General features: G+C 74.5%; 185 protein-coding genes (2 of these 185 running past the window's edge). 99 read left to right on the forward strand and 86 right to left on the reverse strand.

Annotated features, from left to right (window positions below; all coding sequences use genetic code 11):
- Positions 1-107, forward strand: the final stretch of a protein-coding gene (locus ACZ50K_RS06120) for a sensor histidine kinase (protein WP_468898023.1). The gene continues 1,612 nt to the left of window position 1, outside the view; only the last 107 of its 1,719 coding nucleotides appear in the window; its start codon lies beyond the left edge, outside the window; its stop codon occupies positions 105-107.
- An 87-nt stretch (positions 108-194) separates the two neighbouring features.
- On the opposite strand, the gene ACZ50K_RS06125 is transcribed toward ACZ50K_RS06120, so the two are convergent.
- The gene (locus ACZ50K_RS06125; protein WP_468898491.1) at positions 195-515 is read right to left on the reverse strand and encodes an STAS domain-containing protein; all 321 of its coding nucleotides are present in this window, start codon (positions 513-515) and stop codon (positions 195-197) included.
- Between ACZ50K_RS06125 and ACZ50K_RS06130 the strand changes: the two genes are divergently transcribed.
- The gene (locus ACZ50K_RS06130) at positions 514-1,221 is read left to right on the forward strand and encodes a response regulator (RefSeq protein ID WP_468898025.1); all 708 of its coding nucleotides are present in this window, start codon (positions 514-516) and stop codon (positions 1,219-1,221) included. The genes ACZ50K_RS06125 and ACZ50K_RS06130 overlap by 2 nt on opposite strands.
- A gap of 59 nt (positions 1,222-1,280) precedes the next feature.
- Here ACZ50K_RS06130 and ACZ50K_RS06135 read toward each other — a convergent pair whose 3' ends face one another.
- The gene (locus tag ACZ50K_RS06135) at positions 1,281-2,156 is read right to left on the reverse strand and encodes a universal stress protein (protein WP_468898027.1); all 876 of its coding nucleotides are present in this window, start codon (positions 2,154-2,156) and stop codon (positions 1,281-1,283) included.
- A gap of 235 nt (positions 2,157-2,391) precedes the next feature.
- Here ACZ50K_RS06135 and ACZ50K_RS06140 point away from each other — a divergent pair, with 235 nt between their 5' ends.
- Entirely contained in the window at positions 2,392-4,749 is a 2,358-nt protein-coding gene (locus tag ACZ50K_RS06140; RefSeq protein ID WP_468898029.1) for a phosphoketolase family protein, read from the forward strand.
- 146 nt (positions 4,750-4,895) lie between these two features.
- On the opposite strand, the gene ACZ50K_RS06145 is transcribed toward ACZ50K_RS06140, so the two are convergent.
- From ACZ50K_RS06145 to ACZ50K_RS06190, 10 genes are all read right to left on the reverse strand, one after another.
- Positions 4,896-5,180 carry a dsRBD fold-containing protein gene (locus ACZ50K_RS06145; RefSeq protein ID WP_468898031.1) on the reverse strand — a complete coding sequence of 95 codons (285 nt, stop codon included), beginning with the start codon at positions 5,178-5,180 and terminating at the stop codon, positions 4,896-4,898.
- An 18-nt stretch (positions 5,181-5,198) separates the two neighbouring features.
- Positions 5,199-7,874, reverse strand: a complete 2,676-nt coding sequence (locus ACZ50K_RS06150) for a cation-translocating P-type ATPase (RefSeq protein WP_468898033.1) — start codon at positions 7,872-7,874, stop codon at positions 5,199-5,201.
- Positions 7,867-8,274 carry a hypothetical protein gene (locus tag ACZ50K_RS06155; protein ID WP_468898035.1) on the reverse strand — a complete coding sequence of 136 codons (408 nt, stop codon included), beginning with the start codon at positions 8,272-8,274 and terminating at the stop codon, positions 7,867-7,869. The genes ACZ50K_RS06150 and ACZ50K_RS06155 overlap by 8 nt, the downstream gene beginning before the upstream one ends.
- 174 nt (positions 8,275-8,448) lie before the next feature.
- Positions 8,449-8,946, reverse strand: coding sequence for a flavodoxin domain-containing protein (locus tag ACZ50K_RS06160; protein WP_099894140.1), 498 nt, complete (start codon positions 8,944-8,946; stop codon positions 8,449-8,451).
- A gap of 43 nt (positions 8,947-8,989) precedes the next feature.
- Positions 8,990-11,431: a phosphoenolpyruvate synthase gene (gene ppsA / locus ACZ50K_RS06165; protein WP_468898037.1), complete on the reverse strand. Its 2,442-nt coding sequence runs from the start codon at positions 11,429-11,431 to the stop codon at positions 8,990-8,992.
- A 462-nt stretch (positions 11,432-11,893) separates the two neighbouring features.
- On the reverse strand, positions 11,894-12,343 hold the full coding sequence (locus ACZ50K_RS06170; RefSeq protein WP_468898039.1) for a universal stress protein: 450 nt from the start codon (positions 12,341-12,343) through the stop codon (positions 11,894-11,896).
- Between the two features lie 82 nt (positions 12,344-12,425).
- Positions 12,426-14,825 carry a glycoside hydrolase family 65 protein gene (locus tag ACZ50K_RS06175; protein ID WP_468898041.1) on the reverse strand — a complete coding sequence of 800 codons (2,400 nt, stop codon included), beginning with the start codon at positions 14,823-14,825 and terminating at the stop codon, positions 12,426-12,428.
- Positions 14,822-15,580 carry an HAD family hydrolase gene (locus ACZ50K_RS06180; protein WP_468898043.1) on the reverse strand — a complete coding sequence of 253 codons (759 nt, stop codon included), beginning with the start codon at positions 15,578-15,580 and terminating at the stop codon, positions 14,822-14,824. Before ACZ50K_RS06180 ends, ACZ50K_RS06175 begins: the two co-directional genes overlap by 4 nt.
- Entirely contained in the window at positions 15,577-16,263 is a 687-nt protein-coding gene (locus ACZ50K_RS06185) for a helix-turn-helix domain-containing protein (protein ID WP_468898045.1), read from the reverse strand. Before ACZ50K_RS06185 ends, ACZ50K_RS06180 begins: the two co-directional genes overlap by 4 nt.
- A gap of 5 nt (positions 16,264-16,268) precedes the next feature.
- Positions 16,269-17,345, reverse strand: a complete 1,077-nt coding sequence (locus tag ACZ50K_RS06190) for a zinc-dependent alcohol dehydrogenase family protein (protein ID WP_468898047.1) — start codon at positions 17,343-17,345, stop codon at positions 16,269-16,271.
- A gap of 176 nt (positions 17,346-17,521) precedes the next feature.
- Here ACZ50K_RS06190 and ACZ50K_RS06195 point away from each other — a divergent pair, with 176 nt between their 5' ends.
- The 6 genes from ACZ50K_RS06195 (at position 17,522) to ACZ50K_RS06220 (ending at position 22,404) form a co-directional block, all read left to right on the forward strand.
- A complete protein-coding gene (locus ACZ50K_RS06195) occupies positions 17,522-18,943 on the forward strand; it encodes an MBL fold metallo-hydrolase RNA specificity domain-containing protein (protein WP_468898049.1) in 1,422 nt (473 codons plus the stop codon).
- A gap of 94 nt (positions 18,944-19,037) precedes the next feature.
- A complete protein-coding gene (locus tag ACZ50K_RS06200) occupies positions 19,038-19,508 on the forward strand; it encodes a cyclic nucleotide-binding domain-containing protein (protein ID WP_468898051.1) in 471 nt (156 codons plus the stop codon).
- A gap of 10 nt (positions 19,509-19,518) precedes the next feature.
- Positions 19,519-20,181, forward strand: coding sequence for a CBS domain-containing protein (locus ACZ50K_RS06205; RefSeq protein ID WP_468898053.1), 663 nt, complete (start codon positions 19,519-19,521; stop codon positions 20,179-20,181).
- A 669-nt stretch (positions 20,182-20,850) separates the two neighbouring features.
- A complete protein-coding gene (locus tag ACZ50K_RS06210) occupies positions 20,851-21,264 on the forward strand; it encodes a hypothetical protein (RefSeq protein ID WP_468898055.1) in 414 nt (137 codons plus the stop codon).
- Positions 21,265-21,349: 85 nt separating this feature from the next.
- Positions 21,350-21,835, forward strand: a complete 486-nt coding sequence (locus ACZ50K_RS06215; RefSeq protein WP_468898057.1) for a DUF3105 domain-containing protein — start codon at positions 21,350-21,352, stop codon at positions 21,833-21,835.
- On the forward strand, positions 21,832-22,404 hold the full coding sequence (locus tag ACZ50K_RS06220; RefSeq protein WP_468898059.1) for a DUF305 domain-containing protein: 573 nt from the start codon (positions 21,832-21,834) through the stop codon (positions 22,402-22,404). Before ACZ50K_RS06215 ends, ACZ50K_RS06220 begins: the two co-directional genes overlap by 4 nt.
- A gap of 246 nt (positions 22,405-22,650) precedes the next feature.
- Here ACZ50K_RS06220 and ACZ50K_RS06225 read toward each other — a convergent pair whose 3' ends face one another.
- The gene (locus tag ACZ50K_RS06225; protein WP_468898061.1) at positions 22,651-23,598 is read right to left on the reverse strand and encodes a cation diffusion facilitator family transporter; all 948 of its coding nucleotides are present in this window, start codon (positions 23,596-23,598) and stop codon (positions 22,651-22,653) included.
- A 167-nt stretch (positions 23,599-23,765) separates the two neighbouring features.
- Between ACZ50K_RS06225 and ACZ50K_RS06230 the strand changes: the two genes are divergently transcribed.
- Positions 23,766-24,596 (forward strand): alpha/beta fold hydrolase, encoded by an 831-nt coding sequence (locus ACZ50K_RS06230; RefSeq protein ID WP_468898063.1) that lies wholly within the window; start codon positions 23,766-23,768, stop codon positions 24,594-24,596.
- A gap of 12 nt (positions 24,597-24,608) precedes the next feature.
- Here ACZ50K_RS06230 and ACZ50K_RS06235 read toward each other — a convergent pair whose 3' ends face one another.
- From ACZ50K_RS06235 to ACZ50K_RS06245, 3 genes are read right to left on the reverse strand one after another with little or no spacing between them, the layout of a single operon-like run.
- Positions 24,609-25,238 carry a methyltransferase family protein gene (locus ACZ50K_RS06235; protein WP_468898065.1) on the reverse strand — a complete coding sequence of 210 codons (630 nt, stop codon included), beginning with the start codon at positions 25,236-25,238 and terminating at the stop codon, positions 24,609-24,611.
- Positions 25,235-25,996: a cation efflux transmembrane domain-containing protein gene (locus ACZ50K_RS06240; protein ID WP_468898067.1), complete on the reverse strand. Its 762-nt coding sequence runs from the start codon at positions 25,994-25,996 to the stop codon at positions 25,235-25,237. Before ACZ50K_RS06240 ends, ACZ50K_RS06235 begins: the two co-directional genes overlap by 4 nt.
- Entirely contained in the window at positions 25,996-26,331 is a 336-nt protein-coding gene (locus tag ACZ50K_RS06245; protein ID WP_468898069.1) for an ArsR/SmtB family transcription factor, read from the reverse strand. The genes ACZ50K_RS06240 and ACZ50K_RS06245 overlap by 1 nt, the downstream gene beginning before the upstream one ends.
- Before the next feature lie 663 nt (positions 26,332-26,994).
- Here ACZ50K_RS06245 and ACZ50K_RS06250 point away from each other — a divergent pair.
- Complete coding sequence (locus tag ACZ50K_RS06250; protein WP_468898071.1) at positions 26,995-28,083, forward strand: ABC transporter substrate-binding protein; 1,089 nt, start codon at positions 26,995-26,997, stop codon at positions 28,081-28,083.
- Between the two features lie 46 nt (positions 28,084-28,129).
- Here the strand turns inward: ACZ50K_RS06250 and ACZ50K_RS06255 are convergent, their stop codons facing one another.
- Together ACZ50K_RS06255 and ACZ50K_RS06260 are read right to left on the reverse strand one after the other, a co-directional pair.
- On the reverse strand, positions 28,130-29,401 hold the full coding sequence (locus ACZ50K_RS06255; RefSeq protein WP_468898073.1) for a cation:proton antiporter: 1,272 nt from the start codon (positions 29,399-29,401) through the stop codon (positions 28,130-28,132).
- A gap of 5 nt (positions 29,402-29,406) precedes the next feature.
- Positions 29,407-29,892, reverse strand: a complete 486-nt coding sequence (locus ACZ50K_RS06260; protein ID WP_468898075.1) for a cation:proton antiporter regulatory subunit — start codon at positions 29,890-29,892, stop codon at positions 29,407-29,409.
- A gap of 276 nt (positions 29,893-30,168) precedes the next feature.
- On the opposite strand from ACZ50K_RS06260, the gene ACZ50K_RS06265 reads away from it, so the two are divergent.
- Genes ACZ50K_RS06265 through ACZ50K_RS06280 form a run of 4 tightly spaced genes read left to right on the forward strand, consistent with a single transcriptional unit; the run spans position 30,169 to position 37,138 of the window.
- Positions 30,169-32,088, forward strand: coding sequence for an NAD-binding protein (locus ACZ50K_RS06265; protein ID WP_468898494.1), 1,920 nt, complete (start codon positions 30,169-30,171; stop codon positions 32,086-32,088).
- A 9-nt stretch (positions 32,089-32,097) separates the two neighbouring features.
- Entirely contained in the window at positions 32,098-33,030 is a 933-nt protein-coding gene (locus ACZ50K_RS06270) for an oxygenase MpaB family protein (RefSeq protein ID WP_468898077.1), read from the forward strand.
- A gap of 34 nt (positions 33,031-33,064) precedes the next feature.
- Positions 33,065-35,476 carry a serine/threonine-protein kinase gene (locus ACZ50K_RS06275; protein ID WP_468898079.1) on the forward strand — a complete coding sequence of 804 codons (2,412 nt, stop codon included), beginning with the start codon at positions 33,065-33,067 and terminating at the stop codon, positions 35,474-35,476.
- Between the two features lie 54 nt (positions 35,477-35,530).
- Complete coding sequence (locus ACZ50K_RS06280; RefSeq protein ID WP_468898081.1) at positions 35,531-37,138, forward strand: phytoene desaturase family protein; 1,608 nt, start codon at positions 35,531-35,533, stop codon at positions 37,136-37,138.
- 38 nt (positions 37,139-37,176) lie between these two features.
- Here ACZ50K_RS06280 and ACZ50K_RS06285 read toward each other — a convergent pair whose 3' ends face one another.
- Entirely contained in the window at positions 37,177-39,114 is a 1,938-nt protein-coding gene (locus ACZ50K_RS06285; RefSeq protein ID WP_468898083.1) for a serine hydrolase domain-containing protein, read from the reverse strand.
- Positions 39,115-39,261: 147 nt separating this feature from the next.
- On the opposite strand from ACZ50K_RS06285, the gene ACZ50K_RS06290 reads away from it, so the two are divergent.
- From ACZ50K_RS06290 to ACZ50K_RS06300, 3 genes are read left to right on the forward strand one after another with little or no spacing between them, the layout of a single operon-like run.
- Positions 39,262-40,377 carry an NAD(P)H-dependent flavin oxidoreductase gene (locus ACZ50K_RS06290; protein WP_468898085.1) on the forward strand — a complete coding sequence of 372 codons (1,116 nt, stop codon included), beginning with the start codon at positions 39,262-39,264 and terminating at the stop codon, positions 40,375-40,377.
- Between the two features lie 14 nt (positions 40,378-40,391).
- Positions 40,392-41,954, forward strand: coding sequence for an acyl-CoA synthetase (locus tag ACZ50K_RS06295; RefSeq protein ID WP_468898087.1), 1,563 nt, complete (start codon positions 40,392-40,394; stop codon positions 41,952-41,954).
- A gap of 60 nt (positions 41,955-42,014) precedes the next feature.
- Complete coding sequence (locus ACZ50K_RS06300; protein ID WP_468898089.1) at positions 42,015-43,136, forward strand: calcium:cation antiporter; 1,122 nt, start codon at positions 42,015-42,017, stop codon at positions 43,134-43,136.
- A gap of 27 nt (positions 43,137-43,163) precedes the next feature.
- Here the strand turns inward: ACZ50K_RS06300 and ACZ50K_RS06305 are convergent, their stop codons facing one another.
- The 4 genes from ACZ50K_RS06305 to paaK all read right to left on the reverse strand — a co-directional run bounded on the left by ACZ50K_RS06305 (position 43,164) and on the right by paaK (position 48,959).
- On the reverse strand, positions 43,164-45,659 hold the full coding sequence (locus ACZ50K_RS06305; RefSeq protein WP_468898091.1) for a penicillin acylase family protein: 2,496 nt from the start codon (positions 45,657-45,659) through the stop codon (positions 43,164-43,166).
- Between the two features lie 156 nt (positions 45,660-45,815).
- On the reverse strand, positions 45,816-46,721 hold the full coding sequence (locus tag ACZ50K_RS06310; protein ID WP_468898093.1) for a squalene/phytoene synthase family protein: 906 nt from the start codon (positions 46,719-46,721) through the stop codon (positions 45,816-45,818).
- A 42-nt stretch (positions 46,722-46,763) separates the two neighbouring features.
- Positions 46,764-47,588, reverse strand: coding sequence for a YhjD/YihY/BrkB family envelope integrity protein (locus ACZ50K_RS06315; protein WP_468898095.1), 825 nt, complete (start codon positions 47,586-47,588; stop codon positions 46,764-46,766).
- A gap of 69 nt (positions 47,589-47,657) precedes the next feature.
- Positions 47,658-48,959 carry a phenylacetate--CoA ligase PaaK gene (gene paaK, locus ACZ50K_RS06320; protein ID WP_468898097.1) on the reverse strand — a complete coding sequence of 434 codons (1,302 nt, stop codon included), beginning with the start codon at positions 48,957-48,959 and terminating at the stop codon, positions 47,658-47,660.
- A gap of 168 nt (positions 48,960-49,127) precedes the next feature.
- Between paaK and ACZ50K_RS06325 the strand changes: the two genes are divergently transcribed.
- On the forward strand, positions 49,128-49,343 hold the full coding sequence (locus ACZ50K_RS06325; protein ID WP_468898099.1) for a hypothetical protein: 216 nt from the start codon (positions 49,128-49,130) through the stop codon (positions 49,341-49,343).
- Positions 49,340-50,794, forward strand: a complete 1,455-nt coding sequence (locus ACZ50K_RS06330) for an MFS transporter (protein ID WP_468898101.1) — start codon at positions 49,340-49,342, stop codon at positions 50,792-50,794. The genes ACZ50K_RS06325 and ACZ50K_RS06330 overlap by 4 nt, the downstream gene beginning before the upstream one ends.
- A gap of 15 nt (positions 50,795-50,809) precedes the next feature.
- On the opposite strand, the gene ACZ50K_RS06335 is transcribed toward ACZ50K_RS06330, so the two are convergent.
- Positions 50,810-52,462 (reverse strand): acyl-CoA synthetase, encoded by a 1,653-nt coding sequence (locus tag ACZ50K_RS06335; protein ID WP_468898103.1) that lies wholly within the window; start codon positions 52,460-52,462, stop codon positions 50,810-50,812.
- Positions 52,463-52,622: 160 nt separating this feature from the next.
- Between ACZ50K_RS06335 and ACZ50K_RS06340 the strand changes: the two genes are divergently transcribed.
- The 8 genes from ACZ50K_RS06340 (at position 52,623) to ACZ50K_RS06375 (ending at position 62,059) form a co-directional block, all read left to right on the forward strand.
- A complete protein-coding gene (locus ACZ50K_RS06340) occupies positions 52,623-53,423 on the forward strand; it encodes a crotonase/enoyl-CoA hydratase family protein (protein ID WP_468898105.1) in 801 nt (266 codons plus the stop codon).
- A 369-nt stretch (positions 53,424-53,792) separates the two neighbouring features.
- Positions 53,793-54,779, forward strand: a complete 987-nt coding sequence (locus ACZ50K_RS06345) for a Zn-ribbon domain-containing OB-fold protein (protein ID WP_468898107.1) — start codon at positions 53,793-53,795, stop codon at positions 54,777-54,779.
- On the forward strand, positions 54,779-55,837 hold the full coding sequence (locus ACZ50K_RS06350; protein ID WP_468898109.1) for a thiolase domain-containing protein: 1,059 nt from the start codon (positions 54,779-54,781) through the stop codon (positions 55,835-55,837). The genes ACZ50K_RS06345 and ACZ50K_RS06350 overlap by 1 nt, the downstream gene beginning before the upstream one ends.
- A complete protein-coding gene (locus tag ACZ50K_RS06355) occupies positions 55,834-57,045 on the forward strand; it encodes a thiolase domain-containing protein (protein WP_468898111.1) in 1,212 nt (403 codons plus the stop codon). The genes ACZ50K_RS06350 and ACZ50K_RS06355 overlap by 4 nt, the downstream gene beginning before the upstream one ends.
- 136 nt (positions 57,046-57,181) lie before the next feature.
- Positions 57,182-57,457 (forward strand): DUF397 domain-containing protein, encoded by a 276-nt coding sequence (locus tag ACZ50K_RS06360; RefSeq protein WP_468898496.1) that lies wholly within the window; start codon positions 57,182-57,184, stop codon positions 57,455-57,457.
- Between the two features lie 281 nt (positions 57,458-57,738).
- Positions 57,739-60,750 carry an ATP-binding protein gene (locus ACZ50K_RS06365; RefSeq protein ID WP_468898113.1) on the forward strand — a complete coding sequence of 1,004 codons (3,012 nt, stop codon included), beginning with the start codon at positions 57,739-57,741 and terminating at the stop codon, positions 60,748-60,750.
- Between the two features lie 136 nt (positions 60,751-60,886).
- Complete coding sequence (locus tag ACZ50K_RS06370) at positions 60,887-61,318, forward strand: PIN domain-containing protein (RefSeq protein ID WP_468898115.1); 432 nt, start codon at positions 60,887-60,889, stop codon at positions 61,316-61,318.
- A 240-nt stretch (positions 61,319-61,558) separates the two neighbouring features.
- Positions 61,559-62,059 (forward strand): hypothetical protein, encoded by a 501-nt coding sequence (locus ACZ50K_RS06375; RefSeq protein ID WP_468898116.1) that lies wholly within the window; start codon positions 61,559-61,561, stop codon positions 62,057-62,059.
- 36 nt (positions 62,060-62,095) lie between these two features.
- On the opposite strand, the gene kstD is transcribed toward ACZ50K_RS06375, so the two are convergent.
- Positions 62,096-63,859 (reverse strand): 3-oxosteroid 1-dehydrogenase, encoded by a 1,764-nt coding sequence (kstD, locus tag ACZ50K_RS06380; RefSeq protein WP_468898118.1) that lies wholly within the window; start codon positions 63,857-63,859, stop codon positions 62,096-62,098.
- Positions 63,860-64,088: 229 nt separating this feature from the next.
- Positions 64,089-65,213: an aminoglycoside phosphotransferase family protein gene (locus ACZ50K_RS06385; protein ID WP_468898120.1), complete on the reverse strand. Its 1,125-nt coding sequence runs from the start codon at positions 65,211-65,213 to the stop codon at positions 64,089-64,091.
- A 253-nt stretch (positions 65,214-65,466) separates the two neighbouring features.
- Between ACZ50K_RS06385 and ACZ50K_RS06390 the strand changes: the two genes are divergently transcribed.
- Positions 65,467-66,951 (forward strand): DNA-binding protein NsdB, encoded by a 1,485-nt coding sequence (locus tag ACZ50K_RS06390; protein WP_468898122.1) that lies wholly within the window; start codon positions 65,467-65,469, stop codon positions 66,949-66,951.
- Positions 66,952-67,045: 94 nt separating this feature from the next.
- Here ACZ50K_RS06390 and ACZ50K_RS06395 read toward each other — a convergent pair whose 3' ends face one another.
- Positions 67,046-68,473: a PP2C family protein-serine/threonine phosphatase gene (locus ACZ50K_RS06395; protein ID WP_468898124.1), complete on the reverse strand. Its 1,428-nt coding sequence runs from the start codon at positions 68,471-68,473 to the stop codon at positions 67,046-67,048.
- Between the two features lie 213 nt (positions 68,474-68,686).
- Positions 68,687-68,935, reverse strand: a complete 249-nt coding sequence (locus ACZ50K_RS06400) for an SCO4226 family nickel-binding protein (protein WP_468898126.1) — start codon at positions 68,933-68,935, stop codon at positions 68,687-68,689.
- A gap of 246 nt (positions 68,936-69,181) precedes the next feature.
- Between ACZ50K_RS06400 and ACZ50K_RS06405 the strand changes: the two genes are divergently transcribed.
- The 4 genes from ACZ50K_RS06405 to ACZ50K_RS06420 all read left to right on the forward strand — a co-directional run bounded on the left by ACZ50K_RS06405 (position 69,182) and on the right by ACZ50K_RS06420 (position 75,549).
- Complete coding sequence (locus ACZ50K_RS06405) at positions 69,182-71,419, forward strand: xanthine dehydrogenase family protein molybdopterin-binding subunit (RefSeq protein WP_468898128.1); 2,238 nt, start codon at positions 69,182-69,184, stop codon at positions 71,417-71,419.
- Between the two features lie 23 nt (positions 71,420-71,442).
- Positions 71,443-71,898 carry a (2Fe-2S)-binding protein gene (locus ACZ50K_RS06410; RefSeq protein WP_468898130.1) on the forward strand — a complete coding sequence of 152 codons (456 nt, stop codon included), beginning with the start codon at positions 71,443-71,445 and terminating at the stop codon, positions 71,896-71,898.
- Positions 71,899-72,076: 178 nt separating this feature from the next.
- Positions 72,077-73,594, forward strand: a complete 1,518-nt coding sequence (locus ACZ50K_RS06415) for a helix-turn-helix domain-containing protein (protein WP_468898132.1) — start codon at positions 72,077-72,079, stop codon at positions 73,592-73,594.
- Between the two features lie 29 nt (positions 73,595-73,623).
- The gene (locus tag ACZ50K_RS06420; protein WP_468898134.1) at positions 73,624-75,549 is read left to right on the forward strand and encodes an APC family permease; all 1,926 of its coding nucleotides are present in this window, start codon (positions 73,624-73,626) and stop codon (positions 75,547-75,549) included.
- A gap of 42 nt (positions 75,550-75,591) precedes the next feature.
- On the opposite strand, the gene ACZ50K_RS06425 is transcribed toward ACZ50K_RS06420, so the two are convergent.
- Entirely contained in the window at positions 75,592-76,758 is a 1,167-nt protein-coding gene (locus ACZ50K_RS06425) for a PucR family transcriptional regulator (RefSeq protein WP_468898136.1), read from the reverse strand.
- A gap of 114 nt (positions 76,759-76,872) precedes the next feature.
- On the opposite strand from ACZ50K_RS06425, the gene ACZ50K_RS06430 reads away from it, so the two are divergent.
- The 6 genes from ACZ50K_RS06430 to ACZ50K_RS06455 all read left to right on the forward strand — a co-directional run bounded on the left by ACZ50K_RS06430 (position 76,873) and on the right by ACZ50K_RS06455 (position 80,400).
- Entirely contained in the window at positions 76,873-77,442 is a 570-nt protein-coding gene (locus ACZ50K_RS06430; RefSeq protein WP_468898138.1) for a TetR/AcrR family transcriptional regulator, read from the forward strand.
- 220 nt (positions 77,443-77,662) lie between these two features.
- Positions 77,663-78,073 (forward strand): roadblock/LC7 domain-containing protein, encoded by a 411-nt coding sequence (locus ACZ50K_RS06435; RefSeq protein WP_468898140.1) that lies wholly within the window; start codon positions 77,663-77,665, stop codon positions 78,071-78,073.
- Positions 78,070-78,876, forward strand: coding sequence for a transcriptional regulator (locus ACZ50K_RS06440; protein WP_468898141.1), 807 nt, complete (start codon positions 78,070-78,072; stop codon positions 78,874-78,876). The genes ACZ50K_RS06435 and ACZ50K_RS06440 overlap by 4 nt, the downstream gene beginning before the upstream one ends.
- A 53-nt stretch (positions 78,877-78,929) precedes the next feature.
- Positions 78,930-79,340 (forward strand): roadblock/LC7 domain-containing protein, encoded by a 411-nt coding sequence (locus tag ACZ50K_RS06445; RefSeq protein WP_468898143.1) that lies wholly within the window; start codon positions 78,930-78,932, stop codon positions 79,338-79,340.
- A gap of 63 nt (positions 79,341-79,403) precedes the next feature.
- On the forward strand, positions 79,404-79,778 hold the full coding sequence (locus tag ACZ50K_RS06450) for a hypothetical protein (protein ID WP_468898145.1): 375 nt from the start codon (positions 79,404-79,406) through the stop codon (positions 79,776-79,778).
- A gap of 136 nt (positions 79,779-79,914) precedes the next feature.
- The gene (locus ACZ50K_RS06455; protein WP_468898147.1) at positions 79,915-80,400 is read left to right on the forward strand and encodes a VOC family protein; all 486 of its coding nucleotides are present in this window, start codon (positions 79,915-79,917) and stop codon (positions 80,398-80,400) included.
- 47 nt (positions 80,401-80,447) lie between these two features.
- Here the strand turns inward: ACZ50K_RS06455 and ACZ50K_RS06460 are convergent, their stop codons facing one another.
- The 3 genes from ACZ50K_RS06460 to ACZ50K_RS06470 form a co-directional block, all read right to left on the reverse strand.
- Positions 80,448-81,179 (reverse strand): SIR2 family NAD-dependent protein deacylase, encoded by a 732-nt coding sequence (locus tag ACZ50K_RS06460; RefSeq protein ID WP_468898149.1) that lies wholly within the window; start codon positions 81,177-81,179, stop codon positions 80,448-80,450.
- A gap of 40 nt (positions 81,180-81,219) precedes the next feature.
- Positions 81,220-81,498 carry a hypothetical protein gene (locus ACZ50K_RS06465; RefSeq protein ID WP_468898151.1) on the reverse strand — a complete coding sequence of 93 codons (279 nt, stop codon included), beginning with the start codon at positions 81,496-81,498 and terminating at the stop codon, positions 81,220-81,222.
- 82 nt (positions 81,499-81,580) lie between these two features.
- The gene (locus tag ACZ50K_RS06470; protein WP_468898153.1) at positions 81,581-82,042 is read right to left on the reverse strand and encodes a VOC family protein; all 462 of its coding nucleotides are present in this window, start codon (positions 82,040-82,042) and stop codon (positions 81,581-81,583) included.
- A gap of 178 nt (positions 82,043-82,220) precedes the next feature.
- On the opposite strand from ACZ50K_RS06470, the gene ACZ50K_RS06475 reads away from it, so the two are divergent.
- Positions 82,221-82,829 carry a hypothetical protein gene (locus ACZ50K_RS06475; protein ID WP_468898155.1) on the forward strand — a complete coding sequence of 203 codons (609 nt, stop codon included), beginning with the start codon at positions 82,221-82,223 and terminating at the stop codon, positions 82,827-82,829.
- Positions 82,830-82,883: 54 nt separating this feature from the next.
- Entirely contained in the window at positions 82,884-83,819 is a 936-nt protein-coding gene (locus tag ACZ50K_RS06480; protein WP_468898157.1) for a GNAT family N-acetyltransferase, read from the forward strand.
- A gap of 3 nt (positions 83,820-83,822) precedes the next feature.
- Here the strand turns inward: ACZ50K_RS06480 and ACZ50K_RS06485 are convergent, their stop codons facing one another.
- Both ACZ50K_RS06485 and ACZ50K_RS06490 read right to left on the reverse strand, forming a co-directional pair.
- On the reverse strand, positions 83,823-84,266 hold the full coding sequence (locus ACZ50K_RS06485) for a subtilase-type protease inhibitor (protein WP_468898159.1): 444 nt from the start codon (positions 84,264-84,266) through the stop codon (positions 83,823-83,825).
- Between the two features lie 200 nt (positions 84,267-84,466).
- Positions 84,467-86,509, reverse strand: a complete 2,043-nt coding sequence (locus ACZ50K_RS06490) for an FHA domain-containing protein (protein ID WP_468898161.1) — start codon at positions 86,507-86,509, stop codon at positions 84,467-84,469.
- Positions 86,510-86,680: 171 nt separating this feature from the next.
- Between ACZ50K_RS06490 and ACZ50K_RS06495 the strand changes: the two genes are divergently transcribed.
- Positions 86,681-88,264 carry a serine/threonine-protein kinase gene (locus tag ACZ50K_RS06495; protein WP_468898163.1) on the forward strand — a complete coding sequence of 528 codons (1,584 nt, stop codon included), beginning with the start codon at positions 86,681-86,683 and terminating at the stop codon, positions 88,262-88,264.
- A 69-nt stretch (positions 88,265-88,333) separates the two neighbouring features.
- On the opposite strand, the gene ACZ50K_RS06500 is transcribed toward ACZ50K_RS06495, so the two are convergent.
- Positions 88,334-88,795: a Crp/Fnr family transcriptional regulator gene (locus ACZ50K_RS06500; RefSeq protein ID WP_468898165.1), complete on the reverse strand. Its 462-nt coding sequence runs from the start codon at positions 88,793-88,795 to the stop codon at positions 88,334-88,336.
- A 74-nt stretch (positions 88,796-88,869) separates the two neighbouring features.
- On the reverse strand, positions 88,870-89,172 hold the full coding sequence (locus ACZ50K_RS06505; RefSeq protein ID WP_468898167.1) for a hypothetical protein: 303 nt from the start codon (positions 89,170-89,172) through the stop codon (positions 88,870-88,872).
- Positions 89,173-89,358: 186 nt separating this feature from the next.
- Between ACZ50K_RS06505 and ACZ50K_RS06510 the strand changes: the two genes are divergently transcribed.
- Together ACZ50K_RS06510 and ACZ50K_RS06515 are read left to right on the forward strand one after the other, a co-directional pair.
- The gene (locus ACZ50K_RS06510; protein ID WP_468898169.1) at positions 89,359-91,269 is read left to right on the forward strand and encodes a cellulase family glycosylhydrolase; all 1,911 of its coding nucleotides are present in this window, start codon (positions 89,359-89,361) and stop codon (positions 91,267-91,269) included.
- Positions 91,270-91,461: 192 nt separating this feature from the next.
- The gene (locus ACZ50K_RS06515) at positions 91,462-94,209 is read left to right on the forward strand and encodes a DNRLRE domain-containing protein (protein ID WP_468898171.1); all 2,748 of its coding nucleotides are present in this window, start codon (positions 91,462-91,464) and stop codon (positions 94,207-94,209) included.
- Between the two features lie 174 nt (positions 94,210-94,383).
- Here ACZ50K_RS06515 and ACZ50K_RS06520 read toward each other — a convergent pair whose 3' ends face one another.
- Positions 94,384-95,145, reverse strand: a complete 762-nt coding sequence (locus ACZ50K_RS06520; protein ID WP_468898173.1) for a hypothetical protein — start codon at positions 95,143-95,145, stop codon at positions 94,384-94,386.
- Entirely contained in the window at positions 95,117-95,422 is a 306-nt protein-coding gene (locus ACZ50K_RS06525; protein WP_468898175.1) for an ArsR/SmtB family transcription factor, read from the reverse strand. The genes ACZ50K_RS06520 and ACZ50K_RS06525 overlap by 29 nt, the downstream gene beginning before the upstream one ends.
- Positions 95,423-95,485: 63 nt before the next feature.
- Between ACZ50K_RS06525 and ACZ50K_RS06530 the strand changes: the two genes are divergently transcribed.
- A complete protein-coding gene (locus ACZ50K_RS06530; protein WP_468898177.1) occupies positions 95,486-97,534 on the forward strand; it encodes a heavy metal translocating P-type ATPase in 2,049 nt (682 codons plus the stop codon).
- Here ACZ50K_RS06530 and ACZ50K_RS06535 read toward each other — a convergent pair.
- Complete coding sequence (locus tag ACZ50K_RS06535; RefSeq protein WP_468898178.1) at positions 97,522-98,019, reverse strand: hypothetical protein; 498 nt, start codon at positions 98,017-98,019, stop codon at positions 97,522-97,524. The genes ACZ50K_RS06530 and ACZ50K_RS06535 overlap by 13 nt on opposite strands.
- Positions 98,020-98,113: 94 nt before the next feature.
- Here ACZ50K_RS06535 and ACZ50K_RS06540 point away from each other — a divergent pair, with 94 nt between their 5' ends.
- The 3 genes from ACZ50K_RS06540 to ACZ50K_RS06550 all read left to right on the forward strand — a co-directional run bounded on the left by ACZ50K_RS06540 (position 98,114) and on the right by ACZ50K_RS06550 (position 101,074).
- Entirely contained in the window at positions 98,114-98,581 is a 468-nt protein-coding gene (locus ACZ50K_RS06540; RefSeq protein ID WP_468898180.1) for a hypothetical protein, read from the forward strand.
- Between the two features lie 450 nt (positions 98,582-99,031).
- Entirely contained in the window at positions 99,032-100,333 is a 1,302-nt protein-coding gene (locus ACZ50K_RS06545; protein WP_468898182.1) for an MFS transporter, read from the forward strand.
- A gap of 81 nt (positions 100,334-100,414) precedes the next feature.
- Complete coding sequence (locus tag ACZ50K_RS06550; RefSeq protein WP_468898184.1) at positions 100,415-101,074, forward strand: peptidoglycan-binding domain-containing protein; 660 nt, start codon at positions 100,415-100,417, stop codon at positions 101,072-101,074.
- A 23-nt stretch (positions 101,075-101,097) separates the two neighbouring features.
- On the opposite strand, the gene ACZ50K_RS06555 is transcribed toward ACZ50K_RS06550, so the two are convergent.
- A complete protein-coding gene (locus ACZ50K_RS06555) occupies positions 101,098-101,874 on the reverse strand; it encodes an SDR family oxidoreductase (RefSeq protein WP_468898186.1) in 777 nt (258 codons plus the stop codon).
- A gap of 79 nt (positions 101,875-101,953) precedes the next feature.
- On the opposite strand from ACZ50K_RS06555, the gene ACZ50K_RS06560 reads away from it, so the two are divergent.
- Positions 101,954-103,021: an RNA ligase (ATP) gene (locus tag ACZ50K_RS06560; RefSeq protein ID WP_468898188.1), complete on the forward strand. Its 1,068-nt coding sequence runs from the start codon at positions 101,954-101,956 to the stop codon at positions 103,019-103,021.
- A 40-nt stretch (positions 103,022-103,061) separates the two neighbouring features.
- On the opposite strand, the gene ACZ50K_RS06565 is transcribed toward ACZ50K_RS06560, so the two are convergent.
- The 4 genes from ACZ50K_RS06565 to ACZ50K_RS06580 all read right to left on the reverse strand — a co-directional run bounded on the left by ACZ50K_RS06565 (position 103,062) and on the right by ACZ50K_RS06580 (position 110,286).
- On the reverse strand, positions 103,062-104,354 hold the full coding sequence (locus ACZ50K_RS06565) for a radical SAM protein (protein ID WP_468898499.1): 1,293 nt from the start codon (positions 104,352-104,354) through the stop codon (positions 103,062-103,064).
- Positions 104,355-104,551: 197 nt separating this feature from the next.
- A complete protein-coding gene (locus ACZ50K_RS06570) occupies positions 104,552-105,397 on the reverse strand; it encodes a hypothetical protein (RefSeq protein WP_468898190.1) in 846 nt (281 codons plus the stop codon).
- A 108-nt stretch (positions 105,398-105,505) separates the two neighbouring features.
- Entirely contained in the window at positions 105,506-108,439 is a 2,934-nt protein-coding gene (locus ACZ50K_RS06575) for an RNA repair domain-containing protein (RefSeq protein ID WP_468898192.1), read from the reverse strand.
- The gene (locus ACZ50K_RS06580; protein WP_468898194.1) at positions 108,439-110,286 is read right to left on the reverse strand and encodes an RNA ligase family protein; all 1,848 of its coding nucleotides are present in this window, start codon (positions 110,284-110,286) and stop codon (positions 108,439-108,441) included. Before ACZ50K_RS06580 ends, ACZ50K_RS06575 begins: the two co-directional genes overlap by 1 nt.
- A gap of 92 nt (positions 110,287-110,378) precedes the next feature.
- Here ACZ50K_RS06580 and ACZ50K_RS06585 point away from each other — a divergent pair, with 92 nt between their 5' ends.
- The gene (locus ACZ50K_RS06585; protein ID WP_468898196.1) at positions 110,379-110,588 is read left to right on the forward strand and encodes a DUF2191 domain-containing protein; all 210 of its coding nucleotides are present in this window, start codon (positions 110,379-110,381) and stop codon (positions 110,586-110,588) included.
- Positions 110,589-110,639: 51 nt separating this feature from the next.
- Positions 110,640-111,491, forward strand: a complete 852-nt coding sequence (locus ACZ50K_RS06590; protein ID WP_468898198.1) for a class I SAM-dependent methyltransferase — start codon at positions 110,640-110,642, stop codon at positions 111,489-111,491.
- A gap of 58 nt (positions 111,492-111,549) precedes the next feature.
- Here the strand turns inward: ACZ50K_RS06590 and ACZ50K_RS06595 are convergent, their stop codons facing one another.
- A complete protein-coding gene (locus ACZ50K_RS06595; RefSeq protein ID WP_468898200.1) occupies positions 111,550-113,367 on the reverse strand; it encodes an ABC transporter ATP-binding protein in 1,818 nt (605 codons plus the stop codon).
- A 270-nt stretch (positions 113,368-113,637) separates the two neighbouring features.
- On the opposite strand from ACZ50K_RS06595, the gene ACZ50K_RS06600 reads away from it, so the two are divergent.
- Positions 113,638-113,865, forward strand: a complete 228-nt coding sequence (locus ACZ50K_RS06600) for an acyl-CoA carboxylase subunit epsilon (RefSeq protein WP_468898202.1) — start codon at positions 113,638-113,640, stop codon at positions 113,863-113,865.
- Between the two features lie 19 nt (positions 113,866-113,884).
- On the opposite strand, the gene ACZ50K_RS06605 is transcribed toward ACZ50K_RS06600, so the two are convergent.
- Complete coding sequence (locus ACZ50K_RS06605; protein WP_468898204.1) at positions 113,885-115,555, reverse strand: FAD-dependent oxidoreductase; 1,671 nt, start codon at positions 115,553-115,555, stop codon at positions 113,885-113,887.
- Between the two features lie 184 nt (positions 115,556-115,739).
- Here ACZ50K_RS06605 and ACZ50K_RS06610 point away from each other — a divergent pair, with 184 nt between their 5' ends.
- From ACZ50K_RS06610 to ACZ50K_RS06640, 7 genes are all read left to right on the forward strand, one after another.
- Positions 115,740-116,858, forward strand: a complete 1,119-nt coding sequence (locus ACZ50K_RS06610; RefSeq protein WP_468898206.1) for a SchA/CurD-like domain-containing protein — start codon at positions 115,740-115,742, stop codon at positions 116,856-116,858.
- A gap of 115 nt (positions 116,859-116,973) precedes the next feature.
- Complete coding sequence (locus ACZ50K_RS06615; RefSeq protein WP_468898208.1) at positions 116,974-117,426, forward strand: cupin domain-containing protein; 453 nt, start codon at positions 116,974-116,976, stop codon at positions 117,424-117,426.
- On the forward strand, positions 117,423-118,724 hold the full coding sequence (locus ACZ50K_RS06620) for a beta-ketoacyl-[acyl-carrier-protein] synthase family protein (protein ID WP_468898210.1): 1,302 nt from the start codon (positions 117,423-117,425) through the stop codon (positions 118,722-118,724). The genes ACZ50K_RS06615 and ACZ50K_RS06620 overlap by 4 nt, the downstream gene beginning before the upstream one ends.
- Positions 118,721-119,977 (forward strand): ketosynthase chain-length factor, encoded by a 1,257-nt coding sequence (locus tag ACZ50K_RS06625; protein ID WP_468898212.1) that lies wholly within the window; start codon positions 118,721-118,723, stop codon positions 119,975-119,977. The genes ACZ50K_RS06620 and ACZ50K_RS06625 overlap by 4 nt, the downstream gene beginning before the upstream one ends.
- Before the next feature lie 11 nt (positions 119,978-119,988).
- The gene (locus ACZ50K_RS06630; RefSeq protein ID WP_468898214.1) at positions 119,989-120,246 is read left to right on the forward strand and encodes an acyl carrier protein; all 258 of its coding nucleotides are present in this window, start codon (positions 119,989-119,991) and stop codon (positions 120,244-120,246) included.
- Positions 120,247-120,249: 3 nt separating this feature from the next.
- Positions 120,250-120,696, forward strand: a complete 447-nt coding sequence (locus ACZ50K_RS06635; RefSeq protein ID WP_468898216.1) for an SRPBCC family protein — start codon at positions 120,250-120,252, stop codon at positions 120,694-120,696.
- Positions 120,697-120,708: 12 nt separating this feature from the next.
- On the forward strand, positions 120,709-121,035 hold the full coding sequence (locus ACZ50K_RS06640; protein ID WP_468898218.1) for a TcmI family type II polyketide cyclase: 327 nt from the start codon (positions 120,709-120,711) through the stop codon (positions 121,033-121,035).
- Here ACZ50K_RS06640 and ACZ50K_RS06645 read toward each other — a convergent pair.
- Positions 121,024-121,923, reverse strand: a complete 900-nt coding sequence (locus ACZ50K_RS06645; protein ID WP_468898220.1) for a LysR family transcriptional regulator ArgP — start codon at positions 121,921-121,923, stop codon at positions 121,024-121,026. The two genes, ACZ50K_RS06640 and ACZ50K_RS06645, sit on opposite strands and share 12 nt — an antisense overlap.
- Before the next feature lie 74 nt (positions 121,924-121,997).
- Between ACZ50K_RS06645 and ACZ50K_RS06650 the strand changes: the two genes are divergently transcribed.
- Entirely contained in the window at positions 121,998-122,621 is a 624-nt protein-coding gene (locus ACZ50K_RS06650; protein ID WP_468898222.1) for a LysE/ArgO family amino acid transporter, read from the forward strand.
- An 88-nt stretch (positions 122,622-122,709) separates the two neighbouring features.
- Positions 122,710-123,633: an NADP-dependent oxidoreductase gene (locus tag ACZ50K_RS06655; protein ID WP_468898502.1), complete on the forward strand. Its 924-nt coding sequence runs from the start codon at positions 122,710-122,712 to the stop codon at positions 123,631-123,633.
- Between the two features lie 36 nt (positions 123,634-123,669).
- On the opposite strand, the gene ACZ50K_RS06660 is transcribed toward ACZ50K_RS06655, so the two are convergent.
- Positions 123,670-126,426: a SpoIIE family protein phosphatase gene (locus ACZ50K_RS06660; RefSeq protein WP_468898224.1), complete on the reverse strand. Its 2,757-nt coding sequence runs from the start codon at positions 126,424-126,426 to the stop codon at positions 123,670-123,672.
- Positions 126,423-128,483: a SpoIIE family protein phosphatase gene (locus ACZ50K_RS06665; RefSeq protein ID WP_468898226.1), complete on the reverse strand. Its 2,061-nt coding sequence runs from the start codon at positions 128,481-128,483 to the stop codon at positions 126,423-126,425. Before ACZ50K_RS06665 ends, ACZ50K_RS06660 begins: the two co-directional genes overlap by 4 nt.
- A 142-nt stretch (positions 128,484-128,625) precedes the next feature.
- Between ACZ50K_RS06665 and ACZ50K_RS06670 the strand changes: the two genes are divergently transcribed.
- Complete coding sequence (locus ACZ50K_RS06670; RefSeq protein WP_468898228.1) at positions 128,626-130,686, forward strand: SpoIIE family protein phosphatase; 2,061 nt, start codon at positions 128,626-128,628, stop codon at positions 130,684-130,686.
- Between the two features lie 38 nt (positions 130,687-130,724).
- On the opposite strand, the gene ACZ50K_RS06675 is transcribed toward ACZ50K_RS06670, so the two are convergent.
- The 5 genes from ACZ50K_RS06675 to ACZ50K_RS06695 all read right to left on the reverse strand — a co-directional run bounded on the left by ACZ50K_RS06675 (position 130,725) and on the right by ACZ50K_RS06695 (position 138,970).
- A complete protein-coding gene (locus ACZ50K_RS06675; protein WP_468898230.1) occupies positions 130,725-132,461 on the reverse strand; it encodes a hypothetical protein in 1,737 nt (578 codons plus the stop codon).
- A gap of 110 nt (positions 132,462-132,571) precedes the next feature.
- A complete protein-coding gene (locus ACZ50K_RS06680) occupies positions 132,572-135,343 on the reverse strand; it encodes a helix-turn-helix transcriptional regulator (protein ID WP_468898233.1) in 2,772 nt (923 codons plus the stop codon).
- A gap of 264 nt (positions 135,344-135,607) precedes the next feature.
- Positions 135,608-137,395, reverse strand: coding sequence for a S8 family serine peptidase (locus ACZ50K_RS06685; RefSeq protein WP_468898504.1), 1,788 nt, complete (start codon positions 137,393-137,395; stop codon positions 135,608-135,610).
- A 371-nt stretch (positions 137,396-137,766) separates the two neighbouring features.
- Entirely contained in the window at positions 137,767-138,576 is an 810-nt protein-coding gene (locus tag ACZ50K_RS06690; protein WP_468898235.1) for a VOC family protein, read from the reverse strand.
- 142 nt (positions 138,577-138,718) lie between these two features.
- Positions 138,719-138,970, reverse strand: coding sequence for an EF-hand domain-containing protein (locus ACZ50K_RS06695; RefSeq protein WP_468898237.1), 252 nt, complete (start codon positions 138,968-138,970; stop codon positions 138,719-138,721).
- 198 nt (positions 138,971-139,168) lie between these two features.
- On the opposite strand from ACZ50K_RS06695, the gene ACZ50K_RS06700 reads away from it, so the two are divergent.
- The 5 genes from ACZ50K_RS06700 (at position 139,169) to ACZ50K_RS06720 (ending at position 146,392) form a co-directional block, all read left to right on the forward strand.
- A complete protein-coding gene (locus ACZ50K_RS06700) occupies positions 139,169-142,405 on the forward strand; it encodes a TIM-barrel domain-containing protein (RefSeq protein ID WP_468898239.1) in 3,237 nt (1,078 codons plus the stop codon).
- Positions 142,406-142,438: 33 nt separating this feature from the next.
- On the forward strand, positions 142,439-143,425 hold the full coding sequence (locus ACZ50K_RS06705; protein ID WP_468898242.1) for a DUF1996 domain-containing protein: 987 nt from the start codon (positions 142,439-142,441) through the stop codon (positions 143,423-143,425).
- A gap of 125 nt (positions 143,426-143,550) precedes the next feature.
- On the forward strand, positions 143,551-144,129 hold the full coding sequence (locus ACZ50K_RS06710) for a sigma-70 family RNA polymerase sigma factor (protein WP_468898245.1): 579 nt from the start codon (positions 143,551-143,553) through the stop codon (positions 144,127-144,129).
- Positions 144,126-144,851, forward strand: coding sequence for an anti-sigma factor (locus ACZ50K_RS06715; RefSeq protein ID WP_468898248.1), 726 nt, complete (start codon positions 144,126-144,128; stop codon positions 144,849-144,851). The genes ACZ50K_RS06710 and ACZ50K_RS06715 overlap by 4 nt, the downstream gene beginning before the upstream one ends.
- A 212-nt stretch (positions 144,852-145,063) precedes the next feature.
- Complete coding sequence (locus ACZ50K_RS06720) at positions 145,064-146,392, forward strand: S8 family peptidase (RefSeq protein WP_468898251.1); 1,329 nt, start codon at positions 145,064-145,066, stop codon at positions 146,390-146,392.
- Here ACZ50K_RS06720 and ACZ50K_RS06725 read toward each other — a convergent pair.
- Both ACZ50K_RS06725 and ACZ50K_RS06730 read right to left on the reverse strand, forming a co-directional pair.
- Positions 146,380-147,567, reverse strand: coding sequence for an alpha/beta hydrolase family protein (locus tag ACZ50K_RS06725; RefSeq protein ID WP_468898254.1), 1,188 nt, complete (start codon positions 147,565-147,567; stop codon positions 146,380-146,382). The genes ACZ50K_RS06720 and ACZ50K_RS06725 overlap by 13 nt on opposite strands.
- 140 nt (positions 147,568-147,707) lie before the next feature.
- A complete protein-coding gene (locus ACZ50K_RS06730; RefSeq protein ID WP_468898257.1) occupies positions 147,708-149,114 on the reverse strand; it encodes an ROK family transcriptional regulator in 1,407 nt (468 codons plus the stop codon).
- Positions 149,115-149,265: 151 nt separating this feature from the next.
- Between ACZ50K_RS06730 and ACZ50K_RS06735 the strand changes: the two genes are divergently transcribed.
- Positions 149,266-150,540: a family 1 glycosylhydrolase gene (locus ACZ50K_RS06735; protein WP_468898259.1), complete on the forward strand. Its 1,275-nt coding sequence runs from the start codon at positions 149,266-149,268 to the stop codon at positions 150,538-150,540.
- A gap of 65 nt (positions 150,541-150,605) precedes the next feature.
- Here the strand turns inward: ACZ50K_RS06735 and ACZ50K_RS06740 are convergent, their stop codons facing one another.
- The 3 genes from ACZ50K_RS06740 to ACZ50K_RS06750 all read right to left on the reverse strand — a co-directional run bounded on the left by ACZ50K_RS06740 (position 150,606) and on the right by ACZ50K_RS06750 (position 156,629).
- Positions 150,606-152,762, reverse strand: coding sequence for a discoidin domain-containing protein (locus ACZ50K_RS06740; RefSeq protein WP_468898262.1), 2,157 nt, complete (start codon positions 152,760-152,762; stop codon positions 150,606-150,608).
- A 308-nt stretch (positions 152,763-153,070) separates the two neighbouring features.
- A complete protein-coding gene (locus ACZ50K_RS06745) occupies positions 153,071-155,278 on the reverse strand; it encodes a protein kinase domain-containing protein (RefSeq protein ID WP_468898264.1) in 2,208 nt (735 codons plus the stop codon).
- 199 nt (positions 155,279-155,477) lie between these two features.
- Positions 155,478-156,629 carry a YncE family protein gene (locus tag ACZ50K_RS06750; protein WP_468898267.1) on the reverse strand — a complete coding sequence of 384 codons (1,152 nt, stop codon included), beginning with the start codon at positions 156,627-156,629 and terminating at the stop codon, positions 155,478-155,480.
- A gap of 244 nt (positions 156,630-156,873) precedes the next feature.
- Here ACZ50K_RS06750 and ACZ50K_RS06755 point away from each other — a divergent pair, with 244 nt between their 5' ends.
- The 5 genes from ACZ50K_RS06755 (at position 156,874) to ACZ50K_RS06775 (ending at position 162,231) form a co-directional block, all read left to right on the forward strand.
- Positions 156,874-158,532: an AMP-binding protein gene (locus ACZ50K_RS06755; protein ID WP_468898270.1), complete on the forward strand. Its 1,659-nt coding sequence runs from the start codon at positions 156,874-156,876 to the stop codon at positions 158,530-158,532.
- A 104-nt stretch (positions 158,533-158,636) separates the two neighbouring features.
- Positions 158,637-159,590: a TauD/TfdA dioxygenase family protein gene (locus ACZ50K_RS06760; RefSeq protein WP_468898272.1), complete on the forward strand. Its 954-nt coding sequence runs from the start codon at positions 158,637-158,639 to the stop codon at positions 159,588-159,590.
- A gap of 292 nt (positions 159,591-159,882) precedes the next feature.
- Positions 159,883-160,842: a hypothetical protein gene (locus ACZ50K_RS06765; protein WP_468898275.1), complete on the forward strand. Its 960-nt coding sequence runs from the start codon at positions 159,883-159,885 to the stop codon at positions 160,840-160,842.
- Positions 160,839-161,237, forward strand: a complete 399-nt coding sequence (locus tag ACZ50K_RS06770) for a hypothetical protein (RefSeq protein WP_468898277.1) — start codon at positions 160,839-160,841, stop codon at positions 161,235-161,237. Before ACZ50K_RS06765 ends, ACZ50K_RS06770 begins: the two co-directional genes overlap by 4 nt.
- Before the next feature lie 157 nt (positions 161,238-161,394).
- On the forward strand, positions 161,395-162,231 hold the full coding sequence (locus ACZ50K_RS06775; protein WP_468898279.1) for a class II glutamine amidotransferase: 837 nt from the start codon (positions 161,395-161,397) through the stop codon (positions 162,229-162,231).
- Here the strand turns inward: ACZ50K_RS06775 and ACZ50K_RS06780 are convergent.
- Together ACZ50K_RS06780 and ACZ50K_RS06785 are read right to left on the reverse strand one after the other, a co-directional pair.
- A complete protein-coding gene (locus ACZ50K_RS06780) occupies positions 162,212-162,853 on the reverse strand; it encodes a hypothetical protein (RefSeq protein WP_468898282.1) in 642 nt (213 codons plus the stop codon). The two genes, ACZ50K_RS06775 and ACZ50K_RS06780, sit on opposite strands and share 20 nt — an antisense overlap.
- A 151-nt stretch (positions 162,854-163,004) precedes the next feature.
- Entirely contained in the window at positions 163,005-165,119 is a 2,115-nt protein-coding gene (locus tag ACZ50K_RS06785) for an RICIN domain-containing protein (RefSeq protein WP_468898285.1), read from the reverse strand.
- 366 nt (positions 165,120-165,485) lie between these two features.
- Here ACZ50K_RS06785 and ACZ50K_RS06790 point away from each other — a divergent pair, with 366 nt between their 5' ends.
- From ACZ50K_RS06790 to ACZ50K_RS06800, 3 genes are all read left to right on the forward strand, one after another.
- A complete protein-coding gene (locus tag ACZ50K_RS06790) occupies positions 165,486-166,157 on the forward strand; it encodes a M15 family metallopeptidase (protein WP_468898288.1) in 672 nt (223 codons plus the stop codon).
- A 226-nt stretch (positions 166,158-166,383) separates the two neighbouring features.
- Entirely contained in the window at positions 166,384-167,016 is a 633-nt protein-coding gene (locus tag ACZ50K_RS06795) for an NADPH-dependent FMN reductase (protein ID WP_468898507.1), read from the forward strand.
- A 105-nt stretch (positions 167,017-167,121) separates the two neighbouring features.
- Positions 167,122-168,402, forward strand: a complete 1,281-nt coding sequence (locus tag ACZ50K_RS06800; RefSeq protein ID WP_468898291.1) for a DUF6545 domain-containing protein — start codon at positions 167,122-167,124, stop codon at positions 168,400-168,402.
- 51 nt (positions 168,403-168,453) lie between these two features.
- Here the strand turns inward: ACZ50K_RS06800 and ACZ50K_RS06805 are convergent, their stop codons facing one another.
- Complete coding sequence (locus ACZ50K_RS06805) at positions 168,454-169,314, reverse strand: arylamine N-acetyltransferase family protein (RefSeq protein WP_468898293.1); 861 nt, start codon at positions 169,312-169,314, stop codon at positions 168,454-168,456.
- A 130-nt stretch (positions 169,315-169,444) separates the two neighbouring features.
- Here ACZ50K_RS06805 and ACZ50K_RS06810 point away from each other — a divergent pair, with 130 nt between their 5' ends.
- Positions 169,445-170,110, forward strand: a complete 666-nt coding sequence (locus ACZ50K_RS06810; protein WP_468898509.1) for a glycoside hydrolase family 16 protein — start codon at positions 169,445-169,447, stop codon at positions 170,108-170,110.
- A gap of 107 nt (positions 170,111-170,217) precedes the next feature.
- On the opposite strand, the gene ACZ50K_RS06815 is transcribed toward ACZ50K_RS06810, so the two are convergent.
- The 3 genes from ACZ50K_RS06815 to ACZ50K_RS06825 all read right to left on the reverse strand — a co-directional run bounded on the left by ACZ50K_RS06815 (position 170,218) and on the right by ACZ50K_RS06825 (position 174,460).
- Entirely contained in the window at positions 170,218-171,087 is an 870-nt protein-coding gene (locus tag ACZ50K_RS06815; protein ID WP_468898295.1) for a D-hexose-6-phosphate mutarotase, read from the reverse strand.
- Positions 171,088-171,096: 9 nt separating this feature from the next.
- Positions 171,097-173,109: a Dyp-type peroxidase gene (locus ACZ50K_RS06820; protein ID WP_468898297.1), complete on the reverse strand. Its 2,013-nt coding sequence runs from the start codon at positions 173,107-173,109 to the stop codon at positions 171,097-171,099.
- 175 nt (positions 173,110-173,284) lie between these two features.
- Positions 173,285-174,460 carry a serine hydrolase domain-containing protein gene (locus tag ACZ50K_RS06825; protein ID WP_468898299.1) on the reverse strand — a complete coding sequence of 392 codons (1,176 nt, stop codon included), beginning with the start codon at positions 174,458-174,460 and terminating at the stop codon, positions 173,285-173,287.
- 269 nt (positions 174,461-174,729) lie between these two features.
- Here ACZ50K_RS06825 and ACZ50K_RS06830 point away from each other — a divergent pair, with 269 nt between their 5' ends.
- Together ACZ50K_RS06830 and ACZ50K_RS06835 are read left to right on the forward strand one after the other, a co-directional pair.
- Positions 174,730-174,951, forward strand: coding sequence for a hypothetical protein (locus ACZ50K_RS06830; RefSeq protein ID WP_468898302.1), 222 nt, complete (start codon positions 174,730-174,732; stop codon positions 174,949-174,951).
- Between the two features lie 183 nt (positions 174,952-175,134).
- The gene (locus tag ACZ50K_RS06835) at positions 175,135-175,329 is read left to right on the forward strand and encodes a hypothetical protein (protein ID WP_468898305.1); all 195 of its coding nucleotides are present in this window, start codon (positions 175,135-175,137) and stop codon (positions 175,327-175,329) included.
- 119 nt (positions 175,330-175,448) lie between these two features.
- On the opposite strand, the gene ACZ50K_RS06840 is transcribed toward ACZ50K_RS06835, so the two are convergent.
- On the reverse strand, positions 175,449-175,859 hold the full coding sequence (locus ACZ50K_RS06840; RefSeq protein ID WP_468898308.1) for a rodlin: 411 nt from the start codon (positions 175,857-175,859) through the stop codon (positions 175,449-175,451).
- A 189-nt stretch (positions 175,860-176,048) separates the two neighbouring features.
- Here ACZ50K_RS06840 and ACZ50K_RS06845 point away from each other — a divergent pair, with 189 nt between their 5' ends.
- The 4 genes from ACZ50K_RS06845 (at position 176,049) to ACZ50K_RS06860 (ending at position 183,732) form a co-directional block, all read left to right on the forward strand.
- Complete coding sequence (locus ACZ50K_RS06845; protein WP_468898310.1) at positions 176,049-177,317, forward strand: VWA domain-containing protein; 1,269 nt, start codon at positions 176,049-176,051, stop codon at positions 177,315-177,317.
- Positions 177,317-178,144 carry a hypothetical protein gene (locus ACZ50K_RS06850; RefSeq protein ID WP_468898313.1) on the forward strand — a complete coding sequence of 276 codons (828 nt, stop codon included), beginning with the start codon at positions 177,317-177,319 and terminating at the stop codon, positions 178,142-178,144. The genes ACZ50K_RS06845 and ACZ50K_RS06850 overlap by 1 nt, the downstream gene beginning before the upstream one ends.
- A 64-nt stretch (positions 178,145-178,208) precedes the next feature.
- On the forward strand, positions 178,209-179,006 hold the full coding sequence (locus ACZ50K_RS06855; RefSeq protein ID WP_468898316.1) for a class I SAM-dependent methyltransferase: 798 nt from the start codon (positions 178,209-178,211) through the stop codon (positions 179,004-179,006).
- Positions 179,007-179,064: 58 nt separating this feature from the next.
- The gene (locus ACZ50K_RS06860; protein ID WP_468898319.1) at positions 179,065-183,732 is read left to right on the forward strand and encodes a hypothetical protein; all 4,668 of its coding nucleotides are present in this window, start codon (positions 179,065-179,067) and stop codon (positions 183,730-183,732) included.
- Positions 183,733-183,742: 10 nt separating this feature from the next.
- On the opposite strand, the gene helR is transcribed toward ACZ50K_RS06860, so the two are convergent.
- The 5 genes from helR to ACZ50K_RS06885 all read right to left on the reverse strand — a co-directional run bounded on the left by helR (position 183,743) and on the right by ACZ50K_RS06885 (position 190,533).
- Positions 183,743-185,926, reverse strand: a complete 2,184-nt coding sequence (gene helR / locus ACZ50K_RS06865; protein WP_468898322.1) for an RNA polymerase recycling motor ATPase HelR — start codon at positions 185,924-185,926, stop codon at positions 183,743-183,745.
- A 367-nt stretch (positions 185,927-186,293) separates the two neighbouring features.
- Positions 186,294-187,568 (reverse strand): NAD(P)/FAD-dependent oxidoreductase, encoded by a 1,275-nt coding sequence (locus ACZ50K_RS06870; protein ID WP_468898324.1) that lies wholly within the window; start codon positions 187,566-187,568, stop codon positions 186,294-186,296.
- Positions 187,565-187,894 (reverse strand): 2Fe-2S iron-sulfur cluster-binding protein, encoded by a 330-nt coding sequence (locus ACZ50K_RS06875; RefSeq protein ID WP_468898327.1) that lies wholly within the window; start codon positions 187,892-187,894, stop codon positions 187,565-187,567. The genes ACZ50K_RS06870 and ACZ50K_RS06875 overlap by 4 nt, the downstream gene beginning before the upstream one ends.
- Positions 187,895-188,069: 175 nt before the next feature.
- On the reverse strand, positions 188,070-189,137 hold the full coding sequence (locus ACZ50K_RS06880; protein ID WP_468898329.1) for an amidohydrolase family protein: 1,068 nt from the start codon (positions 189,135-189,137) through the stop codon (positions 188,070-188,072).
- Between the two features lie 4 nt (positions 189,138-189,141).
- The gene (locus ACZ50K_RS06885; protein WP_468898331.1) at positions 189,142-190,533 is read right to left on the reverse strand and encodes a cytochrome P450 family protein; all 1,392 of its coding nucleotides are present in this window, start codon (positions 190,531-190,533) and stop codon (positions 189,142-189,144) included.
- A 282-nt stretch (positions 190,534-190,815) separates the two neighbouring features.
- On the opposite strand from ACZ50K_RS06885, the gene ACZ50K_RS06890 reads away from it, so the two are divergent.
- A complete protein-coding gene (locus ACZ50K_RS06890; protein WP_468898334.1) occupies positions 190,816-191,406 on the forward strand; it encodes a hypothetical protein in 591 nt (196 codons plus the stop codon).
- An 8-nt stretch (positions 191,407-191,414) separates the two neighbouring features.
- Here the strand turns inward: ACZ50K_RS06890 and ACZ50K_RS06895 are convergent, their stop codons facing one another.
- Entirely contained in the window at positions 191,415-191,870 is a 456-nt protein-coding gene (locus tag ACZ50K_RS06895) for a hypothetical protein (RefSeq protein WP_468898512.1), read from the reverse strand.
- Between the two features lie 241 nt (positions 191,871-192,111).
- On the opposite strand from ACZ50K_RS06895, the gene ACZ50K_RS06900 reads away from it, so the two are divergent.
- Both ACZ50K_RS06900 and ACZ50K_RS06905 read left to right on the forward strand, forming a co-directional pair.
- A complete protein-coding gene (locus ACZ50K_RS06900) occupies positions 192,112-195,000 on the forward strand; it encodes a SpoIIE family protein phosphatase (protein WP_468898336.1) in 2,889 nt (962 codons plus the stop codon).
- A complete protein-coding gene (locus ACZ50K_RS06905) occupies positions 194,997-197,468 on the forward strand; it encodes an ATP-binding SpoIIE family protein phosphatase (protein ID WP_468898339.1) in 2,472 nt (823 codons plus the stop codon). The genes ACZ50K_RS06900 and ACZ50K_RS06905 overlap by 4 nt, the downstream gene beginning before the upstream one ends.
- Here ACZ50K_RS06905 and ACZ50K_RS06910 read toward each other — a convergent pair.
- Positions 197,465-200,371 (reverse strand): helix-turn-helix transcriptional regulator, encoded by a 2,907-nt coding sequence (locus ACZ50K_RS06910; protein ID WP_468898342.1) that lies wholly within the window; start codon positions 200,369-200,371, stop codon positions 197,465-197,467. The genes ACZ50K_RS06905 and ACZ50K_RS06910 overlap by 4 nt on opposite strands.
- 271 nt (positions 200,372-200,642) lie before the next feature.
- On the opposite strand from ACZ50K_RS06910, the gene ACZ50K_RS06915 reads away from it, so the two are divergent.
- A complete protein-coding gene (locus tag ACZ50K_RS06915) occupies positions 200,643-202,436 on the forward strand; it encodes a putative Ig domain-containing protein (RefSeq protein ID WP_468898344.1) in 1,794 nt (597 codons plus the stop codon).
- Positions 202,437-202,523: 87 nt separating this feature from the next.
- On the opposite strand, the gene ACZ50K_RS06920 is transcribed toward ACZ50K_RS06915, so the two are convergent.
- A complete protein-coding gene (locus ACZ50K_RS06920; RefSeq protein ID WP_468898514.1) occupies positions 202,524-204,443 on the reverse strand; it encodes a hypothetical protein in 1,920 nt (639 codons plus the stop codon).
- 101 nt (positions 204,444-204,544) lie between these two features.
- On the opposite strand from ACZ50K_RS06920, the gene ACZ50K_RS06925 reads away from it, so the two are divergent.
- Positions 204,545-205,378, forward strand: coding sequence for a class I SAM-dependent methyltransferase (locus ACZ50K_RS06925; protein WP_468898346.1), 834 nt, complete (start codon positions 204,545-204,547; stop codon positions 205,376-205,378).
- A gap of 7 nt (positions 205,379-205,385) precedes the next feature.
- On the opposite strand, the gene ACZ50K_RS06930 is transcribed toward ACZ50K_RS06925, so the two are convergent.
- Positions 205,386-205,784 (reverse strand): Cif family virulence factor, encoded by a 399-nt coding sequence (locus ACZ50K_RS06930; RefSeq protein WP_468898349.1) that lies wholly within the window; start codon positions 205,782-205,784, stop codon positions 205,386-205,388.
- Between the two features lie 66 nt (positions 205,785-205,850).
- Between ACZ50K_RS06930 and ACZ50K_RS06935 the strand changes: the two genes are divergently transcribed.
- Positions 205,851-206,663: an AAC(3) family N-acetyltransferase gene (locus ACZ50K_RS06935; RefSeq protein ID WP_468898352.1), complete on the forward strand. Its 813-nt coding sequence runs from the start codon at positions 205,851-205,853 to the stop codon at positions 206,661-206,663.
- Between the two features lie 29 nt (positions 206,664-206,692).
- Here ACZ50K_RS06935 and ACZ50K_RS06940 read toward each other — a convergent pair whose 3' ends face one another.
- Positions 206,693-207,205 (reverse strand): hypothetical protein, encoded by a 513-nt coding sequence (locus tag ACZ50K_RS06940; protein WP_468898355.1) that lies wholly within the window; start codon positions 207,203-207,205, stop codon positions 206,693-206,695.
- A 63-nt stretch (positions 207,206-207,268) separates the two neighbouring features.
- Here ACZ50K_RS06940 and ACZ50K_RS06945 point away from each other — a divergent pair, with 63 nt between their 5' ends.
- Positions 207,269-207,802, forward strand: a complete 534-nt coding sequence (locus ACZ50K_RS06945; protein WP_468898357.1) for a GNAT family N-acetyltransferase — start codon at positions 207,269-207,271, stop codon at positions 207,800-207,802.
- Positions 207,803-207,850: 48 nt separating this feature from the next.
- Here ACZ50K_RS06945 and ACZ50K_RS06950 read toward each other — a convergent pair whose 3' ends face one another.
- Both ACZ50K_RS06950 and ACZ50K_RS06955 read right to left on the reverse strand, forming a co-directional pair.
- Positions 207,851-208,936 carry an SGNH/GDSL hydrolase family protein gene (locus ACZ50K_RS06950; protein WP_468898360.1) on the reverse strand — a complete coding sequence of 362 codons (1,086 nt, stop codon included), beginning with the start codon at positions 208,934-208,936 and terminating at the stop codon, positions 207,851-207,853.
- A 151-nt stretch (positions 208,937-209,087) separates the two neighbouring features.
- Positions 209,088-210,140, reverse strand: a complete 1,053-nt coding sequence (locus ACZ50K_RS06955) for an aldo/keto reductase (protein WP_468898516.1) — start codon at positions 210,138-210,140, stop codon at positions 209,088-209,090.
- A gap of 128 nt (positions 210,141-210,268) precedes the next feature.
- Here ACZ50K_RS06955 and ACZ50K_RS06960 point away from each other — a divergent pair, with 128 nt between their 5' ends.
- Entirely contained in the window at positions 210,269-210,928 is a 660-nt protein-coding gene (locus ACZ50K_RS06960) for a TetR/AcrR family transcriptional regulator (RefSeq protein WP_468898363.1), read from the forward strand.
- A 189-nt stretch (positions 210,929-211,117) separates the two neighbouring features.
- On the forward strand, positions 211,118-211,324 hold the full coding sequence (locus tag ACZ50K_RS06965; protein WP_468898366.1) for a hypothetical protein: 207 nt from the start codon (positions 211,118-211,120) through the stop codon (positions 211,322-211,324).
- Positions 211,325-211,417: 93 nt separating this feature from the next.
- Here ACZ50K_RS06965 and ACZ50K_RS06970 read toward each other — a convergent pair whose 3' ends face one another.
- The 3 genes from ACZ50K_RS06970 to ACZ50K_RS06980 all read right to left on the reverse strand — a co-directional run bounded on the left by ACZ50K_RS06970 (position 211,418) and on the right by ACZ50K_RS06980 (position 214,608).
- Positions 211,418-213,118, reverse strand: a complete 1,701-nt coding sequence (locus tag ACZ50K_RS06970) for an FG-GAP-like repeat-containing protein (protein ID WP_468898368.1) — start codon at positions 213,116-213,118, stop codon at positions 211,418-211,420.
- Positions 213,119-213,189: 71 nt separating this feature from the next.
- On the reverse strand, positions 213,190-213,816 hold the full coding sequence (locus ACZ50K_RS06975; RefSeq protein ID WP_468898370.1) for an HPP family protein: 627 nt from the start codon (positions 213,814-213,816) through the stop codon (positions 213,190-213,192).
- Between the two features lie 126 nt (positions 213,817-213,942).
- Positions 213,943-214,608, reverse strand: coding sequence for an MSMEG_1061 family FMN-dependent PPOX-type flavoprotein (locus ACZ50K_RS06980; RefSeq protein WP_468898373.1), 666 nt, complete (start codon positions 214,606-214,608; stop codon positions 213,943-213,945).
- Between the two features lie 40 nt (positions 214,609-214,648).
- Between ACZ50K_RS06980 and ACZ50K_RS06985 the strand changes: the two genes are divergently transcribed.
- Entirely contained in the window at positions 214,649-215,047 is a 399-nt protein-coding gene (locus ACZ50K_RS06985; protein WP_468898376.1) for a DnaJ family domain-containing protein, read from the forward strand.
- Positions 215,048-215,084: 37 nt separating this feature from the next.
- On the opposite strand, the gene ACZ50K_RS06990 is transcribed toward ACZ50K_RS06985, so the two are convergent.
- The gene (locus tag ACZ50K_RS06990) at positions 215,085-215,711 is read right to left on the reverse strand and encodes a TetR/AcrR family transcriptional regulator (protein ID WP_468898378.1); all 627 of its coding nucleotides are present in this window, start codon (positions 215,709-215,711) and stop codon (positions 215,085-215,087) included.
- Between the two features lie 78 nt (positions 215,712-215,789).
- On the opposite strand from ACZ50K_RS06990, the gene ACZ50K_RS06995 reads away from it, so the two are divergent.
- Complete coding sequence (locus ACZ50K_RS06995; RefSeq protein ID WP_468898381.1) at positions 215,790-217,082, forward strand: FAD-dependent monooxygenase; 1,293 nt, start codon at positions 215,790-215,792, stop codon at positions 217,080-217,082.
- Here ACZ50K_RS06995 and ACZ50K_RS07000 read toward each other — a convergent pair.
- The 3 genes from ACZ50K_RS07000 to ACZ50K_RS07010 all read right to left on the reverse strand — a co-directional run bounded on the left by ACZ50K_RS07000 (position 217,043) and on the right by ACZ50K_RS07010 (position 220,658).
- Positions 217,043-217,837 (reverse strand): carbonic anhydrase, encoded by a 795-nt coding sequence (locus ACZ50K_RS07000; protein ID WP_468898384.1) that lies wholly within the window; start codon positions 217,835-217,837, stop codon positions 217,043-217,045. The genes ACZ50K_RS06995 and ACZ50K_RS07000 overlap by 40 nt on opposite strands.
- Before the next feature lie 263 nt (positions 217,838-218,100).
- Complete coding sequence (locus ACZ50K_RS07005; protein ID WP_468898387.1) at positions 218,101-219,222, reverse strand: DUF1152 domain-containing protein; 1,122 nt, start codon at positions 219,220-219,222, stop codon at positions 218,101-218,103.
- On the reverse strand, positions 219,219-220,658 hold the full coding sequence (locus ACZ50K_RS07010; protein WP_468898389.1) for a coproporphyrinogen-III oxidase family protein: 1,440 nt from the start codon (positions 220,656-220,658) through the stop codon (positions 219,219-219,221). Before ACZ50K_RS07010 ends, ACZ50K_RS07005 begins: the two co-directional genes overlap by 4 nt.
- 217 nt (positions 220,659-220,875) lie before the next feature.
- Here ACZ50K_RS07010 and ACZ50K_RS07015 point away from each other — a divergent pair, with 217 nt between their 5' ends.
- Genes ACZ50K_RS07015 through ACZ50K_RS07030 form a run of 4 tightly spaced genes read left to right on the forward strand, consistent with a single transcriptional unit; the run spans position 220,876 to position 225,828 of the window.
- Positions 220,876-222,144 carry an ATP-grasp domain-containing protein gene (locus ACZ50K_RS07015; protein WP_468898392.1) on the forward strand — a complete coding sequence of 423 codons (1,269 nt, stop codon included), beginning with the start codon at positions 220,876-220,878 and terminating at the stop codon, positions 222,142-222,144.
- A 44-nt stretch (positions 222,145-222,188) separates the two neighbouring features.
- The gene (locus tag ACZ50K_RS07020) at positions 222,189-223,493 is read left to right on the forward strand and encodes an ATP-grasp domain-containing protein (RefSeq protein WP_468898395.1); all 1,305 of its coding nucleotides are present in this window, start codon (positions 222,189-222,191) and stop codon (positions 223,491-223,493) included.
- Between the two features lie 2 nt (positions 223,494-223,495).
- Positions 223,496-224,830 (forward strand): MFS transporter, encoded by a 1,335-nt coding sequence (locus tag ACZ50K_RS07025; RefSeq protein WP_468898398.1) that lies wholly within the window; start codon positions 223,496-223,498, stop codon positions 224,828-224,830.
- On the forward strand, positions 224,827-225,828 hold the full coding sequence (locus ACZ50K_RS07030) for a peptidogalycan biosysnthesis protein (protein ID WP_468898401.1): 1,002 nt from the start codon (positions 224,827-224,829) through the stop codon (positions 225,826-225,828). The genes ACZ50K_RS07025 and ACZ50K_RS07030 overlap by 4 nt, the downstream gene beginning before the upstream one ends.
- Before the next feature lie 26 nt (positions 225,829-225,854).
- Here ACZ50K_RS07030 and ACZ50K_RS07035 read toward each other — a convergent pair whose 3' ends face one another.
- On the reverse strand, positions 225,855-228,275 hold the full coding sequence (locus tag ACZ50K_RS07035; RefSeq protein ID WP_468898404.1) for an ATP-binding cassette domain-containing protein: 2,421 nt from the start codon (positions 228,273-228,275) through the stop codon (positions 225,855-225,857).
- A gap of 257 nt (positions 228,276-228,532) precedes the next feature.
- On the opposite strand from ACZ50K_RS07035, the gene ACZ50K_RS07040 reads away from it, so the two are divergent.
- Positions 228,533-228,564: the 5' end (the start) of a CARDB domain-containing protein gene (locus ACZ50K_RS07040; protein WP_468898407.1), read on the forward strand. The gene runs 3,364 nt beyond the window's last position; only the first 32 of its 3,396 coding nucleotides appear in the window; the start codon lies at positions 228,533-228,535; the stop codon falls past the right edge of the window.

Raw genomic sequence — 228,564 nt, forward strand, 5'->3', positions numbered from 1 at the left:
ACCTCGACGACCGGGCGCGGGGCCTGGGCGGGTCCTTCACCGTGGACACCCCCGACGAGGGGGGCAGCCGACTCGTCTGGCGGGCGCCGCTCCCCACCGGGAGCTGACGGTTGCCGGCCTCTCTCTCGCTCACCACGAGAACCAGGGCCCAACGGTCCCGAACCGGGCCCCGGTTTCGGACACCGCCCCGGTGGTCAAGCCACCACGAGCCGCAGCTCGCCGTCGGCGCCGAACACCCGCATCGACTTGGCCATCAGAGGCGGCACGCCGCGCAACCGGAACCGGGTTCCGGCCGAGTGGCAGCGGTGGTGCACGCGCAGGAAGAGGGCGGTGAGTCGGGGTTCCACCTGCCGCGCCGTGTGGAAGTCGAGCACTCGTCCCCGTTCCCCGGGGGCCCCGTCGCTCGCGAGAGGGCCGGATGAGGGCCGATCGGCCCTGTCCGTTCGGCCCCTTCGGCAGGCAGGATGCGGGAGTTGGTCCTCCCAGGACGAACCCAGGCGAAGGAGTTGCGTCATGACCGACAGCGGTGGCCCTTCCCCCACCAGGACGCCGATCACGGTCTTCCTCCTCGACGACCACGAGGTCGTACGCCGAGGGGTGCACGACCTGCTGGACGCGGAGCCCGACCTGAACGTGGTCGGCGAGGCGGGCACGGCGGAACAGGCCCTGATCCGCATCCCCGCGCTGCGTCCCCAGGTGGCGGTCCTCGATGTTCGGCTCCAGGACGGTGACGGCGTGAGCGTGTGCCGTGAGCTGCGCTCGCGGATGCCCGAGCTGGCCTGCCTGATGCTGACCTCGTTCGACGACGAGGAGGCCCTGCTGGACGCCGTGATGGCGGGCGCCTCCGGTTACGTGCTGAAGCAGATCACCGGAACCGACCTGGTCACCGCCGTCCGCACGGTCGCGGCCGGCCAGTCCATGCTCGATCCCGGAGCCACGACCCGGCTGATGGCCCGCATGCGCGGCGATGTCCCCAAGGAGGAGCGGGTCCCCGGCCTGCCCGGCTTCACCAGCCGGGAGAAGGAGGTCCTCGTCATGGTCAGCGAGGGGCTCACCAACCGGGAAATCGGCAAACGGATGTACCTCGCGGAGAAGACCGTCAAGAACATCATCTCGCGCCTGTTCACCAAACTGGGCGTGGAGCGCCGCGTCCAAGCCGCCGTGATCGCCAGTCATACGCTGATCCCGCCGAGCCAGCGCCCCGCCCCGGCCACGGAATAGCCGGCGGCCGGGCACGCGGTACCTCCGCGTGCCCGGCCGCCATCCTGGTCCTGTCCGGATCAGGCGTGCGGGACCACCGCGACAGGACAGACCGCGTGGTGCAGGACCGCATGGGCCACGGACCCGATGTGCGCCCCCACCGCCGACTCGCGGACGCGGCGGCCCACGACGAGCAGCTGCGCGTCCGACGCGGCGCTGAGCAGCACCTGGCCACCGCTGCCCAGCTCCACGTGCGCGATGACTTCGACCTCCGGGTACTTCAGCCGCCACGGCTCCAGCGCCTGCTCCAGCGCGGCCTTCTCGTACGGCTCCAGGCCACCGAACTGGTCGGCGATCCACATCGACCCGGGACTGTAGCCGTAGACCGGCGGCAGGCTCCAGGCACGGACCGCCCGGAGCGGCGCCCTGCGTGCCGCGGCCGCCTCGAAGGCGACGCGCAGCACCTCGGCGGACTCCTCCACGCTGCCCTGCTGTCCGACGACGACCTCGCCCTCTTCCGGCACGGCCACCGGCCTGCCGTGCGAGGAGCGCACGGAGACGACGGGGCACTCGGCGGCGGCGATCACCTGCCGACCATATGAGCCAAGCAGGAAACCGACCAGGGCTCCGTATCCGCGCGAGCCGACGACCAGGATCTCGGCGCCCTTGGCGGCGTGCAGCAGGGCCGGCACGGGGGCGTCGGAGAGCACTTCCGCGGTGAGGGCCAGCCCCGGGTACCGGCGGGTGAGCTCGCCCTCCGCCTCCTTCAGGACGTCGTCGGCGCGCCGGGCTTCGGTGTTCCGGTCCTGGACGATCGGGGCCGCGAGCGGCTGCCACAGCCAGGCGTGGACCACGTGCAGGGGCAGGTCGCGCCGTACGGCTTCCCGGGCGGCCCAGTCCGCCGCGGCCCGGCTCTGCGGGGATCCGTCGACTCCGACAACCAGGGTGCGCTTCACGAGTCTGTCCTCCGTACCGATGCCGGGGCATCGAGGTCGGTCGTCAGGGGAGCGGCGCCGGCCGGGGGACCGGCGCCGCTGACCTCACCCTCCCGGCTGAACGCCGTGGCACACAGGGGCCAACAGTCCCTCCCCCGGGGCCGGTCCTCCCCTCGCGGCGCCGACTCGGGGAAGGCAGTGTGGAGGCATCGGCTCAGTCGACGAACGTCCCGGACCGTCGCACTCAGGAGCGGGCATGACCTCGTACCCCATTTCGGAGCTCGACGCGCACTGGCGCGCCGCCAACTACTTGGCAGTCGGCCAGATCTACCTCATGGACAACCCCCTGCTCACCGAGCCGCTGAGGCCCGAGCACATCAAGCCGCGACTGCTCGGCCACTGGGGCACCTCTCCCGGCCTGAACCTCGTCCACACCCACCTCAACCGCGTGATCAAGGGCCGGTCGCTGGACGCACTGTGCGTCTGGGGTCCGGGCCACGGCGGCCCTGCCGTCCTCGCCAACTCATGGCTGGAAGGCACGTACACCGAGATCTACCCGGACATCACGCGGGACGCGGCCGGCATGGCCAAACTGTTCCGGCAGTTCTCCTTCCCCGGTGGCGTGCCGAGCCACGTGGCCCCCGAGACGCCCGGCTCCATCCACGAGGGCGGCGAGCTCGGCTACGCCCTCGCCCACGCCTACGGAGCCGCCTTCGACCACCCCGGCCTGCTGGTCGCCTGCGTCATCGGGGACGGCGAGGCCGAGACGGGGCCGCTGGCCGCGTCCTGGCACTCGAACAAGTTCCTCGACCCGGTCCACGACGGCGCGGTCCTGCCGATCCTGCACCTGAACGGCTACAAGATCGCCAATCCGACGGTGCTGGCCCGGATCCCCGAGGACGAGCTCGACGCGCTGCTGCGCGGTTACGGGCACGATCCGCTGTACGTGACCGGCAGCGACCCCGCCCAGGTCCATCACGCCATGGCCCGCGCCGTGGACCACGCCGTGGACCGCATCGCGCTCATTCAGCAGGAAGCCCGAGCGGGTACCGGCACGCAGCGCGAGCGCGCACGCTGGCCGATGATCGTGCTGCGCACCCCCAAGGGCTGGACCGGCCCCGCGACCGTCGACGGCGACCCGGTAGAGGGCACGTGGCGGGCTCACCAGGTCCCGCTGGCCGGGGTACGCGAGAACCCGGCGCACCTGAAGCAGCTGGAGGACTGGCTGCGCTCGTACCGGCCGCAGGAGCTCTTCGACGCCGACGGGCGGCCCACCGAGCAGGTCCTCGCCTGTCTCCCGCAGGGCGATCACCGCCTGGGCGCCGTCCCGTATGCGAACGGCGGCCGGCTGCTGCGGCCCCTCCCGCTGCCCGCCCGCGACACCTACGCCGTCCCCGTCGACAAGCGAGGCCGCCGCCTCCACGAACCGACCCGCGTCCTCGGGCACTTCCTGACCCAGATCATGCGCGACACCGCCGCGCGGCGGGACTTCAGGGTCTTCGGACCGGACGAGACCGCCTCCAACCGGCTCGACGACCTGTACGACGCCACCGGAAAAGCCTGGCAAGGCATGACGGAGACGACGGACCGCAACCTGTCCCGCGACGGCCGCGTCATGGAGATCCTGTCCGAACACGTCTGCCAGGGCTGGCTGGAGGGATACCTCCTCACCGGCCGCCACGGGCTCTTCTCCACCTACGAGGCCTTCGCCCACATCGTCGACTCCATGGTCGGCCAGCACATCAAGTGGCTGAAGACCTCGCGCGAACTGTCCTGGCGGGCGCCGACCGCCTCCCTCAACTATCTCCTCACCTCGCACGTCTGGCGCCAGGACAACAACGGCTTCTCCCACCAGGACCCCGGCTTCGTCGACCATGTCCTCAACAAGAGCCCCGAGGTCGTACGGGTCTACCTGCCGCCGGACGCCAACACCCTCCTCGCCGTGGCCGATCACGCCCTGCGCAGCCGCGACCAGGTCAATGTGATCGTCGCCGGCAAACAGCCCTGCTTCGACTGGCTGCCGATCGACGAGGCCCGCACCCACGTGACGCGCGGTGCCGGCGTCTGGGAGTGGGCGGGAACCGACCACGGCTCCCGCGAACCGGACGTCGTACTCGCCTGCGCCGGTGACGTGCCCACCATGGAAGTGCTGGCCGCGGCGGCTCTGCTCCGCGAGCACCACCCCTCGCTGGCCGTCCGGGTCGTCAACGTCGTCGACATCGCCCGGCTCATGCCCCACGAGGAACACCCCCACGGCATGACGGACGCCGAGTACGACGCGCTCCTCACCACCGGCAAGCCGGTGATCTTCGCCTACCACGGCTACCCGTGGCTTATCCACCGGCTGGCCTACCGCCGCACCGGCCACCCGAATCTGCACGTGCGCGGGTACAAGGAGTCCGGAACGACGACCACCCCCTTCGACATGGTCGTGCGCAACGACATGGACCGGTACCGGCTCGTGATGGACGTCATCGACCGCGTCCCGGGCCTGGCCGACCGGGCCGAGGGGCTGCGTCAGGCCATGGCCGACCAGCGCCTCCGCCACCACGACTGGATCCGCGAACACGGCACCGACCTCCCGGAGGTCGCGGACTGGTCCTGGCCGTATTGAGGCCACCGCGGACTCGGGCACGGGGTCGGCCGCTGCGCCGGCCTCTCGGCCGGAGCAGTCCGGTCAGGGACCGTAGCCCGGTCAGCTCGATCGCCGGCCCGTCACCCATGGGTCCAGTCTGAGCCCGCTGCCGCAGAGCCGCCCGCTCACCCGAGGTCGTAGGCCGTGAGGGGGGCGTGCTGCGGTGCGGCCCCCGCCGCTGCCATGTCTCCGTAGGCGGTGCGCTTGAGCTGTTCCGCCAGGTTCTCCAGTGCCCGGGCGGCCGCGAGTTCGCCACCGATCTCGGGCACGTCCTTGTCCGTCGGGTTGCAGCGCGCCGTGCCGTGGCCCGTGAGGCGGGTGGTTCCGGTGTCGAGTTCGACGCGGACCTTGGTGGTGTGCTCTTCCTCGAAGAGGTAGAGGTGGGTCTTCCATTCGCTCGTGTGCGACATGGTGTGCCTCCGGTCGGATCAGGAGTAGCGGTGGTGTCGGCGTCGGGCCCAGCGCCGGATCTCGTCTGTTCCCCAGACGAGCGGCGGGAAGGCGGCGAGGAGGAGGACCACGTCCAGCGGGAGGGCGGCGGTGCCGAAGAGGTTCTGGAGCGGCGGCGCGTACACGAGCGCCGCGGTGAAGACGAGTTCGAAGGCGATGCCCGCCAGGAGCAGCGGGTTGCTGAAGAAGCCGATGTCGCGCAGCGCGGCGTGGTCGGTTCGGGCGGCGATGGCCGTGCCGACCTGGCAGGTGACGATGCCCGCGAAGGTGGCGGTGGTCGCGGTGAGATAGGCGTGGTGGAGCGGGGTTCCGGGTCCGGTGGGGTCGCCGGGGTGCCAGCCGGCGCGCCACAGGACGTAGAAGAAGGCGGTCATGACGAGGGCGGCGGAGACGGTGCCGAGCCAGCCCCAGCTGCGAATGAGCATGTCCTTGTTGATGACGCTCTGGGAACTGGGTCGGGGCGGCCGGGACATGATCCCCGGCTCGGCGGGCTCGCGGCCGAGGGCGAGGGCGGGAAGGGTCTCGGTCCCCAGGTCGATGGCGAGGATCTGCAGGACGGTCAGCGGCAGCGGTACGGCCCCGGCGGAGAGGGCGAACACGAGGAAGGGCACGACCTCGGGAGTGAGGTGGGCGAAGATGTAGACGATGAACTTGCGAACGCTGTCGTAGACGCGGCGGCCGGACTCGATGGCCGTGACGATGGTGGCGAAGTTGTCGTCGGTGAGGACCATGGTCGACGCCTCGCGGGCGACGTCGGTGCCCGAGAGCCCCATGGCCACGCCGATGTGGGCACGGTGCAGGGCCGGAGCGTCGTTCACGCCGTCGCCGGTCATGGCCACGATCTGCCCATGAGCACGCAGGGCATCGGCCACTTTCAGCTTGGTCTCGGGCGAGGAGCGGGCGAAGACGATCTCCGTGCCGTCCTGGCGGAGGAGGCGGTCGAGCTCGTGGTCATCGATCGCCTCGGACTGGGCGACCACCTGGAGGTTCGGTGTGCCGATGCCGACGGCGCGGGCCACGGCCGCGGCGGTGGCTCCGTTGTCGCCGGTGACGATGTGGACGGTGAGGCCCGCATCGTGGCAACGCTGGACTGCGGCGGCGACCTCCGGGCGCGGCGGGTCGTACAGGCCGACCAGTCCGAGCAGGTGCAGGTCCCTCTCGGCGTCCTGCCGCTGCGGCGGTGTTGCTGTGCCGGGCGGCAGTTCGCGCACCGCGACGGCCAGCACGCGCATTCCGTCCGCGGCCAGGGTGTCGGCGGCGTCCTGGGCCCCGCCGGTCGGCTCTCCTTCGGCCAAGAGCGCCAGGACGGCTTCCGGTGCTCCCTTGACGATCACGCGCCGGCTGCCGTTCTCCCCAGCCTGGATCACCGACATGCGGCGCAGGCGCGGGTCGAAGCGGAAGCAGGCTCGTCGGCGGACATCGCGGTCGGCCGGGTCGACCGGCGCGGCGTGTTGCGCGGCTCCCTCGACCAGCGCGATCTCGGTCGGGTCACCGTGCAGCCGGCCATCGCCTTCGCGGGTGACGGTGGTGCACTGGGCCGCGGCACGGACCAGTTCGGCGGTCTCCGAACCGCTTGCAGCCTCGTGCGGCGGGGTCCATGCGGAATGGAGGCGCATCTGGTTGCGGGTGAGGGTGCCGGTCTTGTCCGTACAGATGACGTTGGTGGATCCGAGGGTCTCCACGGCGCTCAGCCGCTTGATCACGGCGCCTTGACGGGCGAGGACCCGTACGCCGACGGCGAGCGCCAGGGTGATGGTGGGCAGCAGCCCTTCCGGCACGTTGGCAACGAGCAGGCCGATCGCGAACATCAGCGAATCGGTGAGCGGCAGCCCCACCGCGACGCCCAGCACCAGGAAGACGCCTCCCATGGCGACCGCGACCGCTGCGATCAGCCAGGCGACCTTCTTGACCTGCGTTTCCAGCGGGCTGGGTTCGCGGCGGGTGCGCTGGCTGAGGGCGGCGATCCGGCCGAGCTCGGTGTGGTCTCCGGTGGCGAAGACGATCGCCCGCGCCTGCCCCTCGGTGGCGGTGGTACCGCTGAAGACGAGGTTGGGCTCCTGCAGCGGCGAAAGACCTTCCAGACCCGGGCCGGCCACACGCTCGACGGGCGTGGATTCGCCCGTCAGCATCGAGAGATCGGCCTCGATTCCCCCCTCGGTCAGGCGCGCGTCGGCGGGTACCCGAGCGCCCTCGTCAAGGGCGATGAGATCCCCGGGGACCAGGTCCCGAGCGGGGACGTGCTGCGGCTGCCCGTCGCGGATCACCTGGGCCTGCGCGGGGAGGTATTGGGCCAGGGTTTCGACGGCCTTCTCAGCCTGGCGTTCCTGGACGAGGGCGAATCCGGCGTTGACAAGGATGACCGCGACGATCGCCCAGCCGAGCACCGCGATGGCGGCGATGAAGGCGAGGGCCGCCGCCGCCCACAGCAGGAGGGCCAGCGGGTGGACCAGCTGCCGCAGCAGTTCCCTCAAAACGCTCGTCCGGGCGGTGCGGCGGACCTCGTTCGGGCCGTAGACGGCCAGGCGGCGTGCCGCTTCCCGGCTCGACAGGCCCAGAGGGCCGGTGTGGAGCTCGCGACGGAGCAGGGGAAGCGGTTCCAGGGGATCCGGCGCGGTGTCCGGCGTGAGGTCCCGGCCGGCGGCGGTCTCAGTCATCGCCGGCTCCCTGTCCGGGGCGCAGGCGTCCGGACCAGAGGGGCTCGATGCCTGACCACTCGGATTCCCAGGCCCTTGCACTGCGCGCGTCCACGCTACGGAGGCGCGCGGCGACGAGGGCGCCGCCGACGAGCACGATCCCGGCCAGAGCTCCGGTGCCGATGGCCACTGCGTTCAGAGCGACGTCGGCTCGGCGGGGCGGCGCGGTGATCGCCCTGCCGTTTTCGTCAACCCACAGGCGGACCGTGCTGCCGTTCCGGGTTCCCGCCGGAACGGGGATGGTGTCCGTGTGCAGGCGCTGCGTGGGGTAGTGCCATGTGGCGGTCGCTACGGCCATCGGCCGACTGCTCGGCTCGCCTCCGGCTCGGTAGGTGGTCTCGCCGACCGTGGTGGCCGTCACGTGGTGCCGGTGGCGCGCTACGTTCTCGGCGGTACGGTTCCCGTCGGTCCAGGCGGCGTGCGTACGGGTCCGGGTGCGGTCGGCATCACGCCTGAGCGGGTTGGCCCCCGTCCCCTGCGTCCGGTGGTGCATGGCACGCCTCCGTGCTGCTGCGTGTCGAGCCGGGCCGTCCCTTCAGGCGGCGAGCTCGGCGCTGATGTGGTGGGCCCAGTTCTGGATCCGCTCGGGGTTGCGGAAGTCTCCGCCTTTGCCCTGGCGGGTCAGTGCCTTGGCGAGGAAGCCCGGGGTGTGGGCCGTGATGCTGCCGCCGAAGGTCATGTGCTCGCGTGCTCCGACCAACTGCATTTCCCGGGCGACCGCGGAGACCGGCGGGATGTCGTGTTCCTCGGCGGAGCGGTCGAGGGGGCCGCTGCTGAACATCCACACGGGGCGGTGCCGCAGGGAGTCGGCGTTGCGTTCGGCGCAGTGCTTGGCCTTGGTGCTCCAGTGGCCGGCGTAGAGGGAGCCCCCGAGGACGACGGCGTCGTAGGCGCGGACGTCGTGGACGTCGTCGGCGGGCAGGACGACGGCGTCGAGACCGTCCTCTCGGAGGGTCACCGCGATCTGTTCGGCGATCCCTGCGGTGGCTCCGTGCTTGGTCCCGTAGGCGACCAGGACTCGCTTGGTGCTCATGGCGGGTGCTCCTTGGTTCCATGGCGCGTTGTTGATGCCACTGTCACGCGGCCGATGGCTGGTCCGCTTGGGCCGGACGGATCCCTGTGGGGACCATCCGGTCCTCCCCGTAGCAGCTCTCCTCGGCGGCGGCGACGTGCTGCTTGACGGCTGCGAAGCTGTCAGGGGCGACGGAGATCGAGTCGATTCCCACGCGGACGAGGAAGGCGGCGTAGGCGGGGTCGTCGCTGGGACGCTGGCCGCACAGGCCCACCGGGCGTCCCAGGGTCTGGACCCGTGGGAGGAGGATCCGGATGAGGTCGGTGACGGCCGGGTCGTTCTCGTCGAAGACGTGGGCGAGGGCTTCGGAGTCGCGGTCGACACCGAGGGTGAGCTGGGTGAGGTCGTTGCTGCCGATGGAGAAGCCGTCGAAGCGCTCGGCGAAGTCCTGGGCGAGGAGGATGTTGGCCGGGATCTCGGCCATCACGTAGACCTTGAGGCCGTTCCCGCCTCGCCGGAGGCCTTCAGCCGCCATGACCTCCAGGACCTTGTCGGCCTCTTCCAACGTGCGGCAGAACGGGATCATCACGATGACGTTGGTCAGGCCCATCTCCTCGCGCACCCGGCGCAGGGCCTGGCATTCGAGGGCGAAGCCCTCCCGGTAGCCGTCGCTGTAGTAGCGGCTCGCGCCACGCCAACCGATCATCGGGTTGGCCTCCACCGGTTCGAAGGAACGGCCGCCGAGGAGCTTGGCGTACTCGTTGGTCTTGAAGTCGCTGGTGCGGACGACGACGGGGTCGGGCCAGCGGGAGGCGGCGATCCGGGCGATGCCGTACGCGAGGCGGTCGGTGAAGTACCGGCCACGGTCGAGATAGCCCTCGGTGAGCTGGTCGATGGCGCAGCGGTCGGCGGGATCCAGGCGCTCCGGGTGCAGGAGGGCCATGGGGTGGACCTTGACCTGGTGCGCGACGATGAATTCCAGACGGGCCAGGCCCACCCCGTCCGCGGGCAGCCGCCACCAGCGGAAGGCAGCGGACGGGTCGGCGAGGTTGAGCATCACACGGGTTCGGGTGGCGGGGAGAGCGGCGAGGTCCGTCTGGGTCTCCTCGTACAGGAGGCGGCCCTCGTAGACCTTGCCCCGGCTGCCCTCGGTGCACGCGACGGTGACGTCGGCGCCGTCTCGCAGCACCTCGGTGGCGTTCCCGGTGCCGACGACCGCCGGGACGCCGAGTTCCCGGCTCACGATCGCGGCGTGTGAGGTGCGGCCGCCGTGGTCGGTGACGATGGCCGCGGCACGCTTCATGACCGGTTCCCAGTCCGGGTCGGTGATCGAGGTGACGAGCACGGCTCCGGCCGGGAAGCGGTCCAGGTCCACCGGCGTGTCCATGCGGCATACGGCACCCGCTCCGATGGCTTCGCCCACCGCGATTCCTTCGACCAGGGCATCGCCCGGGGCGACGGTCAGACGGCAGCGGCGCAGGGTCGCGGTGCGGCGGCGCGACTGCACGGTCTCGGGCCGCGCCTGCACGATCGCCAGGTCGCCGGTGCTGCCGTCCTTCGCCCACTCCAGGTCCATCGGGCAGCCGTAGTGGTCCTCGACGGCGACGGCCCATTCGGCGAGCTGCCGCACCTCGGCGTCGGTCAGAACCCGCCGGGCCTGTTCCTCGGGGGTGGTGTCGACGGTGTCGGTCAGCCCGCGCTCCGCGTACACGGCCTTGCGACGCTTGGCGCCGATCCGCACGTCGATCACGGGGTTCAGGGCCGGATCCTTCAGGCCGGGCTTGAAGACGGTGTACTCGTCGGGATCGGTCTGCCCGCTGACCACGGTCTCGCCCAGCCCCCAGGCCGCGCTCACCACGACGACGTTCGGGAAGCCGCTCTCAGGGTCGAGGGTGAAGATCACCCCGGCCCCGGCGAGGTCGGAGCGGACCATTGCCTGGACACCGACGGACAGGGCGACCTGGAGGTGGTCGAAGCCCATCCGCTCCCGGTAGTCGATCGCGCGGTCGGTGTAGAGAGAGGCGAAGCAGCGGTGCACGGCGTCCAGCAGCTGCACGGTGCCGCTCACGTTCAGGTAGGTCTCCTGCTGGCCGGCGAAGCTGGCCTCCGGCAGGTCTTCGGCGGTGGCGCTGCTGCGTACGGCGACCACCGGGTCGGAGCGGCCCAGCTCCCGGCCGAGCTTCTGGTACGCCGTGATGATCTCGGCCGTCAGGGCGTCGGGCAGGGTCTCGCCCATGATCATTGAGCGGATGCCCGCTCCGACGTCTTCGAGCGCGACACCGTCGTGGAGCCGGTCGAGCTGCTCCTGGATGCGGGTGCGCAGGCTGTGGCCGTCGAGCAGTTCCTCGTAGCCGTCGGCGGTCGTGGCGAAGCCGGCCGGCACACGCAGGCCCGCGTCGGTCAGCCGTCTGGTCAGCTCTCCCAGGGAGGCGTTCTTGCCGCCGACCCTGCCGATGTCGCCTCGGCCGAGCTCGGTGAACGGTACGACGCGTCGCGTGTGTCCCATGACGTCCTCCGGGGCTGCGTGTCGGCAGGGATCAGTACGGCAGGGGGCGGCCGGACGGCGTGCGCAGATCCAGCGGCGCGGGCCTGTGGGGCTGCTTGGGCCGGGTTCGGATCCGAATGCGCTGCATCGTGGTCACCCTCTTCGGAAGGCGGCGCCGGATTGGCGTCTGGGTTCCACGATCACGCGGTAGGCCAGGGGGACCGCAGTGCCGAGGGGGCCACTCACGCGGGGCCGATCGGCCCAGGTCCCGGTACTGAGTGGCTGCCTGGCCTGCGGCAGGACCGTGTCCGTCCTGCTCAGGACCATGCCGGAAACACCGTTCACCACGCGCCGGGCCGCCGATGACCACGGCGAGCGGGGACGGGAGCCTCAGCAGACCTTCCCGGGCCGGGCAGCCGTCGCTTCGAGGAGGTCCCGCAGCAGGTCGAACTCCGTGAGGTTATGCGCCGGCCCGAGGTGGAGCTATTCGACGGCGATGTCCGCCCGGACGATGGTGATCGGGCACGGTGCGTGGAGCGCCGTCTGATGGCTCACCGAACCGAGCAGGGCTCGGCTGAAGCCGCCGCGACCACGGCTGCCCACGACCAGCATGTCCGCGCCGTCTGCCGCATCCACCAGGACGTCTACCGGATTGCCGCGTACCAGGCGCTGGTGCACGGAGGAGGCGCCGTCCTCACCGAGGACCGAGCGGACCTCCTCGACCAGACGTCGCTCGGCCTCCTCCTCGTCGAACGTGGTGTCCACCGCTGGGGCCGACCATGATGCGGCACCGGGGAGGTCCCATGCCGCGACCGCCTCCACCCGCCCGCTCACCAGCCCTGCGTACCGGACCGCCCAGCGCAGCGCGGCCTGGGACGAGGGCGATCCGTCGACGCCCACCACGATCCGCGGAGCCTCTTGCTGCCTGTCCATTCCGCTCATCCTTCCGACGGCTGATACATCCACAGTGTGCGCATTGCGCACGCGGCGCCACGCGAGCCTGCGGCACTGCCGGTCAGCCCTTGGGTAGCCGGAACCACCGCTCCTGGCCTGCGGAAATGCGTTCGTGCCGGTCTCCGGGCAGGACCAGGGGCACCGGGCCCAGAAGTGACGAAGGGACGCTGATGCCGAGCCGTCCGGGCCGGAACCGGATGCGGATGTCCCGGTGCCCCAGGTAGGAGATCGAGAACGAGGAACCGGGCACTTCGGAGAGGGGCACCGGGTCGATGTGCAGGCCGTCGTCGTGGGGATCGAGTCCGACGATGCCGCGCTCGACGAGGTCCAGGGTGCCGCCCATGGCCCCGAGGTGGATACCCTCGCCCGTGGTGCCGCCCTGGACGTCCGTGATGTCACTGAGCAGGGCTTCCTGGCAGTAGCGCCAGGCGTCCGGGCCCTGCTCCCGGGCCAGGACCCAGCCGTGGACGAGGCTGCTCAGCGTGGAGCCGTGGCAGGTGCGCCGCAGGTAGTGGTCCACCGTCCTGCGCCAGAGGCCGTCGTCGAGGCGGTGGCCGAGCCGAAGGAAGAGGTGTTCGAGCTCTGCGGGGCGGAAGAGGTAGCCGAGCATGAGGGTGTCGGCCTGCTTGGACGCCTGGTAGCGGTTGGGCGTGTCGCCTTCGGCTTCCAGGATGCGATCCAGGCGGCGGATGTCGCGGTAGCGGGCGCGGTAGCCGTCCCAGTCGAGCTCGTCAAGGTCGCCGTAGCCGTGGAACTGGCTGATCACGTCGCGGTGGAACGGCACGTACAGGCGGTGGGAGACGTCCTCCCAGACGGTGAGGTCGTCGGGGCCGATGCCCAGTTGCGTGAGGAGCTCGGCGCGTCGGGCGGCAGGGAGTTCCCCGTACAGGTCGAGGGCGCGGGCCAGCACCCAGGCGGCGGTGACGTTGGTGTAGGCGTTGTCGTCGATGCCGGGATCGGCGGCGTCCGGGTAGGCGTCGTGGTACTCGTCCGGGCCGACGACGCCGCGGATCCGGTAGCGGGCGAGGGTGGTGTCCCACGTCGCCGTGTCCGCCCAGAAGTGGGCCGTGTGCAGCAGGAGTTCGGCGCCCGGGCCGTGCATGAACCCGGCGTCGCCGGTGGCCAGCCCGTACTGCCACACGTTCCAGGCGATGGCCGACCCCACGTGGTGCTGGAGGTGGGAGTGGTCCGGCAGCCAGCGGCCGGAGCGTGGATTGAGGTGCAGGCGCTGTGTCTCCTCGGTACCGGAACTGCCGCTCTGCCAGGGGAACATGGCTCCCTTCGCCCCGGCCCGGCGAGCGGCCTCCCGGGCCGCGGGGAGCCGTCGGTGCCGGTACCTCAGCAGGGCGCGAGCGGTCTCGGGGAGGTGAAGGGCCAGGTAGGGCAGGACGAACAGCTCGTCCCAGAAGACGTGGCCCCGGTACGCCTCGCCGTGCAGGCCGCGGGCGGGGACGCCGGCATCGAGCTCGGCGGTGTGCGGCGAGAGGGTCTGCAGGACGTGGAAGGCGTGCAGCCGCAGGACCTTGCCCGTCTCCCCCGGTACTTTCAGCTCTCCTTCGCTCCAGAGACGCTGCCAGGACGCCCGGTGGGAGGCCAGCAAGGAAGGGAAGTCCGGGGCGTGTGTGGCGAAGTCGATGCTCCGCCGCAGGGGTTCGCCCGGGGGACGGTCGAGCGAGGTACACAGGGCGGCTGTCTTCACCACGACGACCGGGACGGTCCGCTTGATCGGCAGGACGAACGTCTGCGTGGCGGCGGTGGCTGTGCACGCCCGGCCCACCGGCGCCAGTGGACGTGCCGTCGTCCGGACCGCGAGCCCCATCCGTATCCGGGAGGTGGCCGTGGTGCAGGCGATCCAGGCGGTGCCCTCCGCCTCGACTCCGGCCCGGTGCTCGACGAGGTGCCGCCCGGCCAGGGCGCGGTAGCGGTCGACTCCCGCGTTGGTGACGTCGCCGTCGAGTACGGACTCGATCTCGATCCGGCCGCTCCAGCCGTACGCTCTGAACACCGTGTTCTGAGCTGCCAGGTTCGGATCTCCCATGTGGACGAGGCGGGTGTGGGCGACGCCCAGGCGGCGGCCGTCGGCGTCGTGGAAGAGCATGCGGCGGGTGAGCGTCCCGGCGCGCAGGTCCAGCGACACGTGGCTGTGGCGCAGGGTCGGGTGGTCGGGCGTGAGCCAGTCGCCGGGCGGTGCGCCCTCGGGCAGGCAGCGGTACCGCAGCGCGGTCCAGTCCGGCAGCCGGACCATGTCCTCGTTGGAGACCGTGCGTCCTCCGACGGCGGAGTCGAGCCGGTCGTAGCATCCCGCGAGGAAGGTGCCGGGGTAGTGGACGTCGTCGGCGACGCTTTCGGGGGCCGAACCACGCGTGGCGAAACGGCCGTTGCCCAGAGTGCAGAGGGACTCGACCAGCCGCTCGGTCTTGGGGTCGTAGCGGTGGTATTCCCAGCGCCAGGCCGGGGTCACGGGAGGTCGCCTGCGAGTGCGGCGGGCAGCCCGCCGAGGTCGGGGAGGACGAGCTGGGCGCCGTGCGCGCGCAGGGCGTCCCTCATGTGCGGGTCGTCTTCTCGGTCGAGTCCCACCACTAGGCGAAATCCGCCTCGGCGTCCCGCTTCGACGCCGGCGAGTGCGTCTTCCACAACGGCGGTGTGACCGGGGGTCGCCCCGAGACGGCTGGCGGCTTCGAGGAAGAGGGCGGGGTCCGGCTTGCCTGGAAGGTCAAGGGCGGCAGCGTCATTGCCATCCACCAGGGCGTCGAAGTGGCCGATGAGGTCTGCGACTGCCAGGAGGGAGCGGGCGTGCCGCGAGGCCGAGACGGCTGCGCACTGCACCCCCATCTCCCGTAGTCGCTGGAGCGTGGGCCGTACGTCGTCGAAGGCGCGGACGCCTTGGGTCCGCAGCATCGCGGAGAAGACCGCCTCCTTGCGGGCGGCGACCGCGTGAACGCTGGCGCACCCGGGCGGATCTTCAGGCGTTCCGGGCGGGAGGTCGATGTGACGGGCGCCGAGGAAGGCGCGTACGCCGTCGAGGCGGGACCTGCCGTCTACCAGGTCCCGGTATTCGCGGACGGCGTCGAACGGGCATGGTCGTGCACCGGGGGGCGACGGCTGCCACTCGGTGAGGCAGCCGTCGAAGGTCTCCTTCCAGGCTGCCGCGTGACGGTCCGCCGTGGCGAGGAGCACTCCATCGGTGTCAAAGACGACCGCGTGCAGGTCGCTCATGAGTCGTGCACCACGCGGCGGCCGGTGATCCGAGCGGGGGTGAGCTTCATCCAGTGGCTGCGCGGGCCACCGGCCCACGGTTGGGAGCGCGCGGTGGTGTTGAGGTGGTGGATCTCGTCCGGGTCGGTGACGGCTGCCAGTTCACCCACGGCCAGCACGCTCCAGCCGGTGGCGGTCACGTCGTCGATGTTGTCGATCTCGAAGGCGGCCTCGGTTCCGGCGGCTCTGGCGGTGACGGCTTCCGCGGAGGTGCGGAAGGCGATGTCGGGTCCTGCGACGAGGTAGTTGACGGGGAGGACGGCTGGGCCTTCGGGGGTGAAGGTGGCGATACGGCCGACGCCGTGGGTGTTCAGCAGCCGTCGACATTCGGTCTCGTCCAGCGGTACGAGCGTACTGTCGCGCCGGGCGGTTGCTCGGCCCGCGACGCGGTGGGCACTGGCACCGGTCAGGTCGTCGACGGTGAGGCCGAGGGCGTCGGCCACCCGGACGAGGGTGCCGATGGCAGGACTGGCGGCGTGCTCCTCCAGGTAGGCGATGTACGTGCCGTCGGCGCCGCACCGCCGGCCCAGTTCGTCGCGGCTCAGACCGAGGGCTTCGCGGCGGGCCGCCAGGCGGCGGCCCAGGTCGGTGTGTCCGGCCATCTCGCCGGACTGCTGCGGGTGGGTGCTCGGTGTGCTCTTCACGGCACTCACTGCTCCTGGGGCGGTACGGCGACCGTGTCGTGCTGCGGTCCGCCGAGCACGACCTTGAGGGCGCCGGTTTCGCCGGCGCGCGAGAAGACGTCGTAGGCCTCTTCCATCTGGTCCAGCTCGAAGCGGTGGGTGACCATCGCTGTGCCGGGGAGGCGGCCTGCGGCCATCATGCGCAGCAGCATGGGGGTGGAGTGGGTGTCGACGAGGCCGGTGGTGATGGTGACGTCCTTGATCCACAGGTCTTCGAGGTGGAGGACGGCGGGCTTGCCGTGGACACCGATGTTGGCGACCCGCCCGCCGGGGCGGACCATGCGGGTGCACATCTCGAAGGCCTCGGGCACGCCGACGGCCTCGATGACCACGTCCGCCCCGAGTCCGTCCGTGAGGTCCTCCACCAGACGCTCGGGCTCCTCGTCCGCGCTCGCTGTGGCATCGGCGCCGAGATCGCGTGCGGCGGCGAGCCGGGACGCGGCGAGGTCGACGGCGATGATCCGCCCGGGGCTGTAGAGCTGTGCGGTGGCGATGGCGGCCAGGCCGATGGGGCCGGCGCCGACCACGACGACGGTGTCGCCGGGGCGCACGTTGCCGTTGAGCACGCCGACCTCGTAGGAGGTCGGGAAGATGTCGGCGAGCAGGACGGCGTCGTGGCTGGCCAGGGCGCTGGGCAGCGGGTGGACGGAGAGGTCGGCGAAGGGGACGCGCACGTATTCGGCCTGGGTGCCGTCGATGGTGTGGCCCAGGACCCAGCCGCCGCCTCCGCGACACTGTCCGTAGTGCCCTTCGCGGCAGAAGCGGCAGCGGCCGCAGGCGGAGATGCAGGAGATCAGGACGCGGTCACCGGGGCGGACGCTGCGGACGTCGCCGCCGGTCTCGACGACGGTCCCGACGGCCTCGTGGCCCAGGATCCGGCCGGAGGTCACTTCGGGCACGTCGCCCTTGATGATGTGCAGGTCGGTGCCGCAGATGGTGACGGCGTCGACCCTGATGATCGCGTCGGCGGCGTCCTTGACGGAGGGGTCCGGGACGTCCTGCCAGGAGGTCTGCCCGGGACCGTGGAAGACGAGTGCCTTCATGGCGGGCCTTCTCTCTGTGTGCTGTGCGGGAGGGGGGCACCATCAGGCTGTGCCTGTGTTCCTCCGTCGCGCTTGGGCCGGTCGGCCCCCACCAGGGCCCGGTAGGTCCCCAGCGGCCAGCACGTTCCGGTGCGACGGTGGAGACCGGTATCCGTTCCGAAAGGAGGGCTGCTGCCATGTCCCAGTCAGCCCCGTCACCTGCTTCCGCGCGCCCGGCCCTGCTGAGGTTCCTCGGCGGAGTGCGGACGGTCACCGGCAGCAAGTTCCTGGTCGAGAGCGACCACGCCCGGATCCTCGTCGACTGCGGACTCTTCCAGGGTGTCGCGGACCTGCGCCGCCGCAACTGGGACAAGCTGCCCTGCGACGCCTCCGACATCCACGCCGTCGTCGTGACCCACGCCCACCTGGACCACTGCGGCTACCTGCCTCGACTGGTCCGGCACGGCTTCCGCGGCCCGATCCTGACCAGCGCCCACACCGCCAGGCTCGCCGAGATCGTGCTCCGCGACAGCGCCCGCCTCCAGATGGAAGCCGCCGAGCACGCCAACCAGCACGGCTGGTCCAAGCACCGCCCCGCCAAGCCGCTCTACGACGATGACGATGTCGAGCACACGATCACGTACTTCGACCCGGTACCGGTGGGCAGCGAGATCGAGATCATGGCCGGCACGAAGCTGATGCTGCACCACGGTGGGCACATCCTCGGCTCCGCCTGGGCGCACCTGACCCTGGAGGACGGCCACACCCTCGCCGTCAGCGGCGACCTCGGCCGCCCCGGCCACCCGCTCCTGCTGCCGCCGGAGCCGTTCTCCGGCGCCGACGTCCTGCTGATGGAGTCGACCTACGGCAACCGCCGCCACGACCACGAGAGCGCCCGCCGGGAATTCGCCTCGGTGATCACCCGTGCGCTGTCCCGGGGCGGGACCGTGGTCATCCCGGCCTTCGCGATCGACCGCACCGAGGTCGTCCTGCACGAGCTGGCCACCCTGCGCAGCGACGGCACCCTGCCCCGCCACGTACCCGTCTACGTCGACAGCCCCATGGCCCTCGCGGCCCTCGACGTCTACCGCAACGCCGTCCGGTCCCACTCGCCCGAGCTGCGTCCCGAGATCCTCGCCCAGGGCGAGGCGGCGATCAACCCGGAGCCCTTCCTGGCCGCCCGGACCGTCCAGGAGTCGATCGACATCAACAACTCCACAGGCCCGGCGGTCATCGTCTCGTCCGCCGGCATGGCCACCGGCGGCCGCGTCCTGCACCACCTCCACCGGATCCTGCCCGACCCCCGCAACGCCGTGGTCATCGTCGGCTTCGCCGCCGCCGGCACCCGCTCCCGCGACCTCGTGGACGGCGCCCGCACACTCAAGATGTTCGGCGAGTACGTCCCCGTACGCGCCGAGGTCGCCGACGTCCCGCACTTCTCCGCACACGCCGACGCCGACCAGATCATCGACTGGCTGCGAGACGCCCCGGCCCCCCACACCACCTACCTCGTCCACGGCGAGGAGACCGCCGCCGAAACCCTGCGGGACCGCATCGACCACGAGCTGGGCTGGACGGCCGTCGTACCCAAGTCCGGGGAGGCCGTCCTGGTCCGCTGAGGTGGGCCGGGCGGTCCCTCGGTGTGCACCGCGCGGCCCTCCCGGGCACGGCGGCCCGCCGAGCAGGGTGGATGCGAAGGGTTGGAGGCACTCCATGAGCACCATGCACACCATCCTCGAAGCGATGGCCCCCGAAGCCCGCGAGGCTCTGCTCGCCCACTCCCACCAGGTGACCTTCCCGGCCGGCACGCGCATCTTCAACGAACGTCGACGGGCCGAGAAGTTCTGGATCATCAAGTGCGGCACCGTGGACCTCGACACCCACGTCCCCGGCCACAAGAACGTGGTCGTCGACACCCTCGGCTACGGCGAGCTCCTCGGCTGGTCCTGGATGTTCCCTCCCTACAGCTGGCACCTCGGCGCCACCGCCTCCCACGAGGTACGCGCCCTGGAATTCGACGCCGCGGCCGTACGCGAACTGTGCAACGAGGACTCCGCCGTCGGCCGGTCCGTCTCCATCGCCGTGGCCGCCGTCATCGCCGACCGGCTCGACTCCGCCCGCACCCGGCTCCTCGACCTGTTCGCCCCTCACGGCAGCGGCACCCCGCTCGCCTACGCACGCTGAGGACCCCGCCATGACCTCCACCCCGTACACCGTCGCCGACGTCATGACCACCAAGGTCATCGCCATCACCCCATCGACCGGCTTCAAGGACATCGCCACCGCGATGGAACGATGGAAGGTCACTGCCCTCCCCGTCATCGAGGGCGAGGGCCACGTGGTCGGCGTGGTCTCCGAGGCCGATCTCCTCCCCAAGGAGGAGTTCCACGAGCACCGCCCCGGCTTGATCGAGCAGATGCGCCGCCTGGGCGACACCGCCAAGGCCGGCTCCACCCGGGCCGAGAACATGATGACCACCCCGGCCGTCACGATCCGCCCCGACGCCACCCTGCCCCAAGCCGCCCGCCTCATGGCCGACCGGCACATCAAGCGCCTCCCGGTGGTCGACGCCGACGGCACCCTCCAGGGCATCGTCAGCCGCGCCGACCTCCTCCAGGTGTTCCTCCGCACCGATGAAGACCTGGCCACCGAGATCCGCCGAACGGTCATCGACCGCCTCTTCCCCCTCTCCCACGAGGCGGTCAAGATCACCGTGTTCCAGGGGATCGCCACCCTGACCGGCGAGGTTCGCGACGGCAGCCTGATCCCCGTGGCCGAACGCCTCACCCACTCCGTCGAGGGCATAGTGGACGTCCACTGCCAGCTCGATCACCCAGCCGACAGCACCAGTTCCTGACACCCTGCCCGGGCGGAGAACGACCTAACTGGAACTCAGCGTGGCTGCAAATTCTGTGAGCGCTTCCTGCAGGAGCCGGCCTCGCCGAGAGTCTGAGCGCGTGATGGCCTGAAGCCGCCGGTTCTCGATCTGAGTGAGCCGGCGCTCCGCAGGGGACTCCGGGGCGCCGATGGTCGGAGCGAGGCACCATTCACTGCCCGTCACGCGAGACCAGATGAAGGTAGAAGCAACATCGCGCAGTGACTCGTCCAAGGGAAGCAGAATTGACTTGGAAGGCGACAGGCCCTCGTCTTTTTTCGATATTCGAATCGAGATTAGCTCCCCGTCCCGCGCGGTGAGAGTCCAGTCCATATGGCGTAGACGCCGGGCGCGATAGTCGATGGCAGTCGATTCGGCAGGTGCGCATGACACGAGACGCGAGAATGCCTCACGCAGTCTTTCCCGGCTGTAACCGTAGTGTCAATGGCTCGGAAGCCTTGACTGCTTGATGTGTGAGCTGTGCCAGCTGGCAGGAATGCCGAGATAGTCTGCAGCTGCGCCCGGATCCATCGTCTACCTGTCGACCCGCACCCCGCAGGCCCTGGCCGACGCCCTGGAAGCAGCCAGGACCCTGTGAATTCGCGCTGCTCCCAGCGCTGTTGCCTCCGCTTTCACTAGGATCTGCCCACCATGACGATCACATCGACGCTCCCGCCGCCCACCCGGGCGTCGCGGTGGCGCATGCTGCTGAGCTGGTTGTGCTGCGTTGCCGCACTCCTGCTCGCCGTCACGGTGTGCCACCGGCCTGCTCTCGCCACGGCCGCCGTAAGGTCGTCGGTTTCGGCGCCGACCACCGCTGTCGGCGCGGAACACGCCGGTCCGATGGGAGACGCGGCGTGGTGCGTGCACCACCAGCCGGGCGATCCCTGTCTCACCGGTCTGCAGCACCTGCCGCAGACCATCGTCCCGCTTCCGGATGACGCCGTGGTACCCGCCGGTGGACACCTGGTGACACCGGCCCCGTCGCGAGCGGGGCCGGGGATCGCCTCCTCGGCCGACCCGAGCGGTATCGACCTGCACGCTCTGCAGGTCCTGCGGATCTAGGCAGGTCCCGCCGCACCGCACCGTGCCGTGCGGCTGCCGCCCCATCCTGCAACCGCAGCCCCGTCCGGCGAGTGAAGGAATCGACATGCCCCTGCCCAAGAACTCCGCTGCCGCGGCCCGACGCGCCAAACTCGACGAGATGCGCCGCGCCGATGCCGCACGCGAACGCCGCAACAAGATCATCACCATCACCGTCTGCGCCCTCGTCTTCGTCGTGCTGGCCGGCGCCACCACGTTCTTCCTCTTCACGGTCAAGGGAGAGGAGAAGAAGCAGGAAGCGGTCAAGAAGGCGCCCATCTCCGGTGAGAAGTCATGGGACAAGCTCACCCAGAACCACGTCGCGCAACCGGTGACCTACCCCATGACCCCGGCCGCCGGCGGTGACCACGCCCAGGCATGGATGAACTGCAACGGCGACGTGTACGAGAAGGAGGTCCGGCAGGAGAACGCCGTCCACGCCCTCGAACACGGTGCCGTCTGGATCACGTACAGCGACAAGGCAGCCCCGGAGGACGTCAAGTCGCTGGGGGAGCAGGTGAAGAAGACCGGCACGAACGGCCTGTCGGCGTGACCGGTTCCAAGCACCAGTCGCGCTGGATGGCATGGGGCGCGGGCTGGCTGTTGCTGTGTGCGACGGCCGTGGCCGTGGCACTCGCCACCCCCACTGATCGGCAGGCGAGTGCGACACCGGCTGTTGCCACCGCGGCGGACACGGGGTTCTCCCGCGACATGGCCGTCCACCACCAGCAGGCGGTGGAGATGTCCTTCCTCGTCCGGGACAACACCGATGACGAGGAAGTCCGCACCCTTGCCTTCGACGTCATCAACACCCGGGCCAACCAACGCGGCATGATGCTGGGCCGGCTGGACATGTGGCAGGCCCCCAAGGTCTCCGCCGATGGGGCGATGGCGTGGATGGAGGGCCACGGCAGCGGCATGGCCGCCACAGAGATGCCCGGCATGGCGACCCGCGAACAGCTCGCCCGTCTGAGGAACGCCAAGGGGCGTGACGCCGAAGTCCTGTACCTCCAGCTGATGATCCCCCACCACCAAGGCGGCGTCGCGATGGCGCAGGCCGCGGTCAAGCAGGCGAAGGACCCCCAGGTCAAGGCGCTGGCCGAAGGCATCGACAGGGCATAGCAGTCGGAGGTCGACCTGATGACCCAGATGCTCGCCCGGCGCGGCGCGATGCCCGCGCCCGACTCGCCGTCACCGCCGGCACCATCGGCTCCTGCTCCGTCTCCGCATCACTGACCACGCGGGCGGGCCGCCCCCGGTGTTCTCTGCACCAGCGGAACGCCGATCGACTCGTTCGTGAAGGACCTCCCGCTGCTGGCCAAGGGCGCCGGCGCCAACTCCTGACCGGCTTGCTGCCCGACGGTTCGGTCAGAATCCGACCGGCTCCTCCGTGTGGTCGGCGGGCTCTACCTGGATCGTGGGGTGCGTGACGCCGTACCGCTCGGCGAGGATCTCGCGGCTCTGGTCGAGGACGGCGTGCCAGTCGGCGCCGTCCTTGATCATCACGTGTGCCGATGCCGCTTCCATGCCGCTGGTGATGGTCCAGATGTGCAGGTCGTGCACCTGCTGGACGCCGGGGATGGCGGCGAGGTCGCGTTCCGCCGCCTCGACGTCGACGTCGGGTGGCGCCACTTCCATGATGATCCGCAGCGCCTGGCGCATCAGCTTCCAGGTGCGCGGCAGGATGAACAGGCCGATGGCGGCGCCGATGATCGGGTCGGCGTACTCGAAGCCGGTGGTCCAGATGACGAGGGCTCCGATGATCACACCGATGGAACCGAGCATGTCGGCGAGGACTTCGAAGTAGGCGCCCTTGACGTTGAGGCTCTCCTTGGCGCCGGCGGTGAGCAGGCGGAAGGAGATGAGGTTGATGACGAGGCCGATGACGGCGACGAGCAGCACGGGGAGGCCGGGGACCTCGGACGGGTCGCGGAAGCGTTGCACGGCTTCGTAGAGGACGTAGAAGGCCACGCCGAACAGCAGGAGGCCGTTGATGACCGCGGCCAGGACTTCGAGTCTGTAGGTGCCGTACGTGCGCTGGCCCGATGCCGGTCGCTTCGCGAGACGGATCGCGGCGAGGGCCAGGCCGAGGCCCAGGACGTCGGTGCCCATGTGGGCGGCGTCGCTGATCAGGGCCAGGGAGCCGGTGATGACGCCGGCCACGACCTCCACCAGGGCGTACGCCGCGGTGATGGAGAAGGCGATGGCCAACGGCTTTTGGTGGCGCTCGCCGGCGCTGCCGATCCGCGGGCCGTGGGCGTGCCCGTCACCACCGTCGTTCTCGGGCGGGGAGCCGTGGCTGTGGCCGTGTCCCATGGTGCTGTTCCTCCTGGTCTGTGGCGCCGGCTGAGCCCGTGGTCAGCCTGGCAGTGGTGGGGCCCGAAGCCGCGGACGCCACGGGCATGTTCCGGCAAGGGCCTTCCGACTTCGGTGGCCGTACCGATGATGGGAGAGTCGGTTCACCGCATCGGGAGGGCGTGGGTATGGAGTCGGTCGTGCTGGACGGTGGGGTCCGGATCGCCTATGAGCGGCGGGGGGCCGGGCAGCCGGTGGTCCTGGTGGGTGGGACCGGTATGCCGCCGGTCGCCTGGGAGCTGTGCGGGCTCCGGGATGCGCTGGTGGACGCGGGCTGCGAAGTGGTGACGTACGCGGCGCGAGGCGTGGCTCCCTCCGATGCCCCGCCCGCTCCGTACTCGATGGCCGACATGGCCGGTGATCTCGCTGGCCTGCTGGACGTGCTCGGCATCCGGAGTGCTGTGGTGATCGGGTATTCACTGGGGAGCTTCACGGCCGAACTGCTGGTCCGTGCGCGCCCCGACCTCGTGCGGTCGATGGTGCTGATGGCCGGCGCGGGGCCCGTGACGGGAGTGCTGGAGGCGGTGTTGGACGCCGAAGCCGAGCTGATCGGGGCGACCGGTCGGCTCCCCGCGGCGTTCCTGCGGCTGCAGACTCTCCTCACCACGCTGCCTGGCCAGGTGCTGCTGGAAGACGAGAAGCAAGTACGCGGATGGCTGGAGCTGCTGGGTGCCCAGGAGGACGTATGGGCGTCGCCGGACGGCGCGGTCGGACAGTCGACCGCGGCGGACGGCTGGTTGCGCGACCCGGGCCGGATGGCTGCCCTGGCCGATGTGCTCGTGCCCGTACTGGTGCTGGCCTTCGAGGCCGACCTGTACTTCCCGCCACGTGCTGCCAAGGTCGCGGCAGAGGCATTGCCGCAGGGCACGTTCATGACGCTTCCCGGGGCGCACGGCGGGCTGCTCACCCACCCCGCTGAGGCCACGGCCGCCATCCTCCGTTTCCTCACGCCTTCCTGAGCCCGGTCTCGATCAGGCCCCGGCGGTGTCGGCGTGCCGGCCGACGACGGGTACGAACCGGCCTGCCCGCGCGGTGTAGTCGACGTACGCACGGCCGTGGACCCCGGCCAGGTACGGCTCCTCCACCACACGGACCTGGAGCTCGATGGCGAGGATGAGGACGAGCCACGCGAGGACGGCCAAGCCGTTCGGCACCATCAGCGCCAGCCCCGCGGCGGTCACGGTCATGGCGGTGAAGACCGGGTTGCGTACGTACGCGAAGAGTCCGGAGGTCACGAGTTCCGTGCGCTCGATGGCGTCCACGCCGACGCGCCAGGAGGTGCCCATCCCGCTCTGCGCGACCAGCGTGGCGGCCATCCCCGCCAGGGCCACGGCGAGCCCCGTCCAACGAAGGGCCGTACTGTCGCCCGCGCCGGGCAGCGCGGGCATTCCGGCGAGTGCGGCGGCGGGAGCCGCAGCTCCGCCCAGGAGCGCGAGGACGAAGAGGACGCCGGCCCACCACGAGGCGGATCCGGGCCGGCCCGAGATGCCCCGGAAGCCGGCGTCACCGGTGCGGCGCCGTTGCACGGCGGCGCGAATGCCGAACGCGGTCACCGCCCACAGGGCGAACAACGCCAGTGCGGTCCATGCCCACTTGTTCACCGCTCCTCCTCCGTCTTCACCTTCGTCCTCACCTTCGCATCGGTGCTGCAGCACGTGCTGGCCGGCCCGGCAGCGCAGCCTCCGCCCTCTGCGGCGGAGGGCGCGGGCCGTGCTCCCGGCGGGGTGGGTGCGCAGCAGCCCTTGCCCTGCCACGCGTCGCGGCCTTCCTTGACGGCGATGGCGGCGATGACGAGGGCGGCGATCGGGTCCGCCCAGGTCCAGCCGAGAGTGGCGTTGAGGACGAGGCCGGCGAGGACGACGGCGGACAGGTAGGTGCAGAGCAGGGTCTGCTTGGAGTCGGCCACGGCCGACGCGGAGCCCAGCTCGCGCCCCGCCCTGCGCTGGGCGGCGGACAGGAACGGCATCACCGCGAGCGACAGGGCGGCCAGGACGATGCCCGGCACGGAGGAAGACGCCTCGCCCGCGCCGGTCAGCGCCCGCACGGCGTCGACAGCGACGTAGGCGGCGAGCGCGAAGAAGGAGACGGCGATGATCCTCAGCGCCCGGTGCTCACGGGCCTCCCGGACGGCGTGGTCCTTGGCGGAGAACTGCCAGGCGACCGCCGAGGCGGAGGAGACCTCGATGATCGAGTCGAGACCGAATCCGATCAGGGCGGTGGAGGAGGCCGTGGTGCCCGCGGTGAGGGCGACGACCGCCTCGATGACGTTGTACGTGATCGTGAGGGCCACGAGCAGACGTATGCGACGGGCCAGCACATCGCGCCGGGCCGGTGAGGGGCCGAGCGACAAGGTCGCCATCAGCAGCACCCCTCCTCGTCCGCCTCGGCACAGGTCCGGTCGGCGGCCACCGTGACCACCGCGGAGCGCAGGTCGTCCAGGGCATGGCCGAGCCGGGGGTCGGCCAACTCGTAACGGGTGCGACGGCCTTCGGGGACGGCGACGACGAGGCCGCAGTCGCGCAGGCAGGCGAGGTGGTTGGACAGCCGGGTGCGGGAGATGCCCAGCTTGTCGGCGAGGTCGGAAGGGTGCGCCGGAGCCTCGCGGATCTCGAGGAGCAGACGGCAGCGGATGGGATCGGCCAGCGCGCGCCCGAAGCGCGCCAGGACCTCGATGTCTTCGGCGATGTTCAGCACACCTCGACAGTACATCGACTTATGAATTCAGGAAATCCTGAACTCTCGGGTGGGGCGGGCGAGCGGTCCGCCCGCGGCGAGCACCAGGGCCTCGAATACGGGCCGGTCCTCAGCTGTCACAGCCGCGGCAGCGTGAAGAGCGCAGGTCGGGACGCGCGGTCCGCGGCCGTGAAGGCGGGCGCCGCTGAATGCTGGCCGAGGCGTGTAAGGCGTGCGTTCCGGCGACGGAACACGCCGCGGTCGTCCCTTCGACGGTTCCGGCGGTCCGGCCCTTGCTCAGGCCCGGAGTCACGGCTCCGGCCGGGTACCGCCATGGTGACCCGGCTGTCCGGATGCTCGTCGGGGAACAAGCGGAGCAATGCTGTGGAGGCTGGCGATGAAGGTGGCCGAGATCCACGCTTGAGCACTGGACGAGCTTGAGCGAAGCAACTCGGCGAAGGTGCCGTGGATTCCAGACACCCTTGATGCTCCCGTGGGACGTGAGTTCAGTGAACTGCGCGCCGAGCCATGGCTCGGGCAACAGGGCAGGGACATGCTCGATTCCGAAGTGACACTTGTGTGACGGAAGGAGTTGTCCGGCAAGGAAGTATCCAGTTGCCGGACGGACGGGGAGCGGGTGCAATGGCCGGCGGCGGCGGAGACCTCGTGCGGGGAGTTCAGCGGATGGGCACAGCGGTACGGCCGGGCGGCGTGCGGATCGGGGTCCTGGTTCCGCTGACGCGGCCCGGCTGGGTGGAGGCGGGTCGGCAACTGCTCGCCGGGCTCGAACTGGCCGTCCAGCAGGCGAACGGGGCCGGCGGGATCGGCGGCCGGCCGCTGGAACTGCTGGTACGGGACACCGCGGCCGATCCGCGCCGGGCCGAGGCGGCCGTGACGGAACTGGCCGGGCTCGGCGTGGCCGCGCTGGCGGGGGAGTACCACAGCGTGGTCGCCCGGGCGGTCGCCGCTCGGGCGGACGCCCTGGGGCTGCCGTATCTCTGCTCCTCCGCGGTGCTCGACGGGATCACCGAGCGGCAGAGCCCGTGGGTGGCCCGGATCGCGCCCGCGCAGTCGCACGGCTGGCGCGTCTACTCGGAGTACCTGCTCGGCGCGGGGCACTCCCGGGTCGCCGTCGCGGCCGAGCCGAGCGCGTACTGGTCGGCCGGGACCCGGATCCTGCGGGAGCGGCTCGCCGCCGGGGGCGCCACCCTGGCCGAACTGGACCTCCGCGGGCTGCCGCCCGCCGCCGTGGGCGGGGAGGTCCTCGCCCACGGCGCGACCGCGCTCCTGCTGTTGGCCGGGCATCCGGAACCGGCGGTGCCGATCGTCCGCGCGGTCCGCGGCGACCGGCGGCTGGACGGCCTTCTGATCGGCGCCCCGGCCGGACAGCCCGAACTGCCCGACTGGGCGGAGGCGCTCGGCGCGGACGGCGCCGGAATCCCGTTCCTGCGCTATCTGCCCGAGCGGTTCGGCCCGTTGGGCACCCGGGTCGGGGCCGCCCTCCGCGAACGGCTGGGCCGGATCCCGTCCTTCGTCGCCTACGAGGGCTACGACACCGGCACCGTCCTCGCCGAGGCGCTCCGCACCCACGGCACGGACCGGGCGGCCGTCGCCGGATCCTGGCCGCACCTGGCGGTCGAGGGCAGCCGGGGCGAGATCCGGTTCGCGCGGGCGCCGGGCACCGGTGTGTGGCAGTGGGCGTGGCCGCCGGTCCAGGTCGCCGACCGGGATCCGGCGGCACCCGGCCGCTTCCGGACCCTGTACACCGGCTGACCGGGCCGGAGGCCAGAGCGGGCCCGGGGCCCCGGGGTGCCCGCCCTCAGGTCCGGGCGGCCGGGTCCTGCTCCGGAGCAGCCTCAGGCGCCTCGGCCGCCTCGGCGGACTTGGCCGGGGACGGCACCACCGGCAGCCCGGCGGGCGCGGGGACCCCGCCGTCCCGGCGTCGCGCGAACCAGACGGCCGCGGGCTCGGTGTAGCGGGCGGTGAGCGGTCCGATGACCACCAGGAGCAGCACGTAGGCGGTGGCCAGCGGTCCCAGCTCGGGTTCGACCCCCGCGGTCACCGCGAGACCGGCGATGACGATGGAGAACTCGCCGCGGGCCACCAGCGTGCCACCGGCCCGCCAGCGTCCCTTGACCCCGACCCCGGCCCGTTTCGCCGCCCAGTAGCCGGTGGCGATCTTCGTACCGGCGGTGACCACCGCCAGGGCGAGCGCGGGCAGCAGCACCGGCGGGATGCTGGCCGGATCGGTGTGCAGGCCGAAGAAGACGAAGAACACGGCGGCGAACAGGTCGCGCAGCGGGCTCAGCAGGGTGTGGGTGCCCTCGGCGACCTCGCCGGAGAGCGCGATGCCGACGAGGAACGCGCCCACGGCGGCGGACACCTGGAGCTGCTGGGCGATGCCCGCGACCAGCAGGGTCAGACCGAGGACCACGAGCAGCAGCTTCTCCGGGTCGTCACTGGAGACGAACCGGGAGATCAGCCGCCCGTAGCGGACCGCGACGAAGAGGACCGCCCCGGCCACCCCGAGGGCGATGGCCAGGGTGATGCTGCCCGCGGCCAGGCTGACCCCGGCCAGCAGGGCGGTGACGATGGGCAGGTACACGGCCATGGCCAGGTCTTCGAGGACCAGGATCGACAGGATCACCGGGGTCTCCCGGTTGCCGACCCGGCCCAGATCGCCCATCACCTTCGCGATCACCCCGGAGGAGGAGATCCAGGTGACCCCGGCCAGGACCACCGCGGCCACCGGCCCCCAGCCCATCAGCAGCGCGGCCACCGCGCCCGGTACCGCGTTCAGGCCGAAGTCGACCAGCCCGGCCGGGTACTGGGTCTTGAGGTTGGACACCAGATCGCTGGCCGTGTACTCCAGACCCAGCATCAGCAGCAGCAGGATGACGCCGATCTCGGCGCCGATCGCCACGAACTCCTCGCTCGCCCCCATGGGCAGCAGCCCGCCGGTGCCGAAGGCCAGCCCGGCCAGCAGGTAGAGGGGGATGGGCGAGAAGTGGAAGCGGCCGGCCAGCCGGCCCAGCAGGCCCAGACCGAGGATGATGGCGCCGAACTCTATGAGGAACACCGCGGAGTGCACGGGCGTCACTCCCGTCCGAGGATCGAGGCGGCCGCGTCGACGCCCTCACGGGTGCCGATCACGATCAGGGTGTCCCCGCCGGCCAGCCGGAAATCGGGTGCCGGGGAGGGGCGGGCCTCGGCCCGCCGGAGCACCGCCACGATCGACACGCCCGTCTCGGTGCGCATCCGGGTCTCGCCCAGCAGCCGGCCGTTCCAGTGGGAGTGGGCGGACAGTTCGATCCGCTCGGCGACCAGCCCGAGATCGGTGGTGTGCAGCAGGTTGGGGCTGTGGTGGGCCGGCATCAGCGCGTCGATGAGCGCGGTGGTCTCCGCCCCGCTGAGGTGCAGGGACTGGGCGCAGGCGTCGGGGTCGTCGGCGCGGTAGACGTTCACCGTCCGGGTGCCGTCCCGGTGGGCGACCACCGACAGGTGCCGGTGCTCCCGGGTGGTGAGGTCGTACTGGACACCGATTCCGGGCAGCGGTGTGGTGCGCATCCGTGGAGCGGGCACAGCTCTGTCCCCCCTTGCTCTTGTTCATCGACTGTGGTGCGGTGCCGGCCGGCTCGCGGCAGGAGCCCGGGCCCGGCACGGGCCCATCGTGCCATCCCGCGCGGGCCGGACGATATGGGTGTCAGCACGGATGGACAGCACCGCCGCGGCGGGGCAGGCTGCGGCGGGGACATGGCACCCGCCGCAGGTCACGTCGGGTGCGGGCGGGTTGGGGGAGGGGAGCGGGTACCGGTGTCGTCACTGTCGGGGGTGCGGTCGCAGGTGCCGTCCGCGCGGATGCTGGTCTGTGGTGACGACGCGCTCGCCGTCCGGCTGGCCGGCGAACTCCACGACATCTACCGGCAGTCCGTCACCCTGCTGCGGCCCGGATCCGCCGCCGACGGCCCGCCGCCCCCGGCGGCCGTCCGGTCGGTCGAGGCCGGCACCCCGGACGACGCCGCCCTCCGCGCGGCCGGCCTGGAGCGGGCCGAGGCCGCCGCCCTCGTCTACGAGGACGACGAGACGAACATCCGGGCCGCGCTCGCCGCCCGGCGCATCAACCCCCGGATCCGGCTGGTGATCCGCCTCTACAACCGCAAACTGGGCCGACACCTCGCCGAACTCCTCGACCAGGCCGCCGCCGTCAGCGCCACCGCCCCGGAAGACGCCGCTGCCCCGGAGGACGCCACGGCCACCGCCACCGGTGCCACCACCGGTGCCACCACCGGTTCCGTCACCACCGGTTCCGTCACCACCGGTTCCCCCCGGGCCGACGGCCTGGAAGGCACCGTGGTCCTCTCCGACGCCGACACCGCCGCCCCCGCCCTCGCGGCCACCGTGGTGGCCGGCACCGGCAAGGTCCTCCAGGCCGACGGTCTGCTGCTGCGCGCCGTGGAACGCACCCCGCGGCAGCGCCGCGAGAGCAACGCGCCCGCACTGTGCACCCTGGCCCTGCTGTCCTCGACCACCGAGGACCCCGCCGGCACCGAGGGATCGGACCGCAGCGGCCCGGCCGGCCCCCAACTGCTGCCCGCCTCCGCCGAGATCGCCGGATCGGCGCGGCGGGGCGCTCTGGTGCTCGAAGCCGTCAGCCACACCGCCCCGCCCCCGGGCCGCCGTCGGCTCGGACCGGCCGGGCTGCCGGTGATGGAGCTGTTCTCCCGCCGGGTGCGCTGGTCGCTGGCCGGGTTCACGGCCGCCGTGATCGCCATCGCCGTCACCTCGTGGGCCACCACCGGGGACCATCCCGTGCACGCCGCCTACATCACCCTCCTCGACCTGTTCTCCATCAACGAGCCCGCCATCGGCGACCCCACCGAACGCCAGCTGCTCCAGCTCTTCACCGGGCTGGTCGGACTGCTCCTGCTGCCGGTGCTGGTCGCCGCCGTCCTGGAGGCCCTCGGCTCCTTCCGCTCCGCCTCGGCCCTGCGCCGGCCGCCCCGCGGCACCGCCGACCACGTGGTGATGCTCGGACTCGGGAAGGTCGGCACCCGGGTGCTGGCCCGGCTCCGCGAACTGGGCATTCCCGTGGTCTGCGTGGAGGAGGACCCGGAGGCCCGGGGCATTCCCCTGGCCCGGGCCCTGCGGGTGCCGGTCGTCCTGGGCGACGCCACCCAGGAAGGGGTCCTCGAAGCGGCCCGGACCGACCGGGCCCGCGCCCTGCTGGCGCTCACCAGCTCCGACACCACCAACCTCGAAGCCATCCTGTGCGCCCGCGCGCTCACCCCCCGCCTCCGGGTGGCCCTGCGGCTGTACGACGACGACTTCGCCAACGCCGTGCACCGCACCCTGCGCACCGCCCACCCCCGGGCCCTGACCCGGATCCGCAGCGTCACCTCACTGGCCGCCCCCGCCTTCGCCAGCGCCATGATGGGCCGCCGGATCCTGGGAGCCATCCCGGTGGAACGCCGGGTGCTGCTGTTCGCGGCCCTGGACGTCGCCGGGCTGCCCCATCTCGAAGGCCGCACCATCGCCGACACCTTCCGCGCGGGCCACTGGCGGATCCTCGCCCTGGACACCACCGCCCCGGCCGACCGCCGCCCGGACCTGCGGACCACCCGGCTCGACGGCCGTGGCCACGACAGCGGGCTGCTCTTCGACCTCCACCCCGGGCATGTGCTCGCCGCGCACGACCGGGTGGTGGTCGCCGCCACCCGGCAGGGCCTCGCCGAGCTCCTCGGCAACCGGCCGGACCCCGTACCAGGGGCCGGTCGGTAGGCTGGACCCATGGGGACCGACACCGGAACCACCCCGCACCACGGCCCGCCGCCCGAGCCCGGGCCGGAGCCCGACGGAGGGCTGTACGGGCCGGACTCCGTCACCTGGCAGTGCCACGGGGACCCGATCATGTGGATCGCCGGGGTCCGGGCGCTCTACCTCCAGGCCCTGCACCCCCGCGCCGTCCGCGGGGTGATCGCCAACAGCGACTTCGCGACCGACGCCTGGGGACGGCTGCTCCGCACCGCCGATTTCGTCGGCACCGTCACCTACGGCACCACCGAGGCCGCCGAACGGGCCGGTGCCCGGGTCCGCAGGATCCACCGCTCGCTGACCGCCGAGGACCCGGGGACCGGCGAACCCTTCCCCCTCGACGACCCCGAGCTGCTGCTCTGGGTGCACTGCGCGCAGATCGACTCCTTCCTCCACACCCTGCGCCGCTCCGGTGTGCCGCTGACCCCCGCCCAGGCGGACCGGTACGTGGACGAGAACCGGGTCAACGCCCGCCTGGTCGGCCTGCACCCCGACGGGGTCCCGGCCACCGTCGCCGAGCTCGCCGGCTACTTCGAACGGGTCCGCCCGGAGCTGGCCGCCGGAGCCGATGCCGCCGCCGTCGACGCCTTCCTGCGCAGCCCGCCCGTCCCCCCGCTGCTGCGCCCGGCCCGCGCACTGCTGTGGCGCCCGCTGGCCAGGCTCGCGTACGGCAGCCTGCCCGGCTGGGCGCACCGGCTGTACGGCCGGACCGCTCCCGGCCCCCGCAGCGTCACCCGTCGCCTGCGCCTCACCGGACTCCTGTTGCGCTCCGTTCCCGCAGGTCTGCGCTGGCAGCTGCCCCCAGGTCACATCTTGAGAGCGATGCGTCGCATGGGCCCCACCAGCCGCCCCTCGGCGTACACACTGCGGCGGGGGGCGGCCATACTGGACGAGCCGGGGAGGCCATGACGGCACAGCACGACAACGGGGGCGACACCAGGAGATGGCGGAAAGCAGACTGATCCATGGCCGGTACCGGTCACTCGACCTGATCGGCCGGGGCGGTATGGGCGAGGTCTGGCGGGCCCGGGACGAGTCCCTCGGCCGCCAGGTGGCCGTCAAGTGCCTCAAGCCGCTCGGCCCGGAACAGGACGCCCACTTCACCCAGGTGCTCCGCGAGCGGTTCCGTCGGGAGGCCCGGGTGGCGGCCTCCCTCCAGCACCGCGGGGTCACCGTGGTCCACGACTTCGGGGACGAGAGCGCCTCCGGCGGCATGCTGTTCCTGGTGATGGAGCTACTGGAGGGCCGCAACCTCAGCCAGCTGATGGAGGACCACGGCCGCGGCCCGCTGCCCGTGGACATGGTCGTGGACATCGCCGAACAGGTCGCCGGCGCCCTCGCGTACACCCACGAGCAGGGCGTGGTGCACCGGGACCTCAAGCCGGCCAACATCATGCGGCTCACCGACGGCACCGTGAAGATCTGCGACTTCGGCATCGCCCGGCTGGCCCACGACATCGGCTTCACCGCCAAGCTGACCGGCGGCGGCATGGCCATGGGCACCCCGCACTACATGTCCCCGGAGCAGATCGCGGGCGGCGAGGTCGACCACAGCAGCGACCTCTACTCGCTGGGCTGCGTGCTCTACGAGATCGCCACCGGGGCGCCGCCGTTCGACCTCGGCGACTCCTGGTCGGTGCTGGTGGGACACCGGGACACCGAACCGGTCCCGCTCCGCCGGCACCGGCCCGAGCTGCCCGAATACTTCGAACAGGTGGTCCTGGACCTCCTCGCCAAGCGGCCCGAGGACCGGCCCGCGCACGCCCGCCGGCTCCATCTGCGGCTGGTCGAGGGCCGCCGCGGCCCCCTGGCCGCCCCCGCCGCCCCGGCCGCCGAGCTGCCCGGCTGGGCCCGCGGGATGACCGCCGGCCGCAAGGCGAACCTGGAGGCCCGCTCGGCCAGCGGCGCGTGGACGGTCCTCACCGGCTCGTGGACGGCCCCCCAGCCGCCCGCCGCCCCGGCCGCCCAGACCCCGGCCGCCCAGACCCCGGCCGCCCAGACCCCGGCCGCCCAGACCCCGGCCCCGGCCCCGGCCCCGGCCGGAGCCAACGCCCCCGCCCGACCCGAAGCCACCGCCCCGGCCGGTGCCGCGGTGCCGTCCGCCCCGCCCGGTGCCGGGGTTCCCTCCGTGCTGCCCGGGGCCCCCGTCCCGTCCCCCGGTCCCGCCGGGCCCGCCGTGGCGCCGCCCGGCCGGAACGCCGCCCCGTACACCGGGCCGTGGCCCGCACCCCGGCCCGGACCCGCCGAGGACCCCCGGCTGACCGGCCCGTACGGCATCCCCGCGGCCCACGGCACCTTCGGCGCCCACGACCCCGAGCACCCCGGCACCCTCGCGGTACGCCACGAGGCCGCCGCCGACCTCAGCCGGGCCGGCCGGCCCGCCGAAGCCCTCGCCGAATTCCGGGAGATCGCCGCGATCCGGGCCCGGGTGCTCGGCCCCGACCACCCCGACACCCTCGCCGCCCGCCAGGAGACCGGATACGTCCTCGGCCAGCTCGGCCGCTACCAGCAGGCCCACGAGGTGTACACCGCGGTGCTCGCCGACCGGGTCCGCACCACCGGCGCCGAGCACCCCGACACCCTCCTCTGCCACCACAACCTGGTCTGCACCCTCGGCCGGCTCGGCCGGCACGCCGAAGCCCACCGGGCCGCCGACGAGGTCGCCGCGATCCGCGCCCGGATCCTGGGCCCCGACCACCCGGACACCCTCCTCACCCGCTACGAGGCCGCCTACGCCCTCGGCCGGCTCGGCCGCTGGCAGGAGGCCCTCGACGGCTACCGGCAGGTCGCCGCCGCCCGCGAACGCGGCCTCGGCCCCGACCACCCCGACACCCTCGACGCCCGCTACGAGGTCGGCATCGCCCTCGGCCGGCTCGGCCACGGCCCCGAGGCCCTCGACCTGTACCGCTCGCTGGTCCGCGACCGCACCCGCGCCTACGGAGCCACCGACCCCGAGACCCTCCGCGCCCGCCATGTCCTCGGCGTCAACCTGGGCCGTCTGGCCCGCTGGGAGGAGGCCCTCGACGAGGCCCGCCAGGTCGGCGGACTGCGCGCCCGGGTCCTCGGCGCCGACCACCCCGACACCCTGGTCAGCCGCCGCGAGATCGCCGTCGGACTGGGCTGGCTCGGCCGCTGGGACGAGGCCCTCCCGCTGTACCGGGAGATCGCCGGAGCACGCGAACGGGCCCTGGGCGCCGACCACCCCGACACCCTGGACGCCCTCGGCGACCAGGCCCACTGCCTGGAACGGCTGGCCCTGGCCGCCGAGGCCGCCGCGCTCCGCACCCGGATCGCCGACCTCCGCGGCCGCGGCTCCACCTACGGCAGCGCCCTGCCGCCCGCCGTCGGCGCGTGACCCCTTCCCGTCCGGCCTCTGGTCCGGCCGGGCCGGGGCGTGTTACGAAGAGCCATGACGAACTGGAACGGCAGGGCCCGGGGCTTCTCACAGGACGTGTACGACGCCGTCATCGTCGGCGGCGGCCACAACGGGCTGGTCGCCGCCGCCTATCTGGCCCGCGCCGGGCGCTCCGTACTGGTCCTCGAAAGACTCGGGCACACCGGCGGGGCCGCCGTCTCCACCCGCCCGTTCCCGGGCGTGGACGCCCGGCTCTCCCGCTACTCCTACCTGGTGTCCCTGCTACCCCCGAAGATCGTCCGCGATCTGCGGCTGCGGTTCGAGGTCCGCAAACGCACCGTCGCCTCCTACACCCCGACCGTCCGCGACGGCCGCCCCACCGGCCTGCTCGTCGGCGGCGACGAGGCCCGGACCAGGGAGTCCTTCGCCCGGCTCACCGGCTCGGACCGGGAGTACGAGCGCTGGCGGGCCTTCTACGGGATGACCGCCCGGGTCGCCGAACGGGTCTTCCCCACCCTCACCGAACCCCTCCCCAGCCGTGCCGCCCTGCGGGAACGAGTCGGCGACGAAACGGCCTGGCGGACCCTGTTCGAGGAACCCCTCGGGCGGACCGTCGAGGAGCGGTTCGCCGACGACCTGGTGCGCGGGGTGGTCCTCACCGACGGACTCATCGGCACCTTCGCCGACGCCCACGACCCCTCCCTCGCGCAGAACCGCTGCTTCCTCTACCACGTGATCGGCGGCGGCACCGGGGACTGGGACGTGCCCGTCGGCGGGATGGGCGCCCTCACCGACGCCCTCGCGGTCGCCGCCCGGTCGGCCGGCGCCGAGATCGTCACCGGGCACGAGGCGCTGCGCATCGACCCCGACGGGACCGCCGGCGCCGAGGTCGCCTTCCGTACGGCCGGCGGCGAGGGCGTGGTCGCCGGGCGCCGGGTCCTGGTGAACGCGGCACCCCGGGAGCTGGCCCGGCTGCTCGGCGAGACCCCGCCGGAACCGGCCGAGGGCGCCCAGCTGAAGGTCAACATGCTGCTGCGCCGGCTGCCCCGGCTCAAGGACACCTCGGCGGACCCGGCGGAGGCGTTCGCCGGCACCTTCCACATCGGGGAGGGCTATGCCGAACTCGCCCGCGCGCACGCCCAGGCGGCGGCCGGGGAACTCCCGTCCGCCCCGCCCTCGGAGATCTACTGCCACTCGCTGACCGATCCCGGGATCCTGGCCCCCGAACTGGCGGCCCAGGGCTACCAGACCCTCACCCTCTTCGGACTGCACACCCCGGCCCGGCTGTTCGAGAAGCACGGCGGGGGCCCGGACCAGGCGAAGGAGGTGCTGCTCGCGGCCACCCTGGCCCAACTGGACGGGCACCTCGCCGAACCGATCGCCGACTGCCTGGCCCTGGACGCGGACGGCCGGCCCTGCATCGAGGCGAAGAGCCCGCTCGACCTGGACCGCGAACTGCGGCTGCCCGGCGGCAACATCTTCCACCGGGACCTGTCCTGGCCGTACGAGGAGGAGCCCGCCGGCCCGGACGGCACCGGCGGCCGCTGGGGGGTGGAGACCGGGCACCCGGCGGTCCTGCTGTGCGGGGCGGGCGCCCGCCGGGGCGGCGGGGTCAGCGGGATCCCCGGCCACAACGCGGCCATGGCGGCCCTGGGCCGCTGACCACCGCAGGGCGGACGGCCACGCGGGTCGGATGCCGTTCAGTCGGCGGAGCGCTGCCAGCCGGCCACCTCGATCCGGGCCGCGTCGGCGGGCCGGTCCTCGGAGAACAGCAGCCGGCCCGGTTCGCCGACGCGCAGGACGTCCAGGTAGACGCCCCGGCCCACGTAGCGGCCGTCGGCGGTGTGCCGGAACCGCAGGCGCAGGGGCCGGCCGGCCCAGTCGGCGAGGGAGGCTTCCAGCCGGTGCCAGATCCGGCCGGACCAGCCGCCGACCCGTCCCTCGGGCCACTCCTCGGCGCTGCCCCCGCCGGTGCGTTCGGTACGGAAGGGCACCGGGCGCCACGGCCCGTCGGGGGTGTCGGGTGTGTCGGCCGGGGCCGCCTCCAGGTGGAGGAAGCCCTCGCCGGGCACGGTGTCCCACCAGACGGCGCAGCGCAGCCGGGCCCCGGGGCCGGACGGGGTGATCGGGGGCAGGGTCAGGGTGCCGGCGGCGGCCGGGGTCATCCCGGAGAACCAGGCGGGCCCGCCGTGCCGGGTGCGGACCGGGACGGCTCGGGCGAAGGCGTTGCCGACGGCCACCCGCGGCGCGCTGCCGGCCCGCCAGGTCCGCACCGGGTGAACGGAGTTGCCGAGCAGGACCAGATAGGAGTCGGTGGAGGGGTCGAGGACGAGGGAGGTGCCGGTGAAGCCGGTGTGGCCGGCGGAGTGCGGGGTGGCCATGGCGCCCATGTACCAGTGCTGGTAGAGCTCGAAGCCGAGGCCGTGGTCGTCGCCGGGAAAGGCGGTGTTGAAGTCGGTGAACAGGAGTTCCACGGAGGCGGGGCGCAGGATGCGCTTCCCGGCGTACGCGCCGCCGTCGAGGAGGGCGCGGGCCAGCAGGGCCAGGTCCCAGGCGGTGCCGAACACCCCGGCGTGGCCGGCGACCCCGCCGAGGGCGTGGGCGTTCTCGTCGTGGACCGAGCCCCAGACCAGGCCGCGGTCCAGTCCGGACCACGGGGGGCGCTGGACCTCGGTGGCGGCGGTGCCGCGCCGCCAGGAGAGCGGTGGGTTGAAACGCGTGCGGCGCATCCCGAGCGGAGCGGTGATCTCGTCGTGGAGCAGGACGTCCAGGGTGCGTTCGGTGATCCGTTCCAGGAGCAGTTGCAGGGCGATCAGATTGAGGTCGGAGTATCGGTAGACGCTCCCCGGGGGTTCCTGCGGCTTCACCGACCACAGCAGCCTCAGCTGTCCCGCCCGGTCGGGCTGTAGGTAGAACGGCGCCCAGGAGCGCAGTCCGGAGGTGTGGGTGAGGAGCTGGCGGACGGTGACGAGCTCCTTGCCGCCGCCGGTGAACTCGGGCAGGTAGCGGCGGACCGGCGCCTCCAGGGCCAGCCGGCCCCGCTCCATCTGCTGCACGGCCAGCACCGAGGTGAACAGCTTGGTCAGCGAGGCCAGGTCGAAGACGGTGTCCTCGGCCATCGCGATCCGTTCGGCGGCCGGGAACTCGCCGGCCCGGTCGGTCCGGCCGTCGTAGTCGGAGTAGCGGACGGCGTCGCCCATCGCCCGGTGCAGGGCCACGGTGCGGCCCCGGCCGGCGAGGACCACGGCCCCGGCGTAGTAGGGGTGTTCGGGGGAGGGGCCGAGGAACCTGCGGGCCGCGTCGGCGGTGGCCTCCAGCTGGCGCTCCAGAAGTCCGGCCTGCCGGGCCGAGCCGTAGCGCAGCCGCAGGCCCTGAAGGGCCCGCCGTTCGGCCGCCCCGCCGGCGGACCCGCCGGCCGCCGCGGCTCCGGTCCCCCGGGGCAGTCCGGCCCCGAGCAGCAGCACCCCGCCGAGCGCGAGCAGCCGGACCCCCAGCCGCCGCCGCCCGACCCCGGCGCGTTCCGTTCCGCCGGTCCGCTCCGTCCCCCCGGCCGCGGGTCCGTTCCCGCCGGGTCCGGGCCCGCCGTGGCCGACGGCCGTTCCGCCGGATCGTGCCGGTGCCCCCGTGTGTCCGCCCATGGCCGGACCTCCTGTCGCTCGTCGCGCACGCTAACGGTTATCTGCCCGCGGGCCGCGCACTCCCCGCCCGGACGGCCCGGCAAAGAATCTGACACTGCATCAGAAAACCTCTTCCCTCGGTCGCCGCGCTGCGGCATCCTGCCGCCCATGAAGACCGAGCTGAGCCGCAAACTGGGAGTCGAGCACGCCGTCTTCGGCTTCACACCCTTCCCGGCAGTCGCCGCGGCCATCACCCGGGCCGGAGGTTTCGGAGTGCTCGGAGCCGTCCGCTACACCGCCCCCGACGACCTCAGACGCGATCTCGACTGGATGCAGGACCACACCGACGGCAAGCCCTACGGCCTCGATGTGGTGATGCCCGCCAAGAAGGCGGTCGACGCGGTCGGCGGGATCACCGAAGCCGACATCGAGGCCATGATCCCGGCCGGCCACCGGGAGTTCGTCCGCGAGACCCTCGCCAAGCACCGGGTCCCCGGCCTCCCCGAGGGCGAGGCCTCCGGCTGGCGGATCACCGGATGGATGGAGCAGGTCGCCCGCAACCAGCTCGACGTCGCCTTCGACTACCCCATCAAACTCCTGGCCAACGCCCTCGGTTCACCGCCCGAGGACGTCATCGCCCGCGCCCACGAGCACGGGGTCCTGGTCGCCGCCCTGGCCGGCAGCGCCAAACACGCCCGCCGGCACGCCGAAGCCGGCATCGACATCGTGGTCGCCCAGGGGTACGAGGCCGGCGGCCACACCGGCGAGATCGCCACCATGGTGCTGGTCCCGGAGATCGTCGAGGCCGTGGCCCCGCTGCCGGTGCTCGCCGCCGGCGGGATCGGCAGCGGAGAGCAGATCGCCGCCGGACTGGCCCTGGGCGCCCAGGGCGCCTGGCTCGGCTCCCTCTGGCTCACCACCACCGAGGCCGACCTGCACTCCCGCGCCCTCACCGAGAAGCTCCTCGCCGCCGGCTCCGGCGACACCGTCCGCTCCCGCGCGCTCACCGGCAAACCCGCCCGCCAGCTGCGCACCGAGTGGACGGACGCCTGGGACGACCCGAACGGCCCGGGAGCCCTCCCGATGCCGCTCCAGGGACTGCTGGTCGCCGAGGCCGTGTCCCGGATCCAGAAGTACGAGGTCCAGCCGCTGCTCGGCACCCCGGTGGGACAGATCGTCGGCCGGATGAACACCGAGCGCAGTGTCCGGGCCGTCTTCGACGACCTCACCCGCGGCTTCGAGCGGGTCGTGGACCGCATCAACCGCATCGCCGGCCGAGCCTGAGGAGCGTTCCCGAGATGACCGACACGACCGCCGGCCGGCCCAACGGCTTCTGGGCCCAGGCAGCCGCCGACCCCGACCGGACCGTGCTGGTGACCCCGGCCGGCGAGGAGTGGACCGCCGGCCGGCTGCACGCCGACGTCAACCGGCTGGTGCACGGACTGCGCGCGGCCGGCCTCGAACGCGGCGACGCCTTCGCCGTGGTCCTGCCCAACGGGGTGGAGTTCTTCACCGCCTACCTGGCCGCCTCCCAGGCCGGTTTCTACCTGGTCCCGGTCAACCACCACCTGGTCGGCCCCGAGATCGCCTGGATCGTCGCCGACTCCGGCGCCAAGGTGCTGATCGCCCACGAGCGGTTCGGGGCCGCCGCCACCGCGGCGGCCGACGAGGCCGCCCTCCCCGGGAGCCACCGCTTCGCCGTCGGAGCGGTACCCGGCTTCCGCCCGTACCCCGAACTCCTCGACGGGCAGAGCGCCGAACCGCCCGCCGAGCGGACCCTGGGATGGGTGATGAACTACACCTCCGGCACCACCGGTCGGCCGCGCGGCATCCGCCGCCCGCTGCCCGGCAAACTCCCGGAGGAGACCTATCTCGGCGGATTCCTCGGCATCTTCGGGGTCCGCCCCTTCGAGGACAACGTCCACCTGGTCTGCTCCCCGCTCTACCACACCGCCGTCCTCCAGTTCGCCGGCGCCTCCCTGCACATCGGGCACCCGCTGGTCCTGATGGACAAGTGGACCCCCGAGGAGATGCTCCGCCTGATCGACACCCACGCGGCCACCCACACCCATATGGTCCCCACCCAGTTCCACCGGCTGCTGGCCCTCCCGCAGCCCGTGAAGGACCGGTACGACGTGAGCTCCATGCGGCACGCCATCCACGGCGCCGCGCCCTGCCCGGACCACGTCAAACGGGCGATGATCGACTGGTGGGGGAGCTGCGTGGAGGAGTACTACGCGGCCAGCGAGGGGGGCGGGGCCTTCGCCACCGCCGAGGACTGGCTGAAGAAGCCCGGCACGGTCGGCCGGGCCTGGCCGATCAGCGAGCTCGCCGTCTTCGACGACGAAGGCAACCGGCTGCCGGCCGGGGAACTCGGCACCGTCTACATGAAGATGAGCACCGGCGGCTTCAGCTACCACAAGGACGAGGGGAAGACCCGGAAGAACCGCATCGGCGACTTCTTCACCGTCGGGGACCTCGGGGTGCTGGACGAGGAGGGCTACCTCTTCCTCCGGGACCGCAAGATCGACATGATCATCTCGGGCGGGGTGAACATCTATCCGGCCGAGATCGAGTCCGAACTCCTCGGCCACCCCGCCGTGGCCGACGCCGCCGCCTTCGGGATCCCGCACCCGTCCTGGGGCGAGGAGGTCAAGGCGGTGGTCGAACCGGCCGAGGGCTTCGTCCCCGGCGACGCCCTCGCCGCCGAGATCCTGGCCCACTGCGAACGCCGACTGGCCGGCTACAAACGCCCCAAGTCGGTGGACTTCATCGAGACGATGCCCCGCGACCCCAACGGCAAGCTCTACAAGCGCCGCCTCCGCGACCCCTACTGGGAGGGCCACACCCGCGCCATCTAGCCGTACGCCCGGCCAGCGGGGGTATTTGATGACAGGCAGGGCATATGACAGCGTAGCGGCATGAGTACGGCGAAGCGCACCTCTCCCCTGACCGACTGGACCGTCCTGGTCCCCGTGGTGGCGCTGGTGGCGTTGCTGCTGAGCTGGGGGCGGAACCTGCCCGGCCCGGCGGTGGCGCTCGTCGCGCTCTGCCTGGCCGGGGCGGTCCTCGCCGCCGTCCACCACGCGGAGGTGGTCGCCCACCGGGTCGGGGAACCCTTCGGCTCCCTGGTGCTCGCCGTCGCCGTCACCGTCATCGAAGTGGCCCTGATCGTCACCCTGATGGCCGACGGCAACAGCGACAAGACCTCCTCGCTGGCCCGGGACACCGTCTTCGCCGCGGTCATGATCACCTGCAACGGCATCGTCGGCCTGTCCATCCTGGTCGGCGCCCTGCGCAACCGGGTGGCCGTGTTCAACGCGGAGGGCTCCGGAGGCGCCCTGGCCACCGTCGCCACCCTGGCCACCCTCAGCCTGGTGCTGCCCACCTTCACCACCTCCAAGCCCGGCCCGGAGTTCTCCACCGCCCAGCTCACCTTCGCCGCCGTCGCCTCCCTGGCCCTGTACGGACTGTTCGTCGCGGTCCAGACCGTCCGGCACCGGGACTACTTCCTCCCCGTGGACACCAAGCCGCCGGCCGGCACCCCCGCCGCCGCCACGACCGACGACCACGCCGAACCCCCCACCTCCCGGGCCGCGCTCATCAGCCTGGGCCTGCTGCTGGTCGCGCTCATCGCGGTGGTCGGCGACGCCAAGGCCGTCTCGCCCACCATCGAGTCCGCGGTCGCCGACGCCGGACTCCCGCACGCCGTGGTCGGCGTCATCATCGCCCTGCTGGTGCTGCTCCCCGAGACCCTCGCCGCCGTCCGGGCGGCCCGCCGCAACCGGATGCAGACCAGCCTCAACCTGGCCTACGGCTCTGCCATCGCCAGCATCGGCCTGACCATCCCGGCCATCGCCCTGGCCTCCGTCTGGCTCTCCGGCCCCCTGATGCTCGGCCTGGGCCCGACCCACATGGTGCTGCTCGCCCTCACCGTGATGGTGGGCGCGCTCACCGTGGTCCCGGGACGGGCCACCCTCCTCCAGGGCGGGGTCCACCTGGTCATCCTCGCCGCCTACCTGTTCCTCGCCGTCAGCCCGTGACGGCGGGGAACAGGGGCTGACCCCGGCTCAGCGGCGCTCGCGCGCCCACACCACCCGCAGGGCCGGCGAGGCCAGGATGTCCCGCTCGCAGAACCGGGACCGCACCCAGCGCTCCTGGGAGAACAGCCTGGTCTGGTCGGCGAAGTACGGCGAACCGGGGTTCGAGGACTGCCCGTACGCCAGCAGGGTGCTCGCCACCGGGCAGCGCCCGCCGTCCCAGCCGACCGCCTGCACATGGCTGGTGCCGTGCGTCACCTCGGCATAGCCGCCGGCGGCCGGCAGCCAGGCCGCCTCCACCTTGTTCCACACCCCCAGCGCCTCGGTGCCGCCGCCCACCGGGATCCGCTGCCCGCCGCGCACCACGAACTGGTGCTCGCCCAGCGCCGAGTCCAGGGCGATCCCGGCCGCCCGCAGCTCCGCCACCGCGTCCGCCAGGGCCCGGGCGACCCCGGGAGCCGACCGGTTCAGGGTGTGCGGGGTGCGGACCGGATCGGCCGCCGAGAACGGCACCACCCACAGGTCCTTCGCCGCGGTGCCCGCCACCAGCTTCCGCCAGTACCGGTCGAACAGCAGCGCGCCCCGGCTGCCGGTGTCCGTGGTCCGGTCCCAGGCCGCCAGCACCGGGCAGGCCGCCGACACGTCCACCACCGCGCCGTCGCTCCCGGTCGCCCGGCCGTCCGGCAGTGCCGCACAGGCCAGGGCCGTGTCCGCGGCCGCCAGCGAACCGGCCGGAGCCCGGTTGGCGAACTGCTGCGCCCGCAGGTCCGCCACCGTCAGCCGGCCCCGCGCGGCCATCGCCGCCACGTCCTCCAGGGCCCCGCGGGTGCGCAGGCTGCGCGGGGTGTCGACGGTGCCCCAGATCCGCTCGTAGCCCCGTACCGGCCGGTCGGCATTGGCCAGCCACGCGCTGTCGTTGGAGTTCTCCGCGTACGGGGCGCCGCGCAGCACCGGCGCCTTCGCCGGACCGAACACCCCGGGCTGCACCGCGTCCGGGTCCGAGCCCGGCGCGCAGTCCCCGCGCGAACCGTCCAGCACGGCAAGCCCGGAGGCCGGATAGGTGGCCCGGCCCAGCGGGGTGGAGCAGCGGGCCGCCAGCTCGTCGGTGATCCGGGGGAGCACCTGGCTCTGCGTGAACAGGGTCCCGCCGGCCGAGTCCGCGGCCACCGTGTTCACCCAGGGCAGGCCCTGGGTCCGGGCCAGGGCCCGCCCGACGCCGTCCACCGACCGGGACCGGGCCAGTGCGAGGGCCGTGTCGGAGCCGCGCAGGTTCAGCGCGTTGGGATCGTTCAGCGCGTACGCGGTACCGGCGGTCCAGGGCAGCGGCAGCGCCGCGCCCAGGGAGGTGACCACCGGGCCGTAGCGGGTCCACCACTGGGTGCGGGTGACCGGGGCGCCGTCCTTGACGGGCACGGTGACCGTCCGGGCGGTCATCCGCTCGGAGACCCCGTCGACCAGATAGGCGGTCGGGTCGGCCGGGTCGAGGGCGAGCTGGTGGAGGTTGACCGGGGTGCCGGTGGCCACCGTGTGGCTCCAGGCCACCCGCTCGTTGAACCCGATGTTGACCACGGCGGTGCCCAGCAGCGAGCCGCCGGAGACGTCGAGCTCGCCGGGGATGGTCTGCTGGGACTGCCAGAACCGGCGGCCGCCCTGCCAGGGGTAGTGCGGGTTGCCGAGCAGCAGTCCGCTGCCGGTGGCCGAGGTGGCGCCCGAGAAGGCCACCGCGTTGGAACCCCGGTCGAGGGCGGCGGTGCCGAAGAACGCGGCGGCGGCCCGGGCCGCGTCCCCGGGCACCACCGGAGGTGCCGGAGGCGCGGGAGGTGCCGGGGGTGCGGGGGACGCCGGGGGTACGGGAGGTGCCGGGGGTACGGCCGCGGTGATCCCGTCGATTCCGCGGCCCTGACCGCCCAGCACCGCGATCGCGTAACCGCGGGCGGCCACGTCCGCTTCGGTGACCGGACGCACCCAGCCGGCGCCCCGGCAGGCCGGATCGGTGATCCGGTTCTGCGCCAGCCAGGCGTTGTAGCCGGCCGCCCAGCCCCGCATCAGCTCCCGCAGCTGCCGGCTCGGACCGGCCGGGGCCGGCGTTGCCAGGAGCTTCTCCACCGTCCGGGAGTCCCGGACACCCCGGAAGTACAGGTCACTGGAGATGTTGCGGGTGGCGGAGGACAGCGAACCGTCCGGGACCCCGTCCGCGCCCAGCCAGCGGGACCGCTCCCCGGACACGGTCAGGAACCCGTCGGCGAGCACGCACACCTGGTCGGCGGCCTGCGCCCATCCGGTCCCGAAGCCCAGGTCCGGATAGCTCTTCGCCAGGATGTGCGGGATGCCGTGCTCGGTGTAGCGGATGACGGCGGACAGCCGCCCGTCGGAGCGGGCCGGAGGAGCGGCCGCGCCGGGACCGGAGGACCCGGCCGCGCTCTGCGGCAGCGCGACGGAGGCCGCCAGCAGAGCGGCGGCGGCCAGCGCGATCCGCCGCGACAGCGCACCGCCCCGGCGCCCGGGGTGTCGTTCGGAAGTGTGCAACGTCCCTCCCAAATAGCCTGTGTGCGTGCGGAATCGACGCTCCCACACGCACACCGCCGGGCACGGTGATCTGCCGACATCCCGTTCGGTATCTCCACCGTTCGGTATCTCCACCGTTCGGGATCAGCCCGGTTCCAGATCCGCCCCGTCCGGTGCCTACACCCGGCGGTCGCGGAGGGCGCGGAGCAGGATCCGGAGGGGTGCGAGGGCGCCGTAGCCGGTGTCCTTGCGGAGGGCGGCGGGGCCGGCCCGTTCGACCAGGGTCAGCTGGCGGTCCATCAGCTCCAGCATGGTGCGCCCGACCCGGCGCAGCCCGGGATGGGCCCGGTGCACCACATCGGCGGCTGCCGCGAGGGCGGTGCGGGCGGTGGCGGTCTCGGCGGCCAGCAGGGCCCGCACCCCGGGGGTGTCCCGGGCCCGCTCCAGGTCCGTACGGGCCACCCCGTGCGCGGCCAGCCGGTCCAGCGGCAGGCACAGCCGGCCGTCGGCCAGGTCGCCGGCCAGATCGGCGAGGAAGTCGACGCGCTGGGCCGCGTCCACGAACCGGCGCCAGGCCGCGGCCTGCTCCTCGTCGGGGCCGCCCTCGTACTGGAGGCCGGTGAACACCACGATGCCCGGCCAGGCGTAGGCGTCGAGGTAGTCCTGGAACTCCCGCTCGTCGGCGAATCCGGTGAACCCGGCTTCGGCGGTGGCCGCTCCGGCGAGGAACCGGCGGACCCAGTCCGCGGGAAGTCCGCGGGCGGCGGCCGCGCGGCCGAAGGCGCGCAGGACCGGGTCGGGGTCATGGCCGCCGGAGAGCACGGTGTCCACCCGGGCGGCGAGGGCGGCGAGACCGTCGGCGCGCTGCCGAGGGGTACCGGTCTCCGCGGTGTCGTCGACCAGGTTCATCAGGGCCAGACCGGCCGTCAGATGGGGGACCAGGGCGGGTGCGGCCAGCAGCCGCAGGGCCAGGTACGGGGCCTTCTCACGGCGCATCACCCGGCGGGCGGCGGCGGTGTGGTCGGCCCGGGCGGCGGGGTCGGAGATCTCGGCCGCGGTCAGGGTGCGGCGCCAGCTGGGCACGGTTCGGCTCCTCGGGTGATCGTCGCCCCACGCTACCCCCGCTCATTCGAACGGCAGCACCCCGGCCCGGCGGAGCCGGCGCAGGGTGCGGCGTTCGTGGATGAGGCGGCCGACGAGGGCGCCGCCGTAGACCACGAAGCCGACGCCGACCAGCCAGGACTGCACCACGAGCAGGGTGCCGAAGGAGCCGTAGGTGACGGCGTTGGAGGCGATCAGCGGGGAGAACACCAGCTGGGAGAAGATCCGCAGGCCCAGCAGGCCGAGGCTGGTGGCGACGGCCCCGGGGAGCAGGGCCGGCCAGCGGACCCGGCCGCCGAGGAGCATCCGCTGGGAGCCCCAGAAGAAGGCGCAGGTGCCGATGAGGTCGCCGAGGGTGCCGGTCAGGGTGCCGAGGAGGCTTCTGGAGGGGGCCGGGATGATGACCAGCAGGCCGAGGTAGCAGACCAGCAGGGCCAGCCAGACCACATGCCGCCACATGGTGTGCCAGCGGGCGGTGGTCAGGTCCCACACCTTCTCGTAGCCGGTCTGGACGGCCGAGCCGAAGGTGAGGCCGAAGACGGCGAGCAGGGCCAGACCGAAGGCGGTGGTGCGCTCCAGGGCCTGGTCGGCGGCCCCGAAGAGCATCTCGACCCGGGCCCGTGAGGAGGCGCTCACTCCGAGGGCCTGGCCCAGCCAGCGGCCGAAGTTCTCGCCGCTGCCGGGTGCCGCGGCTGCCACCACCACCAGCAGGGGCACCAGGGTGAGGAAGCCGAGCGCGGCGAAGCCCATGGCCCGGTGCATCAGCTCGATCTCCCGGCCCCGCCGCCAGGCCAGCCCGGCGGGTGAGGCCCGGAGCCGGTCCGCCAGCCGTCGGAGAGTCGGGATCACCCCAGTGCCCTACCCGCCGGGCCGGGAGCGGCTCGGCGGTTCTCCCCAAATGCGCCCGATCAGGTGCGTTCAGCGGTCGCGGAGGTCCTCGGTGCGGGCGAGCTTCCCGGCCGAGCGTTCCAGGGTGTCCGGGGGCAGCACCTCCACGCGGACCGAGACCCCGAGGTCCTCCTTGACGGCGCGGACCACGGCGGCCGCGGCGGCCTCGCGGTCCGCCGGGCCGGTGTCCGGGCGGGCCTCGGCGCGGATGGTGAGGGAGTCCAGCCGGGCTTCCCGGGTCAGCCGCAGCCGGAAGTGCGGGGATATGCCGGGGGTGCGGAGGAGTATCTCCTCGATGGCCGAGGGGAAGAGGTTGACCCCGCGCAGGATGATCATGTCGTCGCTGCGGCCGGTCACCTTCTCCATCCGGCGGAAGGCCGGCGCCGCCGTGCCCGGCAGCAGCCGGGTCAGGTCCCTGGTGCGGTAGCGGATCAGCGGCATGGCGTCCCGGGTGAGGGAGGTGAAGACCAGCTCGCCGGGCTCGCCGTCCGGGAGGACCTCGCCGGTGACCGGGTCCACGACCTCGGGGAGGAAGTGGTCCTCCCAGATGTGCAGCCCGTCCTGGCTGCCGGAGAACTCCTGTGCCACGCCGGGGCCGATCACCTCGGAGAGGCCGTAGATGTCCACCGCGGTGATGTCCAGCCGCTGCTCGATCTCCCGGCGCATCTCCTCCGTCCACGGTTCGGCGCCGAAGACCCCGGTGCGCAGCGAGGTGCCGCGCGGGTCGATGCCCTGGCGTTCCATCTCGTCGAGCAGGGTGAGCATGTAGGAGGGGGTGACCATGATGACCTCGGGCCGGAAGTCCTGGATCAGCCGGACCTGGCGGTCCGTCATCCCGCCGGAGGCGGGCACGACCGTGCAGCCGAGCCGTTCGGCGCCGTAGTGGGCGCCGAGGCCGCCGGTGAACAGGCCGTAGCCGTACGCGATGTGGACCATGTCGCCGGGGCGGGCGCCGGCCGCGCGGAGGGAGCGGGCGACGACCTCGGCCCAGATGTCGAGGTCGCGGGCGGTGTAGCCGACCACGGTGGGGCGGCCGGTGGTGCCGCTGGAGGCGTGGATGCGGCGGAGCTCGGAGCGGGGGACCGCCAGCATCCCGAAGGGGTATTCGTCCCGGAGGTCGGCCTTGGTGGTGAAGGGGAAACGGGCCAGATCGGCGAGGGTGCGGCAGTCCTCGGGGCGCAGGCCGGCCCGGTCGAAGGAGCGGCGGTAGAACGGGACCCGTTCGTAGACCCGCCGCAGGGTGGCCCGCAGCCGCTCCAGCTGGAGCGCCGCCAGTTCCGGGGCGCCGAGCAGCTCGCCCGCGTCCCCGTGGTCCTGCCCGTTCCCGCCCATGTCTCCCCCGAACTCCGAACCCGCGCATGACCGACCGATCATTCGGTAGATTGCCCGAGGGGGACCGGGGAAATCAATAACTCGTTCGAGTGGTTCTCCCGAGGCGCTGCCCGATCGGGTGGCGGGGCGTACCGTCGGATGGAGAGGTCCTCGTCGAAGGAGGCCCGCATGTCCGAGGTCGAACCCGCCGTGTCCGTACGGCTCGGCTCCTCCGAAGCGCGGCGCCTGGTGGGGTTGCTGGCCGAGGTGGCGTACCTGCTCGGGGATCCCGGCCCGAACGGCCTCACCGACGCGCAGGCCGCCGAGCTCGGGCAGGGGATCGGCCGGCGCGAGCTGGCAGAGTGGACGCGGACCCTGGCCGCCGAGCTCCGCGGGAAGTTGTGAGCGCCGGGCGGCCCGGCCGGCTGTTCTCGGGCCGGGACCGCGGGGTCATCGCGGCGGCCGCGATCTCCATGCTGCTGGTCCAGATGGACTGGTTCGCGCTGAACCTGATGCTGCCGGTCATCGCCCGTGACTTCGGCACGCCGACCACCGACCTCCAATGGCTGGTCAGCGGCTATATGCTCACCCTCGGCGCCTTCATGATCATCGGTGGTCGGCTGGCCGACGTGCACGGCCGGCGGACCGTGGCCCTGTGGGGGCTCACCGGCTTCGCGGTGGTCTCGGTCGTGTGCGCGGCCGCCCAGAACACCGCCTGGCTGGTGGCCGGCCGGGTCGTCCAGGGGGTGACCGCGGCCCTGATCTTCCCGGTGGCGGTGGCCGTGGTCACCGCCCACTTCCGGGACTCCCGGCAGGGCCGGGCGGTCGGCACGGTCCTGGCCTTCAGCGCGGTCGGCACCGCCCTGGGCCCGTTCGTCGGCGGGGCCTTCGCCGAACACGTCAGCTGGCGCGCGGTCTTCCTGCTGAACGTGCCCTTCTGTGCCGCCGCGGTGCTGCTGATGCTCCGCTGCGTCACCGACAGCCGCGACGAACAGGCCGGCGGCGGACTGGACCTGCCCGGGGCCGTCACGGTGGCGGGCGGTCTGTCCGCCCTGATGCTCGCCGTGGACCAGGGCGACCGCTGGGGCTGGGCCTCCCCGCTCACCCTGCTCTGCTGGGCCTGCGGGGTGCTGCTGCTGGCGGCGTTCCTGGTGATCGAGCGGCGTACCGCCGAACCCCTGCTCGACCTGTCGCTGCTGCGCAACCGGCCGTTCGTCACGGTCACCCTGGCCGGCTCGGTCTCCAACATCGTCTACTGCCTGGTCGCGGTCCTGTCCGCGCTCTACCTCCAGCAGGCCCGCGGGCTCAGCCCGCTCGAATCCGGACTGGTGTTCCTGGCCCTGTCGGTGGGTGCGGGCGGCGCGAGCTACCGGTCCGGACACCTGGCCCGGCGCTGGCGCCCGGAGGCCCTGATGGCCTTCGGGCTGATGCTCAGCGGGCTCAGCCTGCTGGCCCTCACCTGGACCACCTCGATCGCCCTCTACACCGTGGTGTTCGCCGTGGTCGGCGTCGGGCTCGGCCTGGGCTGGGCGCTGACCCAGGTGGCCACCCAGGCGTACGTCCCGGGCAGCCGGCTGGCCGCCGCCTCCGGGCTGGTGCTGACCTCGCTGGTACTCCTCGGCGCGATGGCCGTGGCGGTGGCCGCCACCGTCCTGGAAACGCTCGCCGGGTCCGCGGCACGGGCGGCCGCCGACGGTCCGGCGATCGAGTCGGTGCTGCGGGTGGCGGCCGCCCTGGCCCTGGCCGGCGCGGTCGCCCTGCTCCCGCTGCTCCGCCGCACCGGCGTCCGCGCGGCCGCACCGCCGGCCGGGGCGGCCGGGGCGGCGGACGGCGGCCCCGGAACCGTACTGCCCTGATCCGGCCCGCCGGGATCAGGCCCCGGCGGCCCGCTCGGGCGAGGCGGCGGCCGGATCGGCGGCGGTGGCCACCGACTTCGCCCACCGGTAGTCCGCCTTGCCGCTCGGCGAACGCTGGATCGACGGGGCGATCACCAGCTGCCGGGGGATCTTGTACCCGGCGAGCCGGGTCCGGCAGTGGGTCTGTATCTCCTCCAGACTCGGTTCGGCCGCACCCGCCCGGACCTGCACCACCGCCGCCACATGGCTGCCCCAGCGGGCGTCCGGCACCCCGGCGACCAGGGCGTCGTACACGTCGGGGTGCGACTTCAGTGCCTCCTCCACCTCCTCCGGATAGACCTTCTCGCCGCCGGTGTTGATGCACTGGGAGCCGCGCCCCAGCACCGTGACGATGCCCTCCTCGTCCACCGTGGCCATGTCACCGAGCAGCACCCACCGCTCCCCGTCCCGCTGGAAGAAGGTGTCGGCGGTCTTCACCGGGTCGTTGTAGTACCCCAGGGGGACGTGGCCGCGCTGCGCCAGACGGCCGGGTTCGCCGATCGGCACCGGCTCGTGGGTGACCGGGTCGATCACCTGGGTCCGCTCGTTGACCTCCAGCCGGAAGCCCTTCTCCGGGCCGGAGTCCGCGGTCGCCTTCCCGTTGGAACCGGACTCGGAGGAACCGAAGTTGTTGAGCAGCAGGACGTTGGGGACCAGCTCCTGGAACTGGGCGCGGACCGTGTCCGACATGATCGCCCCGGAGGAGGAGAGGCTGAACAGCGAGGACATGTCGGTGCCCCGGAGCGGTCCGCGCAGCGCGTCCACCAGTGGCCGCAGCATCGCGTCACCGACCAGCGAGACGCTGGACACCTTCTCCTTCTGGATGGTCCGCAGCACCTCCTCGGGGGCGTACTTGCGGTGGATGACGATCCGCTGCCCGTAGTTGAAGGCCACGAACGAGGTGAGGGTGGAGGTGCCGTGCATCAGCGGGGGAGTGGGGAAGAAGGTGAGGCCGGCCCCGCCGGCGGCCACCCGTTCGGCGAGCTCCTCGGGCCGCTTGACCGGCTCACCGGTCGGCGCGCCGCCGAACAGACCGGCGAAGAACAGGTCCTCCTGCCGCCACATCACGCCCTTGGGCATGCCCGTGGTGCCGCCGGTGTAGATGATGAACAGGTCGTCGGGGGAGCGCGGTGCGAAGCCGCGGGCGGGCGAACCGGCCGCCTCCGCCTCGGGGAACGGGACCACCTCCAGGTCGGGGGCGTCCGTCGGGACCTCCCCCACCCGGACCAGATGGCGCAGCTTGGAGGTCTGCGGCAGGGCCGCCGCGACCCGCGGGGTGAACTCGGCGTCGAAGACCAGTCCGGCCAGGTCGGCGTCGTTGTAGAGGTAGACCAGCTCCTCTTCCACATAGCGGTAGTTGACGTTGACCGGGACGAGGCGCGCCTTCAGACAGGCCAGCACCGTCTGCAGGTACTCGATGCCGTTGTAGAGGTGCAGTCCGAGGTGCTCGCCGGGCTCCAGACCGCTGTCCAGCAGGTGGTGGGCGAGGCGGTTGGCGGCCTCGTCCAGCTCGCGGTAGGTCAGCCTGCGCTCGGCGCCGGTCCCGGGGTGGTCCACGTACACGAGGGCCTCGCGGTCCGGTACCACGTCGACCACCGACTCGAACAGGTCGGCAAGGTTGTACTCCACCGTTCCTCCTGACCTCTTCATCCGATGGCGGTCATTACAGCGCCGCCCCCCGCAAGTGGGAAGCCCGGCGCCCAAGAAATCTGACTAGGTGTCAGAAAGCTATTGAACTGCACCCGCCCCTACTGCAACCTGTTCTAGGTCTTGAGACGGGAGGACGGCAATGGGTGGGACCGAACACCTCACCGTGGAGCGCCACGGCGCCACACTGGTGCTCACCATGAACAGGCCAGAGGCGAAGAACGCGCTCTCGCTGCCCCTGCTCGTGGGGCTCTACGACGGCTGGCTGGAGGCGGACGCGGACGACACCGTGCGCTCCGTGGTGCTCACCGGCGCGGGCGGTGACTTCTGCGCCGGAATGGACCTCAAGGCCCTGGCCGGCCAGGGGATGGCCGGCGACCACTACCGGGACCGCCTCAAAGCGGACCCCGACCTGCACTGGAAGGCCATGCTCCGGCACCACCGGCCGCGCAAACCGGTGATCGCCGCGGTGGAGGGCTACTGCGTGGCCGGCGGCACCGAGATCCTCCAGGGCACCGACATCCGGGTCGCGGGGGAGGGCGCCACCTTCGGGCTGTTCGAGGTCAGGCGCGGACTCTTCCCGATCGGCGGGTCCACGGTCCGGCTGCCGCGCCAGGTCCCGCGGACGCACGCGCTGGAGATGCTGCTGACCGGCCGGCCGTACCCGGCGGCCGAGGCCGCCCGGATCGGGCTGATCGGGCAGGTGGTGCCGGACGGCACGGCGCTGGCCAAGGCCCTGGAGATCGCCGAGCAGATCAACGCCTGCGGCCCGCTGGCCGTGGAGGCGGTGAAGGCCTCCGTCTACGAGACCGCCGAGATGACGGAGACGGAGGGGCTGGCGGCCGAACTGGTGCGGGGCTGGCCGGTCTTCGACACCGCCGACGCCAAGGAAGGGGCCCGCGCCTTCGCCGAGAAGAGGCCCCCGGTCTACCGCCGCGCCTGACCGGCGGGGACCCCGGGCCCGCGGCCGCCCGTCGGTTCCGGCCGGGCGGGCATCCACCGGCCGGCGCCCGCCCGGCCGGGCCGCCTGCCCCACCGGGGGTGGCGGCCCGACCGGGGCCCGGCCGGGCGCGCGTGCCCCACGCGCCGTACGCACCCGGGGCGCTCTGCCCGTACCCGCCCGCACCACCCCTCCGTACCCACCCGCCGCCCCCACCCCATCTCCCTCCGCCTCGTTCCTCCCCCTCCCAACCCGGAGCGGCGCTCCGGATCGGGACCCTTGCTCCGGCCTTGGAGCGCCAGCCCGCTTCCGGAGCACCGGCCCGGACCGAGAGCAGTGCTCCGGCCGACAGAATCGGAGAGTCGCCCCCCCATGACCGCAGCCGCAGCAGACGCAGCAGCCGCCGCGCCCCCGCCCGAAGTGCTCCGGGCCCCGCTCGTCGTCGAGTTCCCCTTCACCCGCTCCCTCGGCCCGGTCCAGAGCGCCTTCCTCACCGGCCTCCGCGAACGCGTGGTCCTCGGCGTGAAGACCTCCGACGGCACCGTCATGGTCCCGCCCACCGAATACGACCCGGTCACCGCCGAGGAGATCCGCGAGCTGGTCGAGGTCGCCCCCACCGGCACCGTCACCACCTTCGCCTGGAACGACCACCCCCGCCCCGGCCAGCCCCTCGGCACCCCCTTCGCCTGGGTCCTGGTCCGCCTCGACGGGTCCGGCACCGGCCTGCTGCACGCCCTCGACGCCCCCGGCCCCGACTCCGTGCGCACCGGCATGCGGGTCCGGATCCGCTGGGCCGCCGAACGCACCGGCGCCATCACCGACATCGCCTGCTTCGAACCCTGCGAGGACCCCGCCCAGTCCGCCGAACCCGCCCCGCACGACGGGGAGTTCCCCGAGGCCGTCACCGGCATCGTCGCGCACGCCCGGCTCGACTACACCTACAGTCCCGGCCGCGCCCAGACCGCCTACATCAACGCCCTGACCGACCGGAAGACCGTCGGCGAGCGCTGCCCCTCCTGCCGCAAGGTGTACGTCCCGCCCCGCGGCGCCTGCCCCACCTGCGGGGTCGCCACCACCGACCGGGTCGAGGTCGGCCCGGCCGGCACCGTCACCACCTTCTGCATCGTCAACATCAAGGCCAAGAACCTCGACATCGACGTCCCCTACGTCTACGCCCACATCGCCCTGGACGGCGCCGACCTCGCCCTGCACGGCCGGATCGGCGGCATCCCCTACGACCAGGTCCGGATGGGCCTGCGGGTGGAACCCGTCTGGACCGAGGGCGGCCGCTACCCCGACCACTACCGCCCCACCGGTGAACCGGACGCGGACTACGAGGCGTACAAGGAGCTCATCTGATGGCCCGATCAGCACGCGAGGTCGCGGTGGTCGCCTTCGCCCAGAGCGACCACCGGCGCCGCACCGACGAACTCAGCGAAGTCGAGATGGTGATGCCGGTCCTCCACCAGGTGCTCGCCGCCACCGGGCTCAAGGCCGGCGACATCGGCTTCACCTGCTCCGGGTCCAGCGACTACCTGGCCGGCCGCGCCTTCTCCTTCACCATGACCCTCGACGGGGTCGGCGCCTGGCCGCCCATCTCCGAGTCCCACGTCGAGATGGACGGCGCCTGGGCCCTCTACGAGGCCTGGGTGAAGATCCAGACCGGCGAGGCCGACACCGCCCTCGTCTACTCCTACGGCAAGGCCTCCCCCGGATCGGTCCGCGACGTCCTCACCCGCCAGCTCGACCCCTACTACCTGGCGCCGCTCTGGCCCGACGCGGTCGCCCTGGCCGCCCTCCAGGCCCAGGCCCTGATCGACGCGGGGGAGACCGACGAGAAGGCCCTCGCGGCCATCGGCGCCCGAAGCCGCGCCGACGCGGCCGGCAACCCGCACGCCCAGCTCAGCGGCGCCGTCCCGCAGGGCGACTACCAGGTCCGGCCGCTGCGCACCGGGGACTGCCCGCCCATCGGCGACGGCGCCGCCGCCGTGATCCTCGCCGCCGGGGACACCGCCCGCGCGCTCTGCGCACGGCCCGCCTGGATCACCGGCATCGACCACCGCATCGAGGCCCACAACCTCGGCCTGCGCGAGCTCACCGACTCCCCGTCGGCCCGCACCGCCGCCGAACACGCAGGCCTGTTCGACCGGCCGGTGGACACCGCCGAACTGCACGCCCCGTTCTCCTCCCAGGAAGTGGTCCTGCGCAAGGCCCTCGGCCTCGGCGCGGACGTCACCGTCAACCCCTCGGGCGGCGCCCTCGCCGCCAACCCGATGATGGCGGCCGGACTCATCCGGATCGGCGAGGCCGCGGCCCGCATCCACCGGGGCGCCTCCGACCGGGCCGTCGCCCACGCCACCTCGGGCCCCTGCCTCCAGCAGAACCTGGTGGCCGTCCTGGAAGGAGACCCCCGATGAGCGCAGCACCCGCGGCCCCGGCAGGCCCCGCCGCGTCCCGTACGCACAAGGAGCCGGTGGCGGTCGTCGGCGTCGGGCAGACCAAGCACGTCGCCGCCCGGCACGACGTCTCCATCGCCGGGCTGGTCCGCGAGGCCGCCACCCGCGCCCTCGCGGACGCCGAACTGACCTGGGCGGACATCGACGCGGTCGTCATCGGCAAGGCCCCCGACTTCTTCGAGGGGGTGATGATGCCCGAGCTGTACCTCGCCGACGCCCTCGGCGCGGTCGGCAAGCCCATGCTGCGCGTGCACACCGCCGGCTCGGTCGGCGGATCCACCGCCCTGGTCGCCGCCAACCTGGTGGCCGCCCGCGTCCACCGGACCGTCCTCACCCTCGCCTTCGAGAAGCAGTCCGAGTCCAACGCCATGTGGGGCCTCTCGCTGCCCGTCCCCTTCCAGCAGCCGCTGCTGGCCGGCGCGGGCGGCTTCTTCGCCCCGCACGTACGGGCGTACATGCGGCGCACCGGCGCCCCCGACGGCGTCGGCTCCCTCGTCGCCTACAAGGACCGCCGGAACGCCCTGAAGAACCCCTACGCGCACCTCCACGAACACGACATCACCCTGGAGAAGGTCCAGGCCTCCCCGATGCTGTGGGACCCGATCCGCTACTCCGAGACCTGCCCCTCCTCCGACGGCGCCTGCGCGATGATCCTCACCGACCGGGCCGGCGCGGCCCGCGCCCCCCGGCCGCCGGCCTGGGTGCACGGCGGGGCCATGCGCTCCGAACCCACCCTGTTCGCCGGCAAGGACTTCGTGTCCCCGCAGGCCGGCAAGGACTGCGCCGCGGACGTCTACCGGCAGGCCGGGATCACCGACCCGCGCCGGGAGATCGACGCCGTCGAGATGTACGTCCCCTTCTCCTGGTACGAGCCGATGTGGCTGGAGAACCTCGGCTTCGCCGAGGAGGGCGAGGGCTGGAAGCTCACCGAGGCCGGGGTCACCGAACTCGACGGTGACCTCCCGGTCAATCCCTCCGGCGGGGTGCTGTCCACCAACCCCATCGGGGCCTCCGGGATGATCCGGTTCGCCGAGGCCGCCCTCCAGGTGCGCGGCCTGGCCGGAGAACACCAGGTCACCGACGCGCGGCGGGCGATGGGCCATGCCTACGGCGGCGGCGCGCAGTTCTTCGCGATGTGGCTGGTCGGCTCCGAACTCCCCACCACCTGAACGGAATCCGGCTTCCGCGCGGGGTGCCGCACCGGCCACGGGTGACGCACCGTGGCCTGTGCGGCACGCGCCGTCGTGGATAACCTGGCCCCGGACGACACAGCCGGTTCGGGAGGAGCACCACGTGGCCGACAGCATGACCACACAGCGTTCGCAGCGGAGTTCACGGCGGGGCGGACCGCAGGTCCCGCAGCATCCGCTCACCGGCTGGGGCAAGCCGGACATCGATCTGACCAGGGCCGACTGGCAGTCCAGCAGCCAGGGCGCCGGCGACGTGCAGATCGCCTTCGTCGAGGGGTTCATCGCCATGCGCAACAGCGAGCACCCGGAGAGCCCTTCGCTGATCTTCGCCCCGGACGAGTGGCGGGCCTTCGTCCTCGGCGCCCGCGGCGGCGAGTTCGACCTCACCTGAGCGGATCCGGGCGCCTGCCCGAACGGTTCCGGGCCCGGTCCGGACCGGATCCCGGGCCCCTGCCGGAGGCCACCGGGCGCGGAGCCGCCGCTCCGGTGGCCCACCGGGACGGCGTTGTCCGTCCCTGACCGGCAGACCCTCCGCGCTGGCCGAAAGCGTCCGCCGGGGAACCCGCGGGGAACGGAACCGGAAAGAAGATCGGGTTCTTCTCCCGCAGAGGCTCCACCCGCGCGTGCGCGGGCGTACGCTGAGCCTCCGAACAGGTCTGGGGGGTACCAGCCATGACGGAACGCCGGACCCGCCTACGGCGCAGCATCCTCGAACGCGAGGCCGAACTCGCCGTCGCGGACGAGGCCCTGGGTCAGCTCACCGGAGCCCGCGGGGGCACGGCCGGCGGCGGCACCCTGCTCGCCTTCTCCGGCCCGGCCGGCCTCGGCAAGACCACCGTGCTGGCCGAAATACGCCGCCGCGCACACGCCCGCCAGTACACGGTGCTGTCCGCGCGCGGCGGCGAGCAGGAGCAGAGCCAGCCCTTCCACGTGGCCCGGCAGCTCCTCCAGCCGCAACTGGCCCGCACCTCGGAGGCGGAACTCCGGGCCGCCCTCGGCAGCTGGTACGCGATCATCGGCCCCGCCCTCGGACTCTGTGCCCCCGAGCAGGGCGCGCCGCCCGACCCCCAGGGCCTGCGGGACGGCCTCGACTGGGTGCTCACCCACCTCGCCGTCCAGCGCGCCCCCATGGTCCTGGTCCTCGACGACGCCCACTGGGCCGACCCCGAGTCCCTGGGCTGGCTCGCCGGGTTCGCCCCGCGCACCGAACACCTCCCGCTGGTCATGGTGGTCGCCTACCGACCCGACGAACTCCCCGCCCACGCCGAGGCCTTCCGCACCCTGCCCGGCCGGGCCGGCCAGCGGCCGCTGACCCTGGAACCGCTCACCGCCGAGGCCGTCGGCACCCTGGTCCGGGACGCCGTCGGCGAGCACGCCGACGAGGCCTTCTGCCGGGAGGCCTGGGCGGTCACCTCCGGGAACCCCTTCGAGGCGGTCGAACTCACCGCCAAGGTCCGGGACCGGGCGCTGGCACCCGTCGAGTCCAGCGCCCCGCTGCTCCGGGACCTGGCCGCGGCCCAGCGCGGCAGCGGGCTCGTCGCCCGGCTGCACAACCTCGGCCCCTCCACCGTCCGGTTCGCCTGGGCCTGCGCCGTCCTGGGCACCGCCATCCCGCGCGAGATCGCCGCCCGGGTCGCCGCGCTGGGCACCGAGGAGGCCGTCGGCGCCACCGAACGGCTGCGGGACGCCCGTATCCTCTCCGGGCCCGGGCCGGTGGCGGGCGGTCTCGCGGCGGGCCCGGCCGAGACCGCCGGCCTCCGGCTCGTCGGCCCGGGCGGTGCCGGGACCGGGTCGGGCGCCGCCTCCGGAGCCGGCACCGACGAGCCGGAGCCCGGACTGGAGTTCGTCCACCCGCTGATCGCCACCGCCCTCTACCGGTCCATCCCCGACGCCCTGCGGGTCGCCCTCCACGGCAAGGCCGCGGCCGCCGTCCTGGACGCCGGACTCGGACCCTCCGCGGCCGCCCGGCACCTGCTGGAGACCCACCCGGAGAACGACCCCTGGGTGGTCCGCACCCTCCGCGAGGCCGCCGCCGAGAACCTCCGTGCCGGAGCCCCGGAAGCCGCCCGCCGCCAACTCGCCCGCGCCCTGCGCGAACCCCCGGACTTCGACGAACGCGCCGCCGTCCTCTACGAACTCGGCTGCGCCTCTCTCCTCACCGAACCCGCCAACACCGTCAACCATCTGCGGGCCGCACTCGCCGAACCCTTCGACGACGACGCCCTCCGCCAGGGCATCGTCATCCGCCTCGCCCAGGTCCTCGCCCACAGCGACCTGCTCGCCGAGGCCTCCGAGGCCCTCGCCCGGGAGATCCCGCACACCCCCGACGTCCGCAACCGGCTCCGCCTCCAGTCCGAACAGTTCATGTGGGACGCCTTCCGGGCCGACGAACCCGACTCCCCGGCCCGCTCCCGCCGCCTCGCCAAACTGGCCGACCGGCTGCCCGGACGCGATCTCACCGAGCGGTACGTGATCGGCCTGCGCGCCTGGGACGCCACCCTGCGCGGCGAACCGGTGGACGTGGTCCTGCACCACGCCCGCCGGGCCCTCGGCGACCGGTTCAGCTGGGCCGAACCGGACCGGGGCTTCGAAGTACCGGTCCTGGTCGCCCTGACCCACCTCTACGCCGACCGGCCCGGCCGCGCCGAGGAACTCTTCGAGGCCGGCACCGCCGAATTCGAACGCCAGGGCTGGCGCGGCGCCCACCTGTCCTTCGCCCACAGCCTCCGCGCCTACATCCGCTTCCGGCGCGGCCGCCTCGCGGAGGCCGAGGAACTCGCCCGCGCCGGACTGCGGCTCGCCGAACGGGTGGGGCGGCGCACCCCCGTGCACTGGTACGCCATCGCCATCCTGGTGGAGACCCTGCTGGCCCGCGGCCGCACCGAGGAGGCCTGGGAACTCGCCCAGGAACACGAGTACGGCGAACCCTTCCCGGCCGCCGTGGTCTTCCCGGACTCCCAGACCGTGTACGCCGAACTGCTGATCGCCCGCGGCAACCTGAAGGCCGCGGCGGCCGAACTCGAAGCGGTGTCACGGCGGTTGACGCCACGGGGCATCCAGAACCCGGCCTGGTGCCCCTGGCGGCTCCACCTCGCCCGCGCGGTCGCCGCGGAGGACCCCGAGCGGGCCCGCGCGCTGACCGGCGAAGCCGTCCGGCAGGCGCGGGTGTTCGGGGCGCCGTCCGCCGTCGGCCAGGCCCTGCGGTTCGCCGCCGAGGTCGCCCCGCCGGAGGAACGGGTGGGACTGCTCACCGAGTCGGTCCGGCTGTTGTCCGCCTCCCCGGCCGGCTACGAGCTGGCCTGCGCCCTCGCGGCACTGGGCACCGAACGTTCCGACCCCGAGCTCCTCGGCCGGGCCCTCGCCACCGCCCGGGAATGCGGGGCCGACGGCCTGGCGGCCACCCTCGCCGGACTCCTGCCCGGCCCGGCGGGCAGCCAGCCGCCCGGATCCGCGGACCCGACGGCACTCACCCCGGCGGAACGGGCCGCGGCCCGCCTCGCCGCCGAGCCGCCCGCCGACCCCGCCGCCCCCGTCGGCCCCGGCCCGCAGGGCCCGCCCGCACCCCGGCCCGGACCCCCGCCCGGCGAGGTCGACCCGGTCCTGTCCGCCGCCTTCCGCAAACTGGGCACCGACCGCGCCGGCCTGGCCGAAGCCCTGGCCGTACTGGACCGCACGGCCCCGTAGCCCGCCCCTTCCGGGCCCTGCCGGGCCCGCGCCGCCCGGCAAGCCCCGAAAGCGACGGCCTGGCCGCCCTGCTCCGGGCCGCGGGTCGCGGCCGCGGGTCGCGGGCGGCCGGCCCGGCTGTGGTCCCATGGTTCCCATGAGCGCGCCCATCGACCCGCCCACCCCGCCCACCCCACCGGCCCGGCCCGACCCGGCCGACCCGTCGGCGTTTCCGGGAACCGTGATCGTGGACGGGGCCAACGTCGTCGGATCCGTCCCCGACGGCTGGTGGCGCGACCGCCGGGGCGCGGCCGAACGGCTCCGCGACGCCTTGGCCGCCCGGCCCGCCGGGCCGGCCGGCCAGGAGACCGTCCTGGTCGTGGAGGGCGCGGCCCGGGGGATCGCCGCCGTGCCCGGCGTACGCGTGGAGAGCGCGCCCGGCAGCGGCGACGACCTGATCGTGGAGCTCACCGCCCGCTGCGCGGCCCAAGGACGCCCGGTCCTGGTCGTCACCGCCGACCGAGCCCTCCGCGCCCGACTCCACCCCCTGGGCGCCACCTGCACGGGCCCCCGCACCCTTCGCCCCTGACCCACCGGGCCCTCGACCCAGGGCCGGACCACCGGGCCACCGGGCCTGCGCGCCTTTGGCCCAGCCTGTGCCACCAGGGCTCCGCGCCCGATCTCCGGGCCCCGCCCCGGACTGCGCGGGCCCGCGTACGGTGCGCCCCTGAACCGGCGCCCGCGGGGGCCGGCCCGAGCGCCCGCCCGGGTGCGGAGACGGATCGGGCCCCGGGGCCGGATATCCCGCCCGGCCACGTACCATGGCGGCATGTCCTTCCTCCGCCGCCACCGCTCCGCCACCCCCGCCGGTCCGGACTTCGATGTCCTGGCCATGGATCCGGGTGACTGGCCGGGCAACCTCGGTGCCGGGCTGCTGCCCGCCGCCGACGGCAGCTGCCAGGGTGTCTTCCTCCGCTACGACCTGTTCGGCGGACGCGGCCCCGCGATGATCATCGGCAACCTTCCGGAGGGCTCGCCCGCCCGGGAGCTGGCCGACAAGCAGGTCCCCTTCGAGGTGGCCCAGCTCCTCGACGCCCTGGAGAACGACGAGGACGTCGAGGTGACCGGCGTCGAGGACTGCCCCGTCATGCAGGGCGACAACCTCCTCATCGTCCGCAAGGTGAAGCTGTCCGAGTCGCGGATCTCCTGCGTGCAGTTCGACCGCAGCGACAACGTCCTGGTCACCATCGCCAGCTGGGACCGGCCGATCACCGACGACCTGTACGCGCTGCTGAAGCCGCTCCCCGCCGAGCTCTTCCAGCAGGGCTAGGCCGTCTCTTCCGCATAGCAACCTCCGCCGGAGCCGCTAGGCAGGGGTGTCCGCGATGTCGTTGGCCGCCACGTAGCCGAAGGTCATCGCGGGGCCGATGGTGGAGCCCGCCCCCGCGTAGCTGGTGCCCATGACGGCGGCGCTCGCGTTGCCCGCCGCGTACAGGCCGCGGATCACCGAGCCGTCCTCCCGCAGGGCCCGCGCCCGCGCGTCCGTCACGATGCCGCCCTTGGTGCCCAGGTCGCCCGGGACGATCCGGAAGGCGTAGAACGGCGGTGCCCACAGCGGGGCCAGGCAGGAGTTCGGGTGCACCGCCGGGTCGGTGTAGTAGTGGTCGTACGCCGTGTTGCCGCGACCGAAGTCCGGGTCCTCGCCGTTCCAGGCCTGGGCGTTGAAGCGGTTCAGGGTGGACCGGAACGCCGCCGCCGGCACCCCGATCTGATCGGCCAGCGCGTCCCAGGTCCAGGCCTTCTTCACCGCCCCCGACCGGTACCAGGCGTCCGGGAACGCGAACGTCGGGAGCACGTCCTTGAACAGGTAGCGGTTGCGGTAGTTCTGGTCGACGACGAGCCAGGCCGGGATGTGCGAGCCGGGGGAGCCCTTGTCCTTCTCGTACATGACGTGCACGACGTCGCTGTAGGGCGCGGCCTCGTTGACGAAGCGGCCGCCCCGCCCGTTCACGATCAGGCCGCCCGGCAGGGTGCGTTCGGCCAGGCAGAAGTACGGCTCGTCGGGCAGCGGTATCGAGGGCCCCCACCAGGCGTCCTCCATCAGGGCGAGCGCCGCGCCGGCCCGCCGGCCGGCCCGGATGCCGTCGCCGGTGTTCTCCTTGGCGCCCACCGACCACTGGGTGCCGATCGGCTGCTGCTGGTACTGGGCCCGCATCTCGGCGTTGTGCTCGAAGCCGCCCGACCCCACGACCACCCCGCGCCGGGCCCGCACCACCCCGCGCCCGCCCGCCTGCTCCACCACGATCCCGGTGACCGCCCCGGACTCCTGCACCAGGTCCACGAGTCCGGTGTTCAGCCAGACCGGCACCCCGGCCCGCAGCAGCCCCGCCCGCAGGCCGGCCGCCAGGGCCTGGCCCATGGTCAGCGGCTTCTCCCCGCGGAGGGCGGCCTTCGTCCCGCGCGCCAGGCATTCGGTGGAGACCGCCAGCCCCTTGGCGTTGACCGCCGCCAGGGTCAGCCACTTGTAGTCCTGGCTGAACACCACCATGCCGGCCGGCACCGGCATGTACGCCGGGTTCAGCCGGGCCAGTTCGGCGCCGAGGACGTTTCCGTCGAGCTGGTCCGGCTCGATGGAGCGGCCGTTCGGCAGACCGCCGGGCAGGTTGGGGTAGTAGTCGCTGTAGCCCTCCATGTAGCGGAACCTCAGCGGACTGGCGGCCATGACGAAGTCCAGCATTCGCGGCCCGTTGGCGAGGAAGGCGGCCTGCCGGTCCGCGGAGGAGCCGTCGCCGACCACCGCCGCCAGGTACTGGGCCGCCTTCTGCGGGGTGTCGGGCACCCCCGCGCCGAGGATCACCGAGTTGTTCGGCAGCCAGATCCCGGCGCCCGAACGGGCCGCCGACCCGCCGAAGGTGGGCGCCTTCTCGACGACGACCACGCTCAGTCCGCGCTTCGCGGCGGTGAGCGCGGCGGTCATCCCGGCCGCACCGGATCCGACCACGACGACATCGAACTCGCCGAGCACCGGGGCGTCGGCGGCCCGCGCCGCCGCGGCCGGCAGCACGGTGGCGGCGAGCACCCCGGCACCGGTCCCGGCCAGGACGGTACGGCGGGTGGGGAAGGAAGACATGGGCGGGCTCCAGCGGTGTGGGGAAGCGGGGACGCGGGACGCGGTGCGGGGCTCGGCGCGGACTCCGGAGACATCTGACGACAAGTCACATACCGGAGTCTGAAAAGGTCTTCGGGGGATCATGTGATGTCAAGGCATACGACAGGCACGGCACCCCCGGACATGCCGCGGAGCCCCCGGGAGGAGGAGGATCCCGGGGGCTCTGCTGGGGGAGGGGCGGTGCGGTGGGTCAGCGGGTGCCGACCGCCGCCCGGACGGCGCGGCGGGCCATCCCGCAGTCGTCGTGCAGCCGGCGGAGCAGCAGCCGCTGCTCCTCCCCGGAGGAGAGGGTGCCGGCCGGCAGCGGCTGGGCCGGGGCGGCGGCCTGCATGGAGCGCTGGACCGCCATCTCGGACATCCGGATCTCCCGGGTGAGGACCAGCATCAGGTTGATCAGGAAGGCGTCCCGGGCGGCCGGCCCGGCGGCCTGCGCCAGCCGGCTGATCTGGCCGCGGGCGGCCGGGGCGTCGCCGAGGACCGTCCACAGGGTGGCGAGGTCGTAGCCGGGCAGGTACCAGCCGGCGTGCTCCCAGTCGAGCAGGACCGGGCCGGCGGGGGACAGCAGCAGGTTGGAGAGCAGGGCGTCACCGTGGTTGAACTGCCACTGCGGGCCTCCCACCGCCAGTCCGTGCAGCAGCTTCTGCAGATCGCTCAGATCGCGGTCGGTCAGCAGCCCGAGCTCGTGGTCCCGGGCGATCCGCCGGGTGTAGTCCATCGGGTGCCCGAAGAGCTCGGCCGGCGGACGCCACTGGTTCAGCCGGGCCACCGCGCCCAGGGCGGCCCGCACGTCGGGCCTCGGCGGGGCCTCCACGGGGTGGCGCTGCAGGGCCGCGACCCGGCCCGCCATCCGCTCCACCACCAGCGTGCAGTTCTCCGGGTCGGCGGCGATCAGCCGGGGCACCCGGACCGGCGGGCGGTGCCGGACGAAGGCCCGGTAGGCAGCTATTTCGTGCCGGTAGCGTTCCCGCCACTCCGGCGAATGGTCCAGTAAGACCTTGGCGACGGCGGTGGTGCGTCCGGTGGTGCCGACCAGCAGCACGGAGCGGCCGCTGCGGCGCAGCACCTGCACCGGGGCGAACTCGGGACAGATCCGCTGGACCGAGGCGAGGGCGGTGCGCAGCTGCGCGCCCTGCGGCCCCGACAGGTCGATTCTGCCGCTCAGCGGCTGGGTGCCGGCTCCCGGCATCCGCCGGGCGCGGACGGGGCCCCGGTCGGCGACCGCGGGACGCCCGGGTTCGAGGTAGGGGCTGCCACCGGCCTGGAGCGTGCGGTGCGGCCGGACGGGGGCGGTCACGGAGGACGATGCTGCGTACATGGTGGATACGGATCCCTTCGTGCGCCGACGAGTTGCGTGGTGCGTGTCGCGTGGTGCGTACGCCGCCCCGCCGGATCCCGGGCTTCGCCCTGGGGAGTTCCGCCGGAGGACCGGGTCGGGGAGGCGCATTCCTACCTGACACCCGGGTGCGGGTGGCGAACCATCTCGCGTGCCCTGGCGAAGCCTGGCGAATAGTCGCTCGGCATCTGACCCGGGGCTACTGTCAACTCAGCCGAGAACCTGGGGGCTTGACGTGAGCAGAGGACCAAACACCCGTCTGAACGACCTATTCGGCCTGGCCGGGTGGTCCAAGGGCGAGCTGGCGAGGATGGTCAACCGCCAGGCGGCGGCCATGGGCCACCACCAGCTGGCCACCGATACCTCCAGGGTGCGGCGCTGGATCGACATGGGGGAGACCCCGCGCGAGCCGGTGCCCACCGTACTGGCGGCCCTGTTCACCGAGCGGCTCGGTCGTGTCGTGACCATCGAGGACCTCGGGTTCGTACGGCAGCGGCGCACCTCGAAACGGCAGCCGGACGGGGCGAAGGAGAACCCCGACGGTGTGCCCTGGGCGCCCGAACGCACAGCCGCGGTCCTCACCGAATTCACGGGAATGGACCTCATGCTCAACCGACGCGGCCTGATGGGAGCGGGCGCCGTGCTGACTGCCGGCTCCGCCCTCACCACTGCCATGTACGACTGGCTGCACACCCCTCCGGCCCGGCCCGCGGATCCCGGCCGGTTCGCCGATTCCCTCCAGGCGGACCAGGCGGGCTTCGACCGCTACGAGGCGGCGCCCATCGGCTCCCAGGAGATCGAGGCGCTGGAACGCTCCGTGGAGGTCTTCCGGGCCTGGGACGCCTCCAGGGGCGGCGGTCTCCAGCGGAAGGCCGTGGTGGGCCAGTTGAACGAGGTGGGCGGGATGCTCGCCTACCACCACCCGGACCACCTCCAGCGACGGCTGTGGGGGGTGGCGGCCAACCTGGCGGTGCTGGCCGGCTGGATGTCCCACGACGTGGGTCTGGAGCCGACCGCGCAGAAGTACTTCGTGATCGCCGCGCACGCGGCGCGGGAGGGCGGGGACCGGCCGCGGGCCGGGGAGGCGCTGTCCCGGGCGGCCCGCCAGATGGTGCACCTGGGCAAGCCGCACGAGGCGCTGGACCTGATGAAGCTGGCCCGTTCGGGGGCCGGCGAGGAGGCGCTGCCCAGGACCCGGGCGATGCTGCACACCATCGAGGCGTGGGCGCAGGCGGCGATGGGCAAGGGGCAGGCGATGCGGCGGACCCTCGGGGAGGCCGAGGACCTGTTCGTGTCCGATCCGGGGGACGTGCCGCCGCCTTCGTGGATGCAGCACTTCGACGAGGCGGACCTGCACGGGATGCAGGCACTGGCCTTCCGGACGCTGGCGGACCACGACGCCTCCGCGGCCCCGGTGGCGGCCCGGCACGCCAAGGAGGCGCTGCGGCTGCGCGGTTCGGGGCACCAGCGGTCGCAGATCTTCGACTACATCTCCCTGGCCTCGGCCTGTTTCATCGCCGACGATCCCGAGCAGGCGGACCGGTACGCGCGTCTGGCGCTGGTCTCGATGAACGAGACCTCCTCGCACCGGACCTGGGACCGGCTGCGCGAGATGTACCGGCTGACCGGGCAGTACTCGGGTTTCGCGAAGATCGAGGACCTGCGGACGGAGATCAAGCTGGCGCTGCCGGACAGCCCGGCCCCGCCGCGCCGGGTCTGATCCGCCGCCGGTGGGTGCGGGTACGGGCCGGGACGGCGCTCGGCGCCCGGACCGGTGGGTCCGGGCGCCGCCGTCGGGTTCGCGGAGCCGTGCCTCAGCCGCCGATGCGGGCGACCAGGACGCAGGCGTCGTCCTCGCGTTCGGTCTCGCCGAACTCCTCGATGACCATCCGTACGCAGTCCTGGGCGGACCGGGCCGCCGAGAACCGGGGGGCCAGGGCCAGCAGCCGCTGGGTGCCGTCGGCCTGGCTGAACTCGATGCTGCGGGGGGTGAGTCCGTCGGTGTGGAGGACGAGGACGTCGCCCGCTTCGAGCGGCACCTCGGCCTGTCCGTACACCGCTCCGGAGGTGGCGCCCAGCAGGACCCCCTCCGGCGGGGCCAGGGAGCGGCCGGCGCCGTGCCGGAACAGCAGCGGGGCGGGGTGTCCGGCCTGGGCCCAGGTCAGCACCCGCCGGTCGGGGTCGAAGCGGCAGCAGACGGCGGAGCCCAGGGCGGGCTGCACGGAGGTCTCCAGCAGCTGGTTGAGCCAGCCCATCAGGGGACCGGGCGCGATCCCGGCCATCGCCATGCCGCGCAGCGCGCCGAGCATCATGGCCATCCCGGAGGTGGCGGTGACCCCGTGTCCGGTGAGGTCGCCGACCGTGAGCATGGAGCCGCCGTCGGGGAGTTCGAGGGCGTCGTACCAGTCGCCGCCGATCAGGGCGCTGGTGGCGGAGGGCAGGTAGTGGGCGGCCACGTCCAGGGTGCCGGTGCTGCCGTGCGGGAACCGCAGGGAGCCGCGCCACGGGGGCAGCACGGCTTCCTGCAGCTCGACCGCAAGCCGGTGCTCGGTCTGCGCGATCTCCCGCTGGCGCTGGAGCGAGTCCCGGGACTCGCGTACCGCCCGCTGGCTCCTGCGCAGTTCACTCACATCGCGGAGCACGGCCCACATGGAGGCCGTGCAGCCGTCGGAGTCGAGTACCGGCTCGCCCCTCATCTGCATGGTCCGGACCCGGCCGTCGGCGCGGACGATGCGGAACTCGCCGTCTATGGGACGGCCGTCGACCAGACAGGCGGTGACCATCGAGGTCAGGACCGGCTGGTCCTCGGAGAACAGGGTGGAGCCGAGCTCGTCCAGCGAGAGCGGGCCGGCCTCGGGGGAGCGGCCGAAGATCTGGAACAGTTCCTCGGACCAGCTGACCTCGTCGGTGAGCAGGTTCCATTCGGCGCTGCCGACCCGGGTGAGGTCGGAGCAGGCCTCCAGCGGGGCGGACTGCGGCAGTGCCTCGTGTTCGGCCCCGGATAACGGGGGCATGCCCTCCTTGAGCTGTCCCAAGTGCTCGCCGAGGTCGTCGAGATGGTGCACGGCGAGGTCGCAGAGGGCGCGCTGCCAGCGGCCCTGCGGGTCGTGGTCGTCCACGACGGTGTCGCGGCGCACCGCGTCCACCTCACCGCGCAGCCGCCGTGTCTGCTTGATCAGCGCGTCCACCGACCCGGACTCGGGCGGCTGCGCGGGTCGGTCCGCGAACAGGTGGGACGGCATGGAGGACTCCGATACAGGCGCGCACGGCCTAGTAGTACGGCCAAACAGGACGGACTTGTCACGACTGTGGCACAGCGTGCGACGGCCCGTAAGGCGTTTGGCAACATCCGTAGCGGCCTTGCCCTAGGAATATGCCTGAGGCCTCCCGGTGCCCGTTCTCTGTGCGAATGATTCAAGTCGGCCGGATCCCGGCCGGGCCGTCGACCCGCCAGGTCACACCGTGACCGGAACCGGATGGATCTCGTCCGCCGGGTGCCCGGCCCGTTCGTGGATCCGCCGCACGGCCTCCGCCGACGGGGCCTCGGACAGGCAGTACACGGTGCCCGCCTCCGGGTCCGCCCAGGCCTGCTTGAACTGCACTCCCTCGTCTCCCTCGATCGCCAGGTCGGCCCGGTGGGCCTCCATCAGCTGTTCCTCGGTGATGCCCTTCATGCCGGTGTGGACATCCATGAACGTGGCCATTTCCCGCACCTCCTCTTTCCTCCTTCCATGGTGGGCCCACGGCCGGAAACCGGCCTCGCGAGGGGCTTTCGCCGCACGTACGGCCGAGATTCCCGGAAGGGTGAACTTCCGGGACCGGCCGGAAGCTCCCACGAACGGGGGACCCGGCACCCCCCGCTTCCCACCGCCCGAAGGGGTGGCTACTCTACGTGCCGGTAATCAACCGGAGCCGGTACGCACAGCGGTGGATACGGAGTTCGGACCTCTATGACAGGGCAGCGACAGGGCGGACCCGCCGGGCGGAGCCGCCGAGACTTCCTCATGTACCTGGTCGCGGCCCCGACCCTGGCCGTGGCCGCGACCGCCGGTGCGGACGCGCTGGTCCCGAGCCCGGCCCGCGCCGCGATCCCCACCCTGCCCGCGCCCGCCGACCTGGTCGACCTCGGCGACCTGTTCATCCTGGCCGGCGCGCCCACCGCCGGAATGCTGGTGCTGACCGTGGAGACGGACGGCACCGCGGTCTTCCGGCTGCCCCGCGAGGAGGTCGGCCAGGGCCTCACCACCGCCGTGGCCATGCTGGTCGCCGAGGAACTCGACACCCCGCTGGACCGGGTCCGGGTGGAACTCGACGACGCCCGACCCGAACTGCTCTTCAACCAGCTCACCGGCAGCTCCAACGCCATCCGCTCGCTCTACGGGCCGGTCCGCCGGACCGCCGCCACCGCCCGGGCCCGGCTGGTCGCGGCCGCCGCCGCCCGCTGGGGCCTCCCGGCCGCCGGGCTGACCACCGAGGGCGGAGCCGTCCGGGCCCCCGACGGCCGTACCGCCGGATACGGCGAACTCGCCGCGGCCGCCGCCGATCCCGCGCTGGTCGTCCTCGGCGCCACCCCCAAACCCGAGGCCCGGCACTCCCTGGTCGGCCGCCCCACCAGCCGGATCGACGCCCGCGCCATGGTCACCGGACAGCTGGAGTACACACTCGACCTCGACGTGCCCGGGGCCAAACCCTGTGTGGTGCGGCGCCCGCCCACCCTCGGCGGCACCGTCCGGTCCGTCGCCAACGCCGCCGCCGTCCGGGCCATGCCCGGGGTGCTGGACGTGGTCACCGTCCCCACCGGGGTGGCCGTGGTCGCCGAGACCTTCGGGCAGGCCCTCGACGCCCGGGCCGCCCTCCAGGTCGGCTGGGGCCCCGGCCCCGCCGACCACCTCTCCGACGCCCAGATCCGCGACAGGCTGCGCGCCGCGGTCCCGCCGCTGCTGGTGCCCCCGCTGCTCACCCCGTACGTGGACGCCGAGTTCGACTTCGCCTTCGTCGGCCACGCCCCGCTGGAGACCAACTGCGCCGTCGCCGACGTGCGCGAGGACCGCGCGGAGATCTGGTCCGGCCTCAAGTCCCCGATCGTCGCCCGGCAGACCATCGCCGCCGAACTCGGCCTCCCCGTCTCGCGGGTGACGGTCCATGTGGTGCAGGCGGGCGGGTCCTTCGGACGCCGGCTGTTCTTCGACGCGGCCCTGGAGGCCGCCCGGATCTCCCGGGCCTGCCGCCGCCCGGTCCGTCTGATGTGGACCCGGGTGGACGACACCCGGCACGGCCGGATGCGCCCGGCCACCCACCACCGCATCCGCGCCACCCACGCCCTCGGCGAGGTGCTCAGCTTCGAGCACCGGGTGGCGGCCGTGGAGACCGACTTCCGGCACGGCCTCGGCGAGATCCTCACCGCCACCGCCGCCAGCCTCCCGACGGGCCTCGGCAACGCCACCCTCGCCCAGACCCTGTTCCTCACCACCGTGAAGTCCCCCTACCACTTCGGCCTCACCACCCAACTGCTCCACGAGGTGCCCACCGGCATCCCCACCGGCTCCTGGCGGTCGGTGTACTCGGCCAACACCCGGGGCGCCGAGGAGATCGTGGTCGACGAGCTGGCCGCCCGCACCGGCCGGGACCCCTACCGGTTCCGCCGCGCCTTCCTCAAGACCGACGCCCAGCGCGCCGTACTGGACCGGGCCGCCGAGGAGGGGGAGTGGGGCAGACCCATGGAACCCGGCTGCGCCCAGGGCATCGCCTTCCACGAGGAGTACAAGTCCCGGACCGCATGCCTGGTGGAGATCGACACGCGCGACCGGGAGCGGATCAGGGTCACCCGGGCGGTCATCGCCGTGGACGTGGGCCTGCCGGTCAACCCGCGCGGACTGGAGGCGCAGATGCTCGGCGGCTTCACCGACGCCCTCTCCACCACCCTGCGGTCCGGACTGCACCTGGACCGGGGGCTGCCGCTGGAGGGCAGCTACAGCCAGTTCCACTGGGCCACCCAGCGGGACACCCCCCGCCAGGTGAAGATCGTGGTCATGCCCGCCACCCCGGGCGCCGAGCCGGGCGGGGCGGGCGAACTGGGGGTCCCCGCCGCCGTCGGCGCCATCGCCAACGCCTACGCCCGGGCCACCGGGACCAAACCCCGCAGCTTCCCCCTCGACTTCGACGTGGACTTCACCCCCTACCCCCGCTAGCCATCCCCTCCTGGAGCGTCGCCGTGCCCTCGCACACCTTCACCGTCAACGGGCGGAGCGTCACCGTGGACGCCCCCGACGACCTGCCGCTGCTCTGGGTGCTGCGCGACCTGCTCGGGATCCGCGGCCCCAAGTACGGCTGCGGGGTCGACGTCTGCAAGGCCTGCACCAGCCACCTCGACGGGACCGACATCCGGCCCTGCGTGGTCCCGGTCTCCGCCTGCGCGGGCCGTGAGGTCACCACCATCGAGGGGCTCGCCGACGGCGACACCCTGCACCCCGTGCAGGAGGCCTGGCTGGAGCAGGACGTCGCCCAGTGCGGCTTCTGCCAGCCGGGTCAGATCATGGCGGCCGTCGCCCTGCTCAAACGGACCAACCGGCCGACCGAGGAGGACCTCGACGCCATCGCCAACATCTGCCGCTGCGGCACCTACTTCAGGATCCGCGAGGCCATCCGCAGCGCCGCCGACAGAATGTGACGGAACATCGGAAACCGGGGCGCGGGGGAGCGAGGGGAGGGATCCCGGTGCACCCCCGTAACACCGGGACCCGTCCGCTCGGGCTCCAACCTAGGCCGGTGCGCGGCCCGTTGCAGGATTCGTTGTGCCCAGTCGTTCAAGGAGACGGGTATCACAGCGCACAGTGTGCGCCCGGTGGTTGAATGGCCGACCCCGCAGGAAGGGACCCGCCATCCAGCCCTGGAACCGCTCCGACGACATCCTCAAGGCCCATCGGCTCGCCCACACCGGCGGTTCCGCCGCCGTACTGCGCTGGCTCGCCGTCCGGCTGGCCGGCTGGACCGGGGTGCTGGACCCCGGCCACCCCGCCGCCGGCCCGGAGCCGGAGCTGGCCGCCCGGGCCGCCGCCGAGCTGGCCGCCCGGGGCGTCCGCTCGGCCGTGCTGGACGGTCCCACCGCCACCGCGCTGCTGTTCGCGCTGGAGGAGGGCCGGGCCCTGGCCGCCGTACTGCCCCGGCCCTATCCGCCCGGGGCGTCCGCGCTGCTCGCCGACGCCGCCGTGCCGCTGTCCCTGGTGTGGCGGGCCGAGCAGGCCACCCGGCGGGAGGAGCGGGCCCGGCTGGCGGAGGCGCGGGCCCGGGAGACCGTCCTGCACCTGCTGATGAACGGCCGGCTGGCCCTGGCCCACCAGATCGCCGAGGCGCTCACCCCCTCGCTGCCCGACCCGATGCGGATGTACGTGGTCGAGTGCCGCCCCGGCACCCGGGAGGAGGCGGCCCGGGGCTGCGCGGAGCTCACCGGCGGACGGGCCTGGATCCTGCGCTGCCCGGTCTATCTGCGGCACCTGATCGTGCTGGTCCCGGCCGGCCCGGCGCGGACCGGACCCGACGGCCCGGCCCTCGCCGAGGCGCTGACCGGGCTGAGCCGGGAGTGCGTGGTCGGGGTCAGCGAACGGGTCCCGCTGCGCGAGTCCCCCGCCGCCTACACCCAGGCCTTCCACGCCCTGGCCGTGGCCCGGGGCCGGCCCGAACGGCACGCGGGCTTCGGCCCCGGGCCCGAACTCGCCCTCGCCGCCCATACCGCCGGGGCCGGCTGGGCGTGGGCCCTGCTCGACCCGCTGCACCGGTACGCGCCCCGCCGCCCCCAGGACCCGGGCGGCCACGAACTGCGGACCACCGCCCACGCCTGGCTGAACTTCACCTCGCACGCCACCCGGCTGCTGAAGATCCACCGGAACACCCTGGCCACCCGGCTGCGGGTGGTCGAGGAGATCCTCGGCCTGGACCTGGCCCGGCTGCCCGACCAGGCCTCGCTCTCCCTCGCCCTGCGGCTCACCCCCGGCGGCGCCCCGCCCCGTACGGCGGGATCCGGGCCGGGGACGGCCGCCGCCGGCTCGCTGGACGAGGTGCTCCGCCATCCGAGCCTGGCCCGCTGGTCCCGCACCCATCTGACCCCGCTGACCGGCCCGGACGCCCCGCCCGGCGCCCGCGACACCATCCGGACCTGGCTGCGGCACGACGCCCGGCTGGTCCCCACCGCGGCCGCCCTGGGGATCTCCGTACCGGGCGCCCGCAAACGGCTGACCCGGATCGAGGCCCTGCTGGAGCGTTCCCTGCTCCAGTCGCCCAGCGCCCGCCACGACCTCTGGCTCGCCCACCGGGCCGAAGCCCTCCGGGAGGGCCGGAGCACCGACCTCGCCGAGTGTCACACCGACTGATTCACGCCAAACCGGTTGATCCTTTCTGAATGAGGCGTATCAACCCGAAACGCGTGCTGGTCGGTGAGCCGCTCGACACCGCCCGGCTCGGCGAGACCCTGCTGCCCAAGCGGCTCGCCCTGCCGATCTTCTGCAGCGACCCGCTCTCCTCGGTGGCCTACGCCACCGAGGAGATCCTGCTCATCCTGGCCCTCGGCGGAGTGGCCCTGCTGCACCTGACCTGGTACGCGGCCGCCGCCATCGTGTTTCTGATGATCGTGGTCGTCGCCTCCTACCGGCAGACCTGCCACGCCTACCCGGGCGGCGGCGGCGCGTACATCGTCAGTTCCGAGAACCTCGGACCGACCGCCGCGCTGACCGCCGCCAGCGCCCTGCTGGTCGACTACGTGCTGACCGTGGCCGTCTCGGTGGTCTCCGGGGTGGCCGCCATCACCTCGGCCATCCCCGCCCTCAGCGACCACGAGGTCGTCATGTCGGTGGCCTTCGTCGCCCTGCTCACCGTGATGAACCTGCGCGGGGTCCGCGAGTCCGGCCGGATCTTCGCCATCCCCACCTACGGATTCGTCCTCGTCATCTACGTGATGTTCGCCTTCGCCGCGGTCCGGCTCGCCACCGGCGAGACCATCCGCGCCGAGTCCGCCGAACTGCCCATCATCGCCGAGGGGGAGTTCACCGGCCTCGCCCTGGTGCTGCTCGCCATGCGGGCCTTCGCCTCCGGCTGCACCGCGCTCACCGGCGTCGAGGCCATCAGCAACGGCGTACCGGCCTTCCAGAAGCCCAAGAGCCGCAACGCCGCGACCACCCTGGCCGCCATGGGGGCGCTCTCGGTCACCATGTTCCTCGGCATCACCGTCCTCGCCATGGTCTACAAGGTGCACGTGGCCGCCGACCCCACCGAGCTCGGCCTGCCCCCCGGCACCCCGATGTCCACCGCCCTCGCCCAGATCGGCCGGGCCACCTTCGGCGACCTGCACTTCCTCTTCTACCTGCTGCAGGCCGTCACCGCCGGAGTGCTGATCCTCGCCGCGAACACCGCCTTCAACGGCTTCCCGATGCTCGCCTCGATCCTCGCCAAGGACCGCTACGCCCCGCGCCAGCTCTTCAACCGCGGCGACCGGCTCGTCTACTCCAACGGCATCGTGCTGCTGGCGCTCGCCGCGATCGCCCTGATCGTCGCCTTCGACGCCGAACTGACCCGCCTCATCCAGCTGTACATCATCGGGGTGTTCGTCTCCTTCACCCTCTCCCAGGCGGGCATGGTCCGGCACTGGAAACGCGAGCTCGCCGACCCGGCCACCCCCGCCGCCGAGCGGATCCACATCCACCGCCGGCGGGCCATCAACGCGGTCGGCGCGGTGATGACCTCGGTGGTCCTGGTGATCGTGCTGCTCACCAAGTTCACCCACGGCGCCTGGCTGGTCGTCATCGCCATGCCCATGCTGTTCCTCGGCATGAAGGGGGTCCGCCGGCACTACGACCAGGTGGCCCGCCAGGTGGCCGTCGCCCCGGGGGTCCGTCCGCGGCGGCCCGCCCGGCACCATGTGGTGGTGCTGGTGGCCGCCGTGCACGCCCCCACCCTCAAGGCCGTCGGCTTCGCCCAGGCCCTGCGGCCCGACACGCTGACCGCCCTCAGCGTGGCCACCGACGAGGCCGACGCCGACCGGCTGCGGAACGCCTGGGCCGAGCACGACCCCGGCATCCCGCTGAAGATCCTGCACTCGCCCTACCGGGACCTGACCGGGCCGCTGCTGGCGTACATCCAGGAACTGGCGGCGGCGGAGGGCACCGACATGCTGTCCGTGGTGATCCCCGAGTTCGTGGTGGGCAACTGGTGGGAGCAGCCGCTGCACAACCAGAACGCCTTCCGGCTGAAGGCCCGGCTGCTGTTCACCCCCGGGGTGGCCGTGATCGACGTGCCCTATCTGCTGGACTCGGCGAAGCCGGAGGCCCCGTGACGGCGCAGGCCCGGTGACGGCGCAGGCCCCGTAGCGGGGCGGTCAGGCGAGGCCGCGCTGGGTGACCGCGGCGTGGGCCAGCGACAGTTCGACGAGCTGCGCCGGGTCGGACAGGGTGCGGCCGGTGAGCTGTTCGAGGCGGCGCAGCCGGTTCGAGACCGTGTTGCGATGGCAGAACAGCCGCTGGGCCGCCTGGGTGGTGGAGCCCTGGCAGGCCAGCCAGGTGCCCAGGGTGGACAGCAGCACCCGCCGGTCCTCCAGGGGCAGGGCCAGCACCGGGCCCAGCACCACCTGCCGCAGCCGGTCGGCGAGTTCGCCCTGGGCGGCCACCAGGGCGGCCGGCAGCCGCTCGTCCAGCAGCACGGTCCGCGGTCCGGCCGGGGCGGGGGCGGTCCGCAGGGCCAGCTCCGCCAGCCAGCGGGCCCGGACCAGCTTGGCCGGGGTCTCCACCACCGGGCTGATCCCGCCCCGCACACCGAGGGGCGCCAGCAGCTCCCGTACGGACTCCAGGGGACGGCCGCCCAGGTCGACCAGGCCGGTCTCGCCGTCGGCGCGGATCCGCCACAGCACCCGGGGGTGCCCGGACCGGGTGGGTGCGGAGGGGCCGGGGCCGGGCGCCCCGGGGGCCAGCACCACCACGGCGAACCGGCCGCGCTCCGGCAGCCCCAGCTGTGCCGCGGCCTCCGAGACCAGCCCGCCCGCCGCGCCGGTGCCGTCCAGCAGCGCGTCCAGCAGGGCGGCCCGGCGCTCCCGGTCGCGGGCCCCGTGGGCGGCCTCGGTGTGCCGGTAGGCCTCGGCGACGGCGTCCGTCAGCTGGTCCATCACGTCCCACAGCACGGCGGCGGCCGGCAGCAGCCGGGGCAGCGCGGCCCGGTCGTACGCGGCCACCGCCTCGGTCAGGGTCCCCCAGAGCAGCCGGCCGCCGTGCCGGTAGGTGCGGAGCAGGGAGGCCAGCGGGAGACCCTGGCCGGCCCGGAGGGCGCCGGTCTCGCGGGCGTCCGCGGTGTCCACCGGCAGCCCCCGGACGCCGCGGACCAGGCCCTCGACGGCCTGCCGGAGGTTGTGGTGGATCCGCTCGCGCAGCTCGGCGCGGCCGAGCAGGGCGGCGTACGAGGGGTCCTCGGCCAGTGTGCGGTCCGCCAGCCGCTCCGCGACGACGGCGATCCGGCGGTCCAGGTCCTCGCGTATCTCCTCGATGATCCTCTCCATGGCGCGCAGCGTGTCACGGTGTCGGGCCGATGGGGAGGGGGCCGGAGCGGGTCCGCTACCGTGGGCGGAGCACTGCGCTTGCAGTGCTCAGGACAGTCCAGTCAGGGATCCGCCATGCGCCAGAACCCCGAGCGCCGCGCCGCGCTGCTCGACGCCGCCATCGAAGTGCTCGCGCGCGAAGGCTCCCGCGGACTGACCCTGCGGGCGGTGGACAAGCAGGCCGCGGTGCCGACCGGCACCGCGTCCAACTACTTCGCCGACCGGGGCCAGCTCCTCGGCCAGATCCTCCGCCGCACCCGGGAGCGGCTGGTCCCGGACGCCGAGGCGCTCGCGGGCCCGCTGGACACCGCCGCCCTGCTGCGGGACCTGCTGGCCCGGATGCGGCGCGAGCGCAGCGTGCACATCGCCATGCTGGAACTCCGTCTGGAGGCCACCCGCCGGCCCGAACTCCGCGAGGAGCTGTCCCGGTTCCAGGGGATGGAGCTGGAGGCCAACGTCACCTGGCACCTGGACGCCGGACTGCCCGGGGACCGCACCGGAGTGGTGCTCCTGTACCTGACCATGCTGGGTCTGATCGTCGACGACCTGACCGCACCCGAACTGCTCGCCCCCTACCCGCCCGAGGAGCTCATCGAGGCGATGGTGGCACGGCTGCTCCCGCTGCTGCCGACCGCCGGGCAGTAGTCGGGCGGCAGCGGATCGTATGCCAGACTCCCGGGGGCCGGCATCCCGCAACGGTTCTTGATCCAGCGCGCCCCGATTCGGCCAATCCCGGTCGGCTTCCGCGCATGTTCCGTTGGAAAATGCCAGAACACCCTTCCGCTGTGTGGAACTTGAGTAAGTTCCTCTCTGTCGCCGCCGTACGACCGTGAGCTACGGACATCTGGCCGGGAGGGAAGCCCGCGTGCCCGGGATTGACGAATGCCTGCTCGAAGCCATGGCACTGCCCGGTGCCCGAGGTGCCGCACTGGTGGACTGGAGCAGCGGGCTGGCCCTGGGAACCGCGGGGGACTCACCGGTCGGCGACCACGAGACCACCGCCGCCGAGACGGCCGAACTGGCCCGCGCCGCGGCCGAGTACGAGTCCTTCGCCGCCGCGCCCCCCGATCCCGACGGTCCCGCGGACGAGCCGGCCGGACCGCCCGTCGAAGACCTGATCGTCACCACCCGCAGCGGCTACCACGTGCTGCGCTTCGTCGAGACCAGTTTCGACAGCAGCGTGTTCCTGCACCTCTGGCTGGACCGCACCGAGGGGAACCTGGCCCTCGCCCGGCACAGACTCCGCGACCTCGCCGAGGGGCTGGTGCTCAGATGACCGGACTCCTGCCCGGCGGAACCCAGTTCAGCACCGCCGACCCCACCGTGGTCTCCCCGCTGCTCACCCGGCTGGCCGCCGAACGCGCCACCGGGGCCCTGTTCCGCGACCGCGGCACCCTCTTCCTGGAGGAGGGCCGGATCGTCCACGCGGAGAGCCCCGCCACCCCCGGACTGGACGTCCTCCTCACCATAGGCGGCGGCCTCACGCCCGAACGCTGGCGTGAGGCCGTGGACCGGGCCGGGGCCCGCCGACAGGTGGCCCGCTTCCTGGTCGACAGCGGGGGACTGGCCGGCGGCGAACTGGAGATATGCCACCTGGCCGCCATGTACGACGCCGCGTTCTTCGCGCTCTCCCCGGGCAGCGGCCCCTCCCGGTTCCGCCGCGGCGCCACCCACTGGATCGGCTCGGACCACTCCGTGCCCGCCGCCTCCGTGGAACGCGAGACCCGCCGCCGCCGCGAACTGCTGGACGCGGTCTGGCCCTATCCCGCCCTGGACACCGCCCCGGTCGTGCCCCGCCCCGCCGCCCCCGGGCAGACGCTCACCAGCCGCCAGCGCAACCTGCTGCACCACGCGGACGGGGTCCGCACCCCGGCCGCCCTGGCCTGGCTGCTGGGCCGGCCCGCCTTCCACACCCTCCTCGACGTCCGGCGGCTCGCCGCGGCCGGACTCGTCGAAACCCCCCACGCGCCGGCCCCCGCCCCGGCCGCGGTCCCCCTGCCCGACTGGATCACCGAGACCCAGAGCCCGGACGTGGCCCTGCTCCGCCGGTTACGCGACGCACTGGAGGCAAGCCTGTGAGGCTCCCACTGCGCCCCCGCGCGGACCGGCGAGCGGCCGAAAGGAGAACGGCCATGGTGCCTGCCGAAGCCGAAGCCGAGATACTCGCCGAGCTCCGGCGGCTGCGGGCCCGCGTACCCCAGCTCACCGGCGCCCTCGCCGCCAGCGCCGACGGCCTGGTGCTGGCCCAGGACACCGCCGCGACCGAGGCCGAGGCCGTGGCCGCGCTCACCGCCGCCGCCCTCGGAGTCGCCCAGCGCCTCGCCGACACCACCGGCCAGGGCGGCTTCCGGGAACTCCTGGTCCGCGGCGAACACGGCTACGTCGCCACCTACGCCGCCGGTGAGGCGGCCGTACTGACCCTGATCGCGGAACCCCGCGCCAATGTGGGCCGGCTCCATCTGGAAGCCCGCCGCTCCAGCCTGCACATCGCCGAACTCATCGAGACCACTCTCGGCCGCCGGGGCCCCGGCGCCCGTCCCTGAGTACCCGCACACCCGAAGAAACCCCGAAGAAATCCCGAAGCAGTTCCCCAGAAGGAGAGCATCATGGCCAACGTGGACACCGTCCTCAAGGAAGCCGTCACCACCATCGAGGGCGCCCTCGGTGCCGCCCTGGTCGACTACAGCAGCGGCATGGCCCTCGGCATCTCCGGCGGCGGCAAGGACCTCGACCTGAACGTCGCCGCCGCCGGAAACACCGATGTGGTCCGGGCCAAGGTCCGCACCATGGAACTGCTCAAGCTCCAGGACGACATCGAGGACATCCTGATCACCCTCGGCACCCAGTACCACCTCATCCGGCTGCTCAAGGGCCGGGGCGCGCAGGGCCTCTTCCTCTACCTCGCCCTGGACAAGAACCGTGCCAACCTGGCGATGGCCCGCCACCAGCTGAAGAGCATCGAGGCCGGACTGGAGATCTGAAAACGCGCCCGGACGGGTGAATCCGGCGGACGGACGCGCGTCCACCGATGAGTTCCGCGGGCGCCTCCGGTCCGTATGGGTGGGGAAGCGGGGACCGGGCAGCGGTCCCCGCCCCCGGACCGCCCAGGAGGCAGCGATGAGCAGCACCGGATTCACCACGTGCCTGTGGTTCGACGGCCAGGCCGAGGCCGCCGCCGACTTCTACCTGTCGGTGTTCAAGGACGGCAGGCTCGGCCGCGTCGGCCGCTACACCGAGGCCGGACCGGGCCCGGCCGGCTCGGTGATGGTCGTCGAGTTCGAGATCAACGGGCAGCAGTTCGTCGCCCTGAACGGCGGCCCGGAGTTCACCTTCAACGAGGCGGTCTCCTTCCAGATCCGCTGTGCCGACGAGGCGGAGGCCGACCACTACTGGGAGGCCCTCACCCGGGACGGCGGCCAGGGCGTGGCCTGCGGCTGGCTGAAGGACCGCTTCGGGGTCTCCTGGCAGGTCACCCCGACCGAGGCGATCGACCTGATCAGCGACCCGGACCCGGTGAAGGCGGCCCGGACCACGGCCGCGATGCTCACCATGACCAAACTGGACCTGCCGGCACTGCGCCGGGCCCACGCCGGCACCGCCTGACCCCCTGCCCCCGCCCGCCATGCCTCCACGGCATTGCCCGGGCCGGGTCACCCGTCCCGGGCGATCCGGCGCAGCAGGGCCGGCAGGGCCGTACCGATCGGCTCGCGGACGACCTCCTCCGCGAGCGGGTCGTACGGGGTCTCCTCGGCGTTGACGACGATCAGCCGGGCCCCGTGCTCCGCCGCGATCCCGGCCAGCGCCGCCGCCGGCCGCACCTGGAGCGTGGTGCCCACCGCGACCAGGATGTCGCAGGCCTTCGCCACCGCCATGGCCTGCCCCAGCACCTCCGGGTCCAGGGCCTCGCCGAACATCACGGTGGCCGCCTTGAGGATCCCCCCGCAGCCGGCGCACGCCGGATCGGGCTCCCCGGCCGCCACCCGGCGCAGCGCCTCGTCCATCCCGGTACGCGCCCGGCACCGGGTGCAGACCACCGCCCGGGCGGTGCCGTGCAGTTCGAAGACCTTGCGGTCCGGCATCCCGCCCGCCTGGTGCAGCCCGTCCACGTTCTGGGTGAGCACCCGGACCGGGGTCCCGGTCCGCTCCAGCTCGGCGACGGCCCGGTGCGCCGCGTTCGGCCGCGGATCCAGGGCGGCGAGCTCCGCCCGCATCAGCCAGGACCGCCGCCGGACCTCCGGATCCGCCATGTACGGCCCGTAGGTGACGAGCTGTTCGGCCCCCGGATCACGGCGCCACAGCCCGTTGGGCCCGCGGTAGTCCGGAATCCCGGAGTCGGTGGACAGTCCGGCCCCACTGAGCACGGCGACAAGCGGTTTCCCCATGCCGGGACTCTAGACACGGCTCCCGAACCCGGCCACCGGATTACCGGACGGCGGAGGCCGTCAGGAGGAGGGTGGCGGTGGCCGTCCAGAGGAGGGCCACCGAGGTCAGCAGGGACTGGAGTTCACGGCCGTCGGTGGCGATCCCGGCGGTGAGGCCCAGGGTGCCGGCCGTGCCGGCGAGCAGGCCGAGGGCGGCCGCCAGCAACCCGGGCAGCGGCACCAGCAGGGCGGCGGCCAGGGCCGGGCCGGCGCCGCCGAGCAGGGTCAGTCCGTAGAACACCAGCGCGTCCTGCCGCGCCGCGCGACTCTCGACGAGCACCGCGCCTCCTTGACCGGGCGGTGCCCTTCGCCCTGTGCGCACGCACCGCGCAGGGATCATGCCTCACGGTGACGGGTTCCAGTCACTGGACGCAGAATTCGTTGCCCTCCGGGTCGGCCAGGATCAGATGGACGCTGCCGTGTTCCTCGACCCGGCGCAGCACGGTGGCGCCGAGCCCGGTCAGCCGCTCCGCCTCGGCGTCCCGCCGGTCGGGCCCGAAGTGCAGGTCGATGTGCAGCCGGTTCTTGCCCTGCTTGGGCTCGGGCACCGCGTTGAACAGCAGCCGCCGGCCCAGTCCGCCGCCGGTGGCCGGGTCCACCGGGTCGGCCGGATGCCGGACGGCCGCGGCCAGCCGCCAGGCCTTGTGCCCGTCCACCACGGTCCAGTCCTGCTCGGTGACCGCGCCGAAGCCGATCAGCCGCTCGATCAGCACCGAGTTGTCCTCGCGCTCGTATCCCATGGCCGCGGACCAGAACCCGGCCATCCGCAGCGGGTCGGCGCAGTCCACGACGAGTTTCCATTCCACGGCGGTCACGGCGGTCATCGGGGCTCCCGGTTGCGGTCGGCTTCGGTCGATCGAGGTCCCTTCCCTTATACGCCCGGGGACGGACAACTGCGGCTCCGCCGGGCGGGACTGAGTACGGGTACTCAGGAGGCCGGGGGCTCCCACCAGCCATAATCGACTGTCCGCCGTGCCCGACCGGCCCCTTGGAGAACGTCTGATGCGCCCTACCGCCCCTGCCGTCCTGATCGCCGCCGGGCTGGCCGGTCTGCTGGCCGTGTCCGCCTGCGGCACCACCAGGACGGGTTCCGGCGGGACGGGTTCGCCGACTCCGGACCTGGCGCGGGCGGCCGAGGCGGCGATGGCGGCCGACCGGACCTGGCACGACGAGCGGTTCCCCGAGATCGCCGCCCGCTGCAAGGACGCGGCGGCCGCCGCGAGCGCCGCGCCCTCCAAGGGCGGGGCCGCCGGGGCGCTGGACCCGGAGGCCGCCAAGTACGCGGAGAACCACGCCTATCGGATCCGGGGCACGCTCGGCCCGGAGGCGGAGTGCCGGGGGCGGGCGCACGCCGCCCGGATCGCGAAGGCGCTGACCGGTGCCGGCACCCCCGCCCCGGTGGACGAGGAGGCCCTCCGGCGGGTCCTGTACGGCCTGGGCTACGTCACCTCCGAGGGCGAGGTGTACCGGTCGGGCGGCTCGCTCGGCTTCGCCTTCGCGGTGCGCGGCGGCGGCTCCTGCGTCACCGGCAGTCTGGGCCGGCCGGTCGGTGTGGAGGCCCACGGCGCCTACATGGAGGGCGGCTGCCTGGAACCCCGCGGCGGCCACTGAGCCACCGGGCCGGGTGGCCCGGCCTGGTGTCCCGTATCTGGTAGAACACCCGGCATGACGGGTTTCGAGATCCATGAGGCCGGCACCGCCGACCTGGAACTGTTCCGCTCCTGGGCCGAGGACGAGGGCTGGAACCCGGGGGAGGGCGACCGGTACGCGTTCGCCGTGGCCGATCCGTCCGGCTTCCTGCTCGGCCGGCTCGACGGCGAGCCGGTGGCCTGCGTCTCCGCCGTCCGCTACGGCACCTCCTTCGGATTCATCGGCTTCTACATCGTCCGTCCCGGGTTCCGTGGCCGGGGGTACGGGATCCGGCTGTGGGAAGCCGGGACCCGCCGGCTGGAAGGCCGGCTGACCGGACTCGACGGGGTGGTCGACCAGCAGGCCAACTACCGCAGGTCCGGTTTCCTTCCGGCCTGGACGAACATCCGCTTCGAGGGGGTCCCCGAAGGGGCCGGCTCCGGCTCCCGCTCCGGGGAGGGGGCCGGGGAGGCTTCCGGAACGGAAGCCGGAGCCGGAGTCGAGTGGGTCGACGCGGCGGGGCTGCCGACGGCCGCCCTCGCCGCCTACGACCGGCGGTTCTTCCCCGAGCGGCGGGACTCCTTCCTCGCCGCCTGGACCGGACTGCCCGGCCGCACCGCCCTGGCGGCCGTCCGGGACGGCCGGATCGAGGGGCTCGGGGTGATCCGGCCGGCCGTCGGCGCGCACCGGGTCGGCCCGCTGTACGCCGACCGGCCCGCCGTCGCCGCCGGCCTGGTGCGGGCGCTGGCGGCCGCGGCCGGGGCCGGGGTGGCGGGCGCCGCGGCGGACGGTCGTCCCGGCGGGGCGGTGCGGATCGCCCTGGACGTACCGGACGCCAACCCGGCGGCGGTGGCCCTGGCGGCCGAACTCGGCCTGGAGCCCGCCTTCGAGACGGCCCGGATGTACACGGGCCCGGCTCCCGCCGTCGACCTGGCGGGGCTGTACGGGGTGACCAGCCTGGAACTCGGCTGATCCTCAGAAGCCGAACACGGTTCCGCTGCCGTTGCGCATCAGGCACCGGTTGGCGAAGGTGTGGTCGAAGACCACCCGCTGTCCCTGCCACACCCCGGTCGCGCTGACCGTCACCGGGTCCCACTCGCGGGTGCAGGCCAGCTCCGAGCCGCCCCCGGTGATGGATTCGAACGCGCCCTGCTCGGCACGTAATTCGGCGCAGGCCCCGGTGGCGTCCGGGTGCGTGCCGGTCGGCCCGGGCATACAGGACAGGGTGACCGCGCGCAGCACCGTGCCGCTCGCCGGGTCCTCCCCGGCGGTGACCGAGAGCACCAGCGCGGACGGGGCGTAGAGGCTCTCCGTCCCGGCGGGCGCCGCGCCGGCCGTGCCGGACCCGGCGAGCGCGGCGGCCGCGGTGAGCGCCATGGCGGCGGACGAGAATGCCAGACTGCGGACGATGGATCGCATTGCGAACACTCCTCGGTTCGTCGTGCCGGATAACGGACACGAGTCTTGCTCACCTTCGGCGCGGTCGCTGCCTCCTGGTACCAATTCACGTCACGTTTCGTGACCGCATGTGTGCAGAGTGCGGCGACGGCGGGTCCGCCACCTGCGGCGCAGCGGCCCGGGGATTAGGCCGAAGCCCACCGGGCCGCCGTCCCGCGCGGCTATCGGGAGAGGCTCCGCGGGTCCTTCCGGGGGTCGTCCCGGGGACCTTGCGAAGGGCTCTGCGCGAGGCCCTCCGGGGTGCTGCCGGGTCCGCTGTCCGGCCCGTTGTCCGGTCCGCTGTCCTGGCGGGGCACGAACACCGGTGACTCCGACTGGTAGAAGAGGTCGATGTCGGCCTCCTCGCCGCCGACGATCAGGGTGTCCCAGGCCCCGCTCTCCCGCAGGGTGCGCAGGGTGGCGGGGGCGACCGAGGCCAGGTGGGAGCGGAGTTCCGCGTCGCCGGGCAGCCCCGGCAGCCGGGATCCCAGCCGGTCGCGGATCCCGGCCATCCGCTCCAGCAGCGCTTCCAGGTCGTCGCCCGTCAGGTCGTCGACCGCCGGGCCGCCGCCCGCCGGAGCGCCGCCCACCGGGCCGGCCGGCCGCACCCCGGCCGGTTCCGCGCCGCGCGCGATGATGTCCTTGATGGCCCGGGTGACCCCCTGCTCGTCGGTGGTCACCATGGCGTTCCAGGCCCGGCTCTTGTGCCGGTATTGGAGCATGGACATCGCCGCCTCGTGCCGGATGAAGTCGGCGTCCCGAAGCGGCTTCCCCCGCCAGGCCCGGCTCAGCGAGCGGGCCAGCGAAGTCGCCGAGGCGAGACCGCTGTTGAGTCCGCGGCCGGGCCAGAAGTGGATGGCGTTGGCCGCGTCGCCCAGCAGGAAGCCGTAGGTGCCGGGAGTGCCCGCGGTCGGGCGGTGCAACTGTGCGGTGAACCGGGGGCGCTGCACCATGTCCAGGCGGAACGAGGTGATCGCCGACAGGTCCTCCTCGGCCACCCCGAACAGCCGCAGGCCCTGCCGGATCTCCTTCCACAGCGGCGAGCCGCGCAGCAGGGCGGGCAGGAACAGGGTGCCGTGGGTGGGACAGCGGAACTCGTGGTCCTCCTCCTGCCGGCTCATCAGACAGGGCCGGGCGGCGATGCACTCCTCGAAGACCTGGCGCACCGGGTCGATCCCGATGACGTTCCGGGTCTCCTCCCGGGTCAGCCGCATGTTCAGGAAGCCCTCGCCGCGCAGCGAGTTGAGCAGGAAGCGGTTCTGCGACACGGTGAGCAGCACGCTCATCGGGTCCGGCAGCCGTGACTTCACCCGGAGCCCCAGGACCACGTCCTGGAGGTGCTCGCCGTCCAGGGAGTAGATCGAGGAGTCGGCGGTGCCGAAGCGGTCGGCGTAGTGCTCGCGGGTGCGGGAGCGGCCGCCCTCGCAGACCGCCAGGACATGGCTGCGGGCGATCAGCTCCTGCCGTTCCGCCGGGTCGAAGCGCTCGGGGACCAGCCGGATCGCGGGCCGGCGGCCGGCCAGTTCCAGCAGCCGGTCCTCGATGTGGGCGATCCGGATGTTGCGGGGCGGCCGGCCGTCGACCGAGTCCGGGCCCACGGGCCACATCTCCGAGTAGGCGCCGGAGTCCTCGAAGAGCGCGCCGAGCACCTCCTCGGACAGGGCGAGGTACTGCCGGCTCTGGACGGTCACCACCTGCTGGCGGCGGAAGTTGCCCTGGGTCTCGTCCTTCCAGACGACGGTGCGGCCCTTCCGGGTCCAGCGCCCGTCGTAGAGGGTGATGGCGGTCCGCCCGGGCAGCATCTCGTCGAGGGCCAGGGCGAAGGCGAGGCCCACCGGGCCGCCGCCGCTGACGGTGACCCGCAGGGTGCCGGGGTCGGTGGCGCTCACCCGGGGGAGGTCCAGCAGGGAGAGGTCCATGACCGTCTCCATGGCGTCCTGCGCCTCGTACAGGAAGGTCTCGTCACCGATCCGGATGCGGTCGTTCGGCCGCAGGACGTGCCGGGTGACCCGCTGGTCGTTGACGTACGTGCCGTTGCGGCTCTCCCGGTCGTAGAGCACGAACCCGGCTTCCTCCGTGAGGATCTCGGCATGCAGCCGGGAGGCGCTGGGGCTGACGATCACGATGCTGTTGTCGCTCTTGCGCCCGAAGCTGAGGGGCTCGCTGCCCAGAACCACGCTCTGTCCGGTGAACGGACCCGTGCGCCCGACGATGACCGATGGCACTCCACACCCCTTGGAAATCAGCCTGCTTGACGACCCGTACGTGAGCGACACGTCGGGGAGAAGGTGTTCGGTTCAATCTCTTCCCCGAAAAGTTTCCGAACGTGCTGAACCGGGGGCCCGATCCGTACGTGATGTTCGCGTCGGCCGGCGACGAGAGGGAGACACGCCCCCATGTACGACGAGGAGTCCGAGACCGTGACCGAGATCGCGCCCGCACCGGGCCCGCCGGGCGGTGAGCGGCTGATCGCCGGCCGCTACCGGCTGCTGTCCCGCCTCGGCGAAGGAGGCATGGGCACCGTGTGGCGGGCCCGGGACGAGACCCTGCACCGGGAGGTCGCCGTCAAGGAGGTGCGGGCCCCGGCGGGCCTGCGGGACGCGGACATCGCCCGGATGTACGGCCGGCTGGAGCGGGAGGCGTGGGCGGCGGCCCGGATCCCGGACCGGAACGTGGTCACCGTCCACGACGTGGTGACGGAGGACGGACGGCCGTGGATCGTGATGGAACTGGTCCGCGGCCGGTCGCTGGCCGAACTCCTGCGGGACGAGGGCCCGCTCACCCCCCGGCGGGCCGCGCGGGTCGGCGCCGAGGTGCTGGGCGCCCTGCGGGCCGCGCACGCCGTCGGGGTGGAGCACCGCGACGTCAAACCGGGGAACGTGCTGGTCGCCGAGGACGGGCGGGTGGTGCTCGGTGACTTCGGCATCGCCGTGGTCGAGGGCGGCACCGCGCTGACCCTGACCGGCGAGGTCGTCGGCTCGCCCGAGTACCTGCCGCCGGAGCGGGCGCTGGGCCGCCCCTCGGGACCCGAGTCGGACCTGTGGTCCCTGGGCGTCCTGCTGTACGCGGCGGTGGAGGGCAGCTCCCCGTTCCGGCAGGACACCGCGCTGAGCACCCTGCGGGCGGTGGTGGACGAGGAGCCGCCGGTGCCGGTCCGGGCCGGGCCGCTCGCCCCGGTGATCGCCGGGCTGCTCCGCAAGGAGCCGGGCGAGCGCACGCCCGCCGCCGAGCTGGCGGAGGCGCTGCGGGACATCGCCGACGGGCCCGGCACCACGGCCGCCGCGGGCCCGGCCCTGCCGTCCCCGGCGGCCGTCCGGGCCCCGGCCGCCGCCCCGGTCCCGGGCTTGCCGGATACCGAGGCCGCCGGCCCGGTCCCGTCGGTGCCGACCGTCACCGTGGCCGCGCCGGCCGCCGCCCCGGTGCCGCCGGCCACCGAGACGGCGCCCGTGGTGGCGGCCCCTGGGGTCCCCGCGACGGCCTCCGCGGCGGTTCCCGCCGCACCGCGCCGCAGGCGCCGTATCGCGGGCCTGGTGGCGGCCGGGGCGGGCTTCTGCGTGCTGGCGGCGGGCGGGCTGGCCCTCGTACTGGGCGACCGGGACGGTGACGGCGGTGGCGCCGGGGCCGGGACCGGGGCCCTTGCCGGGACGGGGGTCCGGGTGTCGGTGGCGGGGGAGCACACCCGCTACACCGGCGGCTGCCCGACCTCGCAGGCCCTGGCCCCGGCCTTCACGGCCACCTTCACCGCGCCGGAACCGACCCTGGTCTCCTACCGCTGGGTGTCCGGCGACGGCTCGGTGGTGGATCCGCGGTGGCGGACCCTGTCGGTCGGCGGCGAGGGCGACCCGCCGGCCCGGGACACCGTACGGCTGACCGCCTACGCCAGGACCGGCACCCTCACCACCGGCATGGCGGTGGAACTCCAGAGCCCGGTCCGGGCCCTCTCCGACCCGGTGCCCTTCTCGATCACCTGCACCGGCTGAACCCGCCGGACGCGGCGGACCCGCCGGACCCGCTGGACGCGCCGGACGCGCCGGCCGCGGCCGCTCCGGCTAGCCGAGCTGGGTCAGACGCGGTGCGTACAGGTCCATCAGCCGGGTCCGGGTCTGGTGCAGGCGGGCGGCCAGCACCCGGCCCACCCAGTGGCCGACGGCCGATCCGAAGGCCGGATCGGCGTCCATCAGCATCCGGACGCTCGGCCCGTCGAACTCGTACGCCCGCACCGGGGTCATCGCCTCCGCGCCGAGCTGCCAGACGTACGGCGGGAACAGCCAGGACCAGCCCACCAGCTCGCCGGGGCCGAGGCTCTCGATGGCCGCGGGCCGGCGGCCGGGCACCGGCAGCTCCAGGGTGACGGTGCCGGAGCGGACGATCCAGAAGGAGTCGGCCCGGGACCCCTCGTCGAAGATCCGCGCGCCCTCGCGGAAGTTCACTTCACGGGCCTGGCTCATCAGCCGTCCGCGGTGCTCGGTGGACAGGACGGCGGCGATGCGTATGGGGGAAGGTGTGCTCACGACGGCCTCCGATCAGGGCCCCCCGTATCTCCAGTGTCCGCTGTCGGCCGGAAGAAACCCTTCCGAGGCCGGGATCAGTCCTCGGTCTGCGCCTCCAGACAGGCCAGCTCCATGGAATCCAGTACCGCCTCGTGGCTGCGCCGGCTGAGCTCGGCCACGTTCTCGATCTGTGCGGTGGCCCAGGCGGACAGGGTCATGACCAGGACCCGCAGACCGTCCGTGCCGTGTTCCGCGAGCACCTCGTCGGCCAGCCGCATGGCCCCCTCGGGCACCCGCTCGGGCGGCTCCAGTCCGACCAGGTCGCGCAGCAGCCCTATGGTCCGGCAGGAGATCTCCGGTGTGATCCGGGCCAGCCGGAGGTCCTCTTCGTCTTCCATCGCCGCCGCTCCGCCCCGTCTCCCGTGCCCGCCGTTGCCCTCCCCGCACGGTAGAGCCCGGCAGGCCGGCAGGGGGCCGATTCGCCCAAGCTCCCCGGCCCCGGGCGGGTTCCCTCGTCGACAACCGGACGGTAACTTGTCGCCGCCAGGCCTCCGTTGAGACCTCCGACCCCCCCCAGGTGTGTGATGAAGACCCTCCGTGGCGTCCTCGCGCTGTGCGCGCTGCTCCTCGCCCTCGCCCCACCGGCCGCGGGCAGTCCCGGCCCCGCCCCCGGGGCCCCGGCGGCGCCCGGCCCGGCGGCCGGGGCGGCCGCCTCCTGGGCGCCGCCGCTGTCCACCCGGGGCCGCTGGATCGTCGACGCGCGCGGCGAGCGGTTCCGGCTGCGGTCGGGGAACTGGGACGGCGCCCAGGGCTCGTGGAACGGCTCCGGCGACCGTGCCGACCCCGCGAACCACCACAGCGGCCAGCCCTCCCACGACATCCCGCTCGGGCTGGACCGGGTGCCGCTGCCCGCCCTGCTGGCCGACTTCCGGGCCCTGGGCCTGAACAGCGTCCGGCTGCCGTTCTCCAACGAGATGCTGCGGGCCACCGCCCCGGTGCCGGACGCGGCCGTGGCCGCCAACCCGGCGCTGCGCGGCAAGACCCCGCTCCAGGTCTTCGACGCGGTGATCACCGCGCTGACCGCCGCCGACTTCGCCGTGATCCTCAACAACCACACCGTCACCAGCCGTTGGTGCTGCGGACTGGACGGCAACGAGCGCTGGAACAGCAGCGGCCAGAGCACCGCCCGCTGGGCCGACGACTGGGTGTTCCTCGCCCGCCGCTACCGCGACAACCCCCGGGTGGTCGGCGCCGACCTCTACAACGAGGTCCGCCGCGACTTCCTCGACGACCCCAACTGGGGCCTCGGCGACAACCACGACTGGTACACCGCCGCCCAGGAGGCCGCCGACCGGATCCTCACCGAGGCCAACCCGAACCTGCTGATCGTCGTCGAGGGCATCAACTGGACCGGGATCCCCGCCGACGGCCTGCCGCACGGCCGCCCCGTCCTCACCCCCGTCCGGAACCTGTCCCACACCCTCGCGGTCTCCGGCAAGCTGGTCTACTCCGCGCACTTCTACGGCTACACCGGCCCGAACCACAGCGGCGCCACCGGCATGGGCGAGACCCATGACCCCCGCTACCAGGACCTCACCGCCGAGCAGCTCCGCCAGGTCCTCCGCGACCAGGCCTTCTACGTGTCCGGGGAACCCGGCAACCACTTCACCGCTCCCGTCTGGATCAGCGAGTTCGGGATCGGCGCCGACGAGCGGAACACCTCCCCGCGGACCTGGTTCGGCCGGCTCACCGATAACCTCACCGCCACCGACGCGGACTTCGCCTACTGGCCGCTGGTGGGCTGGAACCCCGGGGACAGCTGGGCCCTGCTCCGCTACGACACCACCGGCCGGCGCACCGGCGTCCTGGACCCGGAGGACTGGCGCACCCCGGCCTGGACCGGGCTCACCGGGGCCGCCGGCCGCACCGGCCCGGTGCCGGTCACCCCGTCCTGGCACATGCTCACCACCGATCACCGGGACCACAACGCCTCGCTGCTCACCCGGGCGGGCGGGGACTGGGACAGCGGGGCCCGCAAGGCGGTCTGCCCGGACGGGTCCGCGCTGGCCGGGCTCAGCCACACCCGGGGCCGCGGTCTGTGCCTGGACTCCGCGCTGCGGGCGGCGGCCGGGGCGCACACCGTGGTCCGGGACGAGGCCCATGTGCCGCCGGGCGGGGACTGGGCCGGGGGCTACACCAAGCTCCAGTGCCCCGCGAACGGGTTCCTGATCGGCTACAGCCTGCGCGGCGAACGGGTCTCCGCCGCCCTGTGCGCGCCGGCCGCCGCCGCGCTGCCCGCCACCGGCGGCCGTACGGTCTGGTTCGACCGGGGCGACGCCCGGCCGGCCGGGAACCCCGGCGGCGACTTCGCCCACGGCCACTACAAGGGCCAGTGCCGGACCGACGAGTACGCCGCCGGGATCGCCTTCACCACCCGGTTCGCCGCCCGCCCCTCCCCGGCGGCCCTGCTCTGCCGCTCGCTGCCCACCGGCTGAACGCACCCGCCCGAGGCCCGTGGCCGATTCTGATCGGCCGCGGGCCGGGTGTGGCCGGAAGGGGCCGGGCCGGGCCGGAAGGCACCGTTTCGCATCCGATGTGCCAAGTCGGGTGCCACGGCGGGTGAAACCTCCTAAAGTGCGCCCGTACGCGTGCCATGTGTACGACAATCGCATCGCTCTGGGGGGTTCATGCGCCGTTCCCTGCGTAGATCCAGATGGCTGACAACCGCTCTCGTACTCGCCCTGGCCGGCACCGGTGCCGGGCTGGGCCTCCACGCCGCCCCGAAGGCCGCGGCCCTCACCCCGCCGGTGGCCTTCACCGCCGACGCGCTGCCCACCTGGCAGCCCAACGGGGTCGTCTGGGCCCTCGCCGAGACCGCCGGCACGGTCTTCGCCGGCGGCACCTTCTCCACCGTCCGCCCGCCCACCGGCGGTTCCGGGAGCGAGCAGCAGGCGGTGAACTTCGCCGCCCTCGACGCCGCCACCGGCGCCCCGACCTCCTGCAAGCTGTCCTTCACCATCGGCAGCGGCACCGCCACGGTCCGCGCCCTGGCCCTCTCGCCCGACCAGCAGACCCTCTACGCCGGCGGCTACTTCGGCGCCGTCAACGGCGTCCCGGTCAGCAGCCTGGCCGCCATCGACGTGCCGAGCTGCACCGTGAAGACCGGATTCCGGCCCGCCTTCGCCGCGACCGTCCGGGCGCTGGCCGTCACCGAGGACACCGTCTACGCGGGCGGCGACTTCCTCACCGTAGCCGGGCAGTCCCGGCAGCGGTTCGCGGCCGTCGACCGCACCAACGGCGCGCTGCTCCCCTTCACCGCCGACGCCGACGAGCCCGGCCGCGCCGTCGAGGTCACCCCCGACGGCAGCAAGGTGCTGCTGGGCGGCGACTTCTTCACCGTCAACGGCACCGCCAGCCACGCCCTGGCGGTGGCCGACGCCACCACCGGAGCCGTCACCAAGAGCTATCCCGGGTTCATCCACGACAACTCGGTGGTCAAGGACATCGCCACCGACGACGCCGGTTTCTACACGGCCAACGAGGGTACGGGCGGCGGGGTCTTCGACGGCCGCATCGCCCTGAACCTGGCCGACTTCAACCAGCGCTGGCGGGACACCTGCCTGGGCGCCACCCAGGCCGTGCTGCCCTTCCAGGAGGTGCTCTACAGCGCCTCGCACGCCCACGACTGCTCCAGCGTCGGGGAGTTCCCCGACGGCCAGCGCCACCACCTGCTCGCCCAGCCCACCACCGGCACCGGAAAGCTCGGCTGGGCCCCCGACACCAACGACGGCATCGGCGAGGGCATCGGCCCCCGGGTGATGGCCGTCGGCGCCAAGGCCGGGGTGCGGTACCTGTGGGTGGGCGGCGAGTTCACCACCGTCAACGGCGCCGGGCAGCAGAGCCTCACCCGGTTCGCCTCCACCGGCGACACCGGCGCCCCCACCACACCCGTGGCCGGCGCCGTCAGCTTCGCGCCCGGCCAGGTCCAGGTCCGCTGGCGGACCAGCCTGGACCTGGACGACAGCCTGCTCACCTACCGGATCTACCGCAACGGCTCGGCCACCCCGATCGGCACCGTCGCCGCCGAATCGCTGTTCTTCCGCCGCCCGCAGGCCTCCTGGAACGACACCACGGCCGTGCCCGGCCAGTCGTACACCTACCGGGTGACGGCCACCGACGGGGCCGGCAACACCAGCGCCCTGTCCGCCGCCGCGGCCGTCACCGTCCCGGTCACCCCGGACGCCTACCCGAGCCAGGTGCGGGCCGACGGCGCCCAGCTCTACTGGCGCTGGGACGAGTCCGCGGTCCCGTTCGTCGCGGACTCCTCCGACGGCGGGAACGCCGCCGGGGTGCACGACAACGCGCCCGCCCTGCGGCAGACCCCCGCGGCGGTGACCGGGCCGAGCACCGCCATCGGCTTCAACGGCACGGACTCCAAGGTGTACGGGGACCGGCGGACCACCGTCGGCTCCGCGTACACCCTGGAGACCTGGGTGAGGACCGGCACCACCCGTGGCGGCAAGCTGCTCGGTTTCGGCAACAACCAGGAGCGCTCCAGCAACCAGTACGACAAGCACCTGTACATGACCAACGACGGCCGGATCGTGTTCGGCGTCTACACCGGCTCCGCCCGCACCATCACCAGCGGCGGCCCCGAGCGCTACAACGACAACGTCTGGCACCACGTCGTCGCCACCCAGGGCCCCGGCGGGATGACCCTCTACGTGGACGGGGTGCAGAAGGGCACCCTGAACGTCACCACCCACGAGAACTTCGCCGGCTACTGGCGGGTCGGCGGCGACAACCTCGGCAGCTGGCCGAACCGCCCCACCAGCGACTACCTCGCCGGACAACTGGACGAGACGGCCGTGTACCCGACGGTGCTGTCGGCCGCGCAGATCCAGCAGCACTTCACCCTGGCGACCGCCCCGGCCGCCACCGTCACCGAGGTCACCGCGACCGAGGACACGTACGTCAACGCGGGCGCCCCGGGCACCAACTACGGCACCTCCAGCTCCCTCGCCGTCCGCGGCAGCTCCTACTACGGCTCCTACCTGCGCTTCGACCTGCCCGCCGCACCGTCCGGGACGGTGCTGAAGGCCGCCACGCTGAGCGTGAAGACCAGCACCCAGGCCGGGGCCGGCACCACGGACACGGTGTCGGTGCTGCCGGTCACCGGGGCGTGGACGGAGACGGGCACCACCTTCACCAACCGCCCCGCCCTCGGCGCCCCGGCGCTGGGCACCTTCGCCGGGATCCCGGACGGCTCCTCGGTGCACACCACCGCCCTGGACACCGCCACGGTGGCCGGCGCCCTGGGCGGCTCGTACGCCCTGGCGCTGACCAGTCCCGGCACGGACGCGCTGTGGCTGTGGGCCTCGGAGGCCGCGGCCGGGGAGGGGACGCCGAAGCTGACCCTCACCTTCGGCCCGTGACCGGGCAGCGGCCCTGACCGGCCCGGGCCGACAGGACTGACCGGCCGGCCCGACCTGCTCAGTCGGACCGTCCGGCCCGGCCGTCCGGCCCGGTTCGGCCAGTCGGCCTGGTCAGTCGGCTCGGTCGGTCCGGCCGGTCGGTCAGGCCCGGCCGGTCGGACCGGTCCGGCCGGGTCAGGTGGCGCGGCCGGGCTCCGGTCGGTCCCCGGCCTGCCGGAGGCCGGCCTGCCGGGCCACCAGGTACGGGTCGATGCCCAGCCGCCGCCAGCGCAGCCGCAGCAGCAGCGGCCGGCGGCGGACGTCCCGGTCCGGACGGGCCAGGGCGTGCTCCACCGCCTCGGCGAGCAGGGTCCGGGCGGTCCGGTTCCACGGGTCCGCCTCCCAGCGGGGCCGCGGCCCGGCCGCCCGGTAGCCGGCCCGCCGCAGCACCAGTACGGCCCGCTCCGCCCAGGCGGCGCGGGCCGTCTCCGTGTCCAGCCGGGCCCGCCAGTCGCCGAGGGCGTCCCGCCGCTCCAGCAGCCGCCGGTAGGCGGCCTCCTCGGCGGGCGGCTCCGCCGACCCCCCGGCGGGCGGCTCGCCCAGCGCCAGCCGGGCCCGTTCCGCCAGTGCCTCGCGGACCCCGTCGGCGAGGCGGGCCGGACCGACCCGCCGGGCCGGCCACTGGCTGAGCGGTATCCGCAGCGAGCCCGGCCCGCGCCGGCCCGCCCAGACGAGCCGCAGGCTGGTCGGCCCGTCCTGGCCGCGCCCGCCCGGCGGGGCGTACGCCACCGACACCAGGTCGTCCAGGCGCAGGGTGCGGGTCCGCAGCCAGGGCACCGGCAGCAGCCGCCGGGTGACCCTCAGGCGGTGCCCGTCGAACCGCAGCCGCCACCGGAGGGTCCGCGCGCGCAGCGGGCGCGCGGGCGGCTCACCGGGATCGCGGGGAGTGACGGACATGGTCCAGGACCTGCCGGAGCAGGGCGGTGACATGGTCGTCGTGGAGCTCGTAGACCACGCTGCGGCCCTCCCGGCGGCCGCTGACCAGCCCGAGGTGGCGGAGCAGCCGCAGATGGTTGGAGACGGTGGGCTGGCCGAGGGAGAGGTCGGCGGCGAGTTCGCCGACCGGGCAGGGGGAGTCCAGCAGCCGGGCGAGGATCCGCACCCGGGCGGGCGCGGCCAGCCCCTGCATGACCTCCGCGACGGCCTCGGCGTCCGCCTCCGAGAGGGTGTCCATGTCCGGCAGCCTAACGCCCGCCCTATTCATTCACATATTTGAACATGCTGATATATTGATGCCATGACCTCGACCACCGAACACCTCCGCCACCGCACCGCCGAACCCGGCTGCACCACCTGCGCCCCGCAGGCACCCCCGCCCCGGCGGCCCGTCCCCGCCGAACTCCCGACCGCGTCCCGCCCGCCGAACACCGGCGGCCACGAACGCGCCGAACTGCTGGCCGCCCTGCTCGCCCTCGCCGCCTATCTGTCCGGCCTCGGCCTGGAGCTCTCCGGCAGCGGCGGCACCGTCTCCTTCGCCCTCTTCCTCGCCGCCTACCTGGCCGGCGGCACCTTCACCCTCCGTGAGTCCCTCGCCGCCGCCCGCCGGGGCCGCTTCCAGGTCGACTCCCTGATGCTGATCGCCGCGGCCGGCGCCGCCGCCATCGGCCGCTGGGAGGAGGGCGCCGTCCTGCTCGTCCTCTTCAGCCTCGGCCACGCCCTGGAGGGCTACGCCCTGGGCCGCGCCCGCCGCTCCGTGGAGGCCCTCGGCGCACTCACCCCCCGTACCGCCCTGCTGGTGCGCGCGGACGGCCCCGCCGAGGTGCCGGTGGAGGAACTCGCGGTCGGCGACACCGTCCGGGTCCGGCCGCACACCCGGATCCCCGCCGACGGCATCGTGGTCCTGGGCTCCGGCAGCGTGGACCAGTCCGCGCTGACCGGCGAGAGCGTCCCCGCCGACAAGCACCCGGTCGCCGACCGGGCCGCCGCCCTCGCCGACCCGGCCGGCACCGACCCCGGCAGCCGGGTCTACGCGGGCACCGTCAACGGACCCGCCTCCCTCGACCTGGCCGTCACCCGGCTCGCCGCCGACAACACCCTCGCCCGGGTGGTCCGCATGGTCCGGGAGGCAGAGGAACGGCAGTCCCCCACCCAGCGGTTCACCGAACGCTTCCAGAAGGTCTTCGTCCCGGGCGTGCTGGCCCTGGTCGCGGTGCTGCTCACCGCCGGAGCCCTCAGCGGGGAGCCCTTCACCGACAGCTTCTACCGGGCCATGGCCGTCCTGGTCGCCGCCAGCCCCTGCGCCCTGGCCATCGCCACCCCGGCCGCCGTGCTCAGTGCCGTGGGCCGGGCCGCCCGCGGCGGGGTCCTGGTCAAGGGCGGTGCCCCGCTGGAGGAGTTCGGCCGGCTGCGGACCATCGCCTTCGACAAGACCGGCACCCTCACCGAGGGCCGCCCCCGGCTCACCGACATCGAGCCCGCCGAGGGCGTCGAGGCCGCCGAACTGCTGGCCGTCGCCGTCGCCGTCCAGCGGCAGAGCGACCACCCGCTGGCCCGCGCCGTGGTCCGGGACGCCGCCCTCCCCACGACCGCCACCGCGACCGCCACCGACGTACGGGCCGAGGTCGGCCGCGGCGTCAGCGGGGAACTCGACGGCCGGACCGTCCACATCGGCAGCCTCGCCCTGGCCGACGCCCTGGCCGGACCGCCGGTGCCGGCCGGGCTCCGGGCCCGTACCGAACGCCTCGCCGAAGCCGGCCGCACCACCATGCTGGTCCGGTACGGCGACCGCTGGCTGGGCGCCCTCGGACTGATGGACACCCCCCGCCCGGAGGCCGCCGACACCATCGCCCGGCTGCGCCGGCTCGGCGTCGACCGGATCGTGATGCTCTCCGGGGACGACCGACGGGTGGCCGAGGCGGTGGGCCGGGAAGTCGGCGTGGACCGGGCGCTCGGCGGGCTGATGCCCCAGGACAAGGCGGCCGAACTGGCCCGGCTCCGCGCCGACGGCCGGACCGCCATGATCGGCGACGGGGTCAACGACGCCCCGGCCATGGCCGGCGCCACCGTCGGCGTGGCCATGGGCGCCGCCGGCTCGGCCGTCGTCCTGGAGACCGCCGACATCGCCCTGATGTCCGACGACCTCCGCCGGCTGCCCTTCGTCACCGGACTGAGCCGCCGGGCGAGCCGGATCATCCGCCAGAACCTCTGGCTGAGCCTGGGCATCGTGGCCGTCCTGGTCCCCGCGACCGCGCTGGGCCTGGGCATCGGCCCGGCCGTCCTGGTCCACGAGGGATCCACCCTCGTCGTGGTCGCCAACGCCCTGCGCCTGCTGCGCTACCGGGACTGACCCCCGGCCGCCCCCGGCCCCGCCGCCGGCGCCTCCACCTCCAGGAAGCGCCGGCGGCGCGGGCCGCGGTAGAGGAGGGCCGTCCAGCCCAGCCGCTCCAGCGCCGCCGCGCAGGCGGTCAGCCGCTCCGTCTCCTCCTCGGCGGCCCGGCCGCCCGGCGGCCCCTCCCAGGTCACCCGCACCAGACCGGGACCCTCGCCGGGCCCGGTCCGATAGCCGGTGGCGGCCCGCCGGCCGGTCGAGGGATCCACCGCGGACGGCGGGAACCCGGCCGCCTCCAGCGCCAGCGGCACCGCGCGCAGCGGCCGCTCCCGCTCCCAGCCGGCCGGCCCGCCGCCGCCCATCACCCGGCGGATCCCCAGCAGTCCCTCGAAGGCCGTACGCACCTCCGCCGCGCGGGCACCGGAGGCCCCTGGACCGGGCGGCGGGCCGTCCCCGGTCGCCACCTCGAAGGGCCCTTGCCCGCCCGCTTCTTCCGCCGCCACCGCCACCCCCGCAGGACCGTCTGAGTACCTGCCACCGCAACGACTGAGTAGCCGCCCCGATTCCCGCCCCGGCGGTCCCTGCTCGAATGGGATCATGACGATCCAGGTACGGCGGCCGACCGCCTCCCGGCCGACCGCCCCCCTGTGGACCGCCCCCCGGCTGACAGCCCCCCGACTGGCCACCCCGCTGCGGAACGCCCGGAGCCACCCGCAGGTCCGCCAGGCCACCCTGGCGGGCCAGGCGCTGGCCGGTGCGCTGCTGCCCCTGGTGGTGGGCGTGCTGCTGGCCAAGGCGATGGCCGGCGACCCGATGTCCCCGGTGAACGCCCTGATCACCGGCGGTGGGCCGCGGGCCCGGCTGGGGGCGGCCGCCCTCCGCGGCTGCGGCCGCGGCGCCCTCCACCGGGCCCGCGCCCTGCGCCCCGGTCAGCCGGCCGGCGCCGAAGCCACCACCGCGCCGGATGCCGGCAGTTCGGTGACCCGCTCGGCCGCGCACCGACCGGCTGTCGACGCGGGGTCAGCGTGGGGGGCCGGATTCGGTGATGCAGAGGTCGACCACTGAGGGCGGGACGGTGGTTTCGGGGGTTGCGCAGGGGTCGGTGGGGGTGGCCGGGTGGTGGTGTGGGCGGGGCGGCCGGGCGGGGCGGGGGCCGCCTCGGGCGCGTGGTTTTCCGGCGGCGGGTGGGGGGACCGCCCGTCGGTCGGGGGCGGGCGGGGAGGTGGTGGGGCGGGTGGCCGCCGGGGTCCGGGTGGGGTCCAGCTGTGGGGTGGGCGGGGCCGGTGGGGCCGCCGAGACGCAGCCGGCGCCGGCCAGGAGCGCGGCGAGGGAGAGGGAGAGGCGGGCGGCCGGGCGCAACTGCATGCGTCCACGATGCCGCACCCGCGTCGGCGGTGCGGGCGGCCGCCGCCGGCCATCGCGATCGGATCGTGAGGTCCGGGAAGGTATGCCCAGCTCAGGGCCGGGAAAGGGAACGACTGTTCGTCACCCGGTCCCGTCGTACGGAGCGTCCGCATGGCCCCAGTCCCACCCGCGTCCGAGCCGCCCGCGTCCGAGCCGCCCGCGTCCGAGCCGCCCGCGTTCGAGCCGCCCTCGTCCGAGCCGCCCTCGTCCGTCCGTGCGTGGTCCGCCGTGGCGGCGGTGTCGCTCGGCATCTTCTGTCTCATCACCTCCGAGCTGCTGCCGGTCGGCCTGCTCACCCCGGTCGGCGCCGAGTTGGGGGTCTCGGACGGCACGGCCGGGCTGATGGTGACCGTGCCCGGGCTGGTGGCCGCCCTCTGCGCGCCGCTGGTGACCGTCGGCACCGGGCGGCTGGACCGCCGGCCGGTGCTCTGCGTGCTGATCGCCCTGATGGCGGCGGCCAATTTGGCGGCGGCCCTCGCCCCGGAGTTCTGGGTGCTGCTGGCCGCCCGGCTGCTGGTCGGGGTGAGCGTCGGCGGGTTCTGGGCGATCGCGGGCGGGCTGGCCCTGCGGCTGGTGCCCGAGCACCGGGTCGGCCGGGCCATGGCGGTGATCTTCGGCGGGGTGTCGGTGGCCTCCGTGCTGGGCGTCCCGGCCGGCACCCTGGTCGGTGAACTGGCCGGCTGGCGGGCCGCCTTCGCCGCCGTCGGCGGCCTGGGGCTGCTGAGCCTGCTGGCCCTGGTGCTGCTGCTGCCTCCGCTGCCGCCCGGGCGGTCGGTGACCTTCCGGGAACTGCCCGCCCTGCTCCGCGGACATCCGGGGGTGCGGGCCGGGGTGATCGTCACCTTCCTGGTGGTGACCGGGCAGTTCGCCGCGTACACCTTCGTCCGGCCGGTGCTCCAGGACGTGTCCGGAGTGGACCCGGGTCTGATCAGCACCCTGCTGCTGGGCTACGGGCTGGCCGGGGTGGCGGGCAACTTCCTGGCGGGCGGCCGGGAGGCCCGCCGCACCCTGCTGGCGATCGGTCTGGCCCTGACCGCGGTGCTGGTGCCGCTGGCCCTGCTGCCGTCCCCGGTGGCCGGCGGGCTGCTGCTGGTCGGCTGGGGACTGGCGTACGGCGGGGTGTCGGTCAGCGTCCAGAACTGGATGAACAAGGCGGCGCCTGAGGCCACCGAGGCCGCCTCCTCGCTGATGGTGGCCATGTTCAACCTGGCCATCGCGGTGGGCGCGGTGGCCGGCGGACTGGCCGTGGACGGCATCGGCACCCGGGCCGCACCGCTGGTCGGCGCGGTCCTGACGCTGGCCGCCGCCGGCACCGTCTGGGCCACCCGCCGGAGCACCCGCCCGGCGGCCCCGTCGCTCCCGGTGGCGGGCGGCCCGGGCGGCCGGAAAGGGGTCTCGCGGGGCAGGGTTTGACCTGGCCCGTCCGGTACGCGAGAGTGCGGCGGGGGCCGGGGTGCAGCGTGGCACGGCCCGTGTGCCTGCCAGGAGCTCCTCGTGTCCCACCGCCGTTCCGACCGCCGTTCCGACCGCCGTTCCGACCGCCGTTCCGACCGTGTGCCGGTCACCGCCGACGTCCGCCCCGCCATACCCGGACCGGGTCCCCGGCCCCGGCGCCGTACGCCCCTGCTGCTCGGGGCGGCCGGGGCCGTAGCCCTCGCCGGGCTGCTGTTCTGGGCCGTGGGCCCGGACCGGGACTCCGGGCCCCGGACGCCGGAGGCGGCCCCGCCGCTGACCGGGGTGCCGGGACTGCCCGGCTGGGGCCGGGTCCACAGCCCGTCCGCGGAGCCCGACCCGACCGCCTCCACCGGTCCCGCCGCACGGAGCGGGGCACCGGCGGGCCGGCCGACCGCCTCGGCCCCGGCGCCCACCCCCTCCGCCACCGGCGGGCGCACCCCCGCCCCGCCGCCCCGCGACGCCGCCACGCGGACCCCGCAGCGGCCCGCCGGGACCCTCCGGTTCGGCGACCGGGGTGCCGAGGTGACCGCCCTGCAACAGGCCCTGCACGGCCAGGGGTTCACCTATGTCTCGGTCAACGGCAGCTTCGACGAGGACACCCGGCGCGGGGTCCGGCAGTTCCAGAGCGACCGCGATCTGCACCGGGACCCCTCGGGGGTCTTCGGACCGGAGACCCGGTCCGTGCTCACCGGCAGCTGAACCGGGCTCTCAAGCCGACCGGTTCAGCGGCCGCCGGCCACCCGCAGGACGGTGCCCGTGACGTACGAGGCCTCCGGGGACAGCAGCCAGGCCACCGCCGCCGCGATCTCCCCGGGCGCCCCGGGCCGGCCCAGCGGAATGCCCGCGGCCGCCTTCGCGGGCCGGTCCGGGTCGCCCATGGCGGCGTGCATGTCGGTCTCGATGATGCCGGGCGCGACGGCGTTGACCCGGATCCCGGCCGGCCCCAGCTCCTTGGACAGGCCCAGGGTCAGCGTGTCCGCCGCCGCCTTGGTGGCCGCGTAGTGCACGTAGTCCCCCGGACTGCCCAGGGTGGCGGCCGCGGAGGACAGGTTGACGATCGCCCCGCCGCCCGCCGCGGTCATCTCCCGGGCCGCCCGCCGGCAGCACAGCAGGGAGCCGAGCAGGTTCACCTCCACCACCCGGCGCAGGTCCTCGGTCCGGGCGTCGGCGAGCCGGCCGAGCGGCCCGGTCACCCCGGCGTTGTTGACCAGCCCGGTCACCGGCCCGAGTTCGGCCGCCGCCAGGTCGAACAGCCGCTCCACATCGGCCTCGACGGAGGTGTCCACCCGCACCACCGCACAGCGCCCCCCGGCCGCCCGGACCGCCGCGGCGGTGGACTCGGCCGCCGCCAGGTCCCGTACGTACCCGAGGGCGAGGTCGTGGCCCTCGGCGGCCAGCCGCACACAGGTGGCGGCCCCGATGCCGCGGCTGCCGCCGGTGACCACGGTGACGGGCCGACCGGCCCCGGTGGACCGCGCCATGTGATTTCCCCTGCTCATCGAATGATCGTAGCCACGGCGTTCTAGCAGGTGGGAAAGGGGTCGCCCACCGGATTTCGGTCCGGGCACAGTGATCCCCATGTCGACCCTGAGAGTGACCGCCGAAGTCCTGACCGTCCACGAACACCCCGACGCCGACGCCCTGGAGCTGGCCCAGGTCGGCCTGTACCGTGCCGTCGTCGCGAAGGGCGCCTACCGGACCGGTGACATCGCCCTCTACATACCCGAACAGGCCGTGCTCCCGGACGGCCTGATCGAGGAGCTGGGGCTCACCGGCCGGCTGTCCGGCAGCGCCGCCAACCGGGTCAAGGCGGTCCGGCTGCGCGGCGAACTCTCCCAGGGCCTGGTCTGCCGGCCGGCCGCGCTGGCCGGCACCGACCTGGCCCGCGCCGCCGAGGAGGGCACCGACTTCTCCGGACTGCTCGGCATCACCAAATGGGTGCCCCCGGTCCCCACCACCATGAACGGCGAGGTGGAGGCCGCGCCCGAGCTGCTGCCCTGGGTCGACATCGAGAACCTGCAGCGCTACCCGCACATCTTCGAACCCGGCGAGCCGGTGGTCCTGACCGAGAAGCTGCACGGAACCGCCTGCCTGCTCAGCCATCTCGCCGAGGACGGCCGGGTGCTGGTCTCCTCCAAGGGGTTCGGCGGGAACGGCCTGGCGCTGAAGGAGGACGAGCGGAACGTCTACTGGCGGGCCGTCCGGGCCCACCGGGTCCCGGAGGCCGCCGCCCGGCTCGCCGCCCGCCTCGGCGCCACCCGGATCGGGCTCTTCGGGGAGGTCTTCGGCGCCGGGGTCCAGGACCTGTCGTACGGCGCGGACGCCCGCACCACCGGCCCCGGCTACGCCGTCTTCGACGTCTGCGCCGAGATCGGCGGACAGCTCCGCTGGCTGGACCCGGCCGACCTGCTGACCGGCGAACTGCCGCTGGTCCCAAGGCTGTACGAAGGACCGTACGAGCTCGCCACGGTGCTGGAACGGGCCGGCGGACGGGAGACCGTCAGCGGTCGCGGACTGCACCTGCGGGAGGGCGTGGTCATCCGCCCGGTCACCGAGCGGTACAGCCCGGTGACCGGCGGACGGGCCATCGCCAAGGCCGTCAGCCCCGCCTACCTCACCCGCAAGGGCGGCACCGAGTACGCCTGACCGGCGGGCCGGCCGGCCCGCCGGCCGCCCGGCCAGGCCGCTACTCGTCGTTGGCGGGCAGGCTGTCCATGAAGGAACTGACCGAGAACACGGCCCGGCCCGCACCGGCCGGGCCGTACCCGGGCGGGGAGCTCAGCCCGAACTCGGCCATCGTCGCCTGGTAGGCCTCCAGCAGCCGGATGTGGTACTCCAGCGGGGCGCCCTCCGGATTGCCCTTGCCCAGCGGGGTCGTCGGCTCCGGGCACCAGGTGGTGAACCGCGGGGTGATCCCGTGCGACATGAAGTAGCGCAGGCCCTCGGTGGTCGACGCGATCGCCTCGTCCACCGACCGGAACCCGTGCGGCTCGGCCATCTCCACGCCCGCCACGAAGTTGGGGATCACATTGCGCGGGCCGAACACCTCGGCGGACTCCAGGATCCGCCGGTGCCACTCGGCGCGCCCGATGTACTCCTCCTTGCCCGGGCAGTACAGCTCGAACAGCCGCTTGTCCCAGATCTCGAAGTTGGGGTGGTAGATCCGGATGCCGTAGTCGTAGAACCGCTGGACGTCCTCGCGGGGCAGCGCCTGCGCGACCACCTTGCCGGTCCAGCGGCCCGGGAACCGCTCCTCGATGGCCTTCGCGTACTGGCCGTAGAAGTCGGCCTCGTCCTTGCCGCCCACCTGCGAGGTGATCGCCCCGCCGGTCAGGGTGTACGCCTTGGAGGCCTTGGCGGTGTCGTACTTGTCGATGATCTCCAGGGCCTCCAGGATCTCGTCGAGCTGCTTCACCCCCGTGTAGGGCCGGCCGGCCGCCTTGTGCTGGCGCCAGTTGTGGTTGATGTCGCAGTACTGGCACTCGCTCTTCGCGCCGAAGTACTGGCAGACCCGGAACACCGTCAGATAGATCAGGTAGCCCCACTGGATGGTGGGCGCGACCTCCATCACCGACTTCCCGTTCGACAGCTTGTGCCGGTAGTACTCCGGCATCGGCGGCACGCCGACGTCCGCGATCCGTGCCCCGTCCAGCCACAGCCCGAGCACCCCGTCGTCCCCGGCCGCGACCCGGTACGGCGAGGACGGGTTCACCCGCACCGACACCACGGTCCGGCGCAGCCCGTACGGGCCGCCGGTCAGCACGATCTCCTCCGGCGGGCGGCGCAGGGCGGCCGCGCCGAGCTCGGGGAGGGTGCGGTGGTCGAACGAGAAGATGAAGTACGACTTCGGCTTGACGTCCCCGGACTCGTTGTCGCTGAGCGCGGACTCGTCGAAGGCGATGCCGCCGCGCAGCAGGTCCTCCTTGATCACCGCTTCCCGGGGTACCTGGGGGAAGCGGTGCATCAGCGACTCGATCATGTCGGTGCGGCGCTGGTCGGTGGGGGTGGGCGGCGTATGCGCGTTTTCTCCGGTCACCCCACCAGGAATACCAGCCCGGTGCGGACCCGGACCCCGGCGGGGTCGCCCCACGGCCGTCCCGGAGGTCCGGGGCCGGTCCGGGGCCGGTGCGTGGGGGGTCCGTGGCGGATCTGCGGCGGGTCTGCGGCGGGCCCGGCTCAGGCGTGCCAGGGCAGCCGGACCGCCTCCAGCTCCGGATCCGCCAGCACGGCCGCCACCAGCGGGGCCGGGCCCACCACCTTGGTGCCCCACAGCTCCCAGTCGGTGTACGTCACCCAGGAGCGGTCCTCGGGCCACAGGTTCGAGGGGGTGGACACCACACCCGGATAGTCGTACAGGGCCGCCAGGTCCGCCGTACGCCCGGTCACCACGTGGTGCGTGCCGAGCCCGGCCCAGTCCCGGGCGGCGTACGGACAGTAGTACGCGAAGCAGCGCGGCCCGTCCTGCCCGGCCCGCCCGTCCCGCCCGGCCTGCCCGCTCCGCGCGGCCGGGGTGGCGGCGGCCAGGACGGCGGCCAGCCGGTTCCAGGTGAAGCGGTCCAGACCGCCCTCGGCCGGCGGCCGGATCCCGGCCGGCCAGCTGCCGTCGGCGAGCCGGCCGTCGGGCGCGCCCGACGCCGAGGGGAGCTCCCCCTCGGCCACCACCGGCCGCCCGGTCCGCTCGGCCAGCTCCGCCCAGCGCAGCCGCCGCCAGCCCGGCCCGGGCGGCTCCGCCCGGCCCACCCGGACCCCGGTGGCCACGCCCTGGGGGAGACGGCTGAAGTCCACCCCGCCGATGCTGTCCGGGATCCCGATGTCCCCGGCGGCTATGTCGGCCCGCAGCAGCTCGTCGTGCGAGACCACCCCGGGGCCGATCTCGCTCTCGTACATGGCGTGCAGCACCCAGACGGCATCCGGCCGGCCGGGGGTCGGGAACCCGAGGATCCCCGGGTCTTCGCAGAACTCCGCGAGCCAGTCGGCCTCGGCGGAATCGGCCCGGGGCCACCGGGCCCGGATACCGGACATGTCCCCATCCTGCCACCGCCCGGCACGCCCCACGGCACCCCCGGGCGCCCGCCCGGGCCCCGGGCCGGGCGGGACGGCACGCCGCGGGACGGTAGGCCGCGGGACGGGTCAGTACGCCGAGGGGAGGTCCGGGCCGTCCGCCCAGCCGACCGTCACACCGGGAAGGTCCCGGGCCCAGGAGGCGCCGATGGCTTCGATCCGCTCCCGGGGCGGCGGGGTGCGGCCCAGCCCGACGGCGAACCGGGCGCGGGTCGGGGCCGACCGGAACGGCCGGGGCCAGGCGTGCGCCTCCGGGGCACCGGCCTCGGCGAGCGCGCCGGTCAGGGCCCGGAGCCGGCCCCTGGCCCGGCCGAGCCGCTCGTCGAGCTCGGCCTGGTCCTCGGCCCGTACGGTCAGCACGGCCCAGGCGGCGTGCCTGCGGTGCAGCGGGGGCGGTACCGCCACGGTCTCCGGCCCGGCACCCGCCTCCAGGGCCTCCCAGGCCAGATACAGCTCCTGGGCGAGCAGATCCCGGAACCCGGGCCCGACCTGCCCGGTGCAGCCGCGCACCGGGGCACTGGGGGTGAGCACCCGCAGCGCCCCACCGTCCGCCTCCGCCTCCTCCACCGTCTCCGCCTCCGCCGGGTCGCCGCCGGCCAGCCGGACCGGCTGCCGCCAGTCCCAGGCCGCCCACTGCCCGAAGAACTCCCGCAGCAGCGCAACCCCAGGGCCGGGCCCAGGCGGGGACGGCGCGGTGTGCGAGGACGGCACGGTGTGCGCGGCCAGGACGGTGTTCGCGCACAGCACCGACCAGGCGATGCCCGGCAGGCCGCCGTGCGGGGCGGAGTCCAGGCCCCGGGCGCGGGCCCAGGCCTTGACCCGGCGGGTCAGGCCCGCGAAGGCCCCCGCCAGGTCCTCGCCCACCGCGCGGCGGACGGCCGCCGCGTCGGAGACCGAGCTGAGGGCCAGCGCGGCCGCCTCGCCCAGCTCTGCCCGGCGGGCCACCGCGGCCTCCGGGGCCAGCGGCGCGGAGCTGACCAGGACCAGGTCCACGGCCAGCCCGGCGACCGTGAACCGCAGGCCCGGCACCCGGGCGCCCCGGACCTCCCGAAGCCGGACCGCCTCCGGCAGCGCGGCGGCGATCCGGGCCCGGGCACCGGCCACGGCGGCCGGGTCCGGGAGCACCGCGACCAGGTCCAGATCGGCGCCCGGCAGCGCACCCCCGATCCGGCGCGAGCCGACCACCTCCAGCACCCCGTCCCCGAACACCTCCGCGATCCGCGCGGCCACCACCCCGGCATCCGCCGCCAAGTCCCCGTACGACGAGCGTGCGCCGTCCGGTTCCGGGAGCCAACGGACCTCGCCGGTGCCCAGGGCGACCGTGGCGCGGACCCGCATCGGGCCGTCGCCGCGCCGGGAGAGCAGGGCCAGCGCGCCGGCCCGGGCGGGCGGCGGCGCGGCGGCGGCCAGCAGGGCCGCGCAGTCGGCCGCGGTGCGCCCGGGGTCGGTGGTCCGGGCCAGGGTCAGATGCGGGGTGTAGCCCCCGGAGCGGCCCCGGCAGCCGGGGAACCGGGCGGCCAGCGCGGCCCTCAGCTCCTGCCAGGGGCCGTCCCCGTCCGGGGCGGGGTCCAGCCACACGGTGGCGTCCTCCCGGTGCCCGAAGGTGTGCGCCCCGCCGGCCCGCACCGGGAACGGTTCCGTCCCGGCCGCGACGGCCGCGACCAGCTCGGCGGCCCGCTCGAAGTCCACCTCGGGCACGAAGCCGAAGAGCAGGTTCACATGGGCCGGCCAGCGGTCCACCTGGGGGTCGCGGTCCCGGCGGATCCGCTCCAGCACGGGCAGCCAGTCCTCCGGTGGCAGCCAGGCCAGCGCCGTCCGGGGCGAGCCGGCCGAGTCCAGCACCTCCGCTTCCGGCCCCTGTCCGGGGGCGGCGGCGGTTCCGGCGGGGGACAGGTCGGCCCGTACCCCGTAGTGGTCCGATACGAACAGCCCGTCGGCCGCCGGGACCTCGCCCAGCAGCCCGGTGTCCAGGACCCGGGCCGTGCCGCGCAGCAGGATCCGGTCGATCCGCCCGGCCCGGCCGGTCAGCGAGGCGACGGCGGCCAGCGGATTCGCCCCCGGGTCGAAGGTCGGGGTGTGGTCCGCCGGGCCGCGAGCCTCCGTCCAGGCGTCCCGCAGCCCCAGGACGGCGTCCGGTCCGGCCGCGCCCTCCCGACCGTCGTTGAAGTCGCCGAGCAGGACCAGTTCCCCGGCGATCCCGCCCAGCCCCTCGGCCAGCCGGCCGAGTTCCGCGGTCCGGCGGCCCGCCCCGTCCTGCGAATGGTCGCTGCTGAGGTGCACCGCGGCCACGGACAGCGGCCCGTGCCCGGTCCGTACGGTGACCGCGGCGACCGCCTTGTGCCGGGCCAGCCGGTGGTGGCCGGCCTCCGCCACCGGAAGCCGGCTGAGCAGCAGCAGCCCGCAGTCCTCGACGTCCCGGCTGCCGGGGTCGGTGCCCAGGGTGTAGCGGTCGCGCACCCAGTCGGCAGCGAGCAGCAGCTCCAGCAGGGCCGGTTCCACCTCCTGGAGGGCGATGACCTCGGCGTCCGCGGCCCGGAGCGCGGCCAGCAGCCGGGGCCGTCGACGGGCCGTGTCGATCCGGTCGGAGTCGTAGCGGTCCCACAGCGTGTTCCAGGTCAGCAGCCGCACCCGGGACGGGACCGGGCCCGCCGGTCCGGCGGTGGGGGAGCCGGTGTCCGCCGGGCTCCAGCGGCCGGCCGCGCGGTCCCAGGCGTAGGGGGTGCGGGCCGTGAAGAACGGGTCCGGCAGCGCACGCGGCTCCCGGACCCGGCCCGCGTCGCCCAGCCCGACCCGGTCCACCCCGCTCGCCCGGTCCCACACCAGCTCCCCGTCGGCCTCCATGAACAGCACCCGGTGCCACGGGATGTCTCCGCCGGGCACGAAGGAGGGCAGCGGGATCCGCTTCGGGGCCGCCCCGCGCTGGAGCAGTCCCAGGGTGAACCGGGCCGGGTCGAGCCGGGGGTCCCAGCGCACCTGGTGGTAGATCTCCTCGCTGGTCCGCATCAGTTCCCCGCCCCTGGCCCGTCTGGCCTGTCTGGCCCGTCTCCAGTGTCCCCGCTGTCCTGGCTGTTCCCGCCGTCCCAGCCGTCCGGGTCGGCCAGGCCGCCGGCCCGGTCGGCCACCCGGCCGTCCGCGCCCGCGTACCAGGTCCGGTGGGCGCCCCGCCCCGGATAGGGCGGGCTGAACCGGCGCAGCTGCGCGGCCCGCACCGGCTCCGGCACCGGGTCCGGGCGGATCCCGTTCCGCCGCTCCAGCTCCCGCTCGTCGACCAGCAGCACCAACTGGGTGACCAGGGCGTTCCGCCGCCCGGCGACCCCGAGGACCAGCCCGCGCTGCTGCTCGGTCAGCGAGGTGGCGTCCCACAGCACGCTGCCGCCTGCCGCCAGGGCGCCGTCCAGCCGGTCCAGTCCGGCCCGCAGCACCTCCGCGTTGGCCCGCTGGTCCGACCGGTCCCCGCGGGCCGACCGCAGATCGTCCAGCGACACGTACGTGCCGATCCCGGGCAGCGCCCGGGCGGCCGTGCTCTTCCCGCTGCCCGAGGGCCCCACCAGCTGCACCAGCCGTGGCGGGCCCGGCTCCCGCCATCGCCAGGTCGCGGCCACCGCCTCCTGCGGGCCGGCGATCCGGCCCGCGACGAAGGCCTCCCGGGCCTCCGCCCAGCAGCGGTCGGCGGCGTCCGGGTCCAGTCCGTCCAGGGCTGCGCGCAGCCCGGTCCGGAGCCGCTCCAGCGGTGACCCGTCGAGGAGGCCCGCGTCCTGTGCGTACAGCGCGGACCACTCCAGCTGTCCGCGCGCCGCCCCGGCCTCCGCGTCGGTCCGCCCCGCCAGGGCGGCCTCCGCCACCGCGTGCAGCACCCCCAGGTCGGCGGCGGGGGAGAGGCGCAGCAGCCCCTCCCGGCGCCGTTCGTCGGGGTACGGGCGGTGCAGCAGCGGGTGCAGGCCCACCAGGTCGGCGGTGCGGCGGGCGAGCGGCACGCCGAGCGGTCCGGCCAGGGCGGCGGCGAGCCGGCCGCGGTGCCGGTCGTGCAGGGCGGCCGCCAGCACCCCGGCCAGCCGGGCGTCACCGGTCCGCCCCAGGACGTCGAGCCGCCCGGCCGTCTCCCGCACCGCCTCGTCCCGCCGCCCGGCCCCCGCGCCGGGCACCCCGCCGGGCTCCGGGGGCAGGTCCAGGGCGGCCGTCAGCGCCGCCGGTTCGGGCGGGGCCCCGGAGCGTACGGCCCAGAGGGCGGCGGCCGGGCCCAGCCCGTTCTCCACCATCGCCGCGTGCATCCAGTGGGTGTCGGTGGTGACGTGCCCGGGCCGCACCCACTTGGCGACCCGCTGCCCGAACTCCTCCTGCCGGAAGGATCCGGCGGCCCGCACCACGTACCCCTCCTCACGGCCGGTATCGGGGCGGATCCGGCGGATCGCCCGCTCGTCGAACACGCCCCGCCACAGCACCCGGGGCACCGGCACGCCCAGCCGCCGCAGGAAGCGGACGGTGCCGTCCCAGTCCAGGCAGCGGCCGGAGGCGTCCCAGACGGAGAACCCGTAGAACCAGCCGTCCAGGTCGCGGTAGCCGAGCGAGTGACGGGCGTGCAGGTTCTCCCCGCAGATCCGCCAGCCCGCCGGGATGTGCGCGCCGATCCGGCCCTGCAGGCCCTTCACCCAGGCCCGGGAGGGGTGGTGGCCCGAGTCCAGGGAGCGGGCGTGCAGCCCGTCCCGGTACAGGGTGGTGTTCTCCCCGTCGAGCTTCTCCGTGACCACCACCTCGCGCCCGGCCAGCCCGGAGAGGTCCCGGGCCCGTACGTCGTCCGAACTCGCCCCCGGAGACCAGGGAAGATGGGGAGTACGGGGGTAGTGGGTGCGCATGCCGCCACTGTAGGAACCGGCACGGAAACCGCTCCACCCAATATTCCGGGCGCTAGAGTCCGTACCCGACGGCAGCGAGACGAGGGGGAGACATGGCGAAGATCAACATCAGCCTGGACGCCGAACTGGTCGTGGAGGTCATGGTGCTGTCCGGGGTCGGCTCCCCGCAGGACGCGATCGAGGCACTGGTCCGGGACTACATCGCCCGCGGCCACCGCACCGAGTCCCGGGTGGAACTCAAGGACCACGAGCGCCTGCTGCGCCCGGACCTCCTCCCCAACCGCACGGTGCAGGAGGGCTAGTCCAAAGGTGCCCGGCGCGCGGGCCGGGGGCGGGTGCGGGATGCTCGGTGTATGACCGAATCGACCGAGCCGGCGCCGGCGGCGGATGAGGCGGTCGCCGCCGACCGCGCGCTGAAGGGCAAGCACCGGGCCATGTGGGCCCTGGGGGACTATCCGGCCGTCGCCGTCCAGGTGATCCCCGAGCTGGGCACCGCGCTCACCAGGGCCTGCCGGATCGGCAGCGGGCACCGGGTCCTCGACGTCGCGGCGGGATCGGGCAACGCCTCGATCCCGGCCGCCCTGGCCGGGGCCCATGTGGTGGCCTCCGACCTCACCCCGGAACTCCTGGAGACCGGCCGCCGGCTGGCCGGCGAGGCGGGGGTGGACCTGGACTGGCGGGAGGCCGACGCCGAGGCGCTGCCGTTCGACGACGCCTCCTTCGACACCGTGATGTCCTGCGTGGGCGTCATGTTCGCCCCGCACCACCAGCCGGCCGCCGACGAACTGGTCCGGGTGTGCCGCCCCGGCGGCACCATCGGACTGGCCAGCTGGACCCCGCAGGGGTTCATCGGCCGGATGTTCCGCACCATGAAGCCGTACGCGCCCCCGCCGCCGCCCGGAGCCCAGCCGCCCCCGCTCTGGGGCGACGAGGACCATGTCCGGGCACTGCTCGGCGACCGGGTCACCGAGGTCGAGGCGCGGCGGGAGACCGTCCGGGTGGACCGGTTCGCCGGGCCCGAGGACTTCCGGGAGTTCTTCAAGGCCTGCTACGGGCCGACCATCGCGGTGTACCGGAACATCGCCGACCAGCCCGACCGGGTCGCCGCCCTCGACGCCGAACTCGCCGCGCTCGCGGCGGACAGCGCGGCCGAGGACGGCGCCATGGACTGGGAGTACCTGCTGTTCACGGCCCGCCGGACCTGATCCGGCCGGACCCCGGACCCGGGACCCCGGGCCCCGGACCCGATCCGGAAGGGACGGTCTAGGCGGGCGCGCCCTGGGCCACCCGGTCCTGGGAGAGTTCCGCCGCCGCCAGGAACTGGGTGGCGGCCAGCTCCCCGTACAGCGGGTCCCCGGCCACCAGTTCCTCGTGGGTTCCGGTGGCCCGGACCCGGCCGGCCTCCATCACCACGATGCGGTCGGCGAGGGTCACCGTCGACAGCCGGTGCGCGACCACCAGCACCGTGGTGTGCCGGGCCGCCTCCGCCACCACGTCGCGCAGCGCCAGCTCGTTCACCGCGTCAAGCTGCGAGGTGGCCTCGTCCATCAGCAGCAGCCGCGGCTTGCGCAGCAGCGCCCGGGCGATGGCCACCCGCTGGCGCTCGCCGCCGGACAGGGTGGAGCCGCGGTGTCCGACCACCGAGTCCAGCCCCTCCGGGAGGCGGGCGATCAGGGCGTCCAGCCGGGCCCGCCCCAGCACCTCGGAGATCTCCTCCTCGGTGGCGTGCGGGGAACCCATCAGCAGGTTCTCGCGCAGGGTGCCGGCCAGCACCGGGGCGTCCTGCTCCACATAGCCGATCGCGGCCCGCAGTTCGGCCAGCGGCCAGTCCAGGACGTCCCGGCCGTCGATCAGGACCCGCCCGCCGGTGGCCTCGTAGAACCGCTCGATCAGCCCGAACACGGTCGTCTTGCCCGCGCCGGAGGGGCCCACGAAGGCCGTCATGCCGGCGCCCGGCACCGAGAAGCTCACCCCGTGGTGCACCGGGGGGAGTTCCGGGCCGTAGCCGAACCGGACGTCCTCGAAGACCACCGTGGCCGGGGTCCGGGCCGCGCCCGCGTCCACCGGGCCCGGCCCGCCGTCCACCGGCTCGGTCTCCAGCTGCTCGGCCTCCACGATCCGGGCCAGCGCCGCCGAACCCACCTGGTACTGGGAGGCCGCGTCGGCCAGCTTGGAGATCGGGTCGATCAGATAGAAGAGGAACAGCAGGAAGGCGACCAGGGTGGACACCGAGATCTCGCCCGAGGCCACCCGGGCCCCGCCGATGCCCAGCACCGCCAGGAACGACACCTGCACCGACAGGCCGATCGAGGGACCGGCGACCGCCTGCCACTTCGCCGAGGTCAGTCCGTGCCGCCAGGCCTCCTCCGCGGCCCGCTCCACCCGGGCCGTCTCCCGGGCCTCGGCGCCCGAGGCCTTGATGGTCCGGTAGGCGCCGAACGCCCGCTCCAGCACCGTGGAGATCTCCCCGACCGCCGCCTGCGCCTGCTCCGAGGCCTTCGCGATCTTCGGGTAGACCACTCCCACCGCCGCGCCGACCAGCACGATCACCCCGAGGGTGACGCCCAGCAGCACCACGTCCATGGCGGCCATCAGCGCCACCGTCGCCAGGAAGGTCAGTCCGCCGGTCACCGCCGCCACCACCGACTTGGTGGTCACCTCGCGGAGCAGGGTGGTGTCCGAGGTCACCCGGGACATCAGATCACCCGGCTGGGTGCGCTCCACCTCCGGCATCCGCAGCCGCAGCAGCCGGCCCACCAGGGTCCGGCGGGCCGCCAGCACCACCGACTCGGCGGTCCGCTCCAGCACGAACGAACCCAGCGCGTCGATCACCGTGCCCAGCACCACCAGCGCGGTCAGCACCAGGATCAGCCCGGTCACCGACTGGTCGTCGCCGAGCCGGTCCACCAGCGCCTTCGCCGCCAGCGGCTGGGCCAGCGCGCTCGTCGCCCCGATCAGCGACAGCAGCGCGCCCAGTGCCACCGCCCACCGGTGCGGGCGGAAGTGCCCGTACAGGGCCCGCCAGTTCTGTGCCGCGGGCAGTTTCCGCGCGGCGTCCTTGTCCACCCCTGAATAGTCCATCCCGACAGCATGCGGAAAACCGGCCCGGCACCCGACCGGACGGCCGCGTGTATGTCACCTGAACGGCCCCGCGGACCCCCGTCCGGCCGACCGGGCGGATCCCGCCGCCCGCCCGGCGGTGACACGGACGGACGCGTCCCGACGGGGAGTTCCCGCACGACACGCCGGGCGGGCGCTTGTAGCGTCGAGCCAGCAACGCCGGGGGGCTTGGGAAACGTCTTGCCGTCCGGGCGGGGCCCGGCCGGCCACTCCGCGCGAGGAGCCGACCCGATGCCGAACACCGAATCCGTCACCACCCTGCTCCGGATAGAGCGCGGCCACGCCGAGCCGGAGGAACTGGCCGCGATAGCCGCCGTCCTCACCGCCTGCGCCGCCGGCCGGGCCCTGGCCGTCGCCGCGCACTCCGCCGCACACGCGAAGAAGCCCGGCCACCGCGGAACGCGGGGACCGGGCCTCCTGCACGCGGCCTGCTGGGCGGGCTGCTGGGCCTGCCGCTGACGGCCGCGGGGCCGCCGGTTCAGGAACGGCGGCTCAGGACCTGCTCCATCACCCGGGTGAGGACCGCCTCCGGGTCGTCCACCGGGCCCTCGGAGCGCCAGGCCACGAAGCCGTCGGGGCGGACCAGCACCGCCCCTTCGGCGCCCACCCCGTGCGCGGCCGCCCAGTCGACGTCCTCGTCGGTACGGGCCTCCGGGGCACCGCCGTCCGCGGCGCCGCCCAGCGTGTAGCCGGCCAGCAGCACCGACAGGCGCACCGCCACCCGGGCCGCCGCCTCCTGCCAGGGGGTGCCGGGGGCGCACAGCAGGGTGAAGGTCCGCTCGTACAGGTCCAGGGTGGAGATCCGGCCCTCGGAGCCGGTCAGCCACAGGTGCGGGGCCCGGGAGCCCGGCTCCCCGTTGAGCCGCATCCCGTCCGGGATGATCTCCCGGCCCGGGTCGCCGCCCACCACCGCGCCGCGCGGGTAGCAGTACGCCATCGCGGTGGGCAGCATCCGGCTGTCCTTGCCCGCCTTGCCGGCCGGGGCCCCCGGCACGCCCGGCGCCCCGGGCAGCGGGGAGTAGCCCGGGTGGTCGTGCTCCACGGAACGGGCCGAGGCCCGCTCACTGGTGGCCAGCGCCACCGGCCGGCGCTCCTCCTCGTAGGTGTCCAGCAGCTCCGGTCCGGCGCCGCCGGACAGCACCGCGGCCAGCTTCCAAGCCAGGTTGTGGGCGTCCTGGATGCCGGTGTTGGAGCCGAACGCGCCGGTCGGGGACATCTCGTGGGCGGCGTCGCCGACCAGGAACACCCGGCCGGAGCCGTACCGGTCGGCGACCCGTTCGGCGGCGTGCCAGGCGGCCTTCCCGCCGATCTCCACGTCCAGGTCCGGGACCCCGATGGCGCGCCGGATGTGGTCCACGCAGCGCTCGTCGGTGAAGTCCTCCATGGTCTCGCCGACCTCGGGGTGCCAGGGGGCGTGGAAGACCCAGTTCTCCGCGTTGTCCACCGGCAGCAGCGCCCCGTCCGCACCCGGCTTGATGAGGTAGCAGACGATGAACCGCAGATCGCCGAGGACCTCCGGGAGCCGGCGCGAACGGAACGTCAGGCTCACGTTGTGGAAGAGCGCCCCGTTGCCCGTCTGGCCGATGCCCAGCTGCTCGCGGACGGGGCTGCGCGGGCCGTCCGCCGCCACCAGGTACTGGGCGCGGACCCGGACGTGCTCGCCGGTCTCCCGGTCCTTGACCACGGCGCTGATGCCGTCCGGGTCCTGGTCGAAGGAGATCAGCTCGGTGGAGAACCGCAGGTCGGAGCCGGCGGCCCGGCTCCGCGCGGCCAGCACCGGCTCGATGTTGTTCTGGCTGCACAGGCACCAGGAGGTCGGGCTGAACTTCTTCAGCGCGCCGCCCGGGTCCGTGTTCTGCACCAGCCAGCGGTGGTCCCCGCCGGTCAGTGAAGTGGCCTGGATCAGGCCCTTGTTGTCGGAGAGCACCTCGGCCGCCTCGCGGACGTCCGGCTCCGCGCCGGCGACCCGGAGCAGCTCCATCGTCCGGGCGTTGATGCCCCGGCCACGCGGGTGGGGGGAGACCCCCGCGTGCTTCTCCACCAGCAGATGCCTGATGCCGTGCCGGCTGAGGAACAGCGAGGTGGAGAGGCCCACCAGGGAGCCCCCCACGACCAGCACCGGCACTTCTACGTCGAACTTCTCTTCCATGGCCTGCTCGGCTCCTTCCCGCGGGGGTGACCCAACCTTCTATGCCCGCTGACCGGCCACAGTGCGCCGTTGTTCACCCGCTTGATCCGCATGTGTCGCGTTCTGTGCAGGCTGGGGCAACGATCTGTCTCAGGAGGAGCAGCGCCATGCGGAGCGCGGCCGTTGTCGCAAGGGAGCGTACGAAATGACGATCAGCCTGCCGGAACGTGTGTCGCAGTCGGCCTTCGACGGGTCCAGGCTGCGCGTCGTGATGCTGGTGGACCTGCACGAGGGCACCCAGCAGCGGTTCCTGGAGGCCTACGAGGAGATCCGGGACAATGTTGCCGCGACCCCCGGCCACCTCAGCGACCAGCTGTGCCAGTCGTTCGAGAATCCCTCCCAATGGCTCATCACCAGCGAGTGGGCGAACGCCCCGCAGTTCCTCGACTGGGTGAACAGCGAGTCCCACATCGAGATGATCCGGCCGCTCAGCGCCTGCATCCGCACCACCTCCTCGCTGCGGTTCAACGTGCTGCGGGAGACCGGCCGGAAGGCCACCGGCGGTTCCGTGCAGCTGGCCCCGAGGCTCGGCGACGACCTGGTGCGGCACTCGATCACCTTCACCGTCCGCCCCGGCACCGAGGACCGGGTCGCGAAGATCCTCGCGGACTACGCCGCCCCCTCGGCCCGGGTCGACGACACCACCCGGCTCTGCCGCACCACCCTGTTCATGCACGGCAACCGGGTGGTCCGCACCGTCGAGGTCAAGGGCGACCTCACCAAGGCGCTGCGGCACGTGGCCCGCCAGCCCGAGGTGCGGGCCGTGGAGGAGGCCATCAACCCCTACCTGGAACAGGACCGCGACCTCGACGACCCGGACGCGGCACGGGTGTTCTTCACCCGGGCGGCGATGCCCGCCGTCCACCATGTGGCCGACCGGGACCGCGCGGACGCGCCGGAATCGGGCACAGTGGAACGGCACGCCCTCTTCTACCGGGCCAAGCCCGGACGCGGCACGGCACTCGCCCGGTTCCTCGCCCGGCAGTCCGAGGCCCAGGCCGCGGCCCCCGGCGGCCCGGTGCTGCGGAGCACCGTCTTCCACCGCGACGACATCGTGGTCCGGCTGGTCGACACCACCGGCCCGCTGTCCGACGACCCGGCCGCCGCCCTCGGCATCCAGGGCTCCCGCAAGGCCGCCGTCCTGGACCGCCTGCTGGACAGCGAGGCGTACGCGCCGCAGGCCTGCGCCGCACGCCCGGCACAGCTCCTCACCGGCGCCCGGATGCAGCTGGTCACCGACCGGCACGCGGACCAGGACTCCTGACCCCCGGTCCGCCGGCCCGCCCGCCGGACCCGCTCCGGCCCCCAGACCCCCGCCCTCCCGCCGGTCCCCGACCGGCCTCCCGTCCCAGCAGGCCCCCGCCAGGAGGAACGCAGCCATGACCACGCACGCCCCACGCATCGTGGACCTCAGCGAGACTCAGCCCAACCGCCGGCGGGGAGGTGACGTACGCGCCGTGCTCACCCCGACCACCTGCGGGGCGACCACCGGATTCATGGGCCTGGCCCTGATGCAGCCCGGCGAGTGGATCGCCGAGCACTACCACCCGTACTCCGAGGAGTTCGTGTTCCTGGTGGCCGGTCACGTCGAGGTGGACCTGGACGGAGTCACCCACGAGATGCGCCCCGAGCAGGGCCTCCTCATCCCGCTCAACGTCCGGCACCGCTTCCGCAACGTCGGCGCCGAGGAGTCCCGCATGGTGTTCCACCTGGGCCCGCTGGCCCCCCGGCCCGAACTCGGCCACGTGGACACCGAGACCAATCCGGCCGGCGCCCACCACCCGGTCCCCACCCACGCCCCGGCCCCGGCCCCGTCCGAGGCCCTTTCGTGACCCGCCGGGTGGCCGTCACCGGCATCGGCGTGGTCGCCCCCGGCGGGATCGGCGCCCCGGCCTTCTGGGACCTGCTGTCCCACGGCCGGACGGCGACCCGGGGCATCACCCTCTTCGACCCGACCGGGTTCCGCTCCCGGATCGCCGCCGAAGTGGACTTCGACGCCGCCGACAACGGCCTCGACGAGGACACCGTCGCGCGCTGCGACCGGTACATCCAGTTCGCCCTGGTGGCCGCCCGGGAAGCGGTCCGGCAGGCCGGACTCGACCTGTCCGCCGGCGACGCCGACGCCTGGCGCACCGGCGTCTCCCTGGGCACCGCCGTGGGCGGCACCACCCGGCTGGAGCACGACTACACCGCGGTCAGCGGCAAGGGCGCCTGGTGGGACGTGGACCACCACCCGGCCGGACCGCACCTGCACCGGGCCTTCACCCCCGCCACCCTGGCCGCCACCGTCGCCGAGGACGTCGGCGCCCGCGGCCCGGTGCAGACCGTGTCCACCGGCTGCACCTCCGGCCTCGACGCCATCGGCTACGCCTGCCACGCCATCGAGGAAGGCCTGATGGACGTGTGCGTGGCCGGCGCCTCCGACTCGCCGATCTCGCCCATCACCGTGGCCTGCTTCGACGCGATCAAGGCGACCTCGGCGAACAACGAGGACCCGGCGCACGCCTCCCGCCCCTTCGACGCCCGCCGCGACGGCTTCGTCCTCGGCGAGGGCAGCGCCGTCCTCGTCCTGGAGGAGCTGGAGCACGCCAGGGCCCGCGGCGCCACCGTCCTGTGCGAGATCGGTGGCTACGCCACCTTCGGCAACGCCCACCACATGACCGGGCTCACCACCGAGGGCATCGAGATGGCCCGCGCCATCTCGGTGGCCCTGGACCAGGCCCGCCTCGACCCCACCGAGGTGGACTACGTCAACGCCCACGGCTCCGGCACCAAGCAGAACGACCGGCACGAGACCGCCGCCGTCAAGCGGGTGCTGGGGGACCACGCCTACCGGACCCCGATGAGCTCCATCAAGTCCATGGTGGGCCACTCCCTCGGCGCCATCGGCGCCATCGAACTGGCGGCCTGCGTGCTGGCCATGCTGCACCAGACGGTGCCGCCGACCGCCAACTACGAGACCCCCGACGAGGAATGCGACCTGGACTACGTCCCGCGCACGGCCCGCGAGCGCCAGCTCCGCACCGTCCTCTCGGTGGGCAGCGGCTTCGGCGGCTTCCAGTCCGCCGTCGTCATGACCCGGCCGTCCGGCACCGCCGGGTCGGACCGGAGGAAGGTGAGGACGGCATGAGCGACACGGCACCGGCGTCCCGCGACCGCACCGCGGTGATCACCGGCATCGGCGTCGTCGCCCCCAACGGGGTCGGCGCCGGAGCGTTCTGGAAGGCGACCCAGGCGGGCACCAGCGTGCTCGACCGGATCACCCGCAAGGGCTGCGAGCACCTTCCGCTGCGGATCGCCGGCGAGGTCCGGGACTTCGACCCGCACGGCCTGGTCGAGGACCGCTACCTGGTGCAGACCGACCGGTTCACCCACTTCTCGCTGGCCGCCGCCGACATGGCCCTGGAACAGGCCCTGCTCGGCAAGGCCGACTACGAGGACGACTCCTTCTCGGTCGGGGTGATCACCGCGGCCGGCTCCGGCGGCGGCGAGTTCGGCCAGCGGGAACTCCAGCAGCTGTGGGGCCAGGGCCCCCGCTACGTGGGCCCCTACCAGTCCATCGCCTGGTTCTACGCCGCCACCAGCGGCCAGATCTCCATCCGCGGCGGCTTCCGCGGCCCCTGCCAGGTGGTCGCCAGCGACGAGGCCGGCGGGCTGGACGCCTTCTCCCAGGCGGCCCGCCAGATCCGCCGGGGCACCGGCACGGTCCTGGTCGGCGCCGCGGAGGCGCCGCTGGCCCCGTACTCGATGGTCTGCCAGCTCGGCTACCCCGAGCTCAGCACCCATCCCGACCCGACCCGCGCCTACCGCCCCTTCACCGCCTCCGCCTGCGGGTTCGCCCCGGCCGAGGGCGGCGCGGTGATCCTCGTCGAGGACCGGGAGCGGGCGGAGTCCCGCGGCGCCCCGGTCCGCGCCGAAGTGGCCGGGCACGCCGCCACCTTCACCGGGGCCGGCGACTGGGAGGCCTCCCGGGAGGGACTGGCCCGCGCGATCCAGGGCGCCCTGCGGCAGGCCGGCTGCGCCCCCGAGGAGATCGACGTGGTCTTCGCGGACGCCCTCGGCGTCCCCGCCGCCGACCGCGCCGAGGTCCTGGCCCTGGCCGACGCCCTGGGCGCCGCGCACGCCCGGACCGTCCCGGTGACCGCCCCCAAGACCGGCACCGGCCGGGCCTACGCGGGCAGCGCCGCCCTCGACGTGGCCGCCGCCACCCTGGCCCTGGAACACGGCCTGGTGCCGCCCACCCCGAACGTCTTCGACGTCTGCCACGACCTCAACCTGGTCACCGGCCGGGCCCTGGCCTCGGCCCCGCGCACCGCGCTGGTCCTCAGCCGCGGCCTGATGGGCTCCAACTCCGCCCTCGTCCTCCGCAGCCCCTCACGATAAGGAGCACGCACATGTCCGACCGCCTCACCGTCGAAGAACTGACCGCCCTGATGAAGCGGAGCGCCGGAGTCTCCGTGGACCCGCAGGTGCTCGCGGCCCGACCCGACGCCCCCTTCGCGGACTACGGCCTGGACTCGCTCGGCCTGCTCGGCATCGTCGCCGAACTGGAGAAGCGGCACGGCCACCCGCTGCCCATCGAGGTCGACCAGTGCAAGACCCCCGGCGCCTTCCTCGACCTGGTCAACGACAGCCTGATGACGGGAGCCTGAGCCATGCCCGGACGCACCGACAACGAGATCACCGTCGCCGCCCCGGTCGACCTGGTCTGGAAGATCACCAACGACCTGCGCGGCTGGCCCGACCTGTTCAGCGAGTACGCCTCCCTGGACGTGCTCTCGGAGGACGGCCCCACCACCCGGTTCCGGCTGGCCATGCACCCCGACGAGAACGGGGTGGTCTGGAGCTGGGTCTCCGAACGCACCGTCGACCGGGAGGCCCTGGAGGTGCGGGCCCGCCGGGTGGAGACCGGGCCCTTCGAGTACATGAACATCCACTGGGAGTACGCCGAGGTCCCCGGCGGCACCCGGATGCGCTGGCGGCAGGACTTCGCCATGAAGCCCGGCGCCCCGCTCGACGACGCCGGCATGACCGACCGGATCAACCACAACTCCCGGATCCAGCTCGAACTGATCCGGGACAAGATCGAAGCGCAGGTCTGAGGAGGCCCACGGATGCACCAAGGACTGATCGTCGCCCGCATGGCCCCCCAGTCGGCGGGCGACATCGCCCGGGTCTTCGCCGAGTCCGACGCCGGTGAACTCCCGCACATCGTCGGGGTGACCCGCCGCAGCCTGTTCCAGTTCGGCGACGTCTACCTGCACCTGTTCGAGACCCCGCACCCGCCGGGTCCCGAGGTGGCCAAGGCCGCCTCCCACCCGCTGTTCCAGGACATCAGCGAACAGCTCTCCACCTATGTCCGCCCCTACGACCCGGCCACCTGGCGCAGCCCCAAGGACGCCATGGCGAACCGGTTCTACACCTGGCACTCAGGAAGCTGACCGCAGGGCGACGGCGGCCTCGGCCGCCACCGCCGCGGCCACCGCGGACAGCGCGGGGGAGTGCAGCTTCCACTGCTGCCAGTACAGGGCGACATCCAGGGGACGGTCCGGCGCCAGCGCGGTCAGCGCGCCGGACCTCAGCCCCGGCAGGGCCTGCGACTCCGGCACCAGGCCCCAGCCCAGCCCGGCCGTCACCGCGTCCCGGAACCCCTCCGAGGTCGGCACCTGGTGGCGCACCGGCCCCGCCCCCGGGGCACCCGTCAGCTCCCGGACGAACCGGTCCTGGAGCGTGTCGCTCCGGTCGAACACGATGGTCGGGGCGGCCGGCAGGTCCCGGGCCAGCGGCCCCGCCAGATGACGGGCCGCGAAACCGGGGGAGGCCACCGGCAGGTAGCGGGCCAGCCCCAGCCGCCGCACCGAGCAGCCGGCCACCGGGTCCGGCGAGGAGGTCACCGCGGCCATCACCTGCCCCTCCCGGAGCTGGGTCGTGGTCCGGCTCTCGTCCTCCCGGAACAGCTCGAAGCAGACCGGCGGGTCCCGCGGCACCCGCTCCAGGGCCGGCAGGAACCAGGTGGCCAGCGAATCGGCGTTCACCGCGATCGGCAGCCGGGCCGGACCCGAAGCCTCCCCGATGCCCAGCTCGGCCCGCGCGTCCCGCTCCAGCCGGGCCAGCTGCCGGGCGAACCGCACCACCACCTGCCCCGACTCGGTGGGCCGCACCGGCTTGCCGCGCATCAGCAGCACCCGCCCGGTCCGCTCCTCCAGCGCCTTCACCCGCTGGCTCACCGCCGACGGGGTCACGTGCAGCACCGAGGCCGCCGCCTCGAAGGTGCCCTCGTCGACCACCGCGAGCAGGGTCCGGACCTGGTCCAGCGGAAGATCGTCCATGAATGAAGCATAGCTAAGGGGGCGTAAAAATCTTTAGCTGTACTTCAGGGTGCCGGGGTTCCTAAGGTCGGAACATGACCAGCGCAACCCTCACGGCCGCCCTCGCGGGCTTCGGCACCAGCCTCTCCCTCATCGTCGCCATCGGCGCCCAGAACGCCTTCGTCCTCCGGCAGGGCGTGCGCCGGCACGCCGTCCTCGCCGTGGTCGTGGTCTGCGCCCTCTCCGACGCCCTGCTCATCGCCCTCGGAGTCGCCGGGGTGGGAGCCCTCGTCGAGGCCTGGCCCGCCGCGATCACCGCCGTCACCCTGGCCGGCGGCCTCTTCCTGATCGGCTACGGAGTCCTCGCCGCCCGCCGGGTCCTGCGCCCCGACCCGGACGCCGCCCTGCGCGCCGAGGGCGCCGGCACCGGTTCGGTCCGCACCGCCGTCCTCACCTGCCTGGCCCTGACCTGGCTCAACCCGCACGTCTACCTGGACACCGTGCTGCTGCTGGGCAGTCTGGCCGCCGACCGGGGCGACCTCCGCTGGGCGTTCGGCATCGGCGCCGTCTGCGCCAGCCTGGTCTGGTTCACCGCCCTGGGCTACGGGGCCCGGCTGCTGAAGCCGCTGTTCGCGCGCCCGAAGTCCTGGCGGGTGCTGGACGGGCTGGTGGCCGCCACCATGCTCGCCCTGGGGGGTCTCCTGCTCGCGGGCGCCTGAGCCCCGTGGTGGGATGGACCGGAGCCGAAGAGGGCCGAACAGGGGGGCCTCCCCAGCGAAGGGCCGACCGATGCCGGACGACACCACCATGCGCGCCATGACCTACGACCGCTACGGCGGCCCGGAGGTCCTGGTCTCCGCCGAACTCCTCCGACCGAAGTACGGGCCCGGCGAGGTCCTGGTCCGGGTGCGGCGGGCCGCCGTCAACCCGGTGGACTGGAAGATCATGGCCGGCGGTCTGGACGGGCTGATGGTCCTCCAGTACCCGGTGGTCCCCGGCTGGGACGTGGCCGGCACCGTCGAGGCCGTCGGCATCGACACCCCCGAGTTCTCCGTCGGCGACGAGGTGATCGCCTACGCCCGCAAGGACTGGGTGCACGGCGGCACCTTCGCCGAGTACGTCACCGTCCCGGTCCGCGCACTGGCCCCCAAGCCGGCCGCGCTGGACTGGGACCAGGCCGCCGGGCTGCCGCTCGCCGGACTCACCGCGTACCAGGTCCTCACCCGGCTGGGCACCGGCCCCGAGGACACCGTCCTGGTGCACGGCGCGGCCGGCGGGGTGGGCTCCCTCGGCGTGCAGATCGCCCGCGCCCTCGGCGCCCGGGTGATCGGCACCGCCTCCCCGCGCAACCACGACCGGCTGCGGGCCCTGGGCTGCGAGCCGGTGGCCTACGGGGACGGGCTCGCCGACCGGATCCGCGAGCTGGCCCCCGACGGGGTCACCGTGGCCGCCGACTTCGTCGGAGGCACCCTCGACACCACCCTGGCGGTGCTGCGCCCGGGCGGCCGGCACGCCTCCATCGCCGACCCGCAGGTCCTCGGCTCCGACGGCCACTGGATGTGGGTCCGCCCGGACGGGTCCCAGCTCGCCGAACTCGGCCGGCTCGCCGACCGCGGACAGCTCACCGTGCCGGTGGCCGCCACCTTCCCGCTGGAACGGCTGGCCGAGGCCTTCGAGCTCAGCGCCCACGGCCGGACCGCCGGGAAGATCGTCATCCAGGTCGCCGACTGAACCCCGGGGCGCCCGGGCACGTGCCCGGGCGCCCGTTCACCGGGCCAGGTCCTCCAGATCGCCCAGGTCCCCGAAGTCCCCGAAGTCGCCGAGCCCGAGGCCCGGCAGCGCCAGACCGCCCGGCCCGCCGCCCGACAGCGGCAGCTCGGCCCAGATCACCTTCCCGCGGCCGGTGTAGCGGGTGCCCCACCGCTCCGCCAACTGGGCCACCAGGAACAGCCCGCGCCCGCCCTCGTCGGTGGTCGCCGCGTACCGCAGGTGCGGGGCGGTGCTGCTGCTGTCCGACACCTCGCAGGTCAGCACCCGGTCCCGGAGCAGCCGGACCCCGATGGGCTCCCCGCCGTACCGGATGGCGTTGGTGACCAGCTCGCTGAGGATCAGCTCGGCGGTGAACGCCACCTCCTCCAGCCCCCAGGCCGACAGCTGCGCGGAGGCCGCGTTGCGGACCGGCGAGACCTGCGCCGGATCGGCCGGCACGTCCCAGCAGGCCACCTGGTCCGGGGCCAGCCGGCGGGCCCCCGCCACCAGCAGGGCGATGTCGTCGCTCGGCGCCGGGAACAGCAGTCCGCCCAGCACGTCCGAGCAGATCTCCTCCGGGCTCCGGCCCGGCCGGGCCAGCGCCCCCGCGAGCAGCTCCAGCCCAGTCTCCAGGTCCCGTTCCCGGTCCTCCAGCAGCCCGTCGGTGAACAGCACCAGCCGGCTCGCCTCCGGCAGCGTCAGCTCGGCCGATTCGTACGGCATCCCGCCCAGCCCCAGCGGCAGCCCCGCCGGGACCTCCGGGAACTCCACCCGCCCGTCCGGCCGGACCAGGGCCGGCCCCGGGTGCCCGGCCCGGGCCACCGCGCACCGCCCGGAGACCGGGTCGTAGACCGCGTACAGGCAGGTGGCCCCGGTGATCCCGGCCCCGTCCCCGGATCCGGCCGCCCCGTCCGGCCGTCCGTCCCGGCCCTCCGCCTGGTCCAGGTCGATCCGCGCCACCAGCTCGTCCAGATGCCCCAGCAGCTCCTCCGGCGGCAGGTCCAGGGTGGAGAAGTTGTGGACCGCGGTCCGCAGCCGGCCCATCGTCGCCGCCGCGTGCAGCCCGTGCCCCACCACGTCGCCGACCACCAGCGCCACCCGCGCCCCGGGCAGCGGGATCACGTCGAACCAGTCACCGCCCACCCCGGCCTTGGCCGGCAGGTAGCGGAACGCCACCTCCACCGCGTTCTGCTCCGGCAGCACCCGGGGCAGCAGGCTCCGCTGGAGGGTGACGGCCATCGCGTGCTCCCGGGTGAACCGGCGCGCGTTGTCGATGGAGACCGCCGCCCGGGCCGCCAGTTCCTCCGCGAAGGACAGGTCCTCCTCCACGAACGGATCGGGGGTGTCGGCCCGCCAGAAGTTCGCCATGCCCAGCACCACCCCGCGGGCCTGCAGGGGCACGCTGATCAGCGAGTGGATGCCGTACGCCAGGGTGCGGGCCGCGCCGGGCGGGTCCTGGGTCCGCCAGCCGAGCGCGGTGGTCAGGTCGGATTCCAGGACGGCCCGGCCGGCCTCCAGGGCGGCCGCCATCGGGGTGGCGGGCACCAGGAAGCTGATCAGGTCCCCGACCGGCTGGAGCGGCGGATCGGGCCGGACCCCGCTGAGGGCGGTGCGGCGCATCTCGGTGGCCGCCGCGGAGGGCTCCTCCCCGCGCAGCACCGGGTCCAGCAGCTCGACGGTGACGAAGTCCGCGAACCGCGGCACCGCCACCTCGGCCAGCTCCTCGGCGGTCCGCACCACGTCCAGGGTGGTGCCGATCCGCACCCCCGCGTCGTAGAGGAGCTGGAGCCGGCCGCGGGCCACCTCGGACCGGCCGGACAGGGCCGCCAGCTCGGTGGAGTCGCGCAGGGTGGCCACCGTGCCGGTGGGCTGGCCCCGGTGGGCCCGGGTGGGGCGCACGTTGACGGCGAGCAGCCGGTCCCCGGCCAGGTGCAGCTCGTCGGTGGCGATCCGGCCGGAGACCAGCAGGGCGGAGATCCCGGCGGGCAGTCCGAGCCGGTTGACCGGCTGCTGCTCGGCGTCGGCCGGCAGGTCCAGCAGCCGGCGCGCCTCGTCGTTGGCGAGCTGGAGCCGCCCGTCCGCCCCGATGATCAGCACCCCCTCGCGGACGGCGTGCAGCACCGCCTCGTGGTGCTCGTTCATCCGGCTCATCTCGACCGGGCCCAGGCCGCCGGTCTGCCGCCGCAGCCGCCGGGTCACCAGGGCGGCCCCGCCGGTGCCCAGCAGCAGGGCCGCCGCCCCGGAGCCCAGCACCAGCGGCAGCTGGTCCTCGACCACCTCGCCGACGTTCTGGATCTCGATGCCGGTGCTGACCAGCCCGACCACCGTCCCGCCGGCGTCCCGCACCGGGACCACCGCCCGGACCGCGTCGCTGGGCCGGCCCCGGAAGATCTCGGTGAAGGACCGGCCGGCCGCGGCCCGGCCGATGTCCCCGCTGGCCCGCGCCCCGATCAGCTCGGGCCGGGAGTCGGTGAACCGGATGCCGTCCTTGCTGAGGACGGACACGAAGTCCACCCCGGACGCCTGCCGGGCGGCCTCCGCCTGCGGTTGGAGGGCCGCCGTGGGGTCGGGGGAGCGCAGGGCCGCGGCCGTGCCCGGGGCGTGTGCGAAGGCCTCGGCGGCCGCCAGCGAGCGGTTGCGGGCGTCCCGGGTGCTGTCGTGCCGGGCCTGGAGGACCAGCGCGAACACCGCCGCCGTCACCAGCACCAGCACGATCACCGCCTGGAGGGCGAACACCTGTCCGGCCACGCTGCGCGACCAGGCCCGGGGGCTCACGGTCCGCTCCGGGCGATCATCAGGGCCACGTCGTCGGAGCCCTCCTCCCCGCGCAGCGCGTCCAGCAGCAGGTCACAGGTGTCCTCCAGTGGCCGGGACGGGTCGTCCAGCAGCTCCAGCAGGGCCTCCAGCCGCTCGTCGATCGGATCGTCCCGGGTCTCCACCAGCCCGTCGGTGTAGAGCACCAGCTGGTCGCCCTCGCGGAGGTCCACGGTGATGGTCTCGAAGGCCACCCCGCCCACCCCGAGCGGGGCCCCGGTCGGCAGCCGCACCAGCTCCGCCCGGCCGGCCCCCGAGCGCAGCACGGCCGGGGGCAGATGGCCGGCGTTGGCGATCCGGCACTGCCGCCGGTCCGGGTCGTAGACGGCGTACAGGCAGGTGGCGATGTAGTGCTCCAGCCCGGAGGTGATCTTGTCCAGGTGTCTCAGCACCTGCTCCGGTTCGAGGTCGAGGTCCGCGAAGGCGCAGGTGGCGGTCCGCAGCCGGCCCATGGTGGCGGCCGCGTCGATCCCGCTGCCCATCACGTCGCCCACCACCAGCGCGGTCTTGCGGCCGGCCAGCCGGATCACGTCGTACCAGTCCCCGCCGACCTCGCTGGAGCCCTGCGCGGGCCGGTAGCGGGAGGCGATCTCCAGGCCCGGCGGATGCGGCGGGATGCCCGGCAGCAGGCTCCGCTGGAGGGTGACCGCGGAGTTCCGCACGCTCTGGTACCAGCGGGCGTTGTCGATGGCCACCGCCGCCCGCGCCGCCAGCTCGGTGGCCAGCACCACGTCGTCCTCGTCGAAGGGCAGCGGATTGCGCGCCCGCTTCAGGTCCAGGGCCCCGAGCACCTCCCCACGGGCGATCAGCGGCACCGCCAGGTACGAGTGCAGGCCCGCCCGTTCCAGCTGCGCCGCGGCCTCCGCGCTGCGCGCGATCCGCGGGAAGTCCTCCGGCCGCACCTCGGGCACCAGCACCGGCAGGGCGGTGTGCACGCACCGGGTGACCAGCCGGTCCTCCCCGTACATGGCGAGCTCCCCTTCCGGGTCCGCGGCCGGCAGCGCCTCCGAGGGGTAGCCGGCCTTCACCGCCAGGGCCCGGAACAGCTCCGGTCCGCTCTCCGGGGCACCGGGACGGCGGCAGGACAGTACGGAGTCCAGGACGTCGACCGCCGCGATGTCGGCGAGCTCCGGGACCACCACCTCGGCCAGCTCGTGGGCGGTGCGGTCCACCTCCAGGGTGGTGCCCACCCGGGCCGAGGCGTCGGCGATCACCGCCAGCCTGCGCCGGGCCCGGTCCGCCGCGGTGTCCGAGCGGTGCCGCTCGGTGATGTCCACCACCGACACCCCGACCCCCAGCACCCGGCCGCGCGGCCCTTCCAGCCGGTAGAAGGACACCGACCAGGCGTGGTCCTCGTCCGGGTCGGCGGGGGTCCGGCCGACCGAGTACTGGTCCAGCAGCGGCCGGCCGGTGGCGAGCACCGAGCGCAGCGAGGCCTCCAGCGCCCCGGCGTCCAGGAAGGGCAGGGTCTCGCGGATGCCGCGCCCGAGGTGGTCGGCGGCCGGGATGCCGTTGATGCGCTCCAGGGCCGGGTTGACCAGCACGTACCGCAGATCGGTGTCCATCAGGGCCAGCCCGATGGGGGACTGGGAGACCAGCCTCTCGGAGAGGGCCAGATCGGTCTCCAGCCGGTGGACGGTGGCGTGGTCGGCGGCGATGCCGAGGGCGTAGTGGTCGCCGAAGCTGTCCTGGAGCCGCATGTTCCGGAACTCCACCATCCGGGTGCCGCCGTCCCGCAGCCGCACCGGGAACGCCCCGGCCCAGCCCTCCCCGCTCTCCAGCACCTCGGCGAACAGCCGCACCACCTGGTCCAGGTGCTCCTCCCGGACCAGCAGCCGGCCGGCGAAGCGGCCCAGGGCCTCGCCGGCGGTCCAGCCGAAGAGCCGCTCTGCCTCGGGGCTCCAGAACCGGATGCGCCCCTCGGAGTCGAGGACCACGGCGGCCACGCCGAGGACGTCCAGCAGACCCCTCGGCTCCCGCGGGTCGGGCTCTGGGGGAGGCACCGGCGAATCGGTCACCCCTCCATGCTGCCCCCTGCGGCTGTCCAGGGCCCTCCGAGCCGCCGGGGCACGCCAGGGGCACACCTCTCCTATAGGGTGTTTTGAGCGGTAAGCGCATTAATGTACCCATTCGGGGCCCCTGCGGGGTGAGGTCGTTTCCTTGGACACAGATCAGCGCGCGAGCGAGGCGCCGGACCACCGGCCCCAGCGTGCCGTCGGGTACGCGGGCGTACTCCGCGAACTGCTCCCCATCGCCCTGTGGCGGGAGGACGCCGAAGGCCGGGTCGTCGAATGGTCCCTGGCCGCCCAGGACCTCCTCGGCCACCTCCCCGAAGAGGTCCTGGGCCGCCCCGCCTCCGGCATCCTCGTCCCCGACGGGAACCGGGAACTCGCCGACGAACTCACCCACCGGGTGCACGCCGGGGAAACCGTCGTCGGCACCCTCTCGGTCCGCCACCGCGACGGCCACCCGGTCACCATGGAGATGTGGATCGTCCCCGCCACCGACCCGCACGGCCGCCCCGGCACCCTGCTGATCGCCGTGGAGACCAGCGAAGTCCTCCGGATGCGGGACTCCCTCGCCGCCCTGGAGAGCCTCTTCACCCAGTCGCCCATCGGCCTCGCCACCCTCGGCACCGACCTCCGCTTCCTCCGCGTGAACGAGGCCCTGGCCCGGATGAACGGCGCCTCCGCCGCCGACCACCTCGGCCGCCGCCTCACCGAAGTCGTCCCGGGCATCAACGCCACCGCCCTCGAAGCCATGATGCGCCGCGCCCTGGACAGCGGCAGCCCGGTCATCGACACCCGCCGGACCGGCCGCACCTCCGCCGACCCGGCCCACGACCACACCTGGTCCTGCTCCTACGCCCCGCTGCGCGACACCTCCGGCCGGATCCTCGGCCTGATCGCCTCCATCATCGACATCACCGCCGGCGAACAGGCCATGGCCGAGGCCGAACGGGCCCGCCGCCGCCTCGCCCTGCTCGCCGAGGCCGGCACCCGGGTGGGCACCACCCTGGACCTCGCCCAGACCGCCCGCGAGATCGTCGAGGTGCTCGTCCCCGCCCTGGCCGACTCCGCCGACGTCCAGGTCCTGGAAGAGGTTCTGGCCCCCGACGAGACCGGCACCGCCCGCCACGGACTGGTCCGCCGACTGGCCGCCACCTTCCCCGACCCCGGCGCCCCCACCGCCAAACTCGTCGAGGGCCTCACCTTCCAGGTCCCGCCCGGCTCCGTCTACGACCGGGTCATCGAGCAGGGCCGGGCCATGAACCTCGGCTACGCCGACATCCCCGCCCTGATCACCGACCCCCGGGCCGAACGCCTCCGCAACTACCTGGCCAGCCGCATCGGCTCCGCCCGGCTGGTCCCACTGGTCGCCCGCGGCCGGGTGCTCGGCGCCGTGGTCGTCACCCGGCTGCTGCACCGCGAACCCTTCGGCGCCCAGGACATCCTGCTGATCGACGAACTCGTCGCCCGCGCCGCCCTCAACATCGACAACGCCCGGATGTACACCGGCCAGCGCGAGGCCGCCCGCACCCTCCAGAGCAGCCTCACCAACAACACCCTGCCCCGGGTGCCCGGACTCGACCTCACCGGCCGCTACCTCCCGGCCAGCGACCACGACGTCGGCGGCGACTGGTACGACGCGATCTGCCTGCCCGGCGGCCGCACCGGACTCGTCATCGGCGACGTGATGGGCCACGGCATCCACGCCGCCGCCGTGATGGGCCAGCTCCGCACCGCCGTCCGCACCCTGGCCCGACATGACGTGCCGCCCGTCGCCATGCTCCGCTCCCTGGACGACATCGTCGCAGAACTGGGCGCCGACGAGATGGCCACCTGCGTCTACGCCGTCCACGACCCGGCCACCGGCGGCTGCGAGATCGCCCGCGCCGGACACCCGCCGCCCGCCGTGGTCTCCCCGGACGGCACCGTCGGCTTCCTCGACGGCCCGCCCGGCACCCCGCTGGGCACCGGAGCCGACTCCTTCCGCGCCGAACACGTCCCGCTGCCCCCGGGCAGCCTCCTCGCCCTCTACACCGACGGCCTCATCGAGTCCCGGCACCGCGACCTCGACCAGGGGATGCGCCGCCTCGCCCGGGTCCTCACCGAACTCGACCGGCCGCTGGACGCCATCTGCGAGGCCGTCCTGGGCACCGTCCCGCCCACCCCCGCCCAGGACGACGTCGCCCTCCTCCTGGCCCGCCCGCTCCGCTAGTCCGCGCCTTCCGGCCCAGGCCGTGCCTTGCCGGCGGCTCAGCCGGGCTGGGTCTCGTACGCGGTCACCGCGGCCAGCATCCGGCGGGCCAGGTCACGGACCGGCCGCTCCACCCACGGACAGCCCAGCACCAGCCGGCACAGCGAGGCCAGGATCGTCGCGTCCCGCTCCTGCCAGGCCAGCCCGACCGCCGTCATCCGGTCCGTCAGCAGCGCCCCCACCTCCTCGCGGGCCGAGGGGTTCGCCCAGGCCGAGGCCAGCAGGGCGAAGCCCGCCGCCTCGTTCACCCAGTCCTCCGGCCCGAACAGCAGGTCCACCAGCACGTCCCGGCGCCGCGACCGCGACCACGGCTCGTCCGCGTGGTGGTGCGCGATCCCCAGACAGGCGAAGGTCTGCACCGCCCGCACCCACAACTCCGGCTGCCGGCCCAGCAGATAGGCGCCCTGCTCGCTGTCCCGGGGCAGCGGCGGGTGCACGCACACCGCCAGCAGGTCCCCCAGCGCCAGCCCGGACAGCCGCACCGCGTGGTCGTAGGCCGCGCCCGGCGCGTCCCAGCCCACCGAGGCCACCTGGCGCACCAGTTCGGCGGCCGGCCGGGACGGCGGGGCCAGGGCCGGCCGGGCCGCCGGCCCGTCGAACTCCCACAGCCGGGTGCCCACCTCGTGCTGCGGCAGCCGCGGATCGGGCAGCGGCACCAGCTTGTACGCGATGCCCGACCGGGGCAGCCCCATCCGGACCGCCAGACCGGTGCTCGGCGGCTCCAGGTGCGTGCCGACCAGCTCGATGCCCCGCACCGGCGCGGCGGCCGGATCGGCCAGTATCCGGTGCAGCACCCCGACACTGGCCTCCGAGGCCGGGTGCACATGCCCGAGCCACGGTTCGCCGTCGCACAGCTGGGCCAGCAGATGGCCCGCGTACCAGTGGTCCGGATGGTCCCTCAGATGGTCGGACAGGGCCAGCAGATGGACCGCGTCCCCGCCGTCCAGGGCATGCCGCAGCGCGTGCACCGCCGGACCCGCCTTGGGGTGCCCCGGATCGATGTCCAGCACCGCGTCCAGCCAGGGGAGGCCCTCGGCGGGCCGGCCCGCCCGCTGGTAGAGCTCGGCCACGTCCACGTACCGCTCCAGATCGGAGGGGTCGCGGGCGATCTGGTCCTGCCGGACCGTCAGCGCGGCCTCCGCCCAGGCGTCGGCGTCGTCCGTCTCCCCGGACCGGCGGGCCAGCACCGAGCCCAGGGTGAGCAGCGGCGCGTGCTCCGGACAGCGCGCCAGCACCGCCCGCACCAGCCGGTAGAACGGGGCCACCGCCTCCCGGAGCGGATCGGGACGCGGCCGGGGCTTCTCCGGAAGGGCCCGGGTGACCGCGGCGACGGCCCGGGCCATCGCCTCCGGGCTCACCAGCTCCGGCAGGTCCGGCCGGGCCAGCCAGCCGGCCCGCGCCCAACCGCGCTCCGGCTGGGCGCCGATCAGCGCCCCCAGCCGGTCCACGGCGGCGTCCCAGCGCCCGGCCGCCGCGTACAGATGGGCCAGCGCGCCGACGGTCCCGGCGTACGCCTCGTCCGCCGGGAACAGGCCCAGCGCGGCCTCCGGCCCACCGGCGGCGGCGGCCAGCCGGGCCAGTACCTCGTGGACCTCCGGCAGCGCCGGGTCCGCGGCCAGGGCGGCCGCCAGATGCCGTGCCGCCGCCCGGTGCCCGCCGACGGCCAGGGCCCTTCGCGCAGCCTCCGCCTCGGCCCCTGCCCGGGCCGGGCCGTGCTGCCCCTCGTTCATCCCCATGACGAGAAAAGTACCCAACCAGCGGACGGCCACGACACCGTCGGGCGGCCTCCGGACGGAGAGTCGCGGCCCGGGGCGGCCGGGCCCGCCCGCCGCGCTCCCGCCCCTGCTCACACCCGGCGCAGTGCGGTGGCCAGTTGGGCCCGGGACCGGACGTCCAGCTTCTGGTAGATCCGGGTCAGCCGCGCCTCCACGGTCTTCACGCTGAGGAACAGTTTCGCCGCCGCCTCCTGGTTGCTGGCACCCTCGGCGACCAGCAGCGCCAGCCGGGACTCGGCCTCGGTGAGCACCGCCGGTTCCGCCCCGGGAACCCCTCCGGGGGCCGGCCCGCGCCCGGCACCGGCCGGCACCTCCCGGGTCAACTCCGCCCAGGGCACCGCCCCGGCCCGGTCGAAGACCTCGGCCGCGCTCAGCAGGGCCGCCCGCGCCGGGGCCCGGCGGCGCCGGCGGCGCTCCACCCGGGCCAGCGCGAGCAGGGTCCGCCCCCGCTCCCAGGGCTGCTCCAGCTCCTCGAACCGGTCCGCGGTGGCGGCCAGCAGGCCGACCGCCCCGTCGGTGTCCCCGGCCGCCGACAGCAGCAGCCCGTGCGCCCGGTCCAGGGCGGCCAGCACCCCGGACCGGCCCAGCCGTTCCGCCACCTCGCGCACCCCGGTCAGCAGCCGCTCCGCCTCGGCCGGCTCGTCGGCCGCCACCAGCGCCTCGGCCAACTCCCCGTGCCAGCGCAGCACCGAGGGGTCCACCACCTGCTGGGCCTCCTCCAGCGCGGCCACCCGGCGCAGGGTCGCGACCGCCCGGGCGGCCTCCCCGGTGGCCAGCTCGACCAGCCCCAGCGCGTACAGCCCGCGGGACAGGAACACCTGGTCCCGCTCCTCCTCCGAGGCCCGCACCCCGCGCCGGGCGTATCCGGCGGCCCGTACGAAACTGCCGCCCGCACACTCGGCCATGGCCGCCAGGTACCAGGCCGGGCCGGGGGACAGGCCGGCCCCGATGGTCAGTTCCAGGGCCCGCCGGGCGTGGGCGCCGGCCGTGGCGCAGCGGCCGCTGCGGAGTTCCACCTCGGTGAGGCTGCGGAGCACCTCGAAGACGTCCTCGGCCGAGCCGGTGCGCTCCACCGCGGGCAGCAGCACCAGCAGCTGCCGGCGGGCCTCCGCGACCCGGTCGTCGAACAGGGCGTGCCGCACGGCCAGGTACTGCGGGGCGTTCCGCATGCCCAGCGGAACCTCGGGCACCGGCAGCGCCAGAGCCTCGGCGAGGATCTCCTCGGCCCGCGGATCGCCCAGGATCCGGCCCATCCGGGCCCGGACGGTCAGGGCCATGGCCTCGGCGACCCGGTCCCCGCCCGCCTTGGCCAGCTCCCCGGCCCGGGCGGCCGCCGCCCGGGAACGCACCGGGTCCCCGTCGCTCAGGTTCAGCTTCCAGGCCACCCGCAGCTGTACGGCGGCCAGCAGCGCCGGATCCCCGGCCGCGTCGGCCATGGCGTGCGCGAAGGTCTCGTCCAGGTCCCCGAGGGCCTGCCCGGCCGCGTCGATCACGGCGAGTCGGGCCCGGACCCGGTCGGCCGGGGCGGCGTCCCGGGCGAGCACGGCCCGGGTGGCCCGCCGGGCCAGATCGGCCCGGCCCGACCAGCCGGCGTCCTCGGCGGCCGCGACGAGCCGCTCCAGTTCGGCGGCCGGCCGGTCCACCGGTGTCCGCTCGGCGGCCAGCATCCCCAGCTCGGCGGCCAGCGCCCGGTCGCCGAGCCGCCGGCAGGCCGCGGCGGCCTCCGCGACCTCGGCGGCCAGCGGCTCGTCGGGCAGGTCCACGGCCAGCGCCCGGTGCCGTACGGCCTGCACCGGATCGTCCACGGCCCCGGCCAGCGCGGCGTGCCCGGAGGCCCGCTCGGGCCAGCCGGCGTCGGCGGCCAGGGTGGCGGGCAGCGCCCCGGCGGTGAACTCCACCCGGCCGTCCTGGCCCACCGTGACCAGCGCGGCCCGCTCGGCCCCGGCCAGGTCCGCCTCGGCGTCCGGCCGGCCGGCCCGGCGCAGCAGGGCGGTGGTCGGGCGGGCGGCGAGGGCGGCCAGCAGCAGGGTGCGGTGGGAGCGGACGGGTGCCTGGGCGAGCAGCCGCCGGGTGACCTCCCGGGCCGGGCCGGACACCGGCAGCGGGTCGGCGTGGTGCGCGCAGCCGTCCCGGGTCTCGGCCAGCGAGTGCCCGAGGGCCAGGGCCAGCCGCGGGTTCCCGCCGCTGGCCTGGTGGATCCGTCCGGCGAGCCGGGCGGGCAGGCCGTGCCGGACCAGGAGCTCGGCCAGTTCGTCGGCGCCGAGCGGGGGGACCCGTACGGCCGGGGTGCCCGGTCCGCACAGGGACTCGGCGACGGGCGCCCCGCCGGGGGCGCACTCGGCGGCCAGCAGCCGCACCCCGGGCGGGGTGAGGCGCAGGGCGTAGCGGAGCAGGTCGGCGCTCTCCGGGTCGAGCCACTGGGCGTTGTCGAGGACGATCAGCAGGGGTCCGGTGGCGGCCATGGTCCGCAGCACCTCGGCCAGGGCCAGCCGCAGGGCCACGTGGTCGCGGCCGGCTCCCGGGGCGTCGGTCTCCCGGCGCAGCAGGGCCAGCGCGGTGCGCTGCGGGCCGGCCGGCAGGTCCAGTGCGGCGCAGGGCACCGAGGCGAGCAGGGCGGCGGCCCCGGCTTCGGGCAGGGCCCGGTCGGCGGCCTCGGGGGCCAGCCGGAGCACGGTCTCGCCGCGTCCGCAGGCGGCCTCCGCCACGGAGTCGGCCAGGACCGTCTTCCCGGCCCCGGTGGGTCCGGTGAGGACCGCCCGGCCGCGGGCGGTCAGCGCGCGGTGGACCGCCTCGACCAGTTCGCCCTGTCCGACGGCCGCCTCAGCGTTCCCCGACGCCGTCACCCACAGCCACCCACTCTCGCGCCCTGACCTGTGCCTCACCTGTGAGCGCGAGAATACGAGGTCGCGGGGCCGGTGGACCCGGATTGTGACGCAGAAATCAGCCGGGAACCGGAAAGACCCGCGGGCCTGCCGTCATGGGACGAATCGGCAGGCCCGCGGGCTTAGTTGGTCCGGACCTATCGGTCAGGCAGGTCCGGACCTATGGGGGGTGGCGGCCTGTGTGGGGGGTGGGCCGTTGGTTCTCGGGGTGGTCCTCGGGTGGTCCTAGAAGCCGAGGCTCCAGGAGTCGATGTACCCGGTGTCGGCGGCGGCCACGTCCTGGACGCGGAGCTGCCAGGTGCCGTTCGCCGTCCAGGCGGAGGCGTCGACGGTGTAGGTGGTGCTCAGGTTGTCGGCGCCGTCGTTGGAGGAGTTCTGCAGGCGCTTGACCGCACCGCCCGGGCCGACCAGGTCGACGACCAGGTCACCGCGGTAGGTGTGCTTGATGTCCACGGTCACCTTCAGGGCGGCCGGGGCGTTGCCGGTCCGGCCGGAGACGGTGATCGAGGAGGAGACCGCGCCCCCGTTGTCCGGGATCGCCACGTCGGTGGTGTTCTGGTAGGCCGGGGTGACCGGACCGGAGGTGACGGCCGCGACGGTCTTGGCCGCGTCGGCGAGGCCGGCGCCGCAGCCGCCGGTGCAGGTGCCGGCCAGCGGACGGGCGTTGGTCTTGATCGCCGACTCGATCTGCGCCGGGGTCAGCGCGGAGTTCGCCGACTTCAGCAGGGCGGCGAGGCCGGCCACGTGCGGGGCGGCCATGCTGGTGCCCTGGTACGGCTTGTAGATCTCGGCGCCGGGGGTGGTGGTGCCGCCGTTCAGGGTGGAGAGGATGCCGTTCTCGGGGGTGGTGACGGTGCCGGGCGTGTCGGTGGCGCGGCGGGTCTCACCGCCCGGGGCGGCGACATCGATGATCGACCCGTAGTTGGAGTAGAAGGAGCGGTCGCCGGTGCGGTTGCTGGCGGCCACGTTGATCACGTTGTTGCAGCTGGCCGGGGAGAAGCCGGAGGCGTCCGCGTTGCTGTTGCCGGCGGCGACCACCACGGTGGTGCCGCGGCCCACGGCGGCGTTGATGGCGTTCTGGTAGCTGGTGCCGCAGGCGCCGGAGCCGCCGAGGCTCATGTTGATGACCTTGGCCGGGGTGGCGTTGGCCGGGACGCCGGGGACGGAGCCGCCGGAGGCCCAGGTGATCGCGTCGACGATGTCGGAGGTCGCGCCGCCGCACTTGCCGAGGACCCGCACCGGCTGGATCTTGGCGCCGTGGGCGATGCCCGCGATGCCCTTCGAGTTGTTGGTGGCGGCGGCGATGGTGCCGGCCACGTGGGTGCCGTGCCAGGAGGAGTCGCTGGCCTTGGAGCCGGTGCCGCACTCGCCCGCGGCGCTCCAGTCGCCCTGGTCGGCGGGGTTGTTGTCGCGGCCGTTGCCGTCGCGGGCGGCGCTGGAGGAGCTGATGAAGTCGTAGCCCGCGACCGTGTTGGCGGTCAGGTCGGAGTGGGCGACGGAGCCGGTGTCGAGGACGGCGACGGTGACGCCTGAGCCGGTGGCGGTGTCCCAGGCGGTGGGCACGTTCATGCCGGCGGTGGGCTCGAAGAGGTCCCACTGCTTGGTGTACTCGGTGTCGTTCGGGGTGGCCAGGGCGTAGGCCCGGCTGTCCGGCTCCACGTAGGCGACGTCCGGGTCGGCGCGGAACTGGGCCATCACGTCGGCGGCTTCGGCGGGGGCCAGGGTGCCGCCCAGGTCGACCAGGGCGGCACCGGTGCCGAGCCGGCGCTCGAAGGCCAGGCTCTCACCGGCCCTGGCGCCCTTGGCGGTGGCGTCGGCCGCGGCGGCGGAGTTCGAACTCGCCTCGGAGGCGGTCGACTTGTAGCCGATGATCAGGTTCTCCACCGGTGCGGCCGGCTGCGGCACGCCGAGGGCCGCGGCGGGGGACGGGCCGGGGAGGGCGGCGGTCGGGGCGGCGGGGAGCGCCGTGGCGGCGGTGGCGGTGCCGCCGAGGAGGGTGACGGAGATCGCCACCACGGATATCAGCCGACGTCGGGATGCGTGCAAGGTGTGCCCTTTCGCGACCGGTTCCGGGCAGGCCGGAGCGGCCGGTTGGTGCGGTGTGGGAGGTGAACCGGCGGAGGGGTGTAGGGGGATGCGGCCGCCGGTGGGCAGACATTAGGCAAACCCGGAATGAACCCGATACGGGGAAAACCCTTGCCGAACCCCTCCCGCCCCCCTGCCCCCGATCCGGCCACTGCCGCCGGATCCGCTCAACTACCGCCTGGTCTGCGCGAGTTGATGCGAACAGGGAAAAATGCCCGGGCGGAAGAGTTCACACGCCGGACACAGTCGTCCGCATAGCGGACGGGGAATGCGTGGGGTGCGGGCCGGGGGCCCGGGCCTCAGGGCAGCGGAGGCGGCTCGTAGGGGTCCGCGTCGGCGGTGGTGGCGATGGTGAACAGGCCCCCCGCCGGGTCCTGGAGGGTGGCGTGCCGGTCGCTCTCCGCCCCGGCCCCGGTGGGCACCGAGGTGCCGCCCAGCTCGATCGCCCGGGCCACCGCCGCCTCCAGGTCCGGCACCCGGAAGTTGACCCGCCAGCGCGGCCGGATGCGCGGGTCCGGGGCGTACTCGGCGGCCCCGCCGCGGATCCGGGCCACCGGGTGGCCGCTGTGCCGCAGCACCACATGGCCGTCCTCGTAGCTGGCGTCGCAGCAGCCCTCGGTGTCGCAGGCCCAGTCCAGGACCTCCCCGTAGAAGATCGCGGCGTCCAGGGCGTGCCGGGTGCGCAGCTCCAGCCAGGCCGGCGCGTCCTCCCGGCCGATGTGCCAGTCCGGGATCACGCTGCCCTGCCAGATCCCGAAGATCGCCCCCTCGCGGTCGGCGGCCAGGGCCGCCCGGCCGGTGCCGAAGGTCAGCGGTCCCACGGCCACGGTGCCGCTGCGCTCGGTGATCCGCGCGCCGGTCACGTCGGCGTCGTCCACCGCGAAGTACGGGGTCCAGGCGACCGGGACGGAGAGCCGGTCGGCGCCCTCGCCGATGCCGGCCACCGGCACCCCGCCCAGGAAGGCCACCCGGAAGTTCTCGCCCAGCCCGGTCTGGCGGAAGGACCAGCCCAGGACCTCCCCGTAGAAGTGCTCGGCGGCCGTCAGGTCGCGGGTCATCAGGCTGACCCAGCAGGGCGCTCCGTACACCTCGTGGGTAGACGTGGACATCGCTGTCAGCCCCATCCGCTTCGGTCGTCGCTGGACTCGCACCGCAAGGGGTTTGGTACCCCTTCCTCCGGATATATCACCTACTTTGCGGTGATGCGGTGAGGCGATGACCGTGCGTCGGTGATTCCTCGCGAGGCGTGCCCTACCAGCCGAACCGCCGGTCCACCACCGCGGCGAATTCCTCGAAGCTCAGCACGCGGTCGCCGTTCTGGTCCGCGGCGTCGAACAGCGCGGAGGAGGCGTCGGCGTCCCCCAGGCCCCAGAAGGGCAGGTCGCCCCGGGCGGCCAGGGTGGGCCCCTTGGTGCGCAGGGCCGAGATGACCTCCGCCCTGGTCAGGCTGCCGTCCTCGTTCAGGTCCAGCGCGTCGAACAGCTTGCGGGCCTTCTCGCTCATGGTGGTCCCTTCCCCGTGCCGGTCACATGTCCCTCCGTATGGTCACACGGGCCCTCGGCGGTGCGTGAAGCTGCTTGGAACCGGCCTGTTTCGAGCAACTCCTTTCATTGAACCCCGAGGGGGCGCTATCTTGCCGAGCGCATGACAAGCGCGCGAGCAAGCCCGTCCGGACCGGTAGACCGCACGAGGAGCCGCCCCATGACCCGCCGCACACGCCCGCGGACCCCCCGCACACCCTCGCGAAACCCCCGCACCCGCCCGCGGACCCACCGCACCCCCCTGCGCGCCGCGCTCGGCGCCCTGCTGGCCCTGTTCCTGGCCCTGGCCGGACCCGCCCTCCTCGCCCCCGGGGTCTCGGCGGCCCCCGGGGCCCCGGCCGCCCCCGCCGCCACCGCCGGATCGGTCACCGGCATCAGCCGCAGCGGCAACACCTTCACCATCACCACCAGCACCCGGGCCAAGGTCCGGGTGGTGCTCGCCCGGTCCGACATCTTCCGGATCTGGCTGTCCCCCGACGGCTCCTTCACCGACGACCCGGCCGGCACCGACCTTGCCGTCACCACCGACTTCGGCCCGGTCACCGCCTCCCTCACCGACGCGGGCGGCCACCACCGCATCGCCACCGCGGACCTGTCCATCCGGGTGGAGAAGTCGCCGCTGCGCTTCTCCGCCTACCGGGCCGACGACACCACACCGCTCTGGCAGGAGACCCAGCCCACCTCCTGGACCGGCGGGAAGACCACCCAGTACCTGGCCCGCGGCGCCGACGAGCAGTTCTACGGCACCGGCCTGCGGCTGGGGGAGTGGGCGCTGCGCGACAAGACCGTGCCGGTGGCCGTGGACAACCGCTGGCGGGAGAACGACAACGCCAGCCCCGCCCCCTTCTACATGTCGACCAACGACTACGGGGTGATGCGCAACACCTGGGCCCCCGGCTCCTACGGCTTCCACTCGCCCAGCACCCTCACCCACACCGAGGACCGCTTCGACGCCTGGTACTTCGCGGGCGACTCCCTCAAAGGGGTCCTCGACGCCTACACCGACGTCACCGGCAAACCCTTCATGGCCCCGATGTGGGGCTTCGAACTCGGCAACGCCGACTGCTGGAACGCCTCCAACCCCGACTACCAGGGCGACCACGGCCGGGCCCGCCACCAGACCACCCCCGACGTGGTCTCGTACGCCACCGACGCCCGCGCCGCCGACATGCCCTCCGGCTGGTTCCTGCCCAACGACGGCTACGGCTGCGGCTACACCGCACCCCTGAAGTCCACCGTGGACGCCCTGAAGGCCAAGGGCTTCCAGACCGGCCTGTGGACCTCCACCGGGCTCTCCGGGATCGCCGACGAGGTCGGCGTCCAGGGCACCCGGGGGGTCAAGACCGACGTGGCCTGGATCGGCGGCGGCTACAAGACCGCCTTCCAAGGGGTCAAACAGGCCGTCGAGGGCATCGAGCGGAACTCCGACGCCCGCCGCTACGTCTGGACCGTGGACGGCTGGGCCGGCACCCAGCGCAACGCCGTCGTCTGGACCGGCGACACCCACGGCACCTGGGACGACATGCGCTGGCACGTCCCGGCCCTCACCGGCGCCGGGCTCTCCGCCCTCAACCACGCGGCCGGCGACGTGGACGGGATCTTCGGCGGCAGCCCCAAGACCTATGCCCGCGACCTCCAGTGGAAGGCCTTCACCCCCGCCTTCATGACCATGTCCGGCTGGGGGGCCGTCAACCCGGCCGCCGGCTACCACGACAAGCAGCCCTGGCGCTTCGCCGAGCCCTACCTCTCCATCAACCGCAAGTACCTGAAGCTCAAGATGCGCCTGATGCCCTACCTGTACACGATGAGCCGGGTCGCCCACGAGACCGGAGTGCCCAGCACCCGCGCCCTGGTCCTGGAGCACCCCGAGGACCCGGTGGCCCGCGGCAACCTCACCAGCGGCCAGTTCATGGCCGGCGACTCCTTCCTCGTCGCCCCGGTGGTCTCCGACACCACCGTCCGCGACGGCATCTACCTCCCGGCCGGCACCTGGACCGACTACTGGACCGGGAAGACCTACGCAGGGCCCGGCTGGCTCAACGGCTACCCCGCACCCCTCGACACCCTGCCCCTGTTCGTCAAGGGCGGCGGCATCGTGCCCATGTGGCCCCAGATGAACCACACCGGCGAGAAGCCCGTCTCCACCCTCACCTACGACATCCACCCGCGCGGCAGCTCCGAGTTCACCCTCTACGAGGACGACGGACTCACCCGCGCCCACCAGAGCGGCGCCTTCGCCCGCCAGCGGGTGGCGGTGACCGCCCCGGCCGCCGGCGGCGGGGACGTCACCGTCTCCGTCGGCGCGGCCACCGGCTCCTACACCGGCAAACCGGCCTCCCGCGGCTACGAGTTCAGCCTGCACGTGGCGGCCGCCCCGACCGCGGTGACCCTGGACGGCACCGCCCTGCCCGCCCATCCCTCCAAGGCCGCCTACCAGGCCGCCGCCACCGGCTGGTACTTCGACCCGGCCGACCGGTCCGGCGTCCTGTGGGCCAAGACCGGCGACCGCTCCACCGCCTTCACCCTCAAGGCCACCGGCACGGCACTCCCCGCCGCCGGGCCGCTGCCCGGCTCCGCGCCCATCCCGCGCACCGGCTGGAGCCTGGTCCGGGCCGACAGCGAGGAGACCGCCGCGGAGAACGGCGCGGCCCGCAACGCCTTCGACGGGAACCCGGCCACCCACTGGCACACCCGCTGGTCGGCCGGCACCCCGGCCGCCCTCCCGCACGAGATCCAGATCGACCTCGGCGCCCGCCACACCGTGGACGGCCTCGGCTACCTCCCCCGGCAGGACGGTGGCACCAACGGCCGGATCGGCTCCTACGAGGTCCACGTCTCCGACAGCACCACCGACTGGGGCGCCCCGGTGGCCACCGGCGCCTTCGCCGACACCGCCGCGGCCAAGACCGTACCGCTGGCCGCGAAGACCGGCCGCTACCTCAGGGTCCGGGCCCTCACCGAAGCCGGCGGACGAGGCCCCTGGACCAGCGCCGCCGAATTCACCGCCACCGGACGACCGGCCCCGCCGCCCACCGACGCCACCCTCGTCGGCGCCGCCTCCGGACGCTGCGCGGACCTCCCGCACAGCTCCACCGCACCCGGCACCGAACCCACCCTCTACGGCTGCCACGGCGGCCCCAACCAGCGCTGGACCCTGCACCCCGACGGCCGGCTCACCGGCCTCGCCGGAACCTGCCTGGACGGTACCGCCCCGTACGTCACCATCGCCGCCTGCACCGGGGCCGCCTCCCAGAGCTGGCAGCAGGGCCCGCGGGGCACCCTCCGCAACGGCGGACTCTGCCTCGCCCCGGCCGCCGCCGGCACCGCAGACGGGACCCGGCTGGTCCGGGCCGACTGCGACCAGGGCACCGACCGGACCTGGACCTTCACGAGTTGACGGGCGACGCGGTCGGCGGCGAACGTGACCCGCATGGGGAACGTACGCCGACCGCTCGCACCGCTCGTCTGCCTGGCGCTCGCCGGAGCCCTCGCCGCGGCCGTGTCCGGCGGCGTCGGGGGCTCCGGCCCGCACCACACGGCGGCCGGCCCACCGGCCGCCGCCCTCGTCCACGCCGACCCGCGGGACGCCCCCGAGCCCGGACCGCCGGCCCCCGCCGGACCCGACGCCTCCACCGGCACCGTCACCGTCGACTGCGGCCGCAACGAGGAGGCCCACTACAACCAGGACAACCTGGTGGTCTCGCCCGGCCTGACCGGCGGCGCCCACCACACCCACGCCTACGTCGGCAACCTCGCCACCACGGCCACCTCCACCGACGCCGAACTCGCCGCCGCCCCCACCAGCTGCCGCGACGGCGACCGCTCCACCTACTACTGGCCGGTGCTGCGACGCACCGACCGGCCCGCCACCCTCCCGTACGAACGGGCCGCCGGACACGGCAACACCGGGGAGATCCTGCGACCGGCCGAAGTGCGCCTGGAGTTCCGCGGAAACCCGGTGAGCCCGGTGGTCCCGATGCCCCGGTTCCTGCGCGCCATGACCGGGGACGCGGTCGCCTTCACCGCCCGCACCGGCGACGAGGTCCGGGCCCGCTGGGGCTGTTCGAGCCTGCCCGGCCGCCACACCACCAGCTACCCGATCTGCCCCGAGGGCGACCGGATCACCCGCACCCTGGTGTTCCCCGGCTGCTGGAACGGCCTGGACACCGTCGACGAGACCCGCACCCATCTGCGGTTCGCCGCCCCCAACGGGGTCTGTCCGCCCGGCACCTTCGCCGTCCCCGAACTCCGCCTCACCCTCGCCTACCAGGTCCCGCCCGGCACCCCGCTCGCCCTGGACTCCTTCCCCGAACAGCTGCACAGCCCCCGTACCGACCACGCCATGTTCGTCAACGTGATGACCGAGGACCGGATGGCCGAGGTCGTCGACTGCCTCAACACCGGACGCCGCTGCTGAACCCGCACCCGCCGCCTCACCCGTACGTGACGCAACTCACATGAACCGTCCGCCGGGCGGCCGCGTGTTCGGCACGAGCAGGCGCCCGCCCCGGCGGCGCCGGCACGGAAGACGGAGAGGGTGAGATGGCCGGACCACTGTGGCCCCGCAACCGGCGGGGCTCGACCGACGAAGCACTGATCAGGGCGGTGTACGAGGAGCACGGCCATGCCCTGCTCGCCTACGCCACCCGGCTGACCGGCGACCGGGCCGCCGCCGAGGACGTCGTCCAGGAGACCCTGATCCGGGCCTGGCGGCACTCGGAGGTCCTGGTGAACGGGAAGGGCTCGGTGCGCGGCTGGCTGCTCACCGTGGCCCGGAACATCATCACCGACCGCTTCCGCGCCAAGGCGGCCCGGCCGGCCGAGGTCGCCGGTTCCGCCGCCGCCCCGCCGGTGGCCGTCGACCACTCCGACGCGGTGGTCGACACCATGACCGTACTGGGCGCCCTCGACCGGCTCTCGCCGGAACACCGGGACGTCCTGACCGAGTTGTACTACCGCGAGCGCAGCGTCGCCGAGGCCGCCGACACCCTCGGCATCCCGGCGGGCACCGTGAAGTCGCGCTCGCACTACGCGCTGAAGGCCCTGCGCGAGACGTTCAGGGAAGACGACGGACCGAGCAGGCCCCAGCAGCCCGCCGGAATCAGGGAGGTGGTGGCATGAACCGGCAGCAGCAGCACGCGGAGGAGGAACTGCTCGGCCCGTACGTCCTCGGCGTACTCGACGAGAGCGACATCCGGCGCGTCGAGGAGCACATGAACGGCTGCGAGCGGTGCGGACGGGAGGTCGACGAGCTCCGCGGGATGGAGGCGGCGCTCGGCGAAGTCCCCCCGGAGGCCTTCCTGGACGGGCCGCCCCCGGGCGGCGACCTGATGCTCCAGCGCACCCTGCGGCGGATGCGCGACGAACGCGCGGGCGGCGCGCGCCGCCGCGGGGCCCTGGTGGGCCTCGCGGCGGCCGCCGCCCTCGCCGCCGTGTTCTGGGCCGGTACGGCCACCGGCGGCGGTGAACAGGTCCGCGCCCTGCCCGAACCGCCGCCCACCGCCACGGCCACCCCCTCACCCCCGCCGGCCGGCACCAGGGTGGCCTCCGCCACCGACGCGGCCAGCGGCGCCCGGATGACCGTCCGGATGGTGCCCGCCACCCGCTGGGTCCGGGTGAACGCCGCGGTCACCGGCATTCCGGCCGGTGAGCGCTGCCGACTGGTCGTCATCGGCCGGGACGGCAGCCGCACCACGGCGGGCGGCTGGGTGGTCGGCAGCCAGGCCGACGGGGAGGGCAAGGGAGCCTCACTGGACGGCTCGGCCGCGGTGGACCCCTCCCTGGTCAAGGCCATCGCGGTCGAGAACGAGACGGGCCGGACCTTCGTCACGGTTCCTCTCTGACCGGCCGGGGCCCCGACCGCCGGGGTCGAACGCCGGGGCCGACCACCGGGGCCGATCGGTCCGGGGCCGCGCGCCCCGGACCGATCGGCCCCGGCCCGGGGTCGCGGCTGGATTCCGACCGTGGCGGCCGGTGGGGTGGTCTTGTGCGGGGTGGGGCGGCGCGGGAGCCTGGCGGCCCCCCACCCGGTCGAGGAAGGGCCCAGGTGCCGCTCATGAGACTGCCGACCCGCCGCCGCCCCGTACCGTCCCTGCTGTCCGCCGCCGCGCTGGCGCTGGTCCTGCCGCTGGCCGCCGCGCTGCCCGCCGCCGCCCGCAGCGCCGCCCCGGACTCCGTCGGGCGCGCTCCGATATCCCTGGCCGGGCCCGGTCAGGAGGGGCTGCCGGACGCCTGGATCGTCGAACTCAAGGCCCGTGGCCCCGAGGGGCGCGGCTCGACGGCGGCGGCCGGCCCCCGCGAGATCGCCCGCGAACTGGCCGGACGGACCGCCGGAGCGAGGATCGGGCACGTCTACACCTCCGCGCTGAACGGGTTCTCGGTCCGGATGACCCGGGCGCAGGCCGACCGGCTGGCCGCCGACCCGAGGGTGGCGCGGATCCACCAGGACACCCGGGTCTCCCTGGACCCGGCAGCCAGGTCAGCCGCGGCAGCCACGTCAGCCGCCGAGGCCGGGGCCACGGCCGCCGGTCCGGACGCCACCCAGCCGGACGCCCCCTGGGGCCTGGACCGGATCGACCAGCGGCAGCTCCCGCTGTCCACCAGCTACACCTACCTCACCACCGCTCCCCGGGTCCGGGTGTACGTCATCGACACTGGGATCCGCACCACCCACGGGGAGTTCGGCGGACGCGCGACCGTCGGCATCGACACCGTCGGGGACGGCGGCAACGGGCAGGACTGCAACGGCCACGGCACCCATGTGGCGGGCATCGCCGCCGGCTCGGTGTACGGGGTGGCCAAGGAGGCCCGGCCGGTGGCCGTACGGGTCCTCAACTGCCAGGGATCCGCGTCCACCTCGGGGGTGATCGCCGGGATCGACTGGGTGACCGCGAACGCGGTCCGGCCCGCCGTGGCCAATATGAGCCTGGGCGGGGCGGCCAGCTCGGCCCTGGACGCCGCGGTCCGCAACTCCATCGCCTCCGGCATCAGTTACACCGTGGCTGCCGGCGGATCGGCCAGTCCCGGCGGGGCCTGCTCCACCTCGCCGGCCCGGGTGCCCGAGACCATCGTGGTGGCGGCCTCCGACCGGCAGGACCGCCGGGCCTCCTCCTCCAACTACGGCAACTGCGTGTCCCTGTTCGCCCCCGGCGTGGCGATCCCGTCCGCCTGGAAGGACGGCGACACGGCCACCGCCACCCTCAGCGGCACCTCCATGGCCACCGCGCACACCGCCGGCGCCGTCGCGCTCCATCTGGCGTTCCGGCCGCAGGACACCCCGGCCCAGGTGAAGCAGGCGCTGCTGGCCAACGCCACCGCCGGTGTCCTCCAGGGCAGCCCGCCGCCCGCCCCGAACCGCCTGCTCTACACCCTCTACCTGCCCTGAACCCGGCCGCCGGGCTCGCGCGGTTCGCGGACCCAGCGGAACTCCACCTCGGGGTGGCGGGGGACCGGCGCGTCCAGCAGCGGAGCCGGCCGGTCCCGCAGGAAGCGGTCGAAGAAGGCGCGGACGTAACGGCGGACCAGTTCGGTGGACCGGGCGGCCGGCAGCGAACCGAGGAGCTCGGTGTACAGCTCGGGCGGCCAGCTGCCGGGCAGGCCGCCCGGCCCGGCGAACCAGGGCAGGTCGGTGAAGCTGAGGTGGCCGGTTCCGTGGATCCTCAACTGCCGTGCCCAGCCGCGCTGGTGCTCGCGCCAGCGGCGCCAGGTGTCGTGGTCCTCCAGCGCGGTGAGCAGCAGATAGGGCCGGTCCAGGCCGAGTTCGGGCACCGGGGTGCCGAACAGTCCGGCGTCCATGCCGAGTCCGGCCCGGAACCGGGGGTCCACCCGGAGGGCCTCGGCGGCGGCGGCGCCGCCCATGGAGTGGCCGAGCGCCCCGATCCGGTCCGGGTCCACCTGGGGCCGGCCCGGTCCCCGGCAGGGTCCGCCGGGCCGGGTGAACTCCCCGGCCAGGAAGCTCAGGTCGCCGACCCGGACCGAGGTCTCCAGGCGTTCCTGGGTCTCCCAGTCGGCCGGCTCGTCCGGGAGCGTGCTGCGTACGGTCCGCCCGTCCGGGAAGCGCACCACGGCCGCGTCGTGGGTGTGGTCCACCCCGGCCACCAGATAGCCGTGCGAGGCCAGGTCCTCGGCCAGCGCGGTGCAGTCGGCGCGGCCGCCCTTGCGGCCGTGGCCCAGGAGCAGCAGCGGCCGGGCGCCGGGGGCCGCGGGCGCGCCGGGGCGGGCGTGGGTGCGGACCGCCCCGACCGTGCCGGGGGTCAGCGGCAGCCGTTCCTCCAGGTCCCGGGCGGCCTCCGCCGAGGTGTAGGGGGCGCGGGGCCGTCCGACGCCGGTGCCCCGGGCCGGATACCAGAGCTGCACCATCAGCTCGCGGGGCCGCCGGTCGGGGGCCAGCGGGTCGGGCCGGTCCCGCTGCACGGTCCCTACGGCCAGGGTGCCGACGGCCCAGCGGCCGGTGGGCGCCGGGAGCGGGATCCCGACGGTGGCCGCGCGGGCGGTGCCGCCCGGCAGGGTGAAGGCGGTGGCGGCGGCGGCCACGGCCAGAGCGGACCTTCGTGTGATCATCTTCCCCACCCGGAGCGTGCGGCGGCGCGGCCGATCGGCAGCAGCCACACCCTAGTTGGTCTGGACCATTACGCCCAGGGGTGCGACCGCACGCCGTGCGCACCGCCTTCGCGGCCCGCCCTCACGATCGCGGTCCGCCCTCAGGATCCGGTGGCCGCCGGATTGCCGCGCTGCTCCAGCGAGGTGCGCCAGCCGGGCGGCTCGGCCGCCGACCGGGCCGGATCCGGCGACCGGCGGCCGCCGGCGGCGAAGAAGGCGGCCAGCGGCAGGGTGGCGGCGCCGACCGTGACCGCGTCCGGGCCGAGCGAGCCCAGTCCGATGGTGACCCGGTCGGCGGGGTGCCGGAGGGCGTATCCGACGGCGTGCCGGCGGACGGCGGGCAGGATCCGGGGACCGAGCATCAGTCCGGCCCAGCCGCCGATCAGGATCCGTTCCGGCCGGAACAGGTTGATCACGTCGGACAGTCCGGCCCCGAGGTACTCCGCGGCCTCCTCCAGCACCTCCAGGGCCGCCGCGTCCCCGGCGTCGGCCGCGGCCAGCAGCCCGGCCAGCGCCGCCTCCTCGTCCGCGGAGCCCGTCGGGTCCGCCGAGTCCGCCGAGTCCGCCGGGTCCGCCGGGTCCGTCGAGTCCGGGGCCGCCGATCGGCTCGGACCGTCAATGAGCGGCCCGGGTGCGGCGGGTCCGCCCAGTCCGGCCCACCGGGCCAGCAGGGCCTCCGCCCCCGTGTAGGCCTCCAGGCAGCCCAGGGCCCCGCACCGGCAGCGCCGGCCGCGCACCGAGACCGTCAGGTGGCCCCACTCCAGGGAGGTGCCCTCGGTCCCGCCGTCCTCCGGGGAGCCGTCGGTGATCAGTCCGGCGCCGACCCCGGACCCGATCAGCGCCACCACGGCGTTCCGGGCGCCCCGGCCGGCGCCGAACCACATCTCGGCCTGGCCCAGGGTGCGCGCACCGTTGTCGATCAGATAGGGCACCTCCGCCGGCAGCGCCCCGGTGTCCCGCAACAGGGCTTCCAGCGGCACGGCGTCCCAGCCGATGGTCTGGCCGTGCACCACCGCCCCTCCGGGGGCGTCGCGGTCCACTATGCCGGGCACCCCAACGCCGACCCCGAGCAGTCCGTCCGTCCCGGTGCCGGACTCGGCGAGCACGGCCGCGATCCCGGCCCGGACCTGTTCCACGATCGGTCCGACCGCATAGTCGCCGGCCCTCAAGGGCTGTTCGGAGCGGGCCAGTTCGGTCAGCGAGAGGTCGAAGAGCTCCACCCGCACCCGGGTCTCGCCGACGTCCACCCCGATCAGTCGGGCGCTGCCGGGCGCCACCCGGAGCAGGGTGCGGGGGCGCCCGCCGTCGGAGTCGACGATCCCGGCCTCCTCCAGCAGTCCCTCGGCGACGAGTTCGCCGACCACGTTGCTCACGGATCCGGAGCTCATGCCGGTGGCGGGCCCCAGCTCCTGGCGGCTCATCGGCCCGCCGAAGTACAGGCGCTGCAGTACCGCGCCGCGGTTGGCGCGCCGCAGGTCCCGTACCGTGCGTCCGTTCCGGACCGTCATGTGGTTCCCTCCGCAGCTGGCGTCGCCTGCAACATACCGCTGTGCGACCCCTTGACGCGACCACTGCCCGGGTCTTAACTCATGACGTGAATTAAGTGTCGGCGGCACGGTCGCCGGATCCGCCCCGCCGGTCCCCGCCGAAAGGAAACCCGTGTCCGACGCGATCGATCTCGCCGCCCTGCCCGCGGACTTCGGCTGGGGAACCACCACCTCCGCCCGCCAGATCGAGGGCGCCGAGGCCTGCGACCACTACCACCGCTGGCGCGAGGACATCGCCCTGATGACCGAGCTGGGCACCGGCACCTACCGCTTCTCCCTCGCCTGGCCCCGGATCGTCCCCGGCGGCGACGGCCCCGCCGACCCCCGGGGCCTGGACTTCTACGACCGGCTCACCGACACCCTCCTCGCCGTCGGCATCCGCCCCTCCGCCACCCTGCACGACGGGGACCTGCCCCCGGCCCTCCAGGACCGCGGCGGCTGGCCGGCCCGCCGCACCGCCGAGCACTTCGCCGAGTACGCCGCCCTGGCCGCCGCCCGCCTCGGCGACCGGATCACCCACTGGACCACCCTCGACGAACCGCTGTACACCGCCTGGACCGGCGGCCCCGACGGGCAGGCGGCCGGACCGGCCGACCCCACGGCCGCCGTCCACGCCTCCTACCACCTGCTCCTCGGCCACGGCCTCGCCGTCCAGGCGGTCCGCGCCGCCGCCCCCGCCGCCCGGATCGGCATCGCCCACCACCTCTCCGCCGTCCGCCCGGCCACCGCGACCGGCCCCGACCTGGCCGCCGCACGGCGGATGGACGGCCATGTCAACCGCTGGTGGCTGGACCCCGTCCACGGCCGGGACTTCCCCGCCGACATACGCGAGGTCTACCGGGTCGACCTGCCCGAACACCCCGGGGACCAAAGGCTGATGGCCGCCCCGCTGGACTGGCTGGGCCTCGGCTACTACTTCCCGAGGACCGTCGCCGACGACCCGGCCGGACCCGCCCCGTACGCCCGGGCGGTCCGCCGCCCCGGGGTCCCGCGCACCGGGACGGACCGCGAGGTGGACCCGGACGGAATCGAGAGCCTGCTGCTGCGCCTCACCGAGGAGTACGGAGCCCGCAGCCTCGTCGTCACCGGCAACGGCTGCGCCTACCCGGACACCGTCCGCTCCGACGGCAGCATCGACGACCCGGCCCGCGCCGACTACCTCACCGCCCATGTCGCCGCCTGCGCCCGCGCCGTCCGCCGGGGCGCCCCGCTGGCCGGCTACTGCGCCCGGTCCCTGCTCGACGGCCCGGACCGGGCCCCCGGTCCCGCCGGCCGCTTCGGCCTGATCCATGTGGACCACCCCACCCAGACCCGCACCGTCAAGTCCAGCGGCCACCACTACGCGGCCCTGATCGCCGCCCACCGGGCCCTGCACGCAGCGCGCTGACCACCCGGGCGCGGGAGCGCCGGGTGGTCAGCGGGCCGGACGGCACCTCCTGACCTCCTGACCTCCTAGGGGAAGGAGGTCACCGTGGAGGGGACCGTCGAGGTGCCCGAGGTGGGGGCGCCGATCTGGTTGATCACGTGCTCGTACTGGCCGTTGCCGCCGAGCGAGACCACCAGCAGGTCGTGGAACCGCACGCCCGGCTTCACCGGAGCCTGGAAGCCGTGCCCCTGACGGATCGTCGGATCCACGTTGTAGTAGCAGTAGCTGCCCAGACCCCAGCCCTCGTGGGTGTTGACCGAGTCGGCCACCTTGTAGGCGGCGTAGCCCTTCGTCGCGCCGTTCTGGATGGCGGCCTGGTTGGGCGCGTCGTAGGCCTTCTCGTTCTGGAAGAAGATCGTCCGGCCGCGTTCGCCGTTCCACTCCACGTCGTACTTGTTGAAGTGCTCCACGAACAGGCCGGTGGCCAGCACGTCGTCGCCGTTGACCCGGAACCCGTAGTCCGAGCGGTTGGTCTCCCAGCCCACCCCGTCGCCGTGGTCGGCCCGCCAGATCCAGGTGTGGTCGACGATCACGTCGTCGCTGTTCACCGCCATGCCCAGGGTGGCCTTGCCCGCGCCCGCGCCGCCGACCCGGACGAACACGTCCTGGACGGTCGTCGGGTTCGCCGCGTGGTCGGCGGAGGCGTTCGCCGGGCCGACCTCCAGCAGGGTCGGGGAGTTGACCGGGCCCGCGTCGATCAGGAAGCCGGCGAGCCGGACCCCGTCCACGTCGGCGACCCGCATCGCGGTCACCCCGTTGTCCGGGATGATCGTGGCCAGCCCGAGGCCCAGCACGACCGTGTCCGCGCGGTTGACCTCGATGGTCCGGTCCACGTGGTAGACGCCGGGGGTGAACAGCAGGTGCAGCCCCTGGGCCAGCGCCGCGTTGATCGTGGCGGCGGTCGCGCCGGGCTTCACCACGTAGAACCGGTCCAGCGGGACCGAGGTGCCCTGCGGCGCCCCGTTGCCCCAGGAGGTGCCGCGCGCGTTGGTCCGCTTGGCCGGGACGAACACCTTGTAGGCGCCGCCGTCCAGGTACAGGAACGGCTTCTCCCGGGAGATCGGGGTGGTGTCCAGGGTGGTGTACGGCGGGTTCGGGTAGGACTGGGCCGGGGCGCCCTGGGTCCCGGAGAACACCTGGTTCCACACCGCGTTGGACCAGCCGCCGATCGAGCTGTCACGGGTGTACCACTGCTGCTGCGAGTAGTTGCCGATCTGCCCGTCCACCTTGGAGTCGGCGATGTACCCGCCGGAGGCCCAGCCGTAGCCGTTCGGCGCCAGGTTGAGCCCGCCCTTGACGTGCATCCGGCGGAACGGCGCCGCCTGCGAGACCGCCCAGCGGTTCGTCCCGCTGACCGGGTTCAGCGCCAGGTTCTCGGCCGAACGCCAGAAGTTCTGGGTGGCGTTGCCGCCGAACCAGCCCGCGTCCACCGTCACGTCGCCGTTGATGGTGGTGTCGTCGGGGCTCAGCCCCAGCCCCGAGATGGAGGTGTAGAAGCCGATCTGCGCGTTGAGCCCGTTGTACGTCCCGGGCTTGAACAGGAACTGGTAGCGGCCGGAGCCGAACTGTGCCGACTCCTGCTGGGCGAAGACCTGGTCCAGCCTGGCCTGGATGTTCGGGGTCGAGGGGTCGAAGACGATCACGTTCGGGCCGAGGTCGCCGCCGCCGGGGATGACGGGGCCGCCGTCCGGGGTGCCGTACACCTGGAACTCCCACAGCGAGTAGCCCCAGCCGGTGGCGCGCGCGGTCCCGGTCACCCGCACGTACCGGGCGGTCCCGCCGATCGCGTGGGTCTGCGTCCCGCCGGTGCCCGAGGCGGTCGTGTACGCCGTGGTCCAGTCGGTGCCGTTCCCGGAGGTCTCCACCCGGTACGCCGTCGCGTACGCGGCCTCCCACCGCAGCACCACCTGGCTGAGCTGCGCGGGGGCGCCCAGGTCCACCTGGATCCACTGCGGGTCGGCGAACTGGCTGGACCAGCGGGTCCCGGTGTTCCCGTCGACCGCGGCGGCGGCCGGCGTACCGCCGTTCTCCTGGCTGGAGGCGGTCGCGTTCTTGCCCTGGGAGAGCAGTACGGGTGCCGCGTGCGCCGCCGTGCCGGGGAGCAGCGCGAGCAGCGCGCCGAGCAGTACGGCGACCAGCGTGGCGGCGAGGAGGCGTGGCGGACGGTCCGTGGATGGAGGCATAGGGGTGCTCCTGAGGTCGTGGAACCGGGGGATCGAAGCGTGAGTGAACTGGCCCCCAAGGGCACCGTCAAGAGGTCGCGCATTCGGGAACCGAAGGCGTCCGGGCGCTTCGGATCCCCTTCAGGGCCTGTGAACTCCTGGTTTCTTCAATCCTTGTGAAAAGTGATGAGAAAAAATTTTGCCGAGTTCACCGGGCCGATCCGCCCACCGGGACGGGTCCGGACGCGCCACGGGCGGCCCGCCTGCCCGGCGGACCGCCCGTGTTCGGGAGGTGACGACGACGCCCGTCCCCGGGCGCCCTCCGGGGCTCAGCCCCAGTTCGGATGTCCCTCGCTGCCGGCCCCGGTCGGGGTCAGCGCCCGCTCGCCCGAACCGTCCGCGCGCACCGCCCGCGGCTCCGGCCGTTCGTACGGTCCGCGGACGAACGCCAGCCAGGTCCCGTCGGGGGACCAGGCCGGGTCCATCTCGTGGGCCGCGGTGGACACCAGTGTGCGGTCGGCCCTGCCGTCCGTCCCGATCAGCCGGATGTCGCCCTGGCTGCCCTTGCCGTACGAACCCGCCGTGTAGGCGAAGGTGCGGCCGTCGGGGGACCACACCGGGTCCAGGGCGGGGTGCGGCAGATCGGTCAGCCGGGTCGGCACGACCTCCTCCGCCTCCGCGTCCACCAGGTTGATCTGCCAGTTCCCGCCGTACTGGACGCAGACGGCGATCCGCTTCCCGTCCGGGGACCAGGCGGGATCCTCCACCGGGGTCGGGGAGGCGGTGACCTGGCGGGCGGAGCCGTCGGCCGCGTCCACCACGAACAGCTGCTGCACCCCGTCCTTCTTCCGGAGCACCGCGATGTGCTTGCCGTCCGGGGACCAGGAGACCCGCCCGCCGGAGATGGCCGCGAGCCGCCGCGCCCCCGACCCGTCGGCCCGGGCCACCCAGACGGCGGTGCCGTCGTCGGAGACCCGGGTGAAGGCGATGGCGGTGCGGTCCGGGGACCACTTGGGCAGGTAGTCGCAGACGGCGCCCGGACTCAGCGGAACCAGCGTCCGGGGAGTGCCGGTCGGAGCGCCCTCCAGCAGCGCGATCCGGCCGTGGCACGTCTTGGGCCAGCCCGCGGCGGTGTCCTGACGGATCAGCAGCGGGGCGGTCGGGAAGGGGGCCGGCCCGGTGGGCGACCCGGAGGCCGAGGGGGAGCCGGCGCCCTTGCCGCCGTCATCGCCCGCATCGCGGTCCCAGGGCTGCCAGACCAGCAGCCCCGCCACACAGAGCAGGGCCACGGCCGCCGCCAGGACCGCCCCGCGCCGCCGCGCCCGCGCCGGGGCGTCGGGGCGCGGGTCGGCCGGGCCGAAGGCCTCGGTGCCGGGCGCGGGCCCGAAGGTCCCGCCGCCGTACCCGCCGACGGTCGTGGCCGGGGTCGGGTTCGGAACGGCGTACGGGGACGGCCCGCTCGGCGGCGCCCCGGCCGTCCGCGGGTCGACCGGCGCCGGAGGCGAGGGCGGCGCCGGGGTGTCGGCCGCGGTGAGCGGATGCCCCGCACCCGCCGGACCGCCGTCACCGGCAGGGCCGTCGTCTCCGGCCACGGCATCGGGTACGGCGGGGTCCGGGGTGTCGGCCACGGCGTCGGCGGGGGTGTCGGACGGCCCGGGCCCGGCCGGGGCCGGGTGGTCCGCGCGGGGGAGGAGGGCGGTGGCCGCCTCCGGCAGCCAACTGCCGGCGGCCGGCGGGTGGACGGTCAGCCGGGTCAGGAAGTCCCCCGGGTCCGGCCGGTCGGCCGGGTCCTTCGCCAGACAGGCCGCGATCAGGCCGCGCAGCGCGCCCGGCACCGCGTCCAGGTCCGGTTCCTCGTGCACCACCTTGTAGTGCCGCGCGGCCGAGGGCCCGTCCCCGAACGGCGAGGCGCCGGCGGCCTGCGCCAGCACCACGCCGAGGGCGAACATGTCCACGGCGGGGGTCACGGAACCGCCGGTCAGCTGCTCGGGGGCGAGGAACCCCGGGGTGCCGATCTGGAGACCGGTCTGGGTCAGCGCGGTCCCGTCCAGGGCCCGGGCGATCCCGAAGTCGATCACCCGGGGGCCGTCCTCGGCGATGATGATGTTCGCGGGCTTCAGATCGCGGTGGATCACCCCGGCCCGGTGGATCGCCTCCAGGGCCTCGGCCAGTCCGGCCGCCAGCACGGTGAGGGTGTCCGGCGGCAGCGCCCCGACCCGGCCGAGCACGGCGGCGAGCGTCGGCCCCGGCACGTAGGCGGTCACCAGCCACGCCGGATCGCCCTCGGGGTCCGCGTCCACCACCGGAGCGGTGTGGAAACCGCCGACCCTGCGGGCCGCGGCCACCTCGTCGGCGAACCGCCGGCGGAACCCGGGTTCGGTGCTCAGTTCGGGGCGCACCACCTTGACGGCCACCGCCCGGCCGGAGCGGGAGCGGCCCAGGTAGACCACTCCCATGCCTCCCTGGCCGAGTCTGCCGGTCAGCCGGTAGCGGCCTTCGCCGACCGAGCTGGGATCGCCCGGTGCGAGCGGCTTCATGTGCACCCCCGTCTTCGCACCCCGACGGTGCTTGCATCTCCCTACCCGGCCTCGCGACCGCCAGTCAAGCGGAGTCCACGCCGGAGGCCCCTCGGGTACGGATCGGGACAGGACCGGGACCGTTCCGGAACGCTCGCAACACGGTCGGGGCAAGGGCGGGCCGAGGACAGGGCAAGGCCAGGGCGAGGGCGGGGCGAGGTCAGAGCACGGCGACGCCCAGCGGCCGGGCGCCGACGGCGAGCCGCCGGGTCTCCCCGGAGTCCAGGTCCACGACCGTGACCCCGTCCCAGTAGCCGTCCCGGGTGAACCCGCCGGTGACGTAGGCGGTGCGGCCGTCCCGGGAGACGGCCACGTCCTCGTGCGGGCCGCGGAGCGGCAGCACCCGCTCGCCGCCGTCCGGTGCGCGGACCGTCAGGGAGGGGCCGCGGCCGGTCCCGTCCACGGACCCGGTGCCGACCACCAGCAGCCGCCCGTCCGGGGTCATGGCGGCGCCGTGCTGGTGGGTGCCGGCGGTCATCGGCTCGACGGTGGTCCGGCCGGTCCGCGGGTCCACCACGGCGAGCCGTTCGCCCTCGAAGGGCAGCAGCAGTCTGCCGTCCGTCGGCCGGACGACGGCGTAGTGCGGTTTCAGCCATGATCCGAGGCCGCCCTCGGTGCCGTAGGGGGCCACCTCGATCCGGCGCGACGGGCTCGCGGCGCCCGGCCCGGCCACCGGCACCACCGTCACGTCGAAGGAGTCGTGCCCGGTGACGTAGACCTCCGAGCCGTCCCGTGCCACGTCCACGTCGAAGGGCCGGCGGCCGACCGGCACGGTGTCGACCACCCGCCGGGAGGCCGTGTCCAGCACCTCCAGCACCCCGTTCCCGCCGGGCACGTTCACCCCGACATAGGCCCGCCGGCCGTCGGGGGACAGCGCGAGCCCCATGCCGCCGCCCCGGTACTCGCCGCGCTCCACCGGCCCGCTCGGGGTCCGGTAGGGGATCCGGGCCACCCGGGTCCGGGTCCGGGTGTCGACCACGGCGACCCCCTCGGCGGTGGCCACCCAGGCCAGCCCGTCCGGGCCCACGGCCAGCGCGTAGGGCGCGGTGCCGACCGGTACGGAGGCGAAGGCGCCCCGCTGCGGGTCCGCGAAGGTCACGGTGTCGGCGCCGAAGTCCGCCGTCAGCAGGGTGCCCGACGGGGTGGCGGCGGTACCGGGCACGGCCGGTGCCGAGGAGGCCGGCGCGGGCCGGTCGGCGGCCGCGGCCGCGGGGGCGTCCGTACCGCCGGTCCCGCCACAGCCGGCGAGCAGCAGCAGCGCCAGCAGGGCGGCGGGGGCGGGGATCCGGGTGCGTCGGGGTGTGGGCTCCATGGGTCCAGCCTGCCGCCCGCCCGGCCCCGGCCGGTCCGCCCGCGGGCCGGACCCCGCGACCGGTACGGCCGATACCGGGGTCCTCCGATCGGCCGACCCGATCCGGCCGCGCCACTGGTAGCCGGGGCCCCCGGCGGGCCGGCCAGGTGTAGCCGCCGGAGCACCGGGGACAGGGAGGGTGCAAGCAATCGCATGCCGCAACGGCATGCCGCCATGGCATTCCGTCGATCGCCGGAGGTAGTCCGTGCCCGTCCCGCCGCTGGTCCCGCAGTCCGCCGCCCCGCAGTCGAGCTACTCCTCCGGGACCTCGGACGTACCGCTGCTGGGCGACACGATCGGCGAGAACCTGGACCGCACCGTCCGCAGGTTCCCCGACCGGGACGCGCTCGTCGACGTGGCCGCCGGCCGCCGCTGGACCTACGCCGAACTGGCTGCCGACGTCGACGCCCTGGCCCTCGGCCTCCTCGAACTCGGCATCACCCGCGGCGACCGGGTCGGCATCTGGGCCCCCAACCGGGCCGAATGGGTCCTGGTCCAGTACGCCACCGCCAAGATCGGCGCCATCCTCGTCACCGTCAACCCCGCCTATCGATCCCACGAGTTGGCGTACGTGCTGCGACAGGCCGGGGTCCGGCTGCTGGCCGCCGCCGACCGCTTCAAGAGCTCCGACTACGCGGCGATGATCGAGGAGGTCCGGCCCGACTGCCCGGCCCTGGAACACGTGGTCCTGCTCGGCGGACCGCTCTGGGCCTCACTGCTCGACCGCGGCCGGGCCGCCGACCCGGCCGCCCTGGCCCGCGCCCGGGCCGCCCTCAGCCCCGACGACGCCGTGAACATCCAGTACACCTCCGGCACCACCGGATTCCCCAAGGGAGCGACCCTCTCCCACCACAACATCCTCAACAACGCCTACTTCGTCGGGGAGTCCTGCCACTACACCGAGCGGGACCGGGTCTGCGTCCCGGTGCCCTTCTACCACTGCTTCGGCATGGTCATGGGCAACCTCGCCTGCACCAGCCACGGTGCCGCCATCGTCATCCCGGCCCCGTCCTTCGACCCGGCCGCCACCCTCGCCGCCGTCGAGGCCGAGTCCTGCACCTCGCTCTACGGGGTCCCGACCATGTTCATCGCCGAACTCGCCCACCCCGACTTCGACCGCTGGGACCTCGGCAGCCTGCGCACCGGCATCATGGCCGGCTCGCCCTGCCCCGTCGAGGTGATGAAGGAGGTCATCGACCGGATGGGCATGACCGGGGTGTCCATCTGCTACGGCATGACGGAGACCTCCCCGGTGTCCACCCAGACCCTCGCCGACGACAGCCTCGACCGCCGGGTATCCACCGTCGGCCGGGTCGGCCCCCATCTGGAGGTGAAGGTCGTCGACCCGGCCACCGGCCGGACCGTGCCCCGCGGCGAACCGGGCGAGCTCTGCACCCGCGGCTACTCGGTGATGCTCGGGTACTGGGACGAGCCGGAGAAGACCGCCGAGGCCGTGGACGCGGCCCGCTGGATGCACACCGGCGACCTCGCCGTGATGGACGCCGACGGCTACCTCGCCATCACCGGCCGGATCAAGGACATGGTGATCCGCGGCGGCGAGAACCTCTACCCCCGCGAGATCGAGGAGTTCCTGCACGGCCACCCCGACATCGTCGACGTCCAGGTCATCGGGGTCCCCGACCCGAAGTACGGGGAGGAGCTGATGGCCTGGATCCGGATGCGGGAGGGCGCCGAACCGCTCACCGAGGCCGCCGTCCGCGCCTACTGCCAGGGCAGGCTCGCCCACTACAAGATCCCCCGCTACGTCCGTCTGGTGGAGGAGTTCCCGATGACCGTCACCGGCAAGATCCGCAAGGTGGAGATGCGCGAGACGGCCGCCCGGCTGCTGCTCCCCCCGGCCTGAGGCACCCTGTCCCGGGGGGCCGGTACGGCGGAGACTGGGCCCGGCAACCGCACCCGCGCGCCCCGCCCGCGGGCGCGCGGCCCCTCCGGACCCAGGGAGCCCCCTTGACCGCGGCACGGCCCAGCAAACTCGAAGTCCATCCGGCCGCCGGCCACATCGGCGCCGACATCACCGGCGTCGACCTCGCCACCGGCCTCGACGACCCGGCCGTGATCGCCGAGATCCGGGCGGCGGTCCTGCGCTGGAAGGTGGTGTTCTTCCGGGACCAGTACCTGGACCACAGCGCCCACATCGCCTTCGCCCGGCGGTTCGGCGAGCCCGTGGTCCTCGGCTCCCGGGGCGGCGCCTCCCCCCGGGAGCACCCCGAGATCGAGACCACCGCCGACCGGCTGGAACTCGGCGGCCGCTACGGCATGGACCACGCCGAATGGCTGGAGCGCCGCCGCCACCACCCGCTGCGCGGCTGGCACTGCGACCACGGGGCCCGGATCGACCCGCCCGCCGCGACCATCCTCCGCGCCGAGACCGTCCCGCCCTACGGGGGCGACACCACCTGGTCCAACCTGGCCGCCGCCTACGCCGGACTGTCCGCCCCGCTCAGGGCCTTCGCCGACGGACTGCGCGCCGAACACCGGCTGGGCGTCGGCTACCAGCCGCGCCCCGGCCAGGACGCCTATCTGCGGCACCTGCTGGACCACCAGACCGCCTCGGTGCATCCGCTGGTCCGGGTCCACCCGGAGACCGGGGAGCGGCTGCTGGCCGTCAACGGCTACTACGTGGAGCGGATCCTCGACCTGGCCCGCACCGAGAGCGGGCCGATCCTGGAGATGCTGCTGGAGCACGCCACCCGCCCCGAGTACACGGTGCGGTTCCGCTGGGAGCCGGGCAGCGTGGCCTTCTGGGACAACCGGGCCACCATCCACCTGGCCCCCAACGACACCGCCCACCTGGGGTTCCCCCGGCTCATGCACCGGGTGATGCTGGCCGGAGAGGTCCCGGCCGGGGTCGACGGCCGCCCCTCGGAACCCCTCGCCGGCCCCGCACCGGGCCACTGGTGAGCGGGCGGCCCGGGCCCCGGTAACCGGGCGGCCCGGGCCCCGGCGGTGGGTTCCCGGGGAGCGGCCCCGGCCCCCTCCCCGCCCCGGACCGCTCCGGCCCCCCGGACCCGCGCCCCGCCTCGGGACCAAGCCGCGGGCCGCCCGCAGGGGCCCCGGCGTCAGCACCATGCCACCGCGGCTCACTCTCCCGGGCGAGGGACCAACGTTTCGGCACCGGTGTCCCGTGTCCGGCCGGACGATCTTCGGCAAGTCTGAAGGAGTCCCGGCCTCGGACCAGGGAGAACCCATCAGCATGCGCCGAGCCTGTCTGGCCGTCCTGCTGGCCGTCGTCAGCGCGGCCACCGCCCTCACCGGCTGCACCGCACCCGCCGCCCCGGCCCCCGGGGGCCGGGGACCGGTCCCGTCCCGGTCCCTGACCCCCGTCGAGCTGCACACCCTCGACAGCGCCGAGCAGGTGCTCGTGGGCCGCTGTCTGCGCGCCCGGAACTTCGCCTACACCGCCGTCCCGGGCCCGCCCCCCGATCCGGCGCCCAGGTTCCCGTACGTCCTCGACGACATCGGCTGGGCCCGCGCCCACGGATACGGGCTGGAACGCGAGCGCCGGATCGCCGCCCGCCGGGCCGCCGACCCGAACGCCCGCTACTTCCGGACCCTGGACCCCGCCCGTCGGCGGGCCGCGCTCGCCGCCCTGCACGGGGCCCGCCCGGTCGGTCTGTCCGTCCGGCTGCCCGGCGGCGGGACCGCCTCAGCGGCCCGGGACGGCTGCTCCGCCGCGGCCCAGCGCGGACTGTACGGGGACCTCGACGCCTGGTTCGCGGCGAAGCTGACCGTCGCCAACCTGACCCCGCTGTACGTCCCCCGGGTCCGGGAGGACCCCCGGTTCCGGCGGGCCGTGACCGACTGGGCCCGCTGCATGGCGGACCGCGGCCACCGGTTCGCCGGCCCGCAGCACACCCGCCCGGCCCTGGCCGGACTGCTGCGCGGCCTGTCCGCCGACCGGGCCCGGGCCACCGAGGTCGGGCTCGCCGTGGACGAGGCCGAATGCGCCCGCGACAGCGGTCTGACCAGGACCGCCGCGGACCTCGACCACCGCTACGGATCGGAGGTCCGCCGGCGCTACGCGGACCCGATCGCCACCGGCCTGCGGCTCCAGCGCGGAGCGCTGCCCCGGGCCCACCGGATCCTCGCCGGGCAGTCCTGTCCCCGGCGTGACACGAAAGGAAACCCCTCATGTTTCGGAGCAACCGGATGAAGCTGCAGACCTCCCTCGCCGCCGGAGTCCTGGCCCTCTCCGCGGTCCTCGCCGCCGCCCTCCCCTCCGCCTCGGCGACCGCCGTCGAGTCCCGCCCGGCGATGGCCGACGGAAAGCTGTACGTATGGGAACACAACGGCGCCGGGGGAGCCGGCTGCAACTGGAGCGGGGACGACAGCGACTACCGCTACAACACCGGCTGCGGGGACATGAACGACAAGGTGTCCTCGGCCAAGAACGACGGCTACGCGGGCAGTTACGAGGACGTCCTGTTCTACGAGAACATCGGCCGCCGGGGCTCCTTCGTCTGTCTCCCCAACGGCGTCTACTGGGGCAGCATGCCGGGCGGCTGGAACGACCGGATCTCCTCGCACAGCTGGGCCGACGCCTGCTGATCCGGCTGACCTGATCCGCCGCCCCTGACCCGAGGCGGCGGCGGGCGGGCCCGGGCCGAGACCCCGACACCCGGGCCCGGGCGTCCGCCGCCTCCCCCGTCTCCCGGGCCACCGGGGTTACCCTCGGAAGCCGGGGGCGGGGAAGGGAGGTCCGGTCATGTGCCGTTGGCTCGCCTACTCGGGATCGCCGATCCTGCTCGACTCCGTGCTGTACCGACCCGAACACTCCCTGATCAACCAGAGCCTGCATTCGCGGCTGGGAGTGGAGACCACCAACGGCGACGGCTTCGGCCTCGGCTGGTACAGCGCCGACGGGGACGGCAGCCCGGCCGTCTTCCGGGACATCGGCCCCGCCTGGAACAACCGGAACCTCCTCGAACTGGCCGGGCACGTCCGCTCCCGGATGTTCTTCGCCCATGTCCGGGCCTCCACCGGGACCGCGATCCAGCAGACCAACTGCCATCCCTTCCGGCACGGCCGCTGGATGTGGATGCACAACGGCTCCATCACCGACTTCCACCGGCTGCGCCGCGATCTGTGCATGGCCGTGGACCCGGCCCTGTTCCCGGCGATCGAGGGCTCCACCGACTCCGAGGTGATGTTCTACCTGGCCGTGACCTACGGCCTGGACCAGGACGTGCCCGGTGCGGTGGCGCGGATGGCGGGCCTGGTGGAACGGATCGGCAAGGAGCACGGGGTGCCGAACCCGCTCCAGATGACCGTGGCGGTCGCGGACGGCGAGCAGGTGTGGGCGTTCCGCTACTCCAGCGAGCGCCGGTCCCGTTCGCTGTTCTACAGCAGCCGGGCCGAGACGGTCCGCCAGCTGCACCCGGAACTGGCCTATCTGAACGGGGTGTCCGAGGCCAGCAGGCTGATCGTCTCCGAGCCCCTCGGCAATCTGCCCGGGGTGTGGAACGAGCTGCCGGAGGGGAGCTACGCGGTGATCCCCTCCGGACCGGAGGACTATCTGCCGTTCATCCCCGAGTACCCGTAGCCGAACCGGCCGACCCCGCCGCCCGGAGCCGCCGGGCCCGGGCGCGCCGCAGGGCCACTCCGACCCCGGCCCCGGCGAGCGCCGCCAGACCCACCCCGGCCACCGCCGGCCAGGGGGACCCGTCCGGATCCCCGCCCGCGGGGGCGGTGGACGCGGGGGCCGCCGTGGCGGGTGTCGCGGACGCGGGCACGGCGGTGGCGGGTACCGAGGTGGAGGGTGCGACGGCCGCGGGGACCGGGGTGGCCGCCACCGTCAGCTCCCGTTCCCCGCGCCCCAGCCCGGGGAACCCGGCCGCAACGATGACCTTCCAGCGCCCCGGCGGCAGCGCCTCGGCGGTGGTCCAGTCGGCCGGGCCGCCGCCCGCGGCCCGGACCAGCCGCCAGGGGCCCGCGGTCGTGGATCCGTCGGCGCTGACCGCCTCCACCGTGGCGGCCACCCGTTCCTCCACCGGATCGCCGTCGTTCTCCCAGGTCACTCGGGTGGCCACATGGCCTTCCCGGTGTCCGGTGACCTCCACGCGCAGGGTGTCGCCGTGCGCGGCGGCGGGAGTGGCGGCGCCGAGCAGGAGGAGGGGGAGGAGGAGGCCGGCGGCCGGGACCGCCGACAGGAGTGTTCTTCGCATACCGATACCGGTCCTTCGGTTCCTTCGATCACGGTGGTTTCGACCAAGGGGGAGGGGAGAGGGAGGGAAGGGCACGGGGGACGGGCGGACGGGTGGACGGGCCGCCAGGGGACGGGCCCGTCCGCCCGCCGTCAGGGGGCCGGAGGCCCGCTCAGCCGGCCTTGCGGGCCGTCCACGCCTGCGCCGTGCGTCCGTCGGCGCGCTGGAGGTCCAGCAGCCGGGCCCCGTAGTAGGGGCGGCCGCTGACGGTCAGGGCGTACGCCCCGGAGCGCTCGGTGACGGTCAGCGAGCCGCCCTTCGCCGCCAGCCTCCACTGCTGGGCGGTGCTGGCGGCGGCGCAGGGCCGCTGGGCGACCCACATGCCGGCCGCCGGGGCCCCGCCGGGCTGGAGGCACTTGCCGGAGGCCGCGGACCGGATCCGGACCAGCCCGTTGCCCGCGTCGTCGAAGTACCACTGCTGCTGGGCGTATCCGTTCGCCTGGGCGCCGACGAGGACCGTGCCGTCGGCCGAACGGCCGCCCCAGAGCTCGGCGTTCATTCCGCTGCTGCCGTTGCCGAGGAGGTAGCGGATGCCGGGGGCGGTGTTGCCGCCGTCGGTGCCGGCCGTCCGGAAGCCCGTGGACCGGCCGGGCCCGCTGTCCCGGCCCTGCGCGTCCCGGACCGAGACGGCGACGGTGTGGGCGGTGGAGGGCCGCAGGTTGTAGATCCGCAGGGTGCTGCCCTGGACCCAGGTGAGGTGCTTGCCGTCGAACAGCACCTGGTACCAGACGGCGCCCGTCACCCGCGGCCAGCTGACCACCACGGAGTCCGGCTGGATCTGCCCGACGGTGACGTCGGGGCCGGTGCCCGGGCGCGGACCGGTCGGGGTCGGCGTGGGCTTGGCGGTGGGCGTCGGCTTGGTCGGCTTCGGGGTGGGGGTGGGCCCCGGGTCGGTGCCGCCGCCCTTGGCGCGCATCAGGAACTGGTTGTCGGCGATGTTCCAGTGGGTGGCCAGATAGCTGCCCGGCCTGGGGTTGGTGTGGAAGTAGTCGTCGTGGTTGCAGTCCAGGATGTTCTCGGCGGCCTGGTTGGCACACACCGTCCGCATCTTGGGGTAGTACGGGGTGTCGGAGTAGCACATGACGTCCCACTCGTCCGTGCAGTGCGCGCCCCGGCTGGTGTTGGGCGCGCTGTTGTTGACCGCGCCGAGGTTGTGGCCGAGTTCGTGGGCCGCGGTGTGGCCGCCCCAGCATCCGGAGTCGGTCCGGCCGTAGGAGGGGCCGAAGTTGCTGAGGTTGGACTGGGCGGGCCGCTCGTCCCCGTTGAAGGTGCCGATGCCGCAGTAGACCTGGGCGTCCGCGAAGATCATGTACTTGCGGTCGCGGCGGTCGAGGCCCTTGGCGGCCAGCGCCCGGTTGGTGGCGCCGAACTCGGAGAGCGCGGAGTCGGGCAGTTCGATGTTCAGCACGGTCGGAGTGCAGTCCGCCGCCGTCACGTACCGGATGTGCCGGGTGCCGCCGGTCTCCTGGGCGCTGGCCGAGTAGATGAGGTCGGCGTCGGCGGCCCATTTGCGGAAGGAGGCCGCGTACTGGGAGTAGCGGTCGCGGCCGGGCCCGTGGACGTACACCACCTGGACCCGGTTGCCGGTGGAGCCGTCGCCCTCGCACTGGACGGTCTGGCCGGCCGGTCCGGCGGCGGGGGCGCGCTGTGCCGCGGGGGAGCGGGTCGGTCCGGCGGGGGTGCCGGGCGAGGGGGCGGTGGCGGCGGCCGGTGACCGGTCGGCGGTGCGGGCGTCGGCGGCGGGCGCGTCCTGAGAACGCCCGCCGTCCCGCCCGGTGGCCGGGTCCCGGGCCGGCGGTCCGGCGGGGTCGGCAGCCTGGGCGACGGCGCGCACGGCGGGCGGGGTGTCCTTCTTGATGTCCACGCCCTTGGGCGGGGCGTCGGGCCCGTGGGTGCAGTGGCCGGCCTCGGTGCGGTAGACGCCCGCGCAGTGGTCGCCCTGGGGGGCGGCCTTCAGGCCGTCGTAGACCATGCCGCGGGCGGGCTGGTTGGCGGGCTTCTCGCGGATGGGTTCCGGTTCCTCGTCCCGGGCCGGTTCGGCGGCGGGGGTCGCGGACTGGGCGGCACCGGCGATGTCGGCGGGCGGGGCGCCGAGCCGGGCCACGGCGGCGCCGGAGTCGGCCCGGCCGGCCTCGTAGGCGAAGCCGCCGGCCACCACGGCGGCCACGGCCATGGCGGCGGTGAGGCCTATGAGCCGTCCGCGCGGCCTGCGCTGACGGTCGGTCAATCTTCGATGTCTGGACATGCGCACCTCAATTCCTGGGTCGGGAGGTGGGGTGCGCGGAAGCCTGCCAGAGGTTCCGGACGGAGAATTCGGACAAAGCGGAGCCGGTGCGAGGATTTCAATCCGTTACCTGATGGCTCAATCTAATGAACTGTCAACTTGCTTATAAAACAAGGGAGTTACGCGCGTGGATCTCTATTGGTCCAGGCCATTTCATTGATGTCGTTATACAATCGAGATCATCGCCGGATAGTTATTGACATGAATTCAGTAAAACTTTCATCCACTGCTCACCTCGTGAATTCCCCCGGTCACCACTGGTGAGCGCGGTGCCGCCGCCGAGGCGGCCCCGGGACGTACGGTGAACCGGTGCGACCCACCCCGACCGCCCTGGCCGCCTCCGCGCTGCTGTGCGCGACCCTGCTGGCCTGTACCGCGCACCAGCCCAAGACCCGTTTCCAGGCGGCACCGCTGCCCGCGCTCGCCGCCGAGGTGAGCGAGGTGCCGGCGGACCGGCTGGGCGCCTCCTACCGTCCCGGCTGCCCGGTGCCGCCCGACCGGCTGCGGCTCATCCGGATGAACCACTGGGGATTCGACGGCAAGGTGCACCGGGGCGAACTCGTCGTCCACCGCAACTCGGTCCGCCCACTGCTGCACGTCTTCGGAAAGGCCTTCGAGGCCCGCTTCCCGATCCGCCGGATGAAGCCCACCGCCGCGTACGGCGGCAGCGACGAGAAGGCCATGGCCGACGACAACACCTCCGCCTTCAACTGCCGCCGGGTCACCGGGGACCCGCGCCGGCTCTCCCGGCACGCCTGGGGCGACGCGGTGGACATCAACCCGGTCGAGAACCCGTACGTGGACCGGGCCGGCACCGTCCACCCCCCGGCCGGCCGCCCCCACCTCCGCCGGGACCCGGCCGGCCCCGGCACCATCCACTCCGGCGACGTCCTCACCACCGCCTTCCGCCAGGTCGGCTGGCACTGGGGCGGCCGCTGGAGCAACCCGGACTACCAGCACTTCTCGGCGGGCGGCGGTTAGTCCGCGCGCCAGCGCGTCCGCGCGGGGCCCGTTGTGCCAGGCTCGACCCGACGGAGGGGGGTACGGCGGTGAGGGAGACGAGAACGCAGTGAGCAGCCCGATCAGCCCCGGCAACCCCGCCGGCAGCCCCGGTGGAGCGACCCCCGGAGACCCCTTCCCGGTGGACCCCGGCGCCCCCCGCCCGGACGGCACGGGTGCCGGCGGCAGCGGCGACGCCCGCGCCTCGCTGCGCGTCCTGGTGCTGGCCGGCTCCTCCCGCGACGGTTCGGTGAACGGCCGGCTCGCCGCCCTCGTCGCCGGCCTGGTGGTCCGGGCCGGGGCCACGGCGGACCTGGCCACCCTCGGCGACTTCCCCATGCCCCCCTACGACGGGGACACCGAGGCCGGTGAGGGCCCGCCCGCCGGGGCCGTCGCCCTGCGGGACCGCCTGGACGCGGCACAGGCGCTGGTCATCGCCTCGCCCGAGTACAACGCCTCGGTCCCCGGCGTGGTGAAGAACGCCGTCGACTGGGTGTCCCGGCTGCGGCCCCAGCCGTTCAAGGACAAGCAGACCCTGCTGGTCTCCGCCTCGCCCTCGATGGTGGGCGGCAACCGGGGCCTGTGGGCGCTCCGGGTGCCGCTGGAGCACCTCGGCGCCCGGGTCTACCCCGACATGTTCAGCCTGGCGATGGCCCACCAGGCCTTCGCCCCCGACGGCAGCCTCACCGACCCGGAACTCCGCGAACGGCTCGGCGCCACCATCGGTTCCTTCCTCGACCTGGTCGAGGCCGACACCCGCTACCTGTGCCTGCGGCACCGCTGGTACGAGTTCCTCGGCGACCGCACCGACGCCCCGGTCACCGCCCGCGCCCAGGACTGAACCGGTCGCCCGCCGGTGGGGCCGGGAACGGCACAGCGGACGATAGGGGGAACCCCACCGGCCCGGGCCCGCACCCGCCCGGCCGGCGTCCCCGGAAGGCTGACCGTGCATCAAGGCGTCAACTACTACATACCGTCCATCGCGCTCGGCCTGGCCGCGCTCGCCCGGCTGCCCGCGCTGGTCCGCGGCCGGCACGAACCGACCGTCCGTCTGGTGAACGCCCTGATCCTGCTGCCCTGCGTGGGCTTCGCCTGCGCGGCGCCGCCCACGGTCACCCTGGTCAACCGGCTCTCCGGCGTCCCCAACTTCTCCGCCCTGCTGGTCCACTGCCTCCTCTGCGCCTACGCCGGGACCAGCCTGATGCTGATGGAGTACTGGCGCGGGGAACCCGGCACCCCCCGGCGCACCCGCGGCCGGGCCCGCGCCTGGCGGCGCGGCTACACGGCCCTGGGCGCCTTCCTGATCCTCTGCTTCACCCTCGGCGAGGCCCCCGCGGAACGGCCGGTGGACTTCGACACCTACTACGCCACCACCCCCTTCATCCGCGAGATGCTCCTCGGCTACCTGCTCGGCTACACGGTCGCCGCCCTGGTCACCGCGGCGACCTGCTGGAACTGGCTGGTCGACCTCTACGGACCGGCCGGCAGGAACCCCGGCGGCCACCACCCGGAGACCGGGGAGCCCTTCCCGGCGGGCCGCCCCGCCGTCCGGGGCTCGCTCCGGGTCGGACTGCTCGTCCTGGTCGTCGCCTCGGTCGCCAACGTGATCTTCGGGGTCTTCAAACTCGCCGCCATCACGGCCCGCTGGACCGGCCGGAACTGGGACCTCCTCAACGAGACCATGGCCCCGTTCATGGCCCTCAGCGGCATGATGGTCAGCGTCGGCTTCCTCGTCCCCGTCTTCGGCCCGCCGTTCGCCGACCGGATCTGGGGGCCGCTCCAAGGGGTCCTCGGCCTGCGCCCGCTGTGGCGGCTGGCCCGCCGCCACCCGTCCGCCGCCCGCAACCCGATGGCGATCCCGGCCCCCTGGCACGCCGGTCCCGAACAGCACCTGACCTACCGGCTCACCAACATCCACGACTGGATGCTGGAACTCCGCGACCACTGCGACGACCGGATCCGGGAGGACGCCTACCACCGGGCCCTGGACGACGGGGCCGGGGAACGGGACGCCGTCGCCGTCGGACTCGCCGTGATGCTCCGGGCGGCCGCCCGGGCCCGGGCCCGGGAGGTCACCGCACCGCCCGACAGCAGCGTCCGCGCCCTGCGCGCCCTGCGGGCCGCCGAGGCCGAGCACCCCGACCTCACGCTCCGGATCTCCCGGGCCCTGCGCACCGCACCACCGCCCGCCGCGGCACACCCCCGGCACCCCGCCGCCCACGGCTGAACCGGCCGGGGGCACGGGGCGGGAAGCGGCCGGAGAACGGCCGGGGACCGCTCAGGGAGCGGGGACCGGCAGGGCGTCGACCAGCTCGGCGGACAGCTCGATGTCGAACTCCTCCCGCAGCACCCGCCGGAGCTCGCCGCGTTCCACCGCCCGCTCCTCGGTGCGGCCGTCCGGGAAGGTGGTCGTCCGGGTCAGCCCGTCGATCCGGTCGTGCCGGTCGGCCCGGAACCGCTGCACGAACAGCCGCTTCACGAACGGCGAACGCGGATGCGTGCCCACGAAGTGGCTGCCCACCACGAAGTCGATCGGGAACTGCGGGTTCAGGGTGAAGGTGTGCCGGTGCGCCCACCCCCGCGGCCCGCGCTCGTACAGCCACCAGCGGTCGATGCCGTGCCCGCCGGTGCCGCGCACCATCCGGAACCGCCAGCCCTCGAAGTCGGCCTCGGCCCCGTCCGCCAGCTCCACCGGTCCCAACGGCCCCCAGCCGAAGCCCACATCGCACAGCCAGGTCCGGTCGTCGTCCGCCGGGGTGACCGCCAGCAGCGCATGGGTGGCCGGCAGGATCTTCTCCTGCCCCAGGGTGACCCGCCCGCTCAGCGCCGTGAACCCGAACCCCAGCCGCTCCAGGGCGGCCGCGAACAGCGTCACGTGCTCGTAGCAGTAGCCGCCGCGCCGCCCGTGCACCAGCTTCCGCTGGACCGACTCCACGTCCAGCGGCAGCGGCACGCCCAGGACGGCGCTGACGTTCTCGAAGGGCAGCGCGGTCGTGTGCGCCCGGTGCAGGGCGCGCAGCACCTCCAGCGTGGGCGCCCGTTCACCGGTGTACCCGATCCGCCCCAGATAGCCGTCCAGATCGAGCAGTTCGCCGCTCCACACCGTGTCGACGGTCCCGTCCCCGTGTTCGTTCCGCATCTCCCCAGCCTAAACGATCACTTGTGGTCGCCGTGGGTGACGATTCGGCAACGTTCCGTGTCCGCGGGGGCTCATGCCCCCGGCACAGGGCAGAACTCCCGGTGTGCTCACCCAAGCAATCGCCAGGATCATGGGCCGGCCCAAGGCCGGACCCGTCGTGTTCACCGCGGACTTCGCCTCGACCTCCCAGTGGGTGGCCGGCCGCTCCTGGGCCTATCCGGACGGCGGCCCGGTCAACCCCGGGGACAACAAGCTCGACCACCTGGTGGCCGATCCCGACTACAGCCGGGGCGGGACCTTCCGGGCCACCCTCCGCCCCGACGGCAACTGGGACGCCGGACTCCTGACCACCGAGGGCAGCGACGAGGAGTTCACCGTACGGGCCGGGGACGTGCTGGAGACCCGGGTGCGGCTGCCCGAGGAGACCGGCGCCTGGCCCGCGGTCTGGACCTGGCGGGACGGCGGCCAGGAGATCGACGTGTTCGAATACCATCCCGACAACCCCGACCTGCTGGAACTCTCCAACCATGTGCACGGCTCCTCCCACTACCACCGGGACGGGGCCGTCCGGCCCGGCGGCTGGGTGGACCTCACCGTCGAGTTCGGCGCCCGCTCGGTGGTGTGGTGGGTGAACGGCCGCAAGGTCTACGCGGACCGGCGCGGGGTGGGCCGCCGCTGGCGCGCGTACCTGATCGTCAACCTCTCGGTCTGCGCCGGGCGCTACCACCCGGCACCCGACCCCGGGGTCACCGAGATGTCCTACGAGGTCGCCCACCTCCGCGTCCGGCGCCCCTGACGCACCGGACGTACGGACCCACCGGACTCACGGGCGGGCCGGACTCACCGGCGGGCCGGACTCACGGGCGGGCCGGAACCCGGCGGCGGATCCCGCCGCCGGGCGGCTCAGACGAGGCGCAGGGTCACGGCCAGCCGGGCCGGCCGGCCCGGGGCGGCCACCAGGGGCTCGGTGATCCGGGCGGTCTCCACACAGAGGAACTCCCGATAGCCCTCGTCGGTCATGTCCCCCATGGAGGCGGACAGTTCCGGGCCGGGGTTCCACACCACCACGTCGCTGTGCCCGTGGTGCTCCACCTCCACGGTGCGGCCGAGCGCCCGGTCCACTAGCGGATTGACCGCCGCGGCCCCGCCCGCGATCAGCTCGGTGTGCCCGGTGGCCGTGAACGGCCCGGCCAGGGCGACCCGTTCGCCGTCCCGCAGCCGGTCCGCGTACTCCGCCCCCAGGCCGGCCAGGTCCGCCGCGCCCAGCTCCCCGATCCGCAGATAGGTGTGCAGGGCGGCGGTGGTCCGGTGCTCGCCGGCCGCCTCCAGGACGACCTCGCAGGTGCGGCCGTCCAGCCGGATCCGGACGGTGGCCTCGAAGGCGTGCGGCCAGTACGCCCGGGTCCGGTCGTCGTCGCGGAGGGTGAGGGTCAGCTCGACCCCCTCCACGTCCTCCCGGTGCCCGGCGAGCTCCCAGGGCAGGATCCGGGCGAACCCGTGCGCGGGCCGCCCGGCGTTCCCGAACCACGGCCAGCAGAGCGGGACCCCGCCCCGGACGGCGGTCCCCGGCTCGAAGCGCGCCGCCTCGCTGAGCCACAGCACGGGCTCGGCGCCGGCCGGCTGCCAGGCCAGCAGCTGGGCGCCCTGGAAGCTGACGGCGGCCCGCAGCCGGGGGTGGTCGACGACCAGGAGCGGGAGCCCGCCCATCACACGGACCGAGACGGACTCGCCCAGCCGCTCCGCCACGTCCAGGTCCAGGAGGTTCTTGTTCACCCGTCCACTCTACGAGACGGTCCCCGGCCCGCCCGCGCTCCACAGCGTCCGGCCGTCGAGCACCAGGACCACGTCACCCGCGGGCCGCACCAGCAGCCGGGCGCCCGGCCGTCCGGCGGTGCCCGAGGACCAGGCGGTGCCGCCGGAGGCCGTACGGACCGTCAGTTCCCCGTCGGCCGAGAAGAACGCGTCGGCCCCGGCGCCGCCGGTACCGGAGTTCCACAGGGCGCGGCCCCCCTGGTCCTCCAGGACCAGCGAGCCGCCGGTGTCGAAGAGCAGCCTGACCCTGCCCGCGTCCAGCACGTCACCCGGGCGGAGCACCGTGCCGGGGTGCACCTCGATGGAGTCGTCGAGCCGGCCCTCGGAGAGGGCGCGCAGCGCGGGCACCGAGGGGGTGAAGGCGTACACGGCGCCCTCGGTGCGGACGTACTGCCGGAAGTACAGCGAGGTGGCCTTGCTCCCGGTCCCGGAGGGCGACTCGAAGGCGGCGGCGGCCTCGGTCCCGATCACCGGGTCGGTGCCGGGCCGCGGGTGCCGGGCCGGCGGGAAGTCGGCGTCGTTGATCCAGCGCTGGGCGATGAACTCGAACTGGGACACCAGGTCGGCCTGGTGACTGACGAACACCAGCCCGCGCTCCGCCGCCGGGTCGTCCTCGGTGCCCCGGCGGTAGGGCGGCCCGTAGGGGATGCCGCGCCGGATGATCCGCCGGGAGTCCATCTGGGCGATGGGGAGCGGCGGCCGGCCCGGGGTGGTGACCAGGCCGCCGCGCGGGTTGCTCTTGCGGATGTGCGAGAACAGCGGGGTGGTCCAGCCCTGGAGGTCGTCGTGGAAGTCCAGGGCCCCGTCGAGGTCCTCGCCGGGCAGCGGGATCCGTTCGGCGGCCGGGCAGCTGGCCACCGGGGCCCCGCCGGGCCAGCGGCCCACCATCCGGGCGGCCAGCCAGGTGGCGTCCGCCTCGGCCGGGGCGGCCCCGGAGCGCTTCAGCTCCGCCAGGCACTCGGCGGCCTGCTCCCACCATCCGGCCACGTCCTGGGCGAGCCGCCGCACCACGTGGAAGGAGCCGCCGGTGGCCCAGGCCGGCAGCCCGGCCGGGCGCTGTCCGACCCGCTCCTGCCCGACCAGGAACTCCCCGGCCGGGACCATCCTGGTGCCGGGCCGGCCCTGGACGGTCGCGGAGTCCTTCGGGTCGGGGGTGTCGAAACCTCGTACGCCGGGCTGGCTGATCGCGTCCTGGAAGCCAAACTGCTCGTGCCCGCGGAGCTCACCGGGCAGGGTGCCGCCGTCCTGCCGGAACAGCACGGTCGCGCCCGCCTTGCGGAGCTCGCCGCGGTGCCGGTGGACGGCCTCGGCCAGCCGGTCGGGCTCGTCCGCGGCGAGCGTGAGCACGGCGTGCAGCTGCTGCTCGCCGGCCCCGAACCGCCAGGTGCCGGGGGCACTGGCCCCGGTGTCGCCGAGCTGTTCGGCACGGCCGGCCGCGCCCGCCCGGAAGGCCTCTGCGGTGCTGCTGGCCGGGACCGCGGGGAAGGGGGCCTTGCCGGCGAGGAGTTCCAGCCCCGGCCAGGTGAGGCTGATACCGGTCCACAGGGCGGCCATGGTGGTCGGGTCCACGCCGTTGCGGAGGCTGCGGGCGGCGCTGAAGTTCCGGTTGAAGCCGGCGACCTTGTCGGTGGTGGAGATCTCCGGCAGCAGCCGGCCGAGCCAGCGGCGGGCCAGTCCGGGCTCCCGGAAGTGCAGCATCAGCAGGACGGCGTGATCCTTGCGGAAACCGGCCAGGATGTCGCCCTGGGTGGTGGTGTCGGCCCGCAGCGGCAGGGCCGCGGCCGCGCCGCGTGCGGCGGCGGGCACCGCCGGGGCCGCCGGTGCCGGTGCCACGGCCGCCGCGGCGCGGCCGGCCAGGGCGGCCGGGGTGCTGATGGCCAGGGCCGCGGTGGCGAGGGCACCGGCACCGGCCCGGACGACGGTCCGGCGGCTGGGCCGGTCGGTCCGGGCGTGCGGGCAGGCGGGGGAGGGCGGGATGTGCATCGGGTCCTCCGGCGAGGGGGGGTGGAGCGGCGAGCTGCCGATGATCATCACCCTGGGCGATCACCCGGAGCGGCGCGAGGCGGGCGCACCGACCGAGTGACGGAGGGTCAGCCCGTCAGGGGAACCGGCCCGTCGGGAGCGCCGGCCCCTCGGAGCTGCCCCTCGGAGCGGCCGGTCAGGAGCGGCCGCTCCAGGCGGCGGCCGCGGCCCAGAAGTCCCGCATCAGCGGCGGGGACGCGGGCCCGGACAGCTCCCGCTGGGTCAGCAGGACGGTGACCAGCCCGGTCGCGGGCACCAGATGGGCGGCCGTTCCGGTGCCGCCGATCCACCCGTACCGGCCCGGGACGTTCCACGGGTCCACCGGATCCACGTCCACCGACCCGCCGTAGCCCCACCCCTGGCCCTCCAGGAAGAGCGTGGAGTCGGCCCGCTGGGCCGGGGTGAGGTGGTCGGTGGTCATCAGCCGTACGGACGCGGGGGAGAGCAGCCGGCGCCCGGCATGGCTGCCCTCGGCGAGCAGCAGTCGGGCGAAGGCCAGGTAGTCCTCGGCGGTGGAGACCAGGCCCCCCGCGCCGGAGGGGAACCCGGGCGGCCGGCTCCACTGCCCGCCGGGCGGGTCGACGAGCTCCAGTTCCCCGCCGGCCCCCTCCTCGCCGCCGGTGCCGCGGTAGTAGCCGGTGAACCGGTCGAGGTCGGCGGCCCGTACGGAGAACCCGGTCTCCGTCATCCCCAGCGGCTCGAAGAGCCGTTCGGCCAGGAAGGCGTCGAGGGGGCGGTCCGCTACCCGGGCGATCAGCACCCCGAGCAGGTCGGAGCAGGTGTTGTACAGCCAGGCGGTCCCGGGCTGGTACAGCAGCGGGATCCTGGCCAGCGCGGCCGTCCAGGCGTCCGGCTCGGCGACCAGCAGGGGCTGCGGCGGGCCCTGGCGGAGCTCGGAGAACAGCGGGGCGACGGCCGGCAGGCTGAAGTCCGAGGGGAAGCCGTAGCCGGCCCGGGAGCTCAGTACGTCGGCCAGGGTGATCGGCCGCTCGGCCGGCACCAGGTCGTCCACCGGCCCGGCCGGGTCCCGGACCACCATGGGCGCGGCCAGCTCGGGCAGCCATTCCCGCACCGGGTCCCGCAGGGCGATCCGGCCGTCGTCGACCAGCATCATCGCGGCGGCCGCGACCACCGGCTTGGTGAGGGAGGCGATCCGGAACAGGCTGTCCCGGGTCATCGGGGCCGTGCGGTCGGTCCCGGTCCATCCGGCGACGGCCACCTCCACCGCCCGCCCCCGGGCCACCAGCGCCACCGCCCCGGGGACCGTCCCGTCCGCCACCCGATCGTCCAAGAGCCTCTGAATGACGTCCATGGGAGGAATTCTGCTCCGCCGACAGGGTGGCGGCACCCTACTCCTGTGACGGATGTGGCGGGCGGGGTCCGAGGTTCGCAAGGGTGTTCAGGACCTGGATCGTGTGTCCTGCCGACAACCCCGTACGCCCGCGCTACCACACTCGTCGTAGTTGCCCCCGAATGCCCCCTCTGACCTGCGGCGGAGCGGAAATCCGGGCACTCGGATCGCGATCGTTACCTTTCCGGGCTGGCAGTCCCGAGCCGGGGGAGGCGCATACTGGGATCACGATGACAAAGCCTTCCGCGCCCCGGCGCCACCTGCCCACCAGCCCCTTCGCCGCTCCGGTCGCCCCGCCGGCCAAGCATTTCGAGCTCGGGGACCGGGTCACGCACGACCAGTACGGACTCGGTCGGATCATCGGTGTCGAAGAGGGCATCGCGATGCTCGTCGACTTCGGCGGTCAGACGGCCCGCATCCTCAGCCCGTACACCCGGATGGGAAAGCTCTGACCAGACGACCCCTCAGCTCCCCGTGAGCGGCCCACCGGCCCCCACCACCGGACCCGGTAAGCGCCGCGGCAGGGCCGTGAGCGCTCCGGCGCCCCCGACCCCGGTCGACGGCGTGCCCGGGGCGGCCGGTCGTGCGGAGTAAGCGGGGCTGCCGTCCGGGCCCGGCCGTGGTCGGATCGGTCCATGGACGATCCGTACAGCCTCGATGCCCCGACCATCGCCGTCAGCTGCGCCGCCCAGCGCGCGGCGGCCCGTCGGGCCGTGGCCGCGCACGCCTCCGGCGCGGAGGAACTGGACGAGCTGCTCGACATGCTCGGCCTGAACCCGGGCCAGGAGCTCCGGTCGGCCGACCGCGCCGACCGCCGCGCCGACCCCTAGGTCGTCTTCCACCCCTCGCGGCTCTGAGACCCCCCGAACGGGCCCGGACCGAACGGGCCCGGACAGGCCGAACGGCCGGACCCCGGGGGGTTCCGGCCGTTCAGTCGGGGCTGGAGCGGTCAGCTGCCGGCGGAGACGTTGCCGGACAGCACCGGGATGTTGCTGAGGATGTGCGACAGCGGCTCGTCACCCTTGGCCTGGGTGGAGTTCTCGGCGCACTGCTGGTTCTGCGGGTTGGACAGGACGTTGATGTCCTGGACACCGACGTTGACCAGGGCGACCAGCGACTGGGCGTTGACCTTCGCCGGCAGGCCGATGCAGGGCTTGTTGGCGGAGCCCTGGACCAGGCCGAGCTGCGGGCTCATCGCGCCTTCGGTCTTCTGGTTGCCGTAGACCTGCTGGGAACCGTTGCCGTTGACGGTGTTGACGCCGTTGTCGTTGCCGATGGCCATCGCCGGGGCGGCGATGGCGGCGCCCGCGCCGACCACGGCGGCGGTGGCGGCGGCGGTGGCCATGATCTTCTTGAACATCGTTCATCCTCTTCAGTCGTACAAGCGGCCCCTGCTAGGGCGCCTGCAAGGGCGCCCTGATCAACTCGGCACCGCCCTCCTGGTTCCGCACCTTCACCCGGATGGCGGCAACCGCTCGACCCGATGTCCGAAGGGCCGGTCCCCGGTGCGGTTTTGGTCCGACGGGAGGAACGTCAATACGATCCCCCGATGATCACAAGAAGATGGGTCGCGGCGGGAGCGTGCGGGCTGCTCGCCGCACTCACCGTCGGATTCCTCCCCGGCACCGCCGCGGCGGACGCGCCGGCCGCCACCGAACCCCCCAAGGTCGAACTGGTCCTGGACGTCAGCGGATCCATGCGGGCCACCGACATCGACGGCAAGTCCCGCATGGCCGCCGCGAAGCAGGCCTTCAACGAGGTCATCGACGCGGTGCCCGCCGAAGTCCGCCTCGGCATACGCACCCTGGGCGCCGACTACCCGGGCGACGACCGCAAGGTCGGCTGCAAGGACACCCGGCAGCTCTACCCGGTCGGCCCGCTGGACCGCACCGAGGCCAAGACCGCCGTCGCCACCCTCGCCCCCACCGGCTGGACCCCGATCGGCCCCGCCCTGCTCGGCGCCGCCCAGGACCTCGAAGGCGGCGACGCCACCCGCCGGATCGTGCTCATCACCGACGGCGAGGACACCTGCGCCCCGCTCGACCCCTGCGTGGTCGCCCGGGACATCGCCGCCAAGGGCATCCACCTGGTGATCGACACCCTCGGACTGGTCCCCGACGCCAAGACCCGGGCCCAGCTCACCTGCATCGCCGAGGCCACCGGCGGCACCTACACCGCCGTCCAGCACACCTCCGAACTCTCCGGCCGGGTCAGACAGATCGTCGACCGCGCAGCCGACCCCGTCGCCAAGCCGGTCGTCACCCGGGGCGCCGGCGAATGCCGCGCCGCCCCCGTACTGGCCGCCGGCCTCTACAGCGACCGCGAGACCTTCGGCGAACACCGCTGGTACCAGGTGGCCGTCAAGCCCGGCCAGGAACTCCGCGCCTCGGTCAGCGTCTCCGCCGACCGGGCCGTCAACAACGACTACGGGGTGCTGCTCCGCGCCGTCACCCCGGAGGGACGCGAGATCGTCCGCGGTTCCGAGGCCGGCGACGGCCGCACCGACGTGATCTCCACCGGCCTCCGCTACCCCAAGGCCCCCGCCGAGGACGACCGGGACGAGGACACCGCCGAGACGGTCTGCCTCCAGGTCAGCAACTCCTTCTCGGCGCCCGCCGGGGTCAAGACCACCCCCGGCATGCCCGTGGAACTCACCCTCGACCTGGTCGACGGCCCCGAGGACTCCTCCGACGCCGCCTCCTTCGGCCTCGGACGCGGCTGGTGGCTGCTCGCCGTCCTGGCGCTGACCGGCCTGCTGGCCGGACTGGTCTGGGGCTGGGTCTCGCGCTGGCGCGTCTCTGTCTGGAGGACCAACTGATGCGTTCCGCACGCAAGGCCACCCGAACGGCCACCGCCGCCCTGCTCGCCGCCGCGGCCCTGCTCGGGCTGCCCGCCGCCGCGACCGCCGAGAGCCCCTCCCCGTCCACGTCCGCGTCCTCGGCCGCCGAACAGGCCGGACCCACCCGGGCCGGCACCGGCTTCCACACCGCCACCCCCTTCCGCCCCGGACAGCGGGCCACCGCCGAGGCCTCCACCGGCGACTACCTCTACTGGGTGGTCCCCGTGGACGCCCGGCAGCGGCTCACCGTCCGCGCCACCGTCACCTTCCCCGACACCGCGGCCCGCCGCGGCGCCTCCACCTGGCGGGTCGACGTCTACGACGGGCTGCGCCGCCGCCAGGCCTGCACCGACGGCGCGCAGACCGTCACCGTGCCCAAGGACTCCGGCACCGCCGAACTGTCCTGCGTGCTGCGCACCGTCCGGGCCGCCGCCGAACCCTGGGCGAACGACCCGCTGCCCGGCAGCTACTACATCCGGCTCACCGTGGCCGACCTCCCCGACGAGGACCTGGGCCTGCCCGTCCGGGCGGCCGTCGAGGCCGGGGCCGAGGACCGGGGCGGCGCCCACGCCGTGGACGGCTCCCTCGGCGAGCCCCTGGTACCGGGCGTCTCGGCGGCCGGTGCCGCCGCCACCGCCGCCGCGGCCGAACTCCGCGCACCGGAGGACGGCTGGGCCGGCGGCTGGTGGTCCGACCGCTGGATCTGGACCGCGGCCGGCGGACTGCTCGCCGCCCTCGCCGGCATCCTCGGGTACCGCCTCACCCGGGGCTCCGGCCGGCCGGCCCGGGTACCGCCCCAGGCCTGACCCGTTCACCGGCAGCCCGTGTCGCACCGCCCCCGCGGGGCGGCACGGGCCCGATAGTGGCCCTGTGAACGATGAGAACCACCCGGCGCACGGGACCGGCCGGCCCGACGGGCAACCCACCGCCTGGGCCGGACCCGCCGGGGCCGAGGCCTTCGCCGCCGTGGAGGCCGCCACCGACTGGCTGCTCGGCTACCCGTTCGTGTTCCGGGCCCTCGCCCGCCGGATCGGCCCCGGCGAGGTCCTGGTCGACTACGGCTGCGGCCCCGGCGCGGTGGCCGACCGGGCCGCCCGCCGGCTCCGCGCCCGGGTGATCGGCGTGGACACCTCACCCGAGATGCTCGCCCTGGCCCGCCGCACCGCCACCGCCGTCGCCGAGTTCCACCCGGTCGAGGACGGCCGGGTCACCGGCCTCCCGGACGGCTGCGCGGACGCCGCCATGTGCAACCACGTGCTCGCCTCACTGCCCACCGAGGAGGCCGTCCACGGGGTGCTCACCGAGATCCGCCGACTGCTCAGGCCCGGAGCCCCGCTGGTCCTGCTCGCCACCGACCCCGGCTGCGGCGGCACCGAGTACGCCTCCCTGCGGATCGGCGACCGGGGACGCGTCTACGCCCCGGGCGACCGGCTGACCGTACGCCTGCTGCGGACCGACGGGACCTGGCAGGAGATGCACAACCACGCCTGGCCGGTGGGCCGGCAGGCCGCCCTGCTGGAACGCGCCGGGTTCCGCGACGTGGTCCAGCACCGGCCCACCGTGGACGAGGCCCTCGCCCTCGCCGAACCCGCCCTCGCCCACAGCCGCCCCTGGACCGCCGAACGGGCCGCACCACCCCTGGTGGTCACCACCGCCCTGGCCGGCTGAACGGCATCCGTCCACACCCCCGGACCGGGATGTCGGTGCCGCCTGCCAGGATCTGATCATGGCCGAACACCCGCTGCTCCCGACCCGACCGCACACCTCCCGGACCTACGCCGACTGGGTCCGCGCCCACGACCCCGGCGCCGAACCGGCCGCGGTCGCGCTGCTCGACGGGTCCGGCCGGGAACTGGCCCGCCGGACCGACCACCCCGGCCGGTTCGTCGACGACGCCGGGCGACGGGCCCGGCAGCTGCCACCGGCCCATCTGCCCTGGTTCTGGGACACCATGGGCCACTGGCTGCTCACCCTCGCCCCCCGCGCCGCCGCCCGCTGCCACACCCTGGCGCGCACCGCCGAAGCCGTGCACCGGCCCCCGGTCGACCCCCAATGGCACCGCGCCAACACCCTGCTCTTCGCCCGGCACGGCGCCCTCTCCGCCACCGCCCTCGGCGGACACCAGCCCTGGCTCGCCCGGCACCTCGAACCCCGGGCCGCCCACCGGGAGTACACGGCCGTCCTGGAGGCCTGGGCGGCCTCACCGGGAGCCCTGCCCGCCGACCTGGCCCGCCGGATCCGCGACTCGGCCCGCGCCGCCGGACTGGGCCCGGAGGAGGAGGCCCGGATCCTGACCGGACTGCTGACCGCCGCCCCCGGCAAGGCCCTCCCCGACCGGCTGCTCGACTCCGCCGCCGCACTCCTCGCCGGCCACCCGCCCGAGGACCCCGCGCGCGCCCGGCTCCTCGACCTGTTCCCGTCCTCCCGCACCGACGCGGCCGGCTGGCTGCGGATCCTCATCACCTCCGGCGCCGCCGACGCCGCGGCCGCCGGCCGGATCGACCCCGAGGGCGGGCTCGCCGACTGGCTGCGGCGCTACACCCGCGCCTACTCCCACCGCCCCTCCGGCGGGGGAGTGGTCCGCCAGCAGATGCCCGCCGAACTCCTCGACCTGGTCACCCGGTTCGCCCCGCGGCTGCGGGCCGCCGGCACACCGGTCCGGCTGCACGAGGACCGCTACCGGTACCACCACCTGGACGCCGACCTGCTGGACCTGTGCCTCGCCGAGGGCATCCCGGTCGAGGACCCGGGCGCCGGCGTCCGGCTGGAGTTCTGGGGAGACCGCTCCCGGCGCGATCTGACCGCCCTCGCCGCCGACCCGGTGTTCGGCCCCCGGCTGGAGGGCACCGTGCACGCCGCCCGCACCGGACCCGGCACCGCCATCACCAGTCTCCCGCTCAACCCCGGCATCGCCGCGGAGGTGCACGGCCGGATCGAGAGCCTGCTCGGCGCGCTCCGGGGCGGCGGCCTGGCCGCCGCCGACGAGGCCGTCGGGGAACTCGCCGAACTCCTCGACCGGCCCACCGCGACCGCCCTGGACGGCATCGAGGAGGCCCTGGCCGCCCTCGACCTGACCGGCCCGCTGGCCCGCACCCTGCGCGCCGGGATCCCCGAGGAACTCGGCTGGCCCGCCCTGGAGGAAGCCCTCGCCGGATTCCCCGACCCGGCCGCCGTCAAGGTCACCTGCACCTGGCCGGTGCTCACCCTCTACGGCTCCGGGCGCGCCGTCGCGGTGGACCACCGGGGCCCGCGCGGCGACTGCGCCTACGAACTGCCCGAGGCCGCCACCGCGCACAGCGCCCACTGGGCCGGCGGCCGCTTCCTGATCGCCTGGACCGAGAACGACCGGCACGACTGGGGAGAGCGCGCCTTCTGGTCCGACCGGCCCCAGGAGGTCTTCGAACCCGCGGCACAGCTCGGGCTGCGCCCCTACGGGGGCACCATCCAGGGCGGCCTGGGCTTCCAGTTCGCCACCCCCGACGGCACCGGCCGGTACGACGGGCAGACGGTGCTGCGGCCCGGCGGCCGGGAGGGCATCGGCTCCCGGGACCTCCAGCTGAGCGACGGCCGCAACCACTGGAGCGCCGAGGTGTTCCACTCCGCCCGGACCTGGGCCCGGCTCGACCCGCACACCGGCGCCCCCGGGACGCCCGGCGCCCCGGCCCTGCCCGCCTTCTTCTCCGCCGCCGGGGACCGGCCCGGTATGGAGCCCTATCCGGACGGCCACACCCTGGCCGAACTCCCGCCCGGCGCACCGCGCTCCCCGCTCGGCCAGACCGGCCGGCTGGTCGGCTGCCGGGTCTTCAACCACGCCCCGTGGAGCGGGTTCTCGCCCCGCGAGTTCCTGCTGGAGTCCGTCGACGGCCGGACCGCCCGCTACCGCAGCCGCCGCTGGGGGCGCCGCCCCTGGGGCATCCTCGCCCTGCCGGCCGGCGGCGAGGACGCCGTCCTCGCCGGGGAGTTCACCGTCCGCTGCCACTCCGCCACCGACAACTCGCTGCTCTGGCAGGTCCAGGGCTTCCCCGGCTCCGACCAGGAGCGGCTCCCGGCCCCCACGCTGGGCGCCGGAGCGGGCCCGGTCCCGCCGCCCGCCTTCTGGCACTTCCTCACCCCCCGCGACGAGACCGCCTCCCGCACCCTCCGGTCCCTCCCCGACACCACCGCGGCGGAACTGCTGACCGCCGCCCTGACGACGACGGACACCGGCCCGGCCGACACCGGCTGCACCGACACCGGCCCGGACGGCGCCCTGGCCCGGGCGCTGCCCGCCGGGCTGGCCGACCCCCGGATCCGGGCCGGAGTGGAACGGGCCGCCCGGCTGGCCGCCGAGGTGCTGCTCAGGCGCCGGGAGCTCTCCCGCCGGGTCGCCCTGCTGCGCTCCGGCCCGGTGGTCGAGCTGCCCCACCCCGTCCCCGACACCGTCCTCGCCCCCGCCCTCGACGGACTCCTCGCCGAACCCCCGGTCCACCGGCGGAGGGCGTCCCCGGCCCACCCCGCCCTGCTCACCGCCATCGCCGCCGACGGCCGCCATCTGCGCGGGGAGATCGACGAGGAGACCCGGCGGCTCGCCCGCCCCGCCGCCCCGGCAGCCGACTGGACCGCGCTCACCGGCCGGATCGACGCCGTCGTCTGGCGGGCCGTCACCGCCACCACCGCGCCGGAGGAACGCGCCGCCCTGACCGCCCTGCTGGAGCTGTGGCCGGGCCAGCCGGTGGCCGAACCTGGCCGGGCCTGGCGCACCGGACGGGCCTCCGAGGAGGCCCTCAACGCCCACCGGTCCGCCGGCCTCCGCCTCGCCGCCGCCGAAGCCGAGGGCGGCCGGGCCCGCTTCCTCCAGCCGGCCGAGGACCCGGAACCGGCCGGCACCGAGGAGCCGGAGACCTTCCCCACCACCCGGGACGACCGCTCCCGGCTGCCCCTCCTGCTCGGTCTTCTGGCGGACCGGGGGCCGCTTCCCGTGGACCCCGGTGCGGTGGACCTGTTCGCCCGGCGCACCGGGGTCCGCCGGCCCGTCGCCGCGCTGGTCCTCGGCGGACTCCCGGACCGGCGGAACCCCGAGGAACAGCGGAAGCTGCTGCGCTCCGCCCCGTACAGGGCGGACCAGGGGGCGGCCCGCCAGTACGCCGAGGACTGCCGCCGGCTCGGCCCGGCCGGCCGGCGCGCCGTGCTCGCCGCGGCCGTGCCCGAGGACCCGGCCGAGCTGTGGGCCCCCGGCGGGATCCTCGCCGCGGCCGCCCGGATGGCCGAGGTCTGGACCGCACTGCTGGGGGCGGTGCCCTCCGTGGACGAGGAGCTGGCCGCGGCCGTCCAGACCGAGCTGGGCCTCCCGGACGACTGGGCGGCCGCCCTCCCGGCCGGCACCGTCCCGGCCGGCGACCCCTGCCTGGGCCGGGACGGCTTCGTCCTCGTCGGGAACACCGGCGGCGGCCTCAACCTGCACCACGCCGGGCCCGACGGCACCCCCGGCGGCTGGGTGTTCTCCGGTCCCGCCCACCGGGCGGCCGCCTCGGCGGTGGTCTGGGCGCTGACCGAGCGCCCGGTCGGCGACCCGGCCGCCGCCGGGGCCCGCCTCCTGTGGTCCCGGCTCCGGGAGGTGCTCGACGATCCCGCCACCCTGGTGCCCTTCCCCGGCCGCTACCGGGCCCTGGCCCGGGCGGTCCCCGAGGACCCGGGGTTCACCCCCTACCGGGGGCGGGTGCTGCCCGCACCGCCCCCGGCCCGGGAACCGGCGCCGGAGCCCTCCACCGCCTGGGACGACGGCCTGTTCGTGGTGTCCGTGCCGGCCGGAGACGTCTTCCTGCGTCCGGCCGCCCTCGCCGACCCGGGCGCCCTGGACCGCGCCGACCGGTTCTGCGCCGCCGCCGGGGACGGCGGCCCGGCGGAGGCGGCCCGCCGCCACCGGGAGCTCTTCGAGGGCATCGAGCGGCTGGTCCGCCGCTCCGAGAACACCCCGGTGCCGGCCGGCCGCTACGAGACCGACCCGGCCGCGGCGGTGCCGGAACTGCTGGCCGAGGCGGCCCGGACCCTCGGCACGGGAGCGGACGCCGCCGCCCTGTACCTCCAGGTCCTCGCGCTGGCCGCGCCCACCGACCGGGCCGTCCGCCGGTGGAACGGCTGGTCCCCGGCCCGCCACAAGGCGGCCCAGGCCGAACTCACCGCCGTGGGGGCGCTGGTCGCCGACCGGCGGGCCCGGGCCGGGCGCGGGCTGTTCGCGCCGGGGGCGTGGACCGGGGCCAAGGCCCCGTACCTTCCGCTGGAGACGGCCAAACTGGCCGTCCATCTGGCCGTGGCCGCCCACTCGGGCCTGCGGACCCCGCTGCTGCGGCTGCTCGCCCCGCGCCCGGTCCACGAACTCTTCGCCCTGGCCTGGGAGGAGGCGCACGGGACCCGGTAGGACACCCTGGTCAGGGAGTGGTGAGGACGACCAGGCGCCGGGTGGCGCGGGTCATCGCCACATAGTGGTCCACGGCCCCCTCCACCCCTTCCCCGAAGGCCTCCGGGTCGATCAGGACGACCAGGTCGAACTCCAGGCCCTTGGACAGCTCGGGGGTGAGCGCCCGGACCCGCGCCGACCGCCGGACCGCGGGCCCGCCGGCGTCGCGGCCCCCGGCGGAGATGACGCAGGCGGTGCCCTCGGCGTTCTCGGCGAGCCAGGTCCCGAGGACGGAGTCCAGGTCCCCGGTGGAGCCGTGCAGGACGGGGATGCCGGTGCGGCGGACCGAGGAGGGCACGTTGGCGTCCGGGAGCACGGCCCGGATCACCGGCGCGGCCTCCGCCATGACCTCCTCCGGGGTCCGGTAGTTGACGCTCAGCGAGGAGACCGTGATCCGGTCGAGCCCGGCGCGTTCCAGCCGTTCCCGCCACGAGCCGGTGAAGCCGTGCCGGGCCTGGGCGCGGTCGCCGACCACGGTGAAGCTCCGGGAGGGGCAGCGGCGCAGCAGCATCCGCCACTCGGCGTCGGTGAGCTCCTGCGCCTCGTCCACGACGATATGGGCGAATGGGCCGGCCAGCCGGTCCGGGTCCGGCATCGCGTCCTCGTCGACCAGGGCCTCCTGGAGGTCGTGGCCGCGCAGCATGCCGAGGGCGCCCTCGCTCTCGTCGATCACCGTGTTCTGCAGCAGGCTGTCGATGGCCTCGGCCCGGCGGGCCCGTTCGGCGGCGGCGGTGGCCCGGTGCCGGCGGGCGCGTTCGGCGGCACCGGGGTCCCCGAGCCGCTGCCGGGCGGCGTCCAGGAGCGGCAGGTCGGACACGGTCCAGGCCTGCGGGTCCGCGCGCCGCAGCAGCCGGGCCTGCTCGGGGGTGAGCCAGGGGGCGCACCTGCGGAGATAGGCGGGCACCGTCCACAGGTCGCCGACCAGATCGGTGGGCTCCAGCATCGGCCAGGCCCGGTGGAGGGCCCGGATCAGGTCCCGGTCCTGGAGCAGGGACCTGCGCAGCAGGTCGGCCGGGACGCCACTGTCGTCCTTGTCCGTCAGGAGGGAGGCGAGTTCCTCCAGGATCTGCTCGCGGGCCTCGTTGTGCGGGGTGCCGGGTTCCACCGCGGCGAAGGCGGTGGCCCAGTCCTCCGGGTCCAGCGGGATGTCGGACCAGTGGGTGGAGACGGTCATGCCCTCGGCGGGCGGTTCCTCGTAGAGGGCCACGGCCGGTTCGACGGCCTCCACCAGCCGCGCGGAGGCCTTCAGCCGGGCGGCCTCCGGGTCGGGTTCCGGGCCCGCCGCGGCCCCCTCGGGCACCAGGTCGCGCAGGGTGCAGGTGCGTACGCCCTCCTCGCCCAGGCTGGGCAGCACATCGGAGACGTACGCCAGATAGGGCTGGTGCGGGCCGACGAACAGCACCCCGCCCCGGCGGTGTCCCAGGCGCGGGTCGGAGTAGAGGAGGTGGGCGGTGCGGTGCAGGGCGACGACGGTCTTGCCGGTGCCCGGGCCGCCGTCGACGACGAGGGTGCCGCGGGAGCCGGCCCGGATGACGGCGTCCTGGTCGGCCTGGATGGTGGCGAGGACGTCCCGCATCCGGTCGGACCGGCTGCCGCCCAGGCCGGCGATGAACGCGGACTGGTCGTCGAGGGCCGCGTGCCCTTCGAGGCCGTCGGCGGTGAACACCTCGTCCCAGTAGTCGCTGATCCGGCCGCGGGCCCAGCGGTACCGGCGGCGGCTCGCCAGCCCCATGGGGTCTGCGTGGGTGGCGGCGAAGAACGGTTCGGCGGCGGGGGAGCGCCAGTCCAGCAGCAGTCGGCGGCCGGTGCTGTCGGTGAGGCCCAGACGGCCGATGTACACCGGATCGGAGCCGTCCGCGGGGACGGCGCGGCCCAGGCACAGGTCCAGCCCGAACCGGCGCAGGGTGCGCAGCCGCCCGGTCAGCCGGTGGATCTCGGTGTCCCGGTCCATGGCCTCGCGGCCGATTCCGCCGGGTGCCCGGCGGGCGGCGTCCAGCAGCGCGGACAGTTCGGCGACCGACTCGGCGAGGGTCCGGGCGACGGCGGCGAAGTGGATCTCGTCGAGGGCGGTGAGTGCCGGGTCGGCCTTGGCGGAGAGCCGGTCGGGCAGCTCGAACGCGCTCGCGGCCGGCTGTTCCGTCGTGGGGGTATGCAACGCGTGAATCTCCGATTCCTGCAGCTTGTGGGCTCGGTCGGCGATTCTGCGGCACGGTGGGGGCCTTGCGGCAAGCCCCCTGTCGGGCTATAACTTGAGAGTGGCGAGAGGTGGTTGCACCCTCTCGCCTCTGTCGTTTCCGGAAGGATCCTTCGTTCCGGCGGGCGGCCGGGCCGGGGCCTGGGGCCCCGGGCCGGCCGTGCCGTCCGGGTCGGGTCGGTGTCGGCGCCGGTCGGGCGGCCTCACTCGTCCCCGTGCCGTCCGGGTCCGGCCGGTCGGGCCGGGCGCCTCGGCGTCGGGATCGCGGGAGCCGGGCCGGGGTACCGGCACGGACCTCCGCGCGTTCGTACGGGGCGGATCGCGCCCCTCATGCGGCCACCGGCAGCGGGGCGGCGGAGCGCGCCTTGAGGTGGCCGCGGAGGGTGAAGCCCTCGGCGGCGGCCTCCCAGCGGCTCAGCGGCACACCGGAGGAGAGGATGCGGCGGGCCGACATGTGGTCGGCCGGCCGGTTCACCGACTCGACCGCGATCAGTTCCTCCGCCCGGAACAGCAGGACGGAGAAGGCGCCGGCCGGGTCCCCCAGGACCAGCTGGGAGTCGTGGCCCGGGCCGAGCCCGGCGATCTGCAGGGTGGTGGTGAACTGGCCGCTCCAGAACCAGGGCAGGTCCGCGTAGTCCCGGACGGTGCCGGTGATCCGGTCGGCCACCAGCCGGGCCTGGTCCACGGCGTTCTGCACCGACTCCACGCGCAGCCGCCCGTCGGCCCGCGGGTGCGGGAAGACGGCGCAGTCGCCGACCGCCGAGATCCGCGGATCGGCCGTCAGCAGCCGGGAGTCGACGACGATCCCGCCGGCCACCGCCAGTCCGGCCGCCTCGGCGAGCTCGGTGCAGGGGGTGGCCCCGGCGCCGACCAGCACCAGGTCGGCGGGCAGCAGCCGGCCGTCGGTCAGTTCCACCGCGGCCACCCGGCCCGAGCCGTCGTCCAGGAAGCCGGCGACCCCCTGGCCGAACACCAGGTCGTTGCCGCGCTCCCGGTGCAGCCGGGTGAAGTGCTCGGCGGTGGTGGCGGTGGTGATCCGGGCCAGCGGCCGGTCCAGGGCCTCCACCACCGTCACCCGGTGCCCGAGCTCGCGGGCGGCCGCGGCGAATTCGAGTCCGATGAAACCGCCGCCGACCACGACCACGGCGGTGGCCGCCGACAGGTCCGCGCGGAGGGCGTCCGCGTCGGCCAGGGTCCGCAGGGTCCGGACCCCGCGCAGCCCGGACCCGGTCACCGGCAGCGTCCGGGGGCGGGACCCGGTCGCCAGGACCAGGTGGTCGTAGGAGTGGGAGGTGCCGTCCGCGAGGCGGACGGTGCGGGCCTCCCGGTCGAGGGCCACCGCCGTACCGGTGACCCGTTCGACGGCGTTGCGTTCGAAGAAGGTGTCCGAGCGCAGCAGCAGCCCGCTCTCGTCCACCTCCCCCTTCAGATAGGCCTTGGACAGCGGCGGCCGCTCATAGGGCAGCACGCCCTCGTCGCCGATCAGGGTGATCCGGCCCTGGTGGCCGGCATCGCGCAGGGAGGCCGCCGTCTGCAGCCCCGCCTGTCCGGCGCCGATGACGAGGACCTCGCCGGAGCCGCCGCCGATGGCCGCCGCGCTCACCGGTACTGCCGCTCGGGCAGCCGGACGATCAGCCCGTCCAGTGCGTCGGTGACGGTCAGCTGGCAGCTCAGCCGGCTGTTCGGCTCCCGGGTGCAGGCGGTGAAGTCGAGCATCTCGTCCTCCTCCGTCTCCGGCTCGGCCAGCTTCTCCAGGCTGTCCGGAGCGACGTAGACGTGGCAGCTGCCGCACTGGGCGTAGCCGCCGCACTGGCCGACGATGCCGGCGACGTCGTTGGCGACGGCGCCCCGCATGACGCTGGTGCCCAGGGGCAGGTCGAGGGTCGTCTCCAGACTCCGGTCGGCGGTGACATAGGTGATCTTGGGCATGGGTGCTCCTGGATGGCCGGTGGCGGGTGCGGTGCGGTGCGCTCCTTCTGGCCATGACGTTAGGAACACGCCATATCGACCGGATACCGATGCGCTATCGGCCGGTTCCACCCGGCCACCGGACCTCCAGGACCCCCTCCGCCCGGCCGGACGGGCAGACCGCCCGGCCGGACGGTCAGACCGTGGCCAGCTGCGGGATCAGCCGCAGCGCGTTGTCGTGGTACACCCCGCGCAGCTGCTCCGGGGTGAACGACGGATCGGCGTCCAGCGCCGGCAGCGCCAGCCCCGTCACCGTGTCGCCCGGAGCGGCCGGCCAGTCCGTGCCGAACAGCACCCGCTCGGCCGGAACCAGGCCGAGCAGGGTCGCGGCCGGGGCCATCGGCCCGGCGGTGTCGTAGTAGAACCGCCGCAGGTGGTCGCGGACCGCCGAGGGCTCCACCGGCGGCTCGCAGAACCGCCCCAGCGCCTCGATCCGGTTCGCGATGTACGGCAGGAACCCGCCCCCGTGCGGCAGCACCACCGAGATGTCCGGGAACCGGTCCAGGGTCCGATGGCTGATCATGTTCACCGCGGCCCGGGTGGTGTCCAGCAGGAAGTCGCACATGAAGTTCGGGATGCCCGGCACCGCCGTCGAACCGGGCGCGCAGCCCGGCAGGTTGTGCGGATGGGTGTCCACCACCGCCCGGTGCTCGTTCAGCTCCGCGAAGATCCGGTCGTAGGACGGGTCCCCGAGGTAGACGCCCCCGTGGTTCGCCGTCACGTTCACGCCCACCGCGCCCAGCTGGCCCAGGCCCCGGCGGATCGCCCAGGACGAGGCCTCCTGGTCCTCCAGGAACAGCGGCACGTAGTACGAGAAGCGGCCCGGGTGCGCGGCGGCCGCCTCGGCCATCGACCGGAGGGTGATCGTCACGGCCTCCCGCAGCTGCGCCGAGGAGCGGTAGCGGGCCGGCAGCATCGGCTTCAGCACGGCCGTGGTGATCCCGGCCCGGTCCATGAAGGCGACCGCCGCCCCCAGGTCCTGCCGCGCCCAGGGCGGCAGCTGGCCGGGCTTGACCAGCTCGTGGCGTTCGGCCCACTCCCGCCACTCCGGGGCGCAGTAGTGGTGGTGCATGTCGATCTTCGGCTGGGCCCGGTGCCCGGAGCCGTCCCGGCCCGGGGCCGCGGTGCCCACCGCGGAGATGTGCACCTCCTCCAAGGGCATCCCCGGCAGGCGCAGTTCGTAGGTGCTCGAAGACTGCTGCATCCGGTCAGCCGCCCTTCACCGCGGTGGCCGGCACGACCGGCACGACCGGCACGACCGGCGCGACCGGCACGGACAGCGGCACCGCGTCCGGTCCGGCGCCCGGCCGCAGGTCCGGTTCCAGGACCAGCTGGAGCCGCTCCAGCCCCCGGAATGCGGCCACCGGCCCCTTGAGCCAGGCGCCCCCGGCCTCCCGGGGGTCCGCCAGTTCCATCTCCGGGAACTCCCGCAGCAGCGAGGCCAGCGCGACCTCCAGCTCCAGCCGGGCCAGCGGGGCGCCCAGACAGTAGTGGGTGCCGTGTCCGAAGCCCAGGTGGGAGCCCTGGAGCCCCTCGCGGGTCACGTCCAGCACGTCGGGGGAGTCGAACTTCTCCGGATCCCGGTTCGCCGAGGAGATCGCGATCTGCACCAGGGACCCCTTGGGGATCACCGTGCCACGGATCTCCGCGTCCTCGGTGGCGTACCGGAAGGTGGAGGTCTCCACCGATCCCTCGAACCGGAGCATCTCCTCCACCGCCCCCGGGATCAGCGACGGATCGCGGCGCAGCCGTGCCGCCTGCTCGGGGTGCAGCAGCAGATCCAGGACGGAGTTCCCGATCTGGTACGCGGTCGTCTTGTGCCCGGCGAAGAACAGCACCCACAGCGAGGACACCAGGTCCGCGTCGTCCAGGGCCTCCTCCGCGCGGATCAGGTCGCTGAGGAAACTGTCCGAGGGGTTGGCCCGGGTGTGCTCGATCAGCCGGGTCAGCCGGGCCTGGAGCCATTCCTCGGCCGCCCGCAGCTCCGCCTTCTTCGACGGGTCGAAACGGGACCGGGTCACCACCCCGAACTGCCCCAGGATCTCCGGGCGGTCCGCCTCCACGATCCCCATCAGCTCGCACAGCACCGCGATGGGCAGCGGGAACGCGAACGCCGACATCAGGTCCACCGGACGGGACTTGCGGCATTCCCGCAGCAGCTGCTCGGCGATCTCGGTGACCCGGGGCCGCATCAGCTCCACCCGCCGGGGGGTGAACGCACTGCGCAGGCTGCGCCGCAGCCGGGTGTGCCGCGGCGGGTCCGAGAACAGCACGTTGTCGTCGAGGGCGTCGAAGAAGCTCCCGTACACGGCGTGGTACGTGTCGATCGCCCCGCGCATGTCCTTGCTGAACCGGGGGTCCGACAGGGCGTCCCGCGCATCGTCGTAACGGGTGATCAGATAGGTGGGGACCCCGTGCGCCGGGGTCAGCGGGCACACCGGCGCCTGCTCGCGCAGCGCCGCGTAGACCGGATGCGGACAGCTCCGGTACTCCGGCGCCCCCCGGGACACCGCCGACACCAGCTCCCGGAGGTCACCGCCACCGCCGCCGCCCGGTGACGGCTTCCGCACCGCGTCCGGATCCGTGTTCAGCTCCGCCATGTTCCGTACCCTCCGCACGCTCCGGGCCATCGAGTCCTCTGCGGTCACACCGGTTCCCCGGGCGGCCCTCCCGCGAAACGGCAGCGCCGCGTTCGGGTGAGCACCTCTGGTCCGACCGGGGGTACCGCCGTCAGCCGTCCGGTCCGCCCGTGTGGCGGGCCCGTCCGGCCGCTGCCCAAGCTGCTCGTGCGGCCGGCCCGGTACGCCGCACCGGCCCCGGCCCCACGGACCCCGGAACCTCCGGACCCTCCCGAGCCCCGACGCCTCCCAAGGAGCCCGCGCATGGCCCGACAGCTCGCCCTGGCCCTCACCGCCGCCGCCTCGCTCGCCCTCGCGGCCGCCGCCGGACCCGCCACCGCGGCGGCTCCCCTGGCCGCCGACCAGGGGAAGGCGGCGGCCGACCGGGCCGCCGTCTACCGCGCCACCGCCCCCTTCCACCGGCACGCCGCAGCGGTCCGCGCCGGATACGTGCCGGACAAGTACTGCGTCGCCGACCGGGCCGGATCGGGCGCCCTCGGCTACCCGCACTTCAACCACGCCCTGGACAACTCGGTGGACCCGAAGAAGCCCGCCGCCCTCTACTACGAGGACGACGGGCGCGGCGGGAAACGCCTGGTGGGCGTCCAGTGGCTGGTCTACGACCGGGACCAGGACCCGGCCACCGCCGACGACCGCCCCAGCATGTTCGGCACCGCCTTCAAGGGCCCGAACCGAGGGAACTTCCCGGGCCAGCCGGTGCACTACTCCCTGCACCTGTGGCTGTGGAAGAAGAACCCCGCCGGGGTCCACGCCACCTTCAACCGGGCGGTCACCTGTCTGCCGGGCACCACCCGGCCCCAGCCGCAGCAGCCCCAGCAGCCCCAGCAGTCGTAGCAGCGGCCTCAGCAGCCGCCGCAGTTGTAGTAGACGACGTCCCAGTGGTTGCCCTCGTCCGCGTAGAGGTTCCCGGACCCGGACCGCCACATCGGGGCGCCGTCCCCGCGCACCCCGGCGTACGCGAAGGTGTTCTTCACGTAGCTGTTCAGACAGGTCCCCTTGGCGAAGTCGAGCTTGTACCCGTTCCAGTGCGAGTAGGTGCCGCTGCCGTGACCGGTCTCGGTGCCGCCGGTGATGTTCAGGGCGCAGCCGGACGCCGACCGCAGGGTCTGCGCCGCCTGCGCACTCGCCAGGTTCAGCTGCTCGAACGAGGTGCAGGACGGGTTGTTGCGGTCGGAGCAGCCGCCGGAGGACGACCAGGTGATCCCCGACTGCCGGAACATCGAGGTCGCCGTCCCATGACTGATCTTGGTGGCGGCCGCGGCCTCGCCCGCCCCGGTGGTGACCAGGGCGGCGCACATCAGGGCGAACACGGTCAGGAACGCCCTGATCCGCGGAATCCTCAGGAGCACGGGCTTGGACACGGGGAACCCCTCCGCTCTACGGCCGTACCGGGCACAGCAGATGGTGCCGCAGAACGCCCGCCGCCCGCCAGGCCGCCTCCCGCCGCCTCCTCCCGCCCCGCGCCCCCCGCCCGGACCCCGTGCGGATGCGGCACCCGGCCCCCGGGGCGCATCCTGGCTGTGTGACCGGGAGAGAGGTGTGACCGGGCGGCCGGACGAGGGCGGACGGGTCCCGGACGACATGGCGCTGGTGCTCGCACGGGCCACGGTGACCGCGATCGAGGCGGTCGACGGCTATGCGGGCGGCGTCTACCTGCGCTCCGGCCCCAGCGGGCTGCTGCGGATGGCGTCCGTCGCCGGGCTGCCCGGACCGCTCTTCCGCCCCTGGTGGCGGATGCACGCCAACCGCCCCTACCCGGTCGCCGAGGCCCACCGCTCCGGCCAGGCCGTGTACCTGGCCGACGCCGAGGAGGCCATGCGCCGCTACCCGCAGCTGATGGCGGGGCTGCCGTTCCCCTTCGGCTCCCTGTACGTCCCCGTGGTCTCCGGAGCCGAGCGGTACGGGGTGCTGATGGTGCTCCGGGCCGCGGCCCCCGGCTCCTCCCTCGGCGACCGCGACCGCCGCCGGGTCCGGACGGCCGCCCGGCGACTGGCCGGCCGGCTGGCCGGGCTCGCCGCCCGGGGCGTCCCGGTGACCTGGGAGGACGAACCCCTGAACATCAGCCTGCCGGCGGCGCCGGAGGCCCCGCTGCGCACCGGCCGGTTCACCTGGGACCAGCACACCGGGCTGGTCTCCGTGGACCCCGAGCTCTGCGCCATCGCCCGGCTCGACCCCGCCGCGTTCCCCGGCGGGATCGACGCCCTCACCGCCGGCTGGAGCCCCGAGGACCGCCTCTGCCTACGCACCCTGGCCCGCGAACTGACCGAGCCCCCCGCCGAACCGGCCCCTCCCGCCGCCCGCCCGGCCCCGCCACCCGGCGAGTCCCCGTCGCCGCCCGGCAGGCCCCTGGCGCCGCCCTCCGGCGAGCCGGCCCCGCCCGCCGCCCGCCCGGCCCCGGCCGCCGGGTGCGTGCCGCCGTCCGCCGTGCACCGGGCGCCGCCCGGCGCGCACCCGGGCCCGCCCGCCGGTGAACCGGCTGCGCCGGGCACCCGCCCGGCACGGCCTGCCGAAGGCATGGCCGCGCTCCGCGAACCCCTGTCGCCGCCCGCCGGACAGGCGGCCGAGGCCGCCGAAGGCGCGGCGGCACCTGCCGTGGACCCGTCGCCGCCCGCCGAGGGCATGGCGCTGCCCGGCGGACAGGCGGCCGAGCCCGCCGAGGGCATGGCGACCCCGGAGCGGTATCTCGCGCCGGTCACCCGGCGGCTTCCGCTCGGCGGCCCCGGGGGACGGCGGCTGGTGGTGGACCTCTCCGCCCGGCCGGGCAGCCGGGTGGTGTGCGGGGTGGTGCTGGATCTCGGCACCGGCCCCGCCACCCTCACCGAACAGGCCGCCGACCGGCTCCCGCTGGCCGTCCTGGCCGTCGACCGGCTCGGCCGGATCACCTACAGCAACGCGGCGGTCCCCGCCCTCCTCGGCCACAGCCGCGCCGACCTCTCCGGGCGGGTGCTGTGGGAGGTGCTGCCCTGGCTGGGCCACCCGGCCTACGAGGACTACTTCCGCGCCGTGATGATCGGCAGCGATCCCGTCCAGTTCCTGGCCCGCCGCTCCCCGAACGAATGGCTCGCCGTGTACCTCTACCCCGGCCCCGGCGGGATCACCGTCACCGTCACCGCCGAGGAACACCCCGCCTACACCCCCGGCTCCCTGCTCCGCCCCGGCGCCGGCCTCGGCTCCCCGGCCGACCGGGCCTCCGCCCTCTACCGCCCGGTGGCCCTCGCCATCGCCCTCACCGAGGCGGTCACCGCACGCCAGGTGTCCGCCGTGGTCACCGAGGAACTGCTGCCCGCCTTCGGCGGCCGCCAGCTCGCCATCTACCTGCTCAACGAACGGCACCTCTACCTCGCCTGGGAGACCGGCTTCCCCCAGGGCTTCCTGGACCGCTTCGACGGGGTCTCCCTCGACGTCCGCCTCCCCGGGGTCGAGACCCTCACCTCCGGCCGGCCCATCTTCTTCGAGTCCATGGAGCACCTGGCCGCCGCCTATCCCGGCATCGACCTCGACGCCGAGGACGGCGCCCGCGCCTTCCTCCCCCTGATCGCCTCCGGCCGCCCGGTCGGCTCCTGCATCCTCGGCTTCGACCGGGCCCGCGGCTTCACCCCGGAGGAACGCACGGTGCTCACCGCCCTCGCCGGACTCATCGCCCAGGCCCTGGAGCGCGCCCAGCGCTACGAGTCCGAGTCCGCGCTGGCCCGCGGCCTCCAGGACGCCCTGCTCCCGCACCGGCTGCCGGTGGTCGACCATGTCGAGACCCTGGCCCGCTACCTCCCCGGCACCGCCGGCATGGAGATCGGCGGGGACTGGTACGACGTCATCGAAACCGGCCCCGGACTGCTCGCCCTGGTCATCGGCGACGTCCAGGGACACGGGCTCGCCGCCGCCTCCACCATGGGCCAACTGCGCAGTGCGCTGAGGGCGTTCGCACTGACCGAAGCCACCCCGCAACAGGTGATGAGCGGGATCAACCGGCTGCTCATCGACCTGGACCCGGGCCAGTTCGCCAGCTGCTGCTACGTCCTGCTGGACCCGGCGACGGGGGACGCCCGGGCCGTACGGGCCGGACACCCGCAGCCGCTGCTGCGCCACCCCGACGGCCGCACCGAGGTGCTCGACCTGCCCGGCGGGGTGGTCCTCGGGGTGGACGGGGAGGCCCGCTACCCGGTCAGCCGGTTCCACCTCGAACCGGGCGCCGTCCTTGCCCTGTACACCGACGGGCTGGTGGAGCACCCGGGGGCGGACATCGACGTGGGGGTGGAACGGCTGCGCGCCGCACTCGCGGAGGCCCCCGAGGAGCCGGGCGGGCCGGTCCATCTGTCCGACACGGCGGACCGCCTCGTCCGGGACGCGGGCGAGGCCGCCGACCGGCCCGACGACGTCGCCCTGCTGCTGGCCGCCCGCCGCCGTCCCGCCGACCGGGAGGCGGCGTCATGACCGCGCACCCCCGCCCGGGCCCGGGCACCGGCGGCGGGCCCCGCCCCGGACAGGGCGGGCCGCCCGTGGTGCCGGGGTTCGGCGCCCCGCACGGACCGTTGGACGTCTCCCGGGCGGCCATGGCCCTGCTGGACGGGGACGGCCGGGTCACCGGCTGGAGCCCGGCCGCCGCGGAACTCCTCGGCCGGCCGGCCCCCGAGGTCCTGGGCCGCCCCTTCGCCGGGATCACCGTCGACGACCCGGCGCCCGCCCTGCCGCCCGGCACCCGCGGGTTCCTGCGGGTGCGCCACGGGGACGGGCGCACCGTACGGCTGGCCGTCGCCGTCCTCGCGCTGTCGCCCGACGGCGTACCGCCCGACGGCGTACCGCCCGGCGACGTACCGTCCGGCGACGTGGCGCCCGGGCCCGGTGCCCGCCCGGCCGACCGGCTGCTCGCGCTGGCCGACGCCGCCGAGGCCGAGCAGTGGGACGCCCTCCAGGCCATGCTCCGCGGACTGGCCACCCAGTCCCCGGTGGGCCTGGCCATCTACGACACCCGGATGCGGGTGGTGTGGACGAACTCCGCCCTCTACAAGGAGATGGGCACCAGCCAGTACGCCGGACTGGGCCCCGACGAGATGGTCACCCACGGGGTGGTCCTCTCGCCCGGCATGCCCGCCACCCTGGAAGAGGTCATGGAGGAGGTCCTGGAGACCGGCGAACCCGTGGTCGACCTCCACTACGGGGGCCGCCCGCCGTCCGTACCCGACCGCGACCACGTCTGGTCCTGCTCCTACTACCGCCTCCAGGCCGCCACCGGATCCGTCATCGGCGTCTGCGAGGAGACCGTCGACATCACCGACCGCTACCTCGCCCAGCAGCGCCTGGACCTGCTGGTCCGGGCCGGGCGCAGCGTGGGCACCACCCTCGACATGGCGCGCACGGCCCGGGAGTTCGCCGAGGTCGCCGTACCGGCCTTCGCCGACGGGGTCACCGTGGAACTCGTCGAACCCCTCCTGGACCCGCACCAGCCCGATCCGCCCGGCTCCCGGTCCCCGGCCGGCGAGGGGCCCGCCGTGCGGCTGGTCCGGATCTGGCCCCCCGAGGAACGGCCGCCCGTACGCACCGGCCGGCTGGCGCCCGTACGCGAGCCGGGCCGACTGGCCGTACCGCTGCGCGCCGACGGCACGGACCTCGGCGTCGCCGCGTTCACCTGGCGGGACCGCGGCACCCCCTTCGACCCCGGGGAGCTGGCCGTCGCCGAGGAACTGGCCGCCCGGCTCGCCGTCTGCGTGGACAACGCCCGCCGCTACAACCGGGAGCACACCACCGCCCTCACCCTCCAGCGGAGCCTGCTGCCCCGGCTGCTGCCGCAGCTCTCCGCCGTGGAACTCGCCTACCGCTACCTGCCCGCCGACAGCCGGGCCGGGGTCGGCGGCGACTGGTTCGACGTCATCTCCCTCTCCGGGACCCGGGTCGGCCTGGTCGTCGGCGACGTGGTCGGGCACGGCCTGGGCGCGGCCGCCACCATGGGCCGGCTCCGCACCAGCGTCCGGGTGCTCGCCCGGATGGACCTGGCCCCCGACGAACTCCTCTCCCGCCTCGACGACCTGGTCACCCAGTCCGGCGAGGAACGGGCCGCGGTCCGCGCCGAGGGCGAGGAGCCCACCGAGGACGAAGCCCTCGGGGTCACCTGCCTGTACGCCGTCTACGACCCGGTCACCGGAACCTGCACCATGGCCCGGGCCGGCCACCCGCTGCCCGCCGTGGTCGACCCCGCCGACGGCACCGTCACCTTCCCCGAACTCCCCTCCGGACCACCGCTGGGACTGGGCGGCCTGCCCTTCGAGTCCGCCGTCCTCACCCTGCCCCAGGGCTCGCTGCTCGCCCTGTTCACCGACGGCCTGGTGCAGAGCCGCGACCGCGACCTGGACGAGCAGCTCGCCACCCTGCGCACGGTCCTCGGCCGCGCCCCGGCCGGCCGCCCGCTGGACGACCTCTGCGACGAGGCGGTCGCCGCGCTGCTGCCCGCGCCCGGGGACGACGACGCCGCCCTGCTGCTGGTCCGCACCCGGGTCCTCGGCCGCGACCAGGTGGCCGTCTGGGACCTGGCCGACGACCCGCAGGCCGTCGGACGGGCCCGGGCCGCGGCCGCCGCCCAGGTCCGCGCCTGGGGACTCGACGAGGACCTGGTGTTCACCACCGAGCTGGTGGTCAGCGAACTGGTCACCAACGCCATCCGGCACGCCGCCTCCGGACCCGTCCAACTCCGGCTGATCCGCGACCAGACCCTGATCTGCGAGGTCTCCGACACCGGGCACACCTCACCGCACCTGCGGCACGCGGCCGGGGACGACGAAGGCGGCCGCGGACTGTTCCTGGTCGCCCAGACCACCCAGCAGTGGGGCACCCGCTACACGCCCACCGGCAAGACCATCTGGGCCGAACAGGCCCTCCCCGCCCCACCGCCCGCCGAACCCCCGGCCTAAGGGCTCAGCGCCGAGGCCAGCTGGGTGCGGGAGCGGACGCCCACCTTGCGGTAGATCCGGCTCAGCATCGTCTCCACCGTCTTCACCGAGACGAACATCTGCTGCGCCACCTCCCGGTTGCTGGCCCCCCGGCACACCAGCCCGGCCAGCCGCAGCTCGTGCTCGGTGAGCCGGCCGGCGGGCGCGGCCGGCCCGGCCGCCCGCTCCGGCAGACCCGCCGGGCGACCGGTCAGCCGGGCCAGATGCTCCTCGGCCAGCGCCGTCCAGGGCCGCGCCTCCGCCCCCTCGAACAGCACCAGGGCCTTCTCCCAGGACGCCCGGGCCGCCGCCCGGCGGCGCCGGCCCCGCTCGATCCGGCCCCGGGTGAGATGGGTCCGGCCCGCCTCCACCCGCAGCCCGAGCCGGCCGAACCCGCGGGCGGCGTCCGCCAGCAGTTCCACCGCCTCGTCGTTCCGGCCCTCCAGATGGGCGCACACCGCCCGGGCCCGGGTCAGCGCGGCCCGCAGCCCGGCGTGCCCGGCGTGCGGGCCGACGGCGTCCTGCATCCGGTCCAGCAGGTCCACGGCCTGCCCCGGCCGGCCGGCCGCCGCGAAGGCCTCCACCGCGTCCGCCTGCCAGCGCAGGATCCCCGGATCCGCCGCCCCGGCCAGCGCCTCCAGCTCCGCCACCTCCGCCAGCGCGGCCGCAGCCGCCCCCACGTCCCCGGTGTGCAGACGCACCGCGCCCAGCATCCACAGGCTCCGCGAGGTGTACAGGGCGTCGTGCTCCTCCCGGGAGGCCCGCACACCCTGCTCCGCATACCGCAGGGCCTGCGCGAAGCTGCCGCCGCAGCCGTGCGCGAGCGCGGCCGTGTACCAGGCCGGACCGGGTGACAGACCCGCCGTCTCCGTGAGCTCCACGGCCCGCGCCGACCAGTCCAGCGCCCGGGCGCAGCAGCCCAGCCCGGCGTCCACCTCGGCAAGGCTGCGCCACACCTCCACCAGGTCCTCGGCCTGTCCGGCCGCCTGGGCGGACGGCAGCAGCCCGATCAGGGCCCGCCGGGCCTCGGCCAGCCGGCCGTCGAACACGGCGTGCCGGGCGGCCAGGTACTCGGGGCTGTTCCGGATCCCGAGCCGGGGCGGCGGCACCGCCAGGGCCAGCGCGCGGGCCAGGGTGACCGGGGCGCTGTCCAGCCGGCCCAGCACCCGTTCCATCCGGGCCCGCATGGTCAGCGCCGCCGCCTCCAGCAGTACGTCCCCGCACACCCTGGCCAGTTCGGTGGCCGCCCCCGCGTGCCGCAGCGCCCGGTCGGCGGCGCCGCCCCGGATGTTCGCCTGGACGGCGGCCCGCAGCTCCACCGCGGCCAGCAGGGCCGGATCGGCGCCGGCCAGTCGGCGGGCCGAGGCCAGCAGCGGCTCCACGGCGGCCAGGTCCTGCCCGTGCGCGTCCGCCACCGCCAGCAGGGCGTGCACCTGCTGGGCCGGGCTGCCCCGGTCGGCGGCGATTCGTGCCGCCGCCTCCCTGGCCAGGTCGGCGCAGCCGGCCGCGGCGGCGTCCGAGGCGGCCGACGACAGCCGCTCCAGCCGCAGCCCGTGCAGTCCGGCCGGGGTCAGCCGGGCGGCCAGCAGCATCAGTTCGGCGGCCGGCCCGCGCTCCCCGGCCTCCCGGGCGGCCGCCGCGGCCCGCGCGGTGTCCTCGGCCACGGCCTGATCGGCGACCTCCTGGGCCAGCGCCCGGTGCCGGGCCCGCTCCACCGGATCCGGCACCGCCCCGGCCAGGGCCCGGTGGATGGCCGTGCGCTGCCCGGCCGTGCCGGTGGCGGCCGCCGCCTCGGCCAGCGCCTCGGCGGCGAACCGGGTCCGGGCCGGAGCCACCGCGTCCGGACCGGCCGCACCGCCCGGGGTGAGCAGCCCGGCGCGCGCGGCGTGCCCGAGATGGTCCTCGGCGGCGGGCCGGCCCGCCTGCCGCAGCAGGTCGGCGTCCGGCCGCCGGGCCAGCGCGGCCACCCGCAGGGTGTCCCGCACCTCGGCGGGCACACTGCCCAGCCAGGCCCCGGCCAGCTCCCGGACCTGCGCGGGCCAGTCGGGCCGGCCGTGCGCGTCCGGGGTGCCGGCCGCCGCGGCGAGCGAGCGGCAGCAGACGTCGAGCAGCGCCCGGTGGCCCCCGCAGTACCGCTGCACCGGGGCCGCCCAGCGGGCCGGCAGACCGACGGCCCCGAGGGCGGTGGCCGTCTCGGTCAGGTCCGCCGGGGTCACGGCGAGCACCGGGGGGTGTCCGCCGAGCAGGTCGGCGGCCGCCGCCGGGTGCCCGGCGGTCCGCTCGGCGGCCACCACCGCGAGCCGGCTCGCGGGCAGCGCCTGCACCGCGTACCCGAGGGCGTCCGCGCTGGCCCGGTCCACCCACTGCACCCCGTCCACCACCAGCAGCACCGGGGCCCCGCTCCCCAGCGCCCGGACCACTGCCACTGCTGTCCCCAGCCGGTCTCCTGGCCCGGCGGCCCCGTCGGCCCGGTCGTGCCGAGCCTCGTACGAGGGCGAGGGCGAGGGCGAGGGCAAGGGCGAGGGCAAGGGCGAGGGCAAGCCTGAGGGCGTTGGCGTCGGCGTCGGTGTCGGCGGTATCGGGGCCGGTGCGGGGCCGGTGGCTCCGGGGTGTTCCGCCCCTATGGCGCCCAGCAGTTGGGCGAGCGCCGCGTACGGCAGGTCGCGGTCGGCCTCGCGGGTGCGGATCCGGAGGCAGCGGCGCCCGGCCGGTCCGGCCTCCGCCCCGGCCACCAGCGCGTCGAGGAGTTCGGTCTTCCCGGCCCCCCAGGGCCCGCTGACGGCGAGCCGGCCGTGCCGTTCCAGCAGACCTGCCGCCGCGCGGACCAGCCCGGGCCAGCCCTCCTCGGCCGCCCCGACGCCGTCACCGCCCGTACGCCCGCTCACACCAGGCACCGTAGGCCTCCGCCCGCCCCCGGACAACGTCCCGTCCGCCCTCCGCGTCAAGGCAAGGGATTCCCCTCATACGGGTGCTCCGGGCGGTGTCCGCAATGCGGTGCGGCGGGGACGGGGGATCGCCCGGATACCGGCCGGGTGGCGGGCCCGGGACGCTGTGGGCCGTTCCGGTGGGGCGGCCGCATCGGCCGAACGGCCCCCCGGGACATCCGTGGTGACGGATCGTCATCATGGCCCCCCTCCTGGAAGGACCGCTCCACCCATGCGCGTTCCCCTCCGCCGGTCCCTGGCGACCGGTATCGCCGCCGCGGCCGTCCTGGCCGGTCTGGCCGCCCTCCCCGCCCACGCCGGCACCGCCACCGCCGCCACCACCGGAAGCTCCGCCGACCCCATGGCCGACCCCGCCGCCGGGACCGTGCAGGTCCGGGGCGAGGTGCGGGCCGCGCTCCGGCGGGACCTGGGCCTCTCCGAGGCCGCCGTCGACCGGCGGCTGGCCCGCGAGGCGGCGGCCTTCCGGGCCGCCACCGCCGTCCGCGGCAGTGTCGGCGACCGGGTCGCCGGACTCTGGTTCGATGCCGCGGACGGCCGGCTGCACGCCGCCGTCACCGCCGCCGGGGACGCCGGAGCGGTCCGTGCGACCGGGGCGATACCCCATCAGGTCCGTCATACCCGGGCCCAGTTGGTCGAGGCCGCACGGGCCGTGGCGGGCTGGGCGGACGGGGTGCCCGGGGTGCTGTCCTGGGGACCCGACGTCCGAGCCAACCAGCTCGTGCTCACCCTCGACCCGGCCCGCGCCACACCCGCCACCACCGCGCTCCGGGGCCGGCTGGCCGCCCTCGGCGACCTGGTGCGGGTCGCCGAGTCCCAGGACGCGCCCCGCCAGCAGGGCGGCAGCGTGGTCGGCGGCGAGAAGTGGGTGCCGGGCAGCGAGAGCCCCTGCTCGATCGGGTTCCCGGTCACCCGGACCCAGGGCGGCGGCAAGGCCTTCCTGACCGCCGGGCACTGCACCAACGACGTCAACCAGGCGGCGTACGGCAAGGACGGCACCCGGGTCGGCACCTCCAACAAGGACGGCGCGGGCAGCGTCAACGCCCGCGAGGGCGACATGGGCATCGTGGACGTGGACCAGACCGGCTGGAGCCTGGCCCCCACCGTCTCCGGCTGGGGCACCGCCGGCGGGGACGTGACGGTGACCGGCTCCGCCGAGGCCGTGGTCGGCACCGCGATCTGCCACTCCGGGCAGACCACCGGCTACCGCTGCGGCGAGGTCACCAAGGTGGACCAGAGCGTGGACTACGGCAACGTGGTCATCGACGGCCTCTCCTACTCCAGCGCCTGCTCGGCCGGCGGCGACTCCGGCGGCAGCTATGTCACCGCCTCCGGCGGCAAGGCCGTCGGCCTGCACTCCGGCGGCGGCAGCGCCACCTGCACCTCCGGCAGCGGGGAGAAGTTCACCATCTTCCAGCCGGTCAACGAGGCCCTCACCCGCTTCCGGTCCACCCTGGTGACCAGCACCCCGCAGCCCGGCGAGGTGACGGTCGCGGCGGTCTCCGCACGGACCTCCGCCACCGGCACCCCGGTCGCGGAACTGCGGAACTCCGCCGAGGGCGGCACCGCCCCCTACACCTGGACCGCCACCGGTCTGCCCGCCGGCCTGGCCATCGCCTCCGCGACCGGTACGGTGACCGGCACCCCGACCACCGCCGGCACCTCCCAGGTCACCGTCACCGCGACCGACTCCGCCGGCCGCAAGGGCTCGACCTCCTTCACCTGGACGGTCACCGCCCCCGGCACCGGCTCCCCGCAGCTGACCAGCCCCGGCAACCAGAACGTGTACATCGGCCGCCCGGTCAGCCTCCCGCTCACCGCCACCGGCGGCACCGCCCCGTACGCGTTCAGCGCGGTGAACCTGCCGGCCGGACTGTCGGTCAACGCCGCCACCGGCCTGATCTCGGGCACCCCGACCGCCTGGGGCTTCCGCAACGTCACCCTCACCGTCACCGACGCGGCGGGCCGGAAGTCCTCGGTCACGGTCACCTTCACCGTCTGGTCCTGACCCGACCCCATCAGCCGCCCTCTCCGGGCCAGGGGGACCGGAGAGGGCCCGGGCCGCACGGGACGGCCGTGCGGCCCGGGGGCGGTCTCAGTCCCGGCCGCCCCGGCCGCCGTCCAAGGCGGTGATCGCGGCCCCGCTGCGGAGCCGCCCGGTCAGTTTCACCGGCTCCCGCCCGGGCCCGGCCGCCGGCACCGCCAGCGACCGGCCCCGGGCGGCGGCGCGCAGACCGCCGGAGGCCGAGATGGACACCGTCTCCCGGCTGCCCGCCGCCAGCTGGTACTGCCGACCCGAGGGCGCCCGCCAGCGGGTCCCCGCGAGCAGATGCTGCCCGAACCGGCCGCAGGCGGCGGTGGCCCGGGCGCCGGCCACCACCCGGGCCTCGGCGGACCCCGGCTGGAAGCGGACGACCACGTCCCCGGTCCCGTTCCACGAGGAGGACCGCACACAGGACCACACCGCGCGCCCCGCGTCCTCCGGCAGCTCGGTCTCCGCGAACTCCCACAGGTTCACCGCCCGCACCTCCTCCGCCCCGGGGCCGGGCAGCGCGCACAACGCCCGCGCCCAGGCGTTCCGGGAGGCCGCCCCGCTCACCTCCCGGGGCTGCCGGGCCGGGATCCCGGGGGAGGCCTGCGGCAGCGGGGTGTAGGTGAGATGCGCCGGGGTGAGTCCGCCGAGATCGGCGAGGACGAAGGCGTGCTTCTCCACGATCCGCGGGGAGGAGGCCACCTCCAGCACCGGCCGCCCGTCCCCGGCCCGGCATCCGGCCGGAACGCCGCCCAGCGCCGCCCGCACCACCCCGTCGGCGGCGATCCGCAGCGGCCGCCCGCGATCCTCCGGCCTGGCCAGGTCCCGCCGGGCGGCGGTCACGATCCACGGCGCCAGCAGGTACTCCGCCTCCACCGCGCCGCCCCCGGAGCGGCCCGCGCCGGCGGACCCGGTCCGGGGCGGGTCCAGGGCCACGGCCGCGGCGGTGGTCACCCCGCCCTGCTCGGCCCGCACCTCGGTCAGCCGCGGCGCACCGCCGCCGGGCTCCTCCCGGTAGCGGACCAGCCGCTCCCCGCCGAACAGCAGCAGCACCACGGTCCCGCCGGAGCGCTCGCCCGCGTACAGCAGCTGCGGGCCCGGCCCGGCCGCGTCGACCCGGTCCGCGGCCGCCGCCACGGCCCGGTCCAGGAGCGCCCGGTCCCCGGCCCGCGCGCCCCGGGCCGGCCACACGGTGAAGTCCAGCCGCCCGCTGTCGGCCCAGGCCTGCGCCGGTACCCGCATCAGCCGGGCCGAGGCGCCGGAGACGGCCGACCCGGCCGGTCCGGAGGCCCCGCCCGGCCCGGGGAGCCCCGGCCCGCCGGGCAGCAGCACCACCGCGGCGGCCACCGCGCACACCCCGGCCGCGACCCGGGCGGCCCGGGCCCGGGCCGCCCGGCGCAGCAGGTCGGTGGGCCGGGTGTTGACCTCGGCGGCATCGAAACCGGTGCCCCGCGGCAGGGTCTCGGCGAACGGCAGGGTCAGGCACCGGGCGAGCGCCGCATCCGGATCCCGCACCCCGGCGAGCTCCAGGACCCGCAGGGTCTCCTCCGCGTCGAGCCGGTCCACCCGGTGCAGCACGAACGCGGCCCGCACCTCGGGCTCCAGACCGGCCAGCAGCCTGGCCGCCTCCTCCACCCCGTCCGCGGTGGGCCATATCCGCAGCCCCCACACGTACGGCAGGGCCGGCGGCCACGGCAGCCGGCCGGCCCGGTACCCCAGTGCGGCCCGCAGCACCGCGCCCCGCACCGCCCCCGGCATCCCGGCCGGGTCCGTACCGCTCTCCCCGCCCGCCGTGTCGGACCCGGGGGGCGTCCGCACCGTACGGAGGGACCGCTGGACCGCCCGGTGTGCCAGCAGCACCCGGTCGTGCCGGTCCAGGCCGGCGGGAAGGGCGAGGTAGGCGAGCCGGATCAGCTGCGGGTAGCGCTCGACGACCACCGCCTCCGCCTGACGGACCGTCTCGGTTCTGGACCGCTGGAACATCGCCACGCCGAAACCAACGAGTCGATCATGGGATGGTCACACCCCGGCGGCGGCGCGCCGTCCGGAGCGCGCTCCCGCACCCGCCGGGCGACAATGGGCCCATGAGCGGTGGACGCCCCGCCCCGGACTCCGCCCCCGGTCCCGGCCGTTACGGCGAGGACGCCTTCCGGCCGGAGGCCGGGGGCGAGGCCGAGCGCATCGACCTGGGGGCCCTGACCTACGACGACACCACCATGGCCCGGCTCCGGCTGCTCGGGATCGGCCCGGGCGCCCGCTGTCTGGAGATCGGGGCCGGCACCGGCACGGTCGCCCGCCGCCTGCTGACCGAGGCGGGGGTGGCCGAGGTCCTCGCGGTGGACCGGGACACCCGGTTCCTCGCCGCCCACCCCGCCCCCGGACTGGTCCCGCTGCGGGCCGACATCACCGCCGAGGACTTCCGCCCCGGCCACCCCGGCGGCTTCGACCTGGTCCACGCCCGGTTCGTCCTGATGCACCTGCCGCCGCCGGAGCGGCTGATCGCCCGGTTCGCCGGACTGCTCGCCCCCGGCGGGGTCCTGGTCGTCTCCGACGCCGTCGACCTCACCACCGCCACGGCGCCGGACACCCCCTACACCCGGGCCGTGCGGGCCATGTGGGAGGGGCTGCGCGCCGGCATCGGCACCGATGTGAGCCGGGTCCCGCGCTATCCCGAACTGCTGCGCGCGGCGGGCCTGTCGGAGGTGGCGGCGGAGATCCACGTCCCGCCGCTCGTGCCGGGCAGCCCGATCAGCCGGTTCTGGGCGGACACCTGGGACCGGACCCGCCCGGCCATGCTGGCCACCGGCCTGGTGGACGGGGCCGGGCTGGACGCGGCCGAACGGTATCTGGACTCCCCGGACTGCGCCGGCCTGTCCCCGGGGATGCTCACCGCCTGGGGCCGGGCCCCGCGCCCCTGACCGGAGCTCAGGGCCGGTCGTACCAGGAGAAGGCGGTGATCCGCCAGCCCACCGGGGTGCGGACGAACTGGATGGTCTTGGTCCCGGCCCCCTCGAAGGGCTCGCCGTCCAGGATCCCCGCCTTGGCGTACTCGCCGAACCGGGAGGCGATGTCCCCGGCGATCTCGGTCCGTTCGGAGGTCTCCCACTCCGCGAACTCCCGCAGCCGGCCCCCGTCCAGCAGCAGCCGCCGGGGCGCGATGAACTCCTCGACCCCGTAGACGGTGAACTCCGGGCCGGTCTTCACGATCACCCCGCCGGGCACGACCAGCCGGCGGAGCCGGTCCAGATCGGCGGTCCGCCCGCCCCGGTTGTCGAAGGCCCCGAAGAACTCGGAGGTCACGGCGTCTATCTCACCCTTGGACATGACGGGACACTAACACCGGACCCGGCCGCCTCCGGGGCCCGCGCCCCCCTCTGCCAGGATGAGTCCATGACCGGCACGCATGAGACCAGCGATATCGACGAGGCCTTCCTGCGGAGGGAGTTCGAGGCCCTGGGGCTGCCCGAGGGGGCCGTCGTCGTGGTGCACTCCTCCCTGTCCGCCTTCGGCGCGGTGCGCGGCGGCGCCCCGGCCGTGCTGGCCGCGCTGCGCGCCCGCGTGGGGGAGCGGGGCACGGTCGTGGTCCCGGCCTTCACCCCGCAGGTGGCGGATCCGCACCCGGACGCGCGCGCCGCCGGGGACCCGGCGGCCGATGCGGCCCGGCGGGCCGTCCCGCTGTTCCACGACGCGCTCCCCACGCCCATGGGCGCCGTTCCGAACGCGCTCCTGGCGGTGCCCGGCCGGCTGCGCGGCAGCCACCCGCAGGCCTCGGTGGCGGCGATCGGCCCGCACGCGGCGGGGATCACGGAGGACCAGCCGCTGAACGAGGCCCTCGGCAAGGACTCGCCGTTCGACCGGATGTACGGACTCGGGGCGTACGTCCTGCTGCTCGGGGTGGGCCACGACCGGAACACCTTCCTGCACTTCGCCGAGTCCCGGGTCCCGGGCCGCCGGACCAAGCTGCGCCGGTTCCCCTACGAGATCGGGCACGAGCGGGTGTGGGTGGAGGCCCCGGACCTCGGGGACGACAACGGCCGCTTCTTCCCGGGGGTCGGTGCGGAGGCGGAGGCGGCGGGCCTGGTCCGGCACCGGGTGATCGGCGGGGCGGACTGCCGGCTGATGGAGAGCGTCCCCTTCACCGACTTCGCCGCCGCCCGGCTGACCGCACTGCTCGCGGAGCGGTCCGGGACGTTCACCCGATAGGGAACACGGGGACACCGCGAACTCGGCCACTACGGCCGGTACATGCCCTCGCAGAGCCGGGTGATGTCCGGGCTGGTGACCCCTCGTGAGTTCCGGCACAGCTCGGCCATGGCGACCCGGGCGGGCGCCGGTGCCGTCTTCCGGGGTGCGGTACGGGGTGCCTTGCGCGGGCTCTTCCGGGGCGCCTCGGCCTTGGCCTTCGTCTTCGCGGGGGCCTCGCGGGCCACGGGTGCCGGCCGCCGCTCGGCCTTCGCCGCCTTCCCGGCCTGCCGGCGGGCCTCCGGCCGGGCCGGGCCCCCGGTACCGGGGCCGGCACCGGCCGCCGACGGTGCTGCGGGGGCGCCGCCCCGGTCCGCCGGGGCGACCACGGCGGCTCCGCCGCCGGCCGGCAGCCCGGTCAGCGGCAGGGCCCCCTCCCGGGGACCCGCACCCGGCGGGCCCGACACCGGTGACGGCCGCCGGTCCACGGGACCGGACACGGACACGCACCCCGAGGCGGCGACCAGGACGAGCAGCAGCGGAACCAGGCGATAGCGGCGCATCGGGTCACTGTGCCCTATCCCGGGTGGTCGTCGGGGCCCCTCGGCAGGGCGGACAATGGACGTATGACCGAGATCCTCACCCCCCGCCTCGTCCTGCGCCAATGGCACGAGGACGACCTGCTGCCCATGGCCGAGATCAACGCCGACCCGGCGGTGATGCAGTGGATCGGCGACGGTTCGGTGCTGGACCTGGAGGAGACCGCCGACGCGATGGAGCGGTGGGAGGAGGAGTGGGACGAGGAGGGGTTCGGCCTGTTCGCCGTGGAGCTGCTGGGTTCCGGCGAGCTGATCGGTTACACCGGACTCTCCGTCCCGCACTTCCTCCCCGAGGTGCTGCCCGCCATCGAGGCCGGCTGGCGCCTGGGACGGCAGTTCTGGGGCCAGGGGTACGCCTCCGAGGCCGCGCAGGCGGTTCTGGAATGGGGCCTCCAGGACCGCGGGCTGGAGCATGTGATCAGCATCTGCCGGGCGGACAACGCGGCCTCGCAGAACGTCACCCGCAAGCTCGGCATGAGCCTGGAGCGCGAGACCGCCGACCCGGTGCACGGGGTCCCGCTGTCCGTCTACGGCATCGACCTGACCGAGTACTCGGGCTGAGCCCCCGGACCGAGCCCCCGGCTGGGCTCCCGGTCCGGGTCCCGGTGGTCAGCGTTCCAGCAGGGCGCGCCTGACCAGGGGGGCCAGCCGGGCGGCCGCGTTCGCGTGGCCCTCGGCGTTGGGATGGACCAGGGTGGCCCGCTTCCCGAAGGCCCGGCAGTCCAGCGGCAGGGCCCCGGGCAGCGCGCTCGGCCAGAAGTCCGGGGCGTTGCCGCAGATGCCCTCCGTCCAGCGCACGTGCTCCGGCTTGCAGACGTCGTGTCCCGCGCCCGAGGCGTAGAGGTCGAGGTGGCGGTCGCCGTGCGCGGCGGTGGCCCGGGCGATCGCCCGGTTGAGGCCCTCCAGGACCTCGTCCCGGAGCCAGTCGAGGTCGGCGGCGGCGAGCGGGCCGAGCTGGGTGAGGTCACCGGGGCCGCAGTCGGTGCCGCGCTCCGGCAGGACGGCCGGATAGCCGACCGTGATCACCTTCGCGGCGGGTGCGGCCCGGTGCACCTCGGTGAGCATCCGCCCGTACTCGGCCTCCACCCGGGCGAGCCGCTCGGGGAGCCGTTCCTGGCCGGCCGGCGGGTCCGTGTACAGGCTCCGGCAGGACCGGCCGGTGAGGCCCCGCTCCAGACAGGTGGTGAGCATCCCGGCGAAGGGCAGGCTGTTGCCGCCGATGCCGATGGTGACCAGGTCGGTTCCGGCGTCCAGGCCGGCCCGTACGGTCTGCGGGTCCACCGGCGGCCAGTTGGCGGGGTCCCCGCCGGGCGGGGCCAGCCGGCCGGCAGGCTGCTGGGGCCGCAGGGCGATGTGCTCGATGGTGGCGCCGCTGCAACTGACGTCCGTCAGCCGCACCGGCCGGTCCAGCGGTGCGGCGGCGAACCCCGAGGCGACCAGGTCGGGGTAGGAGCCGGGGGCGCGGTCGCAGCCGTCCCGGGCCGGATCCCCGGCCGCGGGCGCCCGGCCGCCGACGAACAGACCGGCGGTGTACGAGTCGCCCAGCGCGGCCCACCGGTACGGATCGGCCGCCGCTGCCGCCCCGGCCGGAGCCGAGGCGGCGGCGCCGGCCGGGGCCAGCAGCGCGGCCGCGAGCAGCCCGGCGAGTCCGGCCGTGAGCGCTCGCGCGCGCAGCCGGGTGACGGAATGGCGCATGGGGTCTCCTCCGGGTGCGGGAGCCGGGGGTGGGAAGCGGCTCGACGGAGATCATCCACGCCTCCTCGGGCACCCCGCCGGACGAGCGCCCCTTCCTCCCCGAACGGCCCAACTAGTCGTACCGGTGCGGGGAGCTGCGGGGGACGGTCCGTCAACGGGCGGTGGCGGGGCCGGTCATCGGGGGGTTGAGGCGGGCGAAGGCCTCCTGGCGCTCGTAGGGGAAGTGCGGGTAGGGGGCGGGCCGGTGGCTGGCCGCGTCGAGCCGGGCGATCTGCTCGGGTGCCAGCTCCCAGCCCACCGCGCCGATGTTCTGGCGCAGTTGCTCCTCGTTGCGGGCGCCGATGATCACGGAGGACACCGTGGGCCGGCGCAGCAGCCAGTTGATCGCCACCTGGGGGACCGTCCGGCCGGTCTCCAGCGCCACCTGGTCGAGGGCGTCCACCACGTCGTAGAGGTGCTCGTCGGCCACCGGAGGGCCGAAGTCGGCGGTCTCGTGGAGCCGGCTCTGCGCGGGCAGCGGCTGTCCGCGGCGGATCCTGCCGGTGAGGCGGCCCCAGCCGAGGGGGCTCCAGACCATGGCGCCGACCCCCTGGTCCCGGGCGAGGGGCATCAGGTCCCATTCGTAGTCCCGCCCGACCAGGGAGTAGTAGACCTGATGGGCCGCGTAGCGGGGGAGGCCGTGGCGTTCGGCGGCGGCCAGGGACTTCATCAGCTGCCAGCCGGCGAAGTTGGAGACCCCGACGTAGCGGATCTTGCCGGAGCGGACCAGCTGGTCGAGGGTGCCCAGCACCTCCTCGACCGGGGTGGCGGCGTCGAAGGCGTGCAGCTGGAAGAGGTCGATGCGGTCGGTGTCCAGCCGGCGCAGCGCGTCCTCGACGGCCCGGATCAGCCGGGACCGGGAGGTGCCGGAGTCGAACGGGCCGTCGCCGGTGGGCAGTCCGGCCTTGGTGGACAGGAGCACCTGGTCGCGGCGGCCCTTGACGGCCTGGCCGAGGACCTCCTCGGACGCGCCGTCCGAGTAGACGTCGGCGGTGTCGAAGAGGGTGATCCCGGCCTCGACGCAGATGTCCACCAGGCGGCGGGCCTCCTGGGTGTCGGTCCGGCCCCAGGCGCCGAACAGCGGGCCCCGGCCGCCGAAGGTGCCCGCGCCGAAGCTGAGGGCGGGGACCTTCAGGCCGGAGGCGCCGAGCCGCCTGTACTCCATCGACCCGGCCGAACTGATGAAACCCATGACGACATCCCCTCGACGGCGAGTGCTAACGGCACCGCAGAACCTTTAAGGTGCTCCCCAAGGTAACAGGGGAATCGATTTAATGGAACTGGAGACCCGTTATGATGGTGGACGGTGGCGGCCCGGTGGACGGCGGAGCCGAAGGGGGCGGCGAGGCGGAACCGGGGACGGTGCGGCCCGGCGGGCGCACCGCCCGGGTGCGGGCCGCCGTACTGGAGGCGGCCGGGGACACCCTCGCCGAACAGGGCTTCCACGCACTGGACCTGGCCGAGGTCGCCCGTCGGGCCCAGGTGGGCAAGACCACCGTCTACCGCCGCTGGGGAACCGTCACCGGCCTGGTCGCCGACCTGCTCGCGGACATGGCGGAGCAGTCGCTGCCGCGCACCGACAGCGGGGTGCTGCTGGAGGACCTGCTGGCCAACGCCCGGCTGGTCCGGCGGACCCTGGCCGATCCCCGGCAGGGCGCCCTGTTCAAGGCGGTGATCGCGGCGGCCGCCGGGGACCCCCGGACCGCCGAGGCCCTGCACCGCTTCTACGAGGTCAGGGTCGCCGAATGGGCGCCCTGTGTGGTGCGGGCCGCCGAGCGGGGCGAGGTGCCCGCCGGAACGGACCCGTCCGAGGTCGTCCGCGCGGTGTCCGCGCCCCTCTACTACCGCTTCCTGACCACCGGCGCCGCCCTCGACGAGCTCTCGGCGGAACGCGCGGCGCGGGCCGCCTGGGCGGCGGCCCGCGCCGGGGTGTTCGCGACCGGCACCCCGTAGCGGTGCCGTCCGGCGGGCCGGGTCCGGGGGCCCGCCGTGTTCGCCCATCGCGGAACGGGGCCCCTCGGTCCGTTCGGAGGCTCAGGATCCGGTGCAAGAAGGCCCGGACCGGGTACGACCAGAGCAGACCGAACCGGAACCCGACCGGGCTGACCCGAGACCGATGCCGACCACAGAGGAGTGAGCCCCATGTCCGTTCTCGCCGGCGCCCTGCTGATCCTGGGCCTGTGGTGTACCGCCGGGCTGCTCCTCGCGGCCGGGTACGCGGTCCTCCGAACGCTCCACCGGCGGAAGGCCGATGGCGCCGACCGGCCGGAACTCCCGCCGCGCATAGCCGGGTTGCCGGCCGCCGAGCGGGCCCAGCCGGCCGGACTCCGGGGTGCCGTCGGGGTCTGAGGGACCGTTCGGCGGACCGGGAGCTGCCCGGCCCGCCCGGACCCGGCCGCACGGACCCGGGCCGCCCGTACCCGGCCCGGCCGGTCGGGTGGGTCAGCCGAGCTGCGAGAAGTAGCCCCAGCCGCCGGTTCCCACGGTCACCGAGCCCGCCTCCGTGAAGGGGGCGCCGCCCCGGTGGAAGGCCAGGTCCCCGGCCGGGGTCGTGTACCAGAGGTCGGGGTGGCCGTCGCGGTCGCCGTCCCCGGCGAAGCCGAGCACCCGGGAGGCCGGGGGCAGACTGCCGACCGGGTCCGGGCCGTTGGCGCGCAGCGCCTTCGTCGCGCTGTCGTAGACGTACTCCCGGACCGCGCCCGTGCCGTCCCGGGACCACAGCTCGGCCCGCCCGTCCCCGTTCGCGTCCCCGGGGGTGAGGACCTCCAGGTCCTTCCAGTCCGCCGGGCCGATCCGGGCGGCCGCGAAGGACAGCCAGCCGCCGTCGGCCGTCACCCGGCCGCGGTGCAGCCACAGCCCGGTGGCGCTCCGCACCACCAGGTCGGGGCCGCCGTCCCCGTCCACGTCACCGGCCGCCACCGGACGGGTGTGCGCCCAGCCGGTCTCGGACACCTTCATCACCACACCGGCCTCCAGGCCGCCCCGGCCGTCGTTGCGGTGCAGCAGCAGCTCGTCGCCCTTGCGCGCCACGACGTCCTGGTCGCCGTCCCCGTCCCAGTCGCCCCGGTGGCTGAGCACCGCGCCGTTCCACTCGGGCCCGCTGCCGACGATCCGCGGCGGGCCGAACCCGCCCCGGCCGTTGCCCGGGTACATCCGCACGGTGTCGTCCTTGCGCACCGCGAGCAGATCGGCGCACAGGTCCCCGTCCAGATCACCGGGTACCGCGACCGCGGTCCGGGTGAGCGGCCGGGCCTCGGCCCACAGCAGCTTGTGGTCCTCGGCGGGCGTCAGGTCGAGGTCGGCGGTGCGCGCCCGCAGGCCGGTGAAGTCCCGGCTGCCGAAGAAGGCGTGGTCGTACTTGAGCCGGTAGGTGAACGGCTCCGCGCTCGCGAAGGCCGTCGGCCGGTTCCGGTCCGCGTCCGCCTCGGTGAACGGGCCGGTCCCGCACAGCCCGGCCCGGACCGGGGCCAGCGCCGGATTGTCCGGCACGGCGTTGAAGTCGCCGGTCAGCAGGGCGGGTGCGCCCGCCGCCCAGCGCTCCATGTGGTCGAGCAGCACCGGTGTCCCGTTGTCGTTCGGGACGTCCTTCGCCAGATGGGTGCCGCAGGCCAGGGTGGTGCGCCCGCCGATCGGGCCCCTGGCGCAGACCACCCGGCGCAGCTCCGTGGTCGTGCCGACGGCGGCCGGGTTGACGACCGCCTGGTACGGGGTGAAGTCGCCGGGGGCGCCCTTGACGAACAGCGCCTGCCCGAAGACGGACGAGCTTCCGCCCCAGCGGTCGCAGTTGGCCACCACCTTGTCGCCGGCCCACACCGGGGTGTACTCCCCCGCCAGCAGTTCCCTCAGCGCCTCGAACTGGCCGGTGCACAGCTCCTGCAGGGCGATCACATCGGCTGATCCGCCCTCGCCCGGCCCGCCCTCGGCGGTCATCCGGGAGCGGAACTTGGCCGCCCACTCGGCGGCGGTGTCCACCGTGTTCCGGCAGGGCGTGTTGGCGCCGCACGCGTTGTACGACACGGTCCGGACCGGCTGCGGTCCGGCGGGCTCGGCGGCCACCGGCCGTGAGCCGCCCGCCAGGACCAGGCCCGCGAGCAGGCCCAGCCCGAGGGCCGTCCTGCCCACCGCCGCTGATATGGCTCTCATGTGCAATTCCCCCATGGCCCGAAGGCCGGTTCCATCGGATGATCAACGCCCCGATCATCCGGCAGGGCGGGTCACCACCAGTAGGCGGGGTACCGGGGGGCGCCGGGGCGGGCACGGGAGAGCGCGCAGCCGGCCAGGACGAGGAGCACGGCGGCCCCGGCGAGCAGCGGCACGAAGATCCTCGGGTCGGGCGTACGCAGCACGATGACCACGGCGGTGGCGCAGGCCGGCGAGTGCGGGCTGCGGGCCAGGGTCATCACCGCCATGGCGAACCCGGCGGCCAGGGCGGCCACCCAGGGGCTGCTGCCGAAGGCGCTGAGGGCCCCGTATCCGACGGCGGCGCAGAGCAGGTGTCCGAGGACCACGCTGCGGGGCTGGGCCAGCGGCAGCCCGGGCACGCCGTGCACGATCGCGGCGGACGCGGCCAGCGGCGGTATCAGCACCGGCTCGTGGATGAGCGCGCCGATGGCCACCAGGGTCAGCATCACCGCGGTGGCACCGCTGACCCCGTGCAGTGCGGCCAGCGGGGACGGCGGGGCGGGCGCGCGTCCCGCGAGCAGGGCGAGCAGCCGGGCGCGCGGCCGGGTGGTGGGTGGGGCGGGGGAGTCGGAGGCTGTGGGGGCAGGGGCAGGGGCAGGGGCAGGGGCGGGGGCGGCAGGAAGGGCGGGTTCCTGGAGCGTGGTGGTGTCGGTGGTCAAGAAGCGGTGTCCCGGGGGCAGGCCGCCGGTATGCGTCCGGCGGTGGGTGTCAATGCCCATGAAGCATAGGAACCACGACAAAGCGCTCGGCGGCCGGGGCCCCTCAGGGGGCTCCGGCCCGGCGGATCACTCGTAGCGGTACAGCAGGGCCTCGCGTTCGGTCTGCTCGATCTGCTCGATGGTCAGACCCGGCAGGTCCAGATGGGAGAGGGTGATCTCGGCGGGCTTGGGGGCCGCGTCCGGGGCGAGCCAGCGCTCCGGCTTCCAGGCGTTGCTCCGCAGGAAGGCCTTCGGGCAGTGCTGGTACACCTCCTCCACCCCGACCACGATCGCACTGCGCGGGGGTTTGCCGACGGGCGTGAGCCGCTCCAGCAGCTCCGGGTCGGCGGACACGCAGGCCCTGCCGTTGATCCGCAGGGTGGTCTCCCGGCCGGGGATGATGAAGATCAGCCCCGCCCGGCCGGTCTCCACCACGTTGTGCGAACTGTCGAGCCGCTTGTTCCCGGTGGCGTCGGGCACGGCCAGGGTGAACTCGTCCAGCACCGCGACGAACCCGGGAGGGCCGCCGCGCGGGGTGACGTCACAGCTGCCGTCGGCCCCGGTGCTGGCCACGAACACCAGGGAGGACAGCCCGATCACCTTCCGGGCGCCCTCGTGGATCCGGTCCACGCTCTTGCGCCGGGCCATCTCGCCGGGTGCCTCGTAGAGGTCGCGAAGTGCCCCGGTGTCCGGGACGGCGGTGCCCCGCAGGGCCTGGAACAGCCGGTTCTCCGCCGGCGCATCGATGGTCATGTCCAGTCAACCTATACGAGCCGTTCGCTAGGATGGCGGTATGACCGAGCGCAAACCTCCTGGCGTCAGCTTCGAGTCATTCGTCGACAAGCAGATCCGCGAGGCGACCGAACGCGGGGAATTCGCCGAGCTGCCGGGCTTCGGCAGACCACTGCCCGACGACACCGCGCCCTATGACGAGCTGTGGTGGGTGAAGGGCAAGATGCACCGCGAGGGGGTCTCCGTCCTCCCGCCCGCGCTGGCCCTGCGCAAGGAGGCCGAGGACGTCGTGGAGGCGGTGGCGAAGGCGCCCACCGAGGCCCGGGTCCGGGCCCTCCTCGCCGAGGTCAACGAGAAGATCGCCGCCGCGCTCCGGCGGCCCCCACCGGGACCGCCCCTGAACCTCAAGCCCTTCGACGTGGACGCGATGGTGGAAGACTGGCGCGCCGCACGGGGCTGAGGCCCCGCCCCGCCCCGCCGTCACCCCTCTCTGATCCTCAGCCGTCCAGGGCGGCGTCGAGCATCCGGCGGGTGACCGCCGTCAGTTCGGCGAGGTCCGGGGCCGGCCGGGTGCGGGCGGTGGCGCCCGCCAGCCGGTCGAAGAGCAGCCCCTCGGTCCAGCCGACCAGCAGATCGGCCGAGGAGCGCGGATCGGCCGCGCCCAGGACCGTCAGCACATCGGTGGCGCGGTCCCGGGAGGCCTTGCCCGCACGGTGTAGTTCGGCCCCCAGCTCGGGATTGCGGGCGGCCTCCAGGGTGAGCTCCCAGCGGGCCAGCTGGCGTTCCCGGCCCGCGGTCAGCCACCGGTGGAGCAGCGCCCCGAGGGCCGCCGCCGCCGTCTCCCGGTCGGCCCCGGCCCCGGCCATGCCCGCAGCCCCCGCCCCTGCCCCTGCCCCTGCGCCCGCCCCGTCTCCCGTGTCGAAATCCGTCATGTCCAGCTCGGCGAGCCGCTGGTAGCAGGCGCCGATCAGCGCCGTGCGCGTCCGGAAGTAGTACGAGGTGCTGCCCGCGGGCAGTCCGGCGGCCGTGTCGACGGCCCGGTGGGTCAGCCCGCGCAGCCCCGTGGCGGCCACGGTGGCGATGGCGGTGTCGGCGATCAGCGTGCGCCGGTCTGGGGTGGACATCCCCTCACTCTACAGCTGTAGAGTGAGGCCCATGGGGCTCTACAGCTGTAGAGCCGGAGGGGATCGGGGAGGCACGGCATGGCCAAGGGACACGCACTCGTCGCCGGCGCGGGCATCGGCGGACTCGCCGCGGCGGTCGGCCTGGTCCGCGCGGGCTGGCAGGTCACCGTCTGCGAGCGGGACCCGGCGGCACGCCCGGCCGGCGCCGGGATCGTCCTGGCGCCCAACGCGCTCCGGGCCTTCGAGGCCATCGGGTTCGAGGACACCCGGTGGGCCGGGGAGGCGGTACCGGCCGCCATGGGGGTGCGCCGCCCCGACGGGCGCCGGCTGCGCCGCGCCGACACCGCCGCCCTCGCCGGCCGGTACGGCCGACCGCCGCTGGCGGTGCACCGGGCGGCCCTGGTCGCCGCCCTGACGGAGGCCCTGCCGCCCGGCACCGTGCGCCACGGGTGCGAGGTCCTCGGCGTGGACCGCGCCGAGGGCCGGCCCGGGGAGCGGCCCGTGGTCCTGACCACCGCAGGCGAGACGCCCGCCGACGTGGTCCTCGCCGCCGACGGGATCCACAGCCCGCTGCGCCGCGCGTTCTTCCCCCGCCACCCCGGTCTGCGGTACAGCGGCGAGACCGCCTGGCGGACCGTGGTCCCGGGGGAGGGGATCGGCCGGGGCGGCGGCGGGCCGGCGGAGGCCACCGAGACCTGGGGCCCGGGCACCCGGTTCGGGACCGTGCCGCTCGCCGACGGCCGGGTCTACGTCTACGCCACCGCCCGGATGCCCGAGGGAGCCGGGGGCGCCGAGAGGACCACAGCGGCCAGCGGGAGCGGCGGGACCGGGCAGGGCGGACCGGGCGGTCTCCGGGACGAGCTGGAACGCCGGTTCGGCGACTGGCACGACCCGGTGCCCGCCCTGCTGGCCAGGATCGATCCGGCGGCCGTGCTCCGGCACGACCTGTACGAACTGGCCGCCCCGCTGCCCCGCTACCACCACGGGCCCGTGGTCTGGCTGGGGGACGCCGCCCACGCCATGACCCCCAACCTGGGACAGGGCGGCTGCCAGGCGGTGGAGGACGCGGCGGTGCTCGCGCATCTGCTGGAGCGGGCACCGGACCGGGCCGCGATACCGGAGGCCCTCGCCCGATACACCGAGGCCCGGCACCGGCGTACCAACGCGGTCCGGGACCGGTCCCGCCGGGCCGGGCGGCTCGCCGGAGTCGCCCTCCCGCCGGCCGTGGCCCTCCGCGACCTGGCGGTGCGCGCCGTCCCCGCAGGCCTCGAACGCCGCGCTATGGACGGCCTGTTCGGCGGGTTCGTGCTGCCCGGCGCCCTCCCGGGCGGTCAGTCCAGGCGGTGGACCCGCTGGTTGGTCAGCTCGTAGCGGGCGCCGACCACGACCAGCCGGCCCGCCCGGATCCGGGTGGCCAGCTCCGGTTCGGCGGCCAGCTTGGCCCGGACCAGCAGGGCGTGGGCGCCGATCGCCGCGTCCACCCGGGCCTCGCCCTGGAGGGAGTGGTCGATGGCCGGCCGGATCTGCTCGGCCAGGTACTGGAGGTGCCCGGGGAGCTTGCCGTGGGCGGCATCGGCCCGCACCGCGGCCGTGACCGCCCCGCAGGACTCGTGGCCGAGCACCACGATCAGCGGGATGCCCAGCTCCAGCACCCCGTAGGTGACGCTGGCGAGCACCGCCTCGTCCAGGACCTCGCCCGCGGACCGTACGGTCAGCAGATCGCCCAGCCCCTGGTCGAAGACCAGCTCGGGCGGGACCCGGGAGTCCACGCAGCCCAGCACCACCGCGAAGGGGTGCTGTCCGGCGACCAGGGTCTTGCGGACGGCCCGGGTCTCGTCGGGATGCTGCTCGTGCAGGGTCCGCCAGCGCAGGTTGCCGGCGTCCAGCTCCCGGAGCGCGGCCTGCGGGGTGTCCGGCCGGCGCCTTCTGAGCTGCGCGGTGGCGGAGACCGCGGCGGCCCCGCAGCCGGACACCGCCGCGCCGCCGACCACCGCGCCGACCCCGGTCAGCGCGGCCCGCACCAGGCCCCGCCGCCCGGCGTCCGGCCCCTGGTCCCGGCCGTGCTCCCGGCCCTGGACCTGGTCCGGACCCTGGCCCTCGCCCCGGCCCTTTTCCTGAACCCGCATCCGCACCGGGTCGTCACCCGCACGCCGACCCCGACCCTCGCCCTCGACCGTCACATCCGGCAACCTAAGGGCAATCCGGTCCCGGCCCCGGCGCGCCACCCGCCCCGCCGCCCGGCTCACTCACCCACCAGGGCCAAACGGCAGAACGACGGCGCGGCGGCGCCGCGGCGGCGGCGGACGGTGAGGGGACCGGCGATGGGGCAGGCGAGGGACCGGCGACGGGGACGGGGCCGGGGACGGGGCCGGGGGCGGGCCGCCCGGTCTCAGGCCAGGGCGAGCACCGGGCCCCCGTCGCCGAAGAGGGCCCGGACCTCCGGGATCCGCTGCCAGGGCACCCCGAGGACCCGTGCCGCGTACCGGTAGGTGACATGGCTCGCCCCGCCGGCCCCCGCCCGGAGCTGCGCCCGGGCCAGGTCCCGGTCCTCCGGGAGCACGGCCGGGGCTGCCGCCCGGGGCGGGGGGAGCCGTTCCCGGTCGAGCTCGTGGATGCCGGTGAGCCGCGCCGACAGGTCGGCCGCCGCCTCCACGGTCCTCGGCGCCAGCTCCAGCAGGCCGCTGGCCACCGGGTTCTCGGCCACCGCCGCCGACAGGCTGGTGCTGCGGATGAACCGGGAGGCCTCGGTGAGCGGGATCTCCCGCCCCACGGTCCGTACGCTGCCCCGCACCCCGTGGACGGCGGCCGCGAACAGCGCGGAGGCCTCCGAGGGGTGCCAGGCCAGGGCGCGGGCGACCGCGTCCGCCTGCCGGGGCGTCGGCGCGAACCGCCCGCCCACCTCGCCCAGCGGGTCCAGTCGGGCGAGCCGGCCGAGCAGCACGTCCTGGGGGATCTCCCCGTCCGTGCCCGGCCCGGCGATGTGCACCGTGGCCTCGACCCCGGCCAGGGTCGCGGCCGCCAGCACCAGCGCGTCCACCAGCGGACTGCACAGGGTGGCCTCGTCGCCGTGGGTGAGGATGTCTCCGCCGACGTCCACGATCCGGACCCGGCCGCCGCCGGCCGCGGCCAGCCGGCGGATCTGCTCCGCCAGCCCGGCCAGCCCCCGGTAGGGGTCGAGCAGCACCAGCCGGACGGGCAGATCGGCGGCCAGCCTGGGCAGGGTGGACCAGGCCGGCCGGACCGCGCGTGCCGCCGGGGTGACCAGATGCCCCTCCGGGCCCCGGAGCAGCCCGGTGAACTCGTGCGCTCCCAGGGGGCCCGGGGTGGGGTCCACCTCGGGGCGCTCCCAGGAGTAGGTGGCGACCAGGGGTAACCCCGTGCCGCCGCCGGCGTGCGGACCGTGGGCCCCGTACGGGCCGGCCGGCGCGAGGACCCCGCTCATGGTGACCGCCGCGATGGCGGCCCCGATCGGGTCGCCGCCGCCGCCCGCGGCGATGTACACGTCCGTCACGCGTTCTCCAGCGCGCCGGTGATCCCGGTGATCCGGACGGGGGTGCCCATGTTCTTGCGGGCCCGGGCGTTGCCCTCGTGCAGGCCCTCGTAGTACTCCCGGTCCAGGCCCTTGACCCGGTCGGAGTAGAACATCCAGGACAGCACGTCCCGGTACTTGAAGCCCTTGGCGGTCAGCTGGATCCGGGTCGGGCCGACCCGGTGCACCAGCCCGTTGGACTCGGCGGCGGCCAGCACCGCCTCCACCTCGCCGGAGATCCCGGCCAGGCCGGCCGGGTCCAGCTCCCGCAGATCGAGGTCGAAGGCGTCCAGGACGAGCCGCTTGCGGACGGTCTCCTCGGGGGTGAGGGCGAACCCGGTGGTCGGCTGGAGGGTGTGCGCCTTCGCCTGCTCGATGTACTGGGCCACCTCGGTGAGGGAGGGCTTCACGGTGCCCGTCATGTAGTCCAGCACCGAGCTGTACGAGCGGGCGCCGACCCCGAGCCCGAGCAGCGGGACCCCGTGGAAGGTCAGCACCTTCTGGACGTAGCCGCCGCGTCCGGGCTTCTTGTAGCGGACCGAGCCCTCCTGGACGTAGCCGTGCGCGGTGAACACCTCGCGGGCGTAGTCGTACCGCTCGTACAGCTCGGGCTTCCACATGTACTGGTAGGCGCCGGTCCGGGAGAACCAGGCGTCCGGACGGACCGTCAGGAAGTAGGTGGAGATGGTGGTCGGGGCCAGCTTCGCCAGCTCGTCCACCGAGTGCCGCCAGGACTCCGGGGTCTGGCCGGCGAAGCCCATGATCAGGTCGGTGGAGAGGTCGGGCAGCCCCAGCTCGTGGGCGATCGCCACGGCCTTGCGGATGGTGTCCTCGCCGGCCTGGCCGCGTCCGGCCTCCCGGATCTCCTGGGGCACCAGGGACTGGATGCCGATGTTGGCCCGGGTCAGGCCCAGGTCGATCAGCCGGCGGAAGCCCTCGGGGTCGGCGACGATGGAGTCGGGGGTGGCCTCGACCGCCACCTCCTCCACGGTGGAACGCCAGTTGGGGTAGACCGAGGCCAGGGTGCTGAAGATCTTCTCGAAGTGGCGGGTGCCGAGCAGCGAGGGGGTGCCGCCGCCGATGTAGACGGTGCGCAGCCGGCGGGCCTGGATGATCTCGGCGTGGTCGAGGATCTGGGTGCACAGCGCGTCGGTGTACGCGTCGTAGAGCTCCTGGTCGGTGGAGATGACCGTGTAGAGGTTGCAGAAGCCGCACTTGTAGCGACAGAAGGGGACGTGCAGGTAGAGGTTGAGTTCCGGGGTCTGATGGTTCTCCAGGTCCCGTGCCCACAACTCCTTGACGTTCCAGGCACCTTCTTCGAGGGGGCGGTAGGTGGAGCGGGGCGGATAGGAGTACTGGTAGGGCGGGATGACGCCCTGGTCGATGAACTGTGCGAGCTCGTTGTGCAGGTTGTTCACGATGGATCCCTCTTGTCGGGCCTGCCGTGTGTGCGTACCTTGCGCTCGCATTCGAGCACGCAACAATTTGTTGAGGCTATCGGCCGTGTGCACCAACTGGAGCCCCTGAACAGGGCGTTCTGTTGGAGGCTCGTCCAAGAGGTGCCCCTTGGGCGGCAGTTGTTTTCGGATATCAGCCCGATAGACGGTCCGTGTCCCGGACGGTTCCACTGGCGGGGTGACGAACAGCGAAGGATCCGGCCGGCGGGGCAGCGGCGTGCTGGTGGTCGAACCGATGGGGAACGCCGGCCCGTTCCTGGCCGAGGCCGCCGAGCGGCTGGGCCTGCGGCTGCACGCCGCCACCCATCCCGAGGTCGCCCGCACCTACGAGCCCTGGCTGGACCGGGCGCTGGCCGGTGTCTGCGCCACCGATCTGACCGACCCGGACCGGGCCCTGGCCGACATGGAGGCCTACTGCCGGGCGCACCGGATCGTCGGGGTCGCCGCCTGCTGGGAGCTGTTCACCCCGCTGGCCGCCGCCCTCGCGGCCCGCCTCGGGCTGCCCGGGAACGATCCGGCGCTCGCCCGCGCCGCCCGCAACAAGATCGAGATGGCGGGGGCCTTCCGGGCCGCCGGGGTACCCGTCCCGCCGGACGCGGTCGTCGGGCCCGGCGAGGACACCGAAGCGGTCCTCCGGGCGGCGGCCGCCGCCGGGCTGGGCTGGCCGCTGGTGGTCAAACCGGCCGAACAGGGCGGCTCCTGGGGGGTGAGTGTGGTCACCGGACCCGAGGGGCTCGAAGCGGCGCTCGCCGCCGCCCGGGCGTTCCCCCGGGCCATGCCGCACGGGCTGCCGCTGGACGGCCGGGTGCTGCTCCAGGGCTATGTGCCCGGCCCGGAGTACTCCACCGAGACCGTGGTCCGCGACGGGATCCCCTACCCGCTGCCGGTGGTCGCCAAGGACACCACCACCGGCCGGTACCGGGTGGAGACCGGCCACACCTGCCCGGCCGCACTGCCCCCCGGAACGACCCGCGCCCTCCAGCACACGGCGGCCCGCGCCGCCCTCGCCGTCGGCGTCCGCAACGGCATCGCCCACACCGAGCTCAAGATCCCGCCGGGCTCCGGCACCCCGGTGGTCATCGAGACCGGCGCCCGGCTGCCCGGGGACAACATCTGCGAGGTGGTCGAGGCCGCCACCGGCATCAGCGAGGCCCTCGGCTACCTCCAGGCCGTCACCGGCCGGCTGCCCGACACCACGGCCACCCGGCGGCGGGCCGCCGCCATCCGCTTCCTGCTGCCCGAACGCGCCGGGGTGCTGGAGGAGGTCCGGGTCCCCGGACTCCCCGGCACCCGCAGCGAGATCCAGCTCCGGCCCGGCGACCCCGTGCCCGAACCGGCGGACAGCTCCGGCCGGATCGGCCATGTCGTGGCCGTCGCCGACACCGCCGAAGAAGCCCGCGACCTGGCCGCCCGGGCGGCCGACGGCACCACCCTGAGAGTGAAGTGACCCCCGCCATGCCCCGCACCCACCAGGAAGCAGACCGCGACCCCGTGTCCAGCACCGCGCCCCACCCCGAGCACACCACCGCCCCCGGCACCGGCCCCGCGCGCAGGATCGCGTTCCTGCGGTCCGTGGACATCCAGCGCGCCGACCCCTACATCCAGCGCGCCGTCCGGACGCTGGCCGCCGAGGGCGTCGAGACCCTGCTGCTGCACACCCACGGCGAGGCCGGGGACACCGACTTCCCGGGCGCCCGCCGGGCCGTGCACCCGGACGTCACCCCCGCCGAACTGGCCGCCCTGGTCACCGAATGGGGCGCCGACGCGGCCGTCTCCATCTCGCTGCCCTGCGAGAACACCCTGCGCGACGCCGCGACAGGGGAGTTCCTCGAAGCCGAGGGCGTCCCCACCGTCCTCACCCCGCTCGCCGCCACCTCGCTGCTGATCGACAAGTGGGAGACCAAGCAGCTCCTCGCCAGGGCCGGACTGGACGTCCCGCGGGGCTTCCGCGTGGACTCCGACCTGCTGGCCGGCCGCGGCCTGCCGGTCCCCGCCTACGCCGACGCGCTGCGGGCCGCCGCCGCCCGGACCGGCTACCCGCTGCTCTCCAAGCCGCTCTGGGACTCCACCAGCATGGGCATCCGGGCGCTGCCCGACGCCGCCGCCCTGGAGGAGTACCTGCTGGACCCGCCGCCGGTCTCCGCCGTCATCGAGGAGTGCGTCATCGGCGATTTGTGCTCGGTGGACATCGTCGGCGAGCCCGGCGCCTACCGGGTGCTGCCGGTGTGCTGGACCGGCACCTCCGGCCCCGCCCCCGTGTTCACCTTCGCCGACCTCCGCTGGTGCGGGCCCCGCCCGGAGGCCGACCGCGCCTTCGAACCGGTCGCCGCCCGGCTGACCGCCCTCTGCGGGGAACTGGGCGTACGCGGCTCCGTCAACGTCGACATGATCTACAGCGACGGCCGCTACCGGATCCTGGAGGTCAACCCGCGGGTCGGCGGGGCCACCACCCTGTCCTGCGCCGCCTCGGACACCAACACCTACGAGGCGCTGGCCGACATGGCGCTCGGCCGCTACGCCCCCGGGGAGGTCCGCCGCACCCGCTGGGCCATCGAGTTCCTCTCGCCCGAACGTCTCCCCGAGGCCGCCCGGGCCGGGCTCGCCGACCGGGTGGAACTGGTCACCGCCCACGAGCTCGTCATCGACGGGGTCGGCCACGGGGACATCGTGGTGTTCACCGTCCCCGACGGCGCCGAGCGGAAGACCGTCGAGACCCTGGAGGAGCTCAACGCGGGCACCGGATTCCCCCGCCCGGAGATCCTCGACAAGGTCCGCGCCCTGCTCGGGGCCTCCTGACGGTGGCCCCCGACACCTCCGAGGTGCCCGCGCCCGCGCCCGTACGCCGACGCGGGCCGGCCCGCGCCCTCGGCCTCCCGGCGCTCCGCGGGCACGGCCGGTTCGTCACCGGCAACCTGATCGACTCGGTGGGCAGCGGCATGCTGCTGCCCCTGGGGCTGCTGTACTTCACCACCGTCCGCGGACTGCCGCCGGTCACCGTCGGCGCGGCCGTGACCCTCGGACAGCTGACCGCCCTGCCCGCCGTGTTCCTGGCCGGCCGGCTGATGGACCGGCACGGCCCGCGCCCGCTGACCGTGGCGGCCAACGCCGTCACCGCCCTCGGGTTCCTGGCCTTCCTCCTCGCCCACCGGCCCTGGCAGATCGTCGGCGCCTACTTCGTCGTCCAGTCCGGGGTGAACGCCTACTACACGGCCCAGCGCGCCCTGGTCACCCGGGCCACCCCGGCCGCCGAGCTCCGCGCCTGGTTCGCGTTCACCGGCAGCCTCCGCAACATCGGCCTCGGCGCGGGCGCCGCCCTGGCCGCCGGCGCCCTCGCCCTCTACGGCACCGGGGCGCTGACCGGTCTGCTGATCGCCGCCGCACCGCTCTATCTGCTGGCCGCCGTCTGCTTCGCCAGGGTCCCGCTCCACGACACCCCCGCACCCGCACCGGAACCCCCGCCCCCGGCGGCCGGGGCACCCGCCCCGCGGAAGCGGGCCCGCCGCCCGGCCGGACCGGACGCCGGCACCCGCCGCTACCTCCTGCTGGTCGGCTGCGCCCTGCCCTTCGTCCTCTCCCAGTCGATGCTGGCCGTGCTGATCGCCCTGTACGCCACCACCACCCTGGGGCTGGCCGCCTGGACCGCGAGCCTCCTGCTCATCCTGAACACGGTGCTGGTCTCCACCCTCACCTCCCCGCTGACCGCCCATCTGGCCCCGGCCGAACCGCGCCGCGCCATCGCCCTCGGCTATGTCCTCCTGACCGCCGCCATGGCCGCCTTCGCGGCCCCCGCCCTGCCCGGCACGCCGATCCCCGCATGGCCGGCCCTGCTGCTGGCCATGACCCTGTTCAGCCTGGCCGAGATCTTCTGCTCACCGGCCCTCAACGAACTCTCCGTCACCCTCACCCCGGGGGCCGCCCGGGGCGGGAAACAGAGCCTCTACCAGCTCTCCTGGGCCTCCGGGAACATCGCCGCACCGGTCCTGTTCACCACCCTGCTCGGCCTCGGCGGCGCCGTCCCCTGGACCGTACAGGCGGCCGCCTGCCTGCTCGCCCTGCTCGTCCTCCCCGCGCTCCGCCGCCCCACCGGGACCACGAGCACCGCCCCCGAACCCGAAGGCCCACCCGCCCCGTGAAGACCCGTATCGCCACCACCCTCCGCGAGATCCCCGCGGCGGACTGGGACCACCTCGCCCGCCCGGCCGGCCTCTACCTCTCGCACCGATGGCTGTCCGGCGAGGAACCCGACCCCACCGCCACCGCCTCCTACGCCCTGGTCCACGAGGAGGACGGCACCCTGCTGGCCGCCACCCCGCTGTACCTGGTGCACAGCGAACCCAACGCCTTCTACGACCCGGCCGGGCTGGATCCGGCGGACGGACCCGGCCCCCGGGTGCTGGCCGGCGCCCGCCGCGGCTACCACAACGCCCCCCTCACCCGCCCCGGGCTCTCCCCGGACCGCCGCACCGCCGCCCTGGGAATGCTCCGGGACGCGGCCCGCGCCCTTGCGGCGGAGCACGGCGCCACCCACTGGTGGCCGTATCTGACCGAGACCGCCGTCCACCGGCTCGCCCCCCTCTACCCGGAGTCCACTCCGCGGTGGATGGAGGCCGACGCGACCATCCCGCTGCCCGGCACCGGCTTCGAGGACTACCTGGCCTCGCTGCCCACCAAGCGGAAGGTCGTGGTGCGCCGGGAGCGCGCCGCCTTCGACTCCGCCGGCCTCGACGTACGCGAACTGCCGCTCGCCGACTGCTACCGGGACGCCGGCCGGCTGCTCGCCGCCCTCCAGTCCGCGCACGGGCACAGCGCGGACACCACCGAGGTGATGACCGGTCTGCTGGCCCGCCAGGCCGAGACCATGGGGGAGCGGGCTCGGGTCACCGCCGCCTACGACGGCCCGGAGATGGCCGCGTTCGGCCTCTACTACCACTTCGCCGGGACCACCTGGATCCGCGCCGTGGGCACCGACCCCGACTGCCGGGCCCCCTTCGCCTACTTCAACCTCACCTACTACCTGCCGATCGAGGCCGCCTACCGGGAGGGCACCACGGCGCTCCACGCCGGGATGAAGTCCATCCACGCCAAGAAGCTCCGCGGTGCCACCGTGACCGGCCTCTACTCCCTGCGCTGACCGGAACCCCGGCCGGGGCCCGCCGGTCAGCCGCCGACGTACGCGGCCAGGTGCTCCCCGGTCAGGGTGGCGGGGGCGGCGACCAGCGCGGCCGGGGTGCCCTCGAAGACGATCCGGCCGCCGTCGTGTCCGGCCCCCGGACCCAGGTCGACGATCCAGTCGGCGTGGGCCATCACCGCCGGATGGTGCTCGATGACGATCACCGACTTGCCGGAGTCCACCAGCCGGTCCAGCAGCCCGAGGAGCTGCTCGACATCGGCGAGGTGCAGTCCGGTGGTCGGCTCGTCCAGGACGTAGACCCCGCCCTTGTCCGCCATGTGGGTGGCCAGCTTCAGCCGCTGCCGCTCACCGCCCGACAGGGTGGTCAGCGGCTGGCCCAGGCTCAGATAGCCCAGCCCGACGTCGGCCAGCCGCTCCAGGATCCGGTGGGCCGCCGGGGTGTGCGCCTCCCCGGACCCGAAGAACTCCACGGCCTCGGTGACCGGCATGGCCAGGACCTCGCTGATGTCCCGGCCGCCGAGCCGGTACTCCAGCACCGAGGCCTGGAACCGCTTGCCGCCGCACTCCTCGCAGACGGTCGAGACCCCGGCCATCATCGCCAGGTCGGTGTAGACGACCCCGATGCCGCTGCACACCGGGCAGGCACCCTCGGAGTTGGCGCTGAACAGGGCCGGTTTCACCCCGTTGGCCTTGGCGAAGGCCTTGCGGACCGGGTCCAGCAGCCCGGTGTAGGTGGCCGGGTTGCTGCGCCGCGAACCGCGGATCGGGCTCTGGTCCACCGACACCACCCCGTCCCGGGCCGGGATCGAGGCGTGCACCAGCGAGCTCTTGCCGGAGCCGGCGACCCCGGTCACCACCGTGAGCACCCCGAGCGGGATGTCCACGTCGACCTCGCGCAGGTTGTGCGCGTTCGCCCCGCGGATCTCCAGGGCACCGGTCGGCTTCCGCACGGTCTCCTTCAGCGCGGCCCGGTCGCCGAAGTGCCGGCCGGTGACCGTGCCGCCGGCCCGCAGACCCTCCACGGTGCCCTCGAAGCAGACGCTGCCGCCCGCCGTCCCGGCTCCGGGGCCGAGGTCCACGACATGGTCGGCGATGGCGATGGTCTGCGGCTTGTGCTCCACGACCAGGACCGTGTTGCCCTTGTCGCGCAGCCGCAGCAGCAGCTCGTTCATCCGCTGGATGTCGTGCGGGTGCAGACCGGTGGTGGGCTCGTCGAACACATAGGTGATGTCGGTCAGCGCGGACCCGAGGTGGCGGACCATCTTCACCCGCTGGGCCTCGCCGCCCGACAGGGTCCCGGAGGGCCGGTCCAGGGAGAGGTAGCCCAGCCCGATCTCCACGAAGGAGTCCAGGGTCCGTCCCAGGGTGGCCAGCAGCGGGGCCACCGAGGGCTCGTCGAGCCCCGCCACCCAGCCGGCCAGATCGCTGATCTGCAGGGCGCAGGCGTCGGCGATGCTGACCCCGCCGATCTTCGAGGAGCGGGCGGCCTCGCTCAGCCGGGTCCCCTCGCATTCGGGGCAGGTGGTGAAGGTGGCCACCCGGTCCACGAACGCCCGGATGTGCGGCTGGAGCGCCTCCCGGTCCTTGGACAGGAAGGACTTCTGGACCTTGGGGACCAGCCCCTCGTAGGTGAGGTTGACGCCCTCCACCTTCACCTTCACCGGCTCGTGGTAGAGGAAGTCCTGCATCTCCTTCTTGGTGTACTTGCGGATCGGCTTGTCCGGGTCGAGGAACCCCGACTCCGCGTACGTCCGGACCGTCCACCAGCTGTCCGACTTCCAGCCGGGGATGGTGAAGGCGCCCTCGGCGATCGACTTGGTGTCGTCGTACAGCTGGCTGAGGTCGATGTCGGAGACCGAGCCCCGGCCCTCGCAGCGGGTGCACATGCCGCCGGTCCGGTTGAACGTGGCCTTCACCGTCTTCTTGTTGCCGCGCTCCACGGTGATGGCCCCGCTGGCCCGGACCGAGGGCACGTTGAAGGCGTACGCGTTGGGGGAGCCGATGTGCGGTTCGCCGAGCCGGCTGAAGAGGATCCGCAGCATCGCGTTGGCGTCGGTGGCGGTCCCCACGGTGGAGCGGGGATCGGCGCCCATCCGCTGCTGGTCCACGATGATCGCGGTGGTCAGCCCCTCCAGCACGTCCACCTCGGGCCGGGCCAGCGTCGGCATGAACCCCTGGACGAAGGCGCTGTACGTCTCGTTGATCAGCCGCTGGGACTCGGCGGCGATGGTGTCGAACACCAGGGAGCTCTTGCCGGAACCGGAGACCCCGGTGAACACCGTCAGCCGGCGCTTGGGGATGTCGACGCTGATGTCCTTGAGGTTGTTCTCGCGCGCTCCGTGCACCCGGATCACCTCGTGCCGGTCGGCGACGTGCGGCGCCCCCGTCCGCGGGGCCCCCGCCCGGGGCGCCCCCGTCTGCGGTTCCGCCTTCTTGGCCCTGGTCATCCGTCTCTCCGTCCGTCGGCCGGTTCTACTTCGTCCCGGGGGGCCGGGGCAACGCCCGACGGCCCGCCCGTGCGGTGTGTCGCGGCACCGCCCAACCCCCATTCATGCAAGAAGCGTTGACAAAGACGTCATCTGCTAGAAACCTGTGCCGCGACAGCTGCAAAAACTAGATAACACTCTGCAAGTTTCCAGCACGCTCGGCCCTCCCGTCCGATGCAACGGCATCGCACGGATCCCCCCATGGAACAGAGGACAGCATGAGATGGAAGCAGGACGGCCGGCGGATGCT

It is taken from the genome of Streptomyces sp. NPDC033845 (assembly GCF_055576225.1).

What these genes read in the sequence shown, in the direction of transcription:
- ACZ50K_RS06130 (WP_468898025.1), top strand. Translation starts at nt 514, where the DNA reads ATGACCGACAGCGGTGGCCCTTCCCCCACCAGGACGCCGATCACGGTC.
- ACZ50K_RS06125 (WP_468898491.1), bottom strand. Translation starts at nt 515, where the DNA reads ATGACGCAACTCCTTCGCCTGGGTTCGTCCTGGGAGGACCAACTCCCG.
- ACZ50K_RS06140 (WP_468898029.1), top strand. Translation starts at nt 2,392, where the DNA reads ATGACCTCGTACCCCATTTCGGAGCTCGACGCGCACTGGCGCGCCGCC.
- ACZ50K_RS06145 (WP_468898031.1), bottom strand. Translation starts at nt 5,180, where the DNA reads ATGTCGCACACGAGCGAATGGAAGACCCACCTCTACCTCTTCGAGGAA.
- ACZ50K_RS06150 (WP_468898033.1), bottom strand. Translation starts at nt 7,874, where the DNA reads ATGACTGAGACCGCCGCCGGCCGGGACCTCACGCCGGACACCGCGCCG.
- ACZ50K_RS06160 (WP_099894140.1), bottom strand. Translation starts at nt 8,946, where the DNA reads ATGAGCACCAAGCGAGTCCTGGTCGCCTACGGGACCAAGCACGGAGCC.
- ppsA (WP_468898037.1), bottom strand. Translation starts at nt 11,431, where the DNA reads ATGGGACACACGCGACGCGTCGTACCGTTCACCGAGCTCGGCCGAGGC.
- ACZ50K_RS06170 (WP_468898039.1), bottom strand. Translation starts at nt 12,343, where the DNA reads ATGGACAGGCAGCAAGAGGCTCCGCGGATCGTGGTGGGCGTCGACGGA.
- ACZ50K_RS06180 (WP_468898043.1), bottom strand. Translation starts at nt 15,580, where the DNA reads ATGAGCGACCTGCACGCGGTCGTCTTTGACACCGATGGAGTGCTCCTC.
- ACZ50K_RS06190 (WP_468898047.1), bottom strand. Translation starts at nt 17,345, where the DNA reads ATGAAGGCACTCGTCTTCCACGGTCCCGGGCAGACCTCCTGGCAGGAC.
- ACZ50K_RS06195 (WP_468898049.1), top strand. Translation starts at nt 17,522, where the DNA reads ATGTCCCAGTCAGCCCCGTCACCTGCTTCCGCGCGCCCGGCCCTGCTG.
- ACZ50K_RS06200 (WP_468898051.1), top strand. Translation starts at nt 19,038, where the DNA reads ATGAGCACCATGCACACCATCCTCGAAGCGATGGCCCCCGAAGCCCGC.
- ACZ50K_RS06205 (WP_468898053.1), top strand. Translation starts at nt 19,519, where the DNA reads ATGACCTCCACCCCGTACACCGTCGCCGACGTCATGACCACCAAGGTC.
- ACZ50K_RS06210 (WP_468898055.1), top strand. Translation starts at nt 20,851, where the DNA reads ATGACGATCACATCGACGCTCCCGCCGCCCACCCGGGCGTCGCGGTGG.
- ACZ50K_RS06215 (WP_468898057.1), top strand. Translation starts at nt 21,350, where the DNA reads ATGCCCCTGCCCAAGAACTCCGCTGCCGCGGCCCGACGCGCCAAACTC.
- ACZ50K_RS06225 (WP_468898061.1), bottom strand. Translation starts at nt 23,598, where the DNA reads ATGGGACACGGCCACAGCCACGGCTCCCCGCCCGAGAACGACGGTGGT.
- ACZ50K_RS06230 (WP_468898063.1), top strand. Translation starts at nt 23,766, where the DNA reads ATGGAGTCGGTCGTGCTGGACGGTGGGGTCCGGATCGCCTATGAGCGG.
- ACZ50K_RS06240 (WP_468898067.1), bottom strand. Translation starts at nt 25,996, where the DNA reads ATGGCGACCTTGTCGCTCGGCCCCTCACCGGCCCGGCGCGATGTGCTG.
- ACZ50K_RS06250 (WP_468898071.1), top strand. Translation starts at nt 26,995, where the DNA reads ATGGGCACAGCGGTACGGCCGGGCGGCGTGCGGATCGGGGTCCTGGTT.
- ACZ50K_RS06265 (WP_468898494.1), top strand. Translation starts at nt 30,169, where the DNA reads ATGCTGGTCTGTGGTGACGACGCGCTCGCCGTCCGGCTGGCCGGCGAA.
- ACZ50K_RS06270 (WP_468898077.1), top strand. Translation starts at nt 32,098, where the DNA reads ATGGGGACCGACACCGGAACCACCCCGCACCACGGCCCGCCGCCCGAG.
- ACZ50K_RS06275 (WP_468898079.1), top strand. Translation starts at nt 33,065, where the DNA reads ATGGCGGAAAGCAGACTGATCCATGGCCGGTACCGGTCACTCGACCTG.
- ACZ50K_RS06280 (WP_468898081.1), top strand. Translation starts at nt 35,531, where the DNA reads ATGACGAACTGGAACGGCAGGGCCCGGGGCTTCTCACAGGACGTGTAC.
- ACZ50K_RS06285 (WP_468898083.1), bottom strand. Translation starts at nt 39,114, where the DNA reads ATGGGCGGACACACGGGGGCACCGGCACGATCCGGCGGAACGGCCGTC.
- ACZ50K_RS06290 (WP_468898085.1), top strand. Translation starts at nt 39,262, where the DNA reads ATGAAGACCGAGCTGAGCCGCAAACTGGGAGTCGAGCACGCCGTCTTC.
- ACZ50K_RS06295 (WP_468898087.1), top strand. Translation starts at nt 40,392, where the DNA reads ATGACCGACACGACCGCCGGCCGGCCCAACGGCTTCTGGGCCCAGGCA.
- ACZ50K_RS06300 (WP_468898089.1), top strand. Translation starts at nt 42,015, where the DNA reads ATGAGTACGGCGAAGCGCACCTCTCCCCTGACCGACTGGACCGTCCTG.
- paaK (WP_468898097.1), bottom strand. Translation starts at nt 48,959, where the DNA reads ATGGGCGGGAACGGGCAGGACCACGGGGACGCGGGCGAGCTGCTCGGC.
- ACZ50K_RS06325 (WP_468898099.1), top strand. Translation starts at nt 49,128, where the DNA reads ATGTCCGAGGTCGAACCCGCCGTGTCCGTACGGCTCGGCTCCTCCGAA.
- ACZ50K_RS06340 (WP_468898105.1), top strand. Translation starts at nt 52,623, where the DNA reads ATGGGTGGGACCGAACACCTCACCGTGGAGCGCCACGGCGCCACACTG.
- ACZ50K_RS06345 (WP_468898107.1), top strand. Translation starts at nt 53,793, where the DNA reads ATGACCGCAGCCGCAGCAGACGCAGCAGCCGCCGCGCCCCCGCCCGAA.
- ACZ50K_RS06350 (WP_468898109.1), top strand. Translation starts at nt 54,779, where the DNA reads ATGGCCCGATCAGCACGCGAGGTCGCGGTGGTCGCCTTCGCCCAGAGC.
- ACZ50K_RS06355 (WP_468898111.1), top strand. Translation starts at nt 55,834, where the DNA reads ATGAGCGCAGCACCCGCGGCCCCGGCAGGCCCCGCCGCGTCCCGTACG.
- ACZ50K_RS06360 (WP_468898496.1), top strand. Translation starts at nt 57,182, where the DNA reads ATGACCACACAGCGTTCGCAGCGGAGTTCACGGCGGGGCGGACCGCAG.
- ACZ50K_RS06365 (WP_468898113.1), top strand. Translation starts at nt 57,739, where the DNA reads ATGACGGAACGCCGGACCCGCCTACGGCGCAGCATCCTCGAACGCGAG.
- ACZ50K_RS06370 (WP_468898115.1), top strand. Translation starts at nt 60,887, where the DNA reads ATGAGCGCGCCCATCGACCCGCCCACCCCGCCCACCCCACCGGCCCGG.
- ACZ50K_RS06375 (WP_468898116.1), top strand. Translation starts at nt 61,559, where the DNA reads ATGTCCTTCCTCCGCCGCCACCGCTCCGCCACCCCCGCCGGTCCGGAC.
- kstD (WP_468898118.1), bottom strand. Translation starts at nt 63,859, where the DNA reads ATGTCTTCCTTCCCCACCCGCCGTACCGTCCTGGCCGGGACCGGTGCC.
- ACZ50K_RS06385 (WP_468898120.1), bottom strand. Translation starts at nt 65,213, where the DNA reads ATGTACGCAGCATCGTCCTCCGTGACCGCCCCCGTCCGGCCGCACCGC.
- ACZ50K_RS06395 (WP_468898124.1), bottom strand. Translation starts at nt 68,473, where the DNA reads ATGCCGTCCCACCTGTTCGCGGACCGACCCGCGCAGCCGCCCGAGTCC.
- ACZ50K_RS06400 (WP_468898126.1), bottom strand. Translation starts at nt 68,935, where the DNA reads ATGGCCACGTTCATGGATGTCCACACCGGCATGAAGGGCATCACCGAG.
- ACZ50K_RS06405 (WP_468898128.1), top strand. Translation starts at nt 69,182, where the DNA reads ATGACAGGGCAGCGACAGGGCGGACCCGCCGGGCGGAGCCGCCGAGAC.
- ACZ50K_RS06420 (WP_468898134.1), top strand. Translation starts at nt 73,624, where the DNA reads ATGAGGCGTATCAACCCGAAACGCGTGCTGGTCGGTGAGCCGCTCGAC.
- ACZ50K_RS06425 (WP_468898136.1), bottom strand. Translation starts at nt 76,758, where the DNA reads ATGGAGAGGATCATCGAGGAGATACGCGAGGACCTGGACCGCCGGATC.
- ACZ50K_RS06430 (WP_468898138.1), top strand. Translation starts at nt 76,873, where the DNA reads ATGCGCCAGAACCCCGAGCGCCGCGCCGCGCTGCTCGACGCCGCCATC.
- ACZ50K_RS06440 (WP_468898141.1), top strand. Translation starts at nt 78,070, where the DNA reads ATGACCGGACTCCTGCCCGGCGGAACCCAGTTCAGCACCGCCGACCCC.
- ACZ50K_RS06445 (WP_468898143.1), top strand. Translation starts at nt 78,930, where the DNA reads ATGGTGCCTGCCGAAGCCGAAGCCGAGATACTCGCCGAGCTCCGGCGG.
- ACZ50K_RS06450 (WP_468898145.1), top strand. Translation starts at nt 79,404, where the DNA reads ATGGCCAACGTGGACACCGTCCTCAAGGAAGCCGTCACCACCATCGAG.
- ACZ50K_RS06455 (WP_468898147.1), top strand. Translation starts at nt 79,915, where the DNA reads ATGAGCAGCACCGGATTCACCACGTGCCTGTGGTTCGACGGCCAGGCC.
- ACZ50K_RS06460 (WP_468898149.1), bottom strand. Translation starts at nt 81,179, where the DNA reads ATGGGGAAACCGCTTGTCGCCGTGCTCAGTGGGGCCGGACTGTCCACC.
- ACZ50K_RS06470 (WP_468898153.1), bottom strand. Translation starts at nt 82,042, where the DNA reads ATGACCGCCGTGACCGCCGTGGAATGGAAACTCGTCGTGGACTGCGCC.
- ACZ50K_RS06475 (WP_468898155.1), top strand. Translation starts at nt 82,221, where the DNA reads ATGCGCCCTACCGCCCCTGCCGTCCTGATCGCCGCCGGGCTGGCCGGT.
- ACZ50K_RS06480 (WP_468898157.1), top strand. Translation starts at nt 82,884, where the DNA reads ATGACGGGTTTCGAGATCCATGAGGCCGGCACCGCCGACCTGGAACTG.
- ACZ50K_RS06485 (WP_468898159.1), bottom strand. Translation starts at nt 84,266, where the DNA reads ATGCGATCCATCGTCCGCAGTCTGGCATTCTCGTCCGCCGCCATGGCG.
- ACZ50K_RS06495 (WP_468898163.1), top strand. Translation starts at nt 86,681, where the DNA reads ATGTACGACGAGGAGTCCGAGACCGTGACCGAGATCGCGCCCGCACCG.
- ACZ50K_RS06505 (WP_468898167.1), bottom strand. Translation starts at nt 89,172, where the DNA reads ATGGAAGACGAAGAGGACCTCCGGCTGGCCCGGATCACACCGGAGATC.
- ACZ50K_RS06510 (WP_468898169.1), top strand. Translation starts at nt 89,359, where the DNA reads ATGAAGACCCTCCGTGGCGTCCTCGCGCTGTGCGCGCTGCTCCTCGCC.
- ACZ50K_RS06515 (WP_468898171.1), top strand. Translation starts at nt 91,462, where the DNA reads ATGCGCCGTTCCCTGCGTAGATCCAGATGGCTGACAACCGCTCTCGTA.
- ACZ50K_RS06520 (WP_468898173.1), bottom strand. Translation starts at nt 95,145, where the DNA reads ATGTCCGTCACTCCCCGCGATCCCGGTGAGCCGCCCGCGCGCCCGCTG.
- ACZ50K_RS06525 (WP_468898175.1), bottom strand. Translation starts at nt 95,422, where the DNA reads ATGGACACCCTCTCGGAGGCGGACGCCGAGGCCGTCGCGGAGGTCATG.
- ACZ50K_RS06530 (WP_468898177.1), top strand. Translation starts at nt 95,486, where the DNA reads ATGACCTCGACCACCGAACACCTCCGCCACCGCACCGCCGAACCCGGC.
- ACZ50K_RS06540 (WP_468898180.1), top strand. Translation starts at nt 98,114, where the DNA reads ATGACGATCCAGGTACGGCGGCCGACCGCCTCCCGGCCGACCGCCCCC.
- ACZ50K_RS06545 (WP_468898182.1), top strand. Translation starts at nt 99,032, where the DNA reads ATGGCCCCAGTCCCACCCGCGTCCGAGCCGCCCGCGTCCGAGCCGCCC.
- ACZ50K_RS06555 (WP_468898186.1), bottom strand. Translation starts at nt 101,874, where the DNA reads ATGAGCAGGGGAAATCACATGGCGCGGTCCACCGGGGCCGGTCGGCCC.
- ACZ50K_RS06560 (WP_468898188.1), top strand. Translation starts at nt 101,954, where the DNA reads ATGTCGACCCTGAGAGTGACCGCCGAAGTCCTGACCGTCCACGAACAC.
- ACZ50K_RS06565 (WP_468898499.1), bottom strand. Translation starts at nt 104,354, where the DNA reads ATGATCGAGTCGCTGATGCACCGCTTCCCCCAGGTACCCCGGGAAGCG.
- ACZ50K_RS06570 (WP_468898190.1), bottom strand. Translation starts at nt 105,397, where the DNA reads ATGTCCGGTATCCGGGCCCGGTGGCCCCGGGCCGATTCCGCCGAGGCC.
- ACZ50K_RS06575 (WP_468898192.1), bottom strand. Translation starts at nt 108,439, where the DNA reads ATGCGGACCAGCGAGGAGATCTACCACCAGGTGCGCTGGGACCCCCGG.
- ACZ50K_RS06580 (WP_468898194.1), bottom strand. Translation starts at nt 110,286, where the DNA reads ATGCGCACCCACTACCCCCGTACTCCCCATCTTCCCTGGTCTCCGGGG.
- ACZ50K_RS06585 (WP_468898196.1), top strand. Translation starts at nt 110,379, where the DNA reads ATGGCGAAGATCAACATCAGCCTGGACGCCGAACTGGTCGTGGAGGTC.
- ACZ50K_RS06590 (WP_468898198.1), top strand. Translation starts at nt 110,640, where the DNA reads ATGACCGAATCGACCGAGCCGGCGCCGGCGGCGGATGAGGCGGTCGCC.
- ACZ50K_RS06595 (WP_468898200.1), bottom strand. Translation starts at nt 113,367, where the DNA reads ATGGACTATTCAGGGGTGGACAAGGACGCCGCGCGGAAACTGCCCGCG.
- ACZ50K_RS06600 (WP_468898202.1), top strand. Translation starts at nt 113,638, where the DNA reads ATGCCGAACACCGAATCCGTCACCACCCTGCTCCGGATAGAGCGCGGC.
- ACZ50K_RS06605 (WP_468898204.1), bottom strand. Translation starts at nt 115,555, where the DNA reads ATGGAAGAGAAGTTCGACGTAGAAGTGCCGGTGCTGGTCGTGGGGGGC.
- ACZ50K_RS06610 (WP_468898206.1), top strand. Translation starts at nt 115,740, where the DNA reads ATGACGATCAGCCTGCCGGAACGTGTGTCGCAGTCGGCCTTCGACGGG.
- ACZ50K_RS06615 (WP_468898208.1), top strand. Translation starts at nt 116,974, where the DNA reads ATGACCACGCACGCCCCACGCATCGTGGACCTCAGCGAGACTCAGCCC.
- ACZ50K_RS06625 (WP_468898212.1), top strand. Translation starts at nt 118,721, where the DNA reads ATGAGCGACACGGCACCGGCGTCCCGCGACCGCACCGCGGTGATCACC.
- ACZ50K_RS06630 (WP_468898214.1), top strand. Translation starts at nt 119,989, where the DNA reads ATGTCCGACCGCCTCACCGTCGAAGAACTGACCGCCCTGATGAAGCGG.
- ACZ50K_RS06635 (WP_468898216.1), top strand. Translation starts at nt 120,250, where the DNA reads ATGCCCGGACGCACCGACAACGAGATCACCGTCGCCGCCCCGGTCGAC.
- ACZ50K_RS06640 (WP_468898218.1), top strand. Translation starts at nt 120,709, where the DNA reads ATGCACCAAGGACTGATCGTCGCCCGCATGGCCCCCCAGTCGGCGGGC.
- ACZ50K_RS06645 (WP_468898220.1), bottom strand. Translation starts at nt 121,923, where the DNA reads ATGGACGATCTTCCGCTGGACCAGGTCCGGACCCTGCTCGCGGTGGTC.
- ACZ50K_RS06650 (WP_468898222.1), top strand. Translation starts at nt 121,998, where the DNA reads ATGACCAGCGCAACCCTCACGGCCGCCCTCGCGGGCTTCGGCACCAGC.
- ACZ50K_RS06655 (WP_468898502.1), top strand. Translation starts at nt 122,710, where the DNA reads ATGCGCGCCATGACCTACGACCGCTACGGCGGCCCGGAGGTCCTGGTC.
- ACZ50K_RS06675 (WP_468898230.1), bottom strand. Translation starts at nt 132,461, where the DNA reads ATGGGGATGAACGAGGGGCAGCACGGCCCGGCCCGGGCAGGGGCCGAG.
- ACZ50K_RS06690 (WP_468898235.1), bottom strand. Translation starts at nt 138,576, where the DNA reads ATGTCCACGTCTACCCACGAGGTGTACGGAGCGCCCTGCTGGGTCAGC.
- ACZ50K_RS06695 (WP_468898237.1), bottom strand. Translation starts at nt 138,970, where the DNA reads ATGAGCGAGAAGGCCCGCAAGCTGTTCGACGCGCTGGACCTGAACGAG.
- ACZ50K_RS06700 (WP_468898239.1), top strand. Translation starts at nt 139,169, where the DNA reads ATGACCCGCCGCACACGCCCGCGGACCCCCCGCACACCCTCGCGAAAC.
- ACZ50K_RS06705 (WP_468898242.1), top strand. Translation starts at nt 142,439, where the DNA reads ATGGGGAACGTACGCCGACCGCTCGCACCGCTCGTCTGCCTGGCGCTC.
- ACZ50K_RS06710 (WP_468898245.1), top strand. Translation starts at nt 143,551, where the DNA reads ATGGCCGGACCACTGTGGCCCCGCAACCGGCGGGGCTCGACCGACGAA.
- ACZ50K_RS06715 (WP_468898248.1), top strand. Translation starts at nt 144,126, where the DNA reads ATGAACCGGCAGCAGCAGCACGCGGAGGAGGAACTGCTCGGCCCGTAC.
- ACZ50K_RS06720 (WP_468898251.1), top strand. Translation starts at nt 145,064, where the DNA reads ATGAGACTGCCGACCCGCCGCCGCCCCGTACCGTCCCTGCTGTCCGCC.
- ACZ50K_RS06725 (WP_468898254.1), bottom strand. Translation starts at nt 147,567, where the DNA reads ATGATCACACGAAGGTCCGCTCTGGCCGTGGCCGCCGCCGCCACCGCC.
- ACZ50K_RS06730 (WP_468898257.1), bottom strand. Translation starts at nt 149,114, where the DNA reads ATGACGGTCCGGAACGGACGCACGGTACGGGACCTGCGGCGCGCCAAC.
- ACZ50K_RS06740 (WP_468898262.1), bottom strand. Translation starts at nt 152,762, where the DNA reads ATGCCTCCATCCACGGACCGTCCGCCACGCCTCCTCGCCGCCACGCTG.
- ACZ50K_RS06745 (WP_468898264.1), bottom strand. Translation starts at nt 155,278, where the DNA reads ATGAAGCCGCTCGCACCGGGCGATCCCAGCTCGGTCGGCGAAGGCCGC.
- ACZ50K_RS06750 (WP_468898267.1), bottom strand. Translation starts at nt 156,629, where the DNA reads ATGGAGCCCACACCCCGACGCACCCGGATCCCCGCCCCCGCCGCCCTG.
- ACZ50K_RS06765 (WP_468898275.1), top strand. Translation starts at nt 159,883, where the DNA reads ATGCGCCGAGCCTGTCTGGCCGTCCTGCTGGCCGTCGTCAGCGCGGCC.
- ACZ50K_RS06770 (WP_468898277.1), top strand. Translation starts at nt 160,839, where the DNA reads ATGAAGCTGCAGACCTCCCTCGCCGCCGGAGTCCTGGCCCTCTCCGCG.
- ACZ50K_RS06775 (WP_468898279.1), top strand. Translation starts at nt 161,395, where the DNA reads ATGTGCCGTTGGCTCGCCTACTCGGGATCGCCGATCCTGCTCGACTCC.
- ACZ50K_RS06780 (WP_468898282.1), bottom strand. Translation starts at nt 162,853, where the DNA reads ATGCGAAGAACACTCCTGTCGGCGGTCCCGGCCGCCGGCCTCCTCCTC.
- ACZ50K_RS06805 (WP_468898293.1), bottom strand. Translation starts at nt 169,314, where the DNA reads ATGCGGAACGAACACGGGGACGGGACCGTCGACACGGTGTGGAGCGGC.
- ACZ50K_RS06810 (WP_468898509.1), top strand. Translation starts at nt 169,445, where the DNA reads ATGGGCCGGCCCAAGGCCGGACCCGTCGTGTTCACCGCGGACTTCGCC.
- ACZ50K_RS06820 (WP_468898297.1), bottom strand. Translation starts at nt 173,109, where the DNA reads ATGCACATCCCGCCCTCCCCCGCCTGCCCGCACGCCCGGACCGACCGG.
- ACZ50K_RS06825 (WP_468898299.1), bottom strand. Translation starts at nt 174,460, where the DNA reads ATGGACGTCATTCAGAGGCTCTTGGACGATCGGGTGGCGGACGGGACG.
- ACZ50K_RS06830 (WP_468898302.1), top strand. Translation starts at nt 174,730, where the DNA reads ATGACAAAGCCTTCCGCGCCCCGGCGCCACCTGCCCACCAGCCCCTTC.
- ACZ50K_RS06835 (WP_468898305.1), top strand. Translation starts at nt 175,135, where the DNA reads ATGGACGATCCGTACAGCCTCGATGCCCCGACCATCGCCGTCAGCTGC.
- ACZ50K_RS06840 (WP_468898308.1), bottom strand. Translation starts at nt 175,859, where the DNA reads ATGTTCAAGAAGATCATGGCCACCGCCGCCGCCACCGCCGCCGTGGTC.
- ACZ50K_RS06845 (WP_468898310.1), top strand. Translation starts at nt 176,049, where the DNA reads ATGATCACAAGAAGATGGGTCGCGGCGGGAGCGTGCGGGCTGCTCGCC.
- ACZ50K_RS06850 (WP_468898313.1), top strand. Translation starts at nt 177,317, where the DNA reads ATGCGTTCCGCACGCAAGGCCACCCGAACGGCCACCGCCGCCCTGCTC.
- ACZ50K_RS06860 (WP_468898319.1), top strand. Translation starts at nt 179,065, where the DNA reads ATGGCCGAACACCCGCTGCTCCCGACCCGACCGCACACCTCCCGGACC.
- ACZ50K_RS06875 (WP_468898327.1), bottom strand. Translation starts at nt 187,894, where the DNA reads ATGCCCAAGATCACCTATGTCACCGCCGACCGGAGTCTGGAGACGACC.
- ACZ50K_RS06880 (WP_468898329.1), bottom strand. Translation starts at nt 189,137, where the DNA reads ATGCAGCAGTCTTCGAGCACCTACGAACTGCGCCTGCCGGGGATGCCC.
- ACZ50K_RS06885 (WP_468898331.1), bottom strand. Translation starts at nt 190,533, where the DNA reads ATGGCGGAGCTGAACACGGATCCGGACGCGGTGCGGAAGCCGTCACCG.
- ACZ50K_RS06890 (WP_468898334.1), top strand. Translation starts at nt 190,816, where the DNA reads ATGGCCCGACAGCTCGCCCTGGCCCTCACCGCCGCCGCCTCGCTCGCC.
- ACZ50K_RS06895 (WP_468898512.1), bottom strand. Translation starts at nt 191,870, where the DNA reads ATGTGCGCCGCCCTGGTCACCACCGGGGCGGGCGAGGCCGCGGCCGCC.
- ACZ50K_RS06905 (WP_468898339.1), top strand. Translation starts at nt 194,997, where the DNA reads ATGACCGCGCACCCCCGCCCGGGCCCGGGCACCGGCGGCGGGCCCCGC.
- ACZ50K_RS06915 (WP_468898344.1), top strand. Translation starts at nt 200,643, where the DNA reads ATGCGCGTTCCCCTCCGCCGGTCCCTGGCGACCGGTATCGCCGCCGCG.
- ACZ50K_RS06920 (WP_468898514.1), bottom strand. Translation starts at nt 204,443, where the DNA reads ATGTTCCAGCGGTCCAGAACCGAGACGGTCCGTCAGGCGGAGGCGGTG.
- ACZ50K_RS06925 (WP_468898346.1), top strand. Translation starts at nt 204,545, where the DNA reads ATGAGCGGTGGACGCCCCGCCCCGGACTCCGCCCCCGGTCCCGGCCGT.
- ACZ50K_RS06930 (WP_468898349.1), bottom strand. Translation starts at nt 205,784, where the DNA reads ATGTCCAAGGGTGAGATAGACGCCGTGACCTCCGAGTTCTTCGGGGCC.
- ACZ50K_RS06935 (WP_468898352.1), top strand. Translation starts at nt 205,851, where the DNA reads ATGACCGGCACGCATGAGACCAGCGATATCGACGAGGCCTTCCTGCGG.
- ACZ50K_RS06940 (WP_468898355.1), bottom strand. Translation starts at nt 207,205, where the DNA reads ATGCGCCGCTATCGCCTGGTTCCGCTGCTGCTCGTCCTGGTCGCCGCC.
- ACZ50K_RS06945 (WP_468898357.1), top strand. Translation starts at nt 207,269, where the DNA reads ATGACCGAGATCCTCACCCCCCGCCTCGTCCTGCGCCAATGGCACGAG.
- ACZ50K_RS06950 (WP_468898360.1), bottom strand. Translation starts at nt 208,936, where the DNA reads ATGCGCCATTCCGTCACCCGGCTGCGCGCGCGAGCGCTCACGGCCGGA.
- ACZ50K_RS06955 (WP_468898516.1), bottom strand. Translation starts at nt 210,140, where the DNA reads ATGGAGTACAGGCGGCTCGGCGCCTCCGGCCTGAAGGTCCCCGCCCTC.
- ACZ50K_RS06960 (WP_468898363.1), top strand. Translation starts at nt 210,269, where the DNA reads ATGATGGTGGACGGTGGCGGCCCGGTGGACGGCGGAGCCGAAGGGGGC.
- ACZ50K_RS06965 (WP_468898366.1), top strand. Translation starts at nt 211,118, where the DNA reads ATGTCCGTTCTCGCCGGCGCCCTGCTGATCCTGGGCCTGTGGTGTACC.
- ACZ50K_RS06970 (WP_468898368.1), bottom strand. Translation starts at nt 213,118, where the DNA reads ATGAGAGCCATATCAGCGGCGGTGGGCAGGACGGCCCTCGGGCTGGGC.
- ACZ50K_RS06980 (WP_468898373.1), bottom strand. Translation starts at nt 214,608, where the DNA reads ATGACCATCGATGCGCCGGCGGAGAACCGGCTGTTCCAGGCCCTGCGG.
- ACZ50K_RS06985 (WP_468898376.1), top strand. Translation starts at nt 214,649, where the DNA reads ATGACCGAGCGCAAACCTCCTGGCGTCAGCTTCGAGTCATTCGTCGAC.
- ACZ50K_RS06990 (WP_468898378.1), bottom strand. Translation starts at nt 215,711, where the DNA reads ATGTCCACCCCAGACCGGCGCACGCTGATCGCCGACACCGCCATCGCC.
- ACZ50K_RS06995 (WP_468898381.1), top strand. Translation starts at nt 215,790, where the DNA reads ATGGCCAAGGGACACGCACTCGTCGCCGGCGCGGGCATCGGCGGACTC.
- ACZ50K_RS07000 (WP_468898384.1), bottom strand. Translation starts at nt 217,837, where the DNA reads ATGCGGGTTCAGGAAAAGGGCCGGGGCGAGGGCCAGGGTCCGGACCAG.
- ACZ50K_RS07035 (WP_468898404.1), bottom strand. Translation starts at nt 228,275, where the DNA reads ATGACCAGGGCCAAGAAGGCGGAACCGCAGACGGGGGCGCCCCGGGCG.